Below are 230,686 nucleotides of genomic sequence, written 5' to 3' on the forward strand. Positions count from 1 at the left end.
GGATAACTTGTATTTTCACGGGCAAATCCAGAAAAAGGTTTCCGGCATTCTAGCAACTGCGAATGAATAACTGAAGATAGTGTAGAATGCCGGCGTGGCATTTTGCCGCAGTAACGCTAAGGTGTCACTGAGTTGCTCAAACGCGCCAGTTACTACATAAAAAGTTACGACCTGAAATTTAAGGATAGTGTTGTTGCCAGTTCTTGTTGTTCATCCCAATATTCTGGGAAAGTTTTTTGCTAAACCCTCAATCAGTCTCACGAACGAAAATTTAGTTTTCACACAAAAAAGTGGCAGGGAAAACACGCTGTCGCTAGCTTCTGTACGTACGCTTTTTCAGGTAAAGAAACGCATTCTCGGCTACGAATTGCAATTGCCGGGGGCAAAAACATCGGTGCGTTACCGGTTTCTGAAAGCAGACAACGTAGTGGCATTGCAGGAAACTGCCAACAAAATCATTCGAAGCCACATTAAGGCGTATCTACACACGGTTTTTACTGTTTTCAATAACAAGGTGAAGCTGCAATATCCGCGAGATTCATGGGAAGCCGAACTGCGCGAACTTATTGAAACGCTGCATCAGCATTACAGTAACTACAAAGCCGACTGGCAAGCACTGTTATCGGCTGACGCCCTACGCGAAGTAGAAGAGATAGCGAGCCTGTATCCGTTTGATATGGCCAGCTTACGAACTTACCATGAACACCTGCAGCTAAAAGCCCGCCGCACATTTCTCGATACGGTAGAGTCTAACCCGTTAACCGAGGAACAGCGCCTCGCGGTGCTTCGCGCCAACGATAGAAATTTGGTGCTGGCAGCTGCGGGTACAGGCAAAACGTCGGTAATGGTGGCGAAGGCGCTGGATATGATAGACCGTGGCTTGGCAAAGCCCTCGGAAGTATTGATTCTTGCTTACAACCGTACGGCATCGGAAGAGCTTAAATCACGTTTGCTGGAAACGGCCAAAAGTCGGAATATTGCTTTGGCCGACGCGCCACAAATCTTTACCTTTCATGGTCTTGGTCGTGAGCTTTTGCAGCATGCTGGCGTACCCTTCGCGCTGAGTGAGCTTGCGGAAAATAGTCAACGGTTAAAGCAATGGGTATTGGAATGGATTAAAGGTTATAGCGATGAAAATCCAACGGTGTTTCAGGAGCTCGCGGGTTTGCTTTCGCCACATTCAGCGAAGGGCAAAACAAATCTGGCAAACGAGCGAGCCGCTTTGTCGTCTTGTGTGGAAACCCTTGTCAGTGCCTTGCAAGCAATACGCATAGAGAAGTTGAAACCTGCCGATGTTAGCAAGCGACTGACGAGTGCAGGCATTAAACCGGCCAGAAAGATAACGAGTTTACTCAGTGCCTTGCATAAGGCTTATGTAAGTGAACTAAAGCGTCAGGACTGCATGGATTTTGATGATCTTATTACCCGCGCCATAGAGAGCATCAACTGCGGAGTAATAAAGCCAACCTGGAAGTATGTGCTGGTAGATGAATTTCAGGATATCTCCACCGCGCGTATGGCGTTGTTAGAAGCCATTCTGGCAAAAGGTCATGAGGTATCACTTACTGCGGTGGGCGACGACTGGCAGTCTATTTACCGTTTCTCCGGCGGTAAACTTGAACTCACCACGCGCTTTGGCGAACGGGTGGGCAGCTATACCGAAACTAAACTGCAGAAAACCTTTCGCTATAACAACAGTATTGCGGATACCGCTGGGCAGTTCATTATGGCGAACCCCGAGCAATTCAGAAAACACATACATACGCACACCAAAGTCGATTCACCTCAGGTGTTTTTGCTGGATAACAAGCCGGGCAATGACAATGGTGTTTTTGAGCGTGTTGCGGAAGTGGTCGCGAAAATCCGTGGCAATGAATCTTCAAGCTCTATTGCTGTTATCGCCCGCTACAATTTTCTGTTGGATGAAACGAAGGCCACACTAACTCGGCTTAATCTCGCCAACCATGTGCATTTCTGGAGTTTTCATAAATCCAAAGGGCTGGAAGCAGACCACTGTATTTTAATTGGCTTCAGCAAGGGTAAAAACGGGTTTCCCAGTGAGGGCAGGGAGAACGCGCTGATTGAAGCGCTATTGCCCGCGCTAGATGATTATCCTTACTCGGAAGAACGGCGGTTGATGTACGTCGGCATCACCCGGGCAAAACATAAGTGCTACATCATTGCTGACCCCTCGTCGCCATCCGAGTTTGTGAAGGAACTGCTGAGCCCGGAATACTCGATTAACATCGGGTCTGCTGCATTTCATCGCCAGGCCGGTAATTGCTAATGTTTCATCGTGTGTAAACACAGCCTTAGTGGTTGTGCAATTGTAACCCGTCTTTTAGTTTTTTCAGGTAACGGCGGCTCACCGGAATAGACTCGCCACACCGCATATGCAGGATGGCGAGGCCGTTATCGAGCAACTTGATTTCGGCAACCTGACTAAGGCGTACAAGGTATTGACGGTGACAACGCACTAGAGTGGTTTTCTGTTCCAGGGTTTTCAGCGTCAACTGGGTATCCGCCTGTTGCGATGCTGTTTTAACATGCACTCCTGCCACGTCACTGAATGCAAATTCAATGTCAGCTTCAGGCACCAGCAGAATACGCTGGTGACCGGCACAGGGAATAATTGACAGCGTCGGTGACGCTACCGTCTCAATCACTTTCAGCGGTTGCGTTCGCTTCTTCAGTTTCGCCAGGGTTTTGGCCAGGCGTTCGGGTTCAACAGGTTTGAGGAGATAATCGAACGCATTTTCTTCAAACGCCTGAATTGCATACTGTTCGAACGCTGTAACAAGCACCACATGGGGCAGGGTTTGCACATCGGGAAGCGCGTCCACATCCAGCATAGCGAGTAAATCCAGGCCGGTAAGCTGCGGCATTTCAATATCGAGAAAGATCACATCGGGCTGATGAAGCTGAATCATCTTCAGCCCCTCGATGGCGTTTGCTGCTTCACCCACAATGGTTATCTCGCCGCTTTCCTCAAGCAGTTCGCAGAGTGCATCGCGGGCCAGCGGCTCATCGTCAATTACCAGGGCGGTTAGCATTCAGTTATCTCCTCATTTTTCAGCTTCGCGGACTGACTGGTTAACAGCGGCACGCTGAAAGACATCCGAGTGAATTCTCCGGGCTGACATTCTGTTATCAGTCCTGATGTCGTGCCAAACTGGTAAATCAAACGCTTATCGACAATGTCCATGCCCAGCCCTTCGCTGTCAGCATGGCGAGGTTGGTAGAGCCCGGCATTATCCTCAACCACCACACACACCTGATTGTCACTGGTGAGTCTGGCGCTGATGGTGATGGTACCGCCATCAAGCTGCTGTGCGATTCCATGTTTAACCGCATTCTCGACCAGTGGCTGTAAAGTGAAACTGGGAATGAGCACCGGGAGCGTGGCATCGTCACAGGCGATATGAACGCTGAGGCGCTCAGCGAAACGGGCTTTCTCAATAGACAGGTAGGCATTTACATGCTCGATTTCCTGTTTCAGCGATACCAGCGCGGTGTTCTGCTTAAGGTTAATACGGAAAAAACGCGACAGGCTGAGGATAAGCTCTCTGGCTCTGTCGGGCTCCCGCCGCACAATGGCGCTGATGGTATTGAGCGCATTGAACAGAAAGTGAGGATTGACCTGAGCGTGAAGCAGTTTTATTTCTGATTGTGAAAGCAATTCCTGCTGTTGCTGATAAGCACCGTACACAATCTGGCTGGACAGCAGCTGAGCAATGCCTTCGGCCATTGACATAGTCACGGTAGACATAAATTTGCGTTTCGGCTCATACAGCTTGATGGTGCCAACCACTTCGGAGCCGGAATGCAGAGGGATAATGAGCACTGAACCCAGCGGGCAGTGCTTATCCAGCGAGCACTGATAATGACGTTCTGCGCCGTCTACGTGGACGATGACATTGTTGTTAATCGACTCCAGCGTGCTGGATGAGGAAATAGGGGTCTCGGGCAGGTGGTGATCGTCGCCGATGCCGATAAAGGCGAGAATTTTTTCCTTGTCGGTTATCGCCACTGCGCCCACGTTGGTCTCCTCATACACAATGCGAGCAACTTTTTCGGCGTTGATACGGTTAAAACCTGAGTAAAGCAAACCCACTGAGCGGTCTGCAATCGACAGGGCGCGGCGGGAAAACGTGGCGGAATAGCGTTCGAAAATAGTTTTCTTATCAGACAGGATACTGATGAAAAGCGCAGCGCCTACCGTATTGGCAATAATCATCGGGGCAGCGATGTCGCTGACCAGGGCGAAAGATTTGTCGAAAGGTTTGGCTACCGTCAGCAGGATGGCCATTTGTACGAGTTCTGCGAACAGCGTGATAAGGCCTATACGCCAGGGCGTGAACAGCGCCAGCCGATGATTTTTCCGCACGTAAAATACGTGCATCAGGCCGCCAATCAATCCTTCAGCAGTGGTTGAGAGGGCGCAGGCGAGATCGGTGAATCCTCCCAGCGTGTAGCGGTGCAGACCGCCGGTTAAGCCCACCGCGAATCCCACTACCGGACCACCCAGTACGCCGCCGATCACCGCGCCTATGGCCCGGGTATTGGCAATTGCATCGTTGATTTGCAGGCCGAAGTAAGTGCCGAGGATACAGAACGACGAAAATACAAAATACACCAGATAGCGGTGACGTTTATGTGACGAAATACTGAGAATGGGAAGGAACAACGGGGTCTTGCTCAGCAGGTACGCTAACACCAGATAGACGCACATTTGTTGAAGCAGTGAGAGGATCAGTTCCATAACGGTGTCAGAAAGAGCAGGCTAAAGCGGGTAGTGTAACCTATTTCCCGGTGGAAAAGGGACAGGCCATCCTGCAAAGCAGATGGCCTGTCAGACTGTTAAGCGTCTACCGGCTGGCGGGATTCTTCGCTTTTTACAGTCAGCGGCTGCAACGGCTCTTCGCCTTTGCCTTTGGAAATACGAATCACATACACCGTGGTCAGCAGCGACACAACAACACCGGTGATGGTAGAGACATTCATTGCCAGTCCAAAACCCAGAGTCGAGTTGTTCAGGATAAAGGTCACACACACAGCGGTCATAAAGATTGCCGGAATCGTGGTGATCCAGTGCAGCTTGTTGTGACGCAGCAGGTAAGCTGACGCGGTCCACAGCATCATTACCGCTGTTGCCTGGTTTGCAAAGCCGAAGTAGCGCCAGATCACACCGAAGTCGACCTGCGTCAGAATCGCACCCAGTACAAATAAGGGAGCAGCCATCAGAATACGGTTACGGATATTCTTCTGACCCACGTTGAAGTACTCGGCCAGGATCAGGCGGCTTGAGCGGAAAGCGGTGTCGCCGGATGTGATAGGCAGAATAACGACCCCAAGGAATGCCAGGATCCCGCCGAACACACCTAACAGACCAAATGACGCTGAGTAAACTACATTGCCCGGACCACCATCGAGCACAGCGCTGGCCAGACCGTTCAAGTCGTCGAAGTAGGACAAGGCAATTGCACACCAAATCAGGGCGATGACGCCTTCACCAATCATGGCACCAAAAAACACGAAGCGACCATTCTTCTCATTTTCCATACAGCGCGCCATCAGCGGAGACTGGGTGGCATGGAAGCCGGAGATTGCACCACAGGCAATGGTGATGAACAGCGCGGGCCAAAGTGGCATGTCATTCGGGTTCAGGTTCGTCAGCATGTCGCTGGCGGTAAACTGGCTCAGGATAGAATGTTCGTCAGAGAACCAGGCCGCGCCCAGTAAGCCTACCGACATGAAAATCAGCAGCGCACCGAAGAACGGATAGAAGCGGCCAATCACTTTATCTACCGGGATAATTGTAGCTAGAACGTAATAGGCGAAAATCACTGCCACCATCACACCCACTTCTACATGCATGGAGGTTTGTTCGTTAACCAGATTGGTGATCATGCCGGCCGGAGCGGACACAAAGACCACACCAACAAGCAGCAGTAACACAATGGCGAACAGGTTCATGAAATGCCTAGCACCGCGGCCCAGGTAGCGTCCGGACAGGCTGGGAACGGATTCACCGTTATTGCGAACCGACAGCATGCCGGAGAAATAGTCGTGCACGGCACCGGCAAAAATACAGCCCAGTACAATCCACAACATGGCCGCAGGGCCGTAAAGTGCCCCCATAATCGGGCCGAATATCGGACCGACACCAGCGATATTCAACAGCTGGACCAGATACACCTTGGGCGTGGACATTGGCACGTAATCCACGCCGTCGGTCTGCGTATGGGCCGGTGTAGGGCGGGCAGGCTTAGTGCCAAAGACCTTTTCGACAAAGGCGCCGTAAATAAAATAGCCTGCAATAAGAGCGGCTACACAAATAAGAAACAAACTCACGGGCATCATCCTTATAAATTGTAAATAGCTAACGCAGTAATGTTTGATTTAGGTTAATAAAGTGAATGAGATGATGCATGGGTTAAATGTTTAAGTGGTCGTATAGCGAATTAAGCGGCCAGGAATGGTTGGAATTTAGACAGATGTAACGCGCGAACTCTACCGAGAACCAGCGTTTTTCAAAACACTGAGAATAATTGCGTACTAACACTTCGCTTAAGGAGCGGGATGGTTATGTTCTTGCCGCAATTACCTGCCCACGCAGTAAAACTTGTTTTCTGCGTTTTACCTGCGGGTTTCGCAATTCAAACACCAAACCGTTGTCTGCATTATTCGCCAGTGTATGACTGCATAGTGTCAGTTCAGAAGGCAATGTGACCGGGTAGTGAAAGGTATTGGTGATCGAGAAGGATTCTTGTGGGTGAATGAACGACAAATCTAATGACGACACGCTGCGAGATAACACGTGAACGCCATGGGCGATGGCTTGTTTGAACCCAAACAGCTTTGCACTCCAGTGGTATAAATGGATAGGGTTGTAGTCGCCACTAATTCGCGCATAGCGTCTGCCTGCATTGCTCGCGAACGTTAACGCTGAGGTAGTTGCCTCTTGGCTTTGTGCCAGCGACGCTTTTTCTGTATCGGCTGCATCGCCCTTCGCCAGCGTATCGGATGCCGCCCGGTAAAGGTAAGTGCTGGTGATGGTTTGGCAAACGCTGCCGTGCTGTTTCACCAGCAAGACAATATCGACAACAATACCGCGAGGATGCATTCGAATATTGCTGAAATGACAATGTATGTGCATGTCATCATGGGTTAACGGGCGTGTTTGTTCAATGTTGTTTTCTATGTGCACCAAACCCATAAGCGGGAAAGGTGATGCCTTACTGGAAAGGGTTTCAACGTGTTGCGATAGCCCCAGGAAAAGGGAAAAGCAAGGGTGTATGTTGTCGTGCTGCCAGTGGTGATTACGATGAAAGATTTGAACCGCATCGCCAATTTGCGCCGCCGAGAACGTTTTTTCGCAACTTACATCAGGCAATTCAGTAACCTGTTGTTGTGATATCCACTGCTGTAGCAATGGCGTGTCAGCCCGCTTCATTGCCGCTTTCATGGTTTGTAAAAACTGCTGCACTGCAAACTCCTTTTACTACAGTGATAACTTCCTGAACCTGCATTGTTTTCAGGCATGTATTTATGTGGCAATACGCTTACCGACAGCCTACGTTAGCGTACTTTCAATGATTTAGCACACGTTACCTTTTAACAATCAGGCTAGTGCATCAGGTTCACTGGCGCTCAAACGATTAAACGTTTACACATTACCGACAGTTCTGGTTCATCATTTTCTGCCACCGCCAGGGCCATGCTGAAATCATCGCCAAAGCATTGCTGGCCAAAACGCCACCGCCGCCCGCTGGCCTGTGAGTTTGGGGTTATCGTCACCTTTGGTTGCGCAGAATCGATGTCTGAAAAATAAAAACTATCGCCGGCAATGGCCATGCCTTTTCCTTCTGCCTTAATGAACGCTTCCTTCAATGTCCAAAGCGCGTAAAAGTGCTTCAGTTGCGCAGTTTCATCGGGTGCATTTAATAGCAACGCATGTTCCAGTGGATGGAAATAAAACGCTGCGAGGTCACGTACGTTACGTGATACATCGAGTTTTTCTATGTCTATGCCGCACTCGCGGCCGCGAGCGATGGCAATCACAATCATGTTGCCAGAATGGGAAACATTAAAGTGAATGTTAAGAGGATTCGTGCGTAAAGCAGGTTTGCCAAAGTCATTGAAAATAAACGCTATATCAGCGGGCGGAAGGCCAGGATGTAATGCTGCAAGAAGCAAGCGAAGAGCCCCCCGGGCTATGAGAAATCGCTGTTGCGCTTCAGGCTTGCGGAACTGCAATATACGGCGAAGTTCGCTATCTGACAGCACTGAGCGAAACAGCGCTAATTGGTGATTTTCTTCATACTGACGAGTATCAAGTAGCCACAGGTGTACATCTTGATCACCGATGTTTTGCGCTGGTTTGGCGAAAATTAAATCTGAAAACATGCCGGGTTGCAGAAATAGTTTTTATTGTAACATTAGTTTAAACTAGCGCCCTTTCAGAGAGAAGCGTACATAGTAAGGACAGTATCAACTATGGCTACACATACAGAATCCGAATTAAAAATGGCTGAACTTTTGGTTGAAGCCCTCAATTTAGAAGACATGGAAGCGGAAGAAATTGATCCGGAAGATCAATTGTTCGGTGACGGTCTGGGACTCGATTCTATTGATGCGCTGGAAATTTCATTAGCGATATCAAAAGAATACGGCGTACAAATTAAAGCGGAAGACGAAGGCACACGCGAAGCGTTCGAGACCTTACGCAGCTTAACCGCATTTGTTGAAAAGAATAAATAAAATCGGGCGGTTACCCTCGGATCGGCGGTAAATAAAGCTATTTGAGGGTTATCTTTGACGACATGAAAATAGATATCATCGATTACGAATCCTGTTCGGCAGCTGGGGTTAACCTCGGCGCCTTACGGACTTCACTCAAACAGCATAAAAGCGGCCTGATTAAGAACAACCTGCCAGGTTCAGATTTAGACACCTGGATTGGCCTTGTTGAGCAAATCAATGGCGTGGATGACCTGGGGCAATGGCAAAGTCGAAACAATGCTCTTGCTGTATTAGGTTATGAACAGGGCACGATTCGCCACACGGTTTCAGCGTTAATCAGCAAATACGGCGCTGCCCGCATTGGTTTAGTTATGGGCTCAAGTACGTCCAGTATCGACCGTACTGAAGAAGCCTATACCAAACTCAACAGCGACAATGGGTTATCCGAAGCGTTCAAGCAGCCGTTTGTGCATAATCCTCATGCACCAGCCTTGTTTGCTACTCACCTTTCCGGCATTAAAGGCCCATCACTCACGATTAACACCGCGTGCTCTTCTTCCGCCAAAGTGTTTGCCACCGGCGCTCGCTGGCTGGAAACCGGTATTGTCGATGCAGTGCTGGTAGGCGGCGTGGATACGCTGTGTCTGAGTGTGCTGCACGGTTTTAATTCGCTGCAGCTACTGTCGCCGAACCCGTGTAAGCCCTTCGATCAGCATCGAGACGGAATAAACCTGGGTGAAGCATCCGGTTTTGCTGTTCTGCAGCGCGCGGGCGAAAATGACAATGGCCGGGGCATCACGCTGGCCGGTTATGGCGAAAGCTCAGATGCACACCATATGTCGCACCCACATCCTGATGGATTAGGTGCCAGATTGTCGATGACACAGGCGCTGAAACGAGCCGCATTGTCTCCTGAGTCGGTGGATTACATTAACCTTCACGGCACGTCCAGCCGGGCTAACGATTTAATTGAAGGAAAGCTGATTTCCGAATTGTTCCCTGCGTCTGTACGATGTTCATCGACCAAAGCCTGGATGGGGCATACCCTGGGCGCAGCCGGTATTACAGAAGCCATTATTGCCATGGATACCTTGCACACCAACGTGATCCCAGGTTCGAAGAACCTGGAAACGCTAGATGAAGCACTGGATTTCTCCATTAAAGCCTCAGACGAAGAGAAAGTGTGTCAACACGTGATGACCAATTCATTCGGCTTCGGTGGTAATAACTGTACACTTTTGTTTAGCAGGGCAGAGTAATATGCAGACAAAAGCACTGAAATGTAAAATTGCAGGCACTGGTGCCTGGGGCAGCTACTTTGAAAACTGGTCTGCACTTCAAGCGCTGCTTGGTGGCGCAGACTTACCAGAAGCAAAGCTGAAAAGCCCGAAACCCGGTATTATTCCCGCCAATGAAAGACGCCGGGCCCCGTTGCCGGTTAAGTTGGCGGTTGAGAGTTCATGGCAGGCTACGCAAGATGCCGGTGTTGAGCCCAATACGCTTACCTGCGTGTTTGTCTCTGGTCTGGGCGATACCGACCTTACCGACTATATGTGCAAAACATTGGCGTCTGAACATAAAGAACTGTCGCCGACCAAGTTCCATAATTCTGTACACAACGCGCCCGCCGGCTATTGGACTATCAGTACGGGCACCATGAGCGCGGCCAATTCTGTTGCTGGATATGAAGAGTCGGTGTCGTTAACCATTCTTGAAGCCATGATTCAGTGCGAAACTGAAAATGTGCCCATGCTGCTCACGTTTTATGATGCGCCGGTGGCAGATATTCTGACCCCCGTGTTGCCTAATCAGGAAACCTTTGCGTTTTCACTGGTGATTTATCCGCACGACGCCGACGTGGAAGGCCAGGTGCTAACGGCAATGGTAAATCAGCAGGAAGATGCAAGCTGGCCGGCACTCAATGCAGACAGTACGTATCTCACAGAGATGTACGCTCAGAACCCAGCGGCAAAGGTATTGTGTGTTGCTGAGCTGTTGAATCAACCTAACGGGCAAATCACCATTCCGCTAAGCAGTGGAACCAGTCTCACTTTAGCATGTGAAGGGTAAACGATGGATCAGATGAATACGGATATTATCATCGCCGGTGGCGGGTTGGCAGGCATGAGCCTGGCGCTGCAGCTGCTTAACCGCGACGACACTTACGCCATAACCATAATTGAGAAGAACACCTTTCCGGTAAACGACACCACGGCAAAAGTGGGAGAGTCTACGGTTGAAATTGGTGCGCACTACTTTACCGATGTACTTGGCCTGAAAGACCATTTCAAGGAAAAGCATTTGCGTAAGTACGGCCTCAGACTGTTCTTCGGTAAAGTGCAAAACGACTACAGCGATTATGATGAACTGGGCGTAAGCGAGCTTTTCGGTATTCCGGCTTATCAAATTGAACGTGGCACGCTGGAAAACTACCTCTACACCATGCTGAAAGAAAAAGGCGTGGTATTTATTGATGGCGCAGTACCCGAAGACATTGAACTGGGCGATAAAAATCACACTGTGGTTTGCCGTCGCGGTGACGACACAATTACGGTTCAGGGGCGTTGGTTAGTCGACGCAGCGGGCCGTCAGGCATTGCTACGAAATAAGCTGAACTTGCAGACTGAAACCGGCCATCAAGGCAATGCGGTTTTCTTCCGAATCAATAAGCGGGTCATTATCGATGAATGGTCTGATAATGAAGCCTGGCAAAATCGTGTCCTTGAACCGGGCAAACGTTGGTTAAGCACCAATCACCTAATGGGCCCCGGTTACTGGGTGTGGATTATTCCTCTTGCGTCCGGCGCCACCAGCTTTGGTATCGTCATGGACGATAAAGCGCTGGCCGACAGCAAAATCAGCACCTTTGAAGACACCATGGCGTGGCTACAACAAGAACATCCACTTTGCGCAGCGGCTATTGAAGGGGCGGAACTGCTCGACTTTAAAGTCATGCAAGGCTATTCCTACGGCTGCAAGCAAATGTTCTCAGACTCTGGCTGGGCCATGACGGGCGAAGCCGGTGCCTTTGCAGACCCTTTCTATTCACCGGGCAGCGATTTCATCGCGCTGAATAATACCTTTGTTACCCATCTTATCGAGCGTGACAAGAAAGGGCAGGACATTCGTTTTGAAGCGGCCTTGTTCCACAAGTTTTACGACTCGTTCTTTGAGAACACCCTGTCAATTTACAAAGATCAGTATGGCGGTTTTGGCGATCGTAAGATGATGTCAATTAAGCTGGTCTGGGATTACACCTACTACTGGGGTGTGTTTGCCTTGCTGTTTTTCACCGACGCTATCGGCGACTTAGACACCATGCGTAAAATTACCCCGAACCTGCTGAAAACCCAGAAGCTGAATAAGAAAATGCAGATATTGCTGGCTGAAAGAGCACAGAAGCGTTTGGTTTTACCCGCCAAAGGCAGCTTTATGGATCAATTCCTGGTGCCGTGTCTGGGCGAGCTCAACGACGTACTGAAAAACCCGGATATTGATGTGGAAATGGCACTGGAGAAGAACATTGCCATTATGCAGAAAATTGTCCCGTACTTTGAAGATATGCTGAGCGACGAAGCCACCACGAAGATTGATGATGAAGAACGTGCGGTGCTGGGAAATTACAGGCAAAGCGTGCTGGCGTGAGTGCATCACCGCGGCAGCGAGGCCCGAAGGATTTAATTCCGCTGCTCTTTGTTCTTGTGTCTGTGGCTTACCCGTTTGTGGTGTGGCTCAACATCGACAAGATAGACCCCCGCTGGTTCGGTGCGGCGTTGCTGTTAGTAGCTATATTCAGGCTGGTGGTTGCAGGAAGGCATCGTAAAACCAGTGACTGGTTGATGACTGCCGTGATTGCGTTATATTGCGTCGGGGTTATATTTCTAAACAGTGAAATACTGCTGAAATGTTACCCTGTGATCATGAGCGCCGGAATGGGAATGTTGTTCCTGATTTCGTTGCTTGATGAGCATACCCTGATTGAGCGCTTCGCCCGGGCTGGTGGACATAATCCGCCGGCACAGGCAAAAGGTTATCTCAGGGCGCTGAGCCTGGCGTGGGGGCTGTTGCTGTTATTCAATGCCGCAGTGGCCGCCTGGACAGTTTGGTTCAGCAGTTTAGCTGTATGGACACTCTACAACGGTTTACTGTCCTACCTGATTTTTGCCGTATTTGTGGTTGCTGAATTACTCTTTCGGCGCCACTACAAAAAGAAGCATAAGATTGTTGATGACTGATATACATGCGTTGAAAGCACTGTTTAACGCGCAGGAAGGGCCAGATATTACGGCCGTAAAAATAGATGAAGCGTCTGCTGAGATCACGCTTAAGGTAAGCGAAGATCTTGCCTGGTTCGACGGTCACTTTCCTGATCATAAAGTGCTGCCCGGTGTGGTGCAGATAGACTGGGCGGGAAAGCTGGCAAAAGCGTTGTTTATCAGCGATAGCCGTTTTCATCAACTCTCCAACATCAAATTCAAAACCATGGTCATGCCGGGTGCAAAGATGCAGCTCACGCTCAATCACAATGCAGCTAAAGGCAGTGTTTCGTTTCACTTCTCCAACGAAACGGACTCATTCTCCACGGGCAGTTTTAAGTTTTCCGCATCATGAAATATTGCATTATTGTTCCTCATTACAAACACGAAGTGCTGTTTGAAAAGTTTCTGCCGGCGCTGGCGTCACTGAATTTACCCTGCATTGTGGTAGATGATGGCAGTGGTGAAGAAAGCGTGGCGAGGGTAGAAGCACTACTCAAACCTTACCCAGATTTTCATCTTGTCAGACACCAGACGAACCGTGGTAAAGGTGCTTCGGTGATCACCGGCTGTTATCACGCCAGTGCGATGGGCTTTAGCCACGTATTGCAACTGGATGCAGACGGCCAGCACAACATCGATGACGCGCAAAAACTGCTGGATTACAGTCGCTCTCACCCGGATTCCTTTATCTCCGGTCAGCCTTATTTTGATGAAACCGCGCCGTTCGCCAGAAAGTACGGCCGCAAAATTACCGATTTTTGGGTAGCGCTGGAAACCCTATCTTTGCAAATTAAAGACGGCCTGTGCGGCTTTAGGGTGTATCCCATCAAACAAATCGAGCGAGTATTCGATAATTACTACCTTGGCCCACGCATGGATTTTGACCCGGAACTGCTGGTGAAAGCGGTATGGGCAGGCATCGATTTGCATTTCATTCCTACCAAGGTGATTTATCACGAAAACACCGTATCCCATTTTCATTATCTGAAAGATAACCTCATGCTGATCCGGCTGCATGTACGGTTGATGTTTGGCATGCTTGTTCGTTTGCCAAAATTGTTAGTCACTCGCGTTCGTGCCTTGTTAGGTAAGTAAGAGGGGCACGATGACGGCGTCAGATAAAACCGCAACCACAGAACAGCAGGCTCACTGGTCGCAAACCCGTGAAGCCGGCACCATGGCAGCCATGCGACTGGTGTTTTTTATTTACCGGGTATGCGGCCGTAAAGTGTTTTCGGTCATCATGTATCCGGTGGCGCTGTATTTTGTCCTGTGCCGCAAGGAGCAGCGTGAAGCATCGTTGCAATATTTGAATGCGCACTACCGCTTCAAACCTGAAGTTTTGCAGCGTAAGCCTGGCTATCGACATGTTCTGCTGCATTTCAAAACCTTTGCCGAAGTGATTCTGGATAAGATGCTGGGCTGGTTAGACGAAATTACCGAAAAAGACTTCGTACTCAGCTCGCCAGAGAATATTGATGCCCTGCACAATGACGACCGAGGTCAACTCATTATTGGCTCTCATTTTGGTAACCTGGAGTTTTGCCGGGGCTTTATGCACCGTTATCGCAGCAAGGTTATCAATATACTGGTGTACGATAAGCACGCCGGCAACTTCGTTAAAATGATGCAAGACGAAAATAACGAATCCCGCCTTAATGTCTTCCAGGTTGATGAATTTGATGTTACCACCATCATGATGCTGAAAGAAAAAATTGATGCTGGCGAGTGGGTGTTTATTGCCGGTGACCGTGTGCCCTTGAGCGGCCTGGAACGTACCGTTGAAGTTCAATTTTTAGGGCAACAAGCACCGCTACCCATCGGCCCTTACATGCTGGCAAAAGCGTTGGCCTGCCCGGTAAAGCTGATGTTTGCTTATCGCTATAAAGCGGCAGACAACAAGGTGTTGTTTGATGTGGCGCCGTTGTGTGACAAATTGCAGATCAACCGCAAAACTCGCCAGCAGGATTTACAGCATTATGCGCAACAGTTTGCGTCGAAACTGGAAGCACATTGCCTTAACGCACCGTATCAATGGTTTAATTTTTATGATTTCTGGCAGCCCGGCGATACCACGTCTTTAACAGCGGGCACCAAAGGGGAAGGGAAGTAATGTCGCAGGAAACCCGTTTCGACAGCCGGTTGTTTGAGTTAATTCCTCACCGTCCGCCCATGTTATTGATTAACGAAGTACTGGATATCACCGAAACCTCATCGGCATCGCGTACCTACGTTGATGAAGAAAGCCCGTTTTTTGAAGCTGATAAGGGCGTCCCTGCCTGGATTGGTTTGGAATACATGGGCCAGACTGCCGCGCTTATCGCCGGGCATCAGCTTGCTCTGGGGAAAGTGTCGCCGCATTTAGGGTTTCTGCTCGGTACGCGGTCATTTAAAACCCACTGCGATTACTTTGCGCCGGGTAAGTACACGGTGCGCTGTGAAGAAAAAGCGCTGGTGGGCGATGGGCTTGCAACGTTCGATTGCTTCATTGAAAATGAGCCGCAAGACGGTAGCAAAGTGCAGTGTTTGGCAACGGCGAGTTTGTCGGTTTTCCGCCGGCCGGTTTAAAGAAAAGGATGTAGTTTGAATAACAATAATGACAGACGGGTTGTGATTACCGGAGCCGGTGTAGTGTCTGCACTGGGTGATGAATGGTCGCAGGTAAAATCTGCGCTTCAGTCGATGAAATCAGCAGTATGCTACATGGAAGACTGGAAAAAGTATGACGGTCTTGGCACCTATCTGGCTGCTCCCATTCACGACTTTGCGTTGCCCGATCATTACACCAAAAAGAAAAAGCGCAGCATGGGCCGTGTTGCCCAAATGGGTGTGCTGGCCACAGAGCGTGCGCTGGCTGATGCTGGCCTAACAGATGATCCGGTGATCCGCTCTTCTGCGACGGGTGTAGCTTACGGTTCCGCCACAGGCAGCAGTGAAGCAGCACTGGAATTTGCCCCTATGCTTGAGAACTTTTCGACTTCTCGCATTAACAGCAGCACCTATCTGCGCATGATGAACCACACCGCTGCGGTGAACATTAGTGTGTATTTTGGTACCCAGGGTCGCATGTACACCACATCGAGTGCCTGTACGGCGGGTAGCCAGGCCATTGGCTATGCGTATGAAGCCATTAAGTTTGGTCAGCAGGATGTGATGATTGCCGGTGGCGCAGAGGAATTGTGTCCTTCCCAAGCAGCGGTATTTGATACCCTGTTCGCGGCCAGCACCAAAAATGATACCCCGGAAGCCACGCCTCGGCCTTACGATCGCGACCGTGACGGCCTGGTACTGGGTGAGGGTGCGTGTACGCTTATTCTTGAGTCCTACGAACATGCAAAAGCCCGTGGTGCGAACATCCTGGCTGAAGTCACGGGTTACGCCACCAATACCGACGGTGCTTATTTGGTTAAACCTAATCCAGAAACGGTGCAACGCGTGATGGCCTCAGCCATGAAAGATGCCGGTGTAACCGCCGATGACATTGGTTATGTATCGGCACACGGCACGGCAACGCAGCACGGTGATATTGTGGAAAGTAATGCGACCTATCAGGTTGTGGGCGCTAAGCCAATTAGTTCGCTGAAAAGCTATACCGGCCATACGTTGGGTGCTTGCGGCTCATTTGAAGTGTGGGCAACCATTAATATGATGAAAGAAAACTGGTTTGCACCCACATTGAATCTGGATAACGTTGATCCAGAATGTGCACCGCTGGATTACATCCGCCAGGAATGCCGCGAAATCAAAACCGATTGCTTTATGAGTAATAACCTTGCCTTTGGCGGTATCAATACCTCGTTGATCATAAAGCGGGTTTAAACGCAAAACATTGCCGTGAAAAACAAACAAAAAGGGCGTCATGAATTTCTCGGGACGCCCTTTTTATTTAACTGCCGGTAAACTGATCATCTTTTCTTTTTCAGTGACGCATGGAGCGCATCAATGTTTTTGCGCAGCAGCTTACCGTTAGGTTCGCGGGGCAGGGCATCTACCACGTACACAGGTCGCGGCACAAAAGCACTGTCTAAACGGGCTTGTAAGAAGCGCACCAATTCCGCTTTTTCTACACCTTGCTTCAGCGACACAATGGCGACAAGGCGGGTTACCGGGCCTGCTGATTCAGGATGAATCACAATGCCATCTTCCAGGCCCTTAAACGTCAGCAGCGTTTGATTAATGGTAAATAGTGAACCCCGTTTACCGGCAATCTTTATCAAGTCGCTTGCCCGGCCAGACAATACAAAGTGATTGTCATCTTTAAATTCAATGAAATCTTGCAGTACGGTATCTGAGGGCAAATGTTCAGCGCGCACCGTGGTGGTACCGTCGTCCTGCGCAAAATCAATGCCTTCAAACTTAAACCAGGCTTGCTCCTTGGCAGAACGTCGTACCGCCATTGAGCCCACTTCACTGCAACCGTACACTTCTCTTAATGGCGCGTTGAATTTCTGCTCCACTTCGGTGGCAAGTTCAGTGGTAAGCGGGGACGTGGCGCACAGCACGGAGTGGGCGTGAACGTCAGTGGTCATATCGGCACACAGCGCCCGCAAATGTACAGGGGTGGAAACCAGTTGCTTGGGTTCCGGCAAAGCCGCGAAGGAATCCAGAATATCCCGTGGGAACAGCGGCTTTGCATCACTCATGCAAACTTTACTGAATAACGGCAATAACGCGGAAGTTTCAAACCCCCACATGTGTTGTGCCGGCATGGTGGCCAATTGATACAAGGTCTCTTCACAATCCGGGATCATGAAGGTGTAGTTAATCAGGCTGCTGCGGTGCAAGGTGCGCCAGTACTTAAGATTCGGTTTCGACTTTCCGGTAGAGCCGGAAGTAAAGCTAATACAAGCTAGAAAGTCATCTTCAACAACAGGCACATCCACAGTGCGATTTTGAACCGGTGCGTTTGCAGACAGAATATCGAATGCCGGCAGGTTTGGGCTAATTTCTCCGCCGTCATGAATGATAAAACAATCAGTATAATCTTCGTTTAATTGATCCTGCGTGGCGACATTTTTGCTCGACGGTAATAAGGTGGTTGTACCGCGTAAAATTGCGGCGCAAAGTCCCACCAGAAAGAGGTAGCGGTTTTCACAAAGATTAATAGCATGACCACGATGGGTCAGCGCTTCAGCCACCTGATTGACATGATTGAGAAACTGATTCGTAGACACGGGCCCTACATCAAGGCCAACGGCGTTTATAGGCTGTGTAAGAAAGGCAATTGCATCTTCAGATGTGCGGGTAACTAGCGGAAACGTATTTGACATGAATAATTGATTTACTGGTGTTCACGAATGTTAACAGCCAAGGTAAAGGATGCGTCCATTCGCTTTATTTTCGATTTTCGCTAGTTTAAACTACCGCCCAGTCAAAAACTAATTCTGTATCATGGAATGATCGTCTGAAAATAAGCAAGCAGAGCGTCAGGGAGTTGGTTTAAATCAGTTTTTCTCTGCCTGTTTGCACCATCATTCGTGTTTGCAGTCACACCAAATTCAGTTGTCCCATGTTAAAACAGCAATTTTGTTCCTCGCCCGCTAACGAATTAATCTCCAGTGTAAACGCGCTGGCGGTAATGCCACTTACTAATCAATGTGAACCGTTTGGTAATGGTCTTATTGCTACCGGGTTAGAAGGCGCGGTTGAAAATGCCGGCAATGAACTGTGGTTAATAGAAGGTGAGGTTAGCCGAGGGCAAACGGGTAAATGCTTCTGGTCTAAAACCGACGACGTAATTTGTGTTGCCCATTGGCTCACCAAAGACGAATGTGAAGACATCGAACAACAAACCTATGCGGCCTATTCTTCCATTTTGAATATCTTAAAAGCCCAGGGTTTTGTACATCCATTTCGCTTTTGGAATTATTTGCCGTCGATAAACGTGGGTGAAGGCGACAATGAGTTGTACAAAAAGTTTTGTACCGGACGTTTGAATGCGTTTGAGGCTGCTGGTATGCCGCCGCAAAGCTTTCCGTCAGCCTCAGCACTCGGTCATCATACCGACGGTGCGGTTTTTTACGTGTTTGCCAGTAAGGTGGAGCCACGTCACTATAACAATCATCATCAAGTTAACGCTTACGAATATCCTCGTGAGTACGGTATTTCCAGCCCTTCGTTTGCTCGTGCTACCGCGCTAACCCTTGCTGATTCTCACTTCCTGTTCATTTCAGGTACCGCCAGCATTACCGGGCATCAAACCCGTGGCGAGGGCGACCTGAAAATGCAGCTTACGGTGACAATGTCTAATATTCGTCACCTGCTGGAAACGGCAAACCCGGAAGGTTGTCAGCTGTCTACCTTTAAAGTCTATATTCGTCACGCCAAAGATGCGGCTTTTGTACGCGACTGGCTTTCGACTCAATATCCAGACGTCGATGCGGTGTACACCCTTGCGGATATCTGCCGCAAAGACTTGCTGGTCGAAATAGAATGTTTCTGTGTCTAGCGCGCTCTCTTCTGAAGCCACGGCGCTCTCATCACGTAAGGGCGCAGGCATGGTAGTCACAAAGCTGCGCAAAGCCTGGCAAATCTTCAGTGCTGGCGTGAGCTATACCCTTTTTGGTGTAGGCGCGTTGCTGGTTGGGGTTTTCTTCCGCTTGATGAGTCCGGTTACTATTATTTCGCCGGCGAAAAAGCAGCGCATGATCCGTTGGTGTATTCATAAAGGGTGTCTCACGTTCATCCGTATCATGCGTTTCTTTGGGCTGATCCGCTATTCCTTCGACTTAGACTCAATGCATACCGCACGCCCCGGGCATATTCTCATTGCGAATCATCCGTCGTTAATCGATGTGGTATTGTTACTCGCCGTCAACGAGCAAATGTGCTGTTTTGTGAAAAGCGCGGTGTGGGATAACTTTTTTACCGGTGCAGTGGTGCGTCAGGCCGGGTTCATTCCTAATAATGCCGAGCAGATATTACCTATGGCCGCGGCCAAGCTGGCAGCCGGTGAGAATATTCTTATTTTTCCCGAAGGCACCCGCACCAAAGAAGATAACGTTTTACGCTTTAAGCGAGGCGCGGCCAATATGGCGGTGGCTGTTAATGCGTCTATTATGCCGGTGATGATAGAGTGTTATCCGCGGGCGCTGAAAAAAGGCGATAAGTGGTACGATATTCCACCAGGCGGCCCGGCTTTTACACTGCGTTCAGGTGAGTTGATGGCGTTAGACGAATGTATCGACACCACGCTACCACGACCTAAGCAGTACAGACATCTCACTCAATTTCTGGAAAACTATTACAACAAACAGCTGTCAACAGAGATAGCGGCAACGCCGGAACAGCTGGAAAATTCATAGAGGGAATGCGAAATGAATGCGGAAAAACAAAATATTCTTGATCAGGTCAGAGACACTCTGGTTGATCTTTTCGAGCTTGAGCCAGCGGAAATCGTGCCGGAAGCCCGTCTTTACGAAGACTTAGATATCGACAGTATCGATGCGGTCGATTTGCTGGTAGATCTGAAAAAGAGCATTAACGTTGAAATTTCACCGTCGCAGTTCAAGCAGGTAAGAACAATTCAAGACGTGGTCGACGTACTCGCCGAGTTACCTGCAAAAGCGTAATACCATGAAAAAAAATAGCCTGAATATCGATATTCCTTTTTTCGATGTGGATGCATACCGCGTGGTCTGGCACGGCAATTATCCAAAATACATCGAAATGGCCCGGTGTGCATTGTTGTCTGAAATAGGTTGCCCGTACAGCGTCATGGAAGAGCAGGGATTCTTTTTTCCCATTGTTGATATTCAGGTGAAGTACATTAAGCCTCTGCTGTTTGAACAAAAAGTAGTAGTGGAATCCTGGTTGACTGAATGGGAAAACCGGCTGAAGATCAGTTATGTGATAAAAGATCGCGACACCGGCGAAGTGTTCACCAAAGCCAAAACGACCCAGTTTGCGGTTGCGATGCCGGAACAAATCACCCAATATGAGTCTCCAGCCTTTCTCACTGACGCAATCAATGCATGGATAAGCCAATCATGAGTCGCTTTTCGCCAGCCCGTTTGGGTTTAGTCCTTTTCAGTGTTGTGAGTGTATCGGCCTTGGCAGAGCAGAGCTCCGCCAATGAAGAAACCTTACTGTCGTCGATGTTTCCTTCGGGTTGTCACTTTTCCGGACACTTCAGCCAGCAAAAAGCAATGGAAGGGCTACCGGTACCATTGAAATCGGCAGGAGACTTTTATTATTCCTGCGATTTGGGGTTGGTATGGCACTCCATCGAGCCATTCAGTGAAGCTATTTTATACGTAAATGGTACAAACAACTTCAGGGCAGAGGACGACGGTACACTCACGCCGTTGAGTGGAGTAGCCCGCTATATCATGTCGAATATTTTTATTCGGTTACTTAAGGGTGATACCGGCTACTTTACAGACGAATTTGCGATCACGCAGGAAGACAGTGGTGCTCTGTTACTGATACCGGAAAGCGACATGATGCGCAAAGGGCTGGATGCCATTCGCATTAGTCAGGAAAACACCGATAACGCTCAGCCAGCCGTTACCATAAAAGTGACCGATGCCACTGGCCAAAACACCCAAGTGCTCATCGACAAGATTCAAGCATACGAGTTTGACGGTAAGCGCAAGGCGTACGAACAATGCGAAGCGTTGTATGCTGACAAAACTGACTGGTGCCGCGTGTTGCGCTCTCCAGGCCGTTTTGAAACCTATTAAATATAACCCATGTCGCTCTTTATTCGGCTGTGCTTCGTTTTTACCCTTGTGGCAGGGATCGTATTCGCTTGCGTAAATCCTCAGTCTATTCAGATTGATACCAACCTCAATGATTTAAATCCGGAGAAAGTGAGCGACCCCGGGTTGCAGTACGCCCTGGATTCACTGACCAACGATATCAGCCAACGCTTCATTGTGGTGGTGAAAAGCGACAACAAAAAACACGCCGCAGACGGCGCCAAGGCGTTGCAGTCTGCCATCAACACGCTGCCAGGCTTACAAGCACTCACCAACGAAAATCAACAGGGTGGCTACCTCTCTGCGATTACGCCCTACCGGTTTAATTTCCTTTCCGACGCTCAACGAGACGCACTTGAATCCGACACCCCGGAACAAATGGCGAGGGCCGCCCAGCGCAAGCTCTATCAACTGGGGGAAGGGATCAGAATGGTGCCGTTCGAAAAAGATCCCCTCGGTTGGTTTTCCGATTACCTGTTGGGGCTGACCGAGCAAATTGAATCCACCGAGTCTATCGAAGCGGAAGGGGAATACGTAAACACCTTCACCGTGATTTTTAATGACTTTCCTGGCGGTATGGCTGAACAAAACCAAGTTTATCAGCAAATTACCGAAGCAGAGCAATCTGTACGCGATGAATTCAATGTGTCGGTACTGCACTCCGGCATGTTCTTTTTCGCTGTTGATTCTGCGCAGTCTGCAAAAGCTGACATTCAACTGATTGCAGTGGGTTCGATAGCTGGCGTGCTGGTGCTCATGCTGCTGGTATTTCGCTCGTTGTTACCGCTTACCCTGGCGCTCAGTTCCATTGCCGCCGGCGTTGGCTTTGGCATACTTACCAGCGTGTGGGTGTTTGGCTCTGTGCATGTACTTACTATTGTGTTCGGTGCGAGTCTTATTGGTATCGTGGTGGACTATTCACTGCATTATTTTTATCACTTTCTATCGAGCGCGTCGCAAGTAAACGCGCAGACTTCACGACACCACGGCGTACTTTATCGGGCTATGGTGCTTAGTGTGATTACCTCGCTAGTAGGTTATGGCGCCTTAAGTATTGCCGATTTAACCATTCTAAAGAAAATTGCGCTTTTCTCTTGCGCCGGTTTGGGCATGGCCTGGCTGTGTGTGATGCTGCTGGGCCCTTGGGTGGTGCGCCGTCCTATTGAAGCCCGCCAGACTATGTTGAAAGCGGTTATTGCGTCGTTGCAACGTGTTGTTGCCCGTCGCCCAAAAGCGCTCGCGGCCACCGGGTTATTGCTCGCTGCGGGTAGTCTGCTGTATGTGCTGAGTGGTGGTCTTAAAGTGAATGATGATCCTCGCCGTTTTTTCCATGTATCCCCTACGTTATTGCAGCAGGAACAAGCTGTATCTTCGCTCACCCAGGTTTACGAGCCCGGACGGTATTTGCTTGTACGCGGGCAAGAACCTCAAGACATATTTAATGCGCTGGAAGATTTTTATGCATTTCCCGGCGTGAACAAAGCCACCGTGAGCGGTATTGGCGACTGGCTGCCTTCGCCTGAAAGGCAGCGAGCAGATTATGCTTCCCAGGCCAAACTTTATGGGCAGGGCGGCGTTCTTGATGTATTTGCTGCTGCGTTGGGATTGCCGGCTGAATCAGTGTCACCGGTAAAAGCCGAATACACAAACGCTGCCGGAAAGGTCCTTGATTTTATCAAGCTATCAAGCCAGATCGCCACACTTCCTCCGCTCTGGAGTGAGAAAAACGGGCAGATATACAGCTTCGTACTTATTCGCAAAAACAGTGATTTAACAGCATTGAAGGCCGCTGCCGAGGCGATTCCTGCCATTGAGTATGTGAACACCTTGGGCAATGCATCGAAGGCACTTAAGTCTCAGCGCGAAACTGGGGCTATGCTGTTAGTCATTGCTTACGTACTGGTCGCGCTTTTGCTGGCGCTGTGGTACCGCAGTGCGTCTGTTATTCAACTTTTACTTATCCCCGCTTCTGCCAGTTTGATTGCCGTTGCTGCTGTGCTATTGGCCGGTCAGGCGCTGAATGTGTTTCACATCATGGCGTTATTCTTGGTACTTGGCCTGGGTATGGACTACATCATTTTTGCCCGGGAAATGGCAGACAAGCCTGATACCACCCAGCAGGCTATTTTACTCTCGGCGATCACCAGTTTGTTGTCATTCGGTTTGTTGGCATTCAGCGCCATGCCGGTTGTGCAAGCCTTTGGCAGCATTATTCTGATTGGAAATACGATTAATTTTATTGCGGCTATAAGCCTGTTTAACGGCAAGCCGGAAAATAAGGAAAAAGGATCTCATGTCTGAGCAAAAAAGAATCCTCGTCACAGGTGCCAGCAGTGGTATTGGTAAAGCAACAGCTTACAAGATGGCGGCGCAAGGCTTCGCCGTGGCGGTGCATTACCGCAGTGGTAAAGAGGCCGCGAAAAAAGTGGTCAACGACATTCTTGCTGATGGCGGAAATGCTGTAGCTTTGCAGTTTGATATTGCCGACAGAGAAGGAACCAAAACGGCTATTGAAGCGGATATTGAACAAAATGGCGCGTATTACGGTGTGGTGTGTAATGCCGGTGTAACCCGGGATACTGCGTTCCCAGCCATGACAGGTGATGAATGGGATGGCGTTGTTCACACCAATCTTGATGGATTTTACAATGTGTTGCATCCGGTGATCATGCCAATGATCAGGCTGCGCCAGGGTGGCCGCATCGTAACGCTGTCGTCGGTATCTGGCCTGATGGGCAACCGCGGACAAACCAATTACAGTGCATCTAAAGCGGGAATTATTGGTGCAACCAAAGCCCTGGCTATTGAACTCGGTAAGCGAAAAATCACCGTAAACTGTGTGGCGCCCGGTGTTATCGAAACCGGCATGATTGAAGGTGCGGTGGCCGATGAAGCGAAAAAAATGATTCCGCTGGGGACATTTGGTAACGTGGATGATGTTGCCAATACGATTGGATTTCTGGTTTCTGATGAAGCCCGATATATCTCCCGTCAAGTGATTAGCGTAAACGGCGGCATGTACTAACTTTTTGTGAGTGAATCTCAATTAATGGAGAAATGATGAGATATTTAACGACAGCCATGATGGCACTGATACTAACACTCAGCGTGTTGTCCTCAAAAGCCTTTGCAGAATTGACGCCGCAAGAGCAACGACTAGCGGATATGATGCTTTCCGGCGACATGACGCAACTTCGAGCGGCATCCAAACAAATTTACAGCGCGAAAATAGCAAACCCTGAATTGCTGGATATCGCTGCAGCCATTCTGTTGAAAAAGTACCCTCATGCGACCCGCAGTGAAGTGGACTCACTGGCTTGGGTAGCCCGTGCCATTGGCGCATCTGAAAATGGACGTTATTACAGCGTGTTGTCTGAAGTGGTGGAAAAAACCACCATCGACAAACTGGAACGTCATGCGGATAAAGCCTTAGATGACCTTCCTGGTGCTGAAGGTGAACAGTTCGCTTACGGCATGTACATGTTGCCTGAAAAGCTGTACAGCAAGGAGCTGGATAGCTCAGTAATTGGCCGCCTTAAGTCGCAAATGACAGCGGGTGATCTGTCTAACCTTAAGCAGGCTGCGAAAGAAATGACTTCAAGAGAATTGAAGAGCCAGGCGCTCTGTGACATCGCAGCTGAAATCCTGCTGAGAAATTATGCGTCAGCACAGAAAAATCAACTTGATACCTTTGCATGGTTAATGAATGCCATTGGACGCAGCGGCATGGCCCGCTACCACGATGTGTTACTGGAAGTTGAAGAAAACAGTGAAACGAGAAAGCTGCGCAGATATGCGGAATCTAACCGCGAAGCGCTCAATGAAGAGACGGCAGAACAATACAAGTTAGGCATGTTCGACGAGCCTCTGCCTGATTACGCATTCTGATAGTGAATCATCACAGAAAATTGGGCGCTGATGCTGTATGCTTAGCGCCTTAATTTTACTAGTTAGTTAAAGGTTACCCCGCAACATGAGTTCCGAGCAAGCAAGCAGTTCCGGTCAGGGAAAGCGCCTCAATAAATACATCAGCGACACCGGCCATTGTTCCCGTCGGGAGGCTGACAAGCTGATTGAACAAGAGCGGGTAACCATAAACAACCAATTGCCTGAACTTGGCACCAAGGTGCAGCCTGGCGATAAAGTGAAAGTCGACGGCAAGCTCATTGGGGCTGTTGCTGCAGACAAGTCTGACCGGATTTATATTGTTTATAACAAGCCGGTGGGGATCACCTGCACTACCGAGCGCCATGTGAAAGGCAACATCATTGATGCCATTGGTCACAAAGAGCGCATCTTCCCCATTGGGCGATTAGATAAGCCATCGGAAGGGCTAATCCTACTGACCAGCGATGGCGACATCGTGAATAAAATTCTGCGGGCGGAAAACGCCCATGACAAAGAATACGATGTGACCGTAAACCAGCCCATCAGCGGCCGTTTTCTGCAAAAAATGTCTCGCGGCGTACCTATTCTCGGCACCGTGACGAAGCCTTGTACGGTAGAGTCGAGAGGCCGTGACCGTTTCACCATTATTCTGACCCAAGGACTTAACCGACAAATCCGTCGTATGTGTGAGTTTTTAGGTTACGACGTACTGAAGCTAAAGCGTACGCGCATTATGCACATTACCTTAGGCAATTTACGTCCCGGACAGTGGCGTAATCTTACGCAGAAAGAACTGGATGTGCTGAATAAAGCCGTGGAAGGTTCATCGAAGACAGCGCCGGAAAAACGCTAGATTCCCATTTTATCAACGCATAAAAAAGCCGCCTGACTGCAGCAACAGTTCAGGCGGCGATAATACGCAATTCACATAAAATCGATTTAGCTTGCCATGCGCGGAGCGCAGTCAGCGAGTAACGATTCAGCACTCGGATATTTCTGATTTCCCACCTTACAGAATCCACCAAACGCATAAAGCGCTTTCAGTTTACGCTCCACCTGTGGCGTGATGTCTGCTGCCGACAGCTTATGCGTTTCAATTCCTTTGTTGTCATGTACCTGGATATTCATCATGGTAATCTCTCTGTGGTTGTACAAGTGCGATAACTGCAAAAGATAAAGCAAGGACGTTGCCAGAATGACACCGAAAGAAATGGCAATAACCTTTACCGCAGCCCCGCTCCTTGTGTTATGGCATTTCATAAATATCTGAAAAGTTGTCTGGCTGAAAAAATGCACAGGAAGACAATATCATCATAGCCCAACATTCACGTGAATGTGTTAAGCAGCGTGAATTTTATTCCAACTACCGGGAATTTTTATTCCACCGGCGGTGGCGCTTAGCTTACTTGCTCAGAGTAGGGCGGTGGTGTTGCAAAACGATTACAGCAATGACTACAAGAACAAAGGTGTTTCGTCGCCATAAAGGCATAAAAAAAGCCCCGGCTGGGCTAACTCAGTGTTACCGCGCCGGGGCTTTGTTTGAATCTAACAATTAGAATTTATATTTAATTTCACCGTACACGTATTGGCCGCGCAGCATATGGGTTTCAGCCACATAGCCGTATCCGCGGGCAGTGAAGGGAGGATCGGTGTCGAACAGGTTATTGACGCCCAGGGTAAAGGTGGTTTCATCGTTAAACTGGTAGTAAGCCTGTAAGTCTAATAGCGTTTGAGAGTCAACCATATCTGCTTCAGACGCTTCAATTTCAGATAAAGCCTGGAAGCTTTCAAATTCGCCAATGTAACGCACAATACCCGTCAGACCCAGATCACCGAAGGTCCAGTCTGCTGTCATACGAGCGCGGTTTTTCGGATAATTCAGCTCACCGGCGTATTCAATACCGTCTTTTTTGAACGAATCAATATAAGACCAGTCGAGACCAAACTTCAGTTGGCCCATATCGGCCAGATCAAGCAAATAACCGGCAGATAAATCTAAACCACTGGCTTCCTGCGAACTCAGGTTTACGTAAATGTTGTAGATACGGTCGATTTGCCCCAGCGTTTCGCCAGGAAGTGGATCAAAACGGATACACACCGTACTGTCTTGGTTGTTACATTCGGCAGCGTAGATGTTCTCAACCGGGTTCTGATCAATCTTGTTATCTTGTTCAATACTCCACAGGTCGGCAGTGAAGTCAAACTCGTCAGTGACTTGCCAAACAATACCGAAGTTCCAGGTGGTAGATTCTTCTGGTTGCAGCACCGCATCCGATGTGTAGATAACGCCGCGCTCACGTTCGCCTTCACAAATGCCGTCTGACTAACAGCGGTAATAGTCGTCTACCAATGGTGAGTCTTGTGATGGGCCTAAGCCAATTTGTGCCAGAGACGGCGCGCGGAAGCCCTGACCCCACGAGGCACGTACGGAGAAGTTATCAAGTGGACGCCATGACACGGCCACCATTGGATTGGTGGTTGAACCAAAATCGCTGTAATCATCGTAACGGCCAGCCAGTGTGACGTCGAAGGTGTCGGTGAACGGCACCAGGAACTCTACGTAGGCGGCAGAAATGTCACGAGACGCCGCAGCAGAAATGGCTTCGGTACCGAAAATCAGGCCACGTTGGAATTGCTCATCCGGGTTATCGGCAACATCTTCTTCACGGTATTCTAAGCCTGCAGCCACTTGCACAACTGCAATAAAACCTTTTCCTGGCATCACTGGTCAACCTGCTACATAATTGGGCCTGAAGTTTTTTCCCTTCCTGAATAACATGATTAGAAAAACAACGTTTGGCTTCATTGGCTTGGGTATTCTGGTGGCCTCCGCGATAACCATTAACGCCATTCACCACTTATACAGCATGAAGCGCATTTCCTTCGATCCTCAGCTTAGTGAAATCTCCGGTATTGAGTTTGATAAGCGTGGCCGCCTGTGGGCAATTAATGACAGCGGTGATGATCCGGTGTTGTATCAACTTAATGACGACGGTTCTATTGCTCGCCAAGTAGCGGTGACCAACGCAAAGAACATCGATTGGGAAGACATGACCCAGGATGCATTCGGGCATTTTTTCTTAGGTGATTTCGGCAATAACAACCAATCGCGAAAGTGGCTGACCATTTATAAAATCGAAAACCCAATCGATATAAAGTCAGACGAAACTGAAGCGGAGATTATCAAGTTCACCTATCCTGAAATGGATGGTTCGGAGATCGCCCCTGATCAACGAAATTTCGATTTAGAAGCCTTCGTGGAATTCAATCATAACCTGTACCTGTTTACCAAAAACCGGACGTCACCCTTCGACGGCATTACCAATCTTTATCGCATAGGTGATTCTGCCGCGAACTTTGACGCTGAGCTGATAGGGTCATTTAAAACCTGCACAACGCTAGAAAAACTGTGTTGGATAACCTCAGCGGCATTAAGTCCTGATCGCAAAATGCTGGTATTGCTGGACTCCACCAGTCTTTGGATTTTTGAGAATTTTGAAGGCGATAATTTTTTCTCGGGTGATGTGTCGCGGATTGACTTGGGGATTGTGACGCAAAAAGAAGCAGTGTCTTTCTACGACAGCAATACCATTGTTTTTACCGACGAAGAGTTCAACGGCATAGGGGGTAACGCCTATGTAGTGAAGCTAGATGAAACAAAGCGTAAGCGAATTCGCCGATATCAGTCGGATACCGTGGCTGATGAAGAGCCCGAAGCCTTGGCGCCCGAACCGCAATAAACCACATGAAAAAAGAGCGATAACGCCCTTTTTTCATATCTGTAAGCAAGTGCTTAAGCCGCTATTGGTATACCGCAATACTATTTAATAACAGTGTGGCATCGGTATTGTGGTTATCCAGCGTAATGGACATGGTGTGATTACCGGGGCCAGGTTAAAATCCCAGTTCAGAAAGAAGCGGCGGGTGAGATAGTTCACCGGCGCGGTTACCGTATTTGCTGGCTTGTCATCAATCTTGATGGTTGCCGTGATCACGTCGCCATCTTTGCCAAGCGCGTCGGCAATTACCGTAATTCCCCGGCCATCGAAGCGATATTGGAAGGTGTCAGGCATGGTAATACCGCCTTGATAATCGGCCAGGAAAAATGGGTCGTAACGCTCTTTTTCCGATGGATAGCAATTGCGGTGAAGAAAATAAAAATCCGCCCCGAAAGGGCGGATCTGACCGTGATTAATATTATACGATTTTACACGAGGTGTATTACGCGCCGGTCTACAGTTCCTGTATACCCATCGAATACAAGGTAAAGCCATAGATATCGGCATATTGTTCAATGGTTTTGTGTACTGGCGTGCCAGCACCGTGTCCGGCGTCAGCTTCGATGCGAATAAGCATGGGGTTGGGGCCGCTATTCTTGTCTTGCAGTTCCGCAGCAAATTTGAAGCTGTGTGCTGGTACTACGCGATCGTCGTGATCTGCTGTAGTGATAAGCGTAGCCGGGTAGCTTTCACCTTCTTTAACATTGTGAATGGGCGAATAACCAAGCAGGTATTTAAACATTTCTTCGCTTTGTTCAGAGGTACCATAATCATAAGCCCAGCCTGCGCCAGCAGTGAAGGTGTGATAGCGCAGCATGTCGAGTACACCAACAGCAGGCAACGCCACCTGGGCGAGATCAGGACGTTGAGTCATCACTGCGCCTACCAGCAAGCCCCCGTTTGAACCACCGCGCAGCGCCAGATATTGTTTGCTGGTGTAATTGTTTTCAATCAGGTATTCACCGGCTGCGATGAAGTCATCGAACACGTTTTGTTTTTGCAACTGCGTACCCGCTTTGTGCCAGGCTTTACCGTACTCGCCACCACCACGAATATTTGGCACAGCATAAATACCGCCCAGTTCTAACCAGGCCGCCACGGTTGCACTGTAGCGAGGTGGTAGACTGATATTAAAGCCACCGTAGCTGTAAAGCATAGTGGGATTTTTACCGTCCAGTTTTAGCCCTTTCTTGTGCGTGATGATCATGGGTACTTTCGTACCATCTTTAGAGGTATAGAATATTTGCTCAGAGGTATACGCATCGCTGTCGAAGCTGGTGGACGACGCGCGCACCAATTCGGTTTCACCACTTTCGATATCGAGCTTATAGATTGCCTGCGGCGTGCTGTAATTCTCGAACATAAAATATGTTTCGGTGGCATCTTTGCCGCCAGTGAATGAACCGATGTCACCCAGGCTGCGCCCCGAAGATTCAACAGAGCCAATACCGGGCAGGTCGATGTCGCGAACAAAGCTGCCGTCGAGGTTGTATTGTTTAACCTGTGAAATGGCATCGACCATGTATTCGGCAAAGAAATAGCCGCCAACGGTGGTAACCGATAACACATTGTCGGTTTCAGGAATTACATCTTCCCAGTTTTCCAGTGCCGGTGCGTTTACATCGAAACGAATCAATTTGCCGTTAGGTGCGTCCAGATCGGTTTTCACAAAAGCATAGCCGTCTTTGATCAGCAGCAAATCGGTATCGGCTTCCAGTGAGGGTTTCAGGGTAATGAAATCACTTTCAGGTTTGGTTAAATCTTTCATAAAAAGGCGATTGCCCGAGGTAGATTCGGCAGCGAAAATCAGTAGGTATTGGTTGTCTCCGGCTACCGTTGCGCCGATGTAGCGGTGTTTCTGTTCAAGGGTATGTCCAAATACCTTATCGTCGTTGCTTTGTGGCGTGCCTAGCTGATGATAGTAAATTTTATGCTGGTCGGTTTTCTCGCTTAGCTCTGAGCCTTTTGGCTTGTCGTAACTGGAATAATAAAAGCCGTCGTTCTTAAACCAGGAAATGCCGCTGAATTTCACGTCTACCAGTTTATCTTCAAGCAGCGTTTTACTGATTGTGTCCATCACATAGACGGTGCGCCAATCACTGCCACCGGTTGAGGTCATGTAAGCGGCCAGGGTGCCGTCTTCTGAGAATTCCACGGAAGCCAGAGAGACCGTGCCATCATCGCTGAATGTGTTCGGATCGATAAAGACTTCAGGCTCACCACCGTCTTTCTGACGATATAACACGCTTTGGTCTTGCAGACCGTCATTTCTATAGAAGTAGCTGTACTCACCTTCCTTGAAAGGCGCGGAGATGCGTTCGTAGTTTAAAAGGGTACTGACCGTTTCGGCAATTTTCTCCCGATAAGGAATATTACTCAGGTAAGCCTGGGTAATCGCATTTTCGGCTTTAACCCAAGCTTCGGTTTCAGTGCTGCGATCGTCTTCCAGCCAGCGGTAGGGATCGGCAATCTCAGTACCGAAGTAGGTATCTACCACAGTGCCTTTCTTTGTTTGCGGGTAGTTGAGCGGACTCTTCGTTGAAGCGGTTTCTGACATCGCGGTTTCCGGTTTTTCTGCAGACGGCTGACAAGCCGTAAGTGCGGGTATAAGTAAAAGTGGAGTGAGTTTCCTGGTTAGGTGGCGCATTCGCTGTCCCTGTTTGTTGTTATTGTCAAATACCAATATAAACGGGGAGGTGGAATTGAAGCAAGTGCAGACCTTGTTCACGTATAAACCGCCTGTTTAAACGGTGTAAAAGTTGCCCGACCGGCGCGTAATGGTAACGGTTAAAACAAAAGAGACTTGGCATATCTTATTTATCATTTGCACTAATATTCCTAAATCACGACAATTTTATTTTCATAACTAATTGATATAAATGAACTTGGTAGCCTATTCAGTGAACACTAGACAGGATTTAATCGTGTCAGCATCTTATCCGGAACAGAATTTGAAACTCTCTTTTGATTAGTCCTCTTTTAATTCCAGCGTAATCCTTCGAAGGAGCAAGTCATGTCTTTTATTTCTGCCGGTCATTTGCAACAGTTTGAAAATCTCATTCCAGTTCGTAAAACACTCGACGATACCGACATTCTTATTATACGAGATGGTAGTAAAGTTTTTGCCAGCAGCCCTGACTGTCCACATAAAGGCGCGCCCCTGGAAGACGGGGCGGTATGTCGTGGCAAGCTGGTTTGTCCGTGGCACAAAGCGGCTTTCGATATTACTTCTGCAGATGTATGCGAGCCACCGGCGCTTACCGGTCTGAAACGCTACGCCATAGAAATTAGAGAGGGTGAAATTTTTGTCGATACCAGCGTGGCAACAGACAGTACTGGGGATCGACAAAATCGATTAACAGCAGTCAGCGACCGTGCCCACGTAGTGATCATCGGAGCTGGCGCAGCTGGTAGTGCCGCATTACAAACTCTGGTAAATAATTGTTTCAACGGGCAGATTACCGTTATAGACCCAGATCAGCACGCGCCTTATGACAGAACCTTACTCACAAAAGCCGTGCCAGCGGGTGATATGGAACCTGAAGACGTTCCAACCTTAGATGCTGTTGATGCGATGCAGCGCACAGAAGTGACCCGCTTAATGTCGGCAGTGGCTGAAATCAATACCCGAGCGAAACGGGTTGAACTGAAAGACGGGCAAACCGTTAACTTTGATCGACTCATTGTTGCAACTGGTGGCGTACCGGTTCGACCAGATTTGCCTGGCGTAAATCTCTCAGGCGTACATACGCTAAGGAATGTGGAGCAGGTTACGCACGTTATTGACGACGTGGAGAACACTAATCAGATCAGTATAGTGGGGAACAGCTTTATTGGCTTGGAAGTTGCCGCCGCGTTGAAGCAACGCAATAGCCGGATCCGGGTGCGGGTGATAGCGCCCGATCCGGTGCCGTTTGAAAAGCAGTTTGGCAGAACAGTGGGACAATATTTCCGTAACTTACATGAAGGCAAAGGCGTGGAATTCGTTAATGACGAGGTGACTGCATTTACCGGTGCAGAAAAGGTGACTGGTATAGAACTGGCATCAGGCCAATTTATCGAATCCGATTTGGTGTTATTGGCTACCGGTGTCAAAACAGATAGACATCTTCTTAACAGTTTACCCCTGAACAATGATGGTCAGATTAACGTTGATGCATACCTTCGAGCGTCAGAGCATGTATATGCCGTGGGCGATATTATCAGCTACCCCTACAAGGGTATCCCGATGCATGTAGAGCACTGGCGTACCGCCCAACAGCAAGGTAAACACGCAGCACTAAATTTGCTGAGGAGTATTGGGCAGCAAGGAGAGCTTCAGGCATTTGATAAAACGCCTTACTTCTGGACAAAACAATACGATGACAAGTTTGAATATGTCGGACATGCAAAAAGCTGGGATGATATTGAAACGGTGGGAGTGCCAGGCGACGAGCATTTTCTGGCAGTTTTCCGACAGGAAGGCAAAGTGGTTGCCGCATTGGCAAAGGGTTATCCCAAACTGACAGCAAAAATGGTCATCGAAATGGATGACCATGTGCCATTATCGTCGATAATGGCTAAGCTGGAAGCTGCCTGACGGCATATGGCTGCTGATTTCGGTCAGCAGCCACGCCATATTCATTCCCACTGATAATCAAGCTTTAGCCCAATAGTACGCGGTCGCGAATAGGCTGACGTAGCACTGAATCCGAGAAAGCCGGGGCTTACATAAACATTGTTTTTTTGCGTGTCGTCTTCGATATTGGTAACGAAAGCCGTAAGGGTAAGTGCATCGCCGGGAAAGGCATAGGTGACGGTGGCATCTGTACGCGTGTAGGCTTCAACTTTATCAATTTCAGGATGATTAAATTCGCGCAAGTACAAGTCATCCTGCAACAAGAAATTCAGTGCAGCGGTAATGTAGCCACCGTTACTCACTTCGGTACCGAATTCTATGCCAGCCTGCACACTGCTTTGCGGCACAAAAGGGATTTTGTTTCCGGCTAAATCTGTGCGGCCTAGGCCAGCGGGATCTTGTTCATTAAATACGGGCGCCGGATCGCGGGTATCGGTACTGAACAATTCGTCAAACTCCGCATCGGTTAACGTGTAATTGAAAAACAACTTCCAGTTGGCATCAACGATATAACGACTATCTATTTCAAAGCCTTGAATGGTGCTTCTAGCGGCGTTTGAAGTAAATTGTCCGGGCGCATTGTTCACGGTGGTGAGCGTAGTCAATTGCATATCTTCATAGTCGTAGTAAAAGCTATCAAGATTGACGCGCAATCGTTTATCCAGCCATTCAGATTTAACACCAAATTCATAGGCCATCAGTTGCTCAGCATCGTAAGGTAAACCATTCGATGTGAGGTTAAAGCCTCCGGCTTTATAGCCAGTGGATGCCGAGGTATACACCAACATGTCTGAAGACGGTGACCATTCCGCCCCCAAACGCCAGGTGGTTTCTGAAAACGAAGCGTCGCCAGAATAAATATCATTCGGGATATCGGGTGGAAACGGGAGCCCGAAGTTGCCACGCGTCACTTTCACACCGCGTTTGTTGTCGCTGGTGTAGCGCAATCCGGCAGACAAATTCAGGGTATCTGTTAACGTGTATGTGGCCGAGGTAAACGCTGCCGTGGTTTCGCTTGTTCCGTCTTCATCGAGAAGAAAGTCAGGTAAGCTGATAGGGCCACCTGGTGTAAGGCCGTTTAGTCGAACCCGGCGAAAAATAAAGGTATCTTCAACAAAATAGTAGCCGCCAAGTAGCCAGCTTAATGCATCGTTGCTGCTTGAAGACAAACGGGCTTCAACACTTTTGGCAATGCTGTCCTGCTCTTTGTTGAATATACTGATATCAACCGGCGAGGCGTCGAAATCTTGTTGTAAACGAGACTTTTGATCCATATACGACGCTTGCAGAAAGCCTTCCAGTTCGCTAAATGCTTTGGTGAGTCGCACAAACGTACTGGCGGTTTCTGTATGGTTATAGGCCTCGGTATTATTGTCTGCAATTAATGGATCTTGCGGATCTTCAGGCATGGTAGGGAGTAGCGCTCGGACAGGGGGCGGTCCTCCAATGTTGCGCTCGAGGTAGGTCATGTTCACCCCGGTGCCTTTCAAATCGCTGTAGTTTGCAGAAATCAGTAGCTGCAAATCATCGTCGGCGTTGTATTGATATTGCCCTTTTATCGTCACATCGCCATCGGTGCCGAAGAAGTCATCGGTTCCCGGTTCATCGGAAAGGTTTCGAACATATCCGTCTTCTTCGGTATATATAGAGGAAAATCGCACCGCACTTTTTTCGTTAACCGGTAAGTTGACGAGCCCTCTGAGCTCTCTTAAATTGCGTTCCCCCACACTGACGCCTGCCTTGGCCTCGAAATAATCCTTGGGTGTGTTGGATATTACGTTTACCACGCCACCTGTTGCATTTCGGCCATACAAGGTGCCCTGTGGGCCGCGCAGCACTTCTACTCGCGCAATGTCGTAAAGAATGGCTGAACCGCCAGCAGGGCGCGCGATGTAATTGTCGTCGATATAGAAGGCAACACCGGAATCGGAGATAGAACTGGTGCCTTGCAGCCCAATGCCTCGGATAGATATTTTAAATCCATCCTGCTCCTGGCCCACATGCAATGCGGGTACATAAGATTGTAAATTGGACAAATCATCGATGTTTCGCTGTTGCAGCATATTGCCAGTGAAAGCCGAAATCGCAATAGGGGTCGATTGCAATGTGGTGACTTTTTTCTGCGCCGTGACTTCTATGACCTCCGTGCGTTCTTGCTCAGAATTGTCGTTCGTCGATTGTGCAAACGAAGGTAGCGATGCGGCAGTAAAAAGACATATAACGGAAGTAAACTGATTGGGCATTGCCTGGCCTGAACGAATGGTCTGAATTAACGTATTTCTAGTTATAGAACATTTCAGGAAATAGGGTTAATTCGGTTTGAACAGGCCAAATAGCGAAATAATGCGCGTTAGAATGTGAATAACATGAACATCCAGTAGGTTCCGTCGTCATTCATCATGGTAGTCGGGCTAGGTCCACCAGTAATACCAAACATCCCGCTTCGCATGTCATCGTACCTCCTGTACAAATTTTGACTTCAATTTTTACCATACTGGTCTTGTAGGTAGATGAAAAGCCATTATTTTTCTCAAATATCTTTGTTGTGAGTCGAATGTTAACAATCTTTAATCAACCAAAATATAAAAGCGTAGGTATCCATTGATGACACGTTCGAAGCCGTTTCACGTTCGTGCACATTTTTTAATTATCAGGAGAAACGAAATGAAAATGTTCAAAACCGCCAGCGCACTTCTTGTTACCGCTTCATTGAGCTTCAGTGCAATGGCTAACCATCATAAAGGTGAAAAAGACATCGTTGATACCGCGGCTTCGGATTCTCAGTTTTCTACATTAGTGGCTGCTGTGAAAGCGGCTGGTCTGGTAGACACGTTGAAGGGTGAAGGTCCTTACACTGTGTTCGCTCCAACCAACGACGCTTTTGAAGCATTACCTGAAGGAACGCTCGGCGAACTGCTGATGCCGGAAAATAAAGACAAGTTGGTGGAAATACTGACTTACCACGTCGTCGCCGATGAAGTGATGGCCTCAGAAGTCGTTGAAATGGACGAAGCAACGTCAGTTGAAGGTGCGCCAATTGATATTACGGCTACCAGTAGTGAAGTAATGGTGAATGATGCCAAAGTCATGGCAACAGACATTGAAGCGTCGAATGGCGTGATTCACGTGATTGATAAAGTGATTATGCCTGCCGAGATGTCAGCCGGTTTATAAGTGCGCGTAAAAGTTTAGTGAAATCCCCTGTGACAAGGTGAAAGTAAAAATCCGGACATGCGTTCGGATTTTTTGTTTATTCTTCGCTTGCTTCGCCTTTGGAGATGAAAAAAGCGGATTAGGTAATCCGCTTTCGGGTGAAGTTGTTGTGGTGTTAATTGCCGTAATTTTGTAGCAGTTGTTCATCCACTACGCCGTTATATTTAAATACAACGCCGTCTTTCATTACCATATCCACATCACGAATAATGTTCATGTATTTCAATACGTCGCCGCGAACGGCAATAATATCGGCCACTTTTCCAGGGGTAACAGAACCGTATTTGTCTTGAACTCCCATCATGACTGCAGGCCAATAGGTGGCCGAACGAATAGTTTCCATGGGGTCAAAACCCATATCGTGTACCCACACCGCCATTTCTTGCCAGGTGGACTGACAGTGAAATTTCATCGGAATACCCGAATCGGTACCTACTAGCATCATCACGCCAGTTTCTTTTAACTGTTTAATTTTATTCTTAATCGTTGGCGTGCGAAGTGGTGTGAGTTGCATGTAGCTCAGGTGACCTGGCTTGGCGATAGACTGTTGAATATCTGCAATGGTGTCGTCCTTCAATCCACGTTTCCAACAAGCGTCATCCAGTTCTTCCGGGTTAGCGACTAAATCAGGGTAGGTAAACAACCCTTCCATGGTGGGTGTCCAGAATAACAGACCGTCGAAGATCCCGGTGGAAGTGCGTTCTTTCAATGCATCCAGCACATCCTGAGGGTATCCCGGCGCAGTGGTGAGACCAGTGTGTTCAAAGCTGTCTACGCCAATTTCTACACCGAGACGAATTTCGTCAGGCTTGTGAGCGTGGCCGACTACTTTCATGCCGTATTTGTGTGCTTCATCTACAATTGCTTGGGCAACCGGGCGCGGCAAATCATCCTGATCAATAAGCTTCACGATCTCCATTCCCGCATCGTGCAGCCGTTTTACCTTGCTTGCTGCATCCTTGATATCTCTCACTTCCCAGCGATAGTGACTTTGCCATTCGTCCACGTGGTATTGCAAAAATGGGCCTGAGGTATAGAGGTTAGGTCCAGGTATTTCACCCTCTGCCAGCTTCTTTTTAATGGCCACTGAATCGTCAAGGGGCGCGCCAAGATCTCTCACACTCGTCACACCCGCTAACAATAATTGGATCAAAGATGCGGGCATGATTTCATCAACCTGACGATCGCGATACGCTTCCTGCCAATGTGTGTAGTTAGCATGGCCATTCAGCATGATATGAGCATGACTTTCCCAGAGGCCAGGTAAAACATCCTGACCTTCGGTAGAGACAACGCGATACCCTGGCGGTACATCAAGAGTATCAACGCTGCCGACTTGCTCGATAATGCCGTCTTTGATGAGGACAACGCTGTTACGTAAGGGGAGCTCTGCTGTTCCGTCAATCAAACGGCCACCTACCAAAGCCACATTTTCTGCCATTACCGGAAAGCTGAATATACCCATTGTGGCAAGCGCTACAATGCGATTACGTAAGCCCATATAACATCCTTTTTTTATTATAAATGAATGGTCAATTTATGTACTCTTAGCGTCACTTGCAACAAGTAAGATTGAACTACCGGAAACCAGCCGATTTCCCCGAAATAGAAAGCACGGGTAAACGCTACCCATAAGCAGGAAAACAAGGTTCAGTTAGACGCCATCTGACCCGACACTTTATCGACCCCATCGGGATATATTTTCATAGTCTGTGAATCTCTTTCTCTTTGGTCTTACTTTCTTTCATTCATTTTTCCACCCTAATCTTTAGGTGGAATTAATTAAGTTGTTGAAGTTTATGATCTTATAGTCATGTTTGCTTTCTGGTTTCCAGGCAGAAAAACCGGTACATAACTTGAATTGCCACTACCACGCGAAAGTAGAGCAAATGCTCGCTTTAAATCTCAATGAATATGAATAGGGAGAGGCATGGAGTTTCCGCAAATCGATAAAGCGTACGAGCTTATCAACGAAAAACTGCAAACCTGGCTGGAAGGTGGCATTAAGCATCTTCCCAATATTGTGGTTGCGTTGTTTATCGCCATTGCATTCGGACTCATTGCTAAAGTGGCTGGAAATATTCTTCGTAAAGGCTTACGAAGGGCGTTTGAATCCCGGCAAATTGCAGACCTTCTTACTTCCATAGCCAAAGCGTTTATCGTTTGTGCGGGTATTTTCATTGCGCTGGATTTCATCGGTTTACAGGGCACGGTAACGTCTCTGCTCGCCGGTGCCGGTATTGTGGGTCTGGCCATCGGTTTTGCCTTCCAGGACATTACAGAAAACTTCATTGCCGGTGTAGCCATGGGCATTCGCAAGCCATTTGAAATTGGCGATGTGATTCAGGCCAATGACGTATTCGGTAACGTGGAAGAGATTAATTTACGTAACACCTGCGTTCTGACGTTCTACGGGCAGCGGGTTATCATTCCGAATAAGATCTTGTTTCGAAATATCCTTACCAATTACACCGTTTTACGTCATCGCAGAATCGAAATTCCGGTGGGCATTTCCTATGCCGACGACCCACAAAAAGCCCGTCAGGTCATTGTGGATGCCATGAATGAAAAAGACTATGTCATCAACAAAGATGAGACCAATGTTTATGCCGAATCTTTTGGTGACAGTAGCGTAAACCTGCTGTTGTGGTTTTGGATACGCTATCCCGGTGAACCCAATTATATGGAAGTGAGGCACGACGCCATTGTGACCATTCAGCGAGCGCTGAACGAGGCAGACATCCTTATTCCATTCCCAATTCGAACGTTGGACTTTGATGCCAGAGGCGGCGAGAAGCTTAACGCGATGCTGAGCTCATCGAACTTTTCAGATAAAAGTCGTGAGCGCGAGTCTGGCGAAAGCCAGGTAAAAAAAGACAGTGCTGATCAAGCCGGTCCGGGTGATGCGGCACCGGAAAGTTAACAGGAGAGTTAAAATGAGTTCACTACAACAATCACGGGCGTTACGCGGTAAATATCTGGTAATTCTATCGGCATTCCTGGTTAGCCTGCTTAGCGGCTGTGCTACCGTGGAAGGCGTGGGCAAAGACGTGCAGTCTGCCGGTGAAGCACTAGAAGATGCTTCCGAAGACGCCCAGAACTAAAAGTGCCGGACGACCCTGATATCAGGGTTCGTCCGCAACAAACTGAACATGTTTGCTCACATTTTTAAGTACGATTTGTTCGGCTGACAAATTGAACGCAATAAGCTGGTAAAGCTTAAGTTCGATATTTTGTTCTTTCACCCTCGCAATATCCTCCTCGCTGGCGAAAACGCAAGTAACCATCAGACTTTCTGGAAACTTGTTATAGTCTGCGGTATGCGTTAGCCATTCAAACCCGCAATCCCAATCTTTCGCAATTTCACAGGCATTCGTTAACGCTTTAATGACCATGTTATCGAGTTTTTTAAACGTTTTTTTCATCTACATTCAGGCCTGCTGTTGAGATAGTCGAAGGCGCTTGTTCCAATGCGCATTAATCAATAATGACGCCACGATAATGCCTCCGCCTAAACAAAGGCGAACTAAATCTGCATCACGATTCCATACCAATACGTTAATGATAAGACCCGCAGGGATGAGTGCATTGTTCATGATGCCCAAGGTGCCCGCATCCACTTTTACTGCGCCGAGGTTCCAGAAATAAAAGCCCAGGCCAGAAGCCACTACACCCAGCCAAATCAGTACTGTCCAATGCGTGGTGGTGGACGGCAGTTTGTCGGCATCGCCAAACATTAACCACGACGGCAGTACAACAATTAACGCGCCAATGAAAAACAGTGCGAAGCTACGCCAGGGCGGCGTTTTAGGCTGATAATGGCGCATAAGTCGGGCGTAGCCAACTTGGCCGATGGCAAAGGTAAGATTGGCTAACTGTAAAATAAGAAATCCGGTGACGTAATTACTGCTTACGTCGTCGTAGCGAATAACCGCCGCACCTGCTACAGCGATTGCCGTACAAACCAGTCCGGGCACGGACAAGCGCCGGGCCAGAATGTCGTTGAACAAGGAAACATAAAGCGGTGTGAAAATAGTGAACAACAACACTTCAGGTACAGTGAGGTAAGTAAACGATTGGTACAAACAAACGTACGTGATACCAAATTGCGATGCGCCTACGCCTAACATGCCCAGAATAAATGGACGTGGCAGACCACCAAGCCGTAAAAACGGGAGAAAGAGTGCCCCCGCCAACACAATACGGGTAAGCACTGCAAAATAGCTGTCTACCTGACCAGAAAGGTATACACCAATAAGACTGAATGAAAGCGCCCACAATACTGTGACAGCGGAAAGATAAAACACAGAAACAACCTTTTAATTGAAACGTCAGCGCACGGTCGCTGGACCGCTGTAAATCAGGCTGCGTAGTTTACCTTACGCGCACGCAAAAGTAGTGAGGTTGTTTAGAGCGAGTATGTTTATTGGCAAAAAATATTCTTTGCAATTAAATAGACGATCGGTCTAATATGTATTCCATGAGTACTTACATATCTTCTAAAGAAAAGCTTTCTGGCACAAAGCCTTCTGACGCCAAGTCATCTGGCACTGAGCTTGTTAACAGAAAGCCGCGACGTGGGCGTCCGCCTAAAGCTGGACGAAAGAACACCGACACCCGGGCTGAATTGATCCGCAGCGGCCTTGAACACCTGACTGAATTTGGATTTTCAGCATCGGGTATTGATACGATCCTGAAAAAAGTCGGTGTACCCAAAGGCTCATTTTATTTTTATTTCGCCAGTAAAGAATCCTTCGGTCATGCAGTGTTAAACAGCTATGCCAGCTACTTTGCCGAAAAGCTACAGCGTACACTCAATGATGAGAGCGTTGCGCCCCTGGCTCGGGTCGCTTTGTTTGTAGATGATGCATCAGCAGGCATGAAGAAGCATGATTTCACCCGAGGTTGCTTAGTCGGCAATTTAGGGCAGGAAGTCGATTCACTACCAGAAAGTTTTCGTGGCCGCTTAATTGAGATATTTACTGAGTGGCAGGAACATCTTCGCGATTGTTTGCAAGCAGCTATTGATGCAGGAGAATTAGCGGCGCATGCCGATTGCGATTGGCTGGCAGAAGTGTTCTGGACTGGTTGGGAGGGCGCAGTAAGCCGGGCCAAACTGGAAAAGTCAGCACGCCCATTGGCAAGCTATTCGAAGTTCTATTTAGCCGGTTTACCAAAGTAGGGCGGCTTTTTATTTATCAGTTAATAGACGATCAGTCTATATTGGAGGAAATATGTTCAGAGGAATCGTTATCGACAAAGTGGACGATAATTATCAGGCCGAACTTACCAGCATTAGCGAAGACATGCTAATGGACGGGGATGTGAGTATTGATGTGATGTATAGCACTCTGAACTACAAAGATGGCCTCGCGATTACCGGAAAAAGTCCAGTAGTAAGGCGATTCCCGATGATCCCGGGGGTGGATTTAGTGGGAACCGTTACCCAGTCGGGCTCCTCACGTTTTCAGCCTGGCGATAGAGTATTGTTAAATGGCTTTGGTGTAGGAGAAACGCACTGCGGCGGTCTGGCGGAAAAGGCCCGGTTGAAGAATGAGTGGCTGATTAAGTTGCCCGAGGGAATGTCACCACGGCATGCAATGGCAATTGGGACTGCGGGCTATACGGCTATGTTGTGCGTGATGGCGCTGCAAAATCATGGCATTGAGCCGGGCAGCGGCGAAGTATTGGTTACCGGCGCTAACGGTGGGGTTGGCAGCTTTGCCGTGGCACTGCTGGCGAAGCTTGGCTATACCGTAGTGGCTTCTACCGGGCGCATGGAAGAAGCTGATTACCTGAAAAAGCTGGGGGCCACGGAGATCATCCACCGCAATACCTTGTCTGAGCCAGGCCGTCCATTGGCAAAAGAGCGGTGGGCTGCAGCCATCGATTCAGTAGGAAGTCATACCCTGGCAAATGTTTGCGCATCGACAGGTTACGGCGGTATCGTCGCCGCATGTGGTTTGGCACAGGGATATGATTTACCTGCCACTGTGATGCCATTTATTTTACGCGGCGTGACATTAGCCGGTATCGACAGTGTGATGCGTCCGCTGGAAGATCGGGAAGTTGCATGGTCGAAACTAGCAGAACTGGTTGATGATGATTTGCTGGCTGAGATTTCACATGAAATTGGGCTTGGTGAGGTTATTGAAACCGGTAAACAACTGCTGGAAGGAAAAGTGCGCGGACGTGTAGTGGTGAATTTGTCCCGCTAGTCCTGGTTGATAGTCGCGAACCAATGTGAAGAGGCGGATGAGGCTGTATATCGCCAGCCCCGCCAGCCCTGTTAGCTGTTTGTTTCTCGTTGGCTCACGGCTGTTTGTTTATTAATGGTCACCGCAGTTTGCTTAGCGTTCTTTCAACCACGCCACTAAGTCTGGAAAGTGGTCTTCTCTGGCGGCAGGATGAGTAAGCATATTGATATGATCGTAATCCAAAGCATTGCCATTGGCTTTACTCAGTAAAGTGAAAAAGCTGTCAGTATTTCCCGTCTCACGGATAAACCGGCGGATATCTTCAGGGTGTCCCAACGCATGATCGGCCACGGCTGCAATGTGCCAGGTTGGTGGCCAGGTGGTAGATTCCGCTGCTGCCGCATAGTCAAAACTGTCCTTAATATCTCGCCACGGGGTGTGTTTAACCCAATGCACACTTTGTCTTAACGACTCCCGGGTTTCGTCATCGGAGCCTATTTTGTATTGTTTGGCCGGTAGGTAGCCTTTGTGTCTGGCAATGAGGGGGGACAACCACTTCCAGATCAAGTCGACTTTTATCAGCTTTTCGAGATTTCTGGCGTACACACTGCGTTTACTGCCAAAACACACCTGGCTGCGCACTTTCTCAACCAGCTTTGGAAAGCGGGCGAGGGCAGAAGCCACCAGAATGCCGCCCCAGGAATGACAAATAATATGGACGGGTTGCCCCGTGCGCTGCCAGATAAACTCAATCATCAACGGTATATCGCGGGTGATTTGGTCGGTTTGGTCGTGTGCCTGATCGTCTCTGATAGGTGGTGTGCTTTTCCCTCGACCACGCATGTCTGCCACGAAAACATCAAAACCTTGTTCTGCGAGATAGCAGCCGAGACCTTTGCCAGACTCAGTGTAGAAAATCTTACCGTTTTCAATAGCGCCGTGAATCATCAGCACCGGCGCACAGTTGTCATTTTTATGAATGTGCCTCAAGTGAAGCTGATGGTGTTTGTCAGTAATGAAAAGCGACTCTTGCGACGGAAGTGAGCTGTCGGCCATAAGGTATAAAGTTAATGAATTGTTAGTTAAGCATGCCAGCTTGCTTTGGATAGGTCAACTGGACAAACCAGTTGACGTGAGTTTACTTCTGGATATTATGGTGTGTTAGCTATACAGGCTATAAAAAAGCGCGCAGTTTTTGCTGCACGCCTGTTCTTGCTATCTATATTCCCAACACATTAGAGTGTGCGGGTACACACCACGTGTCGAATAGAACTGCGCGGTGAATCAGCCATACTGTTTCCTTCAGACGTTACTGCCAACGTATTCATCGACAGATCCGCTGCAATAGACACCGACCAGAAATAGCGATCATAGGTGGTAGAGCCTAAATCCAGTGGTGGCGTGGCGCTTTCTACGAACGCCGCGTTGAGTTCTTCCTGCATCGGAACGCGCCAATCCGTGTTGCCGCCATCTTCCCGGCGTTCGCAGAAGGCGACCGCTTCAAACAGTGACATTCGCGGGTAGTCACTCAGTGCCATCCATTCCAGTGTGGCTGCACTGTCGTAGGTTTGATTTATCGCAATGGCCTCGACTTCTGCTTGCTGCACGGCGCCGCTATCTGAACTAAAGCGTACTGCCGCCAATGCTGGATTGTTCGACGTGCGGGCAACGACAACGGCGCAGCTTGCATCTGGTGCCAATGTTGCGCCAGCACAGGTAGACGACTGAATAGTGAAATAAGCCGCATTTAACCCGTCCAGAGTTTCGCTAAGTCCGCTAACCGCACTGTCAGATTCATTGGTGAGCATAACGGTAACGGTTTCATTCGCAGCCGCCCCGGGTAGGGTCGATAATGCCGGTTGGGGAATGAGTGCGGGTGGTGTTACCGACAAACTGACAGTCAGTGCTTCACCGGTGCCCTGGGTGCCGTTCACATTCACTGTAATACCGCGATAGGTATCAACGTAATCTTCTGAAATGCCTAATGTCGTTTCATCTTCTGTCATAAGATAAAGCGCATCTAACGGGCTATTGGTGCCGGTGGTATTTCGGGTTTGAGGGATGGAAACCAGTAGTTGATACGCAGCATCTGAGTCAATTTCTTCAAACAGTGAAGCATCAGGACCAATGGGGGTTTTCACTTCAAAGTTAATGTATACCGCATCACCATTGGCGTCTCGGGCATAGGGTACGCGCAAGAGTTGCACGCCACCTGCGGGTGACGATGATTGCGCTAAATCCACGTCGCTTGCAGCCGTGGCAATCATCACGTTATCGGTGGTAAGCCAACCGGCTAAATTACGCATAGGGGCAGTAAATGCAGCTTCATGATCGTCGATGTCACCCATAGGAAAGGGGCTTTCATCGCCATCTTCTGCGCAGTCCTCTGTACTGCGGTAAGCAAAGCTTGAGGCTGGCAAGGTTTCACAACGACTGGCATTCGCATGACGCATGCCAAAGGTATGACCTAAGTTGTGCAACAGCGTAGCTTTGCTAACACATTCACTTGCCGTATACGCCGCGTAATGGTCCCAGCTTTCCAGTACATTGCTGTGATTTAGCGAGGCATAACAAACATAAGGCGTATTCGGACTGTCGTTAATAACAGTAATGAGGCGGTCGAAACTGGTGTAGTCTTCCACGTTTTCAGCAATCCAGGCGTAGATCTCCTGCAACTGCGCATCGCCTAACATTACCTCGTTATCAATAAGGGAAAAGCCATATGTTTCGCCACTGCTGGTGGTGTCGGTTGCGGTAAGGGTGTAGTTCGACATCACGTGAGGCTCTAACCACGCAGCGCCTTCCGACGCATTCACCACATACTGATTAATTGCATCGTCATCTGTAATGAACAGGGCTGTCAGATCATCTGTGCCAAAGTCTTCAAGGCTATCGCGCCCTGCGAATGACACTGGCAATACCAGCGTTTTCTGACCGCCAGTGCTGCTACGGGTTGTAGTATCAGATTGGGGAGTAAAGGTTGCGCTAACCTCACAACTTTCGCTGGCGGTAAAGCTATACACGTTACCTTTCAATGACCCGTTACAGCCGCTTACCGCATCTATCATGTTGGTTACATCGGGTACCAGTGTCATCGATACACGCTCACCTTGCTGCGTCGTCACAGAACTGGGGTAAAGCACACCGCCGCTTAGCTCAGCGCTGGTAACATTTACTGTGGTGTCGATTTCTGAAAAGGTGGCGGACACAGTACAGGCAGCAGTAATTGCCCCTGTGGTGTAGGTGGTTCCGTTCAGTGTGCCGTCACAGCCTTCAGCACGGGTGAGTTCATAGCCCGAGTCTGGCGTAAGTGTGATTGACAGCGTGCTGTTCTCGTTTACCGCTTCACTGGTGACTGAAGATGAGCCGCCATCGCTGGTGGTAACGGTAACCGTATAGGTTGTCGGAGTGGGTGTAGGTGTTACCGGTGTTGTTGGGGTGCTGTCAGAACCACCACCGCCACCACAGGCAGTAATCGATAAACTAAGTGCAATAAGGGAGAAAGACCTTTTCATGCCTCATCCTTAAAAAAGCAGGCCAAGAGGGTTACATTCTCTACGCCCGCTTTTCATTAAGGTTCATGCACTTTTTAAACTAATTTTACGTTTTGCTAAAAAGATATAAAAACTTAACGTATTAGATAATTCTTTACAGCTAAGCAGCGTTCAACGTTCTCAAATGCGGACCTGGTAAACCTATTAAACGAACAACCCATTGCAGAAGGTGGCAAACTCGCTGGTCTTTGCTAATTTTAAACAAGAATCTTAGCCGCTAAGTACGATCTATTTTTTTGCTGTTGAGGGGCGTCTTTTTGATGCCGCCACTGACTTTTTGCAGGTTTGCCTTGATGAATGATGTAAACAATTGTGAGAACGGATTCGAAGCTGTTTTCAGAAATTCGAAAGATGGTCTGGCAATTTTTAAAGACGAAGTGTTTATCGACTGTAATGCGTCTATGTTAACGCTGGTCGGCGTTGACAATAGAGATGATTTTATTGGTAAAACCCCATTCGACTTTTCCCCAGCGCGACAACACGACGGCACCTTATCGGTAACTAAAGGGCTCGCCCTGGTGGCCCGTTGTCATCAGGAAGGCAGCGTGCGTTTTGAATGGATCATCAAACGTTTTAATGGCGATGCACTCTGGGTAGAAATTATTCTCACCCAAATGACTATGGACGGTGAGGAGGTCATTTATGCGAGCTGGCGTGATATCTCTGAAAGTAAAGCCTTTGAGCTGGCGCTGAAAGAGCAGAAAAATACCTTTGAGACCTTATTTAATGAATCTCAAGATGGGCTGAGCCTGCTCATTGATCACAAGTTCATCGATTGCAATAAAGTCCTGTTAGATATGTTCGGCTATTCCAGCAAAGAGGAAATCCTCGGCCTCACGCCAATGGATCTATCACCAGAGTATCAAGCGGACGGTCGTCGCTCTGAAGATATGGTAGCAGACAATGCAAAACAGGTAGCTGGCTATGGAAACAAGATGCTGGAGTGGCAGCATCAACGGGCTGATGGTTCGCTGTTCTGGACTGAAATTATTGTGATAGAGATAAAGCTAAATGGTGGCCCCGCCATCTATGCTATTACCCGTAATATTTCAGAAAAGAAAGCGCTGCAAGAAAAAATAATAAGCAGGAACGAAGCGCTAAAGGCGACTAACCGCAGCTTGTCTGAAACCATTGAAAGTCTGAAGCTGGCACAGAGTAAATTGGTCGAGTCAGAGAAAATGGCCAGCTTGGGATCGCTGGTGGCGGGTGTTGCTCATGAGATTAATACGCCGGTGGGCATAGGACTCACCGGTATTACCCAATTAATGGAAGAATGTCGCGATATCCAAACCCGATACGAACAGGGAAATCTAACGGAAAATGACTTCGAGGATTATCTTAATAGCGCCAGTGAACTGGCGGGCATGATTAAGAAAAATATTGATAGAACAGCGCAGTTAGTGCGTAGCTTTAAACAGGTGGCGGTGGATCAGACCAGTGAAGAAGACCGGGAGGTAAATCTTAATCAGTATCTCGATGAAATCTTCTACAGTTTAAGTTCTGTGTTACGCAAAGCGAAAGTGGTCGTAGCAACGGAGTGCCGCAATGATATTAATGTCGTGACCAACCCAGGCCTGCTTTCCCAAGTGGTCACTAACCTTATTATGAATTCCGTCAATCATGGTTTTAAAGACCGCGACTCTGGCAATATCTACATTGGGATTAGTGAACAAGAAGATAATATGTTCATGATGCAATATCGCGACGATGGCAGGGGAATTAGTAAAGAAAATTTAAGCCGCATTTTTGACCCGTTTTTTACCACTAACCGCAGTCATGGTGGCACCGGGCTTGGGCTGAATATTACTTATAATATTATTACCAATGCCCTTGGTGGCTCGATTACCTGTAACAGCGAGGAAAACAAAGGCGTTGAATTTATCATCAAATTCAAAGTGAAAGCGCGCCTCGATTAGTGCTGTTTCACGCCTGACTACAGCACCATCGAATATAAGGGGATCGTTTTTGTAATCAAAATTGCTCATCGTAACTGGCAATGCTGGCGTAAACCTCTGCGCTTCCATCCTTCTTTAGAAGCAGGATGTCATAGGGGCTAAAGCGGCCGCCCATTTCCATTCCAGGTGTACCCACAGGCATTGCCGGCACAGAAAGGCCAATGGCGTCTGCTGCCGGTGATTGCAGAAATTGCTGAACAAACTTGGCCGGTACATGGCCTTCAAATACGTAGCCATCGATAATGCCGGTGTGACAAGACTGGTATTGCTCGCGTACGCCCGCCTCCATCTTTAATGAGAACAGGTTGGCATGATCAACGGGAGAAACGGCAAAGCCCGCTTCCTGCATATGAGCAATCCAGTTTTTGCAGCAACCGCACGTCGGGCTTTTATGCACTTCCATGGTAGTGGCTTGTGCTGACGCGTTATCTTCTTCGGTTGCTGCAACCATAAAAGCGGGGAGTGCAACGAGCATGAATGATGAGAGTGTTAGAGCAATGGATTGTTTCATCGATTTTTCCTTAAAGCAGCGTCAGCCAGCAGTAACCATAAGCTGGAATAGTACCTTAACTATACCTCATCCCAGGCAGCCGAACAGGGAAAAAACTTGTCGGTTTTGTTGGTTAAGCGTAATGTTAAGGGGCGGGGTAGCCCGCTCAATGGAATGAATAAGCAGTAGAGAATAAAACTATGGATAAGCCTAGCGACTATTCCAGCTATACGCTGGCCGAAATAAAAGAATTACACCAACAACTTGTTTCGGAACAAGCCAACACGCCTTCGACAACCCAGCAACAGCAAATAGAACAACTTGAACACGTTATTTCAGCAAGGGAAAGTGCCCAGCCACTGGCCGCAGAAGAACCGCTTGCAGCATCAACGCCTGAAACCGACGTGGTTACAGCAGCCGGTGTAACTCGACCCGCCAAAACCGTGTTGCGAACGGTACCCGTTAAATTTCTTGGTATCACGTCTGAGTTTTTTTCAATCTGGATAGTTAACTTACTGCTGACCATTGTTACCCTGGGTATCTATTCTGCCTGGGCGAAGGTGCGGACTAACCGCTACTTTTACGGCAACACAGAACTAGACGGTCATCGTTTCTCTTACCTGGCAGAACCGCTGCAAATATTAAAAGGCAGAATTATTGCCGTAGTGCTGTTCGCCAGCTATTTTCTTGCCGGTTATATTAGCCCGGCCGCCGGTCTGATTGTGGCGGGCCTATTGGCTTTGCTTGCCCCGGTACTGATTGTACTTAGCTATCGTTTCCGGTTGCGTATGACAGCCTACCGCAATGTGCGCTTTAGTTTTCGAGGTCGAATCGGTCGGGCCTATATGGTCTTTTTAGTCTGGCCCATTATCAGTTTGTGCACGCTGTACCTGCTCCTTCCTATCAACTTGAAAAAGATGGACGAATATTTGCTGGAGGGTTCCTGGTATGGCGACCGCCAGTTTAAGCCGCGTCTCAACACCGGTGAATACTTCGGAACGGGTATCGCTGCTGCTGCAATAGGCATGGTTATCATGATGGTTGGCGGTATCGTGATTGGTGTTACCAGTGTGATGACAGCTTCAGATACAGAAAGTGTAACTAACGTGCTGGGTTTCGGTATCGTAGCGCTGTACTTTCTTACCTTTATCATTGCCGGCAGTTTTTATACACCGCGGATCCGTAATCATATATTCAGCGCCACTGAACTTGATGGCGTAGCAGGTTTTAAATCGTCGTTAGCAATGTGGGAACTGATCAAACTTAGAGTCACTAATACCCTGGCCATTATTTTCAGCCTTGGGTTTGCTATTCCCTGGGCCAAAATCCGCAAGGCGCAATTGTACGCTAGCGTATCAAATGTCGATGTGTTGGCCGAACCTGAAAAGGTAATGGCGGCGAGAGGGAACAGTGCTGAAGCGGTTGGAGAAGAAGCCGCAAACCTGTTCGATGTCGATATAGCGCTCGGGTAGACGACGTGATCACCGGTCAGCTTTATTCTGAACAAAGTGCGGAGTCTTCAACCGTCTCGGTTATGCTTGATGCCCAAAACATGGTGATTACCGATAATGTCGGTGAAGCACGGGTGTTTACCCTCGATTCTCTTGATACCGCGCCTAAACTGGGGCGGTTACCCAGGGAAATCCGCTTACCAACACGGGAGCAGCTTGTCTGTGACCAATCTGAGCTATTAAATCAATGGCTGGACGGCGAACAAGGTGGGGTTGCTAAATTAGAAACTAACCGGCGCTGGATTTTCGGCAGTGTGGTGCTGGTGCCAGCGTTACTTTACTTTGTGTTTGGCTGGTTAATGCCCTGGGCTGCGGTGCACTTCGCTAACCTGGTGCCAGACAAGGCCAAAGTCATTGCCTCGCAGCAATCGTTATCCGCTTTAGATGCGACTTTGCTAAACCCGTCAGAGCTGGATGTAACTGAGCAGGAAAAAATACGTACAGGGTTCTACGATGTGAAAGATAGCATCAGTACGAATCACAAGGTTTTTAGTGTTCAGTTTCGCCATGCGCCGCAAATTGGCCCTAATGCTTTTGCGTTACCTGATGGCACGATAATTTTTACTGATGAAATGATAGCGCTGGTCGATGGAGACCAAGCGTTATTAAATGCTATTTTTCTTCATGAAGTCGGTCATGTAGAAAACAACCATTCTATGCAACTGGTTGCAGAATCGTTGTTTGCCACACTGGCCGTGAGCTATTTCTTTGGTGATATTAGCGGATCGCTGGAGGCGTTTTTCGGCATTGGTTCCACGGTGGTAAATAACAAATTTACGCAAGCCCACGAAGCAGACGCCGATGAATTCGCATTACGTCAGTTACGTAATGCCGGTGAAGATCCTATGGCGTTTGCTGATGCGATGAAAAAGTTGAGTGAACTGCGCCCCTCCGCTAGCGAAACCATGGATAGCTGGTTTTCCAGTCATCCGGCCATTCAATCGCGGATCAGAAAAGCAGAAGCATTTACGGAACAGGAATAAAAACGCCCCTATCTATCAGTAGCGGCTTTTTTGCAAGTTCTGGCTATGGCAATAGTCATAAAACGACTGTGCGGATCGTCATGGTAATTCCCGAAGGGCCCACAGTCGCTGAATCCATGACGATGATATAGCCGGTGGGCAGCACTAAAGTAATCCTGGGTGCCAGTTTCCAGGCTTAATGACGAGTATTTTTGTTGTTTGCAAAACGCTAGCGCGGCGTTTAGCAATGCCGCACCCACACCGCGATTCCTTGCTGCATGACTTGTACGCATAGATTTAAGTTCGGCGTCCATAGCTGACAGTTGCTTTACCGCCACACATCCGAGCAACACGCCATTTTCCCGAGCGGTAAAAAAACAGACATCTTTTGCCTGTAACGCACTTACATCAAGTGCATGTACGCTTTGGGGTGGTGAAGTAGCGTGCATATCTGCGAGGTGCTCTTCGAGTAGGGCAATGATGTCGCGACTTACTACCTTTTCCTGGCTTATCTCCATGATTGCAATCCTTGTTGTTGAGCTATTTAATCAGACTATGACTACTGTTCTTTTTCCATAGCGCGAGCCTGCGGATCTTGTTCTTTGGCATGCAACGCAGAATTCGCTTCTTGTTCAGCTTCTTTTAGGGCTTGCTGAATTAACGCTTCCAGTTGAATAAACAGCTTGATGTAGTTGTTATCGATGCGCTCGCCGCTGGCATCGTCTAACCAGGCTTCATATAGCGTATCGCTTTGCTTGTCTTCAATGCGTTTATAGGCTGCAACCTGCTTTTCTGCCTGCACGGCGTGAATGCCTAACGAACGTAATGCTTCGGCACCCATGGCGAGGGCAGAGTGGTAAGTTTCAGATACAATGAAGTTTGCTCCAGACTGGCGTAAACGATATCCATGACCGCGGTCAAATGCCCGAGAAAGCACTTTCACCCGGGGAAATGCGTGTTTAACGTACTTCACCATTTCGATGGCAGCTTCTTTATCATTAATGGCAATAACCAGCATGGAAGCTTTGTCTATGCCTGCGGTGTGCAGCATGCTTGGCCGGGCAGCGTCGCCAAAATAAGCTTGAGTACCAATGCGGCGCATGTTGTCTATTTGCTCGGCACGTACATCTAGTACCACGGTTTTAATGTTGTTGGCCAGCAGCAACCGGTTAACAATTTGACCGAAGCGGCCAATCCCAGCAATGATGACCGTGCCGTAGTCATCAATGCTATCGGGCTGACGCCGATTACTTTTATTGGTATAGGCAGGAAGAATCACATAACTAAACAGAATGAACAACGCCGGAGTGAGAAACATGGAAAAAGCGACGACGAGGGACAAGATCTCAACGAGCTCAGGAGGCAACACGGAATTTTGCGACGAAAAGTTCAGTAGCACAAAACCAAACTCACCGGCTTGCGCGAGGCTGAGTGAGAAAAGCCAGCGGTTAGGCCCTTGAATACGAAATAACAAAGTAGCAATAAACAAAATGACAGCTTTGATCAGCATTACGCTCACCGTAAGTGCCAGAATGATCATTGGCTTTTCCGTGAGCAGTTGCATATCGATACCCGCGCCCACGGTGATAAAAAAGAGCCCCAACAGTAAACCTTTGAACGGTTCAATATTCGACTTTAATTCATGACGGAATTCACTGTTTGCCAGCATTACTCCAGCCAGAAAAGCGCCTAACGCCGGGGATAGCCCAACCAGGCTCATCAGTGCTGCAATACCCACCATTAGCATGAGGGATGTTGCCGTAAAAATTTCCCGCAATCCTGACGATGCCACATACTTAAATAACGGACGGCTGAGATAGTGACCGCCTACGGTTACCACGGCGACTGAGCCCATGATCACAATGGCATAGAGCCAGGCAGGCAAACCCTCAACCAAACTGTAATTGTGTGCAGAGGCATCGGCTGTATTTCCCGCAGCCATGAGCTCGGGGAGCGCCAATAGCGGAATTAACGCTAACATGGGAATAACGGCAATATCCTGGAACAACAACACTGAAAAAGCGTTTTTACCGCCTTCCGTTTGTTCCAACCCTTTTTCCTGAAAGCTTTGTAGTACGATGGCCGTTGATGAAAGTGAGAAAATGAGTCCGATAGTGAGCGATACCGAGAAAGGCTGTCCTAACTCAAGTGCGAGAAAGGTGATGGCAATGGTAGTGAGTAGAAGTTGAATACCGCCAAGACCAAACAACTTTGCTTTCATTGCCCATAATGACTTTGGCTCGAGTTCAAGCCCTACTAAAAACAGCATCATTACCACGCCAAATTCAGCAAAATGTTGAATAGCTTCTGTTTCATCGCCGACTAAATGTAGAACCGGACCAATGACCACGCCAGCAACCAGGTAGCCCAGCACAGAACCGAGACCCAGGCGACGCGCCATGGGTACAGTAATTACAGCAGCAACAAGGTAGATAAATGCCTGCAGGAAATAGCTGGTCATTAAAGCAGTCGTCCTTTAAGAAGTGGTTATATGAATCGTTGCGGTAGCAATTTGGCGCAGACAGAGCGCTGTGAGGAAGCGCCTGCTTTGAATCGCATTATGTCTGCAGGAGGTTGACCTGGCAATGGTTTCACGTTTGTCGATGCAAAAAAACAGGTGAAAATTCAAACATCAAAAAGTTGTGTGCGCAACTGTTCACAAAAGGCTTTTCTGTTCGCGGCGGCCGCATCATTGATTGCGTATATCACCACATTTTTTTCGTGCAGCCCAATGCCCTGCGCATAACAATCACCACTAATGCGAGGTGACCAAAATTTCTCTCTCATCAGCAGTGCTTCTAAGCGGGGGAGAATTTTGTCGGCCATTGGAAACGCGTAGTACCAGTCGTTGTGCGCATTTGTTACCTGAAGAAAAGGGTGAAATCTCTCCCAGTTATTTAGCACGTACTTGGGTAGCGCGGGTAACGTATTGAAGGGAAACTGTCCGCTGCTTTTGGCTTCACGCACAAACGAAGCCTGGTTGTTCGTCATGACTGATGGGAACAAGGCGGCTCTGGTGCTATTGAGATATTCAAATGGCACACTGATTTCTGTGTTTTCATAGTATGAACTCTCCGCAGAATCTGTTTGTATCCCTTCATTAATGAAACATTCAATAAGCGCAGCAATCCCTCTAGAGAGCATTTTGCTTTGTTCAGGGCGGGGTTGTTCTTTACGTGTGGTGTTGCTGCCATTGGTGTCTGTTGGGTGCTGCTTTTGCCTGGCGCTTTCACTCCCGGAGTTATTATCCCCGAAGTTACCATCCCCGGTGTCGTAATTAGTGTATGGCCGAATGCTTGCCTGTGCGGCGGCAATATCAAGTAGCGTGGTAATGTTATGAATATCACCGTTATTAACCAGAAGGGTGATGTTTTGCGGGGAGTAGCAGGTCGCTTTATATGTATTTATCGCCGACTCGGTGAGTTGTGCGAGTCCACCGCTAAAGCCCCCGGCCACGGCTTCCGTGTGTCTGCCTTGTGTCATTAAATCAGTAATATGTGCCTCATAGCCAGGCTGGCGCTCACGAAATGTTAATTCTTGAAAGATAACGCCGTCTTTCTCTCGCTTTATGTCATCGCTGCGATAGGTGCAGTGAATGAGCCCGGCGTAAACAAATTCCAATGCTTGGTAAAACAGAGGCTCATGTGCGGTTTCTATAAAATAGTAGGTAATGCCAGCCAGCGTGCTGGCGTTGATTTTTACCGGAAGCAGGGCTAATGCGGCAAACAGGTTATGTGCTTCGGGGTATCGGGTAGATGAACGAAACACCAGATGCTCGACCACGTGGGCAATGCCCGAGGCATCAGGAATAGGTGTGGCAACGGCAAATACCGCACTGAAACCCGGCAAGTCAGTGGGGCATAGCAATATCTTAGTGTTTGCTGACGTCCGGGCTTCTTGGGTCATTAATTATACCGTGACGATATCTATCTTATTTTTTGGGTCCCGCAGAATCACGTTTTTATCATGCTGTTTTGCTGCGCTTTCAATGGCCGCCTCTATGGTGTGGTGATGCGGTGATTTACTGCACACCGGATCGGCCTGATACATGTCGCCAGTTAACATGTAAGCCTGGCAGCGACAGCCGCCAAAGTCTTTCTCTTTTTCATCGCAATCGCGACAAGGCGATGGCATCCAGTCGTAACCGCGGAATTTATTGAATGAGAAATCCTGATACCAAATGTCCTGCAGCGATTTGTCTTTCACGTTCGGGAACGTCATAGGCAAAATTTTCGCGCTGTGACAGGGCAGGGCTGACCCATCCGGCGTCACGGTGAGAAACGTAGAGCCCCAGCCATTCATACAGGCTTTTGGACGATCTTCGTAATAATCCGGTGAAACAAAAATAAACTTAGGTCCCTTACCATTCTGCTTGTCACGGAACGCATTGACCTTAGCTTCCGCTTCTTCAAGGGTGACCTTCGATGGCAGCAATTGATCACGGTTTACATAGGCCCAGCCGTAATACTGCACGGTGGCCAGTTCTACAAAATCGGCGTCTAACTCGGTAGCAAGGGCTAGTACATCATCAATCTGGTCGATGTTTTGCGCCGTTAAACAGAAATTCAGTACCATCGGGTATTCGTATTGCTTAATCAGCTTGGCAACTTCCAGCTTCTGCGCGAAGGAATGACGACGATTACCGATCAAATCGTTGGCTTCTGCATTGGCAGCCTGAAAACTTAGCTGAATGTGATCAAGGCCGGCGTCTTTTAACCCCGCGATACGTTTTTCGGTCATGCCAATGCCGGAGGTGATCAGATTGGTATAGAAGCCCAACTCACTGGCATGTGCGACCATTTGTTCTAAATCTTTGCGCAGTAAAGGCTCACCGCCGGAGAACCCCAGTTGTACAGCTCCCATGTCTCGGGCCTCCGACAGCACGCGAAGCCAGTCTTCCGTACCGATCTCGTCTTTCTTGTCGATGAGATTCAGAGGGTTAGAACAATAGGCACAGTGCAGCGGGCAAGCGTAGGTGATTTCTGCTAAAAGCCAAAGTGGCGGACCCGCTTCGATAACCCGTGTTTCGCTTTGACCGTTGTTAATCTCAGACATAGTGAACCCAGTCTTTGCTTTCGGCATCGCTCAGGAACGCAGTAATATCATCGCCGATGTCATCTGGCGCTTCCGGGAACTTGGTTTTGAGTGACATGATGATGTCGTCAACTGACTTTTCGCCATCCACTTGTAACAAAATTTCTGCCGCGCTGGGATTCAGCTTCACCATGCCTTCTGGATAAAGCAGAACATAGCTGTCCTGTGCTTTTTCAAATTGTAGTTTGTAAAGTCGGTTGCGTTTAGGTACTTGGCTCATAACAGCCCCTTGTGACAGATTGACTGATCGGCAATGCCGGTGAAAGGCTTACGATCAAACTCGTAGGCCAGACTGATAGCATCAGCCATCGACCACAAGACATCCAGCTTAAATTGCAGAATGTTCAAGGCTTTTTCCTGTTGGGCGCGAGTCACAAAATGGTCCAGCGTAATTTGCAGACCGTGTTCCACATCGCGACGAGCCTGACTCAGTCGCATCTGGAAATAGCTAAAACCCGCTTCATCGATCCACGGGTAGTGCCCAGGCCACGTATCAAGTCGGCTTTGGTGAATTTCAGGTGCAAACATTTCTGTTAGCGATGAACAGGCGGCTTCTTCCCAAGATGCACGGCGGGCGAAATTCACATAAGCACCCACCGCAAATTTCACGCCGGGCAGCAGAAACTTTTCTTCCAGCATATCGTTGCGGTCAATGCCCACTGCTTCACCCAGTCGTAACCAGGCTTCGATACCGCCCATACGTGGATCACCTTCTTCTCCGTCGTGGTCAAGAATGCGTTGGATCCACTTGCGGCGGGTAGCCATGTCCGGACAATTTGCCAGTACCGCGGCGTCTTTCACGGGAATACAAACCTGATAATAAAAGCGGTTCGCGACCCACCCTTGAATTTGCTCCTTGCTACATTCACCTTTATTCATGGCAATGTGGAACGGGTGATAAATATGGTAATACTCGCCTTTTGCGCGAAGTTTTTGTTCGAATTCTTGTTTAGACCATGGCTTGTCTGACATAAAAAATCCTCGGATTTAAAGCGTAATATGCATGCCGTCGTAGGCGAGCTCTATTTCATTGTCTTCAAGATACTGATGGGCATCGGAGTCTTCATTTAACACCGGGTTGGTGTTGTTAATATGGATAAGCACCTTGCGGGAAATATCGAAGCGATTAAGCAAGGCTACCGCGCCATCATCGCCGTTCACCGGCATGTGTCCCATTTGTGTACCCAGGCGATTACTAAAACCATTCTTGATCATTTCATCGTCGAGCCACAAGGTACCGTCGAACAGCACGCAATCTGCCTGTTCAAGCATATTTTCAACCAGTGGATTGGCTTGCACGCAGCCTGGCGCATAAAACACTGACTTACCAGAGTGCTCATCTTTAATGTGCAGGCCAATATTGTTGCCCGGCACAATATTGTCGCGGTATGAAGAGTAGGGCGGTGCATTTGACGCCAGTACAACGGGGCGGAACGACAGTCCGTCTGCGCCTATCGGTGTGAATGCGGAATCATATTCGGTATCAATGCCGTGGCGCTGAAGGCCACCGTGCCAGTGTTTAAGCATAGGGAACAGCGGGAACGCTTCAGTGAGATCCTCGTACACCACATCAGTACAGTAAACCGGTAAGGGCAAGCCTTCACGTAGGGTAAGCAAACCGGTGGTATGGTCTATCTGGCTGTCGGTGAGTACGATGGAACGAATCGAAGTGCCCCGCTGCTGGTTGGGATCGGCAGGCCATAATTGTGGCGTTTGATTAATTTGCTGGCGTAAGTCTGGCGAAGCGTTAATGAGTATCCAGTCTTCACTATTGGCTGAAACGGCAATACTGGATTGGGTTCGGGCCTGGGCGTTAATGCTGCCTTCGCGCAGCCCTTTACAATTTTTGCAGTGACAGTTCCACTGAGGAAACCCTCCACCTGCGCCTGAACCTAAAACGAGAATTTGCATAGTTCACCTGTCAACGTCGTTGCCTGAAAGCATGAGCAGAAGAGCCGGAATAAAAAAGGCTGCCAAAGGCAACCTCTTTTCATAGCAATCAGGCAGTTTGACTACCCGATTGTAATGCCATAGAAGAAGCGTGCTGGCTTAACGACAGCCTGCCTCGTATGGGCTGTTAGCGGTTTTTGATGTACAGAGTAACTTCAAAACCTAAACGCATTTCAGTATATTGAGGCTTGGTCCACATGGTGCGACTCCTATGTTTATTAACGATGTTTTAACATTCGATCACATTATAAGAAAGCGGATTTCGGAAAAAAATCCTACTTTGGGAGGACTTCTGATGAACTTTCTACTTCTTTGGGAGGGAGGCACCGGATCGTCAAGTTAGCAACTCATGCTAGCCCGACGACAATGCTATACCCTTCTAAGAATATCTTCCTGGTTAAAGCTCACCACCCCGAGTCCGGCTTCCAGACAATCTTTTCAGACAAAAATAGCTACGTTAAATATAGTCGTACGGTTTAATTCTGCCAGTGCAATTCTCGCCGCCCTAAGCACGCGAAAAAGACATGCTGCTGTCAATGAAAACTATATAACTTCTGAACATGACAATGTGCGATAACGATATCGAACTATTTTGATTTAGATCTATTCTTAACCTTGTAATCTTTCCTGGAATAGAACAAAAATGTGGGTGTAGACTAAAGTAGCGTCTGCAACGGACTTATCAGTCTTTTTTTAGCAAGTGTAAGAGCGAGTTCTTAAAGGAATTGTTACTTTAAAAAAATGTGATCTTTCGCATGCAGTTAGACGAAAGAATGTGATTCTTACCCGGAGAGCAACCATGACTGTAATGCGTCTAACCCAGGCCGACAAAGCGTTAAGTGTAGAGCAATCCCATATTTGGCTACACTGTTTCCGAACGTGCTATAAATGTGAAGTGTTATCAGAAACCCTTACTTCTTATGAGTTTAATGATGGCAGTCGTCTAATTCTTGATTCAAGTTATCCCTTCCCTCAACCTGTAAAGTCGAAGGCAAAACTACGCCTCGCTTAATCCTCTCGTCACGCCTGGCTAACAAAGCGGGCAAGTTGTGTAGTTGTTGCAGAGGCCAGTGTTTGTGCTTGTCTGGCCTCGGTATCTACCGTCACTAACTTCTCCTGCATGCCTTCCGCCAACGCCGTTATTGTAGTGACTGAAATTAAGGTTTGTTGAGATTGCCGGTTTAATTGCGTAACCGACCGGGCAATATAGTCAAACTCATCACTGTTTTTCTGAAAGTCAGTCATCATATCGCTGAAAGTTTTCATCGTACTATCCAGACTGTTTTTCATTTTCGAAGACGCATCTAATAGTGAATCTGATTCGCGTTGGGTCTCATTAACTAATAAATCCATATCGTTAAGAAAGGCATCAATTTGCCGGGTGGCGTCTGTCACTTTTACTGACAATGCGCGCACTTCGTCAGCGACCACCGCGAATCCTCTTCCAGCCTCGCCGGCACGGGCGGCTTCAATGGCCGCGTTTAGCGCGAGCAGGTTGGTTTGGTCGGCGAAAGATTCCACCATGCGCAGAATGCTTTTCACATTGGCAGCATTTTCCTGCAAACCACCCACAGTGTGAGAAAACGAAGATAACAGCGTAGAGATATCGCCCAGCTGCGTTTGTGATTCAGATAGTGTGGTGTTGGCCAGCGATGCCGTATGCAGATTTGAATTGTTGCTCTGTGCCATGCCATTACTCGCCTGCATAATGTCGTTTATCCCTTGGGTTACTGTGGTGGTGCCGGCAACCACTTCCTGGGTCAGGTGATTTTGCTGGTTGGCTTGGTCGCGGGTGGTATGAATTTGTGACGACATGGCAGCATTGCTAGAAGCTGTAAGCTGTGCATCGCCGTGGATGCGATTCAACAATTTGTTCAAATTGTTAGCAAACAGATTGTAGGCCTTTGACAAGTCGCGGAATTCGTCTTGGGTAAACGCTGGCAATCGGGTTCTTAAGTCGCCCTCAGTGTGATTGATTTCATCCAAGGTGCGAACGAGTGCGCTCACGGGCCGCACGATTAAATAGCGTAAGTAAAAAAGGGTGAACAGAAAGCCCACCGCGTTTAAAACCAACATAGTGGCTAGCCATAGAAAAGCGGTGTCACGGCTTGCTTCATCTGCATGTGCATAAAGGTAGAAAAGATACTGGGTGGCTACCTGGCAGAGAAAAAGAAAGCCAATGTTGCCCGCAATCTTTTTCGTTAACGTATTGAAGAAGGTTTTCTCAATGGTGGAATAGAGCGTCCAGAACATACAATTACAGAATCTGCGAGTCAGAGTGCAACCATAGCCTAGCCGGTCATTTTAGGTAACAAAATGATCGCTGAAGATCGATGTAACTGGTAATTAATTGATTTACATCATGCAAAACGGCTCAGCCGTAGCTTTTCCACAATTCCATACTTTCAATAACCATATTCTTCATCATTTGCATTTCTTCTTTATTTCGAGGAGGCTCATTGACACCAGTTACACTTAATACAAACTCGAATACACACGGTCCGTCGAATCCTGAATCTTTCAATGCTTCTTTATAAGCGCTGAAATCGATATTGCCTTGGGCGATGCCTTCCCGATTTGATCCCGAAATATGAAAAATTGCGTTGCGACTGCCATACTGTCGAAGAGCGGTTAATGGACGCTTTTCACCAATATTCATATGAAAGCTGTCGAGTAATACACTGATATTGTCGCAGCCGCTGTCTTTAATCAGCCGCTGATAATCGTCTGCCGTATGTACGTATGCAACTTCATAAAAATTGCACGGTTCGTAAGTCAGAGGTACAGATTTTTCACTTGCATACTTGGACAGTTCTTGAACAGCGTCAATGATAAATTGCCAGGCTGTTTTATCGTCCTTACAGTCTTTAGTCCAGGCGCTTAATCCTTGCAATGTCTGTAAACATCCGAGGCTGTGCGCAAAATCTATTTCCTTCTTGTAAAACGCGATAGCATTTTCCAGTGTGGCGGCACCATGTTGTTCGCCGGGCGCGCAGTCAAAAGGATCATTAGCAATAATAGCCAGGTTATATTCTTTCGCACTCGCTACTACTTTTTCAGCCGGGTGCGCGTGGGCTCCTTCGCAGTATTGAATTGCATTTAGCCCCATACTGGCAATGGTAGACATTAGCGTGTCTAAGTCATCAATGCCCAGTGTCCAGCTACAGATACCAAATACAGGCTTAGTCATGTTTATAATCTCCTTTACTTGTGAACTTTTTCGTACCTTGGAGATTGATGAAGAGATCAGATGTTTACATTTAAAGTGTCTTACAATCGCTTAAAACAGCCTGAATTGCGTTCAGTGACGCTGTGCTGTGCAGCAGATTCAGACAGAATGGGATAACAACGAAGAAGAAGGAATAGGTATGAAGTTCTCCAACGTTTTTATTGCACTTATCACTGCCGGCTTGATGTCGGGCTGTAACGATGCCAGTCAAACCGCCAAACAGGAAACAAAGGTGACGCCCGCGCAGCAAGAAGCAGCGGACATTGCGCTTACTGAAACCGCCGATACGTACACCCGGGTTTTCTTTGAGCAATATCCGACGCTGTCAACCACGTTGGCAATGCCGATTCAGCAGGCTGGGGGTAGTTATAACGACAGATTCCCTGATTATTCTGTCGCCGGTATGGAACAATTCCAGAGCAGTATGGCGCAGGCCGCAACCGCGCTGAAAGAGGTTGATGGTACATTGCTTTCTGAAAAAGACCGCATGCATCAACAAATCCTCATTAACATATTCGACTTTTATACCGGTGACCGCACCTTTCCTGGGGGATATATTGATACCTGGAGTGCGCATCTGCCTTATATTATTAATCAGATCACGGGCCCATTGATTGATATACCCAAGGTAATGCAGGTACAGCAGGCCGTGGCGACAAAAAAAGATGCCGAGGACTATCTCACCCGGCTGGAAAAAATGGGCGCATTTGTAGATGGCGTGGTGGCGAAATTTAAGGCCGACGAGGCGAAAGGTATTGTACTGCCGAAAAAACTGCGCCCGAAAACCTTGGCTTACCTGAATGGCTTTTTGGCCGCCGAGCCCGACTCTCATGGATTGGTAACTGCTTTTGCGAGCAAGCTTGAAAAGGTCAGTGAACTGGATGCGACAACTAAAAGCGACATGGTGAAGCACGCTGGTGAATTGGTTTCAACGGTGGTCTATCCGTCGTTTAATCGTGCCAGAGATGCGGTACTTGAAAGCGAGCAAAAGGCGGGTAACAGCGACGGCATATGGGCGCAGCCAGGCGGTGAGGCATTTTATCTACATGAAATTAAATTCCTGGCGGATTCGACATTGTCACCGGAAGAAATTCATCAGTTAGGTTTATCTGAAGTTGAGCGGATTGCTGCACAGATGGATACTATTCTGCGGCAAAACGGTTATTCCGAAGGGACAGTTGGTGAGCGCATGCTTGCGCTTGCTGACGTTCCTGGACAGCTTTTTGATGCCACAGATGAGGGACGTCAGGCACTCCTTGATTACCTGAACGATGAAGTGAAAACGGTGATGGCTCGGGCGCCTGAATTCTATGGCACATTGCCCACACAGCCGGTAGAGGTTGACCGTATTCCGCCGGTGTCGGAAGCGGGTGAAGCGGGAGGTTATTATTCCCAGCCTTCCCTGGATGGCAGTCGACCCGGCGTCTACTGGATCAACCTGCGTGATATGAAGGCAGTACCTAAGTTCAGTTTAAAAACGCTCACTTACCATGAAGCCGTACCAGGGCATCATTTTCAAATCGCATTGAACATGGCGCAAACTGACATCGGTCTGATGCGACAGAATGCGCCTTACAATGCGTTTGTCGAGGGATGGGCATTGTATTCTGAATATGTGGCTGCGGAGTACATGGGCATGTATTACGACGATCCATTGGGTAATTTAGGTCGTCTTCAAGCCGAACTTTACCGGGCAGTTCGCTTAGTGGTCGACACGGGAATGCACTTTAAGCACTGGACCAGAGAGCAAGCAATAGCGTATTTCCACGATACTACGGGGACGCCGTTATCTGACGTTGTGCCAGAAGTTGAACGCTATATGGCCATGCCCGGGCAAGCACTGGGTTATAAACTGGGTATGCTCGAATTTGTTGCATTGGAAAAGCAAGCGAGACAAGCGCTGGGCAATAAGTTCGATATCAAACAATTTCATGACGTTATCTTGCTACCGGGCGCCCGTCCTATGGCCATGGTGAGACAAGACGTTGAAGCCTGGATAACGGCACAGTCGACTGACGAATAATAACGTCAAACTGATGTCGCAAATGTCACTAAAGGTCAAAGTGCGTTTTTGGCCTTTTTTTGTGCAATAAAACAGGCTTTCCTCTCAATGCGTTGTTTTATCTATACCTTAGCGTAGGTATCGGTACTTATCAGTATCGACATCTGATTATCAATTCGTATATCGAACACATTTCATACCTTAGCTACACTCCAAACTAATCAGGATACCGGTCGATTTCTGCCGGGCGTATTTGCGCTTATAGACCTGAATAGCCTAAGAAGGATTAGCTAATGTTGACATTGTCCCAATTTCGAAACAGTTACCCGTTGCAACTGGAATGTTCCCTTGCAACAGGAAGCAGCCCCAAAACGCTGCTGCGACTGTCTGCGAAATTTAACGGTCGAGATCCTTTCTGGCATTTTGTTGAACAAACCGCGAGCAGCAGTAGGCCGATTCATTTTCTTGGCCATGATCGCAGTTTAGATGCCAGTGTCAGAAACTTAAGTGAAATCAGTAAACAAATTGCTGATATTGAAGAATGGCTGGGGTTGTCCTACCAGGATATTCTGCAAAAAATCAGTGGGTCTTATAGCACAACATTGGTGAGCAAAATTTTTGACTTGCAGGCACCGGGTCAATGGGAAGGCGTCACCCGCGGCGAACTTCAAGCTTTGCTGAAAGAGCTGCATTACTGGGTGGTGTACATCAACGATCTGGACATCATGCGTAAAGATGCAGAGTCTGCGCTTGGTTTACATTATTTCTTGCGCCGTCATCCGGTTGCGGGATGTCAGAGTCTGGCCGATGTGGTTTTACTCAATAATGATAGCTGGGACCTGGACGAATCTGGTTATCAAACAATTTTGCAGGATCTTGTCGCCAAAGATGACGACTGTATTTTGCGCTGGATAGAGCAGCCAGAACCTGTTGCCCATTTTAATGTGCGCTCGAAAGTCCCTTATAACTCAATGTTAACGTGGGTTATTCTGTCACTGATTTCACGCACCTATGGTTACACCAGTAACCTGTGGGCAACCAAAATCCAGTGGAAAAAGCAGGGGTTCAAACTACGCAAGGATGCCCGTCCGGCCCCGGTTTTTCATTACTTCTCTATGCCTTCAGCAGAGCTGTCGTTAGGTGAAGGGGATGAAGGCGCGCCGCAAAAAGGACGAAGGGTTTCGCTGGTGTACAACGCCAGTGAATTGCTCGACTACAACGGCATGCCCTATGAAGAAGGTTTTGTTGAGCCGCTGTCTACCTTGCGTGCCCGACTGGAACGTTTGCAGGTAGATGTACGGGAAGGCAATGAGCCGAAATGGCACCCGAACGAAGATTACATTGAAATGCCACCGGATACTGGCTTGTATGCGAAGCATGTAACGGCGGCCTACTATCAGGCAATCTTACCTCTGTTAATCCGTTGGGCAGGGCATAAAAAGCGTTTGAATGTAGGCGCACATTTACGTGACCCCGTGCAGTTCGATGCCTACACCACGCTGGTAACGGAAGTGGCTGCGGCCAGTTTGTCGGTGCGCTTTGGACTAGACAGAAAACCTTGCCAAACGAGTGTACAGCGAATTGGTAACTGGATTGACGAATTGTCGCCCCAGGGGCGCTTTGACATCCTTGCCAGTGCGTCGGAATGTGCAAATCGACTTTGCTTGTTCTTGTTTCCCGAAGACAGAGAAACCGTTTAATTGACGGTTTTTCTTTGTTAATGCTTGGCCTAGCAGGTCGCGAATAACAATATTGTATGATTTTTCAACGCTCAAGGGGTAAATCCGGGCGTTTATGTTGCCGTAAGCCGGGAATTTGATAGAGTTGTGTCATCAGTTCCCGCCTTGTCATTTCTAGCTTGTAGCGGGATTATAATTATAATTCAGGATGCGCTACATGTCTCAACCGTGCTTTCGAATGAAAGGCACCACGCTTACCAGTATTGTACTGGAAGTTGTCTCCTTTGAACCGGATGAATTTGAATCGCAACTGGCGGAAAAAATTGCCAGTGCGCCGCTCTTTTTCACCCGCTCTTCACTGATCCTTCATCTTAATGCGCCGCTGTCTGCTACCGAGTTTGAACTGTTGGTGGCGTTATGTCGTCGCCATGATTTACAACCCATGGCGATAAAGGGTGTTACTGAAGGACTAAAATCTACCATCAATGATTTGGGCATGGCTGATATTAGTCAAAGCAAAATCAGCGAAAAGCCACTTGCTGAAAGCAAACCTGTTGAGGCTCCAGCTTCACAAAATCAGCCCGAACCCACAGAAGCGCCTGCACAAGCAGAAACCGTTACGCAAACAGTAGAAGTGCTGAAACCTGCTAAGATTGTTGCCAGACCCGTGCGTTCTGGTCAGCAAGTTTATGCAGAAGGCAGTGATCTGGTGATTCTGGGCGCCGTAAGTGAAGGGGCTGAAATTCTCGCTGATGGTAATATTCACGTTTACGGAACATTACGTGGACGGGCGCTGGCCGGCGTTAAGGGCAATGAGCAGGCACGAATTTTTTGTCAGAATATGGAAGCTGAATTGGTTTCTATTGCCGGACGCTTCGTGATGCAGGAAAACATACAAAATAAGTGTTGGAAAAAACCAGCACAGGCATATTTAGACGCAGATGCACTTCTTATTGAAGCATTATCCTAACGCGGTGCAAATGCTATTGGGGAATAGTAAATGGCTAAAATAATTGTAGTAACTTCAGGAAAGGGCGGCGTAGGCAAAACCACGTCAAGTGCTGCCATTGCTACAGGTCTGGCGCTGGCCGGACATAAAACCGTGGTGATTGATTTCGATGTGGGTCTGCGAAACCTGGATCTGATCATGGGCTGCGAACGTCGTGTGGTATACGACTTTGTAAACGTAATTAATAAAGAAGCCACGCTTAATCAGGCACTGATTAAAGACAAGCGCACGGATAACCTCTATATCCTGCCAGCTTCTCAAACCCGAGATAAAGACGCACTGACCATGGAAGGCGTTCAGAAAGTACTTGATGATCTGTCGAAAGACTACGACTTCATCATTTGCGATTCTCCTGCCGGTATAGAGCAGGGCGCACAGATGGCGCTGTACTTCGCTGATGAAGCGATCGTGGTTACAAACCCGGAAGTGTCTTCCGTGCGTGACTCAGACCGCATTCTAGGCATTTTGCAAAGCAAATCCATGCGCGCAGAGAAAGGTCAGTCTGTTAAAGAGCATTTGCTATTAACCCGCTACAATCCTGAGCGTGTTGCCACTGCAGAAATGCTGAGTGTTGCCGATGTAGAAGAAATTCTTGCTGTGCCGCTGCTGGGAGTCATCCCGGAATCAGAAGCCGTATTAAAAGCATCGAACCAAGGTGCGCCGGTTATTCTGGATACCGAGTCGAACGCAGGTAAAGCTTATTCCGACGCGGTGAAACGCCTGTTGGGTGAAGAAGTGCCTCATCGCTTCCTGGATGTTGAGAAAAAGGGTTTCTTCAAGCGACTGCTGGGAGGTAAGTAATGGGCATTTTCGATTATCTGCTGAAAAAAGGGAAACCAAATACTGCGGCTGTCGCCAAGGAGCGCCTGCAGATCATCGTTGCCCATGAGCGTCGTAAACGTTCGCAACCGGATTATCTGCCGATGATGCAACAAGAAATCCTCGAAGTGATCCGCAAATACGTGCATATTGCCGATGACGACGTGTCAGTGCAGCTAGAAAATAGTGAAGACTGCAGCGTACTGGAACTGAATATCACCTTACCGGAAAAATAAGTGCTCTGTGTCTTACAGGCACAGACGCATTACGCAGAAGGGGCCTCGAGCCCCTTTTCTTTTATGTGCGCTTCAAGCTCGCTGAAAAACGCAGGAAATTCCTTATTTATTTGCGTATACGCAGGCAGAATTTCTTCAATGCTGCCTTCAAACCGATGACGAAACCGAATGCGTGATGCGGTTCTGTCTAGTGCCATTGCCACGCCTTCCACATTCTCATAGACATCTAACCAGCGGTTCTCCAGCATGCTTCCCACTACCTGATGCATGCGTGGCGGCATGTCATTGTGGCGTTTTGCCAGTAGTGCATAGCGGTTATCGCAGAATGTCTGAAAAGGCTGGCGACTGAATTGTTGCCAGTGTTGAATGAGAAAGTGGTCGAAGAGCACATCTAACGTGATGCCGGCAAAGCGACGTCGCCGGGGGCTGAATGTCTGTCTGAGCGCTGTTACCCAAGGGTGAGAATCGGTGAACTTATCGACCAGCTTATGATTCTCCAAGCCGTTCTTTACCGCTTGAGGTAGCTGAGTGACATCAATGCCTTTTTGGAAATCGCCTAAGAGATTGCCGTAGCAGGAATCTGCGGTTGGCTGAGCCAGAAAGAGGTGGGCGAGATAATTCATGGTGTGAGTGTAACAAAAATGCCAGCATCACGTGCTGGCATTTTTAGAGCTTATGGGTTGGTTTTCGCTAGCCAAGCTTGCGCTAACCAGGCTTTTGCTCATTACTGCGGTAATCGGAAGCTCTGCTCAGTGCTATCGGTCGTATTTGGCCGCTTCGTCTTTTGCTGGCAGACTCTCGCTGATGAAGGTACGGATGTCCTCGTTTGCGGTTTTTAAGTCTTCATAGCGCAAATACATCATATGACCACTGCGATAACCTTTGAAGCGCAAGCGGTCTTTCATTTTGCCGCTGGGGTCGAGTTGGGTCATGGTGTACTTGGCATCAAAATAGTTGGTAGCACCATCGTAATAACCAGACTGCACCATCACATTCAGGTAAGGGTTGGTAGCCATTGCCTGACGCAAGTTGTCGCCGGTGTGATCGTTGTCGCGATCCCATGGATACACCATACCGAACATGTTGTACTTGGTGTCGGTTTCAAATTTCAGGTCGTTACGCAGATAATCATTGATTGCTGGCGTGAACGAATGCAGCCAGGATGTTAGCTCTGCATTGTAATCGGGGCGATCACCGGTTTCCTGCTTATCGATACCTAAATAACGGCTATCCAGACGACCAATGGTTTTGCCTTCATCACGCAGCAGCGCTTTCCAGAAAAACCAGGTGCTAACGTCTAGGTTACTCTGCTCAACTTCTTTAGCCGTCAAACCAGAGTAGGCAGCAAACTGATTAATCACAGACTGCTTTTCTTCATCACTGATCCAGGCACCTTTCGCCAAGGCTGGGAGTAATTCGTTGAGGGTGAATTTTTCGACCTGCGGCAGTAGTGCTTCTAAATCCATCTTCTGGTATTGAGGCGCTAATTTATTGTGATACCAGGCGGCGGCTGCGAAATAGGGCAGGCGGTTAGCTGCCTCTACCGGGCCTTCACGTTTAATGCCAAGCTCAGTGGGCGACACCAGAATAACGCCGTTGAGGTACATCCACTGACGTTCTTGTAACGCTAGTGCCAAGCCAGAAACCCGAGTAGTACCGTAGCTTTCACCAATCAGATATTTCGGGGAACGCCAGCGGTTAGTGATGGTCACGAAAGTGTTAATCCACTCGGCGAGGTACTGCACATCCACATTCACACCAAAGAACATCTTGGCGATTTTATCTTTCGACGGCATCTTACCGTCTTTATCTGGCAGGGCGCGGCTATAGCCGGTATTCACCGGATTCACATAAACAATATCAGCCACATCCAGAATGGAGTAAGGGTTAGTTTTGGTTCCATAGGGTTGCAGCGGATAGCCTTCCTCATCGATGTTCAGTACTTTTGGGCCGGTGTAGGCAATGTGCATCCAAACTGAAGCGGAGCCCGGGCCTCCGTTAAAACTGATCACCAGCGGACGGGAAGCTCGGTCCTTAACATCATCACGCTGATAGTAGGTGTATTGCAGCGTGGCTGTCGGATTACCTTCTTCATCCCACACGGGCTGCATGCCGGCGGTAGCGGTATAGCTGAATTTCTCACCTTTAACTGTGGTTTTATGTTTAGTGGTAACCGCGGTTTCCACCGGAATACTGCGTTTTACGCCTGGGGTGTCGGCGGCGAGAGCCGATGGTGCAGCGAGGCCTCCTGCGACGCTCAGTGCCAATGTCAGGGCAGTGAAAGTACGACGAAATGTCATGTTGTTTCCTCTGTAATAATTGTTGTCGTTTTTGTTATTAGCGTGCGCTACCTGGCCCGCATTATTTATTCATGTGCTACGCAATGTTTACCTGCGCAATACTAAATACTAAGTTAACGAAGAGTGATAATTGAAAGCAAAGGTTTAACGACGTACCGGCTAAAGGCGGCGGTAAAGTAATTCCAGTACACCCAGACAGTGGGAATCAAAATACCAGACGAAACGGTGGTCTTATAAGTTTTTTGCTATTTTATCTGTCACTGAACTGTGTAAACTTAGAAGGCGTATCAATAGCTGACTGTTTTCTCGTCTTTTACCTCTACAGGAATGCAATGGAACGCCTCACACTGTTAGAAAATACCAAACAGGAAACCCGGCTTATTGAGCAACACATCCGCAATGTTGCAGAACAAGCCAACGGTAAACTTATTATTCTGGAAGCGGGATGCGGACAGAAATGGCCGCTTAAGCTGGAAGGGATAGACCGGTTCATTACCGGTGTAGACATCGACGAAGCGGCGTTGGCGCTACGAAAAGCTAAACACAATGATTTGCATGAAATTTTGATAGGCGATTTGCGCGCTCTGGACTTACCTGCCCAACACTTCGATGTGATATACACGTCATATGTGCTTGAACATATTGAGAACATCAATAAAGTGCTGACGAATTTTACCTTATGGCTAAAACCCGGAGGCCTGATCGTCATCAAAGTACCTGATCGATACACCGTGTATGGTTTCCTGGCACGCATGACCCCGCATTGGTTACATGTAAGCTATTACCGGTTTATCAAAGGGAAAACCCAGGCCGGTAAACCGGGTCATGCTCCGTATCCCATTGTGTACGACCCCCAATTATCCCGCGGCGGTATTAAAGCCTTTTGTGATGCAAACGGCCTGCAACTAAGTATGGAAATGGGGAAAAATAATTATCTTCGTAAGCGCTCAAAGAAAGACAAAGTTGTTGGCTTCTTCGCCAGAATACTCAGCGCGTTATCGATGGGGAAATTGGCCTGGCGCTATAATGATGTTATTTTCATTATTCAAAAACCAGTCAGCTAAATAGCAGGCAACTAGGCAAGTTACAGAGGAATTCATCGTGGCTGTCCATGAAATTAAACATCCGCTTATTCAACACAAAATCGGTCTGATGCGGGAATCCAGCATTTCCAGCAAAGATTTCCGTGAACTGGCATCTGAAGTGGGTAATTTGCTTACCTACGAAGCTACCCGGGAACTGCCAACTGAGACTGCTGAGATTAAAGGCTGGAGTGGTGATACGCTGTCAGTGCAGCAAATAAAGGGCAAGAAAATTACCGTTGTACCCATTTTACGTGCCGGGCTAGGTATGCTGGATGGTGTATTGCAACTTATCCCTAACGCCAAAATTAGTGTAGTTGGGCTATATCGTGACGAAGAAACGTTAGAGCCGGTTCCCTATTTTGATAAAGTGGTAAAGGATATCGATATTCGTACTGCACTGATTGTAGACCCTATGCTGGCTACCGGCGGCACGCTCATCGCGACAATCGATTTGTTAAAACAAAAAGGTTGTGAGCAAATTATGGGGCTGTTTTTGGTGGCCGCGCCAGAAGGTATCGAGGCGGTACAACACGCGCACCCAGATGTAGACATTTTCACGGCATCCATTGACGAACGCTTGAACGAGCAGGGCTATATTTTGCCGGGGCTGGGCGATGCTGGCGACAGAATTTTCGGCACGCGCTAAGCTGTTCTCTCGCTGCACCTAAAATTTTTAGTAAGCCGGATATCTGACACAAAAAACGGCTTTTTGAAAATTTTAGCTTTCTCTTAAACACTACTTCAGCCCGTAAGAACTTGCTAACACTGTGTAAGTGGCAAAATAAGATCGTCATGCCCGCAATCTCTGTGCTAATATTTTAAAAAAATGTTAATCGTTTAAGTTTGCCCATGCGGATCGCTGCTGTTAGGAAGTACGTCCTGACGTAACTCTGTTTGGCTGCCTGTTGTGAGCGAAGTCGCGGTATGAAAAAAGTAAAACTCACTCTTAAAGACGTGGCCGAAAAACTCGGTGTTTCCACGGCAACCATTTCCAATGCGTTTAATCGGCCAGATCAGCTTTCTGCTACCCGGCGTGATGCGATTTTGAAAGCGTGTAAGGAAATCGGTTATAGCGGTCCAAACAAAGCGGCACAAATTCTTCGTAAAGGTCACTCTAATATTGTGGCAGTGGTGCTGGCAGATAACATCGGATACATGGTCAGTGACCCGGTGGCAAGCACCTTCATTCGAGGCGTGTCGTCGGTGTTACAGGAAGCGGGTAAGCACTTGTTGCTTTATGCTGGTAATGCTACCACGATTCTGGATGTCGCCGATTTTGTCGATGGATTCATTTGTTACGGTGCACCGCAGAATACGAAGTTAGGTGATGAACTTAAACAACAGAGTAAACCTGTTGTTACCGTAGACTTTAACTTAGAAGGTTGCCCTTCGGTAAATATCGATAATGAAGAAGCTGCCTATCAAATGGCGTTATCTGCAATCGAAGAAGGTGACAGCGTCGCAATTTTAGGCCTGAAACTTATCGATTCTCCTAGTACATGCCGTATTTACGACAGCCCATTACTTGATGCAGAAACTGCTATCTCCCATCGTCGACTCGACGGTTACATACGGGCAATTCAAGATCGCAATGCAAAAATCAGTAACGACTGGATATGGCATCTTCCTGAGAGTGGGGGGAATTTCGCTCGCCAGGCTGCAAAAGAAGCATTAAGTACCACAGATAGACCGCGCACCATTCTTTGTATGAGTGACATTATCGCTATCGAGCTTTTGCAATGTGCGTTGGGCATGGGCATTGATGTGCCAGGCGAACTAAAAATCACTGGTTTTGATGGTATTGATGAAGCGGCTCGTACCCGTCCGCAACTTTCGACCGTGTGCCAGTCGAGTATTGAAAAGGGTCAGGTTGCAGCGCGATTGTTGCTAGCCGGAGACGACGCCAAATCCGAAGTACTGAGCTTCGAGTTATTAAGCGGTGAGACGATTTAACTCACCTTACCGCTCACCGCGAATTGGATTTACTCGTGCTGGGCTGATAATAGGCCGAATTACTTGCCAGCTTGTTGAGACTGCGGATTAGGTTTACAAGCCACACAAACCTGATCACCATAATAGTTATTTTGATAATTGCAGGTTACTGCTACGCCATTATCGGATTGTTGCTTCTTTACCAATTTTTGAATCATTTTAGCCATTTGTCTGCTCCTCGTTAAGTTGAGTACAGATTATTAGATTGTATTGATGAATTAAAATCTTATTTATTAATCGTTATAATCGATTTTTAAAGATCTTAAAGCACAATCTCAAACTCACTCACGTAGCGACTTAGTAAAGTGCATATCACGCCACTCGTGATTGTTGCTTTCACGCTCGCTAAACGGGTGTAGCGTAAACCCCGTTACTTGGTGAGCGCCATTTACCTCGTAGCGTATAAACGCATCGCTGGCGGCATTCTGGTTGTCCCACCGAATCACCCAGGTATGCCCTTCAAACGGTTCAAGGGTACCTGCGAGGGTAGGCATCTTTTCAGACTGAATACGCAGACCGTGGCGACTTTCAGAAATAGTCAGGGCGCCAAACCACGCATCTTCGAACACACCACTATACGCATCTGCTTCAAGTAGCATGTCGCCATTGCCCCGGGGCACGGTGTGACGGGCCAGGTATTTCTGCTCCTGCTTGTCCTGATAGGTTTGATAGTTGGCAATCCAATCTTGTTTGTCGCCGGTATCTGGCATATAGGCTTTTAGAATTGTTTGCATGATACTGCCTCGGGCACCGTAGTTTGACCCGTTGTTCAACAGCACCACCCCTAACTTTAGTTCTGGCACAAAAGCCACGTAAGCCTGATAGCCAGACAAGGTGCCAGTGTGAGATATCACCTGGTGCCCATATACATCAATTAACCGCCAGCCTAAGCCATAAGCTTTGAAATGGGTGTTGTCCCACGCTTCATCGGTTTCGTCGATGGAAAGTAGGGTCTGCGCGGTAAGCATCGTGTTGTAAGCAGACTCAGACAGTAAAGCATCGCCGGAGGGCAGCTTCCCGCCATCTAGCCACATCTGTAACCATTTGAGCATGCTACTGGCATTGCAACTCACACCACCCGCTGCAGCAGACACAATGCCTTGACGGGCAATTTGATTGCGAGGAATTTGATAAATGCCACGTTCATCATTGTGGCCATAACTAATCGCGCGATTTTCCAGTACGTGCTCTGGTACGTCGCCCCCGAAACATTCCATGTCGAGGGGAGAAAAAATACTTTCCTGTAAGCGCGTTTCCCAGCTTGTCTTAGTTAGCTTGCTAACCATTTCTCCGGCCGTGATGTACATTACGTTGGAATAGGAATAGTGACGGCGAAAGCTGTAGCCCGGCGTGAGGTAACGTAGGTTGTGAATGATATCTGCGCGACTAAATCCACTAGGCTCAGGCCACAACATGCTGTCACCGGCTCCCGACACCAGGCCGCTGCGATGGGTAAGCAAATCTGTCACGTCCATTTCCCGGGTTACCCACGGATCTTGCATCTGAAATTCAGGCAGTACATCGGTTACTGGCGTATGCCAGTCCAGTTTTTCCTCATCAACTAACTGCGCCACAGTCGCAGCGGTAAATGCTTTGCTGGTGGAGGCAAGGCGAAACCAGGTGTCAGGTGTTACTGGCAACTGATTTTTTACATCTCGCAAACCATGTCCGGCAAGATACACGGTTTTACCATCGTGAATAATGCCAACACTCATTCCCGGGGTGTAAAACTGCTTGAGCGACTTATCGATGGTGGCTGGCAGGTCGCTTAGTTGCGGAGGAAGCTGATTCACTGGCCGGGTGTCTGCAAGCACTGGCAGTGCAAGCATCAGGGCCGCCAGTGAAAAACCGATTGGTAACAGTGTGCGCATGAAATCTTCCTTAATGTTGATTGAGGTGATGCAGAAGGTGATTAGTCTCGTGGCTTATCCCAAACCAGTTGCTTAAAATGTTTACGGCACATAGATTCATACCTGTCGTTACCGCCTATTTCAACCTGATTCCCGCCGGTTACGGGTTGCCCTTGTTCATCCATTCGCACCACAAAGGTCGCTTTACGCCCACAATGGCAAACCGTTTTCAGTTCGGTGAATTTATCTGACCAAGCCAGCAGGTAATGACTGCCTTCAAAGGTTTCCCCGAGAAAATCGGTACGCAGGCCGTAGGCAAGCACAGGAATATCCAGCTCATCAACAATTTCAACCAGTTGCTTAACCTGGGTTTTAGTCAGAAACTGAGCTTCATCAATAAACACACAATCCAGCGGTTGGGTGCGGTGGGCCTTAAACACGGCTTTGAATAAATTGTCTTCTGGTGCGTAGAGTGCCGCATCGGCTTGTAAGCCAATACGCGATGTGACTTGCCCCACGTCATAGCGATCATCGATTGCTGCGGTGAAGATCATCACGTGCATGCCGCGCTCACGGTAGTTATATGCAGATTGAAGCAGTGAAGTTGACTTCCCCGCGTTCATGGCGGAGTAGTAGAAATATAGCTGGGCCATAATTTATTATTTTTCTGTGTCGAACCAGCGACCAAGGGACTCTTCCCGCTCGGGCCTGGCGTAGTAATATCCTTGCAGACAGTCTACACCCATCGCTTTGAGCCTTGTAGCTTGATTTTCGGTTTCCACACCTTCAGCAATGGTTTTGCAGCCAAATTCACCGGCAATCAACAGGGTCGCACGTATGATGGGCTCACCAGTGGAATCCAGGTTGTTAATAAATGAACGGTCAATTTTTATATGATCAAAATGCAGTAACTGTAGCTGGCTGAGCGACGAGAAACCGGTACCGAAATCATCGATAGATACAGCAACCTGCCGGGATTTAATCGCGTTAACTTGTTCAGAGAGCTTCTGTTTATTGTCTGCAAAAACCGATTCGGTCACTTCCAGGTGCAGGCGTTCGGGGGCCAGCCCGCTGGTGGCCAGTACTTTATCTAGTTGCTCGACAAAGCTGTCTTCCATGAGTTGAATCACCGACACATTTACCGAAATCGCGACAGATTTATCTACCCAATTGGCTGCATTATTACAGGCGGTAGACAGTACCCACATGCCAATTTCATTAATACGCCCAGAACGTTCTGCAATTGGAATGAAATCCACCGGTGACACGTCTTCACCTTCAAAGTGCCATCGCAGCAAGGCTTCGAACGACCAGACCTTGCCGGTACCTGAGCAGATAAGCGGCTGATAGACTAAATAGAGCTGGTTTTTACTTATGGCATTGCGAAGCCCTTCACGTAAAGTGATTTCTCTGTGTACAGCGTCAAAGATGGTGTCGTTGAATATACCAACGTGGCTGAGTTTGCGGCGTTTCTCATGGTACATGGTGATATCGGCACGTTGAATAAGTTGCCTTTCTTCATCACCGTGGTCGGGGTATACGGCAATGCCGATGGTCGCATCCAGGTTTATCTGGTTTTTCTCAATCGCCATGCCTTGAGCAATGCTACTGCGAATATCCGCCGCGAGTTTCAGTAGCCGGTCTTGCTGGCTAAAAGTGGCCAATACGATAAACTCGTCGCCTCCCCAGCGGGATAACCTGTCTGAAGAGGCAAAGCGGCCGAGCCGGGCTGCAGCAGCCACCAAAACCTGATCACCCACCTGATGGCCCAAGCTGTCATTCACTTGTTTAAAGCCGTCGAGATCAATAAACAACACGGCGAGTTTTGACTGATTCTCTCTGGCTTCCCTGATTTCCTGTCGCAGATGGCGTAAAAAACCTGAACGGTTCGTCAGCGATGTCAGTGGATCTAAATTCGATAACCGCAGTATGTCGTCAGTACGTGATTGTACCTCTACTTCTAACGAGGCATTCAAGGCGTCTAGTTTTTGGTTACTGCTGGTTAGCGCTTTGTTTACGCGCACCACGTCATTGCGCTCTTCTGCCATTTGTTCCACCAGCGCCTGGTTTTGTTCTTTCAGATCGATGGTTTCGAGGAAAAACGCATTGGTTTGACGTGAGGTGCCAAGCATGGTGACATAGAAGGCGATGCCAAGCGCGCCAAGGATAAACAGCTCCTCTCGGGGATCAACCATTGCGGTCACTGAAATCGGTATGAGCAGCAGGGTGCAATAGGTCCATACAAACAGGCGGCTGGCGCCCAAAACTGTTGCCGCGCCTCCCGCGAGAGCTGAAAGCACCACCATGGTAGTGGCGAGCTCCAGAATGGACATTTGCCGAAATAAGCTTACGCTATAGGCCGCCCAGAATAATGCGGTGAAGGTAACGCCCGCTCCAAAACGCAGATAAGCAGGCCAGGGTGACTTGTCTTTCTTTTTAAGCACTTTCATCCAAAATACGGCATCGAAAAAACGCAGCAAAAGTAGACAAACCATCACGAACCAAAACATTTGTTTGGTGTCGGCAGTTTCTGGTGAATCAAAGCCGAAGGTGAGGGCGCTGATCGCCGCGATAGAGATAATCATGCCGTTGAAAGCATTGGAATGGAGCAAGTGGACAACGTCCCGCAGAGTATTATCGTCGCGGTAAGCGGTTTTAAAATATGTGCGCACTACAGCATCCTGAAAGGCTAAAAACTATCGCTTAGTCAGATGTTTGATTCACTCCTGTTGTGACATTGCTAAGTTCCCTGAAAAGCAAAATCGATCATCGCTTAAAGTAGGTATAGTTCAGATTGCCAATAACGCAATAAAAAAAGGTGGCCGAAGCCACCTTTTTACTAAATAAGTTGTACTTAAGACGGTTGTGAATTAAGCCGCATCGCGATCCGCAGTTTCGGTCTCGCCTGTTTCAGCTAATGGCTCAAGGTCGAAATCGAACTCATCTACACGTACTGCCAGTTTGCGCTTTTCGTTGTAGTCATGAAGTGCTTCCGCTTCCTGTGCGTTAATCACGCCACGTTCCTGCAATTTGTTCAGTGCATTTTCAAATGACAAGAATGGCACAACTGGCTCTTTGCGCAGCGCTTTTTGTACTTTACCTAACAGGTGGGCTACGGCGTGTTTAGCTTTAAAGGCTTGCTCATTAATGTCATTGCCGTCTCCGGGCACAACACGTACCAGGTGGGTTAGCTGTGCTTTAATGCTGTCATCTTGCATAGAAGCTAGCGCTAACTTGCTGGCAAGCTTATCGCTAATGCCGCTTACCGAGTTGGTGTACGTGCAAGACAGCAGACGCATCAGACTACGGGTAGCTGTGTTCGGGAAGTTGGCAATGAAATCGACCAACGCCTGTTCTGCTTGTTGCAGTGTCCATTCCATGGCGTATTCAAAATACGGTTGCGCCGCTTTGCGATCTTCAACCCGCTGCTCATAGAAACGAATCGCTGCCATAGCTCCATACAGGTAACTCATTACATCACCTAATCGGGCAGACAGTAACTCAGCCTTTTTCAAATCGCCACCCAGTACTGCCAGAGACAAATCAGCCATAGGAGCCAGTTTCGCTGACATCGCATTCAGACGCTTTTCATACTTTGCCACTTCTGGCAGTGCTGAATCACTGCTACGCAGGAAGGGCAGGTAACTCTTACCTAAACTGCGGAAGGCATTCTTCACGCTGAACGATACGGTTTTCTTCAGTACCCGGTTAAAGTCATGGTCTGCCGCACTGTCATCGCTGTGGATCAGATCGACCATTTCTTTTAAGTAAGGGTGACAGCGCATGGCACCCTGACCGAAGATCATCAGATTACGGGTCAGGATGTTCGCACCTTCAACCGTAATCGCAATCGGCAGCGCATTGTAGCCACCTGCCAGTGTATTCTGCGGACCACGTTGAATCGCTTTACCTGCAAGAATATCCATTGCAGAGTTCATTACGTCACGACCCAACTCAGTCATGTGATATTTTGCAATGGCCGTAACAACGGAAGGTTTCAGGCCCATACCTAAGCCTTCGGTGGTGAGCACGCGCATAGACTCTAGCAGGAACGTTTTTCCGGCAATATCGGCTAACTTGCCCTGGACACCTTCAAACCGACCAATTGGCAGACCAAACTGCTCACGAACGAAACTGTATTCAGCAGACGCTTTCAATGCTGCCTGACCGGTAGCAACACCCATAGCAGGCAGTGAAATACCACGACCAGCACCTAAACAACTCACCAACATCTGCCAGCCGCGACCAATGTTTTTCTGGCCACCGATGATGAAATCCATCGGAATGAAGACATCAGTACCACGGGTTGTACCATTGTAGAAACGTTGACCCATTGGATCATGGCGATTACCAAGCTGTACGCCTGGATGGGTTTTCGGCAACAATGCGCAGGTAATACCCAGCTCCAGCTTGTCACCTAAAAGTTGCTCAGGATCGAACACCTTAAATGCTAAACCAAGCACAGTCGCAATCGGAGCAAGGGTAATGTAACGCTTGTCCCAGCTAACTTTCAGGCCAATCACTTCCTTACCTTCCCACTGACCTTTCGTCACAATGGCTGCGTCAGGAATACCGCCTGCGTCAGAACCAGCCTCTGGGCTGGTTAATGCGAAACACGGAATATCTACACCCTCTGAAAGACGAGGCAAGTAGTAATCCTGTTGCTCTTTTGTACCGTAGTGCATCAGCAGTTCGCCTGGACCTAATGAGTTAGGCACCATCACGGTTACTGCAATTGCGCCACTCTTAGCTGCGATAGTGGCAACAATGGTAGAGTTGGCATAAGGGCTGAATTCCAGACCACCGAATTTCTTTGGGATGATCATGGAGAAGAAACGGTGTTTCTTAAGAAACGCCAGGATCTCATCAGGAATATGTTTGCTGTTTGCCAGTTCAAAATCGTCAATCAGACCCAGCAACTCCTGCACAGGACCGTTAATGAACGCTTCTTCATCGGCACTCAGTTTGGCCTGCGGAATAGCACGCAGGGCCTGCATGTCTGGTTTGCCTTGGTAAATGGAGGCCTCCAACCAAATATCGCCGGCATCCAGCGCTTCCTGTTCGGTTACAGAAATAGGTGGGAGAACTTTTTTAAGGCTTTTTCGAATACTCATCTTTTACTCATCCGCTCATCTGACCAGTTGTATTTTCTAAATATTACACAAACGCTTTCCAAGATCAAACGTAATGTAAGTATTGTGTTAACGTTAACCGCTTAAATGACCACTAGATTGGCTGAGTAATTGATTCGCTGGCGTTTTTTTGAACATTAAAATTTTGTTTGGAAAATATCTTAACTAGTGACTTCCGTATTAGTAGCTATACTTACACTTGGTATGCTTAGCAGATACACTGTGCAAGATTCATGTTTTAAGGACACAAAGCGTTATGCAAAACCTCCCTGCCTGGGCGCGTTGGTGCATGGAAAAACCGAAAACAGTGGTGGTGCTTTTTCTTCTCGCCTGCATTGTGACGGGTTTCGGTACAACTAACCTGTATTTCCGTGGCGATTACAAAGTTTTCTTTGAAGAGAACGATCCGCAGAAACTCGCCTATGAAGAAATGCAAAACGTTTTCAGCAAAAGCGAGAACGTGACGTTTCTTATTCTTCCTAAAAACGAAAATGTTTATCAGCCTGAAACCTTCGAATTACTTTATAAGCTAACCAAAGATGCCTGGCATATACCGCTGTCTATCAGGGTTGAATCGCTATCAAATTATCAGTACACCTATGCTGATGACGAAGGCCTGGTGGTTGAAGATTTAATTAAAAAGGGCCAGTACGATAGGGCCCATATTGATAACGTTAGAAAATCCATTGAGCCGCTGAAAAACGTGCGTGGCCGGCTGATATCCGATAACGATCAGATGGCTGTGATTAACGTTACCATTCAGTTACCCGATGGGGACCAGACGCCGAATATCATGAAAATCGGCGAATTCTCACGGCAACTAAAAGCAAAGTACGAAGCCGAATTCCCCGACCACGAAATACACCTTTCGGGCATCGTGAGTATGAACGATGCCTTTGCCCTCACTGCAATGGACGACGCAAGCACGTTAATCCCGCTTATGTTTGTCATTATTGCCGTGATGATCGCCTTACTCACTCGCTCAAAGGCTGCCTCTGCGGTGGTGTTCGCCATCGTTGGCGGTACCATCATTATGACCATGGGGATTGGCGGTTGGTACGGAGTGTTTTTAAGCCCGTCTACGGTAAATGTGCCGACCATGGTAACCACATTGGCTGTCGCTGATTGCCTACACATTATTGTGACCTACCGCCAAAAACTGCAAAAAGGCCTGGCAAAAGAGCAGGCCCTTGCAGAAAGCTTTGTGATTAATTTAAAAGCCATATTGCTCACCAGTATTACCACTGCGGTCGGCTTTTTAATGCTGAACTTTGCCGAAGTGCCTATTTTGTCGCACTTGGGCAACTTAACCGCTCTTGGTGTTGTGCTGGCCTGCATTCTTTCCCTTACGGTACTTCCAGCAATGCTTATGCTTCTGCCTGTGCCAAAGAGTATTGTGGTCGATGAGAATAACGAGAAGGTAGATAAATTGGGCCATTGGGTGATGAATCATCATCGCCGTATCCTGCCTTACTCAGCAATTATCCTCACCGTATCTGTGCTCTTTTGTTTCAATAACCGATTGAATGATGTGGCGGTAGAGTATTTCGATCTGTCTTCCCCGTTTAGACAATCTGTTGAAATACAAAAGAAATACATGGGCGGTATGTCAAATATCGACTTTGCGGTATACACCGACGAGGTGTACGGCATTAACGACCCTGCAGCAATGATTGAGGTTGACGCGCTGGTGAAATGGTTGCGCAGTCAGCCCGAGGTGAAGCACGTGCTGAGTTTTGCCGACATCATCAAGCGGCTAAATATGAACATGCATGGCGATGATCCTGATTATTACAAATTGCCGGAATCGAAAGAACTGGCTGCGCAGTATCTATTGATCTACGAAATGTCACTGCCATACGGCCTCGATTTGAACAATCAGATCGATCTGGATAAGTCTGCAGTGCGTGTCATTGCCGTGCTTGAAAACTTAGGAAGTGATGAATTCACCGAATTTGAGACCAGAACGAAAGACTGGTTTGATAAACTGGCACCACATTTGCGTCTTGAGGCGGCCAGTCCTGCACTCATGTTTGCGCACATCGGTGCACGCAACATGGAAAGTATGGTGTGGGGCTCGCTAGCAGCGCTGGTCGTGATCTCGCTGCTAATTACGCTTGCACTGCGTTCCTGGCGACTTGGCTTGGTCAGTTTGATCGCTAACTTAATGCCTGCCGGTGTGGGTTTTGGCATTTGGGGCATGATGTCAGGTGAAATTAACATGGCATTGTCAGTGGAGCTGAGTATGACCATGGGGATCATTGTGGATGATTCGGTGCATTTTCTACTGAAATACCAGGCTGCCCGGAAAGACAACATGAGCGTGAAAGACTCAGTGAACTATGCTTTCCATACTGTGGGTAGAGCAATGATTACCACCACAGTGGTACTGGCAGCCGGCTTCAGTGTTTTGATGTTGTCTGATTTTAGACTGAACTCAGACATGGGGCTTATGACAACAATCATTTTCATTGCAGCATTACTAATAGATTTACTGTTCCTACCGTCATTTTTAATGTGGTTGGACAAAGATAAAAAAAGCAAGGCGACGGAGGCAATATGACACAGTTACGCAAACTTTCTTTTGCGGCACTGGCAGTGACAGCAATGCTGTCAGTACCGGTAATAGCAGATGAAGCATCGGAAAAAGAAGGGCTTCGCATCGCACAAGCAAGGAAAGAGGTAAACCGTGGTTGGGATAATACTGTAGCGAGTATTACTATGACCTTACGTAACGCACAAGGACAAGAAGCCACCCGGGAGATGCGGGTGAAAACACTCGAAGTGCCCACCGATGGCGACAAGGCCTTAACCATTTTTGATTCGCCAAGAGATATCAGCGGCACGGCGTTTTTAAGCTTCAGTCACGTTAGTGAAGCCGATGAGCAATGGATTTACCTACCGGGTCCAAAAATGGTACGCCGTATTTCCACTAGCAATAAGTCTGGCCCGTTCTTAGGCAGCGAATATGCCTTCGAAGACATGACCTCTTTTGAAGTACCGAAATACACTTACGACTATATTGGTGATGAGAAATTCGAAGGCGATGACGTGTATGTCATTGAGCAAGTGCCTGTGGATGAATTTTCAGGGTATTCCAAGCAACGCTTGTGGATCGACAAAACCCATTATCGCCCCCGCAAAGTCTTGTTTTTCGACCGCAAAGGTGATGAGCTGAAAGAACTGGAATTCAGAGATTACCGTTTATTCAAAGATGAGTTCTGGCGTCCGATGGAGAGTTTTATGTACAATCTCCAAACAAACAAATCGACAAAGCTGGTTACACACGACCTGCAATTTGGAACGGAATTAGAGGAATCGGACTTTGACAGTAAGAGTTTACGCAGGGCGAGATAACATGAAGAAGCGATTGTCGCTTATCGCTCTGGCGATGGGTTTTTCAGGCAGTGCGCTGGCTGATTTTAAAGATATCAGTATCAGTGGCTCTGCAGGCGTGGAAAATCGCTACTACATTCAAGACGCGGCTTACACCGGGCAGCCGCGCTCTCAAGCGTCGGTATTTCTGGAACCAGAAATGTATACCGAATGGAATGACCGCGTTGATAGTATTCTGTTCAAACCGTTTGTTCGTTTAGATCAACAAGACTCAAACCGTACTCACGTAGATTTACGGGAGCTGATGTGGCTGCACGCGGCAGACAACTGGGAAACCCGCGTGGGTGTAAGTAAGGTGTTTTGGGGACAAACCGAATCGGTGCATTTGGTGGATATTATCAACCAGACCGATGCGGTAGAAAACATCGACGGTGAGGATAAGCTGGGTCAGCCTATGATTAACCTCAACGTATTTGGTGATTACGGCACCATCTCTGGTTTTATTCTGCCCTACTTTCGCGAACGTACTTTCCCGGGTGAAGAGGGGCGTTTAAGACCGCCTCTGCCTATTGAAGAAGATAACGCCCTGTATGAGTCTGACGATGAGCAAAATCATGTTGATTTTGCCTTACGTTGGCAGCGCTCGCTGGGAGATTGGGAGATCGGCCTTAGCTATTTCGACGGAACCACCCGAGAGCCGGAACTCCTTGCTGAAACCGCCGGTGAGGGCATTACCGCGATTCGCCCGTATTACGCGCAAATACAGCAATATGGAGTAGACCTGTTGAAAGTGCAGGGCAGCTGGTTGCTGAAATTTGAGAGTATTTATCGTACCGGTCAAAGTGAAGATTTTTTTGCCGCTGTGGGTGGCTTCGAGCGTACTTTTGTTGGCGTATTCGATACCAGTTATGATCTGGGCTTCCTAATGGAATATCAGTTCGACGAGCGAGAAGATAATTTCTTCGCCGTGGCGCAAAACGATATCATGGCGGGTTTACGCTGGGTATGGAATGACATCGACGGCACTGAGGTACTCACTGGCTACATCCAGGATCTGGATAATACCGACACCTACAGTGCTTTTGTTGAAGCATCGAGCCGGATGACAGACAACTGGCGCTGGAAGGTGGATGCGTACTTCTTCTCTTCTGATCAAACCGACGACACCTTCTATTATTTCCGTCGTGACGATCATGTACAGGTTGCCCTCGAATATTATTTTTAAACGTTGGAATAAAACAACATGAAAAAAGGACTTCTTGCCGTTTTACTCACTGGTGTAGTTAGCCTAAATGTGAATGCCACAGAGCGCATGTACGGCGTGGCATCAGCAGGTTATGCTGACGCCGATTTCGATGTAACAAGTAACGATGGTGTGGCTTATAGCCTGGCGTTGGGTCATCAATTCAGCAGCAAATGGTATGTGGAAGGCGGCTATCTTAATCTGGTCGATGAAGATAGCGGCACCGATGCGTTGAAAGCCCAGGGCCTATACCTTGCGGTACTGGGGAAAGCTGGCGGTCGATTAGGCGAGCTGTACTACAAACTTGGTGTGATGAATGCCGATGTACAGGGTTTCCAGACTGCCGAAGGTAATGACTGCGTTGCCACTGATTTAGCCACCGCGCCGGTGGGCATGTGCGCTTATGATGATGGTATTGTGGCGGGCATGGTCGGGCTGGGCTTCGACTATCACATTGGTTTAAACAGCATGCTGAGAATGGAAGCGTTGTACGTACGTGGTGAAGAGGACTTCGACGCAACCGTGCTGAGCATTGGTTACCGCTACAACTTCAACTAATTGCCCTATTAAAAAAGCTTCGTACTCATCAAAGTAATCCATCAGCTTGTGTCGCCGTATAAACAAGTATCATAAGTTGATGGATTACTACGATGAAAAACGAATTAGACAGCAAGTTTCTGCTTAAGGTTTTCGATAAGATTCGCCAGCACGGCAAAAAAGACGGCGAGAAATACCAGCTCAACGGTATTACCGCGTTTACCGACCTTGAGGGTTATAACGTGTTTGTGGAAGACGCCAAAACCAAACTGCAGTTTGGCTTTCACAACCAATACCACTTCGATTATCCCAACCAGGATGCCTTCGACCAATTTGAAAAGAAACTCAAGCAAATCGACAAGGAATATTAGCCGACGGGAAATGTCAGGCGTGCCTTTTCATTCGCAATCATTCACTGATCCGAGTTTTTCTACTTTCCTTCGCCCGCTGGTAGGCTAGCGGGCGACAAATGAGTACAATGTGCTCCGGTTTATTTTTCGGAAATATTGTTCTTGGCTGCTGCAATCAAACCCCCTGTTTTCAAAATCGCATATCTTGGCCCAAAATATTGGGGCGTATGGATTGGCGCGGGTTTACTTTATCTTTTGCTCTGGTTACCGCTGCCGGTTATTCGTGTTCTTGGTGCTGGAGCAGGGCGACTCATTGCCCGTATCGTGCCGAAACGCGTTGCAGTGGCCCGTCGTAATCTAGAATTAACGTATCCCCATATCAGCGAATCGGAGCGTGAAAGCCTGCTAAAAGACAATATTCGTTGCACTGGTATGGCGCTGTTCGAAACGGGGATGGGCTGGTGGTGGCCAGCATGGCGAGTGAAAAAGCATTTCCATGTAGAGGGCTATGAACATGTAGAGGCCGCGCTGGCTGCGGGCAAGGGCGTGTTTGGCATGGCGCTGCATAACATGAACCTTGAAATTGCCTGTCGCGGTTTGGGGTACACCCATCCTGCTATCGCATTTTACCGTAAGCACGATAATCCGCTGATGGATTACCTGCAATACCACGGTCGCGCCCGTTCAAATAAATACATGATTCACAAACGTAACGCCAAAGCCTTACTTGCGGCACTGGGTGAACAGGAATTGTGTCTGTATCTGCCCGATCAAGATTATGGTCGTGCACAAAGTATTTTTGTCCCGTTCGGTGGCGTCGCTGAAACAGCCACGACAACAGCAACGCTAATGTTTGTTCGCCGTACAGATGCGGTACCTATGATTATCACGTCTCAATACACAAAAACGGGTTACAAAGTAAAAATCTATCCGCCTCTCGAAGCACTACGTGAACTCGATGATGTTCCAGCGCTCACCCTGCTGAATGAGCACATCGAAACCATTGTCTCTGAACAGCCGGAAAGTTACCTGTGGATGCACAAAAGGTTTAAGACCCGTCCTACTGAAGACACTCCTTCGCTTTATAATTAAATATGCTGCCCGCTTTACATCGGTGTTGCAGAACCTAAAATTAAACTATGATAGTTTGAAATATCTCTTTCGCTTGCTCGCCGCTGCGGGCAAGCCAAAAAAAAGTAGTACGGATGAGCTATGGCGAAGCAACCTCAGTCTGATGCCGCTTTCTGGGCAAAACACCTTGGCGTAGCCATTGCTGTGCTGATTGTCGCAGGCATTGTGGTGTATTTTTATCGAAGTAGTGGGGCTGAATCTGCACCTGAAGCGGCCAGCCAGGAAAAATCGATTTCCAGTGGTCTTTCGGAGTTCTATCGAGAATATCGGATGACGAGCACCGATGTTATTGAAGACGAGAGCAGTGACTTTGTACTCGAACTCAATAACAGTGAGGAAAGCCTCGATGCTCAACTTGCTGGCATGTCCAGTGATTTGAAACCTGCCAATAAGCGTTGGGTGGGTGAGCATAAGTTTCGCAGCTTCAAGGCCGGAAATACGCTTAGGGAAGCCATCACCCGCTATGCCGAGCAGGAAGGCATGCAGGTGATTTGGGATTTAGATCAGGATTTTGTGATCAAGTATCAATTTCAGATGAACAATACCATTGTTGGTTCCTTGTCTGATATCGCTAAAGCCGTAAATGCAAACTTTGAAGACGGAGTGGGTACTTACGTTTGTCCTCAACAGCGTTCGCTGGTGGTGACCGAGGAAGAAACCGCGTTTCTGAAAAAGAACTGTTCGGCGGTGAATTAACCGCCGACATGTCAGGTATTTTCCGCGTCACCAAATATTTCTGACCACACTTTTTTCACCTCTGCGCGTAAATCACTCAAATCACTTTGATCAGCAAATCGATGGTCGGCTAAGGTAAGCTGATGATAACGATCCCGCAGTTGTAAGTAGGCGTCCTGCAATTGTTGTGACGTCGAATCTGACAGCAAATTTGCATCTCTTGCTGCATCTATAATACGAAGATTATCTGGATGGCGGGTAAGTGCAGCATTGTTACTGGCATGACCAAGCACTAAAAACTGAGCAATGAACTCAATGTCTGTGATACCACCATTACATTGCTTCAAATCGATTCCAGCGTCGGTATCTGACAGCAAATGCTCGCGCATTTTCTGACGCATCTGGCTAACCTCAGCGGCCAATTTGTTCACATCTCTGTGTTGACACAGTATGTCTTTGCGAGCGGCTTCAAAATCGCCCAGCAGGTTACTGTCACCCGTAATGCCGCGGGCTCGCACCAATGCTTGATGTTCCCAAGTCCAGGCATCTTCTTTCTGATATTTAATAAACCCTTGGAGGTGACAACTGAGCAACCCGGAATTGCCCGACGGGCGCAGGCGAAGATCGGTTTCATAAAGTTGACCAAACAGGGTTTTAGTACTGAGCAAGTGCATCATGCGTTGCGACAATTTGATGTAAAACTGATTGGCATCGAGTTGGCGTTTACCGTTGGTGTAACTGTCTCGCGGGGCGTTATGAATAAATACCATATCGAGATCAGAGCCGTAACCCAATTCGTAGCCGCCGAGTTTGCCGTAGCCAATTATCGCAAATCCGTATTCATCGTCCTGCAGATGTGCCGGTTTGCCATATTTATCCGTGGTATGTTGCCACGCGCTGGCAAGAACGTTTTCTAGCATGACCTCTGCCAATGCGGTCAGTTTGTCACTCACGCTGGCGATAGGCAACGAGCCACTGATATCACTGGCGGCAATACGGAGCTGCTGGCAAAGCTTAAATTGCCGCCAGGCATCCATGGTCATTTCCACATCTTCCGGCTCGATGCGCATTAGCGACTGTCGCAACTCGTCACGATAGATACTCAAGCTCTGATTGAAATCCGTTTTTTGCTGCTGAAGGTAGAGCGGCGTGAGTAGCTCGTCGAGCAATAGGGGGAAGCGCTGGATTTGGTCCGCTATCCATTGGCTACGGTCACAGAGTTTAAGGAGTTGTTTGAGAACATCCGGGTTCTCCAACAATAAGTCGAGATAGGTAGTTCGGCCGGTTATTGCGCTGATCACCGATAGCGCCCGATCTAATACGACTCGTGCTTTTTGAGGCGCTTGCTCGATAAGCACATAAAGCACTTCCGGCATGAGTTTATTGAGTGTGTCCCGCCCACGCTGCCCCAGTCTCGACTGGCTGAGTTTGTCGCGAAATGCCATAAATCGTGTGTAAATAACATCAGCATCGTCAGGGTGAATAGGCGGACACAGCAGAGCGGAGAATTCAGCAGGACTCAGCGACAGATTCCAGGCATCCTGGCACCGCTTGAATACGCTGTCGTCGGCATCATGGCTGTCTTCACTGTTATCAATAAGGCCACGAAACATGATGTGGACACTGTCACAGACATCAGCCAATTCCTTTAAGAAGGCCTCATAGCCTTCAAAGCCCATCACTTCAGTAACAATGGCCCGACGTATGTCGTCATCAGGCAGCAGCTGAGTTTGTTCGTCATTCATTTGTTGCAGGGTGTGTTCGGCTTTGCGAAGAAACAGATAGTGACGGTAAAGGGCGCTAATATCTTCTTCTGATGCCAGGTTTTTTCCTGCTATGGCTTGTAACGTCTGCTTCAAGCCTTTTACCTGTAATGCCGGTTCGCGTCCGCCGTGGATAAGTTGGAAGCTTTGCGCGAAGAATTCAATCTCCCTGATCCCGCCGGCGCCTAGCTTAATGTTACTGGTTAACTGACGCCGGCGCTGCTCTGAGGCTATCAAGCCTTTCATTTCTCGTAGTGCATCAATAGTGGTGAAATCCAGATACCGTCGGAAAGTAAATGGGCGCAGTATGTTTTCAACGTCCTGTCGATAAGGGGAGGGAGGATTCAGCACCCTGGCCTTGATCATGGCAAAGCGCTCCCAGTGACGGCCTTGCTCTTGATAGTAGTCTTCGAACGCTGCCATGTGCATCACAAGAGGCCCGCTATCGCCAAACGGACGCAAACGCATATCAACACGGTAAACCTGACCATCTGTGGTAATTTTATTGAGTGCGTTAATCAGTTTCTGCGCGAGTTTAATAAAAAACTGTTGGTTTTCGATGGGCTTCTTCGCCCCTTCCGTTTCGCCTTTTTCTGGATAAACAAAAATCAGGTCGATATCTGAGGAAAAATTCAGTTCTTTGCCGCCTAGTTTTCCCATGCCCAGAATCAACATAGGTTGCGCACCGTGTTCGCCCATGGGAACGCCGTAGCGTTGGCAGTGTTGTTGGTACAAGCTGTTGTAGGCGCCTAGAATTAGTGCGTCAGCCAGTGCTGAAACCTGGGTGAGTGAGGTTTCAATGGTTTGCTGATTCAGCATGTCGAGCCAGGTTATTCTGGCCATATGCTGATTGCGGAAAACCCGCAGTGCTTTTGTCAGGCCGGCTTCATCTTGTTCCGCTAGCAACGGCGAGAGCGCATCGCTAAACGCATCTACGGTATCGGCAACAGGTTCCTTTGACAGACATTCAGACAGCAAGGTCGGGTGAGCAAGGCATTGACGGAAAATAAAATCGCTACAGCCCAGAGCAGCTATAATTGTCTCTTCGTGTTCACTGAATTCACTGAGGTGCGGATGTCGTTCGCAAAGGGTTTGCCAGGCTTGTTCACCCTTTTTCTGGATAATCCTGTTTTTTAGTTTTGTCGTAGGCATAATACGCGGGATCATTTATATCGGTATGCGCCGAGTCTGGCATAAGATGCGGATGGTCTCCAGTTCAACAGTTACAACTTTCCTTTTATTTTCGGAGTGATAGTTCATGGATGCGTTGGTTAAGTTAAACCCGGTTCCCCACGATATATGGATATACATGCTGATTGATATTGCTATCGCGCTGGCGCTTTTGATGGTGATGAAGTGGCTGTCTGGTGCTTTTCGCAAACATTCCGTAGTAGAAGAGTTAGGGGTTCAGGATAACTTCGCATTCGGCATTAGCATGGCCGGTGGCATGTTATCACTCTGCATCGTGTTGGCATCTGTTGTAGGGCGTCATGTAGGACAAGGCTACACGGAAGCGGCAATTGGTATGATTACCTTTGGTCTTGTAGGTGTCGTTCTGGTGAAGTTCGGCCGCTTCGCCCATGACAAAATTGTGCTAAACCGACTCGATACCATGGGGCTTATTGAAGATCGCAGCGTCAGTGTGGCATTGGTGGATGCATCCAGTCTCATTGCCAGCGCCATTATTCTGCGTAGTATGATGCTGTGGGTCGATGGCAGTGATATGAACGCGCTGATAGCGATTATCACTGGCTTTACCGTGGTGTTGGCGCTATTAATGATGATGACCCGGCTCTACGAAATCCGCTATGCCAGAGATAATCAAAACGACTCGTTTCAGGGAGCATTGCGAAAAGGTCAGCTTGCACTAGCCGTGGAACATGCCGGTAATTTGCTGGGGATTGCTATGATTGTGTCGTCAGCCAGTCACCTGCTTACCTATAATCCTTCCGGTTACGTGAGCAACATCACCGGCTGGTTGATTACGGGGGCAATCTTGTCATTGGCGCTGTTGGTGTTAGTGACGCTCAGTAAAAAGTTACTCTTGATTGGCCTGGATTATCGCCAGGAAGTCGATCAACAACATAACGTGGGCGTAGCGTGTTTAGAGCTTACGCTGAGCATCGGTATCGCACTGGTGGTAAACGGTATTCTGGCTTTTCTGGACGTTAGCGCTTAACGGCAAGTTCATTGCAGAGGGGCGCTTAGTTATCTTGAAAAAGGTGGGTGCAAACCTCTGCTTCGAAAGGGAATGGCCGTACGCCTTTAATCAGCGCCAGTTTCTGAGACCGCTTTAACTGTTTCAAACTATACTCGCAGCGCATGGCGTCAGATTTACCAGACACTGACGCAATCCATCTGAACTTTATCGGACCTTTACCTTTCAAAGCTCTCGCTCCGCCTTTAATTTCCCCGCGATGTTGTCGAATACGACGTTGCGGGGACGTGGTCACGCCGGTGTAAAGCTGGCCCAGACGATTTTCAACGATGTAGATATACCACTGCGGCGCCGTTGTCTGCTCTTTTGTATCGATGACTGGTATACTCTGCTGCAACTTAAAAGCTAGTAAATAAAACGATGATTCTACCAGACTTTAGCGCAACGCGTATTCTGATTGTCGGCGACCTGATGCTTGACCGGTACTGGACCGGCGGCACCGGCAGAATTTCCCCTGAAGCACCGGTTCCTGTGGTCAATGTGAACAGTACCGAAGACCGTCCCGGTGGTGCTGCTAACGTGGCAATTAATGCGGCATCACTAGGTGCAAATGTCACTTTGCTGGGGCTTTGCGGTGACGATGAAAATGCCGCTATTCTTGCAGAAAGGCTTACATCTTTTGATATTCAACATGAGTTAGTCCGTTGTGCGGGGCACGATACGATTACCAAATTGCGTATTATGAGTCGAAATCAGCAACTGTTGCGCCTGGATTTCGAAAAGAGCTTTGCCGATGTGGATAAAAGCGCACTTGTCGCCGCTTACGAAAAAGCGCTGGCAGATCACGATTTAGTGGTGCTTTCCGACTATGCGAAAGGCTGTCTGTCGGATGCCCAGGTATTTATCAAAGCTGCGAAAGCGGCGGGAAAACCTGTCGTTATCGATCCTAAAGGGCAAGACTTCTCACGCTATGCGGGTGCCACGCTCATTACACCTAATCGAGCAGAACTTGAGTTAGTGAAAGGCCCTGCCGCTGATGAAAGCACTCTGGTTGCTCAAGCCGAGTCATTAAGAAATGAACTTGAACTGGACGCAATTTTACTCACCCGGTCTGAGCAGGGCATGACGCTGTTTTGCGCTGATGAAGCCCCGTTCCATTTACCGGCGAAAGCGAAAGAAGTTTACGATGTGACCGGTGCCGGTGATACCGTCGTGTCGGTGCTGGCATCTGCCATCGCTGCTGGCGTGAGCATGCCTGAGGCCTGCGTGTTAGCTAACATTGCTGCAAGTATTGTCGTTGGCAAACTAGGTACTTCTACAGTAACAACCACGGAACTCGCTGTTGCACTGGGTGAACAATCCAGCCATTTGGATGGCGGCGTGATGACCGAAGAGCAGCTCTTGTCTGCCATGGCCCAGGCCCGTCATCGTGGCGAACGTATTGTGATGACCAATGGTTGCTTTGACATTCTGCATGCGGGCCATGTGAGCTATCTGGAAGCTGCCGCTAAACTTGGTGACCGTTTGATCGTTGCCGTGAATGACGACGCATCGGTATCGCGTCTGAAAGGGCCGGGTCGACCCATCAATAATGTCAGTCGAAGAATGGCGGTGTTGGCCGGCTTAGCAGCCGTAGATTGGGTTGTTCCATTTAGCGAAGACACGCCGCAACGTTTGATCGCCGGGCTGCTCCCAGACATTCTGGTGAAAGGGGGAGACTACAAGGTAGAGGAAATCGCCGGCGGCCAGGAAGTCATGGATAATGGCGGTGAAGTGCGGGTATTGCACTTTGAAGAGGGTGTGTCGACAACGGGAATAATCAGCCAAATCGTTAGTAAACAGCAGTAGGCAGAAATCCCGCTTTATTCGTCAATAAAGCGGCTTCAGGCATAGCGATACTCACGGCTTTACGATACCCTTAAATCTTCACAAGACGTGGTTTAAGCATAGCGGTATATTCATGTACGAAAGTTTTTATGGACTCGATTCCAAGCCATTCCAGTTAACCCCGGATCCGGCGTTTTTCTTTGCCAGTAAGTGGCACAAACGGGCGATGTCATACTTACAGTATGGTCTGTCACAAGCAGAAGGATTTATCGTTATCACCGGTGATATCGGTACCGGTAAAACCACCATCGCTAACAGCCTGCTGGCTGAAATTGAAGATGATATCGTTGCTGCTCAAATCGTAACACCCAAACTCACGCCAGACGAACTGGTGAAAATGGTGGCATCGAAGTTCGAGATCAATACAGCGGGTCTGACTAAAGCCGATATTCTCAAAGAACTTGAGTCTTTCCTTTATGCCTTAAGCCAACAAGGCCGTCGCGCGCTTTTACTCGTGGATGAAGCGCAGAACCTGCCGCTGGAAACCATCGAAGAATTGCGAATGCTGTCTAACTTCCAGCAGAACGGTAAACCCTTGTTGCAGAGCTTTCTGTTAGGTCAGGAAGAGCTTCAGCCTATTTTACGTGCGCCGAACATGGAGCAGTTCCGTCAGCGTATTGTTGCATCATGTCATTTGGCTCCATTGGTTGCCGACGAAGTGGTTCGCTATATCGAGTATCGTATGGAGCATGCGGGTTGGAATCGTGGCGCGTTGTTCTCTCAGGAAGCGTATTCTCGTATTCACGAATTCACCCGGGGCGTACCAAGAAAAATTAATACGCTCATGGACCGCATCCTTCTGTACGGATTTCTTGAAGAGTTGGAAACCCTGGACGAAGAAGCGGTAAATGCAGTGATCAGCGAAGTCAAAGACGAGATGTTTGTACCTGACTCACCGTTAGCTGAGATGGATGAAGACGATGACGACGAAGAAATGGATTTGTCAGAGGTCATGGCGAGCCTGAAGCAAAAAGGCCCCCATTCAAAATTGATTACGCCAAAAGGTAAAGAAGTGCAGGACGCCGAATACTATAAGGCAATGCTTGCTGAGCTGGTGGATGCATTGGACGATGCGATTGCGCATAAGGTTAAACTCACGCAATACATCGACAAAATGCTTAAGAAGAAGTATCAGACGTACGTCCGCATGAAAGACGAGGAATGATGGCATTGGGATATTCTCAATAACCGTCAGCCAATAAAAAACGCCGCTTCAAGCGGCGTTTTTATTAAACGTTAAACACTATTCGTATTCGTAACGAACCGTCAATGTAATTCTTCGCTCATCGTAATTCGCACCATAAACCGAAGTTGCAAGCGTGCCGGTACGCTTCATGTAACCAGCCTCGATATCGCCACTGAGGCTCTTACCAAACTTACGTCGAAGACCCGTTGATAATAGCCACTGCTCGTTATCTGCAGTTGACGTTCCGTTGTCTTGCTCAGTAGTTCCATAGCGAAGGCTCCCAAGTAGCGTTGTGCGTCTTCCGAGTTCGTAAGTACCACTCACGGTTGCAGAGTAAATAGTTCGCTGTCGATTGAACTCAAGGAAGTTGTCGTCAGCATACTGCAAATTTAATAGTACAGTTGCCCGGCGCCCTTGAAGCCCCATTTCTGCAGCCGCTGATTTTCTCAATATAACAGCATTAGATAATTCAACGCCCGAATCGATAAACTGAAGATATTGTTCACCGTCACCCAGCGAGTAATCAAGCGAAGGTGGCTGGAAACAGTCTGCAGCAGTAAACTGACCAATAGGACAGACAAAAATGCCAAGTGATTGAGGGTTGGCTACAAGCTGGCTATATGACGTGACTTGTTCGTTATATCGTAAGGCTCCGCGTATTTTACGGGAGTTATAGGTCAGTGCTGCACTGCCCGATTTACCGTAGAAACGTCGTCCATAGGTAGCCTGGAAGCTGGTACGTGGGGTTATCGCCCAACGGGTGTCGATACCAACGAATATGTCGCCATCGTCTCTTTCTACATCTGAATTGACTTTGTTAGCTGTAATTGCCACATAGTGGCCAGCATCCTGGCGGTAAGTTAACCCCACACCATAACTTCTGAACTGCCGCTTGTTACTGAATTCATCGGTACGGTCGGTAAGTTCATTGGCGTCATAACTGGCGTTAAGACGAATGCCAATGGGGCCGTAAACCATTGAATCGAGTGAACCGGTCAGGTAGGTACCTGAGTAGTCCCCGTTACTGGTTTGTTCGTCGCGCTCAAGATCACGGTACATGCCTGTGGCAGTCCAAAAGTAATTTTGTGCGTCATTGCCGTTCATCAGATAAAAATCTGAGGTCATTGAGTCGTTGTTGAACGTTGTCGTTGGTCGAAATTCTGACTCGCTTGAGTCACCGGCTGAGTAGTTAACTGAACCGCCACCAGCGATGTAATCACCCTGGGGTAAAGTGAGCTTGGCGCTATAGCTTTGCGTTTCAACTTTCACCAACTCTTCAGCGTAGAGAAAGTAATCTGAAATTAGAAAGTTAGCACCTGTATTGTCGAGGAAGCGTTGGCTGCCTCGTGTTTCGAGTGTCAGCAGATTATCAATAGCTTCCCAACTTGCACCGTAGCCATATTCCGCGTAGGTATCTTTACGGACAACATCGTCGGAATCCCGTTCCATCTGCGTAACACTACCAGTTACATAGCCGCGAAATGTACGTGATGTATAACCAATACGACCTTCGGGCGTAACGGCAAGTGTCAACAGTTCCTCATTTCGCACATTGGAATGACGATTCTGCAAAAGTGATTTAGCTTCTACCGAAGCTGATACATTAAGGCCTTCAGCATGCGCGAAATGAGCCGTTAGCACTAAAGCTAACGGCGACAGCACAGGTAACCAATTTTTTTTATTACGCTGAGATGCTCGCATACTAAGGGTTTTGCCTTTCTGCGTAGTAGTATCCATAGTAGCCGGTTCCTTCCGGATCATTATTCACCGATTTGTTAACAACGAAGCCGATTGCCATGTCTGGGTTCAAACGTTCGACTGCATGACGAACATCATTTAGTTTTGACTTACCTTCTTCAACCACTACCACAGCTTGGCCGGCGAAGTTTGCCAGTACAGCCGTTTCTGTAATCCCGATCAGGGGCGGTGTGTCAAAGATAACGATACGATCTGGATAGCGGTTGGCAAACTCATTTACTGTTTCGGCCATCTTCTCACTGGCCAGAAGCTCAGTGGTCAAATGGTGAGAACGACCGGCAGGAATGATTTTCAACTTATCAAGGTTAGTGGGGTAGAGTACGTCAGATATATCGTCCACTTCACCTGTGAGATATTCCATCAAACCTTCACGACGTTGTAAGCCTAATGTATTTAAAACATTCGGCTTTAACACGTCAGCATCCACCAACAGTACGGTTTTGTCCTGCTCGGCTGCAATACTCATTGCCAGGTTACACGCCGTGAACGTTTTACCCTCTGACGGGCGTCCACTGGTAACCATAATGATGTTACTGTTTTTCAGTGTTGAAGACAGTTTACCGAAGGCGTTGTTGATGAGCTTCCGCTTGATTTCACGGTACTCTTCGTTAATTTGCTTACGTACACCATTAATAGAAATATGACCGTTCTCTTCTAAACGTTGAATATCAAGTTCAAACGGTTCGAGAGTCGATGACTTACCTAAAGGTGCAGGTTTAGGTTTCGCTGCAGGCTGAGTAGCAGAAATAACTTCCTCTTCAGACACTGCCGGCGATTCAGAAGAGGCAGAAGCTGCTTGTTGAGCTTCAAGTTCAGCTTTCTTCTTCTGGGCTTCACGCTGCCGTTGCAGCGCTTTTTCAATTGTACTGCTCATTACAAGATACCCTGCAGTAGATCGATATTAAGCAATTCTGCTCCAACTAATAGGCCATACGCCATCACTAATATTCCTGAAGATACAAGGAAAACAGCCATGCGCACCCGGTTTGTCTTCCTGATTTCATTAATGTTCAGGTGAGTTACCGTGCCCCAGACTGGATAGTCTGTAATTTGATTGAGCTGCGACGCTCTGACCAACAGTGGAGACAATTGGCTAAACAGGAACGCAAGACCAATACCAATACCGAAGCTTAAAAGCAGCACAACTGTGTAGTAGATGATGCGATAAGGGCCGGAAGGCTCGTTCGGCTGAAGAGGAGGCTCAATGATTCGGAACTGCAACTCTTCAGCTGAAACATCAGCGCGACGAGACAGGTCTGCTGACTCACGTCGAGCCAGTAAGTCTTCGTACTTGTCTTTAGTGATAAAGTAGTCACGGTTAAGCGCAGCTGACTCGGCCTCGATTTGCGGCACTAAATCTATCTTAGATTCGAGAGCAGCAATACGGCGTTGTAAATCCTGTTCTTTAACGGTGAGTGCCGCAACAGAGCTCTCATGGCGACTGATTTCCAGTTTGAGTTCCTGGTTTAAATCGCTCATGGGCACGCCATCAGAATCACTTTCGTCTGCATTTCGAAAATCATCGATTTCTTTCTGACGGGCTTCTTCCAGATTCGCAAGCAAGGCTTTCGCTTCAATAACGTCAGGGTGTTGATCAGTGAAACGCAATTGAAGATCGTCAAGACGCTCTTCCAAGGTTTTGATTCGTTCATCGTAGCGAGTACGAAGCACCGAATCAGACTGATTACTCACACCAAAGCTATCGCCAGTGCCTTTAGAACGTGATAGCTGATTGGTTAACGATTCAACCTGCTGCGTTGTTTGCTTTATCAACAAGCGTGTGGCTTCGAGCTCGTTATTCAGCGTTTGCAATGTTGAATAGAAAGTACCTTGAAGCGGGAGAATATTATTGTACTGACGTTTGAAGTTGGCAAGGCGTTGCTCTGCTTCAGAAAGTCGTGACTCGTACTCAGCAATCTGCTCATCAAGGAAACGGTTTGCGGTATCGGTGTCGCGACGGTTGTTGCCGAGGGCACCTTCTACGAATAAATTCAGCGTTTCCTGAACCACAGTTTGCGCCATAGCCGGGCTTCTGTTTTCGTAGGAAATGGTGAAAATGTTGTCGCGACCGGTAGCTCTTAATTGAATATCGGTAGACAAGCCATTTACCAGGTTATCAAATTCTTTGTCGCTGGTAGTGGTTAAATCTAAATCGCTTTCTCGAGCAATGGTTTCTACGTTTGACCGGCTAAGCAGTGTTTTTGCCATTGTCTGTATTTCTTGGTCAGGGTTTGTCTGTATGGCCAAACCCTTCAACAATGGCTGTAACACGGAGCGGGTATCAACGAAAACCACGGCCTGCGATCGGTAAACGTCTGGAAGCATCGCCACGTAGGCGAAACCTATCGGGCAGAGTATCCAGGTACACACCATGATAAGACGCTTTTTGACCCAAATTCCCTTTACATAGTCGTTAAAGTGACCGAGGGCGCGCTGTAAATCCTGCATTGAATGTCCTAACTACTTTTTACTTCTAGAACCAGGCTTCTGGAATAATTACGATATCGCCAGGCAGGATATCAATATTCTTAGAAATATCGCCGTCACGGATCAGATCATCAATATTCACATCGTAGGTCGCTTGCTCGCCGTTTACGACTCGAACCAGTTTGGCGTCATTACCGTTAGCGAACTCGGTCAATCCACCCACTGCAATCATGAGATCCAGTAATGTCATGTTTTCGGTGTAGCTAATAGCACGTGGGTTAGTGGCTTCACCAATAACACGAACCTGTTCGCTGAGAGGACCAGAAAAATTATTCAGGCTAACCGTAACGCGAGGGTTATTAATGAAAGTAGACAGCTTTTCTTCAAGCTCTCGGGCTAATGTAGAAGGGGTTTTTCCTGCAACATCAACGTCTTCTACTAATGAAGTCGTCACTTTACCGTCCGGACGAACGATAAACTGACCAGAAATTTCAGGGTTACGCCACACAAAGATAGTTAACGAATCACCAGGACCGATAAGGTATTGATAATCATTAACATTTGTTGTCTTTGATGGGTGTGCTGTTGCAGTTGGCAACGTAGAGTGGCTTGTGCATCCAGAAAGGGCTGTCATGGCGCCGACAACCGTCAAACTTAAAACTTGTTTAGACCAATACATGAGAGTTCATCCTACACTCGGTTTAATTAATTTTTTTGCCTTAATGTAATTTACCCTACGGCAAATACCACTATAATGCCATCATCTTATGTAGTCTATTACAATAATAACCTTTATCATGTACAAAGATGTTGCAGTATCAGGGGGCCAAGGGTGGCGATAAATAAGCACAATCAAAGCAAGCGTTCAAACATTCTTGTTCTAACCGAAGCTCTGCTCGTTGCGTACATGGGATACATTACGCAGTTCATTTTGGTTCAGATCGGTATTAGTGAACCGGTAAGTATTGAGAAATTAGTGGTAAATGTAGGCATGCTCACTGTTAGTATCCTGCTTTGCTCACTATCTGTGGGGCTTTACGAAGCTAAGCTCAGAGAAACATTCCGCGGTATTATTCGTCGAATTTTCGTGAGTGTGGGTCTGAGTTATTTTCTAGTGGAAGTGGTCAGTCGCGCGCTGTTCGACGAACTGACGATGCATTCTTATTTCCTGCCAGCGGCTGTATCTAGCATTATTATCACGCTGGTGATATTCCGCTACTTCACCAACCGCTTGGGCCTACTTGGCCTAGGTAAAGTGCGCATTGTCGTGCTGGGTGCCGGTGAGCGTGCATCTATTATAGAAAAGCGAATGCGCCGCGATGTGGACCGTATCGGATTTGATCTATTGGGATTTATTCCCATACCTGGTGACAACCGGGAAGACGGCATCAAAAATGAAAAAATCATTCACGTTAAAGTCGATGAGAATTTTCAGCAGTTTATTGCCGACAATGAAATCGAAGAAATTGTCATTGCCTGTGACCAGCGTCGAGGTACGTTACCCATAGATGTCCTATTCGAATGCAGACTACGCGGTATTGAAGTGACAGACTTACTCGACTTCATGGAACGTGAAACAGGACAAATCGTTGTCAACCTCATGTATCCAAGCTGGGTTATTTACTCTAATGGTTTCCATAGTCAGAACTATCTGCGTGATGCAATGGATTACTTTCTTAATGCATTTCTTGCCTCGTTTGTGTTTTTCTTCACCTGGCCATTCATGCTGATCACCGCCATCATTATTTGGTTGGATGACGGCCGACGGACTGGCGCCTCTGTATTTTATAAACAGGAGCGTGTAGGTCTGAACGGAAAGCTGTTTAAGATCATTAAGTTCAGAAGTATGCGGCCTGACGCTGAAAAAGACGGTGCAAAGTGGGCTAGTAAAAATGATGATCGTGTGACCCGTATTGGTCACTTCATCCGTAAGTACCGGGTTGATGAATTACCGCAGCTGTTTAATGTTTTCAAAGGTGAGATGGCTTTCATCGGTCCTCGTCCTGAACGGCCTGAATTCGTTGAGAAACTGGTACGTGAAGTGCCGTATTATAATCAGCGCCACAACGTTAAGCCGGGCCTTGCTGGCTGGGCTCAGCTAAATTATCCCTACGGTGCGAGCGTTGAAGATTCAATGGAAAAACTGAAGTTTGATCTCTATTACGTCAAACATCAGAGTCTACTGCTGGATATTCTCATTCTAATTCGCACGGTAGAAATCGTTTTATTTGGTAAAGGGCGCTAATTTTCCGCAATCGCTATTGCTTAAAAAGCCGTTGTATAACATCAGGGTAGAAGTATGAATAAGGAGATGGGTATGATGGCTTTTTTTGCTAAGCATCCAGCAAGAAATATATTGCTGACGCTTGTTGGGTTAGCGCTTTTTTGGGCATTGGTTAATGCGCCAGTTATGCTTACCTTATGGCGCCATGGTTTCGACGATGGTACCTACTCCCATTCCTATCTTATTCCTTTCATTTTTATTTATCTGCTAATTGTACTTGCACGCCGGGGGGAATTGCTGCCCCGACAATCCGTGTACTTGCCCGCAGTGTTTGCTTTTGTAATTTGTGCCGTAGGCTTTTACTTTGCACTTACTGCGCAGTTGTCGCTGCTATATTGGACGTTTTCTTTGTTACTGTTGGCTAGTGCGTGTTGGATCGTTGTCCACTATACGTTAGGGCTGGCTTACGCAATTGGCTTCTTATTGTTCATGTATCCAATGTGGGGTGCGTTACAATATGTGCTACAACATTTGTCTGTTTTTGCGGTGATGAACTTAATGAATCTGACCGGAATTCCCACCTATGTGGAAGGGACTTCCGTAATGATTCCGGAAGGCACCTTTATTATAGCCGGTGGGTGCAGTGGTCTGCGTTACTTCATTGTTTCTCTCGCCATTGGCTCAATGTTTGTTTTTCTTAACCTTAGAAACAGAGTTTCTGTGGTTAAGTTTATAGCGTTGGCGATTATCGGTGCACTCATAACAAACTGGATTCGAATCGTGGCGCTGGTGTTGATTGGCCACTTTACCGAAATGCAGAGCGACCTGATGCATGACCACAATAATTTTGGCTGGTACATCTACGCGCCTTTCATCATATTGCTCTTTTGGTACGGCGAGAAATTGATTAAACAAGAACCCGCTGATGTGTTGCAAAAGCAAGAAGAGGCTGCGGCACTGAAAACATACCGTCAACATATGCCCAATGTTATTATTGCGTGCTGCTTAATTGTCCTCTCTTCTTCAGTACTGCAACTGAATGTCCTAACGCCGCCAATTGACAAAGAAAACTGCAACCAATATCAATTGGAGAGTGAATACGCGCCGTATCTTCCTTATGGCCCAACAATATGCACAACACAACAACGTGCCGGTGGCATTGCATATCATACGCTTTCAGCCCTCTACAATGGTGAAGATCCTGACGGTAAGCCAACGCAATATCAAGTCCGCCTAGCGCCGGAGTCGTGGCAGGAGCTGCGTTGGTTAGAGAATGGCTCTTGGACTATCCGCATATTTCGAAATGGCCGCGAACAGCATTTTATCGCTTATAGCTACATAACCCCCACAGAGCAGGTTGCCAGTGAAACGGCAATGAAAAAAGCCAGGGTTTCAGCTGCGCTAAAAGGGGAACGGCGAGCGGGCTTACTATGGGCACACGCGCAATGTCCCAATAACTGTGATGCAGTAATTCAACAGTGGCCGGCAGTATCTCAAGCTTTCAGCTTCCAACAGTTCTGAGTGCACTATGCGTGTCCGCGTTATCGATTCGGCTGACGAATTAATAGGGTTGGCGCCCTTGTGGCGTCAGTTGTATAAGGCCGCTGGGAATCGCCAAATTTTTCTACATCCCGAATGGCATTTATGCTGGCTTCGTCAATATAAAAAGTACATTCGTCAGCTGAAAATATTTACAGTTTTCCGCGGTGACGAATTGGTTGCCGTGTTACCTCTTTATCAGCGAAAGCATGAATGGTTTCAACTTCGTTTTATTGGTACTGGAGAATCGGAAGAAAGTGAAGTGTGTACGGAATACCACGATATTCTAATGCACAATGCTAATCAGGAAGACGTTTTAAAGGCGCTGAAAGCGGCGCTGTTAGCTTCTGGCAAAGGCCTAGTGCTTGCCAACCTACGATCTGACTCGCTGTTATTACGGCTATGTAAGCAGCTTTATAGCGCTTCACTGATGCACTCTGTACAGGTTCAATCACGATTTTATATTCCATTGATAAATGATGGCTTGGCTAAATCAAAACTTAACAAGAAATCAAAACGCTACCTTAACCTAGTTCACCGTCTTGGCGGGCAATTACGTATTTGTGAAGACAAACAGGATTTGCCGCAGTATTTCGATGAGCTCGTCAGCTTGCATAAAAAGCGCTGGGGCAAAGCAAACACACCAACCATATTCGATAACCGCGACTTTTTACAATTTCATCAGGCCCTGGCGAAATCCCTTTTCGATAGTGATGAACTCATATTAGCAACGTTAGAAGTCAACGGTCAGCCCGTTGCGGCTTTTTACGGCATGACATCGGCAGATTCAGTGTATTTTTATCAAAGTGGCATTGATGATGGCTTTACGCCGAATGTTTCACCAGGAACGGTTATTCATTTTCTGGTGGCCCAGGAGGCAGCATGGCGAGGTTTTAAAGAGTATGATTTTTTGGGAGCGTCTATCAATGATAGCTATAAACAACGACTCACTGAAAATAGCGAGCCATTAGTTGCGATTAACGCTTATCATAATCAGGCACAGCAATGGATTGATAGGCTGCGCGTAACAGCCTGCAAAGTCATGAGACGACTTTCGTGACACTCAACTAGCCGTAACGTTAACTAGTCTCAATTGAAACTAAACTCAATTCAACGTCGCTACTCATCGCCAAACGCCTTTAAAAAGCCTCTCGCACAGTTTTCCCATGTATAGGTTGCCACAGAGTGTCTTAATGCGTCTGGGTCCCAGGCGTTATTCAATGCAGCTTCAACACTATTGGCAACGGATAGAGCCGTTAGCTCGTGGATTAATATTCCGTTAACACCATCAGTAATGATTTCCGGGATGCCACCCACGGCCGTTGCTATCGGTGGGATGCCGGCAGCTAGCGCTTCCATAATCACATTGGGCACGCCCTCGCGATAACTAGGCAATATGAGTGCCGTCGCATTCTTTAGTACGCCAGGAATATCTTTATGCATAACAGGGCCGCGAAGCGTTATTCGATCACCAAGGTTTAACTGGGCGATCCGTTCTGCCATGGCTTGTTCTTCAGGGCCTTTACCGACGATATCTAAGGTCACCTGAATGCCGTTCTCTTGCAGCAGCGCCATGGCGTCTATCAGTTCAAATACTCCTTTGGTTCGCAGCCAATTACCTATAAACAACAAACGCGGTGTGTGCTGTGCAACGGGGTCTGCTGAAAAAGCATCAAAGCTCACGCCGTTGTACACCGTCGAGAGCGGAAGGGGAGAGGTGGCTTTCTGAGAGATTTTATTAGCCAAGTCTTTGCTTACGGTGATGACTGCATCTGCGCTTTGAAAAGCATTGAGCATTTGCGACTGTCTACCGTTTTGTTGGAAATGGAGGTTGATATCAGTGCCAACGCAATGAATCACAACGCGGTTTCCAAAAATACGCTTAAACCAAGTGGCGACTACACCTTCTGGAAACGCCCAACTGGCAACAATTTTCTCTGAACGGGCAAGTTTGATGAAAGGAAAAATGCAACAAAGCATTGAAACCAGCAAGGTCAGTGAATAGGTACGACGCCCAAAACCAGGCAAAAAAAGAAACGGGAAAAAGCAGGCACGGCTTTGCTTTAGGTTGCCTTTTAAAAGTTGCTTAAAATAAATATGTGCTGGAACCGGTACCAGCACATCGACGTCTGCAAAATCGCGTAAAGCCTCTACTATTTGATAGTTGTATGCCGCTCTGGTTGGTTCCCAGGGTGAAGGATACAAGTTGGTAAAATAGGTAATTGCACTGCGCTTCATAATGCATTGACGGCTTTTAGATAAATGTCAGAGACCTGACTAATGTCAAAAGAAGATTTCACTAGCGCCAAACCACTGGCTGAGAGTTCTTGCCATTGAATTTCATTGGTCGCCATTTCATTCATCGCTGCAGTAAGCGATGTCTGGGTATCATCGACAAACAGACAAAAGTGCTGTTGTTGAGCGAGGTTGGGTATTTCACCCACTCGGGTAGATATGGCCGGTATTCCTCTGGCAAGGGCTTCAATGAGCGCCATTGGCAGACCTTCCGTGGTTGAATTTATAACCAAGCAGTCAAGGTGCTTGTAAATGTCGTCTTCATCCAACACATTACCGTGTGTAAATACCTGATCATGTAACTGGTGCTGCGCAATCGCCCGCTCAACATTTTCTCTTTCTGGTCCATCACCAAAAAGATGCAATTCACATGCATATTCACCATTTAGTTCAGCAAAGGCATGAACAACTTTATCAATCTGTTTAAGTGGTACCATTCTGGCAACACACCCAAAGCGGAAGGGGCGAGATGGCGGTTGTGGTAAGGCTGAATTAGCTATTACGCCATTTTGAATCACTACAGTATTTTCAGGGGACCAGTTATAGCGTACTTTCACACTGGTTTTCACTTTTTCTGATACTGCAAAGTCCTGATCGATATAAAGTGCGGCTATCCAGTGACTTAAACGCATGCCTCTTTGAGAAGGAGAATCTTCACCGTGATGGGTATAGATGACCTTTTTATCCAGCAAAAATGGGAAAATGGGCATGAGTGCTCGAATTACTGCAGGAGAATGGATATGAATGATGTCGAAGTCGCGGATGAGGCGCTTGGCTGTTGCCAGGCGTTTAAGCACACTTTGCGTATTGTTAATCACTCTGATCCCTCGCTTTTCTACAATAGCTTGAAAAGGATCATTTACATGCCCATAGCTCAGAGCTGCCACTTTATAACCTTGCTCATGTTGATAAGTCAGGAGGTTTACAGCACACTTTTCTGCACCTCCAACCTGGAAGCTGCTCACACAGTGCAGTATTTTTTGAGTCTTCATTCTATATCCGTTTGGCGTAGGTGAGCATTTTCTTAAGGGCTGTGTCATCCATCATGTATTCGATGGGGAACCGACAGAGGTCATATCGATTCTTCGTCAAATTCACATTTACGCCAGGATGAAAATTAAAGGCAATTTCGTAGCCATTATTTATCAGTGCTTCAATGACACTGTCATTGTAGGTGTTTTTACTTCCAACCGGATAACTAAAAGCGCGCACTTTCTTACCAAGCTTCTCTTCCAAAATCGACTTCGAATGACTGAGCTCGAAAAGCATCTGTTCATCATCCAGTTTGGCGAGAATGTCGTGGCTATGCGAATGTGCGCCAATATCCATACCATTCGCACTCAGTTCGCGAATGTGCTCCCAGGTCATAAACTCTGAATTTGGGTAAGCATTGGGCTTGCCTACAAAGTTCTCAATGTCAGTGATTTGTTGGCAAATTGGTGATTTAGACTGCTTAATTTGATTGAGTATCAAGCGTACAAAAATTTGTCGGTTACCGGTTAATTCTACAGTTTCTTTCCAGTAAGGGAGTTTTATCTTTTTAATATGAGAACGCTGAATTAAATAAGCGACCTTGTCCCACCAGGGAAGCTCTGCATTTTCAATAAGGCCCGTAGCAATAAAGAACACAGCTGGGATTTTCAATGACTTGAGGATCGGGTAGGCCAATTCAAAATTGTCCCGGTAACCATCGTCAAAAGTCACAACGAGATACTTTCCATTAGCCCGCGATTTGTTGCTGACTAACTCAATAAGCTCACTCAGACTAATAATATCAAAGTACTGTTTGAGGTAAGTGAGATGTTGTTGAAGTTTTTCTGCAGAGCAGGAATAAACATTCGGATCCAGTTTACTGCTGGCAACATCACCTATCCGGTGCAGGTTGAGTACATAAACACCATTGGGCAAGTGTTTCCAACGAAAATCGGAAACGCCCAATAATGACTCAACTTTTGACTGTATCCTTTTGGCTAGCACACTACATCCTTTTAAATGCTGGCTTTTTCAAAATAAAATCGCGGTAATCGTTCGGATCGCCTTGTTCACCAGCTTCGGCTGCTTTGGCGATGTTGTACATTTCCCTTGCACTTACGTAATGTAATTTATATTGCTCACCATCATTGTACTTTTCATTTAAATGACGGTGCATGGCTTCGATAGGCTCGCCGAGTAGTGCAGGCATATCGACATCTTGAGCGCCGTGGGTATGAATTTTAATGAAAATCCAGTTTGGCTGCCCCTCAACGTGAATGTGTTTATCTACCCAGTTATCAATACGTGCCGGTGAAGGACGCATGTTATCGCGAATATCCGCGCGTTCTATCTTCGGCAGGATACCAAATTTGAAGGCTTCACGGTTGAAGCCCATAGGGCCTTGCATGATGAGCATGTCACCGCTTGCACTGCCGTTTTTATGCATAAGCTTGCCCGTATTATAGGACTTAGGCTTATTTGGATCGTCTTTGGCGTAATAAAAACAGTTAGTCAGTGACGGCTGTGTTGAATCTGGTGAGGGGAATGTCATATCGACATAACAGCCAGTTTCTTTCAACACAATGAGCTCGTCATTCACGCCACACCAATGGCCTTTAGGATGAGAATTGTCAAGGGCCCAGTTACCATGAATAAATGCATAAACAGGCTTTCCTGTTACGGGGTCTGTCGCCAGGGCACCGTGTTTTTCATGCAGTGTCTGTGCAAAATTGCTCAAGACCATACGCAGATTATCACTGGTGTCGTTTTCGTGGTGAAGGTGTATCTCTATTTCACCAAATCCTCTGGCACACAAATCTGACAGCTTGTTCAAGTGTTCTTCGCGGTATTCTTCTTCAGGGAAGAAAAACGAATGTTTAGGGTGACAGCCGTCGGCATCAGTGAATTTTTCCGCCATTTTGGGGTAGTCATTAAACCAACGATCAACACGCTCTCTCTCAAGCTCAATATTGTCTTTATTTAACCACTGAGGTTCGTAGTGATCGACAAAGCAAAACATGACATGCGTAGTGCCGGATGTTTGAGGTTTACTGGAAAAAAAAGCTTTTCTCCAATACCCGAGGATCCAAGGATGCATATCTTTTTTATAAATAAGCACGACTGCAAAGGACACAGCCAGCAGTAAAAGAAACACGAAGGTAAGAAGAATATAAAAAGTCATTAGCGGGCCGTTCTTTTCCAGGTTGCAGACTGCTTTGATGTTAAAAAGCGAATGAATCCCTGTCCGAGGGAAACGTTCATAGAGACAAAAAATGTGACAAGTTTAATGATGGCAGCGAGTTTTCCCTTTTTGTTTTCAGACATATTTAAACCATAAAAATACGCCAGATAGAAGAGGGCATGACCGCACATCAAAACACTGTAAATCGGGTTGCCAAAAGCAAGCATAATATTGGTTACTAATGCTAAAAGCATGAAATGAGGCACAAACCAGCGCACAATTTTGTGGCTAATGTAGGCAAAGCAACGGGCACCTGCCGTTGGGCTAAGTACCCAGCCAAGACGACTCATCGCTTGGTAATTGCCGGCACCAATTCTCACTCTGCGGCTTGCTTCTTCGCTAAGGTTAGGGGCAATTTCTTCAATGGCCCTGGCTTCCGGGTTATACGTTAACCGGTAACCTTGCCTCGCTACGCCCATAAATACACAGAAATCATCAATGATGGTGTTCTCTGGCAAGGGTTCATAAAGTTCAGTACGAATAGCATAAATGGCACCGTTTGCCCCGAGCATTGCGTTGATGCGAGATTCATGGAATTTAAGCACCTGCTCATACTGCCAATAAAGGCTGTCTTTGTTGTTACCGGAAAATGCGTCTACAAGCTCGAGTTCGCCGCATACGCCACCTATTTCGGGCTCACGGAAATCAGCGACCAACTTGGTAATTGCATCAGGCTGAAAAAACGTATTAGCATCGGAAAAAACGGTGATGGGTGTTTTTACCTGGTTCAGCAAATCGTTAAGTACGTTAATCTTGCCGCGATTTTGTTCAAATAAAACGGCTTCAAAACGCGAGTCAGTAAATTCGCTTAATAGCGCATTGGTATTATCTGTGCTCCCGTCAGACCCAATAAGAATACTCAACTTTTCAGCGGGGTAATTCAGCGCGAGTAAATTTTCAACCCGCGCTTTTATACACTTTTCTTCGTTATAGGCAGCAATAACCACCGTGACTTCAGGCAGCTCGCTTTCGCGTTTACGACGCCCCTGTTTACTTAGCACGAACTTCGTGTCTTTGATTGCCTGTTTTAAGCTACTTAATAGAATGAGCAGAACCGGATAAACAGCATAGGTGTAAAGGATTGCACCAACACTTAGCCAGAAGACGGTTGTAAGAAAAGTCGTCATTGTTTAGGCTTCGCTGGTATGCCTAATGCGGTGCAGTTAGAAGGTATATCTTTTACTACCACTGCATTGGCGCCAATTTTCACGTTATCGCCGATGGTCACCCCACCGATTATTTTAGCCCCAGCGCCAATAAATACATCGTTACCAATAGTGGGTGATAGTCCTTTTTCATCACCAATAACCACGCCGCTTTCAATAACCACACGCTCACCGGTTACGACCTTGCTGTTAATCACCACACCCACAGGATGCATGATCACCAAACCTTTACCGAACTGAGCTTTCACACCAATAACGCAACCGTTGAACCATTTATTCAAAATTTGAAAAAAGAGTCCGAGAGGGCTGAGTAATCCTCGACTGCACAGGTGAGATAAACGGAACAAAAATGTTGCACTTGTTCCGTCAGTCAATAAAAGTCTGAGTAGTGAGAGGTGAGCACCATCATCGGCAAAGATAGCTTGTTTATATTTGAGGTCGCTCTTGAAAATGTTTAACACTAACTTGTACTTCCATATTTTCGCTTACTGCGAGCACAAGGTTGTGCCCGCGGCTGTTTACGTTAAATCTAACTTTTCAGTTCGTCTTCAATCAGACTTTTTGTATTTGACAATGTTTGATTGCCAGGACGGATATTCAGCGCTTGAGAAATCCACTTGTAAGCTTTATCTGGCTGTTTGTCTTGCAACAATAGCAGCGCGATATTATTCATTGCTTTCCAGTTTCTCGTTTGTTCGCCAAGCAGACCTTCATAAAACGCGATAGCCTTCTTAGGATGGAAATGGGAAAGCTCACTCACGTAAAGTAAATCTGCGTCATCGTAGCCACGGGTTTCATTGGCAAGTTCTTCTAACACGGCCAAACCCTTTTCCGGTTCGCCGGTTTCAACCAGTGCTTTATATAACAGTTGGGCTGATTTGGTTGTACGCATATTCTTAAACGCTGCCGTGAGCGCAGGAATAGCCTCGTCGTAATTCTGTTCAGCTGAGCTGATTCGCCCGGCTATCTCTTGTGCTGTTGGCGAATTGGCTACAGAAGCAGGTAAAGATGCCAGTACTTGCCTTGCCTCTCCGTAAGCTTTTTGGTTTACCAAAATATGGCTGCGCAATAGCAGAATTTGAGGGTCGGTTTTTATTTTCTCAGGCGCATTGTTCATGGCGCGAATCGCCGCGCGGTCGCCATCTGCCATCATGGTTGCTTCGAAAAACGCTTCGTAAACCGGAATAGTGACAAAATTAGACTTTATGGCATTTCGTAAGGTATCTAATGCTGCTAGCGGCTGCTTAAGCGCCATAAGCGATTTCGCTAATAAATAATCAACTTGAGGCTGTGTCTGATAGTTAAATACAGACGAGCGGGCCTGATTAACCACTTCTTTATAATCTTGCTGCAGGTAAGCCGCGTACAGTTTTGTAAATGCGGTGGTTGATGCATTTCCATCAAGCAACGAATCCAGACTTCTGTAGCCACTTTTCGTGCCAGATACAGCACCCGATGCTGTGTATGCACCATAGAGTGCTGCATGGTCGTTAGGCGAATCCGTTAACACCTTTTTATAACCGTCTAGCGCTTCTTCTACATTACCCTCGGCCATCGCACGGTCTGCAAAAAACTTTGTTGCCTCGAGGTTTGACGGAGAGATTGCTTGGATTTTGCTATAAATAGATGCCAATGCTGCGCGGTTACCAATTAATTTTTCAAATTTGACTAAAATAAGTAAATTTTCAATATTGTCTGGCTCGGCTTCTATCCAGTCCTGGATGATCGCACGGGTATTATCGATGTCACCTTCCGATGCTTTCATTGCTACAAGCATCAACTTAGATTGAAAACTATTGCCGCTAGCTGCACCCGCAACAATTTCTTCAGAGGCTGATTTAAGCAGCTCTGAACCGTCGGTGTCACCCACACCCAGTTTCATGATACCAAGTTGCTGACGTTGTTCAGGGGTTTCAAAATCGTCAGCTTTGATATTCTTTAGAATTTTAGCGGCTTGTGCATTTTCACCGGTTAACAAAAGCGCGGAAGCGGCTTTTGCTGCCAAACGGGTATTACTGGCAATCAGCGACGGTTGTCTTTCATATAAGGTGTAAGCATCCATGTAATCGCCAGCAGAGAGTTTGGCGGCGATGTACATCTGCAGGCCAGGGTGATTCGGTGGAAATTTATCAACCAGTTTCTCTAAATAAGAAAGCGCCTGTTCGTAGTTCCCAATCTGGAAATGGGAAATACCCGCCACATAGATTGTCGTGGTTGAAATGAAATTTTGCGCTATGACGGTGTCGATATATCTTGCCGCACTCTTAAAATCTTGTCGGGATAATGCTGCAATGGATTTAAGTTGATTGGCCAACGGGTGTGTCGGCACAATTTGGAGCACATTATCAATGTACTTCTCGGCCTCAGGGAACGCTTTCGCTTTTAACAGTGCTTCACCAATCTTAAGGTTGAGTTGCGCGAAATAGGGTTTCAGTTTTAACAGCGCTATGTAGTTATCAGCGGCAGCATTAAAATCTCCCGCTGCCTGAAGGATCTCTGCTATTAAAGAACGAATTAACCAATCCTCCGGGTACTTCTGTACCAAGGCATCTGTGGCCTGAATGTTGTCTACGTTCTCGTTAATTAAAAACTGATTGATGATAAATTCCACGTCGTTGATGCGTTCACTTTGTGACGGCGCATTGATTTTAGCGACGGCAGCTTTCGCGGCTTGTAGATGTTCATTGGTGGAATCAATGGATTTTGAACGGCCTGAAATAACGGCAGCAATGGTCTCAACCTTGACGGTGTTCTCATCGTTCAGGCTGCTTTTGAATTCTTCAAAGGTGACTTCGAAAACGTCGAGGTCTGCCATAGAGTACAATGCGAGAAAGTATTCTTCAGCAAAGTCGTTGATATCACCGCGCTGGGTTAACACTTTGTCAAACGTGGTGATAGAACTGACCATATCGCCTACATCAAAATAGATTCGGGCAAGTTCAATTCTTGGTCTAATGTCTTGTGGAGATTGCTGGACGGCTGCTTTTAAATGAATGATTGCTTGCTTGTAATCATCTTCGCTGAGCGCTGTCTGCGCTTCATTTAAAAGTTCATCTGTGGTCATCTGAGAGCAAGCGGCAACCCACATCGTTGAAGCAACAAAAGTGAGCGCTTTCGTTATTCTTTTTATACCCATATATACAGCGTGTCCTTTTTAAAATGAGTGGTTACTTTAATCGTTCTCCTATCAAAAGGAAAGTATGAAACCTTGAGGGAAAGTATGAAGGGAATGGCTCATTGAAGGCGAGAGAGTAGATGTAAAAAAAGGCGACACAAGGTCGCCTTTTTTCCTTAAGCGTAAAAACGCTTATTTGTTCTTACGACGTGCACTCATACCCAAACCAACCAGGCCCAGAGCAAGTACTGCAACAGTTGATGGCTCTGGAACGCTTACAGGAGCTGCAACGAAACCAGCAGACAAGTCACCAGTTACTGAAGGCAGGTTAGCCAGCGTATCGAAGTCACCGTTAACGTTCAGCAGTGAGTAGAACGGAATTGGGTCTACGAAGTAGTCTTCACCATCAGCAGTCAGTACGAAGTCAGTGAAGTCAAAGTTAAAGTTACCAGTACCGTTATCATACTGACCGTAAGCATTAGTTACTGCAGACGCAGAACCCAACAGGATGTCGTCGCTGTTGTTGGTAGTAGTACCGTCGATCAGGCTGTCTACACCAGTATCCAGGTTAACGTCGATGTACAGGCTGAACTGTGCTTGCGTCGCAGTAAAGTCAGTTGCATTGGTAGAAGTAGTACCAGATGCAGTCAGAACTGCGTACAGGCTGTAAGAATCAGCAAGTTCAGTACCGAAAACTGGCATTGTACCGTTGTTTTGGAACAGTGCAGTCAGGTAAGCCATTGCGCCGGTAGTGAAACCGCCTTGACCGTCAAAAATCAGTTCTTCAACGTAACCACCGTTGAATTTATCACCAGTTTTAACTGTACCGTTGTAGTCTGTCTCATCGATAGAGAAGTCCAGGTACTCAGGGTTCATTTGAGCGTTAGCAGAAAAACCAGCTACCAGACCAGCTGTAAGAGCTAAAGATTTTACAATTTTATTAAATTTCATGACCATCTCCATATTAAATTCGTTCGGCTATCAGCCTCGCTAAGATGGTAGCAGTTATGATGCCAACTTTTTTAGTTGTTGTTTTTAAAGGGTTTTGTGTTTTTGAGTGAAGTGCGGAAAAGCGCGTTGTAAAAATCCCTGACAGTATTTTTCGCTATTTCTCGGTGACGACGCGCTCTGCAATCTTAAACTTTAGTCGCTGGATAATGCCGCGGTTACCAAACGGGCACCAAGTTCTACTTAGTTTATTCTTATAGGCATCAAAATGTAAGCCATGGGGAGCAGAAAGTACCTTTCCGCGGTCTAACAATATCTTCAGTGCTGTTGTTTCTGCGATACCCGCACACAGGCTAACGGCCATGGCGGTGGACGGGCCTTTACGCGCATGAAAATCAACTGCGGTTGCGTCTACCAGGTAGTCTCGTTGAAGCATGGCAGGGGACAAACCAATAAGAAACTGGATTAATTGGCCTTCTTCGGTTTTTTTATCTTCAAACCGGAAGTACTCTTCGTAAGTCATTTGACCGGGCATAAAACAGAGCAGGGCGGCGCCCATGCCTAGTGGCGCAGCAGTAACTACAGGGATGTTCTTTTCATAGCAACGTCGGAAAACCAGTTTTCTGGCTGCCAGTGCAAAAAAGTCGAGACTGTCTATATAAAGGTCTACACCGTCAAGGAAGTCGTCGACATTGGATTCATCAATGCCTTGGGGGTACTCGTTAATGCCAAGCTCAGGATTGATATCCTTCAGCATGGTGGTCATCACACTGATTTTATCCTGATCTTTTGTCGATACAAAGGCGCCTGATTGGCGGTTAATATTGTGGATATCGAACTGGTCAAAATCGGATATGTTAAGATTTCCGACACCCAGTCTAGCAAGGGTAATGCTGTGTAGTCCGCCCACACCGCCGCAACCGGCTATTGCAACCCGCTTATTGCGCAACGAGGCTTGTTCTTCATGCGTTACCCAACCAATGTTACGGGAAAACGCTACATCATAGTTAAAATCCATACGTTACTCAGTTATTCTGAATGCTTCAGTTTAGCTTAACCTTTATAGGGTAAGTTAATATCATGACATATAAAATGTTACCAAGTTAAAATTCGCTGGAATGACGAAATAGGGATGCCGAGGTGAAGTACTTTCGAATTTTATTATTGCTGATTGTTGGAATAAACAGCGTTACCGCCGAACCACTTAAAGATGTGGTAAAAAAAATTAAGCCGTCCGTGGTTGGAGTTGGCTTCTATGCGCCCATGGCCACAATAAGTCACCAACTGAAAGGGACGGGATTTGTGGTAGGAGATGGCCGCTATGTAGTGACCAATTCTCATGTCATTTTAGCGGTGCCTCAGGAAGAAAATATAAAGTTCAATGAAGTGGTATTTGTGCCCAAAGGCAGGCAAACAGGTATTGCGAAGGTTAAACAGGTGTTCACAGATGAGGAACACGATTTATCTATTCTAGAACTGACGAAGCCATTGCCAGCAGTGCGTCTGCTATCAGAGACAGAAACCTTGGATGATGGAGAAGACGTGGCGATGACCGGATTTCCCATTGGTGCTGTTCTTGGCTTGTACCCTGCTACGCACCGAGGTATCGTCGCGGCTTACTCACCCAATGTCATTTCTGCCGCAAATAGCACCCAGTTATCTGAGGCTTATCTGGCCAGTTTGCGCAATCCGTTTATGGTGTATCAGCTTGATATTACAGCTTATCCTGGCAATAGCGGCAGCCCAGTTTATAATGCGGAAACCGGGGAAGTATTTGCCGTTATCAACAAAGTGTTTATCAAAGAATCCAAAGAATCAGCAATCACTGCACCCAGCGGTATCACTTACGCTATTCCTGTAGAGCATGTTTATGCGCTAGCGAGAAAGCATGGCATTTCGTTGTAAAAAATCAGGTTTAAAATCGGCGTTGATTTTGCTTTCGATCTTACAGCCTGGTTTTCCAGTATTATTTAAAAATTGATTGAGTATCTTGCTCAACACGTAGCATTTATCTAGGGAGCACGATATGAAAGTGTTAGTGACAGGGGCGGCCGGCTTCATCGGTTCGTATGTTTCAGCTTTTCTGATTGAACGTGGGGATGAGGTTGTCGGCATTGATAATCTAAATGATTATTACGATGTGTCGTTGAAAGAGGCACGCCTGCAACGTATTACTTCTTTGCCTGGTGCAGAAAAATTTACTTTCATAAAGATGGGCGTCGAAGATCGTCCGGCCATGGAAGCGCTATTTGCAGAGCAAAAGTTTGACAAAGTGGTGCATCTTGCGGCGCAAGCCGGGGTGCGTTATTCATTGGAAAATCCTCACGCTTATATCGACGCGAACATTGTGGGTTTCATGAACATTCTTGAGGGATGCCGTCACAACGAAGTGAAACACTTAGTGTATGCGTCATCCAGTTCGGTGTATGGCGCTAACGAAAGTATGCCCTTCGCAGTAGAAGACAATGTCGACCACCCAGTATCACTTTATGCGGCGAGTAAAAAAGCGAATGAGCTAATGGCGCATACTTACAGCCATTTATATGGTTTGCCAACGACCGGACTGCGATTCTTCACCGTATATGGCCCATGGGGGCGCCCTGATATGGCGTTGTTCTTGTTTACTAAAGCCATTTTAGAAGACAAGCCGATCAAAGTGTTCAATTACGGTAACCACCGTCGTGATTTTACTTACATTGATGACATTGTCGCGGGCGTGATTGCCACTCTGGACAATAATGCTAAAAGCGATGATAACTGGTCAGGCGAGGAGCCTAATCCTGGGTCAAGTAAAGCACCTTGGAAGGTCTATAATATCGGGGCGCAAACGCCGGTGCATTTGCTAACTTACATTGAAACCCTGGAAAACGCGCTGGGCAAGAAAGCAGAAAAAGAAATGTTACCGATGCAGAAAGGTGATGTGCCAGATACCTTTGCAGACGTTGAAGCCTTAGTAAAAGATACTGGATACCGTCCAAAAACGGATATCGCTACGGGGATTGGCCAGTTTGTTGACTGGTATCGCGATTTCTATAAGGTTTAACGAAGATAATTTTTTTGCGGCACTCAGTCTTTGATGAACTGCCGCAAATAGTCTTCTTTTTCCTCCGGCATATTGGGAATTTGATGCCGCAGGTTAAGTCTGATCTCTTCGAGCATCGCGGCAAAGCCAGGTTTCAAACTTCCCTCAAGCAACGGTCGGTTAATGTAGTATGGCGCTCGCTTTCCATGGTAATTCACTACCGGCCCAATTTGCTGAAACTTTATTCCCACATAACCCATACTTCTCGCTAGACGGGGTTCCATCATGACATACGCATGCTTTACGCCAAACTCCAGTGCTGAAGCGGCAGCGGCAAAATAAAGACCAACAGCAATGAAGGGGAAGCACCGTAATTCGGTCTCTGAGTAGGTGACCGGGTTGATAGCACCCACTGCAGAACCGTCAAAGTCGTCTGAACGACGTCGGCGGAAATACTTGGGGACAGCCAATCGCGATATCTCGCAAATTTCGTGGCGTTTAAATCGTACCGGACTCAGATCTTCCCGGGTAATGGATGACAGGCAGTATTTTTCAATCGGCAATTGCTGATGCGCTTCCAACGGGCGTACTGCTCTTACCGTACCAGCCATTTCATTTGAACCAATATGTCTAATTAAACAATGGCGGGAATAAGCATCAAATTCGTCCGTTTCGAGACCTGATTCTTTAACGGGTTCGAAAGCTAATTCATCGCAATACACGTTATGCCGTATTTTGTATACGGACTCACGTAGCGCGTCGTCAACGGCAAGCACGGGTTCGAGGTAAGTACTGAAGTGTGACGATATGTAATTCGCCTCACGCAATTGTTGATAGCCAGACACGAGTTTTCCGAAACGCGTCCGGCGGAACTTTTTGTTGATTGTGTCAAATATCGATTGATTAGCCATAAAGGATTTTTACTTCCTACTTCTAGTACCGCAACCTTACACTAAGGCTGCAAACTGGCACAGCGTGAATACATATCCCTCTTGATACTATAGGACAGATTCGGATATTTATGGCAAAAATTAGAATTTCTTTATACGCCTTTGAATTAGATGGATTTACCGCTTTTCGACCGGTTATTTGTCACGCAGATTGCGTGTGATGGGCTATACCTGAGCCTTACGGTTTGCGACAGTGATAGCGTTTTTAAGCCAATAAAAAAGCCACAAAATGTGGCTTTTTTGTACATCGATGCGTTAATCAAGAAATCATAAAACTATGAATTCAGGGATGCTTTCATATCTTTCCGTCGTTGGTGCAAAAGGGGCTCGGTGTACCCGTTTGGTTGTGAAACACCATCAAAGATCAGCTCTCGGGCGGCTTTAAAGCCAATAGAAGAGGTGAGGTCTGGGGTCATAGGAATGTACTCACTGTCGCCCTGATTTTGCTCGTCAACCAGTGTCGCCATGCGCGTTAAGGACGCATCTACCTGTTCGGCGGTGATAATGCCATGGACTAACCAATTAGCGAGGTGCTGAGAGGATATCCGTAGTGTCGCGCGGTCTTCCATTAAACCGACATTATTAATGTCTGGCACTTTAGAACAACCGATTCCCTGATGAACCCAACGAACAACATAACCAAGAATACCCTGCACATTGTTGTCAACTTCTCGTTGGATTTCCTCACGGGTTAAAGAAGCGCCTTCTGGCATCAGCGGAATAGTGAGGATGTCGGCAATGCCGTCGTAATCCTGTTCACCCATCTTTGACTGCAGGCCAAAAACATCAACCTCATGGTAGTGCAGGCTGTGCAAGGTTGCTGCGGTTGGTGAAGGTACCCACGCCGTATTGGCGCCCGCTTTGGGGTGTCCTACTTTAGCTTCCATCATGTTGGCCATCTGATCTGGAATAGGCCACATACCTTTACCAATTTGCGCACGTCCGGAGAGTTGACATTTTAAACCCGTTTGCACGTTTGCTTTTTCGTAGGCGGTGATCCACTGCATGGTTTTCAGTGTGCCTTTGGCCGCAAATGGACCTGCCTGCATTGAAGTATGAATTTCGTCGCCAGTGCGGTCGAGGAAACCGGTGTTGATAAACGCGACTCGCGATGACGCGGCACCAATACACGCTTTCAAATTGATGCTGGTGCGACGTTCTTCATCCATGATACCCATTTTCAAAGTGTCGCGTTTCAAACCGAGCATGTCTTCCACACGGCCGAATAATATATTGGCGAATGCCACTTCTTCGGGACCGTGCATTTTCGGTTTAACAATATAAATACTGCCGGTGCGGCTGTTGTTGAATTTACCGTTACCGAGCAAATCATGTTTGGCGATGAGCGAGGTGATTACGCCGTCCATAATGCCTTCAAATACCGGTTCACCATCTAGCAAAATAGCATCGTTACGCATTAGATGGCCTACATTGCGAACAAACATCAGGCTACGTCCTGAGAGCGTCACTGTGTCAGAGCCATTGGCGGCAGTGTATTCCCGGTCTGACTGCATAGCGCGCACAATTTTTCTGCCGCCTTTGTCCATAGTCAGCGACAGATCGCCTTTCATCAGGCCCAGCCAGTTGCTATATACAAGGGTTTTATCTTCAGCATCAACGGCGGCAACAGAATCTTCGCAGTCCATGATAGTGGTCAGAGCGGCTTCTACCAGCACATCTTTTACGCCGGCAGGATCGGCTTTGCCGATAGAGCTGTCAGCATCAATCTGAATTTCAAAGTGCAAACCATTGTGTTTAAACAGCAGAGCGGTGGGTGCACTGGCTTCACCCTGGAAGCCGATAAATTGTTCCGCTGATTGTAACGTGGTTTCACTGTCCTTTAAGATTACTGCCAGTTTTCCACCGTTGATGGTGTACGCAGTGACACCTGTGTGAGAGGCATTCTCAAGCGGTAGCATTGTATCGAGCAGCGATTTTGCTTTAGCGATAACCTTGTCACCACGAACAGGGTTATAGGTTGAACCGGCCTCTGCGCCACCGTCATCGCTGATCACGTCGGTACCGTACAGTGCATCGTACAGACTACCCCAGCGAGCATTTGCCGCATTCAGTGCATAGCGGGCGTTATTAATCGGCACAACAAGTTGAGGCCCAGCCATGGTGGCAATTTCAGAGTCTACATTAGTGGTGGTCGCCGCAGCGTTAGCGGGTTCGGGTTGCAAATATTCGATATTGCGAAGAAACTGCAGGTAGTCGTCACCGAAAGCTGGCTTGCCTGCCTTGTGATATTCGTCGATTAACACTTGCAGATGGTCGCGCTTATCAAGAAGCGCTTGATTGACTGGAACGAGGTCGACAAGCAGAGATTCGAAATCAGTCCAGAATGCCGCGCTATCTACGCCGGTGCCTGGCATTGCCTGTTCATTGATGAATGTGTTGAGCACTTCAGCAACCTGAAGCCTTCCGTGTTGAATGTAACCTTTCATAATGACCTCTACTCTTTAATGAATGGTTAGTGTAGAGGGTATTGAAGCGTATTTTTAATTTATGGTTTGTATGATTGCCATAACCCTTATGAATTATGGCAGTCATTGATTACATATTGCTCATTTCAGCGGCGAGATCACCGATGAGTCGGCGTAGCCAAATGTGACCTGCATCGTGATGGAGTAGGGCGCTCCAGGCCATCTTCAATGCAATAGGGGGAATGTCGAAGGGCGGCTCTTTCACAATCACAGTGGGGTCGTCTTTAAACAAACGAGCTGCTTTGCTGGGTAGGGTTGCCACCAAGTTTTGTGTTTTCGCTATTTGCAGTGCAGCATGGTAATGGCGAGTAAATACTCGGATAGCCCGTTGTTTACCGAGCTTCGTGAGCTCTGCGTCTACCCAGCCCAGTTTTTGTACTTCATTGGGGTCGATACCCACGCCTACACCAAAACCGGTTTTGCTTACCCAAATATGCTGGGCGCTGAGATAGCTTTCCAAATCCCATTTCTGTTCAGCAAGAGGGTGTGACGCCGCCAGTACGCAGCTGAAACTGTCATACCAAATCACTTTTTGGTGGAACGACAGGGGAAGTTCATCGAAACGGTTGATGGCCATGTCAACCTTGCCCTGTTCCACATCATGGAAAGTGACGTCACTGGGGGTAATTAAATCGAGGGTGATATTCGGTGCCAGTTTGCCGAGACGACCAACGAGTTCAAGTAGCAAGGTACTTTCAGCATAGTCACTGGTCATAATGCGAAAAGTGCGTGCGCTGGTAGCCGGGTCAAAATCCGTTTCTGGCTGAATAGAACTTTCCAGTTTACTTAACACATCGCGGATAACCGGTTGTAACTCAAGCGCTCGTTTGGTCGGCGTCATCCCTTCACTGGTTCGCACCAGTAGCGGGTCTTTAAACAAATCCCGCAGACGCTTCAAACCATTGCTCATGGCTGGCTGAGTAATGCTCAGCTGATTTGCTGCCCGGGTCACACTGCCTTCTCTAAGCAATACGTCGAGATAAACCAGAAGATTCAGATCCACTTTGGCTATATTCATGCTTCTAATGCCCCATATCAGGATTATTCTGTTTAACTATTATAATCGAATCGGTTTCACTGAACAGATGACTAATGGTCGCAGATTTTCTGCCCAATGTTCGCCTTAAGCACTGATACTTTGGTACGAAGTTAACAATCAGCCAGGCTCTGGATTTAAAATTGCCGTAATTATAGTCCAGAAAATAATAAAATCGGTGAATATAAAAAAGGCTCCCGAAGGAGCCAGAGGTTAGGAACCTGTATGCTTACACATCAAATTGGTTCATGGTGTTGTCGTCGCCTGAAGCTTTCAGTGCGCCTTCACCAGAGAAATACTCTTTGTGGGTGTCACCCAGGTCAGAACCAGCCATGGCTTGGTGCTTAACGCACGCCAGACCCTGACGAATTTCTTTACGCTGAACACCTTTAACGTATGCCAGCATACCTTCGTCACCGAAGTAACCTTGCGCCAGGTTGTCAGTAGACAGTGCCGCAGTGTGGTAAGTAGGCAACGTGATCAGGTGGTGGAAGATACCTGCTTCACGTGATGCATCACGCTGGAAGGTCTGGATCTTCGCATCTGCTGCTGCAGCCAGTTCACTGTCGTCATATTCTGCAGACATCAATTTCGCCCGGTCGTAAGCAGATACGTCTTTGCCTTCTTCCTGCCATGCGTCGAATACTTGCTGGCGGAAGTTCAGTGTCCAGTTGAAAGACGGTGAGTTGTTGTAAACCAGTTTCGCGTTCGGGATAACTTCACGAATCGCGTCAACCATGTCACCAATTTGACGTACATGAGGTTTTTCAGTTTCAATCCACAGCAGGTCAGCACCGTGTTGCAGAGAAGTGATACAGTCAAGAACAACGCGGTCGAAACCAGTATTTGCTTTGAACTTGAACAGACCATTAGGCAGACGAACAGGCTTAACCAGTTTGCCGTCTTGTTTGATAACCAGGTCGCCATCAGACAGGTCATCTGCACCAGAAACTTCAGTAGTGTCCAGGAATGCATTGTACTGAGAAGCCAGGTCGCCAGGTGCGGTAGATACAGGGATTTTCTGTGTCAGACCGGCGCCTAATGAGTCAGTACGGGCAACAATAACACCGTCGTCTACGCCCAGCTCTAAGAATGCGTAACGAACCGCGTTGATTTTCGCCAGGAAGTCTTCATGAGGAACGGTAACTTTACCGTCCTGGTGACCACACTGCTTAGCATCGGATACCTGGTTTTCAATCTGGATACAGCAAGCACCCGCTTCAATCATTTTCTTCGCTAACAGATAAGTGGCTTCTTCGTTACCGAAACCGGCGTCGATGTCAGCAATGATAGGTACTACGTGCGTTTCGAAATTGTCGATTTGTGCTTGGATAGCCGCTACATCGCCACCGTTTGCCTGTGCTGCATCTAATTGTTTGAACAGATCACCCAGTTCACGTGCATCAGCTTGACGCAGGAAAGTGTAAAGCTCTTCAATCAGCATAGGAACGGTGGTTTTTTCGTGCATTGATTGGTCAGGCAGTGGGCCGAACTCAGAACGCAGGGCTGCAACCATCCAGCCAGAGAGGTACAGATAACTTTTGTTGGTAGTACCGTGATGTTTCTTTACAGCCAACATTTTTTGTTGACCTACGAAACCGTGCCAGCAACCTAAAGACTGCGTGTAGCTTGCACTGTCGGCATCATACTCTTCCATATCTTTGCGCATGATAGCGGCAGTGTACTTGGCAATGTCCAGACCAGTTTTGAAACGGTTCTGTGCTTTCATGCGTGCGGCGTACTCTGGGTTAATACCTTCCCAGCTTCCTTTCTGCGCGGCTTTTAGCGTAGCAATAGTATCGATATCTTGCTGATATTGCGACATAGAGGTCTCTCCCGAATTAACTCAAATATGTTGTTTAGGCGATTACGCTGCACTGCGCTCTCGTTAGCTCACAATCATCCTAGTGCCGTTGTAAGAATAACGTAAATATATAATCTTCATTCTCATCATATGTTTCATGAATGTTAAATGCAGGTGCCTGTGAAAGTTGACGTTATTGGTTTCAGCGGCGGTGATTTTTAAAGGGAGAAATATTGTGCGATAGGCCCTATTATTAGATAAGCAATGCATGAAGAGAGATAACATGAGCAGTATTCTTAATAGTGTCGACCAGCGAACCAACCTGGTAGGAGAAAACCGCCTTGAACTTCTTATGTTCAGGCTTGGCTCCCGTCAGGCGTTTGCTATGAATGTGTTTAAAGTAAAGGAAGTGATTAACGTTCCTAAGATGAACGTCATGCCCGGATCCCATGGAAATTTGACCGGGGTAACCAATTATCGTGGTTCCTCTATTCCTGTCATCGATTTGCGTAGTGCCATTCGTATGAAAAATGGTGGCGATTCAACTCACGCTAAAAATGTGATTATTACTGAATATAATCGCTCGGTTCAGGGGTTTCTGATTGGTGACGTACTCAGCATTGTGAACACTTCCTGGCAAAACATTCAGCCGCCTCCTAAAACAATTGGTAAATCAAACTACCTTACCGCCATCAGTCAGATTGAAATTGAGGGTAAAACGGAACTGGTCGAAATTATTGATGTGGAAAAAGTGCTAGCCGAAATCATTGATTACGACATTTCAATTTCGCAAGGGGTGCTTGACCAGCAAGTGGTAGAAGCCATGAAAGGGCGTCAGGTGTTGGTCGTGGACGATTCCGCCACAGCCAGAAAGCAGATCAAAGATACTCTGGCACAAATTGGTCTATCTTGCTTAGAGTGTTTTAACGGTGTAGAAGCGCTCGCACTATTGAAATCCTGGGCCGATGAAGGCAAACGTCCCTCAGAGTTAATTATGCTAATGTTTACCGACGCGGAGATGCCTGAGATGGACGGCTATCGCCTAACCGCTGAGGTACGTGGTGATCCCAGAATGAGTGACTTGTTCGTAGCACTGAATACCTCTTTAAGTGGCAGTTTTAACGAGGCCATGGTTGAAAAAGTGGGGTGCGACCGTTTTATTTCGAAATTCCAGCCAGATATGCTAGTGGACGTGGCGCAACAAAGGATGCGCGAAATTCTGAGCAACGCGTAAATACCAGACTTCCAACTTCATTTTATCGTCTTTCGTGAATTTTTGATGACTCACGGAATTCACATTGGTTGCGCTGTAGATGTGTTTTACACTTTACGCAGTTTCAAATCATGGATAATAAGATGTTCAACAAATTAAGCCTGTGCCCGATCATCGGGCTGGCTCTCGTGCAAGGTTGTACGAGCACCGATATCGCCACAACAAGCGACACAACACTCACTAACGACAAACGCATTCCTCACAACATTATTATGGTGGTTGCGGACGGTATGGGACCTGCCTATACCACAGCCTACCGTATTTATGCTGACGATCCGTCTACACCCGCAATCGAAACCGGTATTCTGGACGAAATCCTGGTTGGTAATGCCTCTACCTATCCTGCTGCTGTATCTGGCTATGTCACTGATTCAGCCGCTGCCGCGACAGCTTTAGCGACCGGTGTGAAATCTTACAACGGTGCAATTGGGGTGGATGCCAATAAGCAGCCTGTTGAGTCTGTGCTGCAACGTGCGAAGAAGCTGGGTATGCGAACCGGTGTTGCGGTGACATCGCAAATTAATCATGCTACACCTGCCTCTTATCTTGCCCATAATGAAAGTCGTAAAAACTACGATGCCATCGCCGATAGTTTTTATGACGATAAGGTAAACGGCCACTTCGTTGCCAATGTCATGCTGGGCGGAGGAACGCAGTACTTCGTGCGGGAAGATCGTAACTTAGTGACTGCATTTACTGATAACGGTTATCAGTTTGTAGAGGGCTATGATGAACTGGCCTCTGTCCCTGCCGGTTCTGATGTTATTGGGTTGTTTGCGCCAGTGGGGCTACCGGCTGCCCTTGATGACGAGAATCATCACCGTTTGTCTTATATGACTGAGCATGCCATTAAGCATCTGGAGAATCCGGAAGGATTTTTCCTGTTGGTAGAAGCGAGTCAGGTCGATTGGGCTGGCCATGCTAATGATATTGGCTCTGCCATGGCTGAAATGGACGATATGTCAGTGACCATGTCTTACCTGCACGATTATGTCGTCGCTCACCCTGATACCCTGGTTGTGCTAACCGCAGATCATAGTACGGGCGGACTGACCATTGGTGCGAACGGTGTGTACGAATGGCACCCAGAATATTTGCGCAACATGCAGTCATCGGTATCGTCCATCGCGGTAAATATGGTAAGTGAAGACTCACCCGCAGGGTATGCGGAAGCACAGCTTGGATTTACTTTTGAAGGTGATGACACGGCAAGAGTCACAGACATTGCCGCATTACCGGATTTTGAAGCCCGGGAAACGGCTCTGAAGGCTTTTCTCGACGAGAAAACCAATACAGGCTGGACTACAGGCGGGCACACTGGGGGTGATGTGGAAGTGTTCGCTTTTGGCGCAGGTGCGCACGCGTTTGCGGGTCAGTTAGACAACACGGACATTGCGAGAACGTTTTTCCAATATTTGGAAGCCAAATAAAAGTAATTACACATATCGCAAAAAGCCGCTTCAAATGATTTTGAAGCGGCTTTTTTAACGGGATTAAAAAATAACGGGCTTGTTGCTCCGCCTCTTATTGATTAAGGAAATTGTCCAGTTCTTCGCCCGTCAATTTGCCTATCTGCGAGAATAAATACCACAAGGCCGTTACTAGCAGAATCATACTGGGAATAACGATTACCGGGTAACTTAGCATGGTCATACGACCTAATTCTTCGGTGTAAGCCGTGGTTCCTGGCTCACTCACAAGAATGATTTTCGCTAACGCGTAGTTCAGCACAGAGGATAAGAAGAATGAGCTGGCGACAATATACGAGCTTATGGCAATTTTCTTCCTGAACTCACCTTGCTTGCCTTTTTCGTCCAGCGCTTTGTTAAGGTTATCCCAGTTGATGATCTGATCGTTGAGGATCAACATCTTCACCAGCGGCTTTTTGCTGAACTGTGTTACCAGCACTGCAATACCAATCAGAGCAGGAATGGTGGCTTCTTTAATGGCGATGTATTCTGCGGGCAGTTTTAGCAGACTAATACCACCGGTGAGAATTACGCTAACAATGCCCAGAATGGAAAATCCATTAATTTTACCTGACTGTTTTAAATCCCAGATGCCATAAACAATAGGGAATGCCAGTGCCGCTACGATACTCCAGGCTGGACCAAGGTACTCATCACCACTGCCGTAAGACATGATAACGACGGGAATGACGATGTTGAATGCCAGGTTGCCAAAAAAGCCCTGGTTTTGCTGTTTTTGAGGTTCTGTGGTGCTACTCATAATATCTAATCTGTACGACGTTGAGTTCAGTATACGGGAATCAGCTACTTCACCCAATACCATGCTGCGATGAGGCCACCAATAAATCCGAATAAGTGATACTCAAAGGAGACAAAGGCTTTAGTGGGGAAGATGCCGAATAACATGCCGCCGTAAAGTAAGGCAACCAATACGGATATCACCAGATAGTGCACCTGTTTACTTCGAAAGCCTGCTAACAACAAGAAGCCAAAATAGCCATAGACGATGCCACTGGCACCGATATGAATAGCAGAGCGTCCGAACAACCATACGCCAAGCCCACCAATCAAAAAAACCGTGAGTGTAGTAAGCCAGAACGTTTTATTGCCCCACTGCATGATGAGCCACATAAACAGCAAAAGGGGCACAAGGTTAGTGATGAGGTGACTCGGCGAGCCGTGAAGAAAGGGGGCGGTAAAAATAAAGGGCAGGCTATGCAGCTCTCGGGGTATAACACCGAAGATGTTTAAACTGTTAGCGGTAAGCACGTTTATCGCTTCCAAGATAATAAGGACCAGGGCGACAATGGCAATAAAACGAAACTGTCTTTTAAGTACTGACATAACTCTCCGTCAGGCATCGCAGTGTATGCCAGGTATTTCTCATACTAACCGGCGGAGCCGGTGTGCTGATTCAGACGATAATGTGGGGCAGGTATCGGGACAAATCCTGCGTGATCATAGAACTGTCTTCCCGTACCGAAATGCCTGCAGGCATGTCATCAATTAGCCAACTGCCAATCAGTGTGTAGTTTTCAGCAAACTGCGGCAACGCTTGGTAGGCTTGAACAATAAATCCCTCTTCTCCATACGGACCGTCAGATAAATCGGTTTGCTTACCATTGTCGATGATGCTGATATTGGCACCTTCCCGGGAAAACAGTGGTTTTTTGATCCACTTGCCCGTGGACAAAGCCGGTGTGTCTTCAGCAAACCAAGACGGTAATAGGTTGGGGTGGTCTGGGAACATCTGCCAAAGCAAAGGAAGCAGCGCTTTATTAGACAATAGTGCCTTCCAAGGCGGTTCAATCCAGTGCGTACCCGCTTCTGAAAGGGCGTCGCCAAACGCTTCTCGCAGCATAAATTCCCAAGGGTAAAGCTTGAAGCAATCGGTGATAGGGTTGTCTTTTAGATCGGTGAACACACCTGTGTCACCCAGGCCAATATCTTCGATAAAGATAAAGTCGCTAATGATGCCTGCGGCCTCGGCGCAATCCTGCAGGTACTGCACAGTGCCACGGTCTTCATCGGTATCCTGACAGCACGCAAAGTGCATTTGATTTATTTGGTAGTAAGCGGCAATTTCGCTGAATCGGTTAACCAGCTTTTCCTGCACAGAATTGAACTGGTCGGCGTGCCTTGGCAAGTTGCCCCGATCAACCTGCTGTTCCAGCCATAACCATTGCCAAAAGCCTGATTCGTAAAGTGAAGTGGGCGTGTCAGCATTGTTCTCCAGCAGCTTTGCCGTGCTTTTTCCGTCGTAAACCAAATCAAGGCGGGAATATAAGGAAGGCTCTTCGTCGCGCCAGCTATGATAAATCAAATCCCAGTGCTGCTCGGGAATGCGAAATTTTTGCAACCACTGTTCATCAGCATGGATTTTTTCTACCGCTTGCAAACACATTTGATGAAGCTCGGCGGTAGGGTCCTCAATATCATTTTCAATTTGCTGAAGTGAAAACTGATAATAAGCCGATTCATCCCAGTAAGGTTCACCGTACATGGTGTGGAAATGAAAACCGTACTCAGCGGCTTGCTGTTGCCAGTCTAGCCGCTGCTTGATAGGAATACGAAGCACCTATCTAGCCGCCCCAGCCACCGGAACGACTGCTGCTTCCCCAGCTAGATTTAGCGCGAACAGAACTGCCGAATCCACCGCGATTCACCGTCCGGGTGACCGTCGGCTTCGGTTTGTAAACAGAGGGGCTGACTTTGTAATTCCGCTTACGGATATCACCATCAAACACATAGCCGTCGGCAGTGATCCATCGAGAGCGGAACGGTGAGTAAGGCGAATAAGACGTATAAATAGGCTGCGAATAATAGGGGCGCGGCGACAACAACTGACTCACCATGTAACCGGCCATGAACGGCATAAAGAAGCTGCCACTGCCAGAGTTCATTTCGCGGCACTGATTGGCGCCAAACTCGTATTCACAATCAGATTCAGTGCTAAAACGAGGACTGGTGCGGGCGGCTTCATCCAGCGCGGTCTGATAGGCGGCTTCACATTTTTCCACCGCATCAGGATAATCACGTTTGCAATCATCCACGGAGGTGTATATTTGCGCGTCTTGGCGGTCATCGGCGCAACCCGAAGACATGATGCCTGCGATACCCACTGCCAACGGCTTGAGCATAAAGCCTTTACGCATTTTAAACAGGTCGATATGACGGCTTCTTTTCTGGGTCATAATGCGCTCCCCACTAATAAGTCATACAGGCAGAATTCAACAAACCTACCGCAATAGACATGGCTGCCAGCATGATGCCCGCAGACACTTCGTTGTTGTTAATGCGTTCTGCAATTTTGGGCATAAACGTAAAGCGAAGCAGACCAAACGCACAAGACTGCGCCACGATGGCAATCACCGCCCACAGCGCGAAATCAATAATGGATACTGCGTTTGACGCCGCGCCAGACAAGGCGATGGCAAAACCAATCAGTGCACCGCCAAAACCGACAGCCGCCGCTACATTTTTGTCTTCCTTTACCAGTTTCCATTCGTCATGCGGGGTGACAAAGGCGTAAACGACCTTAAAAATGAAGAGAAACGCAATAGAGATGACAAAGTAGAGGGCGAAGTTATCCAGCCCAGAGAGTGATTCAAGAATGGCTTCCATGTAGTAGTCCTTAATTAACCGTTTATTGTTATATCTGCAGGTTCAATGTCGAATCCGGTGCTAATCACCAGGCAGCGGTCTGCATTATTACCGACAATTTTCTCTTCACCTACCACCAGTAATGATTCAGTTCTGCCGTTGTCGATGGGGCGTTCGTAAAGCATCATAAACTGATCGGTCGTGCTCACATCATCATCTTCCTCGTAGGTGGTTTCTGTAACCGCCACTGGAGGAGATATCTCACCAACCGCATCCCATACGCGATGAAAAACGTTTCCGTTTAACGTATAGGTGGGTTGGGATATGACAGACGCCAGCGCTTCTTTCCATTGTGCTTCACTGCCAATGGTTTTGGTTTCGTAAAAGTACCAAAGTTTGACATCGGTAATGTGATTTTCAGTCAGGCCACCGTCAGTCACAACCTGTAGAAAACCGTCATCATCGGTATAGAAACGCAGTAGGGTACCGCCACTATCGAGAGGCGCCTCACCCGCGGCTTGAATTAACTGAGAGCGTGCGGCACCCTCAATGGTGAGTTGCGGTTCGAGCAGCTTTAATTTCAAATCATCTAGCTCAAAAGAGCCACCCAAATACAGGCCCATGATTTCCGGAGCCTTAGGCTTTTTTTCCTGTTTATCTTTATTGCCGAATAATTTTGAGAACATGAATTAGTCTCCGAGTCGCTGCCAATCGATATTATTTAAGCGGCCGCCAGCGATATAAAACAATTTGTCTCCACCGGATATGGTGTGCGAGAGGTCAGGGTTCAAGACCACATTTTTATAAACACCACCAGGAGCATACCCAATAAGAATCGCGTTGTAATAACGCTTTAGATTACTGAAGACGTGTTCCACCGAAAGTTGACGGACATCGTCGGGAACCTGAACTGAGAATTGTGCCTGGCCATCATCGACACTGATGAGATCGTGATGCAGGGTACTAGAGCCGGGATCGAAGGCGGCTTTTGCTAACATCTCAACCGCCACCGACGGGGTGCATTCCACCTTCGGACAGTGAATTTGTAGCAACGGCACTAAGGTATCGTCGGTGAAATAAGCCACTTTATGGGCATCTGGGTTTCGGTTAGTGCAATAAAGCGCGGTGGTCATGGTTACGTCATCATGCGGGTTATCCATCAGAATGGTTCTCGCAGTGGCAACACACGCTTTATCCATATCTTCATCGCGGTTAAAAGAGTCTACTTTTACAAACTCAATTTTATCCGGCATGGGGTTATGGATGTCGGCTTTTACGCAAAGCACGATTTCGGGTTTATCAGGAAGGGCATCACGCTCTTTAAGTAACAAATCGAGTAACAGCAGTGTTTTTTTCTCGTTCCAGCCAATGACCAGAATGTGATTTTCCAGATGTAATGGTTTCATGCCTAACAATCCTCTTTGCCAATGATGGCTTACCCAAGCTGCAATCCGGCCGACTACCATGGCAAAAATACTGAGTCCGACAGGGATGACATAAAGCGCGACGATTAATTTCCCCGCATATGTCACAGGTGATAAATCACCATAACCTACGGTGGATGCGGTAACCGCCATCCAATAGAAAAAGTCTTCATTGTTTGTGAGCGTGGTTTCACCGGCAGCACTAAGCAACAGCCAGGCTATAACGCCATACAGCAGAGTAATGATGGCAATGGTGTACCAGCGCGATTCAGAGAAATAGCGCAACATTAATTTGCGTAAATGAACCCACGACGACATGGTGAAAGGTAACGTCCCTTGTTAATGCGATAGTGTTAATGCGACAAGTTTGCGGCTCTAGTATGACGCAAAACAGAATTCTGGTGCAAGATAACTAAAAAGGGCGCTAAACAGCGCCCTATAAATTTAGTACTTACTTACCGAGAATGCGGCTCAGTTCATCGTCGGCAGAGGTTTTTCCGCCTTTGATGCCAGCGTCTGCCAAACGTTTTTCCAAATCGCTGGTGGATTCTTCCGCTGCCAGCTCTTCAGCCGCCTGCAGCTCAGCAGAGCGCATCTTCTGCTTGTCCTGAATGCGGGACAAAGATTCCGTCGCCGTTTTCATTTTGCTGTTCGCGCCCATGTGACGTGAAGAGACGGCAACCTGTGCTTTTTGCACGCTTTCAGTGGCTTTCACCATATCGACCTGTTGTTCCAGGCGACGCAGGTTAGCTTTGGCTTGCTGAATATTGCCTGCTAATTGCTTTTCCGATTGTTTGAACTGGTCCAGGTACTGTTGTTCCTGCTCCTGTTCCGCTTTTAAATCCGCGACTTTTTGTGCGCAATCCAGTGCCAGTTGTCGGTCAGTATCAACGGCTTTACGTGCATGCGCTTCGTATTCAGCAATTGATGCACTGAAGCTATCTACTTTTTGTTGAGACAATTTGCATTTCGCCAGAATTTGGGTTCTTGCATGGTCAGACTTGCGCAGTTCTTCTTTTGCTTCACGGATTTCCTGTTCCAGGATCCGTATAGCCTGACTGTCAGCCACGGCCTGAGCGGCTTCAGTGGCACCACCTTTTACTGCTGTGATTAATTTTTTCCAAACAGACATTCGCTTCTCCTGCCAGGTTTACTGTAAATGTGTTTCATAGGCATCAAGGAATGACGCCACATTCTGAAACAGAGTTTCTACTTCAATAACAATGCTTTCCGGTTTCGACTGCGCACTCAGTGCGCCAAAAGCGGTGTAATATTCTTCGTCGTTAATGGTGGAAATACCCACCGTTGTCAGCGGGAATACCATGTGTGTGGACAAGATGTCATGGTTTAGCGCTGCGCGGTCTGTCACTTCCGATGCCGGAAACAGCAAGCTCTCTACCAGAATTTGCTCACCACTGATGGCCAGCCAGGCGTCAATGCCATCCTGATTGGCAATGAGCAAACAACCTGCTTCACGGGTAATGACGAAGTCGTCATGTTCTTGCAAGAGGGATTCAATTTTTTCCAGATCCCACGTCATAATGTTTCTCCTTTACGATTGAAGCGAAAATGTCGACAACACTGTAAACGACTTTTTGTGTGCCCGACAACATTCACGAGGCTCAGTCTAGACAAGTATGGGCAAAGTAGTCAATAATCAATACCTCATTTATGTGTAAAAAAGTGTGTTTTTGTAAAAAATAACTCACAAATGGTGGTTTTTCTTATGGCAAAAAACAACTGGCGGCAAGCTGTTGCTCGTTTGGTGAAGTCGGAAATGTCTATGAGAGGTTTTAAATATCAGACACTTAGCGACAGATTGGCGGAAATCGGCGTGGAGCAGAGCGCAGATAACCTGCGAAACAAGGTAAATAAAGGTATTATGGGTGCCGACTTATTTTTACAGATAATGATGGTTCTGAACGCCCGTCCCATTGCTATGCAAGCGTTGGATGACATACTGCAAGATCTCAACAGTGATGCAGATTAGTTTTCTAGTAGGTTCTGTCGATCTTTTTCTATGACGTGAGCGTCTCTTGCGCAGACGCTTTGTTATGCATTTGCTTAATTTTGAGCAAAAAAAACCCGACTAAATAGTCGGGTCAGAATAGGATTTGTTTGGGAGAACATCATCACTATCTGTCCAAAGCTTAACCGTTTAAGTCGTCGTTGTATAATATTTATGCGTATTGCGAAATATAAAGAGTTATAAAAAAATATACTGATATGTATTTATGATTTTTAATGTGCTGATTTTGAAGTGAAAAATGAAATTATCTGATTTTAGTTTCGAATTGCCGGAACGTCTGATTGCGAAATATCCTACCGAAAAACGTCGTGCCAGCCGCCTTTTGTGCCTTAACGGCACCAGTGGCGAGGTGGTACATCGCCAGTTTGCAGAGATGCTCGAACTGGTAAATCCCGGCGATCTCTTGGTGTTCAATAATACCCGGGTCATTCCGGCTCGCCTGCGTGGTAGAAAGGCCACTGGCGGTCAAATCGAAGTACTGGTAGAACGTATTTTAGACGACCATCAGGTTCTTGCCCATGTCCGCGCCAGTAAATCTCCCAAGCCAGGCGCCGAACTTTTGCTTGAAGACAACGTGAAAGTGACCGTTACCGGCAGAGAAGGGGCATTATTCCTGCTGCAATTTGAAAAGCATGCTTCGGTGCTGTCGCAATTAGAGCAATACGGTCATATGCCATTGCCACCCTACATCGACCGTGCTGATGAGAGCAGTGACAAAGAACGTTATCAGACCGTGTACAATCAGAAACCTGGTGCGGTTGCCGCGCCGACTGCTGGCCTGCATTTCGATGATGAAATGCTCACTGCACTGCGTGCCAAGGGCGTGAATCTGGCTTTTGTCACTCTTCACGTGGGAGCGGGCACCTTTCAGCCTGTGCGAGTTGAGAATATCAATGACCACATCATGCATTCTGAATATGCTGAAGTGCCTAAAGAGGTGGTGGATGTGGTGTTGAAAACCAAAGCTGCTGGCAACCGCGTAATCGCAGTGGGTACCACATCTGTTCGCTCCCTGGAATCTGCTGCTAAAGCCGCGGGTGATGAACTGATTGCGCCGTTCTTTGACGATACCGATATTTTTATCTATCCAGGTTTCAATTTCAAAATCATCGATGCCATGTTTACCAATTTCCATTTGCCGGAATCCACGTTGATGATGTTAATTAGCGCATTTGCTGGCCGCGAGCATGTCATGGCAGCGTATCAAGACGCGATTGAGAAGGAGTACCGCTTCTTCAGCTATGGCGACAGCATGTTTATTGAAAAAGCTGAATAGGCGTTCACTGTACTACTGACAGTGACTTGCGGTTAATTTTACGTCCGGCGCGCTCTAGAGCATGATCTGTGCGCTGAAACTGTTATAATCGCCGCCAAATTTTTATTTATCCACGCGTCCGAACCGGGCGCAGTCGAGTTCAGGATATCGTTTTTAATGCAATTTGAACTACTTAAGACCAACGGCAAAGCAAGACGCGGCCGTCTGGTTTTCGACAGAGGCGTGGTAGAAACGCCGGCCTTTATGCCTGTAGGCACTTATGGCACCGTGAAAGGCATGACGCCGGAAGAGCTTAAAGACAGTGGCGCGCATATTTGTCTGGGGAATACGTTCCACCTGATGCTGCGTCCTGGTACTGGCATCATCAAACAGCATGGCGACCTGCATGATTTCATGCACTGGGACAAGCCTATTCTTACCGATTCTGGCGGTTTCCAGGTATTCAGCCTTGGCGATCTGCGCAAAATCACGGAGGAAGGCGTAACCTTCCGTTCTCCGATTAACGGTGAAAAAATTCTGCTCACGCCGGAAAAATCCATGGAAGTCCAGCGTGATCTGGGCTCCGATATCGTGATGATTTTCGACGAGTGTACGCCGTATCCCGCTACCGAGCAGGAAGCACGTATCTCTATGGAGTTGTCACTTCGCTGGGCGAAACGCAGTAAAGAAGCCCACGGTGAAAACCCTTCTGCACTGTTCGGTATCGTGCAAGGTGGCATGTACGAAGGCCTTCGTGATATTTCTCTGGCCGGTCTGGAAGAGATTGGTTTTGACGGTTATGCCATAGGCGGTCTGTCTGTGGGTGAGCCGAAAGAAGACATGATCCGCATCATTGAGCATACGGCGCCTAAGATTCCGGAAAATAAACCCCGTTACCTGATGGGCGTGGGTAAGCCGGAAGATCTGGTTGAGTCGGTACGTCGCGGTATCGACATGTTCGACTGCGTAATGCCAACCCGTAACGCCCGTAACGGTCATTTGTTTGTCACTGAAGGTGTGATAAAAATCCGCAACGCGAAACATCGTAATGATACTTCGCCACTGGATGAGAATTGTGATTGTTACACTTGTAAAAATTATTCCCGCTCATATCTCCATCATCTCGATAAGTGTAATGAGATTCTGGGCGCTCGCCTGAACACTATTCACAATCTTCGTTATTACCAGCGTGTAATGCAGGGGCTGCGCGATGCCATCGATGCAGATGACCTGGAAGGTTTTGTGAAAGAGTTTTACGCACAAAAAGACATGCCGGTACCGGCACTATAACAACAAACGTTAAAAGAGGAATTTATGAGCTTGTTTATTTCTGATGCTTACGCGCAATCCGCTGGTGGTGCTCAACAGGGCGGCGGCTTTGAAATGCTCATTATGCTGGGTGTATTTGGTCTGATTTTCTACTTCCTGCTGTATCGCCCACAGGCAAAACGAGTAAAGGAGCACAAGAATCTGGTTTCATCACTGGGTAAAGGTGACGAAATTCTTACCCAGGGTGGTTTAGTGGGTCGCATCACCAAGGTTTCAGAAGAAAAAGACTTCATCGAAATCGCACTGAACGACGAGACTAACATTGTTGTCCAGAAGACCGCTGTATCAGCTGTACTTCCTAAAGGCACCATGAAATCGATCTAAGTAATACTGCCAAAGCCGGGATTTTTCCCGGCTTTTCGGTAAAAGGAAGTTCCTGTGTTAAATAAAAACTCAATCTGGAAAGTGCTGCTGACGATTGTCATCATCGGCTTATGTGCCTTGTATGCACTTCCCAATATTTACGGTGAAGATAACGCCGTTCAGATCTCTGCGGGTCGTGACGGCAAAGTGACTGAACAGATGGTGAGCCGCGTTAAGAAGACGCTGGCCGATAATAATATCACCGCTAAGGAAATCGAATTTGAGGGTGAGCAAATCCTGGTCCGCCTGACCAGCTCAGATGCTCAGCTTCGTGCCCGTGAACTGCTTGAAAAAGAACTGGGCACTGACTATTACGTGGCCATGAACCTGGCACCGGACACCCCTGAGTGGCTGGAAAATCTGGGCGGTACGCCGATGAAGCTGGGTCTGGACCTTCGTGGTGGTGTGCACTTCCTGATGGAAGTCGATATGAGCGAAGCCATCAAAAAGTCGCTCGAAGATGCCGAGAGTGGTTTCAGAACATCATTACGTGAAGAAGGGCTGCGCTACCGCACCGTTACCCAGCGTGATAATTATCTGGATATTCAGTTCCGTGATCAGGATACCCTGGAAAGCGCGGAATTTTTCCTGCGTAACCAGAACCGCGACCTGACATTCGAAGAAGTGGAGGGCATGACCCTGCGCGCCTCTTTTTCTGAAGCTAAGCTGAGCGAAATCCGTGATAATGCGGTGAAACAAAACATCACCATTATCCGTAACCGGGTTAACCAACTCGGTGTTGCCGAGCCGCTGGTTCAGAAGCAGGGTGCTGACCGCATCGTGGTGCAGCTGCCCGGTATCCAGGATACTGCCCGCGCGAAAGAAATCCTGAACGCCACGGCAACTCTGGAATTCAGAATGGTTGACCTCGATCACGATGTCGCTGATGCCGTAAACGGTCGTGTGCCTGCCGGCTCACAGCTGATTGATGATCAAAACGGTCGTCCGCAGTTACTGGAAAAACGCATCATGCTGACCGGTAACCACATCACTGACGCTAACAGTGGTGTCGACGAATACGGTATTCCGCAAGTTAACATCTCGCTGGATTCTGAGGGCGGCAACAAGATGTCGCGCTCTACCCGCAGCAATATTGGTAAGCCTATGGCTACCGTGTTCATCGAGTACAAGTCCACCGGCGAGCGTAATGCCGACGGTAAACTGGTATTTGAAAAACACGAAGAAGTGATCAGTGTGGCGACAATCCGTGCACAGCTCGGTAGCAGCTTCCGGATTACCGGTCTGGATTCGCCGAAAGAAGCCCGCGACCTGTCACTGCTGCTGCGCGCTGGTGCACTGATTGCGCCTATCCAGATTGTTGAGGAACGTACAGTAGGCCCAAGCCTGGGTGCCGAAAACATCGAAATGGGTATGCAGGCCATTGTATGGGGTCTGGCTGCGGTTCTTGTTTTCATGATCATCTACTACAAGGCGTTTGGTCTGATTGCCAACGTGGCGCTGATAAGCAACCTGGTCATCATTATTGGCGTTATGTCGATGATTCCGGGCGCGACGCTAACGTTGCCAGGTATGGCGGGTATCGTACTGACAGTAGGTATGGCGGTTGACGCCAATGTACTGATTTTCGAGCGTATACGTGAAGAGCTTCGGGACGGGCGTAGCCCGCAGCAAGCGATTCATATGGGTTACGACAGTGCCTTCTCGACCATTCTGGATGCTAACGTAACCACGTTTATCGCCGGGATGATCCTGTTCGCAGTGGGTACGGGACCGATTAAGGGCTTCTCAATTACCCTGATGATTGGTATTGCGACTTCAATGTTTACAGCCATTCTGGTTACCCGTGTCATCGCCAATGCAATCTGGGGCGGACGTCGGGTCACGTCGCTGCCGATTTAAGGAACCGTAATCATGCAATTATTATCTTTAAACCATACGGTTAATTTCATGCGACTGCGCGTCGCGACAATGGTCCTGTCGACACTTCTTATCTTAGGGTCGCTCGTATCGCTGGGCATGAATAGCCTCAACTGGGGCCTGGACTTCACCGGCGGTACGCTGATTGAAGTGGGCTATGAAGAGTCTGCAAATCTGGAAAAAATCCGTGCTGAGCTTGCCGGTGCCGATTTTGAAGACGCAGTCGTACAGAACTTTGGTAGCAGTCAGGACGTGCTTATCCGCATCGCCCCCCGGGAAGGTGTAAAAGCTTCTGCCATTGGCGATCAGGTACTCGCTGCACTGCGCGCTGACGGTGAAGCCGTTGAGATGCGACGTATCGAGTTCGTTGGGCCGCAGGTGGGTGACGAACTGACAGAGCAGGGTGGTCTCGCCATGTTAGTGGCTCTGCTGTGTATTCTGGTGTACGTAGCCATGCGTTTTGAATGGCGCTTCGCACTGGGTTCAGTTGCTGCGCTGGTTCACGACGTGATTCTGACATTAGGCCTGTTCTCTGTACTGCAAATCGAATTCGACCTTACTGTACTGGCTGCGGTGTTGGCGGTTATCGGTTACTCGTTGAACGATACCATCGTTGTGTGTGACCGTATTCGTGAGAACTTCCGCAAAATCCGTAAAGGCGAGCCTACTGAGATTGTAAATATCTCGCTGTCGCAAACGCTTAACCGGACCATCATTACCTCACTGACCACGGTGCTGGTACTGGTTGCGCTGTTTTATAAAGGCGGGGCGCTAATCCACGGTTTTGCTACTGCACTGCTGTTTGGTGTCGCTGTGGGGACTTACTCATCTATTTATATTGCCAGCTCTGTCGCACTTGCGCTGGGTATCAGTAAAGAAGATCTGATGCCACCGCAGGTGGAGAAAGAAGGTGCCGATATGGACCCATTGCCATAACAGGCGATGCTCACTATTTATCTAAAAGGTCGCTTCACGCGGCCTTTTTTTTGGCCCGACGATGAGAAAGCGTGGAAAACGGAAAGAAACGGAAAGGACGTGTGATAATGCATGTTAAGCTGGGATAGATGACTCACCTGTGGAGCAAGCACAACGCCTGGCGCTACAAACGAAAAAGCCAGCGACTGTCCGCTGGCTTTTATTCTGTTTTGCCGCTCAATCTATTTACAGATAAACCTAGGCAGCAATTTGTATAAACGGTTTACTCTCTCAGGTATTTAGCCCTTCAAATGCTTTACCAGGCCCTGAACCACTTTAGGGCTACCGGCGACGATTTCACCTTTGTACAGCGGGTCGTTGTTGCCTTTAAAATCTGTTACCAGACCGCCGGCTTCACGCACCAGCAGTTCACCTGCTGCGATGTCCCACGCTTTAATACCACGCTCCCAGTAACCATCCATACGGCCAGCGGCAACGTAAGCCAGATCAAGCGCCGCACTACCACCGCGACGAATATCGCCACACTCGTGGAAGATTTTATTCAGGCCTAAGGCGTATTCACCAAACTGGGTTTTATTTTTGAATGGCAGGGCAGTAGCCAGTACTGTTTCAGTCAGATCGCGAGGCTTGGTTACACGGATGCGGTAACCATTCAGCTGGGCACCCTGACCACGGCTTGCAGTAAAAATTTCGCTGCGAATAGGATCGAAAACCACCGCCTGATCAAGACGGCCTTTGTGCAGCAGAGCGATAGAGACACAGAAATGAGGAATACCTTTTACAAAGTTGGTGGTTCCATCCAGTGGATCGATAACCCACTGAAAATCTGAATCCTTGCCGTGCGTTTCGCCGGACTCTTCACCCAGGAAACTGTGATCCGGGAATGATTGCTGAATTTTGTTGATAATCGCCTTTTCGGCTTCTCTGTCGATCTGCGTTACATAGTCATTGGCGCCTTTTTCTTCTTTAGTCAGGTCAGCACGATTCTCAAAACCGCGCACAATGATTGTTCCGGCAACACGCGCAGCGCGCACCGCAATATTCAGCATAGGATGCATAAGTAAACCACCAATTGTAAAAGATCAGGATAAACGCTGTATGGATTTTGACCATACACGTCAAAAGCGCGCGAAGTGTACCAGAGCAGATAAAATATGCAATGGCAAGCGGTTAAAAATACGCCCTCATGCCGTGAAGCGAAATAGCCATCCAGATTGCTATTGTGCTATTATCCGCCACCCGCAAAACAGGTGAAAGGTTTTACTCATGCTCGAGAATATCAGAATTGTATTGGTTAACACGTCCCATACCGGCAACATCGGCTCCACAGCCCGGGCGATGAAAACCATGGGCCTGAGTAACCTTTATCTTGTCGACCCAGTAAGCGCACCCGACGGACATGCCAGCGCGCTGGCAGCCGGTGCCGGCGATGTGCTGGCTAACGCGAAAACCGTGTCCACCCTACAGGAAGCCGTGGCTGATTGTGGTCTGGTGGTCGGTACATCTGCGCGCTCGCGGACTCACTCCTGGCCCATGCTGGAACCACGCAGCTGCGGTCGCAAACTCATCGAAGAAGTGCCTGATTATCCGGTGGCGCTGGTGTTTGGACGTGAGAATAACGGCCTCACCAATGAAGAGCTGCAGCAGTGTCATTTCCACGTATGTATTCCTGCAAACCCTGAATACAGCTCATTGAACCTGGCCGCAGCCGTTCAGACATTATGCTACGAAGTACGCATGGCGTGGCTGGAAAAAGAATCATTCCCGCCGACCGAGAACGATTATCCACTGAATGATGATCTTGAACGCTTCTATACGCATCTTGAAAGCACCTTGTCCGGCACCGGTTTTATTGTAAAGAATCACCCCGGCTTGGTGATGACCAAGTTGCGTCGCCTGTTTAACCGCGCCCGCCCGGAAAGTGCAGAGCTTAATATTCTGCGCGGCATCCTGTCATCCATCGATAAATCTGTGAAGTAAGGTATGGCTCATGTTTTCAGGAATCAAAGAAGACGTTAAAGGGGTCTTTCACCGTGACCCGGCGGCCCGCAACACGTTTGAAGTACTGACCAACTATCCCGGTCTGCACGCTATCTGGCTGCACCGTGTGAGTCATAAACTGTGGACCCACGATTTCAAATGGCTGGCACGCAGTTTATCGACATTCAGTCGTTGGCTTACGGGTGTAGAAATTCACCCGGGGGCGACCTTGGGGCGCCGTTTCTTTATCGACCATGGTATGGGCGTGGTGATTGGTGAGACCGCAATAATCGGTGACGACGTGACGATTTATCATGGCGTTACGTTGGGCGGAACCAGCTGGAAAGCAGGAAAACGTCACCCCACATTGGAAAACAACGTGGTTGTCGGTGCCGGGGCTAAGGTACTCGGTCCAATCGTGATTTCAGAAGGTGCCAAGATTGGATCAAATTCGGTGGTAGTGAAAGACACGCCTGCCGGAGCCACTGTGGTTGGTATTCCTGGCCGTATTATTAAAACGCAGAAGTCTGCACCGGATGATGCACGGGTGGCTAAACGCCATAAAATTGCTGAAAAATACGGATTCGATGCTTACGCAGTCGCTACCGACAATCCTGACCCGGTGGCCAATGCCATGGGCGTAATGCTCGAGCACATCCATCAGATGGACAGCAAAGTGGAAGAATTGTGCGGTGTGATACGTTCCCTTGGCGGTGACGTATGTACAGATAACCTACAAGCCATTAAAGCCGAGGATTTTGCCGATACCGGTATCGATCCGGTCATTCCACAGCAGGGTGAAGTACTCGACGATTTTGACCCAAAAATCTGATTAACCTGATAGATAATACTTGACTAAATTACTAGGTTAAATACTTGACCATTTTAGTCGGGAATGTAACAATTCCGGCCCTGATTACGCTGGGAGAAAGTCATGAAATTAACCTCAAAAGGACGTTATGCGGTCACGGCAATGCTTGACGTGGCGCTACATTCTACCCGTGGACCCGTGCCACTGGCGGACATCTCCGAACGTCAGGAAATTTCGCTTTCCTATCTTGAACAATTATTCTCTCGGTTGCGCAAAGAAAAGCTGGTAGACAGCGTGCGCGGACCCGGCGGCGGTTACTTGTTAGGCCGTGACGCCATGCGTATTGCGGTTGGTGAAGTTATCCGCGCCGTCGACGAATCTGTCGATGCCACTCGTTGTCAGGGGCAGGCAGATTGCCAGGGCGGCGAACGCTGTCTTACCCACAGCCTGTGGCAGGACTTGAGCGACCGCATTAGCGTGTTCCTCGACTCAATTACCCTTGGCGAATTGATGTCGCAGCGCCAGGTTCAGGAAGTTGCAGGCCGTCAGGACAAAAACACCTCTGTTCTCAAACCACTTGATGATATTAAGGTAAGCATCCAGTTGTCATGAGCAATCACGTTTCACACCCTATTTATTTGGATTATGCCGCCACCACACCGGTAGACCCGCTTGTGGCAGAAAAAATGATGGCGTGTTTAACCATCGACGGTAATTTCGGGAATCCGGCGTCACGGACCTACCGTTACGGTTGGGTCGCAGAAGAAGCGGTAGATGTTGCCCGTAATCAGGTTGCAGACGCTATTAATTGTGATCCACGTGAAATTATTTTCACTTCCGGCGCTACAGAATCAGATAACCTAGCGATTGCGGGTGCCATTGAAGCAAACGCAGAAAAAGGTCGCCATATCATTACCGTGAACACCGAGCACAAAGCGGTGTTAGATACCTGTGATGCACTGGCGAAAAAAGGCTGCGAAGTCACTATTCTTGAAGTCGACAAACAGGGCATGATTACACCACAGCAGGTGAAAGATGCCATTCGTGACGACACGGTATTAGTGAGCGTAATGCACGCCAATAACGAAATTGGCGTGATACAAGACATTGCCGCGATTGGCAAAATTTGCCGTGAAAAAGGGGTTTTATTTCATGTCGATGCTGCCCAGTCTGTGGGTAAGCTTGCCGTCGATATGAGCGCGTTGGATGTGGATTTATTATCTATTTCAGCGCATAAAATTTATGGTCCCAAAGGCATTGGCGCGCTGTATGTGCGTCGTCGTCCAAAGGCACGCATTACTGCGCAAATTCACGGCGGTGGTCACGAGCGGGGTATGCGTTCGGGTACATTGCCGACGCATCAAATTGTAGGCATGGGTGAGGCCATTGCCATTGCTTGTGCAAACATGAGCGAAGAAATGCCACAAATCGCTGCGCTTCGCGACAAGCTATGGGCGGGTATCCGTCAACTCGATAACGTGTATCTGAACGGCCACCCGGAAAAACGTCTGCCGGGTAACCTCAACGTAAGCTTTGGTGGTGTGGACGGTGAAAGCCTGATGATGGCGATGAATGATATTGCCGTATCGTCTGGTTCGGCCTGCACCTCTGCCAGTCTCGAACCCTCTTATGTACTAGCTGCATTGGGCATGGGTGCTGAACTGGCGCACAGTGGCATTCGTTTTAGTGTTGGGCGGTTTACCACCGAACAAGACATTGATTATGTGATTGATAAAGTCACAACCGTGGTTAGCGGGCTTCGCGGAGCCTAATCATGCTAGCAAATGGCAGCGTTTAAGCGGTGCTGAACCGCGTAAACATTGAACTGCTGTGTAGTTTCGGGCATCATGCGCACGCTTTTTTAAGCGGTCTTGCATGAAAGCTGTCCGCCAGTGTTCTGCTACCGGGCTAATTCTTGAGTGAAATAGTCAGGTATTATACAATTTAGACCGATTTATCGTGCAGGTTTCGACTGTATTTGAATGACGTACAGTGACGCCGGAGCAAGACCGACATGGCCCCGGCACAAAGTAAACCTGCATTTTCAGGCAAACAGGTGAGATCCAATAATGAGTGAACAGATCGATCAGGCGCTTTCGCGAAAGTACGATGCCGGTTTCTATTCAGAAATCGAGTCTGAAACCTTCGAAAACGGGCTTGACGAATCCGTTATCCGCCGCATTTCAGAAATGAAGGGCGAGCCGGAGTGGATGCTTGAATGGCGTTTAAAAGCATACAACGCATGGCTGCAAATGGAAGAGCCGGAGTGGGCCCATGTGGAATATCCTAAAGTGGATTTCCAGGCTATCTCTTATTACTCCGCGCCGAAGAGCATGAAAGATAAACCGAAGTCGCTGGACGAGGTAGATCCTGAACTGCTGCGCACCTATGAAAAGCTGGGTATTCCTCTGCACGAGCAGGAAATGCTGGCGGGTGTGGCCGTTGATGCGGTTTTCGACTCTGTGTCTGTTGTTACAACCTTCCGCGAAAAGCTGGAAGAAGCCGGGGTTATTTTCTGCCCGATTTCTGAAGCCGTTCATAAGTATCCTGAACTGATTAAGAAGTACCTGGGCTCGGTAGTGCCGCGCACAGATAATTTCTATGCGGCGCTGAACGGTGCAGTATTTACCGATGGCTCGTTTGTATTCATTCCCAAGGGCGTTCGTTGCCCGATGGAACTGTCCACCTATTTCCGTATTAACGAAATGAACACCGGTCAGTTCGAACGTACCCTGATTGTTGCCGAAGAAGGCAGCTATGTGTCATATCTGGAAGGCTGTACTGCGCCACAGCGCGACGAGAACCAGCTGCACGCTGCAGTGGTAGAACTGGTTGCCATGGACGATGCGCAAATCAAATATTCTACGGTACAAAATTGGTATCCGGGGGATGAAGACGGCAAGGGCGGTATTTATAACTTCGTGACCAAACGCGGTATCTGTCACACCAATGCCAAAATTTCCTGGACGCAGGTTGAAACAGGTTCAGCCGTAACCTGGAAATATCCTTCCTGTGTGCTGAAAGGTGACAACAGTGTGGGTGAGTTTTACTCAGTAGCACTGACCCGCGGTCGACAGCAGGCCGACACCGGTACCAAAATGATTCATCTGGGTAAAAATACCCGTTCCACCATCATCTCGAAAGGGATCTCCGCCGGTAAGAGTAACAACGCTTACCGCGGTCTGGTGCAGATGGGCCCCCGTGCAGACGGCGCCCGTAACTTTACCGAATGTGATTCGCTGTTAATCGGCGACCAGTGTGGTGCACACACATTCCCGTATATCGAAAGCAGAAACCCAACCGCCATTGTAGAACATGAAGCGACTACGTCGAAAGTGAGCGATGAGCAGTTATTCTTATGCCAGCAACGTGGTCTGGACCCGGAAAAAGCCGTGTCGATGATCGTTAACGGTTTCTGTAAAGAAGTATTCAAAGAGCTACCAATGGAATTTGCCGTTGAAGCTGGCAAGCTGCTCGAAATTAGTCTTGAAGGTTCAGTGGGGTAATAATGCTAAAAATTTCTAATCTACATGCCAGCGTCGAAGAAAAGACCATCATTAAAGGTCTTGATCTGGAAATAGGTCCAGGTGAAGTACACGCTATCATGGGCCCTAACGGTGCGGGTAAATCCACACTGGGCTATGTACTGTCTGGCCGTGATGGCTACGAAGTGTCTGACGGTGCGGTAGAACTGAATGGTAAAGACTTACTGGATTTAGACGTAGAAGAGCGTGCCCGTGAAGGTCTATTCCTGGCATTCCAGTATCCGGTAGAAATTCCGGGTGTTTCAAACATGGAATTCATGAAGGAATCGGTTAATGCGATGCGCGAACAACGTGGTGAAGAGCCACTGACTGCCGCAGAATTCCTCAAAAAAGCCAAAGAAGCCTGCAAGCAGGTTCAACTGCCGCTGGATTTCCTTAAGCGTGGTGTGAACGAAGGCTTTTCTGGTGGTGAGAAAAAGCGTAACGAAATCATGCAAATGATTTTGCTTGAGCCATCACTGTGTATTCTTGATGAATCAGATTCCGGTCTGGACGTGGACGCCCTGCAGGTAGTGGCTGACGGCGTGAACAGTCAGCGCAACGATAAGCGTAGCTTCATCGTGGTTACCCACTATCAACGTCTTCTTGACTACATCAAACCGGATTTCGTTCACATTCTGGCCGACGGTAAAATCGTCAAGAGCGGCGATGCGTCTCTGGCGCTGGAAGTGGAGAAGAACGGTTACGCTTTCTTAGGTAAAAAATACGAGGAGAGTGAAGCATGAGCCAATGGCTGGAACAAGTCATTGACAACGCTCAGGATGTTTCTGACTTCCTTTCTTCACAACGTAAAAAGTCACTGGCAGCGCTGCAGGAGCAGGGTTGGCCAGGTAAACGGGCTGAGCAATGGCGCTTTACCCCGCTGACTAGCGTTGAAAAACGTAAAGCAATTAAAGCGAAGGTTTCTGACGAACCTGCAGTGCCACAAATCGACAAGCTAGACACCATCGATTTGGTATTTGCTGACGGTAAACTGGTCACAGATATCAGTGAACTGTCATTGCCTAAAGGCCTGAAAATCAAATCACTGAAAAAGGCCGGTGATGATGAACAGGCAGCTATCAAAAGCATTTTTGCCAAGATAAAACCTGCTCGCCACACTTTTGGTTTGGTGAACGATGCTGTTGCTAAACAAGGTGTATTCATTGATGTAGCCGCGGGTGCGAAAATTAAACCCGTTGTTCGTGTGCTTAACCTCAGCACACAAACGGGCGATGCACACACTCGCGTACTGGTTCGCTTAGGCGAAGCAGCAAAGCTGACGGTCATGGAACACGGCGAGGGCAGTGCAGATAGTCTGACTACCGCGTTTGCTGAATACAGCATTGCTGACCACGCGCACCTTGAGCACTACCGTTTTGCACTGTTTACTGGCAAAGCGAAACAGATTGGTGGTAGCCATTTCAAGCTAGGTGAAGAAGCCAGCCTGAACAGCACGCTGGTTGGCTACGGTAGCGAATTGAGCCGATTAGATATCGACGTTTGGCATGCCGGTGAGCACGCAAATGCAAAAATGAATGCGATTTATCTGCTGGCCGAAGGCGAGCTGTTCGACCTGCACACGAATCTGGAGCACGCTGTTCCGAATGGTACGTCGGAAGAAAACGCCCGTGGTATCGTGGGTGATGGTGCCCGCGCCGTGTTTAACGGTCGTATTCATATTCATCGTGATGCGCAGAAAACCCTGGCTGAATTGAACAACCGTAATCTGCTGTTATCTCGTCGCTCACTGATTAATACTAAGCCAGAGCTTGAGATTTACGCCGACGACGTGAAATGTGCCCACGGTGCCACCGTTGCCGAAATCGACGATACCGCATTGTATTACATGCTCAGCCGTGGTATTCCGCGTAGTAAGGCACTGGTTATGCTGAACTTTGGTTTTATTCAGGAATTGGTTACCCAAATTCCAAAAGAAGCTATCGCAGACTGGTTACTGCCAAAACTCAGTGAACGTTTTTCCCAGATGGAAGTGAAATGACTCTGGACGTAAAGGCCCTGCGGGCGCAATTTCCGATTTTACAGCGCGAGATAGACGGCAAGCCGCTTGTCTATCTTGATAACGCTGCGACTACGCAGAAGCCACAGGTGGTGCTGGACGCGATTATCGACTTTTACACCACCACCAATGCCAATGTGCATCGCGGTGCACATTCCTTGTCTGACGAAGCGACCCGTCGCTACGAAAAGGCCCGGGACGACGTAGCGGCATTTATTAATGCCAACGGTCGTGAAGAAGTTATCTGGACTGCAGGTACTACTGAAGCCATCAACCTGGTGGCTCGTGGCCTAGGCCAGTTGCTGAAAGCCGGTGAAGAAGTGGTCGTTACTGAAATGGAACACCACGCCAACCTGGTTACCTGGCAGCAAGCCTGTAAGGTTTCTGGGGCCACACTGAAAGTCGCGCCAATTTTCGAAAACGGCGAGCTCGACGTAGACGCTTTCAGTGCACTGCTGAACGATAAAACGCGCTTAGTCGCGTTCCCCCACGTGTCAAATGCCTTAGGCACGGTTAATCCGATCAAGGAACTAACCGCAAAAGCCAAAGCGGTGGATGCGCTGGTGCTGGTTGACGGCGCTCAGGGTATCGCTCATGGCGGTGTTGATGTGCAGGCAATTGGTTGTGATTTCTATGCATTTTCTGGTCATAAACTGTTTGCGCCAACCGGTGTTGGTGCACTGTGGGGCCGTAAGTCAGTACTGGAAAACTGGCCTGTATGGCTTACCGGCGGCGAAATGATTGCCGATGTCACCTACCAGGATGCTACCTGGGGACAACTGCCTAACCGCCTTGAAGCTGGTACTCCCAATATTGCTGGTGTTATCGGCCTTGGCGCAGCGGTAAACTGGTTCTCAGAACTGGATTTAGCCGCAGTACAGGCTCATGAGCAAGCGTTATTGGCTTCGGCACATGAGCAGGCGTCGTCTATCGACGGTATGCGTATCATTGGCACGGCGCCGAAAAAGGCCGGGGTGATGAGTTTTATGCTCGGCAACGCCCATCCCGCTGATGTGGGGTTCATTCTCGATCGTCAGGGCGTAGCCATTCGTACCGGTGACAACTGTGCGCAGCCATTAATGAAAAAGTTCGGTATTCCAGGCACCGCACGGGCGTCATTCTCTATTTACAATACCCTTGAAGAAGTCGACAAACTGTATGACGCACTTCGCAAGGCGAATATGATGCTTGCTTAAGCAGGAGGCAACATGTCTGTAGAAACGTTTGTTCCATCCACCACGGTTATCTCATTAACCAACAGTGCAGTGAAGCATTTTGAAAAGAAAGTGTCTTCAAAGCCTGGCAGTGTTATTCGTCTGTCTACTAAAGTCAGCGGTTGTACAGGCTATGCCTATGTACTCGACTTAGTTGATGCGCCTGAAAGTGATGATGAACTGGTTGCAGCCAGCGACGCATTGACTGTGGCGGTTGCTCAGGATGCGATAAAATTTGTACGCAACACTGAAATTGATTACGTGCAGGAAGGTATCAACGGCGTAATCAAGTACAATAATCCCAATGTCGTGGACGAATGCGGCTGCGGCGAAAGCTTCAATATCGGTTAATTTATTTTGGCAAAAGCGCAAAAAATGGTGGTCACGGAACGTGACTGCAAAGCCCGTCTTGTCCCCGCCGGTCAAATCGCAACGATCCCCGGCGGCGAATTCGTTACCATCACACAGGAGTTGGGTGGCAACTACACCATCACCTGGCGTGGCAATATGTATCGTATCGACGGTACCGATGCCGATGCCATCGGCCGTGAACCTATGGTGCTTAATTTCACAACACCGGAAGACGGCAACATCAGCGAGCAGCAGGTATGGGACGCGCTGGAAACCATCTACGATCCTGAGATCCCAATCAACCTTGTTTCGTTAGGCCTTATTTATAATGTTGCTATCGATCAAGCAGCAAAGACCGTCGCGGTAGATATGACGCTCACCGCGCCCGGTTGCGGTATGGGGCCTGTTCTTGTGGGCGATGTGGAGTACCGCATAGGTATGGTGCCCAACGTGAGTGAGGTAAAGGTAGAGCTGGTGTTCGATCCACCTTGGTCACGGGATAAAATGAGCGAGGAAGCTCAGCTCGAAGCCGGTTTATTTTTCTAAGACAGAAGGGTCTCCAATGACAATGTCTCTCCCCAGCACCCAGGATATCGTTGACGATTTGGCGTTTTTTGATGACTGGGAACAACGTTATCAGTACATTATCGATTTAGGTAAATCTATTCATGGTCTGCCTGAAGATGCTAAAACGCCGGACAAACTGGTGAAAGGCTGTCAGAGCAGTGTATGGCTGGAATCACGTGTTGAAAACGGACTGGTTAAGTTCTCGGTAGACAGTGACGCGGTGATCGTTCAGGGCCTGCTGGCACTGGTAATGGCGGCATATAACAATAAAACACCGAAACAAATTCTCGATTTCGACATCGACGAGTATTTTACTGAACTGGATTTAGAGCGGCATATTACGCCGACACGGGGAAACGGCCTGCGTGCCATAGTCGCCAAAATCCAGGAATTGGCTAAGCGTTCTATCAACTAAGCCAACTAATTCAGGGGCTTGTCACACTTCGTTCACGAACCCATGGCTACAATAATCAGTCATGTTATCGTGTAGGGAAGGGATTGACGATTCCCTCTGGTCAACAGCCCGGGAATTGCCTATAATTCGCGGCCAAAATTTTAATGATTCATTGGAGACAGAAGAATGGCTCTCGAGCGTACATTTTCTATTATCAAGCCTGATGCGGTAGCTAAAAACGTTATCGGTGCAATTTACAACCGTTTTGAAACTGCTGGTCTGCGCATCGTTGCATCTAAAATGCTGCACCTGAGCAAAGAACAAGCTGAAGGTTTCTACGCAGAACACAAAGAGCGTCCTTTCTTCGGCGCCCTGGTAGACTTCATGACTTCTGGTCCAGTAATGGTTCAGGTTCTGGAAGGCGAAAATGCGGTAGTTAAAAACCGTGAAATCATGGGCGCAACCAACCCAGCTGATGCAGCTGCTGGTACTCTGCGTTCAGATTACGCAGCGTCTATCGACGAAAATGCAGTACACGGTTCTGATGCACCAGAATCTGCTGCTCGCGAAATCGCGTACTTCTTCTCTGACGAAGAAATCTGCCCACGCACTCGTTAATTTTTAACGACGCGGAAGCGAAGAAATATAAGAAAGGCCTGTCAGTGTGAGCTGACAGGCCTTTCGTTTATTTACAGTGTGGTTCAGGGGAGATTTCTCTACGGATAATCTTGCCCAATGAAATGTTCAATGCATCAAAGCTTCACCATTAACTTACCGGTATTCTTACCTTCAAAGAGTAAATTCAATCCATCCATGGCGCTGGTGAGTCCTTCAAGCATATGGGAGCGATACTTTATTTGACCTTTCTGCACGTAGGGCGCTAACTGCTGTACTAATTCGCCGGCCTTGTGCAGGTGGTCCGGCATGGCAAAACCCTGAATACTCGCTCGTTTCTTTATAAGTGGGATCCAGTTTGGCCCCGGAGCCGGCTCATCGGCCTGATAATCGGCAATCATACCGCATACTACAATGCGAGCATGTTCATTCAGGCGGTTGAAAATATGATGTTGAATGGGGCCGCCGGTGTTTTCGAAAAACATATCAATGCGGTCGGGAGTAAGCGACTTCAATGTACTTTTCAAATCATCAGTCTTGTAATTAATCGCGCCATCAAAGCCGAGTTCATTCACTATCCAATCTGCTTTTTCATCGCTACCCACTACACCAATAACGCGAAGGCCTTCTGCTTTGGCTATTTGCCCAACAATGCTGCCCACCGAGCCCGCAGCACCGGTAACAATCAGGGTTTCTCCGGCTTTAGGTTTGCCAATATTCAATAGGCCCTGGGTTGCAGTGAGTCCCGGCAAGCCAAACACACACAGGGCGGTTTGTTCGTCAATGCCTGGCTGTAATTTGTTAAGTCCTTTACCATCGCTGACAAGGTATTCTCGCCAACCCATCATACCCATCACCAAGTCGCCCTCAGCGAAGTCTGGGTGCTTCGATTCAATCACTTTACCCACGCCACTAGCACGCATTACCTCGCCAAGCTCCACCGGAGGTATGTAGCTTTCACGGTCTTCAGCCATCCAGCCCAACATGGCCGGATCTAAAGACATATAAGTTTGTTTTACCAGGATCTGGTTATCGCCGGCAGACGGGGTGTCCCGTTCTACCACCTCAAACAAATGTTCACCAATTTGCTTGTCTTCACCGGGGCGTTTGACGAGTAAAATCTCTTTATGATTTGTCATGCATGTCTCCACATATTTTGGGGTACTGTGGAGAGTGAATGTAGGCGATAGAGGACATATTCAAGTTCCTCATCGATGAATCGGTGGCGCTAACGCGATTAAGTTTGTCGTAACAAAAAGACGAGGCATCATGCCTCGTCTTGTAGGGTTATGCATTTAGCCTAACTTTTGGGCTAAATGCTTAGTCTTTAACGGCCTTAGTCTTTCAGACCGCGACGCTTCAGTAGCGCGTCGACGGTAGGTTCCTGGCCGCGGAAATCCACGTAGTTCTGCATCAGATCTTCGCTATTGCCTTTTGACAGCACTTCCTTACGGAACAAGTCGCCGTTCTCACGGGTCAGGCCGCCATTTTCTGCCATGTGTGCAAATGCATCGGCTGCCAATACTTCTGTCCACAGGTAGGCATAGTACCCGGCCGAGTAGCCGCCCGCGAATGTATGACTGAAGTAAGCTGATTTATAACGTGGTGGTACCGGCGCATAGTCAATACCGTGTTTTTCCAGTGCGGCTTTCTCAAAAGCGGCAACGTCGGTAATTTCTTCGTCTGCGCCGATCATATGCCATTCCATGTCTAGCAGGGCAGCTGCCAGATATTCAACGGTGTTGAAGCCCTGATTAAAGCTCACAGCTTTCATCATCTTATCCAGCAGTGCCTGAGGAATAGGTTCACCGGTTTTATAGTGCTTGGCATAGTTCGCCAATACGGCCGGATCGATAGCCCAGTCTTCGTTAAACTGCGACGGAAACTCTACGAAGTCACGGGCCGTTGATGTTCCAGCCAGACTAGCGTACTTCACTTGTGAAAACAGGCCATGGTCAGCGTGTCCGAATTCGTGGAACAGGGTAGAGGTTTCGTCGAAGGAAAGCAGGGTTGGCTCACCATCAGCCGGTTTCACGATGTTGAGTTCGTTAATGACCACTGGCTTGGTACCGTTCAAGAACGATTGAGTGACAAATTCGCTCATCCACGCGCCGCCGTTTTTACCTTCACGGGCATAAGGGTCGAAGTAGAACAGGCCGATGTTAGAGCCGTCTTCATTGAACACTTCAAATAGGCGGGCATCTTCCACGTACATGGGCAGATCAAAACGTTCTTTGAATGTAATGCCGTAGAGTTTTTCCATGGCAAAGAACAAACCGTTTTCTAACACTGAGTTCAGTTCAAAGTAAGGCTTAACCTGACTGTCGTCGAGATCGTATTTCGCTTTACGCACTTTCTCGGCGTAGTATGCCCAGTCCCAAGGTTGAACATCACCCTTCACGCCATCAGCATGCATGACTTCTTCAATGTCAGCAGCTTCTGTTTTGGCTTTCTCGACGGCTTGTGGCGCCAGATCATCAAGGATCTTAAACACGTTTTCCGGGGTCTTCGCCATCTGATTTTCAATGGTGTAAGACGCCCAATTCTCGTAGCCTAACAACGCGGCTTTCTCAGCGCGCAGATGCGTCAACTTGAGGATGATTGGGCCGTTTACATCAATGGCGCGATTGGCTGATTTTTCCCAGATTTGTTTACGCAGTTCGCGGTTTTCTAAGCTAGTTAAAACAGGCTGACGGGTTGTATTGACGAGGGTAATCAAATATCCCTCTTTGCCCGCACCTTCTGCAGCAGATTTTAGTGCGGCTTTGTCGCCGTCTGATAAGCCGGCGAGCTTAGATTCGTCAGTCACTAAAATGGTGTCGTTTTTAAACGAAGCCAGGATGTTCTGAGAAAACTCAGTTTGTAGCTTAGTAATTTCGCCGTTGATTTCACGGACTTTCGCTTTTTGATCGTCAGTCAGGTTGGCACCCGCGCGAACAAATTGCTCGTAGGTTTTTTCAGTTAAGCGTTTATCGATAGCGCTCAGTGATTCGCGGTTTTCATAAACGGTTTTCACTTTTGCAAACAGGGCAGGGTTTAAAAAGATACTGTCGCTGTGTGCGGTAAGCTTAGGTCCCATTTCTGCTTCGATGCGCTGAATTTCACTGTCGGAAATAATACCCGACAAGTTAAAGAATACCGTTGCAACGCGGTTAAGCAATTCGCCACTGGTCTCCATGGCCAGAATCGTATTCTCAAAAGTGGGGGCTTCTTCGCTGGCAGCAATAGCATCTATTTCTGCAGCATGCTCTTTCATGCCTTGTTCAAAGGCAGGCTCGTAGTTCTCGGTCGTGATTTTGTCGAAATCAGGGGTTTGATAATCCAGCGTGCTGGGTTTCAACAGAACGTTCTCAGTTTTCACAGATTCAGTACTCGCTGTAGGGGATGAAGCCTGTTTGGTTTCTTCTTTCGCAGGGCTACAGGCCGTTAAGGCGAGTGCTGCAGCAACGGCTGTCGCCATCAGTGACTTTCGCATTAGGTTCTCCAAATATGCCCCGGATTCTGTTCCGGGTTGTTGTTGTGATGCGGGAGTGTTCCCGTTATCTGGTTTATTCCAGCATTACTCTAGCAATGGGCCCGCTTACCTACAATGACTGCAGTCTCGGGTAACCGTAGGTTTATCGCGATTAGCCCGTTTTCATCGCTTTCTTCGCCACGGTCGCTATGGTAGAATGCGCGGCTAAAATTTGTGCAAGTCAGTCCTGTTGGCGAGGCGTTCGTTCTCTTCTCACGCAGCCGACATCGCCGGGTGGTAACCCGGTGCATTCCATGGAAGACAAATCGACCGGAACGGAAAACTCATCACGCTTTTAAAAGTGGTAGATGCGGTGTCTTGCACTCACTGAATTTGAATACGACAGAACCTTGGGGTCATCGACAATTTATGGCAAAGACAAACCTTTTAAATCTTAACCGTGCAGGCTTACGGGAATTTTTCGCCGAAATGGGGGAGAAGCCTTTCCGCGCTGATCAGGTGATGAAGTGGATTTATCAGCAGGGTGTCAGCGATTTTAATGAGATGAGTAACCTCAACAAAAACCTGCGTGCCAAACTCCTTGAACATGCCGAAGTGGTCGCGCCTGAAATTGCGTATTACCAGGAAGCGTCAGACGGCACAATTAAGTTTGCGCTTACCCTTGATGGGGGACAGGAAGTCGAGTCGGTTTGGATCCCGGAAACTGAGCGCGCCACGCTTTGTGTTTCTTCTCAGGTAGGTTGTGCCCTTGAATGTACCTTCTGCTCAACGGCTCAGCAAGGGTTTAACCGCAACCTGTCGGTAAGTGAAATTATCGGTCAGGTATGGCGTGTGGCGACTTTTCTGGGCTTATCAAAAGACTCATCCAAGCGTCCTATCACCAACGTGGTAATGATGGGCATGGGCGAACCTTTGTTAAACCTGAAGAACGTGGTACCAGCAATGGACCTGATGCTCGACGACTTCGGCTTTGGGTTGTCTAAGCGCCGTGTGACATTAAGTACCTCAGGCGTTGTACCTGCTTTGGATATGCTGGGCGACCAGATTGACGTGGCGTTGGCTATCTCGCTTCACGCGCCAACTGACGAGTTGCGCAATGAAATTGTACCTATCAACAAAAAGTACAACATTGAAACATTCCTGGCTGGTGTGCGTCGTTACCTGAGCAAGTCGAAGGCAAATCAGGGCAAGGTTACCGTTGAATACGTGATGTTGTCGAACATCAATGACAGTACCGACCAAGCTCACGAGTTAGCCAAGGTTCTGAAAGATACGCCGTGTAAAATTAACCTTATTCCGTTTAATCCGTATCCCGGATCACCGTACCTCTGTTCGAGCAATTCTCGCATCGACCGCTTTGCAAAAGTGCTAATGAGTTACAACATTACTGTGGTGGTGCGTAAGACCCGAGGTGATGATATTGATGCCGCTTGTGGTCAATTAGTAGGCGATGTGAAAGACAGAACGAAACGAATGTTGAAGAAACAGATGAAAGGTGAAGCGATTTCGGTAAAAATGGCGCAATAGCGAATTGACTTCAGAGGTAGGAGCTTCATGCGATTAAGCGTACTCGCTCTCGTTATTGCATTAACAGGATGTGTTAGTCAGAATCAGCCGGGCGCAATGAACGGCGATGATTTCGATATGGAACAGGCGGCGAAAACACGCATTTCGCTGGGTCTGACGTATTTGAAGAATGGGAACTATCAGCAGGCAAAAGTAAACCTCGACAAAGCGTTGGAGTTTGCCCCTCGCTATGCTGATGCCCATTATTCTCTTGCCTATTATTATCAAACTGTAGAAGAGTGGGAACGTGCCGAAGATTCCTACGACGACGCAATGACCCTTGCACCGCGCAATGCAGAAATTGCCAACAGTTACGGTGCGTTTCTTTGTCAGCGTAAGCAATACGACAAAGCAGAAACCTTCTTTCAAAAAGCCCTCGATAATCTTCAATACGCGGGCTCTGCAGAAACCTATGAAAATATGGCTATCTGTGCCTTGCAAGAAGGCAGAACCGATGCTGCCATCAATTATCTCAATAGTGCCCTGAATCATCAGCCTGGACGCACACAAAGCCTTTTCATGCTCACAGACTTGTACGTGAAAACAGCGCAGTGGGTGAAAGCGGAAGCCACCATGCGTCGTTACGAGCGTGTGTCCCGCGTGAGTCCTGAGTCTATACAATTAGCCATAGCAATAGCTGAAGGACTTGGCGATAAAGACACTGCTGAAGGTTACGGCGAGATGCTGGTAACCATGTATCCCCAGAGCGAAGCTGCATTCGCTTATCGTAGTGAAGTCATTAAGCGGGCCAATGAGGAAGCGCAGGTAGTGCGCCGGGTGAAACCCAAACCGACGCCAACTGCAAAGACCGCCAAGGCCCTGGTACCAGCGAATCAGCCAGCAGTAGCGCCTGCACAAGCAAAGGTGTCGGCAGAACAGCCCGCGGTTGCTTCTTCGCAGCAGAGTCCGCAGAATAGCGGTTCAGAAAACGGTGTGCGCTACCACGTCGTGCAACGAGGTGAAAACCTCTATCGTATATCGTTGAAATATAATCTTAAAATGGCTCGGATCCAGGAATGGAATGATCTCGCTGATCCGGGAGACATCGAAGTAGGCATGCGTTTACGTTTGTCTCCACGCCAGTAACACTGACAGGGTTTCTAATGAGTTCAAAAGAAAGTCAGGTTGACGAAAAGAATACTGAAAGCCGCCCCACGCCGGGAGAAATGCTGCGCAATGCCCGTGAAAAAGCGGGGCTTTCTCAGCAGCAAATGGCTGACAAGATATTTCTGAAACTGAAAAATATTCAGGATATTGAAAACGATCATCTCGACGACACGATGTCAGCAACCTTCGCAAAAGGCTACGTTCGCATGTACGCCAAGCAATTGGGGCTGGATGAAAACGTCGTGCTGGCAGAGTTTAATCGTATTCATACCACCACTAAACCGCCAGCGAAGCTACAAAGTTTCTCAAAACGGGTGGCAAAACAGGCCCATGATGATCGGTGGATGATGGTGACCTGGGTCATTCTCTTTTTACTGTTAGCTGCGTTTGTGGCCTGGTGGTATCAGCAATCGGATATCAGCTCTGTACTCGATAATGACACTATAGAAGAGACGCAGAATACGGTGGTTCTGCCGTCGCAGCAGCGTAATACGCCTGAAGTTGCTTCAAAAGTGCCCACTGAACCTGAATCGTCTTCTACTGAGTCCGCGATTGCTACCGAGTCGGCATCTTCAGACACGGTGAATCAACCTGCCGCAGCACAAGCAAATAATGCAGAAATGGACGCCCCTGAACAAGACGCCGCCGACAGCAACGATACAAACGAAACCGCTGTCAGTGACGCTGTGACCCAGAGCCAGGAAGTCGCCGTTGAAACACTGAACGCAACATACGGCGACGTGGTCGACCTGGTGTTTACCTTCGACGAAGATTGCTGGATTAATATTGAAGACGCAACAGGCGAAGCCATTGCCTATGGGGTAAAAGCTGCAGGCCGGGTGATGCCGGTGAGTGGCCAGGCACCGTTTAAAGTGACCTTGGGTGCACCTGAAGGTGTAAGTATTACCTTTGATGGAGAAGCCGTAGATATTTCCGCATTCCAGAATGGCAGGATTGCGCGCTTCTCGTTACCAATGCAGGATTAATCATGTTTACTGAAAGTCCCATCAAACGCAGAAAGTCCATTCGGATAAATGTGGGGAATGTGCCCATTGGCGATGGTGCGCCAATTGCCGTGCAGTCAATGACCAATACACAAACCACGGATGTGGCAGCAACCGTGGCGCAAATTAATCGTATTGTTGCGGTAGGTGGCGAAATTGTTCGCGTGTCTGTACCGACCATGGATGCCGCAGAAGCCTTTAAAGAAATCCGTAAGCAAGTGACGGTTCCCCTGGTTGCTGATATCCACTTTGATTATCGAATCGCCCTGAAAGTGGCGGAGTACGGTGTAGATTGTCTGCGTATTAACCCGGGTAATATTGGTAATCTGGAGCGGGTGAAGTCGGTTGTCGATTGTGCCCGAGACAAGAATATTCCCATTCGTATTGGTGTAAACGGTGGTTCACTGGAGCGTGATCTGCAGGAAAAATACGGTGAGCCAACACCAGAAGCGTTGGTGGAGTCCGCCATGCGCCACGTGGACATTCTCGATAAGCTGAATTTTGACCAGTTTAAAGTAAGTGTTAAAGCGTCTGATGTGTTCCTTGCCGTGGGAGCTTATCGCTTACTGGCGAAGCAAATTGAACAGCCATTACACCTGGGCATTACGGAAGCCGGTGGTCAGCGTGCGGGTGCAGTAAAAAGTGCGGTTGGGCTTGGTATGCTGCTGGCTGAGGGGATTGGTGATACATTACGGGTGTCGTTGGCGGCTGATCCCGTGGAAGAAATCAAAGTGGGTTTCGATATCCTCAAATCCCTGCGTATTCGGTCTCGTGGTATCAACTTTATTGCCTGTCCGAGCTGCTCCCGTCAGGAATTTGATGTGATCAGCACGGTGAATGCGTTAGAACAGCGTGTTGAAGATATTCTCACGCCAATGGATGTGTCTATTATCGGCTGCGTTGTGAACGGTCCGGGTGAGGCTGAAGTGTCTGACCTTGGCTTAACCGGCGCCCGTAACATGAGCGGTTTTTACGAAGACGGACAGCGTCAGCGCGAACGTCTGGCAAACGATGATTTGGTTGACCAACTCGAGCGTCGTATTCGCGCCAAAGCGGCGCGATTGGATGAGGCCAACCGTATCGATGTGTCAGTAAAAGAATCGTAAAAGAAGTATCGTCGGCACTGGTTCCGGCGAAGATTGTTGTTTCAGGTTAAAGCCCCTATAATGCGGGGCTTTTAACTATCAGTTTGATGAGAATTTCAGGTGGCTAAAACTATTCAGGCAATCCGTGGAATGAATGACTGCCTGCCAGAAGTGTCTGGTACATGGCAGCGAGTGGAATCCACCCTGCGCCAGGTTGTGGCGAACTACGGTTATCAGGAAATTCGTACCCCCATTGTGGAAAGTACGGATTTATTTAAGCGCTCTATCGGTGAAGTCACTGATATCGTTGAGAAAGAGATGTATACCTTCGAGGACAGAAACGGCGATAGCCTGACTCTGCGTCCAGAAGGCACCGCCAGCACCGTGCGTGCCGGTAATGAGCATGGCCTGCTGTACAACCAGCAGCAACGTTTATGGTACATGGGCCCCATGTTCCGCCATGAACGCCCGCAAAAAGGTCGCTATCGTCAATTTCACCAGTTCGGTGTTGAAACTTATGGTATCGACGGGCCAGACATCGACGTGGAAGTCATTTTACTCAGCGCGCGTATCTGGAAAGCATTTGGTATCAGCGATCAGGTTACGTTGCAAATTAACTCCCTGGGTTCAAATGAAGCACGCCAGAATTACCGCGATGCGCTGGTAGAATACCTGAAAGCCCGCGCTGACAAGCTCGACGAAGACTCCTTGCGTCGTATGGAAACCAATCCACTGCGTGTACTCGACAGCAAAAATCCTGATGTTCAAGCCGCCATTGCCGATGCGCCTTCGCTGCTGGATTACCTTGACGAAGAATCAAAAACACATTTTTCAAATTTATGTGAACGATTAACGCAAGCAGGTATCCAATACCAGGTTAATTCACGACTGGTACGTGGTTTAGACTACTACAACCGCACGGTTTTCGAGTGGGTCACAGAGAGTCTGGGCGCGCAGGGCACCGTATGTGCCGGTGGTCGTTATGATGGTCTGGTTGAACAATTGGGCGGCAAAGCGACGCCAGCGGTAGGCTTCGCCATGGGGATGGAGCGATTAGTATTGCTACTGACCACACTGCAAGCCACCGACGAAGATAATCGTGCCGCTGATGTGTATGTCACGTCTATGGGCGTTGAAGCTTATGCATTAACGGTAGCTGAACAGTTACGAGATAGCTGTCCTGAATTGCGCATAATGATGCATTGCGGCGGCGGTAACTTTAAGAAGCAGCTAAAACGTGCGGATAAAACCGGCGCAACCGTTGCCGTTCTGCTTGGCAGTGACGAAGCGGACAAACAATTGGCTACGGTAAAACCACTGCGTGGTGACGGCGAGCAAGAAACCGTTGCACTGTCAGCACTGGCCGAGAAGCTAGCCGGATTAGTGAATTAATCGCTGCATCAGACTGGCAGCAAAGAAGAATATTCAGAGGTTTAAACATGGAACAATTCGCCACAGAAGAACAACAAGTAGAAGCGATTAAAAAGTTTTGGAAAGATAACGGTGCAGCCATCGTTATCGGTGCTGTTATTGGTCTCGGCGGCCTGTGGGGCTGGCGTTATTACTCTGACACCCAGCGCGAATCGAAAGAGTTGGCATCTGCAGAATATCAGGCAGCTGTTGAAGCGATTCAAGCTGATGGTAATGACGATAAGCTGGTGAGCTTCATCGATAAAACGGACAGCACCGGCTATGCTGCCATTGCAGGTTTGGTTGCCGCTCAGCAGTCAGTGAGTGCTAACGAGCTTACCGCAGCGGCTGACACACTGACAAAAGTGAAGAATACCACCAGTGATAAACATCTCGCCGCTGTGGCGTCTTTACGTCTGGCTCGCATTCAACTCGAGCAGGACAATGCAGATGCCGCGCTGAGTACATTGAAAGATATTACGGACCCAGCGTTTGAAGGTGCAGTCAAAGAAGTCAAAGGTGACATTCTGGTTGCTCAGGAAAAATTTGATGATGCGCGTATGGCTTACTCAGAAGCGCTGGAAGCCAACAGTGGTAACATGCTGCTTGAAATGAAACTGGATAATCTGCCAGTTGCTGCCGCAAAATAAAAAACAGAGGTATCGGATTTGTTAACTAACACGTGTGGCCGTACTGGCCGAATTACACGGGCTACAGGCCTTGCGCTGTTGTTGTCAGTGTCGCTGTCGGGTTGTACGACTATTTCAGACTGGTTTGCCGACGAAGAAGAGTTGGAAATCCGTCGATTAGCGCCTCTTGATGCTGAATTTAAGCCTACGGTCAATTGGGAAACCGAAGTCGGGGATGGCGTTGATGGCTACTTTTCTCACTTACGACCGGTTTATGCCAACGATAAACTCTACATTGCAGACCGTCATGGTGTTGTTGCAGCGTTAGACCCTCAAAGCGGCGACAAAATCTGGGAAAAAGATTTTGCCGTGTTTAAAGACGAAGGATGGAAATCTTCCATCACTAATCTGTGGTCTTCAGGCGCTTCGGCAAAAATTGCAGGCTTGTCTGTGAGTGGTGAAAGCGTTTTTGTCGGTACCGAAGACGGCATCCTGATGTCACTGAATGCCGAAAGCGGAGAGTTGAACTGGTCGAAAAGTGTAGAAGGTGAGATCCTTGCTGCACCGGCATCGGGTGAAGGGCTTGTGGTGGTTAACACCGGTGCGGGTACCTTGTTTGCCTTTGATGCTGAGACCGGTGAATCGGCTTGGCAAAATGAATCCGATGTACCGCCGCTGACGTTGCGTGGTATTTCAACACCCGCAATCAGTAATGGCGGTGTTATTGTTGGGACACCTACCGGTAAAATACAGGTCAACATTATTGACTCAGGTATCGTAGCGTGGGAAACGCCGATCACAGCGCCAAGTGGTGCAACTGAACTTGAGCGAATTGTTGATGTTGATGCAGCTCCGTTACTTTACGGCGGTATTATTTACGCTATCTCGTATAACGGTACGCTTGCAGCAATTGAATTACGCTCTGGCCGGGTGATCTGGAAACGTGAATACGGCTCCTATCGCAATGTTTCGTTGGAAGAGAATGCCTTGTACGTGGTTGACAACAACTCTCACGTTTACGCATTAGACCGCCGAAACGGCGTTGAGATGTGGTCGCAAAGCGGTTTAAAACAGCGTGTGTTAACTGCCGCTGAGCCGATTGGCAACTACATCGTTGTAGGCGATAAGTGGGGTTATGTACACTGGATTAACAAGGAATCTGGTAAGATTGCTGCCCGCTATGACTTAGGCGGCGACGATGACGACGAGTCTGTATTTGCCGCGCCATTGCGTGTAGGTAATGCGATTATCGCCGTGACCCGCGAAGGTGATGTAGCGTCGTTAACAACGCCAGAATAACACCTGTTGTTTGTCGTTCGCCTTTAGCTGACGACAGCCTGTCTTTTAGGGTATAATCGCCCGATTCATTTCGCTGGCCGCATGATATGCGGCCAGTTTCGTTATTAAATTCGTTTATTTTAGGACTTCAAGCATGTTGCCTGTTGTTGCACTCGTGGGCCGCCCTAACGTGGGTAAATCCACTCTGTTTAACCGTTTAACCAATACGCGCGACGCCTTGGTTGCCGACTTTCCGGGATTGACCCGGGATCGCAAATACGGGCAGGCAACGTATGAACAAAAGCAATTCATCGTGGTGGATACCGGCGGTATTACCGGCGATGAAGAAGGTATTGATGCTGAAATGGCGCAGCAATCTTTGCGCGCCATCGACGAAGCTGACGTTGTGCTGTTTCTGGTGGATGCCAGAGCAGGGCTACTGCCTGCGGATATCGGTATTGCTGAACATTTACGTAAAGTAAATAAGAAGCTGTTTCTGGTGGCGAACAAAGTTGATGGTATCGACGGTGACAGTGAAAGTGCAGACTTTTACACACTGGGGCTCGGTAACGTTCACCAGATTGCTGCCGCGCATGGTCGTGGTGTTACCCAATTGCTGGAAGAGGCCTTGTTACCACTGGCTGAAGACTTTCCTGATATGCAGGTAAAGCCGAAGGTTGAGCAGGAAGAGCTAGACGCAGAAGAACAGCTTGAGCGCTTAAAGAACCTGCCCATCAAGCTGGCGATTGTAGGTAAACCTAATGTGGGTAAATCTACGTTAACTAACCGCATTCTCGGTGAAGAGCGGGTCGTGGTGTATGACTTGCCGGGCACCACCCGTGATAGCGTATTCATTCCGCTGGAACGTGATGACCGCGAATATATCCTTATCGATACTGCGGGTGTGCGCCGACGCAAACGTGTGGCAGACGCGGTTGAAAAATTCTCCATCGTGAAAACCCTGCAAGCCATTGAAGAAGCCAACGTGGTGTTGATGGTGATTGATGCTCGTGAAGGTTTGGCCGATCAGGATTTAAGTTTGTTGGGCTATGTGCTGAACTCAGGCCGTTCTCTGGTGGTAGCGGTAAACAAATGGGATGGTCTTACAACTGACATTAAAGACGAGATCAAGCGCGAGCTAGATCGCCGTCTCGGGTTCATTGATTTTGCCCGTCTGCATTTTATTTCAGCCCTGCACGGTTCTGGGGTGGGGAATTTGTTTGAATCCGTGGTTGAGGCATACGACAGTGCAACACAGCGCGTAGGCACGGCCATGCTGACGCAAATCATGGAAATGGCGCAGGCTGAACACCAGCCGCCTATGGTTCGTGGACGCCGGGTGAAAATGAAATATGCCCATGCTGGTGGTTACAACCCGCCTGTCATCGTTATTCACGGGAACCAATTGAACGATCTGCCTGGTTCGTACAAACGCTATTTGATGAACTACTACCGCAAATCGTTAAAAATAATGGGTACACCAATCAAAATTGAATTCCGTGAAGGGGCCAACCCGTTTGAAGGGAAGAAGAACCAACTTACGCTGGCACAGCAGCGTAAGCGTAAACGTTTAATGGCGTTTCACAAGAAGAAGTAAGTTACTCTGAGGCCATCCGTCGGATGGCCTTCATCAATTCAGATTCTCCTGGTACCTCGATGGAGGGTAATGCCACGGCGATTAATTCATCGGCAACCCGTGGCGGAAAGGTCGTTGCCAGCGTAACGAGTTTATCCTTCATTTCAAAAACGTACGTGGTTGCGAAAATGGGCTCAGATTGCTCACTTTCAGCATGTACAGCCATTCGATACCCTTTAAATTGAGTGTCGCCTGTATCAACGGTAAAGGCTTCAGGCAGCGAGTCAGTCACCAGTTGTAAGCCCTGAACTGTAGCAATTTGCCTGGCTTCTTGTAGATTGAGTTCCAGTGCGGTCGTTAGGCGTGTTTCAACTGGCACGGAAAGATCCACCATTACCGGGCTTACGGTGATATCAATCAGCGCATCTTCATATTCTGGGTGACTGTAACGGGTAATCACACCTTTAAAAGGATCGGGATAATATTGACTGTCTTCCAGTACAAATGCACCAATTTGTTCGGGCAAAGTAAGCGCACTGCGATAATCACTGGCGCCTAATGCGGCAAACAGGTATTCGGCTGAGAATACACGTTTTTTAATGGCAGCAAGCCACCAGGTTTCGAGTACCTCTTGCGTTAATGTTGCATCTGACTCATCTGACAAAGCCAGAGTACGAAACTGCTGACTGTCTATCTCCACACCGCGCCACTGCACCGTAATCTCGCTAAAGTAGTAAGGAACCACATCTGCAGGCCAAAGGCCGCCAAACGCACTGTGCAGCGTTAACGCGTTCTGTTTCGGTGCCGGCCCCTCCGCAGATAACGAGGCTATGAGTAACTCATAATCAGCGTTATCTGAATCGGTCAGTACTTCATCGAACCAGTTTTTTTCAGTGAGGATCTGCGCAAATTGACTGCCGCTGAGGGCATCTTCTTTGCAATTTTTCTGTGTATCCAGCGCTTCGCATTCAGCGACTAATTTCGATGAAGCATAAGTGGAAAACAGGGATATGGGGGCAGCCACATGGTATTGCGGTAGAAAGGTGGCTGGTTTTTCCGGAGTAACCGGTACCTGCTGACATCCTGCCAGTACACCAAGAACGAGCAGACCAGATAACCTTTTCAATGAACGACCTGTGAGAATGATAGGAAAAGTGGGGCATTAGTTTGTCCTAAGCCCCTGAAATCCTCAAGACTCTTTTGCAGTATCTGTACTAATTGACAATACTTTACTGGTGACTTCACCGCGCGCGAGCCGCGTCGTTATTACGTCGTTATCATGTAGACTTGCCGCATCCAGCACAGGTTTGTCTTCTTTGAAAGTAATACTGTAGCCCCGTGTTAGTGTTTGCAGAGGGCTTACAGAATGCAGCAGTTGCCCCGAAGCCTGTAGTGAGCGCGCTTTATTTTCTAACAGGCGATGCATCGATTTGCCTAACGATGCGGTGAGTTGTTGATGTTTATCTGCAAGGCGCGCCACCCGTGATGCGGGATTAACTCTGTCTAACCGGCGCAACAACTGATTGAGCCGATTCGCGCGTTGCGCCATTTGTGTGTTCATTGCATGATTCAAGGCTATCTGCGAGCGGTCTAGCATTTGATACTGATTCTGCAAACGTCGCTCAGGATGCACTGCTTTCAGGCGCTGCTGAAGCACGGCCAATTGATGCTGTTGATATCTGAACTGCTGTTGCCAGGCACGGTCAAGAGCAGATGCTTTTTGTTGTACAAACGCCAGACGCTCGCTTTGATCCCGGCTTAACAGCTCGGCGCCTGCAGACGGGGTAGGGGCGCGCACGTCTGCCACGAAGTCGGCAATGGTCACATCGACTTCGTGCCCCACCGCACTGACTACCGGCACCGGCGATGCAGAAATACAATGGGCCAGGGCTTCATCATTAAAGCACCAGAGATCTTCCAGCGAACCGCCACCACGGGTGAGCAGAATGACATCGACCTCATCGCGATGGTATGCGGTTTCCAGCGCATGGATAATTTGCGCGGGGGCCTGCTCGCCTTGCACCAGCGTGGGATAAACGATAACTTCTGTAGCCGGGCTACGGCGCTTTAATACCGTGAGCACATCGTGCAAGGCAGCACCGGCTGAAGAAGTGACCACACCAATTTTATTAATTACCTGGGGAACAGGGCGTTTGGCATCGGCGTCGAACAGGCCGTCGCGCTGTAATTTCAATTTCAGGGCTTCAAAGGCTTGTTTTAGCGCGCCGTCACCGTCAGCTTCAAGATGTTCAATAACCAGTTGATAGTCGCCACGTGGCTCATACAAACCTACAGAAGCGCGAACCAACACTTTGTCACCTTCCTTCGGACGCTGTTTTACATAGCGGTTCGAGCCCTTGAACATGGCTGCTCGCACTTGCGCTTTATTATCTTTGAGGGTGAAATACCAATGCCCAGACGATGCCGCAACAAAATTGGAGATTTCCGCAGACAGCCAAATAAGGCCAATTTCGCCTTCCAGCACCGTTCTGGCAAGCCTGTTCAGCTTGGTGACAGTGAGAATTTGACGTGATGTAGAAGGGGAATTAAACAGCATAAATAAAAAATCATCAGGTTTAGGACAAATAGAGTTTACCTGATTTAGAAAAAACACTACAATTGCGCCGCAATTAACTCTCCACTTATTCAGGTGTTATTGCATGCTCAGAATCATTCAAGAAGCTCTTACTTTTGATGATGTATTGCTGGTACCAGGACATTCTTCTGTCCTCCCTCACACAGCAAATCTCCATACCAAACTGACTCGCGGTGTGTCGCTGAATATCCCTATGGTGTCTGCGTCAATGGATACTGTAACGGAAGCGCGTCTGGCGATAGCCCTTGCCCAGGAAGGCGGCATTGGCTTTATTCACAAAAACATGGAGCCAGCCGAGCAGGCAAATCACGTTCGTGAAGTAAAGAAATACGAAAGCGGTGTGGTGTCTGACCCGGTAACTGTTGCGCAGACTACGGCTATCGGTGAAGTGCTGGCGATGAGCAAAGAGCTGGGCTACTCCGGTTTCCCTGTCACTGATAAAGACAACAATCTGATTGGTATTGTTACTGGCCGTGATATGCGTTTCCAGAACCGTCTTGATCTTCCTGTCAGCCAGGTGATGACACCAAAAGATAAGCTGGTCACGGTAAAAGAAGGTGCAGACTCTAAAGAAGTACTGGATCTGATGCATGCGAACCGCATCGAAAAAATCCTCGTGGTCGACGACGCGTTCAAACTGACCGGCCTTATTACCGTAAAAGATTTCCAGAAAGCGGAAAGCAAACCAAATGCCTGTAAAGACTCACTGGGTCGTTTGCGTGTTGGTGCTGCTGTTGGCGTAGGCGCGGGTACTGACGAACGTATCGCTGCGCTGGTTGAGGCGGGCGTTGACGTGCTGCTTATCGACACTTCTCATGGCCACTCTCAGGGCGTAATTGATCAGGTTGCCCGTATTCGTGGTGCGTATCCTGACTTACAGATTATTGCTGGTAACGTAGCGACTGCGGCAGGTGCAAAAGCACTGGCGGACGCTGGCGTTGACGGCGTCAAAGTGGGTATTGGTCCGGGTTCAATCTGTACAACCCGCATTGTTACCGGCTGTGGTGTTCCTCAGATTACGGCTATTTCAGATGCGGTTGACGCACTTGAAGGCACTGGTATTCCGGTTATCGCTGACGGCGGTATCCGTTTCTCCGGCGACATTGCTAAAGCCCTGGCGGCAGGTGCAAGCTGCGTCATGGTAGGCAGCATGCTGGCCGGTACCGAAGAAGCGCCGGGTGAAGTTGAACTGTACCAGGGGCGTTACTACAAATCTTACCGTGGTATGGGCTCATTAGGTGCGATGAATCAGCGTCATGGCTCATCTGACCGTTACTTCCAGGCTTCAGACAATGCTGAGAAGCTGGTACCGGAAGGTATCGAAGGCCGTGTTGCTTACAAGGGCCCGATTGCAACTATCATCCATCAGCAAATGGGCGGCCTGCGCTCAGCGATGGGTCTGACCGGCTGTGAAGACATCCCTACACTGAACACCAAAGCACAGTTTGTGCGGGTAACGTCAGCCGGTATGGGCGAGTCTCACGTACACGATGTGAGCATCACCAAAGAAGCGCCAAACTACCGTTTGGGCTAATCGCCGCTAAACTAGTATTTTGTCAGGCTGGTATTTCTACCAGCCTTTCTGTTTTATTTAACGGGTAAAAACATGACCACCAATATTCATAGCCAGCGCATACTTATTCTGGACTTCGGTTCCCAGTACACGCAACTGATTGCACGTCGCGTACGTGAAATCGGTGTTTACTGTGAGCTGTGGGCCTGGGACGTGACCGAAGAGCAAATTCGCGGATTCAACCCTGACGGTATTATTCTGTCCGGCGGTCCGGAGTCGGTCACTGAACTTAATTCTCCCCGCGCTCCTGAATACGTATTTGAAGCCGGTGTACCGGTGCTTGGCGTATGTTACGGCATGCAGACCATGGCGGAACAGTTGGGCGGCAGCGTTCAGGGTTCTAATAAACGTGAATTCGGCTATGCGCAGGTTGAGGTATTAAAAGCGACTGATCTGCTGGCACAGATTGAAGACCACATCGGTGAAAACGGCAATGCGCTGCTGGACGTATGGATGAGCCACGGTGACAAAGTGGCGACGATTCCGGAAGGGTTCGAAACCATTGCACAGACACCTTCATGTCCTCATGCTGCTATGTATAACGAAGAAAAGCGTTTCTACGGTGTACAATTTCACCCGGAAGTCACCCATACCCGCCAGGGCCTGCGTCTGTTGAAACAGTTCGTAATGGATATCTGTGGCTGTGAGAAGCTGTGGACGCCTGGCGCTATTATCGAAGACGCCATCGAGCGCATTAAAGAGAAAGTGGGTGACGACGAAGTGATCCTCGGCCTGTCAGGCGGTGTGGATTCTTCTGTGGTTGCCATGCTTATCCATCGCGCAATCGGTGACAAACTGACCTGTGTATTCGTAGACAATGGTCTGCTGCGCCTGAACGAAGGTCAGCAGGTTATGGATATGTTCGGCGACCACTTCGGTCTGAACATCATTAAAGTGGATGCTGAAGATCGCTTCCTGGCGAGACTGGCGGACGAAGCCGATCCTGAGAAGAAGCGTAAAATCATCGGTAACGAGTTTGTTGCCGTGTTCGATGAAGAAGCGTCTAAGCTTACCAACGCGAAATGGCTGGCGCAGGGCACCATTTACCCTGACGTCATTGAGTCTGCGGGTTCTGCTACCGGTAAAGCTCACGTTATCAAATCCCACCACAACGTGGGCGGCCTACCAGAAGACATGAAGATGGGTCTGGTAGAGCCATTACGCGAGCTGTTTAAAGACGAAGTACGCAAGATTGGTCTTGAACTGGGTCTGCCTTACGACATGCTGTATCGTCACCCGTTCCCTGGCCCTGGTCTGGGCGTGCGTGTGCTGGGCGAAATCAAGAAAGAATACTGTGACCTGCTGCGTCGCGCCGATGCGATCTTCATTGAAGAACTGCATAACGCCGACCTTTACCACAAAGTCAGTCAGGCATTCACCGTATTCCTGCCGGTACGTTCTGTTGGCGTAATGGGTGATGCTCGTAAATACGACTGGGTTGTATCGCTGCGTGCGGTTGAAACCATCGACTTCATGACTGCACACTGGGCGCATCTGCCATATGATTTCTTAGGTAAGGTGTCTAACCGTATCATCAACGAAATCGACGGCATTTCCCGCGTGGTTTACGATATCTCCGGTAAGCCGCCTGCTACGATTGAGTGGGAATAATTTACCCTCGAATAAGTACTACACTAATAGGGTTTACACATTTAAAGTCCGCGTAACTGCGGACTTTTTGTTTTTGCCATAGAGTTGTTTGTCATGATTGTTAAACCGCTAACAACGAGCCTAAATGACACTCATCACAATAGGGCTAGGCTAAGCCCAAGTTATCAAGTAAGGCTGCTAGCGCTATTCTTTCCTCTGCAGCTAATGCGTCCAGAGGTCTTGGTAAACAGGGAGAATCAGCCAAGCTTTGGATTTCAGCTGCTGTAGCCACCACTCGAAGGCTGCCTCCATGGCGAGCGAAGAGATCCCACATTGGCGTTAAGTGCTGCGATAGGCGTAAAGCTTCTTGGGGAGCCTTATTCAAAGCCGCCGTTGTAATGGATTGGGCAATTTCTGGGTACAGGCCGCCAATGACGGAATACCAAACTTCACAGCCCGCATTTAATCCGTGGGCAGCACAAGCATCACCACTTACACCAATAGACACATGGTCAGGAATCAGCGCGCGGAGGCGGTCGACCCGTTCCACTGCAGCTTGAGGATCTTTAGGCACGCCAGGAATTTTTATCGACCTTACGTGAGGTAACTGCGCGATACGTCCGTGAAGCTCATCACTGAAAGTAAAGTGGGTTGTACCCGGATTGTCATACACGCAAAGCGGCACAGAGAGTGTAGCAGTGACCGCCTCGTATAATTTAAAGACTTCATTTTCTGTCAATGGTTGGTAAGACATGGGCGCTAAAAGTACTGCGCTTGCACCTACCGCCTGAGCATCTTGGGCATTAACAAGCACATCTCTTAAATTTAAGGCGCTAATACCCACCATAACCGGGGTCGTATTGGCGTGTTGAACTGCAATTTCAGCGACTCTTTTTCGCTCTTCTCTCGACAGGTAAGCGTAATTGCCCGTTGAACCGAGTACGCCGATAGCATTTACCTTGGCTTCAACTAACCGCTTGAGAAGACCAATAAAGGCACGCTCATCGACTTCATCATTCTTCAAAGGGGTTAATGGAAACGCAGCCAGCCCAGAGAACATAAATTTTACCTTTTTAAATAACAGTCCATCGTTGGATATATATCATAGGCGTTATTAGGATGTACAAACAAGCCGGTTGATGGGTGCCTTTGCAACTCTCAAGATAGAGATGAACTATTACTGGCAATAGTTGAATGTATTCGCCCTTGGTTTGTAGTGGTATATTCAAAACTGTCGGCCAGTATAATACAGTGTCGTTGAAGAAATTTTTACGAGTCAATTAACTCAAGCAGTAAGGAAATAAGTTTGAAGTACCGCCCTGAAGTGGACGGCCTCAGAGCGCTGGCTGTTATACCTGTGATACTTTTTCACGCCGGATTCAGTCTGTTCTCGGGAGGTTTCGTAGGCGTTGATATATTTTTCGTTATCAGCGGCTATCTGATCACTACGATTCTGATAGAAGAACTCGATAACGACAAATTCAGCATCGTGAATTTTTACGAGCGCAGGGCGCGAAGGATATTGCCTGCACTTTCATTGATTATGTTGTTGTGTATCCCCGTGGCATGGATGACGATGTCTCCGGAAAATCACAAAGAATTTCTCAACAGTTTAGTGGCTGTTAGCCTTTTTTGTTCTAACATCTTGTTTTGGATGGAGAGTGGTTATTTCGAGGCGGCTTCAGAAGAGAAACCGCTGCTACACACATGGAGTCTTGCTGTAGAAGAGCAGTATTATTTGTTATTTCCTGTTTTTCTCTTTATTTTCTGGCGTCTCGGTAAAAATAGGGTACTTATCTTAATCGCGCTGATGACAGCATGTAGTTTGCTTCTGACCGAGTGGGGATGGCGTAATAACAGCACGATGAATTTCTTTCTTGCGCCTTTTCGGGCATGGGAGTTATTTGCTGGCTCAATGGTGGCATTTTTCATCGTCAGTAAAGGCGTGCAAAAAAATAACCTCCTGGGCATTATTGGGTTGCTCATGGTGCTGTACGCCAATTTTAGTTTTGACAAGTTCACGCCTTTCCCGAGTTTCTACGCGTTGTTTCCAGTGGTTGGAACATCATTAATTATTTTATATTCCGGACCTGGGACGCTGGTAAATCGTCTGCTAAGTCTTAACATTTTCGTATGGATTGGCCTGATCAGCTATTCAGCTTATCTATGGCATCAACCGATATTTGCTTTTGCGCGGATCCTGTCTCCTGAAAGCTTTAGCACCGTTCAAATGCTGGTTTTAATTACTGTGTCTTTAGTGCTTGCCTGGTTTAGCTGGCGATATGTAGAAGGGCCATTTAGGCGCAGAGAAAATATTGGTCGCAAGGGAATCTTTGTTTTTTCCGGTTGTGTAATGGCGTTTTTCATCTGCTACGGAAGTATAGCTTCCCACTTCGCGCCTGCACTGCAAACCGGGAAATACAATAGCCTTGAAAATTTCTCATTGAGCGCTGACAGTAAGGACAACCGCGAGTTACGCGAAATTTCGTGGGAATACATAAAGAGTCGGGATGAAGGAGAGTTATGGTTTGACGATAGCGCTGGTCAGAAAGTGTTAATTATCGGTAATTCTCATTCCAAAGATGTCTTTAATGCACTCTCTGCTTCGGCTTACGCTGAGTCAGAATATCAGTTTGCCCGAAAGGCTATCCGCAAGTTTGAAGTTGATGATGTGATTGAGGAGTTATTGCTAACACCGAATTTTAAAGAGGCAGATATTGTGATGATCGCGTCTCGTTATCACGCAGAAGATGTCGAGCCATTACAAGCGCTCTTATCATTCATTCTCGAAGCTGGAAAGCAGCCGGTAGTACTTACCAATATCCACGAGTTTCCTGAATACTGGACGAGGAAATGGACACTGGCAGAATTCATTGGCTACACATTACGACGAGAGTCGCCAAACGTATCTAATGAGGAGCTAGCCGCAACAATTAATCGGGCCTATTTTAACGCTGTCTCTGAGCATCATTTGGCTGAGCGAATTGATTTCAGTGGCAATGTTAATGAAATTAATCGTACTTTGGCACAATTGCCCATTGAGGTGCCCGGTGTTATCGTATTAAACAGAATGGATTACATCTGCGACACTGAAAGCCAGTACTGTGATGCGGTGGGGCCCGACCTTGAAAAGTACTTTTATGATTACGGCCATAACACGCTGGCTGGAGCCAAAAAGTTTGCTGAAAATATTGATAGGGTGCAGTGGCTATCACCACTGAGAGAGCAACAGTAAAGCTGCATTTGCTTTATTCGCATCCGCAAGTTAAAAAATAGCCAGTCAGTAAAAGTACTGACTGGCTATTTTATTTTATGCTTTATTTAGATACTTGGCGCGATTTAATCGCGTAGTTAATTATACGCTCAGACTAGCCATATCAATAACATAACGGTGCGCAACGTCGCCCTTTGCCAGGCTGGCAAACGCGTCATTTACTTCATCAGCTTTAATCATCTTACATTCAGGATGAATGTCGTGCTCAGCACAGAAATCCAGTACTTCCTGAGTTTCCTTGATACCGCCAATCAGTGAGCCTGCTACGCGGCGTCGCCCCATCACTAACGGCACAGTCATAAAATCTTCCATAGGGCCAACCTGGCCGACAATCGCCAATGTGCCGTCGATATCGAGAAGTGGCATGTAAACATCTACGTCATGTTTAACCGGAACAGTGTCGATAATTAAATCAAAGGAAGATCCTGCTTGCTTCATCGCATTTTCATCGGTAGAAGCTAATATTCCCTTTGCCCCTAACGCTTTAGCTGTCTCTTCTTTTGAGTTGGAACGGCTAAGTACAGTGACTTCTGCACCCATGGCAACGGCTAATTTAACGGCCATGTGACCTAAACCACCCAGACCGATGACGCCTACGCGGCTGCCTGCTTTTACGCCCCAGGTGCGCAGAGGAGAAAACGTAGTGATACCCGCACAAAGGATGGGGGCCGTGCGCGCTAAATCCAATGATTCAGGCACCCGTAAAACGAATTCTTCACGAACTACAATGTGTTTTGAGTAACCGCCTTGGGTAATTTCACCATTGATGCGGTCTGGTGCGCCGTAAGTGGGAGTCATACCGTTACGGCAATATTGCTCTTCGCCATGATCACATTGATCACATGACTGACAGCTGTCTACCATACAGCCAACCGCCACGTGCTGGCCTACTTCATAATTTTTTACGTCAGCGCCTACTTCTATAACTTTACCGACGATTTCGTGTCCGGGTACCAGAGGATAAGGCTGATCGCCCCAGTCGCCGTTCACAGTGTGAAGATCTGAGTGGCAAACGCCGCTATAAATAATTTCGATGGCCACGTCATTGTTGCGCAGGTTCCGTCTTTCAAAGTGATAAGGAACCATATGGGCGTCTGAAGAGTGAGCCGCATAACCAATTGTTTTCATAACTATAGCCTCATTTGTCGTTACATGCTCAGGCATATCCTGATGCTAAAATTTTAAAGAAAACCACTGCAATTGTGCATGCCTGATGCTCTTTAATGATTGCCTGATTGTGTAGTTTGTTGGAGATACTACGCAATGTGTTGCTGACAAGTTCAGTCAGCATCGAAGGGAAATGAAAATGCCCCCTAAACAGGGGGCATGGTTTTACGAGGTATAAGAGGGGAGGAATTAGCCGCGTTTTAAGTCAAAACGATCGTTGCGCATAACCTTTACCCAGGCATCAACGAAGTCATTTACGAACTTTTTCTTCACATCGGCTGAACCGTAAACTTCGGCAATTGCACGCAGTTCAGTATTAGAACCAAAAATCAGGTCAACCGGTGTGGCTGTCCATTTTTGTTTACCGGTTTCACGGTCAACACCTTTGTAAAGTGCAACGTTATCCGTTTTTTCCCACTTAGTGGACATGTCCAGCAGGTTAACGAAGAAATCGTTGCTTAACTGACCAGGCTTCGTTGTTAACACACCGTGCGTTGAACCATCAGCGTTAGCACCGATAGTACGCATACCACCTAACAGAACCGTCATTTCCGGTACAGTCAGACCCAACATGTCAGCCTTATCCACCATCATCACCGTGGGTGCAGCTGTGTTGCCTTCGGCGTAGTAGTTACGGAACGCATCAGCCTTAGGCTCCAGCACAGAGAAAGACTCAACATCAGTCATTTCCTGGGTAGTATCCATACGGCCCGGTGCGAATGGTACAGTGACTTTAACACCTGCATCTGCTGCAGCTTTTTCGATACCAGCAGCACCCGCCAGAACAATCATATCGGCCAGAGATACTTTGGTTTTACCCGATTTTTTATTGAACTTAGTCTGGATAGATTCCAGTTTGCCCAATACTTTCTGCACTTCTGCAGGGTTATTGACAGCCCAGTCCTTCTGAGGAGCAAGCGCAATACGTGCTCCGTTTACACCTCCACGCATATCAGTATCACGGTAGCTTGCTGCAGCTGCCCAGGCTACGCGAACCAGTTCCTGAACTGATAAGCCAGTATCAAGAATGGACTTCTTCAGCTGGTTAGCCTGCTTCTCTGAGATCAGTTTGTGGTTCACTTCTGGAATAGGATCCTGCCAGATCAAGTCTTCCTTAGGTACTTCATCACCCAGATAGCGAGCACGTGGTCCCATGTCTCTGTGGTTCAGTTTGAACCACGCTTTACCGAATGCCAGTTCAAATTCTTCAGGGTTCTGCTGGAAGCGCTTAGCTATCTTTCTGAACTCAGGATCTTCTTTCAATGCGATATCGGTAGTAAACATCATCGGAGGATTACGCTTACCTTCAATGTGTGCATCCGGAACCAGCTTGTCAGCCGAAGGTGAAGTTGGTTTCCATTGAATTGCACCGGCAGGGCTCTTTGTTTGTTCCCACTCAAAGCCAAACAGGTTATTCAGATAGTTCATCGTCCACTGGGTTGGTGTGACGGTCCACGCACCTTCAAGACCACTTGTCATGGTATCTTCAGCGTTACCTTTACCACAGCTGTTTTTCCAGCCCAGACCTTGTTGTTCAATCGCTGCTGCTGCAGGCTCCTCACCCAGACACTCTGGTTTTTTCGCGCCGTGGGCTTTACCGAAGGTGTGACCACCAGCAATAAGTGCAACGATTTCTTCGTCGTTCATCGCCATGCGACCAAATGCAAGACGGATATCGTGGGCAGCGGCGATAGGATCAGGCTTACCATGAGGGCCTACTGGGTTTACGTAAATTAGACCCATTTCAGTGGCCGCAAGTGAACCTTTCAGGCTACCTTTCTCGTCACGACGCTGGTCGGTCAGCATTTCTTCTTCCGGACCCCAATAAACATTATCAGGTTCCCAGTCGTCAGTGCGTCCACCAGCAAAGCCGTAGGTTTTGAAGCCCATGTCTTCCAGAGCAACGTTGCCAGCAAGCGCCATCAGATCGCCCCAGGAAATACTGCGGCCATACTTTTGTTTTACTGGCCAGACTAGACGGCGTGCTTTATCCAGGCTGGCATTGTCGGGCCAGCTGTTCAATGGATCGAAGCGTTGTTGACCACCAACAGAACCACCACGGCCATCAATTGTGCGGTAAGTACCTGCGGCGTGCCACGCCATACGAATAAAGAACGGTCCGTAGTGCCCCCAGTCAGCTGGCCACCAGGGTTGAGAATCAGTTAAAACAACGCGTAAATCTTCTTTTACTGCGTCCAGATCCAGGTTTTCAAACGCTTCTGCGTAATTGAAATCATCACCATATGGATTTGATTCCACGCTGTGCGCACGCAATTGTGAAAGATTAAGTTGGTCAGGCCACCAGAATTTATTGCCTTTGGGGGCTTCGCCCACCACTTTTGCATTTTGCTCCATAGTGGCAGAGTGCGCAGTAGGCGATAACGCCATAGCGATTGCTGCAACAACAGGTAAAAGTTTCATTTTCATGTGTATGTCCTTTAAACAGTTATTAATAGTGCTTAACCAGTACAACTATGATTGAGTTTTCTGATGGCGGAAAATTAGATTTAGCGATTAACGTAATCTGTTTTTACAACTTGCTAGTTAACATTTCATTAACTTAGTTTAGTCGGTTATCGTGGGTATCGTTAACTGCAGCGTTTTTGATCTGGCAAAGGCACGAGACGTAACGGTAAGGTAACCAATATCTGCAACCTGAATTTAAACGCTAAGGAACGAATCATGCGCGCATATGGCTATAAACAAGCTACAGAAACATTGACAGAGAATGCGTTTCAGGCGGTCAATATCGCTAAACCTGTTCCGGCAGGACGGGATTTGTTGGTAAAAATTGAGGCCGTGTCGGTAAATCCGGTAGATACAAAAATTCGTCGCACGGTATCCGCGTCTGCCGAAGAGATAAAAGTGCTTGGGTGGGATGCGGTGGGTACCGTTGTAGAAACAGGCAAAGACACGCAGTTATTTAAGGCAGGCGACCGCGTGTTTTATGCAGGTGATATTTCTCGCCCTGGCACCAATGCGGAGTATCAACTTGTCGACGAGCGCATTGTCGGTAAAGCCCCGGTAAATTTGAATGATTGTGAAGCTGCAGCCATGCCGCTGACATCCATCACGGCTTACGAACTGCTATTCGATCGTTTACAGGTTGCCAAGGGAACCGACAGTAAAGGGCAAGTGTTATTAATCACAGGGGCTGCAGGCGGTGTGGGCTCGATTCTTATTCAGTTGGCCAGAAAGCTTACGTCTCTTACCATTGTTGCCACAGCATCTCGTGACGAAACGCAGGCGTGGGTGAAAAAGATGGGCGCCCATCACGTTATCGACCATAGCAAAGATCTTTCGCCACAATACCAGGCGCTGGGGCTAGATGGCGTAGATTTTGTCGCCAGTCTTACTCACACGCAGGTACACATTGCAGCGCTGGTGGATTTGATGAAGCCACAAAGCCGCTTTGGACTGATTGATGATCCGGGGGCTCTTGAAGTGGGCTTGTTAAAACGTAAGAGCATTTCGTTACACTGGGAATTTATGTACACGCGGCCGTTGTTCAATACTCAAGATGTGTTGCGTCAGCATGAGATCCTTAATGAAGTCAGTTCCCTGCTCGACAAGGGTGAGTTAACTACGACGTTTAATACCCATCTTGGACCCGTGAATGCGCAAAATTTGGTTGAGGCACATCGTATTTTGGAGAGTGGTTCTGCCATTGGTAAAATTGTTCTGGCGCCTTTCGAAGCTGAGTAGTTACCATGTTCCGTGCCGGCGCAACACGACTGCGCCGGTCATTTATACTTGATGCCCTCGTCTCATACTTAATACGCTAACGGTTTCCGTACTCTGTCACATCTCTGTCATATTTCTGTCTTCTAATACTAAAGTCTATACCACACTCTAAATCTTGTATTATTAGGTTCCCATGTTGAAATACGCCAGTATCAGCCGACTGGTCATGACGCCCGTTATGGCCGCACTCATTATTCTCGTCTTGTTAAACGTCGCTTCGTTATATAAGTCCTTCGCGGTGCTTAATCAGTTCGACGAAATGGAAAACAGTCTGGTGCAATCTGAGCGCGATGTGACTGCCATTCTCAACACCTTCAAAACGCAGGTGCAAGAATGGAAAAACACGCTGCTTCGTGGCTATGATGACGAGAGCCGGAAAAAATACTGGAAGCGTTTTCAGCAGCGTGAACAGGAAGTGCAGAGCGGGTTTAAGTTACTCCTCAACAATACGTCTATTAATCCGTCGACAAAAACCAATATTCGCGCGTTTCTGGTTGCACATGACAAAATGGCGGCCAAATATCGCGAAGGGTATCAGGCATTTGTCGATGCCGGCTTTAATGCAAAGGTGGGGGATGCCTATGTAAAAGGTATCGACCGGGAGCCAGCTCAATTACTGGAAACGGTGGCCAAGGACATTGCGAATCAATCTTTTGATGCCTTTGCGTCTATGCGCACGGATACCCGTCGCACGTTGTGGATTATCCTTTTCGCTGCACTCGCATTGTCGGCGTTAACAGCCGTGTATGTGATTAATCGCCTGCGTAATCAGCTTATTAAACCGATTAAAAATATTGCAGGGTTCATCTCTGGCCTGGCGCACAGTCGTTATGATAATGCACTTAATTATGAGAGCGATCATGAACTCGGTGTACTGGCCAATTCAGCCCGTGCGCTTCAGGAGAAATTAAAAACGTCGGTGCATGAACTTCGCCAGGCGGAGTCTCAAGTGGGCATTGCTGTAGCAACATTACGGGATGTCAGTGCCGCCATTCTTAACGGCGCAGAAGATCAACACCACAATAGTCAGTCACTGAATACCAGTACCGAAAAGCTCGGAGAAATTGTACAGAGTCTAGTGGCCATTACCGACCAGGTGGCGGTGGCGACGAAGCAGTCGGAAGACAACGTGGGAGAGTGTTTCACAACATTCAGTAAGGCAAACGAAGGCTTTAGCCAATTAGCCAGAACCGTTAACGAGTCCAGTGATATTGTTGATGCCCTGCAATCGAGAAGTAACAATATTCTTAAAGTCGTGAATGTGATTAATGAAATTGCTGATCAGACAAACCTGCTGGCATTGAATGCGGCCATTGAAGCTGCCCGTGCAGGTGAGCATGGTAGAGGCTTCGCGGTTGTTGCCGACGAGGTGCGCGCACTAGCTGCAAAAACGCAGCAATCTACCCGTGAAATTAATGACATTTTATCAAGTTTTGAGTCGGAAGCCCGCGGTGCGGTGACCGCAATGCAAGCTGGAAAATCACTGGCAGATATCAACGCGAAAGAAGCCTCAGTTGCATTAGAAACGCTGCATCTGGTTGTGCAAAGCATAAAAGAAACTGCCAGTGTGGTTGATGCGCTAAATGCGGCAGCCGATGAACAAGAAGTTGTGCTTGGTAGAGTGGAAGAGGTCATTAATTCATCCATTTCCTCGTCGGAGCGCTACCATGAGTTGTCCCGTCGCAACGATATTTCCGACGCTGTACGAGAAATGGAGACCAATGTGCAGCGAGTCGTTTCATCGCTCACCAGCTAAGTATTATACTTTTCCCGGTTATCTCGTGATAAGGTAACCGGGTATGCACAATCAATCGTTACCACCACTCGTTTTTCATCCCATATATAGCCAGCTTGATTTGCCTGTGCGGCATCGCTTTCCCATAGAGAAGTATCAGGGTATTTTCGATGCGCTGACAGCAAAGGGCGTCCCTGCAGAGTACTTTACTCAGCCAAAACCCATATTGCGAGAGAGCCTTAAAGCGCATTATTTGCCAGATTATATTGATGCGCTATGCGATGGTAATCTGGACCCAAAAGCGATGCGGCGCATTGGCTTTCCCTGGTCACAGCAGCTTATCCAGCGCTCACTCACAGCGGTGGGCGGCACCTGTCGCACTGCGGAACTGGCAATAGAGCAGGGTATTGCACTGAATCTTACCGGAGGCTATCACCACGCCTTCGACGATTTTGGTTCGGGCTTTTGTCTTTTTAATGACTTGTATCTTGCGGCCCGGCAAACGCTTCAACGAAGGGATATCGATTCTGTCATGATTTTTGATTGTGATGTGCATCAGGGCGACGGTACGGCGAAACTGGCGGAAAACGACCGCGATATTTTTACTGTGTCTATTCACGGTGAGAAAAACTTTCCCCATCGAAAGCAAGTCTCAGATATTGATATGGGACTAGAAAAAGGTGCTGGCGACGACACGTATTTAAACGTACTGGATGAAACCTTACACCTGGCTTTTCGTCAGTGTTCGCCGGATTTCGTGATTTATGATGCCGGCGTAGATATCCACATTGATGACGATTTAGGTTTGTTGCATGTGACAACCGAAGGTGTTTATGCCCGTGACTGTATGGTGCTGGACACTTGTCGGCGACAGAACATTCCGGTGGCGTGCGTAATTGGCGGTGGTTACCAGCGTGACATTGCAGCATTGGTGGAGGTACACCTGCAACTTTACCGGGCTGCAGGTGTGATTGCCTGAATCAGGCTTGCTTATAAAAAGGTAAGCTGAAAGCCAAGGCCAATGCGCTCCTGGCTGCGGTTATAGTCGATAAGCGAGTCACCATAGCCGTTGAAATACTGCAGTAGAATTTCATAGCGGTCTGAAAGCGGGTAAGTTAAATCAACCTGAATACTGCCGCGGTTATGGCCAAAATTAAGGTTATTTCTTAGCAGTGCGAGCAATTTCAAATTACCAAAACGGGTTCCGTAACCAAATTCTGCTCGGCCGTAATAATCACTGATGTCCGGGTTATCGTCGCCTGCGGGATCAAATTCATCTTCCTTGGTGTCTTCAGGAATGCGATACCAGGCTTTCAGGTAATACAGATCATCGTAGTCACTGAACAACACCGACGCGTACAAACGGTTCCAGCTTCTAGAACGCTCACCACTTTGGCCGTTAGACATGTGATTAAAGCCAAACTGCAGCGCATTAAAGTCGTAGCCAAGAATATTGATAGTGGCTTCACGTTGATAAAAAATTTCAGGCTGATAATTGGTTTCGCGAAAAGGCTTGGAAACTTCGCTGTTATACACCTGCCAGAAAGAAGTCACGGTAAAACCAAGATACATGCCGTCCGCCGTATCCTCCTGCAGATACAAAGGCAGCTTTACACTAAGCTGAAATTTAGCTTCTTTGCTATCGACGTTTTCTGGTGTCAAATCCTGATTCCCTGCAGAATTCGGATTGGTGACGTAGGTGATAGGGAGAATATAATTCTGGCGGTGTTGGGTAATCGCGAAGTAATTATCCAAGGCTCTGTGGTCAGCTTCAAACCGCGAGCTTAAAATGCCCGGCGCTTTTTTCTGTGCATCAGAATTGGATTGTTCGGTTTCGCTTTCCTGCGCAAAAACGGTAGTGGCAGACAAATATGCAATACAAAGCGCGGCAGTAAAAACGCGTGCTTTCATCAGCAATTTCCTTTTTTAAAGTTTCAGCGTTTGTCCTTCAAAAGCGGCAAACAATTCCAGTTCCGATTCTGCAATGGCAATATAATCTTTGCAGTGCTCTACAACTTTATCGATGTCATCATCGGTACGGTCAGGATCGTGGCTATACAGCGCAATCCGTTTCGCATTCGACCCCATGGCGAGCTTAACCGCTTCTTCTGCGACTGAGTGTCCCCAACCGGATTTTGCCGGCATGTCTGAGAGCATGTATTGGGCATCGTGCACAATCACCTCAGCATCGCGGGTGAATTCTACAAACGTTAAAAAGTCGGTTTCTTTCTTATATGGGGGATACAATTCGTTGTCGGTCATGTAAACGAATTTCTTACCATTTTCGGTAATTGCGTAGGCGCTGCCTCTTCCCGGGTGATTCATCGGCAGTCGTGAGATGTGCGCACTACCAATACGCCAGCTGGTGGTGCTGTCTGGTAGCGGGGTAACGGTTATTTTCGACTTCAGTGCGCTGGCCGGAACCGGGAAAACCGACCCCTGCATTTGCTGCAGGATCTGGTCGTATTCTGGAAGGCTGGTAAGGCCGGGCGTAATATTGATTTCCCGATCTTCTTGGTAAATGGGCGTGAAGAATGGAAAGCCTTGAATATGGTCCCAATGATTATGGGAAAGCAGAAGATGAATGGGCGTGTTCTTTTGAATTAATTGGTTGCCTAAGCGACGGATACCGGTACCGGCGTCAAGAATGATATCGGTACCATCGTCTAGCTCGACATGCACGCAAGCTGTGTTTCCGCCGTAGCGCACGTATTCAGGACCTGGCGTAGGAATTGACCCTCTAACACCATAAAAGGTTATCTGCATGCGTTCTCCTGGTGCATTCGAAAGCCGGGCAGACCTTGCCCGGCGGCGTGACTGACCGTTTACAGAGCAGCGATAAATTCCGCAACCTGACTCAGGTCAAGTAATTCGGTTTCACCGGTTCTGCGATTTTTATATTCAACCTGCTGGTTATCGAGATTACGCTCACCAACCACGATACTGTGCGGCACACCAATGAGTTCCATGTCATTAAACATAACACCCGGACGCTCTTTGCGGTCGTCAAACAATACATTAATACCCTGAGCGGTAAGTGTAGAGTATAACGCCTCGGCTGCGTCTTTGATGCGTTGAGATTTATGCATATTCATCGGGATCAGTGCCAGAGTGAACGGTGCAATAGGCTCTGGCCAGATGATGCCGTTTTTGTCGTGGTTTTGCTCAATGGCGGCGGCCACGATACGAGATACACCAATACCATAACAGCCCATGCTCAGGATTTGGTGTTTGCCGGTTTCACTCAGTACGCCACAGTTCATGGCTTTAGAGTACTTGTCGCCTAGTTGGAAAATATGGCCAACTTCAATACCACGTTTGATTTCCAGCGTGCCTTGGCCGCAAGGTGATGGATCGCCCGCAACCACGTCACGAATATCCGCCACTTCAATGTCACCGTTCCAGTTTGCATTAACAATGAACTTCGCATTTTCACCCGCACCACAAACAAAATCTGCGGCGGCAGCAGCGCTGCGATCAACCACAACGTCGAGGTTAAGGTTGGTCGGGTTGGCAAAAAGAGGGAAGCAGCCGAACACTTCTTTGGCTGTTTCGTCACTGGCCACCACTAAAGGTGATTCTACCTGAGGAAGCTTTTCAGCTTTTACATCGTTCAGGGTGTGCTCTTGACGCAGTACTAATGCAACCCATTTATCCGCCGCATCTTCTTCGCTTTTCGCTTTTACTAATACCACTTTCAGTGCGGTATCCTGCTTAGCCAGGAAGTTTTCTACGCTGATACCAGAAGGTTTATCAATTACTTCTGCTGGGGCGCCAGACGCTGTCGCTTTTGCTGGCGCAACGGCTTCTGCCATTTCAACGTTCGCGGCGTAGTTAGACTCGGTAGAGAAGGCAATATCGTCTTCACCGGAATCAGCCAGTACGTGGAACTCGTGAGAAACTGCACCACCGATAGAGCCCGAGTCTGCGATAACAGCACGGAAATCTAGGCCCAAGCGAGTGAAGATGTTGCTGTATGCCTGATACATTTTATCGTAGGTTTCTTGCAATGACGCTTCATCCATGTGGAAGCTGTAAGCGTCTTTCATGGTGAACTCGCGGCCACGCATAATACCGAAGCGCGGGCGAACTTCGTCACGGAATTTTGTCTGAATTTGATACAGATTGAGCGGCAACTGTTTGTAGCTGCTAATTTCATTGCGTACCAGGGCTGTGATCACTTCTTCATGTGTCGGGCCTAAAACGAAATCACGCTGATTACGATCTTTAATCCGTAACAGCTCCGGGCCATATTCTTCCCAACGTCCGGATTCTTCCCATAAATCGGCAGGCTGAACCACAGGCATCAGTACCTCAACGGCACCGGCCTTGTTCATTTCGTCACGTACCACATCAGCAATTTTGTTCAGTACACGCAGACCGCTAGGCAACCAGGTGTAGAGACCAGCAGCTAGTTTGCGGATCATGCCTGCTCTGATCATCAGCTGGTGGCTGATAACCTCAGCGTCTGCAGGCGTCTCTTTTTGCGTAGACAGCAAATATTGGCTCGTGCGCATTACGGTGGTTCATCCTATACAGAAATAAAAAAACGGCGCCATTCTAGCAGTATAAAAATGTCCGAAAAAGTCGTTTTTCCGGTTTAGTGTTTAACGCAGGTTATGCCGTGCGATCAATAGCTTCAACGACCACGCCATCGTTTGTTACACGCCAGCTAATATCAAAATTATAGAGCATGACTTTGTAGGTTTTTGGGTCGCTTTGTAACTTTTGTTTGTACGCGGGGCGGGGATCTTGTGCCAGTACCTCGCAAATTAGTGATTCCAGGTCAGGAAAGTCGTTGCGTACCTGCTGGCAGCGCTGTTGTGCCTGAGAAGATAAGGTCACCTCGAGCGCGGGAATAGGGGCAACGGCGGTGATGCTGTCGGTGGCTGAAGAAATAGCATCCGCGTAAGCAATGTAGGGCTTAATATCCAAAATTGGCGTGCCACTTACTAAATCAACACCGGAAACACACAGTATTGCTTTGCCATCTTTTATTGTTACGCCGTTATTCTTCACCACTGACATACCAATGCTGTTAGGCCGGTGTGTACTGCGAGATGCAAAAACACCCGTAGTGGCATTCCCGCCCAGGCGAGGGGCTTTCACTGCGGACTTCCACCCTCGCTCTGCGGTTTCATGGAAATAAAATAGCAGCCACAGGTGGCTGTAGTTTTCTATGTCATCGAAGGCGCGGGGATCGGCGAATTCATCGCCAAACGTAATCGTGCCTCGGGCGTCGGCAAGATTTGGCTGTCTGGGAATTGCAAATTTCTGTTTGAACGGGGTTTCAATGGTACCGATTGGCAGAATATCTGTCGGTAGCGCCATGGCCGGAGCATCTCATTAGTGAAAATTATCAGTTGTCATAATTATCTCACAATTTGCCGGTAACGTGTGCCTGGTTATTTCCCCGAGGGCCTTTCTGGGTTGGTTCTCGGTCTCCCTGGAACCCAGAAACTCTGCCTTACCGGTTTTCCGGTAAGGCTTTTTTTATTTCTGAATTCCTATTCCGGTCGTGTCAGACGCGCACAGATATGGCAAACTGATGGCCCGATTGTGCGCAGAGCATAAAAGTTGCAGCTCAAACGACATCAAACATCATCTGTTTCCTACAGATGTCAGAACAAATATGCAGTAGCAGACGGAAAGCTATGATAGTTGTAGACAATCTATCCCGACATTTTCATCGCCTGAAAGCGGTTGATGAATTGTCTTTCACCATAAAGCCCGGTGAAATTGTAGGATTTCTAGGACCCAACGGTGCCGGCAAATCCACAACCATGAAAATGCTGACAGGTTTCCTCGAACCCACTTCTGGCTCCATCGAAATAAACGGGCAGAATATGCCGGGTGATGCGAAAGCATTGCAGGAAGTGATCGGGTATTTGCCTGAAGGCGCGCCGTTATACGGTGATATGACGGTGTTTCAGTTCCTGTGTTTTATCGCTGGCGTTCGGGGCCTTAAAGGCAAACGTCGCAAAGCGCGATTACAGAATGTGATTGAGCAGGTTGAGTTACGCGATGTATTGAATCGCCAGATAGACAAATTATCTAAAGGCTTTCGTCATCGCATTGGTCTTGCTCAGGCCATTATTCATGATCCCGATATTCTCATCCTTGATGAACCCACTGATGGCCTCGACCCCAATCAAAAGCATGAAGTGCGTGAGTTAATTAAGAAACTATCAAAAGAAAAAATTGTAATTATCTCAACACATATTCTCGAAGAAGTGAGTGCGGTATGTAACCGGGCAATGATCATTCACGAGGGTAAAAAATTGTTCGACGGTACGCCCTACGAGCTGCAGTGTCGCTCAAGGTATCATCAGGCAATCACGCTCCATTTCAGTTATGCCGCAGATATCTCAGGGTTGGCCGAAATCGATGGGGTGGAAGAAATGGAAATCGACCGCGAAACCGGTGATATCACCTTGTTCCCCGAGCCAGGTAAACTCATCATGGCGCCGGTGACCGAACACGTTAGCCATTTCCGCCTGCCGGTTGATAAGTTCACTATTGAAACCGGTCGCCTGGACGACGTATTCCGCGAAATCACCATTGGCAAGGGGGCTTTGTAATGCGCAGTCTAACTATTGCCCGCAGGGAATTCGGTAGCTTTTTTGCCACTCCTATTGCCTATGTGTATATCGCTATTTTTCTTGTGTTAAGCGGTGTTTGTACATTCTTTATGGGCGATTTTTATGCCCGTGGACAGGCAGACTTACTGCCATTTTTTGATTTCCACCCCTGGCTATATTTGTTTCTGGTGCCTGCTATCGCCATGCGTAGTTGGGCAGAAGAAAAGAAATCCGGCACCATTGAATTGCTTATGACATTACCGGTTTCTACTACACAAACGGTTATCGGTAAATTTTTAGCTTGCTGGACGATTCTTGGTCTGGCCTTACTCATGACGACCCCACTGTGGTTAACCGTGAATTACCTTGGCTCACCGGACAACGGTATTATTGTTGCGGCTTACATTGGCAGTTGGTTGATGTCTGGCGCTTTTTTGGCAATCAGTCAGTGCCTGTCTGCAGTAAGTCGTAGTCAGGTGGTGGCGTTTGTACTGTCTGTCGTAGTGTGTTTTATCTTTGTGGTGAGTGGATCAGACATCGTCATCGATGCGTTTAAAAACTGGGCAAGCAATCTTGTCGTGGATACGGTGGCTTCGTTCAGTTTTCTTACTCACTTTGATGCGATGGCGAAGGGCGTCCTCGCTGCTTCTGATGTGGCTTACTTCGTTCTTGTGACGGCCTCGTGGCTGTTTGCCAGTGTTATTATCATTGACGAGAATAAGGCGGACTAACCATGACGATGAAAAAGATTTCTGCCTTAATCAGCCTATTTCTGTTGGCCGTGCTGTTTGTCATGTTGGTTTATTTGAACAACCAGCTGCTAAGTCGACATCGTGTTGATTTAACCGAGGATTCGGTGTTTTCCCTGTCTCAGGGAACACGAAATGTACTTGAGGGGCTAAACGAGCCGGTCACACTGTACTTTTTCTTTTCAGACACGACCACTACCGGGAAAACTCGCCTTCGTAACTATGCAAACCGGGTGCAGAGCTTGTTACGGGAATATGCTCAAGCGTCGAATGGTAAAGTGAAATTGCAGGTTGTTGACCCTATTCCGTTTTCTGAGAACGAAGATCGCGCTAACCAGTTCGGGCTTACCAGCGCTGCCGTAGGGAATGCCGGTGAATCCGTTTATTTCGGGCTGGCCGGTACCAATTTACTTGATGATCAGTTCGCGATTCCCTTTTTTGATGAAAAAAATGCGCAGTTCCTCGAATACGAAATTAGTAAACTCATTTATCAACTTAGCCAGCCTGACGAGATTCGTTTAGCGTTGGTAACTGACCTGCCCGTCGCGGGCGGGCAGGACCCTCTGAGCGGGCGATTTGCCGCGCCAACAGTGTTTTATCAGCAACTCTCTCAGCTTTACGATGTGCAGTTGGTCAGTAGCAAAAACAGGCAATTGCCGGAAGACACTGACGTTGTCATGCTTATGCACCCACAGGCACTATCGGATGAGTTGCTGTATGCCATCGATCAGTTTGCCATGCACAACGGGCGGGTTGTAGCTTTCGTTGACCCTCATTATGAAACCGGCGCGCTAGCTGCATTGCGGGAAGTGGGGGCAAATCGCTCTTCATTGCCCTTACTGCGGGGGTGGGGCGTGAAAGTCGACCTCACAAATGTTGTGCTCGACGCGCAACTCGCGTTCGATTTGCAGGAAGAAAATGGTGCAATGGTAAAGCACTTTGGGATCCTTGGATTAACGGCTAATCAGCTTGATCGACAAGATGTGGTAACCGCAAACCTTGATTCCCTAAACGGTGCATCGTTTGGTGCTTTAGAGGCTGTTCGTGGCGGCGGACTGAAGATGCAACCTTTAATGCGCTCGACGTTGAATGCAGGCCTCACTAATGCCGATAATTATGCGCAAACTGCCAACCCTTCGGCATTACACCGGGGTTTTGGCGGTAATACGAAAACCTACACGTTAGCAGCACGATACCAAGGCAAAGCAAAGTCGTTTTATCAGCGCCCGCAAAACCCACAACGCGCGGCAAACTATGTTGCAGAGACCGAGAATCTGAACCTCATTGTTGTTGCAGATGCCGATATGTTGGCAGACCGTTTCTGGGTGCAGCAATCGGCGTTTTACGGTGATACCGTGTTTACGCCGTTTGCGAATAACGGGGATTTTGTGGTTAACGCTATCGAAAATCTGGCAGGCAGTGATGCATTAATCAGTATTCGTTCCCGTGGAACCTTTGCACGCCCGTTCAGCCGGGTGGATAGTTTGGAAACCGCGGCGCAGGCTTCTTATCGCGAAGAAGAAGAAAGGCTACAGGCAGAGCTGGCCAAAACAGAACAGCGGCTGCGTGAGATGCAAGGGCAACAAGGTATGAGCGGAGCTATTGTTTATACCGAACAGCAGCAGGCTACCATCGACGAGCACTTAGCTAAGCGACTTGAGATCCGTCAGGCGCTAAGGGAAGTGCGTTTTCAGTTAGACCGCGAAATCGACAAACTCGGCGACAAATTGAAGTTGTTCAACATTGTCGTGGCTCCCGCCATATTGATAATCCTGATCTGGTTGTTGGCATTTTTATTTAAACGCCGTGCTGGTAAGGCCTACATGAAAGGAGCAAGCACATGAATCTACGTATTATCATTTTATTGCTTCTAGTAATAGTCAGCACCGGTGCTTCAGTGTGGCTTTATTTGCAAAGTGGCAATAACGAAGTGATGGCGTTTGAAGGTCACAAGCTGGAGTTGGAGCTGGAAAATGCAGCGAAAGATTTTCAAAGGATAAAAATTGAGAATCACCAAGGCGTGCTTTTTTCCGCGGTGAAAGACACTGATCGCTGGATAGCGACCCACTTAGATACCGTGATGACTTTTCCCGTCGACACCAAAAAACTGGCAAGGCTGGTTATCGACTTGTCACAAACTGGTGTGGTGGAATTAAAAACCTCTCAACCTGATTTCTATCATCGCCTAGGGGTCGAAAGTGTGCGTGACGAAGACGCGCAATCTGTGTTGATTGAAACCGGTGGTGCCAATGATGCCACATCACTGTTAGTGGGACGTCAGGCAGCAGGAGGACGAGGTACCTATGTTCGCCAACCGGAGAGCCAGACCAGTGTGCTGGTGGATAAAAACTATCGGTTGCCTGAAAATCGCAGCAGTTGGTTAACTAGAGACATACTGCCATTCACCAGTACGGCAATTCGTGACATCGTTATCGCGCTGAATGGTGCGCCGTTGCTTAATCTTGATCGCCATGGTGAAAGTGTGGATGGTTGGCAAATATCTGATCTAGCACCAACTGAAACGCTACGTTACCCCACTGTGATTGGTCAGGCCGTTGATAAAATGCTGGCTTTTAACTTTGAGGCCGTTTCGCCATATGTCCCTGCGCAATGGGATCAACAGGCCCAGCTAAGCCAACTTGTATTTACTCTTGAGGATGGCACTGAGGTAATGGCTTACATCGCGTCAGGTAAACAAGCCGGTTACGAACTTCGTTTTGAGGTGCCAGGTGCGAAGCCTTGGTTTACGGAGTGGAAATTCGTTTTAACAGAAAGTCAGGCGCGGCCGTTTTTACTTAGCCGCGACATGATGGTTCAAGGTTAATTCGATACATCGATAGAAAGCGTTGTCGTACGGTATATCAGTATTAACGCTTTCTTAGGTCATCAAGAATGCCGGCGAAATGTGCACAGCCGAGGGATTCGGCTTTACGCATGTTGCGTTCGTATATCGCCGATGAATCTTCTTTACCCCGCATAGCCTGTTCAATATCGTGTTCACGAATGATGTGCAGGGTGGGGTAAGGGCTCCGGTTGGTGAAATTCCCCGGTGACGATTCATCCTCACCATCAAACTGATAGTCAGGATGAAAACTGGCCAATTGAAACTCACCACTAAAACCGCTTTGCTCCATAAGTTGTTCTGCCATGGCCAGCACATCGAGATAGTCGTCAAAGTTCTGGGCGCAGTTGTCGAATATGACCAGCGTGGTAGCGATGTTGTCATTCTCACGCAATTCGAGACAGCTTTGGTAGAGGGTTTCCAATACATCCCCAACGTTATCGCTATGATCTACGGCGTATTTTATTCGGTCAGGTTCAAAAACGGGGCGGGCGAAAGGACAAAAATTATATCCAATAACGACGCTGGCTACCCATTCGCGGGTGGCAATGGCCACCCGGTCTTCAAGCTTCATGAATGGTACTTAACGTAAGCTTCTAAAGTATTTTCGATCAGGCTTGCAACCGTCATCGGGCCTACGCCGCCTGGAACAGGGGTAATATAACCTGCGCGATTTCTGGCGTTTTCGAAGTCGACGTCTCCAACCAAAGAGCCATCAGCAACACGATTGATGCCCACATCAATCACAATGGCACCTGGTTTAATCCAGTCGCCAGGAATAAAGTTAGGCTTGCCCACTGCAACCACCAATAGATCTGCACGACTCACATGGGATTTCAGATCCTGAGTAAACTTATGGCACGTTGTCACCGTACAGCCTGCAAGCAGTAATTCAAGGGCCATCGGACGACCAACAATATTACTGGCACCCACAATAACCGCGTCTAATCCCTTCACAGGACGTTTTGTGGCTTCAATCATGGTCATGATGCCTTTGGGCGTACAAGGGCGCAGGGCGGGGATACGCTGCGCCAAACGACCAATATTGTAGGGATGGAAGCCGTCTACGTCTTTGTGCGGTTCAATACGTTCCAGCACACGCTCAGCATTCAAACCGGCAGGTAATGGAAGCTGTACTAAGATACCGTCGATTTCAGGATCGTTATTCAGCTTGTCGACGACAGATAACAATTCTTCTTCTGAAGTATCTGCAGGTAAATCGAATGAGCGGGAAACAAAACCGACTTCTTCACAAGCTTTACGTTTATTCGATACATAAACTTGAGAAGCTGCATCGCTTCCTACTAATACAACCGCCAGACCCGGACATCGCTTTCCGGCTTCTTTCAGTGATTCAACATAAGTCGCTACGTCCTGGCGAACTTGTTTGGCAATGACCTTGCCATCAATAAGGTGGGCACTCATGAATGTATTCTTCTCATATCATTACGTTACTCTCTATATTGTTTCACATGTTGCGACACCTTGCCAAAGTGAATATGTGCATAAAAGAGCAGCAGATTGGTCAAAAAAAAAGAGGATTGCGCGGTTTGTGAGCGGTCAGTAATTTTATTGAAAAAAGTGTTTGACGAGTTGGGATGTTGGCTATAGTATTCGCACCCCGTAACGGCAGGGAACATTACTGCCTTACACAGTCGGTGAGTGGCGCAGTTTGGTAGCGCACTTGGTTTGGGTCCAAGGGGTCGCAGGTTCAAATCCTGTCTCACCGACCACTTTTACAAACGTCGATTCGTCGGGCGTCCGTAGCTCAGCTGGATAGAGCAACGGCCTTCTAAGCCGTGGGTCGCAGGTTCGAATCCTGCCGGACGCGCCATAGCGAGCTGGCAGGAAAAAATGACTGACAAACAGTTATTTATGTCGTAGAATAGCGATGTTTGTAAATGCACTATCCTGTGGTGGGCGTAGCTCAGTTGGTAGAGCCCCGGATTGTGATTCCGGTTGTCGTGGGTTCAAGTCCCATCGTCCACCCCACTCTTCCTTTAATAGGGAAGAATAGTGCAAATCACCTTTAGCCAATATCGGTTGGCTTTCTTTGACGCATTCCTTACGTCTTCGAAAAAATTCTGCTCGGTGAGTGGCGCAGTTTGGTAGCGCACTTGGTTTGGGTCCAAGGGGTCGCAGGTTCAAATCCTGTCTCACCGACCATTTATTTCCCAATTTTCCCTGTATTTTCTACATCTTCGCATAAATCTTGCGTCAACAGACTAATTTCCTGTGATTTGTTGCCAAACCCTCTCGACTCTGCAAAAAGCTGCTTGTATACTACCGCGTCTTTTTTTAACCAATGTGATTAAACAACGGTTTAACACTGTTGAATAACAGTCCCTCTAACCCCGGTGTTACGCGCCGAATCAGGCAAGGACGGGAAGGGGATTCAAACAAAGCGTCACTTTAAGACGCACAGTTGAGGTAACAAAATGCAAGTTTCAGTCGAGACGACCCAGGGTTTAGAACGCCGTCTTACTATTACCGTTCCAGCAGATTCTGTTGATTCTGCGGTTAAAGCGCGTCTTCAACAACTATCAAAAACGCAACGCATCAACGGTTTCCGTCCTGGTAAAGTACCAGTAAGCGTGATCCAGAAGCGTTTCGGCGCAGCTGTTCGTCAGGAAGTTGCTGGCGATGTAATGCAACAAAACTTCTACCAGGCAATTGTTCAGGAAAAAATTAATCCTGCAGGCATGCCTTCTTTTGAACTGGTTAAAGATGAAAATGGCCAGGATTTAGAGTTCGTTGCAGCATTTGAAGTGTATCCTGAAGTTGAAGTTCAGGGCGTAGCAGACATCGAAATTGAGAAGCCAGTGGTTGAAATTTCCGACGCTGACCTCGATAACATGATGGAGACACTGCAAAAGCAACACGCAACCTGGAAAGAAGTTAAGCGTAAAGCGAAAAAAGATGACCGTGTAGTTATCGACTTCGTAGGTAAGGTTGACGGTGAAGAATTTGAAGGTGGCAAAGCAGAAGACTTTACACTGGAACTGGGCCAGAACCGCATGATCCCAGGCTTTGAAGAGCCACTGGTAGGCGCGAAGAAAGGCGAAGAAGTGAAAGTTGAAGTGACTTTCCCTGAAGACTACCACGCGGAAAACCTGAAAGGTAAAGAAGCGGTATTCGACGTAACAGTTCAAAAAGTTGAAGGTAAGCAATTACCTGACGTTGATGAAGAATTCGCTAAACTCTTCGGTGTAGAAGAAGGTGGTGTTGAGGCATTAAAAGCGGAAGTGCGTAAAAACATGGAACGCGAACTGACTCAAACACTGAAAACTACCGTAAAAGAAGATGTTATTACTAAACTTCTTGAAAAGAACGAATTTGACGTGCCTAAAGCACTGATCGATCAAGAAGTAAACGCACTGCGTGAACAGGCTAAACAACGTTTCAGCCAACAGGGCGGCGGCGCCAACATGCCAGAACTGCCAGCTGAACTGTTCACTGACAATGCAACACGTCGTGTTCGCATCGGTCTGCTGTTAGGTGAAGTGATCAAGCAGAACGAACTGAAAGCAGATGACGAAAAAGTAATGGCTTTAATTGAGTCTGCAGCGTCAGCTTATGAAGATCCTCAGGAAGTTGTGGACTATTATAAAGCTAACGAAGAACTGATGAACCAGATGCGCAACGTCGCACTGGAAGAGCAGGCGATTGATTGGGTGCTGGAAAATGCCAAAACTCAGGATGTCACCAAAGCTTTTGACGAGGTTATGAACAAACAGGCGTAATTTATTACCCTCTGATTGACTTAACCTGTCAGCAACTGCTTAAATGCTCGGAACCTTCCGGGCATTTTTGTTTTTAACGCTAAGAAATCAAGGTAGATATGATAAACCCATTTGAACCACAAGATGCATTGGTGCCGATGGTCGTCGAGCAGACGTCTAAAGGTGAACGTTCCTACGATATTTATTCCCGTCTACTGAAAGAAAATGTGATTTTCTTAGTGGGCCAGGTCGAAGACCACATGGCGAATTTGATTGTCGCCCAAATGTTATTCCTTGAAGCCGAGAATCCAGAGAAAGATATCTTCCTGTATATCAACTCTCCAGGCGGTTCAGTCACTGCCGGTATGGCAATCTACGACACCATGAATTTTATTAAACCAGACGTAAGTACAGTATGTATTGGTCAGGCTGCGAGTATGGGCGCGTTCCTGTTGTCAGGTGGTGCGAAGGGCAAGCGTTTTTGTCTGCCTAATTCTCGCGTGATGATTCACCAGCCGCTAGGTGGTTTCCAGGGACAGGCGTCGGATTTTGAAATCCACGCGAAAGAAATTCTGTCTATTAAAGAAAAAATGAACCGTCTGATGGCGGAACATACTGGTCAGGATTATGAAAAAGTTGCACGCGATACGGATCGGGATAACTTCCTTAGTGCAGCAGAAGCCAAGGAATATGGCCTGATCGATCAGATTTTAACAAATCGATCTGACGCAGCCGCCACTAAGTAGTATAGTTATAGATAGCCTGAACTCGTGTACCCGCACGAAATCTATTTGTTCAGGAAAGGCAGAGGCAAAGTGTAATGAGTGACAAGCAGAACGGCGACGGCGATAACAAGCTTTTGTACTGCTCTTTTTGTGGCAAAAGCCAGCATGAAGTACGTAAGCTGATAGCAGGACCGTCCGTTTTTATTTGTGACGAGTGTGTCGAGTTATGTAACGACATCATTCGTGAGGAAATTAAGGAAATTGCACCTAAGCAAAAACAGGATGCGCTTCCTAAACCTCAGGAAATTCATACTCATCTCGATGATTATGTTATTGGTCAGGAACATGCCAAAAAGGTATTGTCTGTAGCGGTATATAACCACTACAAACGCCTGCGTAATGGTGATGTTCATGAAGGCGTGGAGTTAGGTAAAAGTAACATCCTGCTGATTGGTCCTACAGGTAGTGGTAAAACCCTACTCGCAGAAACCTTAGCAAGATTGCTGGATGTGCCTTTCACTATGGCCGATGCGACAACGCTGACCGAAGCGGGTTATGTAGGTGAAGACGTAGAGAATATTATTCAGAAGCTGCTTCAGAAGTGCGATTACGACGTAGAAAAAGCCCAGCGCGGCATTGTCTATATCGATGAAATCGACAAGATTTCCCGCAAGTCTGACAACCCATCGATCACCCGTGATGTGTCTGGTGAAGGTGTTCAGCAGGCGCTACTGAAACTGATTGAAGGTACTGTCGCTTCGGTGCCTCCTCAGGGCGGTCGTAAACACCCGCAGCAGGAGTTCCTGCAGGTCGATACGTCGAAGATTCTGTTCATCTGTGGTGGCGCATTCGCGGGTCTCGATAAAGTGATTGAGCAACGTGCCAACAAAGATACCGGTATTGGTTTCGGTGCGTCAGTGAAGTCTAAAGAAAGCCAACGTGAACTGAGCGATTTGTTCAAACGTGTTGAGCCGGAAGATTTGGTGAAATACGGTCTTATTCCAGAATTTATTGGTCGTTTGCCAGTGGTAACCAGTCTGGAAGAGCTGAACGAAGAAGCGTTAATTCAAATTCTCCGTGAGCCGAAAAATGCGATTACTAAACAGTATGCAGCATTGTTTGCCATGGAAGAAACAGAGCTTGAATTCCGTGACGATGCGCTTAATGCTATTGCGCGAAAAGCGATGCAGCGGAAAACCGGTGCTCGTGGTTTGCGTTCAATCGTAGAAGCTGTACTTCTTGATACCATGTACGAACTGCCTTCTATGGAAAATGTTTGTAAGGTAGTCATCGACGAGTCTGTTATTAAAGGCGAGTCGAAGCCTATTTTGATGTACAAGAGTGAAGAGAAAAAAGCGGCGTCTGAATAACGGCGTTTAGTATTTGAATGAAAAAGGCCCGAAAGGGCCTTTTTTGTTTGTGCGGATTAGCCTTAAACTCTTTAGAGTAAGGCGTTGCAGTCCACGATGGTGTTACAGTGCAGCATCAACAGCGACTTCGCCCGTCACTGAGCTGTAAAAGATAGAAAATGCCGGCTGGTTCACCAGAATAAATGTACAGGTGCCATCAACGTAGGTTGCCTGATAGTCCGCAGAAGTATCTTCTGCTACTGTGGGGCTGCCCTCTATTAAAAGCGTATTCCAAACAGAAGTACAGTCCCAGCTGTTATCCAGCACAGGACTTTCTTCAGACACCCAGTAACTTTGTACTGGCCACCCGTAAACGTTAAAGTCTACCAGTCTCTCGCCATTACCAAAAACATCAAGATCATCGACCGCTCCGGCGTAACCACTAGCCTGCCATTTCAGACGCGCGAGTCTGACACTGGCACCAAACGCTGTACCAACACCCTGCACGCTGGCTGCCTGTGCATCATCCTGAATGTCAACAAAACGCGGAGCCGCTGTTACTGCCAACACACCGAGTATGATAATAACAAGAATCAGTTCAATCAGAGAGAAGCCAGCTTGAGATGAGGATGATGACAATTTCATAACAAGTTTCAGTACAAATATAAAGTCTGGGATATGACTAAATATTAACGCATTTTTGTATTTTACATGTAATAAACAGGTTCTATTTATTTAATAATAGTTGTCTTTATTAATAACTAAGCAGTACAAAGTTGGATAAATGAACAGTTAGCTGACTTCATTTCTGTCGACCACACAAAAAGGTTGCACCATCATTAAAAATCGATAATGGTTAAAGTAACAAGGTTTAACACAGGATTGATTGAACTTTGCCTGTGCATCCCCATATCAATTCACATTATGAACAATACAGAGAACACGTATGACAGTAGAGCGTGAAGATCGCATTGAGATCCCCGTACTTGCCTTACGGGACGTAGTCGTTTATCCCCATATGGTCATACCGCTATTTGTTGGTAGGGAAAAATCCATTCGTTGCCTTGAAGCGGCAATGGAAAATGATAAACAAATTTTTCTAGTCGCTCAGAAAGACGCCAGTGTTGATGAGCCTGAGGCGGATGATATTTTTGAAGTAGGTACGTTGGCGACGATTTTACAATTGCTCAAGTTACCCGACGGTACCGTTAAAGTGCTGGTTGAAGGTAACGTGCGTGGAGAAATTCACAGCTATGAGCAAGCTGAGCCATTCTTTGTTGCTCAGGTAAACCGTGTTGAAGACGAACTGCTTCCTGAGAACGAGCAGGAAGTGCTTATTCGCTCGGCAGTGTCGCAGTTTGAGGGTTACGTCAAACTGAATAAGAAAATCCCGCCTGAAGTGCTCACTTCTTTAAATGGTATCGAAGATGCGGCTCGCCTGGCAGACACCATGGCGGCGCATATGCCATTGAAGCTCGCTGAAAAACAAAAGGTGTTAGAGATGAAAGGCGTGAACGAACGTCTCGAATATTTGATGGCACTGATGGAAGGTGAAATTGATTTGCTACAGGTCGAAAAGAAAATTCGTACCCGTGTGAAAAAGCAAATGGAGAAAAGCCAGCGTGAGTACTACCTGAATGAGCAGATGAAAGCCATTCAGAAAGAACTGGGTGAGCTTGACGACGCCCCTGACGAATTTGAAGCACTGAGTAAAAAGATCGAAGAAGCGAAGATGCCTCAGGAAGCCGAAGACAAGGCGCGAGCTGAGTTGCAGAAGCTGAAGATGATGTCTCCTATGTCGGCGGAAGCCACAGTGGTACGTAGCTATATTGAATGGCTAACGAATGTTCCTTGGCATAAACGCAGTGCAGTGAAGAAAGATTTGTCACTGGCTGAAAAAGTATTGAATGCAGACCACTACGGTTTGGAGAAAGTCAAAGAGCGCATCGTTGAGTATCTGGCTGTTCAAAAACGTGTCCGAAAACTTAAAGGTCCTATTCTTTGTTTAGTGGGTCCTCCTGGTGTGGGTAAAACTTCACTGGGCCAGTCCATTGCTAAAGCAACAGGACGTAAGTATGTGCGTATGGCACTGGGTGGTGTGCGTGACGAAGCGGAAATTCGTGGACATCGTCGTACTTATATCGGTTCTTTACCCGGTAAGCTGATTCAAAAAATGGCGAAAGTAGGGGTGAAAAACCCGCTGTTCCTATTAGATGAAATCGACAAGATGTCTTCTGACATGCGTGGTGACCCATCGTCTGCGTTATTAGAAGTGCTCGACCCAGAGCAAAACAGCAGCTTTAGCGACCATTACCTGGAAGTCGATTACGACCTGTCTGATGTCATGTTCGTGGCAACTTCAAATAGCATGAATATTCCAGGTCCGTTGTTAGACCGTATGGAAGTGATTCGTTTATCGGGTTATACCGAAGATGAAAAGCTCAATATTGCTACCCGTCATCTGATTTCAAAACAGATGGAAAGAAACGGTCTTAAAGCGAAAGAGTTAGATATCACTGAGTCTGCCATCATTGGTATGATTCGTTACTATACCCGTGAAGCGGGTGTGCGAAGTCTTGAGCGTGAGATCTCGAAAGTTTGCCGCAAAGCCGTGAAAGACATTTTGCTTAGCAAGAGTAAAGACAAAGTGGTGGTGACGCAGGAAAACCTGAAAGACTACCTCGGTGTTCAGCGCTTCGATTACGGTAAAGCAGACAAAGACAACCAGATTGGTCAGGTAACTGGTCTTGCATGGACTCAGGTTGGTGGTGATTTGTTGACTATCGAAACCACTGCAGTTCCAGGGAAGGGCAAAATGACATCTACCGGTTCACTGGGCGATGTGATGCAGGAATCTATTCAAGCTGCGATGACGGTGGTAAGAAGTCGTGCAGAAAAACTGCGTATTAATGCAGATTTCTACGAAAAACGTGACATTCACGTACACGTTCCTGAAGGTGCGACACCAAAAGACGGGCCAAGCGCGGGTATTGCTATGTGTACGGCGCTCGTATCAACGCTTACGGGTAATCCGGTGAAGTGTGAAGTGGCCATGACGGGTGAAATTACGCTACGCGGGGAAGTATTGGCCATCGGTGGTTTGAAAGAGAAGTTACTGGCGGCTCACCGAGGCGGTATTAAAACGGTGGTTATTCCTAAAGACAATGAGCGTGATTTGGAAGAGATTCCAGACAACGTGAAAGCGGATTTGTCGATACATCCGGTTCAATGGATTGATGAGGTGCTCGATATTGCGCTTCAGGAGCCTGTTGAGTCGTTTAAGGTTGTCACTGAAAAGTGACAGCTAGAGAAAGCTGGATCGCAGTAAACACGCGGGATCCAGCGTCATTTTTTTGTTTTTGCTTAAAAAATAAACGTTGAAACCCTAAATTCGATGATTTTTTCAAATTTAGGGCTTTCAACTCTCAGAAGTTGTGTTACCTTTACAACGTACTCGCTTGAAGCCTTGTCTCTAAAGGGATTGCAGCGAATCATTAAACGTTAAATAATTGTAACACTGTACTTGAATCTATTAATCAAGCTTGTTATAACGTTCGAAAAGACAATCACTGTTTTCGGACAAACAGTATAATAACAATCGAAGGGGATCATAATTGTGAACAAGTCTCAACTAATCGACCAAATCGCTGCTGGTGCAGATATCTCTAAAGCTGCTGCAGGCCGTGCATTAGATGCATTCACTGATGCAGTTACCGCAGCGCTTAAAGAAGGTGATCAGGTCGCACTGGTAGGTTTCGGTACGTTCGCGGTTCGTGAGCGCTCTGCGCGCACTGGCCGTAACCCGCAGACTGGTGACACAATCCAAATCGCTGCTGCTAAAGTACCTTCTTTCAAAGCTGGTAAAGCTCTGAAAGACGCTTGTAACTAAGCAAACAAGATTTGACAAAAGGCGATGGTCAGAACCATCGCCTTTTTTATTTGTCCTACCCCTAAGCTCCCGCAGTCCATCCCGGCAAATTGACTGGATTAATCGATGATTCTTGCAAATAGACTGATGGTAATGTCGCGTTTGGCGGGGGGAATCGATATAATCTGGCATATTTTGTCCACACCGCATCGTACGGACCGTGGGCTTTGAGAAGTAAGCAACGGAGTTGAATGTAAGTCATGTTAGAAAGAATCCGAGAAGGTTCGCAGGGCCCCTGGGCGATGATCATCATTGGTTTGGTCGTGCTGAGCTTTGTGTTCGCGGGCGTTGGCAGCTACCTGAATAGCTCAGGCGAGACAGTTGCCGCAACCGTAAATGGCGAAGAAATCAGTCTGAATGAATTAGAGCGAGCTTATCAGTCTCAGCGTAGTCGCATGGAATCGCAGTACGGTGAGAGCGTATCAGCACTGTTTGCTGACGAAGGTTATCTTCAGCAATTTCGTGGCGGCGTATTAGACAGCCTGATAGACGAGAAATTGGTTTTACAAAAAGCGGAAGAGCTGGGTTTGAGAGTGGGTGACGAGCAAATTCGTAACACCATTCGTAATATGCCTGAGTTTCAAAGCGGCGGCGAATTTAACAACGATCGTTATCTGATGCTGCTGCGTCAGAACGGCTATCAGCCGAGTGATTTCAGAGATTTGCTGCGCACACAGTTAACCCGTGAGCAACTGACCCGCGCGTTGGGTGTATCTGATTTTGCCCTACCGGGCGAAGCCAAGCGTGTATATGCGCTTCAGGCACAAACACGTGATGCCCGATATCTTGTCATCGATTCAGCCCCGTTTGCTGATGAAGTAGATATTACTGATGCCGATATTCAAAGCTACTACGATACTAATATCACTGCGTTTGATACCGAAGAGAAAGTCGCTGTTTCTTATGTGAAGCTGTCTGTTGATGATCTTAAAGGCGATGTATCGGTTTCTGACGAAGACATTGCTGCCTGGTATGAAGAGAATAAAGATCAGTATCGTACCGAAGAGCGTCGTCGTGTTTCGCACATTTTAATTGCGTCAGAAGAAGACAGCGAAGAAGCCCAGCAAAAAGCGGAATCTCTGCTTGCTGAGCTGAAAGACGGCGCTGATTTTGCAACGTTAGCAGAAGAAAATTCTGATGACTTTGGCTCTGCAGAAGAAGGCGGTGATTTAGACTTTATCATGCCGGGCCAAATGGATGATGCATTTGATGACGCAGCATTCGCTCTCGAATCCGTTGGTGATATTACTGACGTGGTGCGCACAGAGTATGGTTACCACATTATCAAGTTGACTGAGCTTCAGCCGGAAACCGTTAAAACGCTAGCGGAAGTGAAAGATAGCATTAAAGAAAGCCTGACCATCGAACGTGCCACAGATAAGTTCTACGAACTACAGTCTCGTATGGCCGAGGTTGCTTTTGAAGTGCCAGACACACTTGACGAAGTGGCTGCCGTGGCGAATACATCAATCGAAACCACAGAGCAATTCAGTCGTAATCAAGTACCCGCCGCTATTGATAACCCTCAGGTTGTCAGTGACGTATTTTCTCCTGAGTTAATTGAAGAGCAGGTTAACAGCGATTTGATTGAAATGGATGCGAATACCGTTGTGGTTGTGCGTGTGAGCGAGCATGAGCCGCAGCGAACCAAAGCGCTTGACGAAGTGCGCGATGCCATCACAGCCTCACTGCGTGCTGAAAAGTCTCAGCAGGCTGCTGAGAGTTGGGCCGAATCGCAGCTTGCTGAACTGGATGCAGGTAATACGATTGATGACGCATTAGCAAACCGTTCGCTGAGTTGGGAAACTGCAGAAAACGTGAATCGCGCTAATCAGCAGCTTCCTGCCAATGTGGTAAGCACGCTGTTTACGCTTGCGCCAGCAGAAGGCAAATCTCGTCGCGTCGCACGTCTTGGCAGTGGCGATGTTGCCTTGATTGAACTGCTCGACGTGAAAGCGCCAGAAGCCGCAGACGATGCAACAGTAGCAGCTATCCAACAACGCCTTGCCGGTGCGAATAGTCAAACGGCTTATGCTGCGTTTGTAAAATCTTTGCGTGAAGGTGCTGATATTGAGACGGCGGCCACTCGTTAAACACTATCGATACGAGGCGCTTTGCTAAGAAACATAGCATTGCCGCGAATAAATGAATAAGGGTGCGATATTCGCACCCTTTTTTTCGCCTGTAGAAAACGCAATTGCCCTTTACTGGCATCGCTAGTGGGTGAGAACCATCATCACTGTGTAGAACGCAGCAATCACCGCCGAGAGGACGAGAATATACAGGAATCCCTGTTTGCCCTGAGAGAGTGACCACTTATTTGCTCTTAAATAAGCAAACCACAGCAAACTCAGTAGTAGAGGAACAAGTACAATAATTTTTATCACGGTAAAATTTTCCCTGAGGTGTTGCAAATATGATGCAAAAATACGGTAAAAAACACCATAGTGCTAACCTGATTTTTACCAGCCATTGATCTTAAAGGTTTTTTCCGATTGGAATAGTTCTTGCTGAAACCTGTATCAAGCAAAGTGTGTTATACGAAAGTTGTAGAGGCGCTTAAACGGTATATATAGGAGAACGACCAGATGAAGAAAGCGTACACAGGAATCGTTGCTGCAAGCCTGGCATTTCTCCCACTGCTGACCCATGCCGCTGACCGACCACAAAATATTGGCATCGACGACTACAGTATGCCACTGACGCAGATTGCTCAGGACGCGCCTAATAATATCGACTTAGCCATGCTGTTAAAGCCTGGCAGTATTCTTGGTTACGATACCTACCGCAAAAGTACAGTAATCGAGCGGGACCCAACGACGGGAAACGTGCAGTTGGATGTGTCGGGCCACCGCGTAGAAATCCGGCCTGATACCCGGGAAATCGTGGATTATGCTGAGTAGTGAAAATTCGATACGCATAAAAGGGGCAAGTAGCCCCTTTATCAATGTTTCTTATGGTTAGTCCTGCTTAGGCATTACCCGGACAATCTCAGGCTCTTGCTTAAGTCTAAACTCCAGTTTTACCAGTAAATCTTTTTGAACCATGGCTTTTCCTCCTTGAACACGGGGTTTGTACTGCCACTGCGCCAAGGCTGTTTTCGCACTCTCATCGAATAGGCCTGCGGGCGAAGCACTGACAATCGTAATATTGTCTGTTTTACCTGTGGCGCTAATATCAAATTTCAGTACGACTTCTCCCTCAATATGCTCACTGAGGGCTTGCTGAGGATACACAGGGTCGATTCGAATAACCGGCGTGGCCATGTTAATTTTATCGTCATGTTTTGACGGAGATGGCATGTTCGCTAATGCAGTATTACCCAGAAGCAATAGTGCGGTGAGCATGGTCGCTACCGTTACGCGTTTATTTGTCTTTATCGGTGTAGATATCATTTCTAGTCGTTTCATCATGGTCTTTTTATCTCCGAGAGTAGGGTACAGCGAGCTGCTGTAAGCATTGTTGCCCGCGCACTGAACGAGTGCTTTGGCATAATCGACTTTTACTTCTTTGGTCGAATTTTTTAGAACGGTTTCGTCACACGCTAATTCCTGGCTCATTCGGAATGCTCTCACGGCCAGCCAAATGAGGGGATTAAACCAGAACAGGCAAAGGGTGAGTAAAGCCAATGCATTCCATAAGCTGTCCCCCCGGCGCAGGTGAACCGTTTCGTGTTTAATGATCAACTCCTGCTGCGAGGTACTGAACTGCTCTGCAAAATCGGCAGGTAGAATTATCGTTGGATACACGATGCCGAACAGCAGGGGAGAGGTGACTTTTTCAGACGTTTTTATGTTGGTTCCGAATACCGTCATGTCGCGTTTATTGATTGAACGGGATAATCGCCAATACTGAATAATCACCGAGGTAAATATTAATGACGCAACTAAAGCCCATAGAGTCAGAAAGGGAAATGCCGTTGGCATTGTAGTCGTGGGCTTCATGCCAACCACATAGTTTGTTATACCGCTTGTACTGTGAGGTATGAAATCAAGCGGCAGGTTGTTTGCCAGAAGCATGGCGGGGAACAAGCACCACAGTTGATAACTGCGCAGCGCGCCGATTTTCCCGGGTAGCCATTTCTCTATCGCTATCAAGAGTAATGCCGCTACTGAAATAATGTACTGCTGGGCAATCAACCATTCAGTCATTGTCTTTTTCCCATTTTGCTATGAGTGCTTTGAGTTCATCCACATCCTGTTTAGACAGATTTTTTTGGTTCGCAAAACCTGCGACCAATGGGGCGACTTTGCCTTTGAAAAGGCGGCTTACAAAGGTTTCGGTTTCGCTTTCCCGGTATGCTTGTCGTGCTATTAACGGGGTGTAGAGGTATTGTCGCTGTTGCTTCTCGAAACTGAGAACGCCTTTTTTAACCAGTCGTCCAAGCAAGGTTTTTACGGTTTTATCATGCCAGGCTTTGCGTTCATTTAAACGACCTATGATCTCGCTGGCTGAGGCGGGGTAACCTTCCCAAAGCACGTCAAGTACGTCATATTCTGCATTGGAAATATCTGGCTTATTGTGTTTTTCACTCATGTTTGTTTACCGATTACGTCTGTAGTCTTAATTAAGATTACATGTGTAATAGTAAACTGCAAGTTTATTTTTTGTTCACTGAAATGACGTGGGTTAAAACGTCGAACGCAGATATATCTTGAGTAAAACTATTAAGCGTTATCTTGAGAGGTTTACAGCGGTAAAAGCACTGCGCCCAGCATAGCTGGGCGCGTGATCTGAGCAGCAGTCAAGCTAGGCGGTTTTTGAAAGCCCGGTGTATTGTAAATAGCGCTTGCGCTTCTTATCGGTGAGCATATCCATATCCACTACCACAAGCCCGTCAATACAATCGTTGAAATCCGGATCTACGTTGAAGTCGAGAAAGGCGACACCGCCATCGTGAGCCACTTCAGAGTATTGTTTGTAGAGGGTTGGCACGTTCACGCCCATGTTGGCGAGTAAGTGTTTCAGCAGGGTGAACTCTTTTTTATAGTCTTCACCGCTGAACGTTTCAATCACGTCTGCAGATACCTGGTAGGGCAGCCGGGATGTCGCTTCGCCGAATTTGGCCGGAAAATGCTGACGATAAAACTGTACCAGTAAATCTTTAGCGGGTTGGGGGTAGGCGTTGCTGATAGACACAGCACCAAACAGATATCGGTATTGTGAGTAGCGGGCCAGAAATGCGCCTATTCCCATCCACAGGTAGTCAAGGCTACGCTTTCCCCAGTAACGGGGCTGCACAAAGCTGCGTCCCAGTTCTAAGCCCTGAGTAAAAAGCTTTTCGTTATCGCCGCTGTAGTTAAACAGGGTCGCGGAATAAAGCCCGGTAGGATGGCCTTCAGCACTCAATAATTTCGCGTCGCCAAATCGATAAGCCCCGACAATTTCTAAATCACTTTCGTCCCACAAGACCAGGTGATAATAATGGGAATCATATTGGTCTATGTCGCGGCGACGGTTAGTGCCTTCTCCTACAGCTCGAAAGGCGATTTCTCTTAAACGACCAATCTCGCGCATGATGGGCGAGTAACCCTGATGCTGATACAGATAAATGTGTTTTCCGTCTGCCGTATGGCCAAGGTGTTCACATTGCTTAATGGCTCTGGAAAGCTCTTTGCGATCTTCCGGCATAGCAATGGGCGCTTGTGTCGCCAAAACACCTTTACGGTTAGATCCAATGCGATAAAGGTGTCGCTTAAACAGTTGCACTTGTTCTTTCAGCGGCAGTGTAAGCTGGCTGTAAGCTTCGTAAGGGATCACTTCACCAATGCGCATAGGCAGGTGCTTCTTACGCTGCTTGAACATTTCCTTCACCAGTAGCGCTGTAGCCAGGGGCTTGTACACCATAGAGACGCTGTAAAAAAGCGGCGAATTTTTCGCATCGATATACACCGGTAACACTGGTGATTTGGTTTGTTTTGCTATTCGCAGAAACCCAGTGTGCCAGCGTGTATCACGCACACCTTGAGGACGTAATCGCGACACTTCCCCGGCAGGAAATATCAGAACAGCACCTTCACCGGCAAGGTGATTATGAATGGCTTCGAGATGCTGTTTGGGCGTGCCACCCTGCATGTTGTTTACCGGTAGCAACATGTTATGCAGAGGCTCTATCGCCATCAACATTTGATTGGCAACGACTTTCAAATCGTGGCGTACTTCACTTACCAGCTTAATTAAGGCCAGGCCGTCGAGGGAGCCAATAGGGTGGTTCGCGATAATAACTACACGACCGTCGCTGGGGATCCGTTCTTTTTCAACGTCACGGGTTGAATAGCTTACATTAAAGTATTCAAGCACCTGTTCAACAAAATCGATGTCTTCGTAGTGAGGGTAGGTTTCGCCGAATTCAGTGATCTCCCGCTCGTGCAAAAGATGGCGTAAAACAAATGAGAGCGACTTGAATAACCAGGGCTTATCCACCACCTGCGGATAATGCTGGGTGAGTACATCATCGACAGTAAACATAATTCTATTCCTATATTTTTAACCGTACGTTAGCAATCGACTGTGACGTTTTTTGAGCACTTTCGTGTCACTTCAGTGACAAGCGCATCATTTTGTCGAAGCCGCGTGCCTGATCTGGCTAGGCTGCTTTAGTCGATTTCGTCTGTGGTTTGAATTCGGTTACTGTACTTTGTGCTTGCATCTGCTCTATCCAACTGATGAGTTTAAGATTGCCGCTCATGTCTTCACCCAAGGCAGAGCAGTTTTCAATCCAGTCTCCATCGTTAATATAGTGAATACCGTCTTCCATGGTACTTTCGGGATGGTGAATATGGCCGCAAATCACGCCATCAAGCTGTAATTTTCGAGCTCGGTTGCAACACGCTTCACGGTAACGAGCAATGGCAGTATTTGCCCCTTTAATATGCTTTTTAATGTAGCCTGCCAACGACCAGTAGTCGTTATTACGCCACTGGCGAAACCGGTTGTACCAGCGGTTTAGAAACAGCAACAAGTCATAGCCCTTATCCCCGATCCAGGCGTGAAACTTTCCAATGGTGACATCGGCGTCAAATTGATCGCCATGAAGAATAAGGTACTGCTTTCCTTGCGCTGTGGTGTGTACATACTCGCGACGAATTTCAATTTCGCCAAAGTCCATGCCTGAGTATGACTGCAAGGGCTCATCATGATTACCCGGCAGGTATACCACTTTGGTGCCTTCACGACTCATTTTCATAAAAGTATGTAGCACCTGATTATGCGCTTCTGGCCAGCGGAACTGACGACGCATTTCCCACATATCAACAATATCGCCAACCAGATAGAGCGTATCGACGGTGACGTTATTGAGGAAGTTGAGAAGATACTCGGCTTTGCAATCTTTATTGCCAAGATGGATGTCAGACAACCAGAGTGTGCGGTAGTGGGTAGGTTTCATCATCATTTCCAAAGCAGTAACTTTGGAAGGATATCTTAGGTTGGTTAATTTACAGTCAGGTGACTGTTCGTTGACAACAAGGTGAAGGTTGAATGACGGATTAATGACAACAGCAAATGGCGTTATTATTTCTGATTTTTCAAATGATTCCTATTTGATTTTTTGTGGTGATTCATTTTTATTTTAGGTTTTAATTGTTGTTCTAAATTTAGTCTTTTAATTTTTTATGTATATTTATTTTAAATTTTGTTTAAGCTTGTTTTTTATATTTTTTCGTTTTTCATTAAAGTCTATAACCTTTACTTAAAATTTTCACTTTATTGATTTTAAATGATTTTTTCTTTTGTGGTAGTTTTATTTTAATCGGTTAAAAAATGCGCTTTATTTTTATTTATAGTTATTTTATAAATTATTAATAGTGAATTAGTTTTTTATTTCAAGCTGTTTTCTTGTTGTTTTGTCGATTATGTTAATTCAAAAATTGAACTTATTTGGATTGCTGTGTTAATTATTCGCCCCGTTTTAGTTGAGTTTAAAATTTAGCTTAATTAATAAACCAGGGGTACGCAGTTACTGTGTAAGAAATAACAACGAACAAACAATAAAGTTTCACAGGGAAACAATAATGAAAAAAAGCTTTTCCAATTCATTTAAGGGGTCATTTAAGGGTTCATTGACCGCCGTAGCCGTGGCGATGACCTTAAGTGCTTCTATGCCTGCCATGGCAGATAACGTTGACGGTGCTATCAAAGGTAGCGTTGTCTCAGCATCCGGCGGCTCGCTGGCAGGCGCAACCATTACCATTGCGGATCCATCAAAGGGTTATTCAAGAATCCTGGAAGCTGATGAAAACGGCGAGTTCAACCTCAATACCGTTCCCGTTGGTAAATATACTATTACCGTGTCAAAGCCAGGCTTCCAGCAAGCGCAAATCAATGACGTGATTATCGGTGTTGGTAAAACCGCTCAGCTATCTGTTCCTATGACAGAAGGTGATGTTGAGCACATTGGTGTGGTGGGTACGGCAATTCGTGCCGTTGATGTATCGTCTACAGAGTCATCGTTAAACATCAGTTCCGAAGAGCTTGATCTTCTTCCTATCGCTCGCTCAGTGACTTCTGTGGCCTTGCTTGCACCGGGTGCGACTGAAGGCGATAGCCGTTTTGGCGATCAAGCATCGTTTGGTGGTGCCTCTGTTGCTGAAAACGCGTATTACGTGAATGGTCTTAATTTGACCAACTTCCGAAATGGTCTGGGTGGTGCTACGATTCCGTTTACTGCTTATGATGGTTTCCAGGTTAAGACCGGTGGTTATTCGTCTGAGTTTGGTCGTTCAACAGGTGGCCTTATCTCTGCGGTAACTAAATCAGGTACTAACGACTTCCACTTCGGCGTTCAAACCATTTATTCTCCAGCGTCACTCACTGAGCAGGCACCAAACTCGGTTTACCGTCAGAACGATCGTTGTGGTGATGCTGATGGCCAGTGTATTGGCGATCTGTACGTAAACAACGGTGGTGATTATTCTCGTTCACTGGAAACGAATATTTATGCTTCCGGTGCACTGATTGAAGACAAACTCTTCTTCTATGGTATCTACACCGCCCGTGATAACGATACTCGTAACGATGATTCAGTGAGCACGCTGAGCGTAGAGAAAGATGATGACCCGTATTATCTGGCGAGAATCGATTGGAATATCAACGATGACCACCAGTTGATGTTATGGGGTTTCAGTGATAAACGTACGTATTCAGAAACCATTTACAACGATAGCAACGACGACGGCAACTTTGATGAACAAGGCGGTGTTGCTTACCATACCCGTGGTGGTGAAAGTTATGCGTTGCGCTATACCGGTAACCTGACTGATGATTTCAGTATGTCTGCTATGTACGGTGTGGTGAAGTTCTCAGAAACGGATTACTCAGATTTTGATGATTGTCCGGTTGGCTACGACGCAGATACTGCTTCTCGTACAACGTGTTATGTAACCACTACCGTTGGCGCAAATGAAGACAAACGTGAACAAATGCGTTTAGATTTCAATTGGTACGTGGGTGACAATCATACGTTGAAGTTTGGTTACGACTCTGAAACCAACACAGCAAATGCCGCAACGCTTAACTCGGGTGGCATCTACTACTACTACCGTACGTATGAAGCTGGTTCACAACTGCCTAACGGCTATGTGTTACCTGAAACCATGAAGACAACCCGCGTTCGTAACTATGAGAATATCGGCGAGTTTGAAGTAGAAAACTGGGCTATCTACATTGAAGATGAGTGGGCTGTTACTGATACCGTCACGCTGAACCTGGGTCTGCGTAACGACAGCTTCACCAACTATAATGCGGAAGGCGACGAGTTCGTATCTATCGATAACCAGATTGCACCACGTCTTGGCGCGTCCTGGGATATTAATGGCGACGGCGAAAGCAAATTATACATGACGGCAGGTCGTTACTATTTGCCTGTTGCTGCCAATACCAACATTCGTTTGGCAGGTGCAGAAACCTATATTCAAACTTGGTACGAGTATGAAGGTTTGAATGCAGACGGTACGCCAGTAGGATTAAGCAATCAGTTGGGTGATCCTGCTATCTCCAACGGCGGTGACGGTACTGCAAAAGCTTCTAACACCCTGGCGGATAAGAACCTAGACCCAATGTACAATGATGAAGTGATTGTTGGCTACCAGGCTCAAATTAATGATGACTGGTCATGGGGCATCAAGGCGACTTATCGCGATCTGGGCAACCAAATTGACGATGGTTCTTATATCTTTACTGATGAAGACGGAAACTACCTGGGTGAAAACTGGTTCCTGTTTAACCCGGGCAGTGGTGCCACTTTCAACTTCGACCTCGATGGCGATGGTGTTACTGAAGAGTATAGCTTTACGGCTGAAGAACTAGGTTACCCAGATGCTAAACGTCGTTACACTGCAGTTGATTTAACCATCGAAAAAACATGGGACAAAGTGTGGTCACTGAAAGCCTTGTATACCTGGTCGCACAACTACGGTAATACCGAAGGTTTTGTTAAATCTGATAATGGTCAGGACGATGCAGGCTTAACGCAGGATTGGGACTACCCATACCTGATGGATGGTGCGTACGGTAATCTGCCTGCGGATCGTCGTCACAACATCAAAGTTTACGGTGCTTTCGCTGTAACGGAAGACTTCCTGATTGGTGCTAACCTGAACATTGCTTCTGGTCGTCCATGGACTGCGCTGGGCGCCGGTTACACGCCAGATTCAGATCTTTACCAATACGGTGATACTTACTGGGTGGGTGACAAATACTTCCCACGTGGCAGCATGGGTACAACGCCATGGACTGCACGTTTAGACTTAAACTTCACTTACAATCTGCATATCCAGGACCAGAAAATCCGCTTTGCTGTAGACGTATTTAACGTCTTCAACGCATCCACAGCAACACGTTACAACGAAGTGGCTGAGATTGCGGCTAACGATGATAGTGCATCATTTGGCTTGGCGCAGACGTACCAAACACCGCGTCGCGTGCAGTTCACTGCATCTTACGATTTCTAATCTGACTTCGTAATTCGCTATAGCGATAAATAGAAAGCCTCTGCATTTTGCAGAGGCTTTTTTTTACATGTAGAAAACCATGAGGATATTTAACTAGCGATGACACGCGCTGGCATCCATTGGCAATCACTGCATTCAATGAACAGGGTCGAAGAGGGGAAGGGCTTTCTGATGCTGAATTTCAGACATAAAAAAAGCGCCTGCGGCGCTTTTTTTCTTCTCGTCAGATGTCTTACAGCGCTTTAATTTGCGCAGCCAGACGGCTCTTATGACGAGCAGCTTTGTTCTTGTGAATCAAACCTTTGGTTGCCATTCTGTCAAGAATCGGAGTAGCAGCTGCCAGTGCAGATTGTGCACCTTCTTTATCGCCAGCAGCGATAGCAGCAACAACTTTCTTGATGCTTGTACGAGTCATGGAGCGACGGCTGGCATTATGCTGACGACGCTTTTCGGCTTGAATTGCACGTTTCTTAGCAGACTTAATGTTAGCCAAGGTGTAACTCCCAAAATAAATACATGTCTAAAAAATAGGGTGCGGATTATGCTCATCCGGCGACCAAATGTCAAACTATTTTGCCCGACACCGCAGGAAAAATAGTTATTGAGATTGCGCAATAAAGGCATCCCCCGTGAGATGCGCGGATTATAGCAGGGCAAATGGGGGAATTCATCTGTCTGTCATGTTTTTTTCATGTTTAATTTAACACGCTGTTTCGACGTAGATTATTTAATCGTGGAGATTTCGCCTGACCCTTGCTTCCGTTATAGTGGCGGTCTGAATTTTTGCAGGTAAAAGCAGGGCGAGTGTGTCAGGAAAATTATTAAAATCAGGAATTATTGTGAGTGTCATGACGTTCCTGTCACGTATTCTGGGATTGGTCCGAGACGTGGTGGTGGCCAGGCTCATGGGAGATGGTGCGGCGGCCGACGTGTTTTTCTTCGCCAATAAAATACCTAACTTCTTGCGTCGCCTCTTTGCCGAAGGGGCCTTCGCCCAAGCCTTTATTCCTGTATTAACCGAAGTTCACCACGACGAAGACAAAGCGCAAATGCGTGCTTTTATTGCCCGGGTCAGCGGAACGCTGGGCGCGATAGTCTTTGTGGTAGCTATTGTCGGTGTTATCGCCTCACCAGTGTTAACGGCATTATTTGGTACCGGCTGGTTTATTGCCTGGCTGGAAGGCGAGGAGGCTGGGGATAAATTTGAGTTAGCATCAGTGATGCTGAAAATTACGTTTCCTTATCTGGCCTTTATTACCCTTACCGGATTGTCTGGCGCGATTCTCAACACAATGAATCGCTTTGCGGTGGCGGCTTTTACGCCAGTGCTGCTGAACATATGTATTATTGCCTGCGCCTGGTTTCTTGCGCCGGTATTTTCCCAGCCTGCGTTTGCCCTCGCCTGGGGCGTTTTCTTCGGCGGCATTGTACAACTGGCGTTTCAGATCCCCTTTTTGTACCGCGCAGGATTACTGGTTAAGCCGAAGTGGGGCTGGCATGACCCTCAGGTCGTCAAAGTACGCACATTAATGATACCTGCCTTATTCGGTGTGTCGGTGGGGCAGATCAACCTGCTGTTCGACACCTTAATAGCCAGTTTCCTGGTAACCGGCTCTATCAGCTGGCTGTATTACTCAGACCGTTTGTTGGAATTCCCACTGGGCTTATTTGGCATTGCTATCGCCACTGTCATTTTGCCCACGTTGTCCCGCAATCATGTGGCAAAAGATCCCGCGGCTTTTAGTGGCAATATGGACTGGGGTGTTCGTATGGTGTCGCTACTGGGCATTCCTGCTGCTGTGGGATTGGCTTTTATGGCAGAACCCTTGATGACGGTGATATTCCAGCGCGGCGAATTCAGCGTGGAAACCGCGAAAATGGCATCTTACTCATTGATTGCTTATGCCTGCGGCCTGATCAGCTTCATGTGGGTGAAAGTATTAGCGCCCGGGTTTTATTCCCGACAAGATACCAAAACGCCGGTGAAATTCGGCATCTGGTGCATGATTGCCAATATGGTGTTTAACCTGATTTTCGCCATTCCGTATGGTTATATCGGTCTGGCCATTGCCACCTCACTTTCCGCTACGCTAAACGCCGGCTTGTTATACGTTACCTTACATAAAATGGGGGTGTATCAGGCGTCGAAGGAAACCGTATTCTTCCTGGTAAAAGTGATACTGGCGAGTGTGGCGCTGGCGGCGGTGATTTTGTACTTCGATGTGGGCGATGCCTTTTATGACTTTGCGCTCACCGAGCAGATTTTTCACGTGGCACTGACAATTGGCTGTGCCGCTGCTGTATTTTTCACCATTTTGCTGATTCTGGGCGTTCGAATTCGCCACTTTAAGGCAATTGGCGGATAAACAGTGCGCAACGATTGGTATTACGTGGCGGGTCGTTTATAATCGCGAGCTTTGTAAATTAGCCTTCGGTGAACAGGAAACCTGCAGCAAGTGGAATTAATTCGCGGTCTTCATAATCTGCGCCCCGAACATAGTGGGTGTGTTCTCACCATTGGTAAATTTGATGGCGTACACCGTGGGCACCAGGCTGTGCTGGCGAATGTACATGAAAAGGCCCGACGTTTGGGGCTGCCATCCGCTGTAATGGTTTTTGAGCCACAACCAGAAGAACTGTTCAGCCCGGACACGGCACCGGCGAGACTGAGCACCTTACGGGAAAAATACCAGTTACTCAAAGAACAGTCGGTAGACCGTTTGCTGTGCGTTCGGTTCGATGAATATTTTGCCAGCCAAACAGCGGATACCTTCATTGAAGAATTGTTGGTTGAGCGTCTTGGCGTAAAATTTCTCGTTGTGGGAGATGATTTTCGCTTCGGCCGTGGTCGTCGCGGCGATTTCTCCATGCTAGAACGTGCCGGTGAAGCCATGGGCTTTGATGTGGTCAGTACGCAGAGCTTTATGGTGGATGATTGCCGCATAAGCTCTACCGCAGTGCGTGAAGTGCTCGCCAAAGGTGAATTTGAAAAAGCCGGTAACATGTTGGGACGACCTTTTGTTATCGATGGCCGGGTTGTGCACGGTGACAAGAAAGGTCGCACTATTGGCTTTCCTACTGCAAACGTATTATTGAAACGGTCCCGCCCGGCCATTAACGGCGTATTTGCGGTAACCGTGGATGTCCAGGACGAGCGTTTTTATGGCGTTGCTAACGTGGGCGCCAGGCCAACGGTGCAGGGCAAGCGCACCCAGTTAGAAGTGCATATTTTCAACTATACAGGCACCCTGTATGGTGAACAGATCAAGGTTTATCCGGTGAAAAAACTCCGTGATGAACAAAAGTTCGACTCTTTCGACGAACTGAAACAACAGATACAGCGCGATGCGGAAGCGGCAAAAGCCCTTTTCGGTATCGCCTGAGTTTTAAATCAAATTGTTGCGGGCAACTCGCAACGGCAGGTGGACGGAAATAACGAGTTTATGAGCGATTACAAACCGACATTGAATTTACCGGAAACGCCATTCCCTATGCGCGGTAACTTGGCGCAAAGAGAACCGGCGATGCTTAAAAGCTGGCAGGAAAAAGGCCTGTATAAGCAAATTCGCGAAGCAAAGGCAGGTAAGAAACCTTTTATTCTGCACGATGGCCCTCCTTATGCGAACGGTGATATTCACATTGGTCACGCGGTAAACAAGATCCTCAAGGACATTATCGTTAAAGCCAAAGGTATGTCTGATTTCGATGCGCCTTATGTGCCGGGGTGGGACTGTCACGGTCTGCCTATTGAACTGATGGTAGAAAAGAAAGTCGGTAAGCCTGGCGTAAAAGTGTCTGCCGCTGAGTTCCGTCAGAAGTGCCGTGAGTATGCGCAAAAGCAAATCGATGGTCAGATGGCAGATTTTATCCGTTTAGGCGTGTTTGGCGACTGGGATAAGCCTTATAAAACCATGGATTTCCAGTCTGAAGCCGACATCATTCGCGCGCTGGGCAAAATCGTAGACTCGGGCCACCTGGAGAAAGGCTTCAAGCCAGTTCACTGGTGTACAGACTGTGGTTCTGCATTGGCAGAGGCGGAAGTTGAATATAAAGATAAAGTTTCACCAGCTATCGACGTGAAATTCCCGGTAGCAGATACAGACGCCATTGCAGCTGCGTTTGGTATGTCTGCGAATGACTTAACTGCGCACAATGCATCAGCGGTTATCTGGACCACCACGCCGTGGACTCTGCCTGCTAACCGTGCCATCAGCCTGCACCCTGAACTGACGTACTCGCTGGTTGAACTTACCGGCGGAGACTGGATCATTCTGGCGGAAGATCTGGTTGAAAGCTGTATGTCCCGCTACAGCGTGGAAGACTACAAAACTGTTGCGACTTGTGTTGGTCAGGCGCTGGAAAAACTCACTGTTCATCATCCGTTCCTGGATATCACCGTGCCGTTTATTCTCGGCGAACACGTCACTACGGATTCTGGTACCGGTCTGGTGCATACAGCGCCTGCTCACGGTGTGGACGACTTCAATGTTTGCAAACAGTACGGCATTGAAGTGTACAATCCTGTGGGTAATAACGGTGTGTACAACGAGGAGACGCCGCTGTTCGCCGGCATGTTCGTGTTTAAAGCCAATAAGCCTATTATTGAGAAGCTGGAAGAAAACGGCAATCTGTTACTGAACGTGAATTACGAGCACAGTTACCCGCACTGCTGGCGCCACAAAACGCCAATCATCTTCCGTGCGACGCCGCAGTGGTTTATCAGCATGGATAAGAAAGGTCTGCGCAAAGCCTCACTGGAACAAATTGAAAAAACCGAGTGGATCCCAGAATGGGGTCAGAACCGCATTGAAAAAATGGTAGAGGGTCGTCCTGACTGGTGTATTTCCCGCCAGCGCACCTGGGGCGTGCCTATTCCTTTATATGTACATGGCGTTTCCGGCGAATTGCACCCACAAACTGATTCCATCATCGAAACTGTAGCAAAAGCGGTGGAAGAGAAGGGCATTCAGGCCTGGTGGGATCTGGACGATGCAGAACTGCTCGGTGCCGATGCAGACCAGTATGAGAAAGTACTGGATACCCTGGACGTATGGTTCGATTCAGGTGTAACCCATTATTTTGTGGTAGAGCGTCGCGGTGACCTTCCTGCCAGTGCCGACCTGTATCTGGAAGGTTCAGACCAACACCGTGGTTGGTTTATGTCTTCACTGATGACTTCAACTGCCATGTACGGCCACGCACCTTATAAAGAAGTGCTGACCCACGGTTTCACCGTGGATGCGCAGGGCCGCAAGATGTCCAAGTCTATCGGTAACGTGATTGCACCACAGCAGGTAACGAATAAACTGGGCGCTGACATTCTGCGTCTCTGGGTGGCATCAACAGATTATCGCGGTGAGATTGCGGTATCTGACGAAATTCTTAAGCGTGCTGCTGATGCCTATCGTCGTCTGCGCAATACTGCCCGATTCCTGTTGTCGAACCTCAATGGTTTCGATCCGAAAGCCGATGCGGTTGCCGCAGAAGATATGGTGGCACTGGATCGTTGGATTGTTGCCCGCACCGAAAAACTGCAACAGGAACTCATCGAAGCCTACAGTAATTACGACATGCTGGTGGTATCCCAGAAGCTGATGCACTTCTGTTCAATTGAGCTGGGCAGTTTCTATCTGGATATCATTAAAGACCGTCAGTACACCGCTAAGGGTGACAGCAATGCCCGCCGTTCCTGTCAGACCGCGCTGTACCACATCATTGAAGCACTGGTTCGCTGGATGGCACCAATCACCAGCTTTACTGCACAGGAAATCTGGGAAGCACTGCCCGGTGAGCGCAGCGAATTTGTGTTCACCGAAACCTGGTATGAAGGCCTGAGCGGTTTTGCCACCGAAGGTGCTTTCGACGACGCTTATTGGCACAAAGTTATGACGGTAAAAGATGCCGCTAACCAGGCCATGGAACAGGCCCGTAAAGACGGTAAGCTGGGTGGTTCACTGGAAGCCAACATCAAACTGTATGCTGATGAAGCGTTGCTTGATGTCCTTGGTAAGCTGGAAGACGAACTGCGCTTCGTACTTATCACTTCTGGCGTAGCGCTGGCACCGCTTGCTGATAAGCCTGAGTCTGCAGTAGCCACTGACGTGGATGGTCTGTTCATTGAAGTGGAAAAGAGCGCTGGCGAGAAGTGCGTGCGCTGCTGGCACCACCGCGAAGACGTGGGCAGCCACGAGGCACACCCTGAACTGTGTGGTCGCTGTGTGACCAACGTAGACGGCGAAGGGGAAACGCGTCAGTATGCCTAAATTACTCACCGATACCGGGCTGCGCTTTTTATGGATTAGCGCAGTGGTTATCGCGCTGGATTTGTGGAGCAAGTACGAAATTATCGGCAACATGGCATTGTCTGAATCTGTTGAGATCATGCCATTTTTTAACTTCACCTATGTGCGTAACTACGGTGCGGCGTTCAGCTTTCTTCATGACGCCTCAGGTTGGCAACGCTGGTTTTTCACCGGCATTGCTGTTGTGGTTAGCACAATTATCCTGTGGTGGCTGAAGCAGTCAGACAAACAGCAGCGTTTGCTGCCCGTGGCATTCTGCTTCATTTTGGGCGGTGCTATTGGTAACGTCTACGACCGGCTGGTACATGGTTTTGTAATTGATTTTCTTGATTTTTACGTGGGCTCCTGGAGCTGGCCTGCGTTTAATCTGGCTGACAGTGCGATTTTTATCGGTGCGGCCTTGCTGGTTTGGGACATGCTGACAAATAAAGACAGCAATAAATCGTCCGAACAAACCCGCGCAAAATAAGTGGTAGGAGCTTGTAATGACAGATAACGTGATCAATGAAAAATCTGAAGTGATTATGCACTTCGATCTTAAGCTAAAAGATGGTTCTGCCGCTGACAGCACGCGTCTGGCCAATAAGCCTGCAAAACTGGTTATGGGCGACGGTAGCTTAACGCCAAATTTCGAAGCTTGTTTGCTTGGTTTGATCAAGGGCGACAAAAAAGCATTCACACTGGCCCCTGAAGATGCGTTTGGTCATTCTAATCCGGACAGTATTCATCATATGGAACGCAGCCGTTTTAGCAGCGAACTCAAGCTGGAAGAAGGCATGATTGTGGCGTTTGCGCAACCAAATGGTGCGGAAGTCCCTGGCATTGTTCGCAGCATTGCGGGCGATTCTGTTACCGTAGACTTCAATCACCCGCTTGCAGGGCAAACAGTAATTTTTGATGTTGAAATTGTTGATGTGATCAACAGCGCTGAACAGGCGTAACGGAGTCAGTAATGCAAATTCATCTTGCTAATCCCCGTGGTTTTTGTGCTGGTGTCGACCGGGCTATTACCATTGTAGAGCGTGCGCTGGAAATGTTTAGCCCGCCTATCTATGTACGCCACGAAGTTGTTCACAATAAATTCGTGGTGGATGGCTTAAAAGACCGCGGCGCACTGTTTGTCGATGAGCTCAATGAAGTGCCTGATGACAGTATCGTGATTTTTTCTGCTCACGGGGTATCTCAAGCAGTGCGTCAGGAAGCAGAATCTCGTGGCCTGAAAGTGTTCGATGCCACGTGCCCATTGGTGACTAAAGTGCATATGGAAGTGACTCGCGCCAGTAAAACTGGCACCGAATGTATTCTTATCGGTCACGCCGGTCATCCCGAAGTGGAAGGCACCATGGGGCAATACGATAATCCGGAAGGCGGCATTTATCTGGTGGAGTCTTCTGACGATGTGGCAAAACTGGAAGTCAAAGACCCAGAGCATCTTTATTTTTGCAGTCAAACTACGCTATCGGTAGACGACACCGCAGACGTGATTGATGCGCTGCGCGAAAAATTTCCGGCCATTTCTGGCCCCCGTAAAGATGATATTTGTTATGCCACTCAGAATCGTCAGGATGCTGTTCGTGAACTGGCCAGTGATTGTGAAGTCTTGTTGGTTGTAGGAGCCACAAACAGCTCCAACTCTAATCGTCTTCGCGAGTTGGCGGAAAAGATTGGTGCGAAGGCCTACCTGATTGCGGATGAAACCTGTATTCAACAAGCATGGTTAGAAGGTGTGCAGCATATTGGTGTAACGGCCGGTGCGTCGGCGCCTGAAGTATTGGTTCAGCGTGTGGTTTCGCAACTCAAAGCATGGGGCGCAGAAACTGCATCTGAGCGTCCTGGACGCGAAGAAAACGTAGAATTTGCAGTACCTAAAGAGCTACGCGTAAAACAAGTTAGCTAAATAATTTTTCTGTTTTTCCCCTTCAACGGGGCGAATTTCGCCCCGTGAATTATACTATTCGATACCCATTACCCCCTGCTGATACTTATCAAACACCGCCCTTATTGTAGGATTATTGCGGGAAAGGTTTATTTTTCGGCAACTTCGACATAGGTATTCAGGTTATGCGTCAGCATACGTTGCAACAGCGTCAGTCTGGTGTGGGCTTCATTGAAGTCCTCATTACCCTGTTCGTGCTCGCTATTGGCCTGCTCGGCGTTGCTTCATTGCAGTTTGTTGGCTCATTTGCTAATCGCGATGCAATTAGTCGAACACAGTCTGAACTGGTTGCAGAGCAGGTAGCTGAACGCCTTCGGGCAGCCACACGTCCTGCGGTGGCTGGTGATGGCCTGGTGGTTAACAACGAATATTTTGTTGCCAACAATTATAACTTTGCAGAGCTTTCCTGCGGCTCTGATGATCCCTACGCTTGCCATTGTTTAGCGCGCCCTTCTGCCATACCAGACTGCGAAGGCGGAACGTGTAGTGAAGCGCAAATGGCGCAGTACGACGCGTGGTCATTGTCTTGCTCTGCAGTGCAGACCAACAAAACGATTACGCTTAATGTGAATTGTACCGACAGCAACGGCGGCGATACGGATACCTGCTCAGCCGGATCGCGCATTCACATCATACTCACCTGGCCAGTAACAAATTCTGCCAATCAGAAATACTCTCTGAATAATCGATGCAACGATACAAATACCAGTAATGCCTGCGTGGTTAAGGATGTCACCCTATGAACCAGCGCGGCTTTTCACTTGTTGAGTTAATGATTGCCTTGGTTTTAGGGCTAGTGATAAGTGGTGCGGTAATTCAAACCATGATCAGCTCCAGAGTCACCAACTCTCTTAATCAATCGGTGGGACAGGTGCAAGAGTCTGGACGTTTTATCATGGCGCGTTTCGGCCGCGAGCTGATGGAAGTAGGGCGATATGATTCTATTGTAACGACGGTTGATGGCACTGTGGATTCTGCGATTGAAGCCGCATTTGTACAAAATCGCCCCATCGGCCTGTCGGGAGACTATCTGTCTGATATCAACTTAGGGGCTAAACAAGGTGCATCAGGCGTCAGTGACGAACTGGTAGTAAATCAACTGGGCAGTGAAGACTGCACAGGCAATCGCTTTGGTTATCCTGATGGTACGCAATTTCATGTCGTTAACCGCTATTACGTTAATGACAACAAACTTTATTGCACCGGTTATGACGGCCGAGTGTTGAGGGGCCTTCGTGCTTCCGCTATTGCAAGTCGTTCGGTGATCCTGATGGATAACGTGGAAAGTTTTCAGGTGCAGTATGGGGTGACCGATTCGGTGACCACTTCACAAGGGCAAGCGGTGCGCTATGTGACTGCAAGCCAGTTACCCGCATTGCGAACAGCCGGGCGTCAGGCAGTGGCGATCAGGCTTGGAATTTTATTGATGAGCGACCGCTCTGAAGTCAGTCAGATTGCACCTCGTGACATCGCTGTATTGAATGAAGCCGCCATTGAAACCGATAACGATCGGTACTATCAGGTGTTTACCCAAACCCTGGCACTGCGCAACATGAAGAATTTTGTGAGGAGTCTGTGATGCACGTTAATGGTCGCCAGCAGGGAATGGTGCTTATTCTGGCATTGCTGGTGCTGATTTCTCTTACCATCTTAGGGGTCAGCGCAGTGTCATCCAGTCTTGGCCAAAATAAAATGGCCGTGACGATGCAGCGTTCAGGTATGGCCTTTGACGCCGCCGAAGCGGCGTTGGCCGGTGTGTTTTTCGAAGCTGAAGATGAAATTTTGCTGGTTGACCCGGCCAGAACCGATCCGCTTTCTGAGGCTCGACAAGCTGCAGTTTTCGACCCTGAAAACGATACCCTCATGTGCAATGACGCGCGCTGGACAACCCGCCGGGTAACCGCAGCAGGTTTGTCTGTTGGCGCAGAGCATACCAATACCGGCAACTATCAAAATGACATGCGCACTGACAGTTGGTCGCGCACTGCGTTTGTCCGTGAACAAGCTTGTCGCGGTTCGAGCAATGTCATTGGTGGCAGCAATGTAAACTGTCACGTTTTCGTGATTAAAGGATGTGGCGCAGTTGCCGAGCGAAACAGTGTCGTAGCCAATACGGTCACGGCTGCCGTTGTAGCCCCCGCATCGCAGTAGGAGTGATGACCATGAAAAACATTTATCGCTTTTTAGTTTCGTTTCTGATGTGGTCATGCATTGGCTTTGCTGCGTGGGGAGACGACTTAGACATTTATCTGGGCACAGCGAATTCGGCGAAAACGTATCAGCCTAACGTGATGTTTATCATGGATACGTCGGGCAGTATGCAAGCGTATGACAATACCAGTCAGACCCGCATGCTCAGAGTACAAAATGCGCTTAAAGACGCACTGCGCGAATCTACGAATATCAACGCGGGTTTAATGCGTTTTTCTGATTATGGTGGCCCCGTGCTGTACCCACTTCAGGCCATCGATTCTTCTGTTAATCCTGAACTGATAACATCGACAGCTGATAGTGGCGATGATGCTTCAGAGCGCTCAGGCTCTGTAGATACCACTGCCAACTCCCTAAGGCTAACCTACGGCACCTCGACCGTGACATCGGGCTTGCGGTTTACTGATCTGAATATTCCTCAGGGAGCGACCATCACCAGCGCCTTTTTGCGTTTGACCTCCAGCCAACTGAATTCCGCAGCATCAGTGATCACCATTCGGGGTGAAAAAGTTGCCAATAGCCAGCCGTTTACAGCGTCAAGTGGCAACATTACGGCTCGCCCTACAACAGCAGCAGAAGTGATCTGGGATCAAGACAATGCCTTTCCGGTAACGGATGAAATGGTGATTACGCCAGATTTTTCTCCGGTCATTCAGGAAATTGTCGGGCAGGCCGCATGGTGCGGTGGGCAAGCGTTAAGCTTAATTATTGAAGGCACGAGCTCAGATCCTTCCAGTGAGCGTCGTGCCCGGGCAGCTGATTATGGCACCACCGATGCGCCTCAGTTAGTGGTGACTTATGATGAATCTACCGCCACCGGGTGTATTTCGGGGGAGGGGCTCTATCAGGTTTCATCAACTAAGGATAACGCCGAAGAGAAAAATAATGGCCGCCAGTCTACGGGCACAGAGTTGACGATGAATGCCAACTACAACAGCTACATCGGTATGCGTTTCACCAATATCAATGTGCCTAAAGATGCCGTGATCAGCCGCGCCTACATGCTGTTCACGGGTTACAGCTATCATGGCGGTAACGCGTCCTTGAAGATTTCCGGCGCAGCAATAGATGATGCCGATGACTTCAGCCCTTACAGCCGATACATGCTGCGTAATATGCCTAAAACGGGCAGCGTGAACTGGACGGTGCCTCGATTCTATGAGAATTGGACATACCAGACCCCGGATATTACCTCGATTGTTCAGTCAATTGTAAACCGTGGCGGCTGGAGCGCGGGTAACGATATGATGATGATACTCAGCGATTTCTATGGCGACCGCGGTGCCTATTCAGTTAACGGCAGTGCGTCCAGAGCGCCGCAGTTGTATATTGAGTTCAATGGTAATGCGACACCGGGCGTTTCTGCCACCGTTCGTGAGCACTTGATTGGTAAAGTCGACGAGTTATCTGCCAGTGGTTACACACCCATCGTTGATACCTTGTACGAAGCCACCCGTTACTACGGTGGACTTTCTGTAGACTATGGTCTGACCCGGGGTAATTACTCAGTGAGTGGTACCGTGCGACGCAATACCCGCGTTAGCCACCGCTCTTCCTATACCGGTGCTGATCCCGTGCGACCTAACGGCTGTGATGAAGAGAACCTAAGCGATTCAGACTGTATCAATGAATACATTCCAGCGGGTGCCACCTATATTTCACCGGTGGTGGATTTACAATGTCAAACCAACAACCACATCGTTTTGCTTTCAGATGGCGAGGCCAATAGCAATCACAGTGTTAGCAAGATTCAGTCAATGCTGGGCAAAAGCTGCACTGGCAGTGGTGGAGAAAAATGCGGTCTTGATTTAGTCAACAATATCAGCAAATCAGAAACCTCGGTAATTGACCGCCGGGTTATCACTCACACCATTGGTTTTGCGGCCAATACACAGGCGAATAACTTCTTAAATCAGTTAGCGTTGCAAAGTGGCGGTGGTTTTTATCAGGTGGACAACAGTGCCGACCTGCTCACCGCATTTCAAACCATTCTACGTTCGGTGAAAGACATTAATGCCACGTTCGTATCGCCAGGTGTTGCTGTTAACCAACTCAATCGTCTTACCCACAAAGATGAGCTTTACTTTGCCTTGTTCAAACCCTCTGAAGGCACTATCTGGCCGGGCAATCTGAAGAAATACAAAATCAGTGGTGAAACTGTTCTGGATAAGAATAATGCCAATGCCGTTGATTCTGTAACCGGGTTCTTCTCGGATGCTTCTCACAGTTACTGGTCAACGTTGAAAGATGGAAACGATGTGCGCCAGGGCGGTGCAGCCAGTCAGATGAATATTAGTCGAAATCTGTATGTATTCGATACACCGGGAACTATCGCTTCTACACTGAATGAATTGAGTGAAAACAATCCGTTAATCACCACCAGTGATCTGGCCATTGATGCGCAGCCAGACCCCTTGTCTCTGCGGCACGAACTGCTGAAATGGTCGCGTGGGGTGGACGTAAAGGACTCCGATGGCGACGGCGATTCAACCGATGTGCGTTTACAGATGGGCGATCCTATTCACTCGCAACCGGTAATTGTGAACTACTCGGCCACAGATTCAGCTATTTTTGTTGCCACAAACCAAGGTTTTCTTCACTCTTTTGATACAGAAACCGGCGAAGAAAATTTTGCAATCATCCCGCGGGATCTGCTTTCTAACCTGCACGATTTCTATGTTAATTCCTCCAGTTTTAATCATATCTATGGTTTAGATGGTGACATGGTTCTGCGCACCGTAGGCAACAGTACCTATTTGTATGTCGGCATGCGTCGAGGCGGGAATAATTACTACGCATTTGATGTAACCAGTAAGTACTCGCCTAAACTGTTGTTCAAGATTGAAGGGGGCTCCCCCGGTCTTGAGAAACTTGGCCAAACCTGGTCGCGCCCCACGATTACAAAGGTTCGATACGGTAGTACCGAAAAGAACGTGATGATTATCGGTGGTGGTTATGAAGAAGGTCATGACACAAAAGATGAGCGTGATGGCGATGCACTAGGTAACGCGGTGTACATTTTTGACGCTGATACGGGCGCATTGCTGTGGGAAGTGAGCAATGAAGATGCGAATCTTAATATTGCGGAAATGCAATACAGCATTCCCAGCCGTATTTCAGTGATTGACCGCGACAACGACGGGTTTGCGGATCATATGTATGTCTCTGATATGGGCGGGCAACTGTTCCGTATGGATATCTACAATGGTGAAACGGGTTCTGACTTTATGAAAGGTGCCCGGATTGCTGATTTTGGCGGCACACTCAAGCCTGAAAATCGTCGCTTCTATTATGGCGCCGATGTGTCTGAAGTCGCCTTGGGTGATGAGTTATTTTACGGTGTTGCGATTGGTTCAGGCTGGCGAGCTGCGCCGCTGGACACCGATGTGAATGACAGATTCTATTTCCTCAAAGACAAAGGTGTTTTTAAGCATGATGCCGACGGGCGTTATGTGTTCGATACGCTGGCAACAGAAAGTACCTTGTACGATGGCACTGAGTCACTGCTTAGCAGCAGTGATACCAATACGCAGGCGGCAGCCATCGCTGAATTGGCCAGTAAAGATGGATGGTTTATCCGCTTAACTACGGCGGGTGAAAAAGTACTTTCATCACCGTTGATCATTGATTACAAGATTTTCTTCACAACCTATGTGCCCGCGGTCAGTTCGGAAAGTGCCTGCGCGCCGCCAACCGGGAATAGTCGAGCGTATCTTGTGGATATGCTAACCGGAAGTGCAGTGGATGATCTCAATAACAATGGTGACATTGATAAAAGCGATCGCTATGCCGAACTTAAGCAAACGGGCATTGCGCCGGAAACTAAAATACTGATTGAAGAAATTGTTCAGCCGGTGGTGTGCTTGGGTACGGAATGTGTTTCGGCGGTCATCGACGTCGATAGCGACGGTAATGAACAACCATGTACTTCAGCGTTTGCCTGTTTGGCGCAGAACATTTTTGGCCGATTCGAACGGGTTCAACAAAATAGCTGGACGACAGAGAAAGAAAGGCAGTAGAAATGGCAGTAAAAGGCAGTAAAAATAAGGGGTTCACGCTAATCGAACTGATGATTGCCGTTGCGATAGCGGGTATCTTAGTGGGAGTAGGGTATCCGGCATACCAAAACGTCATTAAGGAGAGTTATAGAAAGTCGGCGCAGGCAGACTTGATGGCCTTTGCTGCGGCAATGGAACGGCATCACACCGGAAACTTCACTTATGCCGGAGCTGCTACCAGTGGTTCTGACACGGGAAGTCCTGAAGTGTTTTCATCCTGGTCTCCGGCTTCAGAGGATGCAGCTAACAAGCGCTATAATCTCACCATTGAAGCAGCCAATGGCGTAGCTTACGAACTCAGAGCGACACCCGTATCCGGTTCAAGTCAGGCGACTGACGGCATCCTGGTTTATTTCAGCGATGGCCGAAAAGGGTGGGACGAAAATAATAGCGGTAGCGTTGAAAGCAGCGAATTCTGTTGGTCTTGCTAACGATTCAACCACTTTGATGCATCATGGCCTAATAGTATTAAGCCGCGAGATCTTATCAACCAGCGCGTTGGTTAATGGATGCCGTCGGTTGAAAGGCGTGGTAATTGCCTTTGATGTTCCATCATGATCTTTCCATGCAACGGTAATGTTTCCTGACTTCAGTAAGGGGAATGGTGGTGCATTGGTCTGCCTGGCGGTGTCTAGGGAAATGCCGTCGGAGAAAATATCTGTGGTTGTCCAGCCAAGTGAATAGTATATCTTACCTGATGCAGAGCCAGGATCGATACTCTGTGTGTTCGCGCTCAATCTTCCATCCTGATTTGTTGTGAAAACGCTGAACTCAGCCACATCTCGCATACCATTGCCCGTTGATGATTGCAGTATTACCCGCGCGTTTTCAGCACGTGATGTCATCTCACCGGTCTCAGGCAGAGCCTGTGATGTAAGTTGTAGCTGGTAAAGCAATGTCACTGTGCTGCACACTGCACTGCTCGATATGATAATGGTGAGGATCAGTTCAAACATCGAAAAACCGGTCTGATAGCCCAATAGTGGCGAAGTTCGAATGTGCATAAATACGTTTTCACTCTTGGTTCATGGTAAATGAGCTGTGTTTATTTCACTGTGTTTAATTCATTGTGCCGGGCTTCTCTGTGCCAGGTATAACTGCAAGTTGCTGTAGTGCGGGACTGTGCTGCAGTTGCCTGAGCAATGCATGGTCATAAACCACATTAAAGTGGCTGTCAGATGAGGTCGGATGATTCACCAGTAGACTTCCGGATATCTTTGTATTTTCTGCCATTTTCACTTTCCAACTAAATTGGTTGTTCACCCGCAGGCTCACTACCATACCGAAAATCGACGCGTGGTCTTCCAACTCCAGGTGTCCATTTTCAACCACCAGTAACGCTGGCGCGGCGCGACTCCCTATCATTTGTTTTGCCCTGATTCGACAATGCCCAGTAATCCAGATAAAGCTTGCTGGCGATGGGAGCGGGTCACAACTGGTGGCTGTTACCCATGCGAGTTTCTGATAATCAGCAACGCGACTGCCATCGAGATCAGAAGCAAAAAGGTAATGTGCTATAGGAATGTTCAGTTGAGTGTCATTTTCGACAATATCTGATGCGCGATGAATATCTGAACTGAGTGCCGAGGCTTTGCAATGTAAAAGGTTAATCATTTCAGTTTCACAGGTAAGCCGGTTAGACGCACTTAACACCGGAGTCGAAGACCACAATGAATAACGATAAGCCGGATTTTGCTTCGATGGCGGAAGGTAAAGGGTAAAGCCACTTTGGTGATGAAGGTGAGAAAACATGACAAGTGGGGCGGGGGGCACATTCATGAGCAGCGGAAAGCGAACAATGTCCATCTCGCGGCGTTGCGTGAACGGGCCTGCCGAGCGTTGAACCGACAGATGCGCAGAGAGTATGTCCGCATCATTAAAGCGGGTTTCCTGAACATGGCTGACATGTTTCGATATGGCTGGCGGTAGGTTTGCAGGCCACTTTTCAGGCAGATACATTTGCGTGATAACGTTGTTGATCGCTACGTCTTTTTTAGCTTGAACTGCCAAAAATTGTTGTCGCCAGAGGAGCTGGTCTGTCGTACCGGTTAAGGTCATGGTTAATGTCATACCGGTGGCGGCCACGAGTAGCAGTAGTAATAAAGTCGCGCTTAGCCAAATGCCCCCGCGTTGATAATGTCTTAAGGCAGAACGCATTCCGTTAGTTTCCATGTTGCAGCGCTACCGTAAATTGCGTTTCCCTGAATATCGTCGAAGCGCCTTTCAATGCGAGTCTCAGTTCAATGTGTAGCAAATGCTGTTGTTGTGATGGGGTTAGATTTATTGAAAAGTGTTCAACGGTGACAAAGCGAGGGTCGGTGATATCGTGCCATCCGGTTTGGCCGCAACGTCTGCCCGCTGTGCGCGACTCCAGCGCACTGTCTTTTAGCCGGAATCCTTTGTGTTCATTTACTGATGCATTATCGGCAATGCCATTGCTATTGAGGTCGACGGCAAAAAGTACACAACTTTTCGCTATTTCGCCTGGATAGGCACCAAGTTCCACTGTTTGCTGGAATGCAACGATGTTGGTTCCTGTTGCCAGAACATGTTGGCGATTCGTGCCCGTATAACCACTCTGACGCAGTTCTGTCGTGAGCGTGGCCACAATGCGCATCATTTCGTGCTGCAGCAACAATTCGTTTAAAAGTTGTTGCTGACTATTTCTCATAGTGGCAATGAGACTGGTCAGGCTTACGATAAACGAGAGGCCGCACGCCAATGTAATAAGCATGGTGAGTAAGGTATAGCCCCGTTGCGTCAGCATTTAGCATAGCCACCAAAACGGCGTTGCAACAAGCACACCCTAATCCGCCCCTGGTTACTCACGATGACTTTTCCACTTAAGTTATCAATGCTAAAAGTGAGGCTTCCAGCTCGGCCCGACACGCCACCGGTAGAGGCGGAGAAAGTCGGATGCGTTGTGGCTTTATAAGTTGTTTTTTCAAGCGTGACATCAGCGTGGGTGCGAATGTTAGCCGGCGGGATGCCAACTACGGCCTTGCAATCGCCAGCCACTTTGCAATCACACGCTTTAAGCGCAATAACCAAACACCAGTTGTTGCCGCCAGCATGTGAAACAGTGACATTCGTTGATGATGCAATCGCCAGGTTTTGAGCCCTTCGTAATTGCAGTGCGGCATTGTCGAGAACCCGGGTAAGTTTGAGTAACGACAATTGCTCGCTGAATGCCGGTACGGCGAGTGTAGCCAGAATCGCTGTGATTGAAAGACTGACGAGTAATTCAGTAAAAGTAAGTCCGTGTTGTCGCACCAGAACTGTCCTTGTGTTCTGCAGAGAGCTGCGTAGTTAACCTGATAAAGTGAATTGCAGTTTAGTGACTACAAGGAAGAAAGTATGCTGTACCAAAGGAAGGATTCCAGGGCTCAACAGGGCGTTAGCCTGGTTTCGTTATTAATTTCAATGACAATTGTTGCGGTGCTAAGTGCGCTGTCGGTGCCGTCTTACATGGATTATTTACAGCGAAAGGACATGCAACAAGTTCGGCACAAGCTGATGACATGGCAGGCGGAGCAAATTCGATACCGGCTGGGAAACGACAAATATGCCAGCACGGCAGAGTTGTCTTCGGTGTCGGTGGCAGATTATGTGTTTAGTGTTGTCGCTGTTACAGCAACTGACTATACGTTGCAAGCTAAGCGAACACGGGCGTTAAACGATGGATGCGACACACTTACTGTTACCGGGTCGGGGAGCTATTTGCCGGCAAAGTGTTGGCGTTAACTGCAAGTAAGATCAGCGCCAGCTAAATCTTCTTTAATGCCGTTGCCGCTATTATCCACGGCCACCGCCACCCGGCCGTACAAACTGATTAACACCGCTGAGGCTGATTTTGCATCACCAGAAGCAGGGCAGAGCTTGATGGTTACCGCATTACTAACGCTGCCATCAGGAGAAAATACCAAAGCACCAGTGTGCCCCGAAATATTAACGCCGGAAGAAACGGGGTCGGATGAACTGATTAAGGGCTCTGCATCATCACGGCTACCGTTACCGTTACTGTCTACGAAGACGATTTTTGCCTGACGCCAGTCGCCTGAGCAGGTTTTATAATCGGCCGATGGGCATACCAGTGTGGTTTCTTCAGTATCGATTGCTGTGAAACGCGCTGTGCGGGCTGCATTACTGATATCGTTAACGGTGGCGATAACCTTGTTTTGTTCCAGCACGGTTTGAATGGCCGGTGCACCGACGGTAAGCAAAATCGCCACAATGGCGACGCCTATCATTAATTCAATTAGTGTTAAACCGGTTTGCCTGCTCATGGAATATTGGTCAGAATGCTTTGTACTCTTTACTAAGAGTAACCGAATTAGGCGGTTGTTGCGTATATAAATTACAGCATACAGCTATACGCCTATACCCGAACCAATATAAACCACTGATGATGGGTTTTCGATTTTAAACACCTTTTTCGTTTTAGGCGTATATAATTAAGAAATAGGATTTAAGTCGAAATAGGGACGATGGTACGGCCCTTTACACCTTTCGTCTGTGTGTGAAAGCAAGTTTTTGTTATACAATGATTTTGCGACGCAGATGGATGTCGTATCAGTTCACTTAACAATGAGTAGCAAGTTATGAAAAAAATTGAAGCGATAATCAAACCGTTCAAGATGGATGATGTTCGTGAGGCGCTGGCCGAGGTAGGTATCGCGGGTATGACCGTCACTGAAGTTAAAGGTTTTGGCCGTCAAAAAGGGCATACAGAGCTTTACCGTGGTGCTGAATACCAGGTCGACTTTCTGCCAAAAATCAAAGTTGAACTGGTACTGGCCGACGATCAAGTACAGCAGGCAATCGAAGCTATTGAGGCGTCAGCAAAAACAGGCAAGATTGGTGATGGGAAGATCTTTGTGACTTCTGTAGAAACCGCCATCCGTATTCGTACCGGCGAACAGAACGAAGAAGCGATTTAAAACGAAAAAGCCGGAGAAGGCAGGGCCTTATCCGGCTTTTTTTGTACATAATCGAGTTTAGTGGTGGTGACCACCTTCGCCGTGAACGTGACCATGATCAAGTTCTTCCTGCGTGGCTTCTCTTACCTCTACCACTTCAACGTCGAATTGTAAGGTAACGCCTGCCAGCGGGTGATTGCCATCTACAACCACATGATCATCGTTTACTTCAATAACGATTACAGACTGCTCACCGCCTTCCGACGACGCGCGGAATGACATGCCGGGTTCTACTTCCATCCCTTCAAACATATTTTTAGGCACGCTTTGCACCAGCTCATCCATACGCTGACCGTATGCTTTTTCGGGTTCTACTGTGGTGCTGAATTTGTCGCCAGCCGTTTTACCAACCAACTCGTCTTCTAAGCCTTCAATCAGAAAACGTCTGCCCATCAATACTACCAGCGGGTTCTTACCCACAGATGAATCGAGTTCGGTACCGTCTGTCGAGACAGTGTAGTGTAGCGTTACCACACTATCTGTTGTAATAGTCATAGTTATTCCTGTGATGGATTGTGTCTCACGACACGTGAATGTGTGTTATTGAGCAATCAGTGTGGTGATAGTCAGATAACGACGATTATTCTAAATTATAAGGCAATGCTGTAAAACATGCCTGTAGTTCAGGGCTACTTGCCAATCTGTGCTGCGTGCTACTTTCGGTATCATTCGGTAACACAGCCATAAACCAAGTCTGTTCTTTAAGTTGCGCTTTGCGGATAACAGTGCCGCCGCGGCGCCAGCCATTTTCCAATTCTTTTTCTACGGTATCACCTACGTTAACATCAACAGCCTGTGGGATACAAAAAACGTAACCTGCGCGTTTGTTTTTACCCAGATAGCGAGTGCGAGCCACCACTTCCTGCCCCATGTAACAGCCTTTGTTGAAATCAATACCGTTCAAGGCTTGCACGTTCATCATTTGCGGCACGAATTCGTTCACTACAACGCCTGAAACATCGGCGATGCCATGCTTTATCGCTAATGCTTCAAACACATCCGAGGCATATTCCGTGACAGAGTTATCTGTCATCCATTGCTGAAATTGGGTCGCAGCGTCGGTATGGAGTGCCAGTAGCAACTGATCAGAGGGAAAATCTTGTCTTACTACCACACCCGCGTCATTTTGCAGTGTAGTGAGTCCAACATCGGGAAGGGCACCAAAAACGTCAACTACCCATTGTGCTGTTTTATCGCCAGAAACCGCAAACAGCGTGACATCATCTGCTCTGTCGTTAATTTCTACTTTGGAAAAAACGCCATATTTTTTCAGTTGCTCCAGCGAGGATTCGGCACAGCCTTTTGGCATTGTTAACCAAATTTCATCTTGCCATCTGTAAACGGTACTGAGTGACCATGTTTTACCTTTAAAGTCGCAATGGGCCGCGTGTCTGGCGGTTTGCTCATCTAACTTCTTAACATTTACAGTCAGTTGGCCTTGCAAGTAATCGTCACGTTGCTCACCGGCAATCGACAGCACCGTGTAGTGAGTCAGTGGAATGGCATAATCAGCAGCAAGGCTATCAAGTGTTTCAGGCGTAACCATTGGAAATCCGTAGTAAACTGGTTTATCTCCTATCAATGGGGGAGGATTTTCTATTCTCAACCACCGAAACGGGTAAAAAGGACGGTGAGAGTAGGTCGGGCTTCTGGTATAGTGCGGCGGATAAGTAATGAGGTAGATAGATAAATGTTCACAGAGAAAAGATACAACCGCTTAAAATGGGCCTGTCGACGCGGCATGCTCGAATTAGATGTACTGTTTCTGCCTTTTGTTGAAGAAGCATTTAGTGATTTAGACGCAGAGAAACAAGAAACGTTTGAACGACTATTAACGTGTGATGATCCTGATCTTTTTGCCTGGTTTATGGGCCACCAGAAATGTGACGATCCTGAACTTGCCGAAATGGTGAAAATCATCCTGGATCGTGTCAAAGTATAATTTCACTCTGAAATGCTGGGCGTTCCGTCGATTGGCATTCTTAATGCCACTGTCGGCGGCGTCTATCGT

Annotated in this window: 203 protein-coding genes, 4 tRNA genes and 1 pseudogene (1 of these 208 only partly in view); 117 read left to right on the forward strand and 91 right to left on the reverse strand. The window is 47.9% G+C overall.

Features of this window, described 5'->3' with window-relative positions; translation table 11 throughout:
- Nucleotides 1-19, reverse strand: the start of a protein-coding gene (locus ACXAGX_RS06325) for an MBL fold metallo-hydrolase (RefSeq protein WP_474837278.1). Its footprint begins 626 nt before the window's first position; the window shows 19 of its 645 coding nt (coding positions 1-19); the start codon lies at nucleotides 17-19; the stop codon falls past the left edge of the window.
- A gap of 174 nt (nucleotides 20-193) precedes the next feature.
- On the opposite strand from ACXAGX_RS06325, the gene ACXAGX_RS06330 reads away from it, so the two are divergent.
- Nucleotides 194-2,287: a UvrD-helicase domain-containing protein gene (locus tag ACXAGX_RS06330; protein WP_474837279.1), complete on the forward strand. Its 2,094-nt coding sequence runs from the start codon at nucleotides 194-196 to the stop codon at nucleotides 2,285-2,287.
- 25 nt (nucleotides 2,288-2,312) lie between these two features.
- Here the strand turns inward: ACXAGX_RS06330 and btsR are convergent, their stop codons facing one another.
- From btsR to ACXAGX_RS06355, 5 genes are all read right to left on the reverse strand, one after another.
- Nucleotides 2,313-3,053: a two-component system response regulator BtsR gene (btsR, locus tag ACXAGX_RS06335; RefSeq protein ID WP_474824200.1), complete on the reverse strand. Its 741-nt coding sequence runs from the start codon at nucleotides 3,051-3,053 to the stop codon at nucleotides 2,313-2,315.
- Complete coding sequence (locus ACXAGX_RS06340; RefSeq protein WP_474837281.1) at nucleotides 3,047-4,762, reverse strand: LytS/YhcK type 5TM receptor domain-containing protein; 1,716 nt, start codon at nucleotides 4,760-4,762, stop codon at nucleotides 3,047-3,049. Before ACXAGX_RS06340 ends, btsR begins: the two co-directional genes overlap by 7 nt.
- Before the next feature lie 98 nt (nucleotides 4,763-4,860).
- Nucleotides 4,861-6,354, reverse strand: a complete 1,494-nt coding sequence (locus tag ACXAGX_RS06345; protein WP_474824204.1) for a carbon starvation CstA family protein — start codon at nucleotides 6,352-6,354, stop codon at nucleotides 4,861-4,863.
- A 232-nt stretch (nucleotides 6,355-6,586) separates the two neighbouring features.
- Nucleotides 6,587-7,489, reverse strand: coding sequence for a MaoC family dehydratase (locus ACXAGX_RS06350; protein WP_474824206.1), 903 nt, complete (start codon nucleotides 7,487-7,489; stop codon nucleotides 6,587-6,589).
- Between the two features lie 164 nt (nucleotides 7,490-7,653).
- The gene (locus ACXAGX_RS06355) at nucleotides 7,654-8,409 is read right to left on the reverse strand and encodes a 4'-phosphopantetheinyl transferase family protein (protein WP_474837283.1); all 756 of its coding nucleotides are present in this window, start codon (nucleotides 8,407-8,409) and stop codon (nucleotides 7,654-7,656) included.
- A gap of 90 nt (nucleotides 8,410-8,499) precedes the next feature.
- On the opposite strand from ACXAGX_RS06355, the gene ACXAGX_RS06360 reads away from it, so the two are divergent.
- The 10 genes from ACXAGX_RS06360 to ACXAGX_RS06405 all read left to right on the forward strand — a co-directional run bounded on the left by ACXAGX_RS06360 (nucleotide 8,500) and on the right by ACXAGX_RS06405 (nucleotide 16,823).
- Nucleotides 8,500-8,763: a phosphopantetheine-binding protein gene (locus tag ACXAGX_RS06360; RefSeq protein ID WP_474824210.1), complete on the forward strand. Its 264-nt coding sequence runs from the start codon at nucleotides 8,500-8,502 to the stop codon at nucleotides 8,761-8,763.
- Nucleotides 8,764-8,825: 62 nt separating this feature from the next.
- A complete protein-coding gene (locus tag ACXAGX_RS06365) occupies nucleotides 8,826-10,004 on the forward strand; it encodes a beta-ketoacyl-ACP synthase (protein WP_474837285.1) in 1,179 nt (392 codons plus the stop codon).
- 1 nt (nucleotide 10,005) lies between these two features.
- Nucleotides 10,006-10,815, forward strand: coding sequence for a beta-ketoacyl synthase chain length factor (locus ACXAGX_RS06370; RefSeq protein ID WP_474837287.1), 810 nt, complete (start codon nucleotides 10,006-10,008; stop codon nucleotides 10,813-10,815).
- Between the two features lie 3 nt (nucleotides 10,816-10,818).
- Entirely contained in the window at nucleotides 10,819-12,390 is a 1,572-nt protein-coding gene (locus ACXAGX_RS06375; RefSeq protein WP_474837289.1) for an NAD(P)/FAD-dependent oxidoreductase, read from the forward strand.
- Nucleotides 12,387-12,980: a COG4648 family protein gene (locus tag ACXAGX_RS06380; protein ID WP_474824218.1), complete on the forward strand. Its 594-nt coding sequence runs from the start codon at nucleotides 12,387-12,389 to the stop codon at nucleotides 12,978-12,980. The genes ACXAGX_RS06375 and ACXAGX_RS06380 overlap by 4 nt, the downstream gene beginning before the upstream one ends.
- Nucleotides 12,973-13,356: an ApeI family dehydratase gene (locus ACXAGX_RS06385; RefSeq protein ID WP_474837291.1), complete on the forward strand. Its 384-nt coding sequence runs from the start codon at nucleotides 12,973-12,975 to the stop codon at nucleotides 13,354-13,356. The genes ACXAGX_RS06380 and ACXAGX_RS06385 overlap by 8 nt, the downstream gene beginning before the upstream one ends.
- On the forward strand, nucleotides 13,353-14,099 hold the full coding sequence (locus ACXAGX_RS06390) for a glycosyltransferase family 2 protein (protein ID WP_474824222.1): 747 nt from the start codon (nucleotides 13,353-13,355) through the stop codon (nucleotides 14,097-14,099). Before ACXAGX_RS06385 ends, ACXAGX_RS06390 begins: the two co-directional genes overlap by 4 nt.
- 10 nt (nucleotides 14,100-14,109) lie before the next feature.
- On the forward strand, nucleotides 14,110-15,117 hold the full coding sequence (locus ACXAGX_RS06395) for an LpxL/LpxP family acyltransferase (RefSeq protein WP_474837293.1): 1,008 nt from the start codon (nucleotides 14,110-14,112) through the stop codon (nucleotides 15,115-15,117).
- Entirely contained in the window at nucleotides 15,117-15,572 is a 456-nt protein-coding gene (locus ACXAGX_RS06400) for a hotdog family protein (RefSeq protein WP_474837295.1), read from the forward strand. The genes ACXAGX_RS06395 and ACXAGX_RS06400 overlap by 1 nt, the downstream gene beginning before the upstream one ends.
- A gap of 15 nt (nucleotides 15,573-15,587) precedes the next feature.
- Entirely contained in the window at nucleotides 15,588-16,823 is a 1,236-nt protein-coding gene (locus ACXAGX_RS06405) for a beta-ketoacyl-ACP synthase (RefSeq protein ID WP_474837297.1), read from the forward strand.
- An 86-nt stretch (nucleotides 16,824-16,909) separates the two neighbouring features.
- Here ACXAGX_RS06405 and ACXAGX_RS06410 read toward each other — a convergent pair whose 3' ends face one another.
- Nucleotides 16,910-18,274: an AMP-binding protein gene (locus tag ACXAGX_RS06410; protein ID WP_474837299.1), complete on the reverse strand. Its 1,365-nt coding sequence runs from the start codon at nucleotides 18,272-18,274 to the stop codon at nucleotides 16,910-16,912.
- A gap of 239 nt (nucleotides 18,275-18,513) precedes the next feature.
- Between ACXAGX_RS06410 and ACXAGX_RS06415 the strand changes: the two genes are divergently transcribed.
- From ACXAGX_RS06415 to rluF, 9 genes are all read left to right on the forward strand, one after another.
- The gene (locus ACXAGX_RS06415; protein ID WP_474837301.1) at nucleotides 18,514-19,452 is read left to right on the forward strand and encodes a chorismate transformation FkbO/Hyg5 family protein; all 939 of its coding nucleotides are present in this window, start codon (nucleotides 18,514-18,516) and stop codon (nucleotides 19,450-19,452) included.
- Nucleotides 19,445-20,308: a lysophospholipid acyltransferase family protein gene (locus tag ACXAGX_RS06420; RefSeq protein WP_474837302.1), complete on the forward strand. Its 864-nt coding sequence runs from the start codon at nucleotides 19,445-19,447 to the stop codon at nucleotides 20,306-20,308. Before ACXAGX_RS06415 ends, ACXAGX_RS06420 begins: the two co-directional genes overlap by 8 nt.
- A gap of 12 nt (nucleotides 20,309-20,320) precedes the next feature.
- Nucleotides 20,321-20,575: an acyl carrier protein gene (locus ACXAGX_RS06425; protein WP_070125610.1), complete on the forward strand. Its 255-nt coding sequence runs from the start codon at nucleotides 20,321-20,323 to the stop codon at nucleotides 20,573-20,575.
- 4 nt (nucleotides 20,576-20,579) lie between these two features.
- On the forward strand, nucleotides 20,580-20,996 hold the full coding sequence (locus ACXAGX_RS06430) for an acyl-CoA thioesterase (RefSeq protein ID WP_070125611.1): 417 nt from the start codon (nucleotides 20,580-20,582) through the stop codon (nucleotides 20,994-20,996).
- Complete coding sequence (locus tag ACXAGX_RS06435) at nucleotides 20,978-21,688, forward strand: outer membrane lipoprotein carrier protein LolA (RefSeq protein WP_474837304.1); 711 nt, start codon at nucleotides 20,978-20,980, stop codon at nucleotides 21,686-21,688. Before ACXAGX_RS06430 ends, ACXAGX_RS06435 begins: the two co-directional genes overlap by 19 nt.
- Before the next feature lie 9 nt (nucleotides 21,689-21,697).
- Nucleotides 21,698-24,007, forward strand: a complete 2,310-nt coding sequence (locus ACXAGX_RS06440) for an MMPL family transporter (RefSeq protein ID WP_474837306.1) — start codon at nucleotides 21,698-21,700, stop codon at nucleotides 24,005-24,007.
- Entirely contained in the window at nucleotides 24,000-24,731 is a 732-nt protein-coding gene (gene fabG, locus ACXAGX_RS06445; RefSeq protein WP_474824242.1) for a 3-oxoacyl-ACP reductase FabG, read from the forward strand. Before ACXAGX_RS06440 ends, fabG begins: the two co-directional genes overlap by 8 nt.
- A gap of 35 nt (nucleotides 24,732-24,766) precedes the next feature.
- A complete protein-coding gene (locus tag ACXAGX_RS06450; RefSeq protein WP_474837308.1) occupies nucleotides 24,767-25,594 on the forward strand; it encodes a hypothetical protein in 828 nt (275 codons plus the stop codon).
- A gap of 85 nt (nucleotides 25,595-25,679) precedes the next feature.
- Complete coding sequence (rluF, locus tag ACXAGX_RS06455) at nucleotides 25,680-26,447, forward strand: 23S rRNA pseudouridine(2604) synthase RluF (RefSeq protein ID WP_474824246.1); 768 nt, start codon at nucleotides 25,680-25,682, stop codon at nucleotides 26,445-26,447.
- Nucleotides 26,448-26,533: 86 nt separating this feature from the next.
- On the opposite strand, the gene ACXAGX_RS06460 is transcribed toward rluF, so the two are convergent.
- Entirely contained in the window at nucleotides 26,534-26,725 is a 192-nt protein-coding gene (locus ACXAGX_RS06460; RefSeq protein WP_474824248.1) for a hypothetical protein, read from the reverse strand.
- Between the two features lie 421 nt (nucleotides 26,726-27,146).
- Nucleotides 27,147-28,316 (reverse strand): annotated as a pseudogene (locus ACXAGX_RS06465) (TonB-dependent receptor domain-containing protein).
- A gap of 55 nt (nucleotides 28,317-28,371) precedes the next feature.
- Between ACXAGX_RS06465 and ACXAGX_RS06470 the strand changes: the two are divergent.
- Nucleotides 28,372-29,334, forward strand: a complete 963-nt coding sequence (locus ACXAGX_RS06470; protein ID WP_474824250.1) for a hypothetical protein — start codon at nucleotides 28,372-28,374, stop codon at nucleotides 29,332-29,334.
- A gap of 84 nt (nucleotides 29,335-29,418) precedes the next feature.
- Here the strand turns inward: ACXAGX_RS06470 and ACXAGX_RS06475 are convergent, their stop codons facing one another.
- Nucleotides 29,419-29,667, reverse strand: a complete 249-nt coding sequence (locus tag ACXAGX_RS06475) for a hypothetical protein (RefSeq protein ID WP_474837310.1) — start codon at nucleotides 29,665-29,667, stop codon at nucleotides 29,419-29,421.
- A gap of 160 nt (nucleotides 29,668-29,827) precedes the next feature.
- Nucleotides 29,828-32,020 (reverse strand): prolyl oligopeptidase family serine peptidase, encoded by a 2,193-nt coding sequence (locus ACXAGX_RS06480; RefSeq protein WP_474837312.1) that lies wholly within the window; start codon nucleotides 32,018-32,020, stop codon nucleotides 29,828-29,830.
- Nucleotides 32,021-32,386: 366 nt separating this feature from the next.
- Between ACXAGX_RS06480 and ACXAGX_RS06485 the strand changes: the two genes are divergently transcribed.
- Nucleotides 32,387-33,952: an FAD-dependent oxidoreductase gene (locus ACXAGX_RS06485; protein ID WP_474837314.1), complete on the forward strand. Its 1,566-nt coding sequence runs from the start codon at nucleotides 32,387-32,389 to the stop codon at nucleotides 33,950-33,952.
- A 41-nt stretch (nucleotides 33,953-33,993) separates the two neighbouring features.
- On the opposite strand, the gene ACXAGX_RS06490 is transcribed toward ACXAGX_RS06485, so the two are convergent.
- A complete protein-coding gene (locus ACXAGX_RS06490; RefSeq protein WP_474837316.1) occupies nucleotides 33,994-36,234 on the reverse strand; it encodes a TonB-dependent receptor in 2,241 nt (746 codons plus the stop codon).
- 427 nt (nucleotides 36,235-36,661) lie between these two features.
- Between ACXAGX_RS06490 and ACXAGX_RS06495 the strand changes: the two genes are divergently transcribed.
- Nucleotides 36,662-37,165 carry a fasciclin domain-containing protein gene (locus ACXAGX_RS06495; RefSeq protein ID WP_474824570.1) on the forward strand — a complete coding sequence of 168 codons (504 nt, stop codon included), beginning with the start codon at nucleotides 36,662-36,664 and terminating at the stop codon, nucleotides 37,163-37,165.
- Between the two features lie 154 nt (nucleotides 37,166-37,319).
- Here the strand turns inward: ACXAGX_RS06495 and ACXAGX_RS06500 are convergent, their stop codons facing one another.
- On the reverse strand, nucleotides 37,320-38,705 hold the full coding sequence (locus ACXAGX_RS06500; RefSeq protein WP_474837318.1) for an amidohydrolase family protein: 1,386 nt from the start codon (nucleotides 38,703-38,705) through the stop codon (nucleotides 37,320-37,322).
- Between the two features lie 429 nt (nucleotides 38,706-39,134).
- Between ACXAGX_RS06500 and ACXAGX_RS06505 the strand changes: the two genes are divergently transcribed.
- Nucleotides 39,135-40,127: a mechanosensitive ion channel family protein gene (locus ACXAGX_RS06505; RefSeq protein ID WP_474824262.1), complete on the forward strand. Its 993-nt coding sequence runs from the start codon at nucleotides 39,135-39,137 to the stop codon at nucleotides 40,125-40,127.
- 13 nt (nucleotides 40,128-40,140) lie between these two features.
- Nucleotides 40,141-40,308 carry an entericidin A/B family lipoprotein gene (locus ACXAGX_RS06510; protein ID WP_474824264.1) on the forward strand — a complete coding sequence of 56 codons (168 nt, stop codon included), beginning with the start codon at nucleotides 40,141-40,143 and terminating at the stop codon, nucleotides 40,306-40,308.
- Nucleotides 40,309-40,329: 21 nt separating this feature from the next.
- Here ACXAGX_RS06510 and ACXAGX_RS06515 read toward each other — a convergent pair whose 3' ends face one another.
- Nucleotides 40,330-40,629, reverse strand: coding sequence for a Fis family transcriptional regulator (locus ACXAGX_RS06515; RefSeq protein ID WP_474824266.1), 300 nt, complete (start codon nucleotides 40,627-40,629; stop codon nucleotides 40,330-40,332).
- A 6-nt stretch (nucleotides 40,630-40,635) separates the two neighbouring features.
- A complete protein-coding gene (locus ACXAGX_RS06520) occupies nucleotides 40,636-41,511 on the reverse strand; it encodes an EamA family transporter (RefSeq protein WP_474824268.1) in 876 nt (291 codons plus the stop codon).
- 173 nt (nucleotides 41,512-41,684) lie between these two features.
- Between ACXAGX_RS06520 and acuR the strand changes: the two genes are divergently transcribed.
- Both acuR and acuI read left to right on the forward strand, forming a co-directional pair.
- A complete protein-coding gene (gene acuR, locus ACXAGX_RS06525) occupies nucleotides 41,685-42,386 on the forward strand; it encodes an acrylate utilization transcriptional regulator AcuR (RefSeq protein ID WP_474824270.1) in 702 nt (233 codons plus the stop codon).
- A gap of 52 nt (nucleotides 42,387-42,438) precedes the next feature.
- Nucleotides 42,439-43,422 carry an acrylyl-CoA reductase (NADPH) gene (acuI, locus tag ACXAGX_RS06530; protein WP_474837320.1) on the forward strand — a complete coding sequence of 328 codons (984 nt, stop codon included), beginning with the start codon at nucleotides 42,439-42,441 and terminating at the stop codon, nucleotides 43,420-43,422.
- Nucleotides 43,423-43,554: 132 nt separating this feature from the next.
- Here acuI and ACXAGX_RS06535 read toward each other — a convergent pair whose 3' ends face one another.
- A complete protein-coding gene (locus tag ACXAGX_RS06535; RefSeq protein ID WP_474837322.1) occupies nucleotides 43,555-44,457 on the reverse strand; it encodes an alpha/beta fold hydrolase in 903 nt (300 codons plus the stop codon).
- A gap of 179 nt (nucleotides 44,458-44,636) precedes the next feature.
- Nucleotides 44,637-46,916, reverse strand: coding sequence for an InlB B-repeat-containing protein (locus ACXAGX_RS06540; protein WP_474837324.1), 2,280 nt, complete (start codon nucleotides 46,914-46,916; stop codon nucleotides 44,637-44,639).
- 332 nt (nucleotides 46,917-47,248) lie between these two features.
- Between ACXAGX_RS06540 and ACXAGX_RS06545 the strand changes: the two genes are divergently transcribed.
- A complete protein-coding gene (locus ACXAGX_RS06545; RefSeq protein ID WP_474837326.1) occupies nucleotides 47,249-48,871 on the forward strand; it encodes a PAS domain-containing sensor histidine kinase in 1,623 nt (540 codons plus the stop codon).
- Between the two features lie 55 nt (nucleotides 48,872-48,926).
- On the opposite strand, the gene ACXAGX_RS06550 is transcribed toward ACXAGX_RS06545, so the two are convergent.
- Nucleotides 48,927-49,421, reverse strand: coding sequence for a DUF411 domain-containing protein (locus tag ACXAGX_RS06550; RefSeq protein ID WP_474837328.1), 495 nt, complete (start codon nucleotides 49,419-49,421; stop codon nucleotides 48,927-48,929).
- Nucleotides 49,422-49,600: 179 nt separating this feature from the next.
- Between ACXAGX_RS06550 and ACXAGX_RS06555 the strand changes: the two genes are divergently transcribed.
- Together ACXAGX_RS06555 and ACXAGX_RS06560 are read left to right on the forward strand one after the other, a co-directional pair.
- Nucleotides 49,601-50,872: a YjgN family protein gene (locus ACXAGX_RS06555; protein ID WP_474837330.1), complete on the forward strand. Its 1,272-nt coding sequence runs from the start codon at nucleotides 49,601-49,603 to the stop codon at nucleotides 50,870-50,872.
- 5 nt (nucleotides 50,873-50,877) lie between these two features.
- Nucleotides 50,878-51,894, forward strand: a complete 1,017-nt coding sequence (locus tag ACXAGX_RS06560; protein WP_474837332.1) for a M48 family metallopeptidase — start codon at nucleotides 50,878-50,880, stop codon at nucleotides 51,892-51,894.
- A gap of 8 nt (nucleotides 51,895-51,902) precedes the next feature.
- On the opposite strand, the gene ACXAGX_RS06565 is transcribed toward ACXAGX_RS06560, so the two are convergent.
- The 10 genes from ACXAGX_RS06565 to ACXAGX_RS06610 form a co-directional block, all read right to left on the reverse strand.
- On the reverse strand, nucleotides 51,903-52,391 hold the full coding sequence (locus tag ACXAGX_RS06565) for a GNAT family N-acetyltransferase (RefSeq protein ID WP_474837334.1): 489 nt from the start codon (nucleotides 52,389-52,391) through the stop codon (nucleotides 51,903-51,905).
- A 41-nt stretch (nucleotides 52,392-52,432) separates the two neighbouring features.
- Nucleotides 52,433-54,334 carry a monovalent cation:proton antiporter-2 (CPA2) family protein gene (locus tag ACXAGX_RS06570; protein WP_474837336.1) on the reverse strand — a complete coding sequence of 634 codons (1,902 nt, stop codon included), beginning with the start codon at nucleotides 54,332-54,334 and terminating at the stop codon, nucleotides 52,433-52,435.
- A 164-nt stretch (nucleotides 54,335-54,498) separates the two neighbouring features.
- Nucleotides 54,499-55,779, reverse strand: coding sequence for an insulinase family protein (locus ACXAGX_RS06575; protein ID WP_474837338.1), 1,281 nt, complete (start codon nucleotides 55,777-55,779; stop codon nucleotides 54,499-54,501).
- Between the two features lie 3 nt (nucleotides 55,780-55,782).
- The gene (gene pqqE, locus ACXAGX_RS06580) at nucleotides 55,783-56,928 is read right to left on the reverse strand and encodes a pyrroloquinoline quinone biosynthesis protein PqqE (RefSeq protein ID WP_474837340.1); all 1,146 of its coding nucleotides are present in this window, start codon (nucleotides 56,926-56,928) and stop codon (nucleotides 55,783-55,785) included.
- A complete protein-coding gene (gene pqqD, locus ACXAGX_RS06585) occupies nucleotides 56,921-57,187 on the reverse strand; it encodes a pyrroloquinoline quinone biosynthesis peptide chaperone PqqD (RefSeq protein ID WP_474837341.1) in 267 nt (88 codons plus the stop codon). The genes pqqE and pqqD overlap by 8 nt, the downstream gene beginning before the upstream one ends.
- Nucleotides 57,184-57,939 (reverse strand): pyrroloquinoline-quinone synthase PqqC, encoded by a 756-nt coding sequence (pqqC, locus tag ACXAGX_RS06590; protein ID WP_474837343.1) that lies wholly within the window; start codon nucleotides 57,937-57,939, stop codon nucleotides 57,184-57,186. Before pqqC ends, pqqD begins: the two co-directional genes overlap by 4 nt.
- A 15-nt stretch (nucleotides 57,940-57,954) precedes the next feature.
- Nucleotides 57,955-58,878, reverse strand: a complete 924-nt coding sequence (gene pqqB / locus ACXAGX_RS06595; protein WP_474837345.1) for a pyrroloquinoline quinone biosynthesis protein PqqB — start codon at nucleotides 58,876-58,878, stop codon at nucleotides 57,955-57,957.
- Nucleotides 58,879-59,044: 166 nt separating this feature from the next.
- Nucleotides 59,045-59,116, reverse strand: coding sequence for a pyrroloquinoline quinone precursor peptide PqqA (gene pqqA / locus ACXAGX_RS06600; protein ID WP_083273040.1), 72 nt, complete (start codon nucleotides 59,114-59,116; stop codon nucleotides 59,045-59,047).
- An 821-nt stretch (nucleotides 59,117-59,937) separates the two neighbouring features.
- Nucleotides 59,938-61,170 (reverse strand): methyl-accepting chemotaxis protein, encoded by a 1,233-nt coding sequence (locus ACXAGX_RS06605; protein WP_474837347.1) that lies wholly within the window; start codon nucleotides 61,168-61,170, stop codon nucleotides 59,938-59,940.
- Between the two features lie 121 nt (nucleotides 61,171-61,291).
- A complete protein-coding gene (locus ACXAGX_RS06610) occupies nucleotides 61,292-62,107 on the reverse strand; it encodes a sugar phosphate isomerase/epimerase family protein (RefSeq protein ID WP_474837348.1) in 816 nt (271 codons plus the stop codon).
- A 178-nt stretch (nucleotides 62,108-62,285) separates the two neighbouring features.
- Between ACXAGX_RS06610 and ACXAGX_RS06615 the strand changes: the two genes are divergently transcribed.
- The 5 genes from ACXAGX_RS06615 to minE all read left to right on the forward strand — a co-directional run bounded on the left by ACXAGX_RS06615 (nucleotide 62,286) and on the right by minE (nucleotide 67,891).
- Complete coding sequence (locus tag ACXAGX_RS06615; protein ID WP_474837350.1) at nucleotides 62,286-64,169, forward strand: DUF885 domain-containing protein; 1,884 nt, start codon at nucleotides 62,286-62,288, stop codon at nucleotides 64,167-64,169.
- 272 nt (nucleotides 64,170-64,441) lie between these two features.
- Nucleotides 64,442-65,848, forward strand: coding sequence for a zincin-like metallopeptidase domain-containing protein (locus ACXAGX_RS06620; protein WP_474837352.1), 1,407 nt, complete (start codon nucleotides 64,442-64,444; stop codon nucleotides 65,846-65,848).
- Between the two features lie 196 nt (nucleotides 65,849-66,044).
- Entirely contained in the window at nucleotides 66,045-66,797 is a 753-nt protein-coding gene (gene minC / locus ACXAGX_RS06625; RefSeq protein WP_474837354.1) for a septum site-determining protein MinC, read from the forward strand.
- Nucleotides 66,798-66,827: 30 nt separating this feature from the next.
- Nucleotides 66,828-67,637 (forward strand): septum site-determining protein MinD, encoded by an 810-nt coding sequence (minD, locus tag ACXAGX_RS06630; protein ID WP_474837356.1) that lies wholly within the window; start codon nucleotides 66,828-66,830, stop codon nucleotides 67,635-67,637.
- Nucleotides 67,637-67,891 (forward strand): cell division topological specificity factor MinE, encoded by a 255-nt coding sequence (gene minE, locus ACXAGX_RS06635; protein WP_070125643.1) that lies wholly within the window; start codon nucleotides 67,637-67,639, stop codon nucleotides 67,889-67,891. The genes minD and minE overlap by 1 nt, the downstream gene beginning before the upstream one ends.
- Nucleotides 67,892-67,920: 29 nt before the next feature.
- On the opposite strand, the gene ACXAGX_RS06640 is transcribed toward minE, so the two are convergent.
- Both ACXAGX_RS06640 and ACXAGX_RS06645 read right to left on the reverse strand, forming a co-directional pair.
- Nucleotides 67,921-68,514 carry an acyl carrier protein phosphodiesterase gene (locus ACXAGX_RS06640; protein ID WP_474824312.1) on the reverse strand — a complete coding sequence of 198 codons (594 nt, stop codon included), beginning with the start codon at nucleotides 68,512-68,514 and terminating at the stop codon, nucleotides 67,921-67,923.
- Nucleotides 68,515-68,646: 132 nt separating this feature from the next.
- Nucleotides 68,647-70,191 (reverse strand): S10 family peptidase, encoded by a 1,545-nt coding sequence (locus ACXAGX_RS06645; RefSeq protein ID WP_474837358.1) that lies wholly within the window; start codon nucleotides 70,189-70,191, stop codon nucleotides 68,647-68,649.
- Nucleotides 70,192-70,523: 332 nt separating this feature from the next.
- Between ACXAGX_RS06645 and ACXAGX_RS06650 the strand changes: the two genes are divergently transcribed.
- From ACXAGX_RS06650 to ACXAGX_RS06660, 3 genes are all read left to right on the forward strand, one after another.
- Complete coding sequence (locus ACXAGX_RS06650; protein ID WP_474837360.1) at nucleotides 70,524-71,255, forward strand: class I SAM-dependent methyltransferase; 732 nt, start codon at nucleotides 70,524-70,526, stop codon at nucleotides 71,253-71,255.
- 37 nt (nucleotides 71,256-71,292) lie between these two features.
- Nucleotides 71,293-71,922: a uracil phosphoribosyltransferase gene (gene upp / locus ACXAGX_RS06655; RefSeq protein ID WP_474824318.1), complete on the forward strand. Its 630-nt coding sequence runs from the start codon at nucleotides 71,293-71,295 to the stop codon at nucleotides 71,920-71,922.
- A 278-nt stretch (nucleotides 71,923-72,200) separates the two neighbouring features.
- A complete protein-coding gene (locus tag ACXAGX_RS06660; RefSeq protein ID WP_474837362.1) occupies nucleotides 72,201-73,229 on the forward strand; it encodes a LacI family DNA-binding transcriptional regulator in 1,029 nt (342 codons plus the stop codon).
- A gap of 59 nt (nucleotides 73,230-73,288) precedes the next feature.
- On the opposite strand, the gene ACXAGX_RS06665 is transcribed toward ACXAGX_RS06660, so the two are convergent.
- From ACXAGX_RS06665 to ACXAGX_RS06685, 5 genes are all read right to left on the reverse strand, one after another.
- Nucleotides 73,289-73,435 carry a hypothetical protein gene (locus ACXAGX_RS06665; protein ID WP_474837364.1) on the reverse strand — a complete coding sequence of 49 codons (147 nt, stop codon included), beginning with the start codon at nucleotides 73,433-73,435 and terminating at the stop codon, nucleotides 73,289-73,291.
- 114 nt (nucleotides 73,436-73,549) lie between these two features.
- Entirely contained in the window at nucleotides 73,550-75,139 is a 1,590-nt protein-coding gene (locus ACXAGX_RS06670; RefSeq protein ID WP_474837366.1) for a serine hydrolase, read from the reverse strand.
- A 41-nt stretch (nucleotides 75,140-75,180) separates the two neighbouring features.
- Complete coding sequence (locus ACXAGX_RS06675; RefSeq protein WP_474837368.1) at nucleotides 75,181-75,771, reverse strand: thymidine kinase; 591 nt, start codon at nucleotides 75,769-75,771, stop codon at nucleotides 75,181-75,183.
- Between the two features lie 6 nt (nucleotides 75,772-75,777).
- Entirely contained in the window at nucleotides 75,778-77,790 is a 2,013-nt protein-coding gene (locus ACXAGX_RS06680; protein WP_474824329.1) for a putative bifunctional diguanylate cyclase/phosphodiesterase, read from the reverse strand.
- Nucleotides 77,791-77,988: 198 nt separating this feature from the next.
- On the reverse strand, nucleotides 77,989-80,232 hold the full coding sequence (locus ACXAGX_RS06685) for an acyl-CoA dehydrogenase (protein WP_474837370.1): 2,244 nt from the start codon (nucleotides 80,230-80,232) through the stop codon (nucleotides 77,989-77,991).
- A 274-nt stretch (nucleotides 80,233-80,506) separates the two neighbouring features.
- Between ACXAGX_RS06685 and ACXAGX_RS06690 the strand changes: the two genes are divergently transcribed.
- The 7 genes from ACXAGX_RS06690 to ACXAGX_RS06720 all read left to right on the forward strand — a co-directional run bounded on the left by ACXAGX_RS06690 (nucleotide 80,507) and on the right by ACXAGX_RS06720 (nucleotide 87,543).
- Nucleotides 80,507-82,813, forward strand: coding sequence for an efflux RND transporter permease subunit (locus ACXAGX_RS06690; RefSeq protein ID WP_474837372.1), 2,307 nt, complete (start codon nucleotides 80,507-80,509; stop codon nucleotides 82,811-82,813).
- Nucleotides 82,810-83,607, forward strand: coding sequence for an outer membrane lipoprotein-sorting protein (locus ACXAGX_RS06695; RefSeq protein WP_474824335.1), 798 nt, complete (start codon nucleotides 82,810-82,812; stop codon nucleotides 83,605-83,607). The genes ACXAGX_RS06690 and ACXAGX_RS06695 overlap by 4 nt, the downstream gene beginning before the upstream one ends.
- Nucleotides 83,576-84,811 (forward strand): hypothetical protein, encoded by a 1,236-nt coding sequence (locus ACXAGX_RS06700; protein WP_474837374.1) that lies wholly within the window; start codon nucleotides 83,576-83,578, stop codon nucleotides 84,809-84,811. The genes ACXAGX_RS06695 and ACXAGX_RS06700 overlap by 32 nt, the downstream gene beginning before the upstream one ends.
- Before the next feature lie 18 nt (nucleotides 84,812-84,829).
- Entirely contained in the window at nucleotides 84,830-85,387 is a 558-nt protein-coding gene (locus tag ACXAGX_RS06705) for an outer membrane beta-barrel protein (protein WP_474837376.1), read from the forward strand.
- 92 nt (nucleotides 85,388-85,479) lie between these two features.
- Nucleotides 85,480-85,737, forward strand: a complete 258-nt coding sequence (locus ACXAGX_RS06710) for a DUF3081 family protein (RefSeq protein WP_070125657.1) — start codon at nucleotides 85,480-85,482, stop codon at nucleotides 85,735-85,737.
- A gap of 141 nt (nucleotides 85,738-85,878) precedes the next feature.
- Nucleotides 85,879-86,808 carry an LpxL/LpxP family Kdo(2)-lipid IV(A) lauroyl/palmitoleoyl acyltransferase gene (gene lpxL, locus ACXAGX_RS06715; RefSeq protein WP_474824341.1) on the forward strand — a complete coding sequence of 310 codons (930 nt, stop codon included), beginning with the start codon at nucleotides 85,879-85,881 and terminating at the stop codon, nucleotides 86,806-86,808.
- A gap of 120 nt (nucleotides 86,809-86,928) precedes the next feature.
- A complete protein-coding gene (locus ACXAGX_RS06720) occupies nucleotides 86,929-87,543 on the forward strand; it encodes a TcpQ domain-containing protein (protein ID WP_474824343.1) in 615 nt (204 codons plus the stop codon).
- Between the two features lie 11 nt (nucleotides 87,544-87,554).
- Here ACXAGX_RS06720 and glnE read toward each other — a convergent pair whose 3' ends face one another.
- On the reverse strand, nucleotides 87,555-90,437 hold the full coding sequence (glnE, locus tag ACXAGX_RS06725) for a bifunctional [glutamate--ammonia ligase]-adenylyl-L-tyrosine phosphorylase/[glutamate--ammonia-ligase] adenylyltransferase (protein WP_474837378.1): 2,883 nt from the start codon (nucleotides 90,435-90,437) through the stop codon (nucleotides 87,555-87,557).
- Nucleotides 90,438-90,543: 106 nt separating this feature from the next.
- Here glnE and ACXAGX_RS06730 point away from each other — a divergent pair, with 106 nt between their 5' ends.
- Nucleotides 90,544-91,464 (forward strand): DUF350 domain-containing protein, encoded by a 921-nt coding sequence (locus tag ACXAGX_RS06730; protein ID WP_474837380.1) that lies wholly within the window; start codon nucleotides 90,544-90,546, stop codon nucleotides 91,462-91,464.
- Nucleotides 91,465-91,489: 25 nt separating this feature from the next.
- Here the strand turns inward: ACXAGX_RS06730 and ACXAGX_RS06735 are convergent, their stop codons facing one another.
- On the reverse strand, nucleotides 91,490-91,840 hold the full coding sequence (locus tag ACXAGX_RS06735) for a GIY-YIG nuclease family protein (RefSeq protein WP_474837382.1): 351 nt from the start codon (nucleotides 91,838-91,840) through the stop codon (nucleotides 91,490-91,492).
- 23 nt (nucleotides 91,841-91,863) lie between these two features.
- Between ACXAGX_RS06735 and hldE the strand changes: the two genes are divergently transcribed.
- Together hldE and ACXAGX_RS06745 are read left to right on the forward strand one after the other, a co-directional pair.
- Entirely contained in the window at nucleotides 91,864-93,291 is a 1,428-nt protein-coding gene (gene hldE / locus ACXAGX_RS06740) for a bifunctional D-glycero-beta-D-manno-heptose-7-phosphate kinase/D-glycero-beta-D-manno-heptose 1-phosphate adenylyltransferase HldE (RefSeq protein ID WP_474837384.1), read from the forward strand.
- 112 nt (nucleotides 93,292-93,403) lie between these two features.
- Nucleotides 93,404-94,495, forward strand: a complete 1,092-nt coding sequence (locus ACXAGX_RS06745) for an XrtA/PEP-CTERM system-associated ATPase (protein ID WP_474824353.1) — start codon at nucleotides 93,404-93,406, stop codon at nucleotides 94,493-94,495.
- A gap of 78 nt (nucleotides 94,496-94,573) precedes the next feature.
- Here the strand turns inward: ACXAGX_RS06745 and ACXAGX_RS06750 are convergent, their stop codons facing one another.
- From ACXAGX_RS06750 to ACXAGX_RS06765, 4 genes are read right to left on the reverse strand one after another with little or no spacing between them, the layout of a single operon-like run.
- Complete coding sequence (locus ACXAGX_RS06750) at nucleotides 94,574-96,253, reverse strand: porin family protein (RefSeq protein WP_474824355.1); 1,680 nt, start codon at nucleotides 96,251-96,253, stop codon at nucleotides 94,574-94,576.
- Complete coding sequence (locus ACXAGX_RS06755; RefSeq protein ID WP_474824357.1) at nucleotides 96,219-97,148, reverse strand: XrtA-associated tyrosine autokinase; 930 nt, start codon at nucleotides 97,146-97,148, stop codon at nucleotides 96,219-96,221. Before ACXAGX_RS06755 ends, ACXAGX_RS06750 begins: the two co-directional genes overlap by 35 nt.
- Nucleotides 97,148-98,722 (reverse strand): XrtA system polysaccharide chain length determinant, encoded by a 1,575-nt coding sequence (locus ACXAGX_RS06760; RefSeq protein ID WP_474824359.1) that lies wholly within the window; start codon nucleotides 98,720-98,722, stop codon nucleotides 97,148-97,150. The genes ACXAGX_RS06755 and ACXAGX_RS06760 overlap by 1 nt, the downstream gene beginning before the upstream one ends.
- Before the next feature lie 25 nt (nucleotides 98,723-98,747).
- Nucleotides 98,748-99,335 carry an XrtA/PEP-CTERM system exopolysaccharide export protein gene (locus tag ACXAGX_RS06765; protein WP_425388382.1) on the reverse strand — a complete coding sequence of 196 codons (588 nt, stop codon included), beginning with the start codon at nucleotides 99,333-99,335 and terminating at the stop codon, nucleotides 98,748-98,750.
- A gap of 198 nt (nucleotides 99,336-99,533) precedes the next feature.
- Here ACXAGX_RS06765 and ACXAGX_RS06770 point away from each other — a divergent pair, with 198 nt between their 5' ends.
- The 3 genes from ACXAGX_RS06770 to ACXAGX_RS06780 all read left to right on the forward strand — a co-directional run bounded on the left by ACXAGX_RS06770 (nucleotide 99,534) and on the right by ACXAGX_RS06780 (nucleotide 103,524).
- Nucleotides 99,534-100,946, forward strand: a complete 1,413-nt coding sequence (locus tag ACXAGX_RS06770; protein WP_474824361.1) for a TIGR03013 family XrtA/PEP-CTERM system glycosyltransferase — start codon at nucleotides 99,534-99,536, stop codon at nucleotides 100,944-100,946.
- Between the two features lie 72 nt (nucleotides 100,947-101,018).
- Nucleotides 101,019-102,446 (forward strand): exosortase, encoded by a 1,428-nt coding sequence (gene xrt / locus ACXAGX_RS06775; protein WP_474837386.1) that lies wholly within the window; start codon nucleotides 101,019-101,021, stop codon nucleotides 102,444-102,446.
- Between the two features lie 7 nt (nucleotides 102,447-102,453).
- On the forward strand, nucleotides 102,454-103,524 hold the full coding sequence (locus tag ACXAGX_RS06780) for a GNAT family N-acetyltransferase (protein ID WP_474824365.1): 1,071 nt from the start codon (nucleotides 102,454-102,456) through the stop codon (nucleotides 103,522-103,524).
- A gap of 59 nt (nucleotides 103,525-103,583) precedes the next feature.
- Here ACXAGX_RS06780 and ACXAGX_RS06785 read toward each other — a convergent pair whose 3' ends face one another.
- The 9 genes from ACXAGX_RS06785 to ACXAGX_RS06825 form a co-directional block, all read right to left on the reverse strand.
- The gene (locus ACXAGX_RS06785) at nucleotides 103,584-104,702 is read right to left on the reverse strand and encodes a glycosyltransferase (RefSeq protein ID WP_474837388.1); all 1,119 of its coding nucleotides are present in this window, start codon (nucleotides 104,700-104,702) and stop codon (nucleotides 103,584-103,586) included.
- Complete coding sequence (locus ACXAGX_RS06790; RefSeq protein WP_474837390.1) at nucleotides 104,699-105,751, reverse strand: glycosyltransferase family 4 protein; 1,053 nt, start codon at nucleotides 105,749-105,751, stop codon at nucleotides 104,699-104,701. The genes ACXAGX_RS06785 and ACXAGX_RS06790 overlap by 4 nt, the downstream gene beginning before the upstream one ends.
- Before the next feature lies 1 nt (nucleotide 105,752).
- On the reverse strand, nucleotides 105,753-106,736 hold the full coding sequence (locus ACXAGX_RS06795; RefSeq protein ID WP_474837392.1) for a polysaccharide deacetylase family protein: 984 nt from the start codon (nucleotides 106,734-106,736) through the stop codon (nucleotides 105,753-105,755).
- A 1-nt stretch (nucleotide 106,737) separates the two neighbouring features.
- Entirely contained in the window at nucleotides 106,738-107,913 is a 1,176-nt protein-coding gene (locus tag ACXAGX_RS06800) for a hypothetical protein (protein ID WP_474824373.1), read from the reverse strand.
- Nucleotides 107,913-109,100, reverse strand: coding sequence for a glycosyltransferase family 2 protein (locus ACXAGX_RS06805; RefSeq protein WP_474837394.1), 1,188 nt, complete (start codon nucleotides 109,098-109,100; stop codon nucleotides 107,913-107,915). Before ACXAGX_RS06805 ends, ACXAGX_RS06800 begins: the two co-directional genes overlap by 1 nt.
- Nucleotides 109,097-109,420, reverse strand: coding sequence for a serine O-acetyltransferase (locus ACXAGX_RS06810; protein ID WP_474824377.1), 324 nt, complete (start codon nucleotides 109,418-109,420; stop codon nucleotides 109,097-109,099). The genes ACXAGX_RS06805 and ACXAGX_RS06810 overlap by 4 nt, the downstream gene beginning before the upstream one ends.
- A gap of 248 nt (nucleotides 109,421-109,668) precedes the next feature.
- Nucleotides 109,669-112,275, reverse strand: a complete 2,607-nt coding sequence (locus tag ACXAGX_RS06815) for a tetratricopeptide repeat protein (protein ID WP_474824379.1) — start codon at nucleotides 112,273-112,275, stop codon at nucleotides 109,669-109,671.
- A 171-nt stretch (nucleotides 112,276-112,446) separates the two neighbouring features.
- Nucleotides 112,447-113,205 carry a flocculation-associated PEP-CTERM protein PepA gene (pepA, locus tag ACXAGX_RS06820; protein WP_474837396.1) on the reverse strand — a complete coding sequence of 253 codons (759 nt, stop codon included), beginning with the start codon at nucleotides 113,203-113,205 and terminating at the stop codon, nucleotides 112,447-112,449.
- 154 nt (nucleotides 113,206-113,359) lie between these two features.
- Complete coding sequence (locus ACXAGX_RS06825) at nucleotides 113,360-114,220, reverse strand: ThiF family adenylyltransferase (protein ID WP_474824383.1); 861 nt, start codon at nucleotides 114,218-114,220, stop codon at nucleotides 113,360-113,362.
- 122 nt (nucleotides 114,221-114,342) lie between these two features.
- Between ACXAGX_RS06825 and ACXAGX_RS06830 the strand changes: the two genes are divergently transcribed.
- Together ACXAGX_RS06830 and ACXAGX_RS06835 are read left to right on the forward strand one after the other, a co-directional pair.
- Entirely contained in the window at nucleotides 114,343-115,107 is a 765-nt protein-coding gene (locus ACXAGX_RS06830) for a S1 family peptidase (protein WP_474837398.1), read from the forward strand.
- A 121-nt stretch (nucleotides 115,108-115,228) separates the two neighbouring features.
- The gene (locus ACXAGX_RS06835; RefSeq protein ID WP_474824387.1) at nucleotides 115,229-116,245 is read left to right on the forward strand and encodes an NAD-dependent epimerase; all 1,017 of its coding nucleotides are present in this window, start codon (nucleotides 115,229-115,231) and stop codon (nucleotides 116,243-116,245) included.
- A gap of 23 nt (nucleotides 116,246-116,268) precedes the next feature.
- Here the strand turns inward: ACXAGX_RS06835 and ACXAGX_RS06840 are convergent, their stop codons facing one another.
- The 4 genes from ACXAGX_RS06840 to ACXAGX_RS06855 form a co-directional block, all read right to left on the reverse strand.
- A complete protein-coding gene (locus ACXAGX_RS06840; protein ID WP_474824389.1) occupies nucleotides 116,269-117,135 on the reverse strand; it encodes a PEP-CTERM/exosortase system-associated acyltransferase in 867 nt (288 codons plus the stop codon).
- A 314-nt stretch (nucleotides 117,136-117,449) separates the two neighbouring features.
- Nucleotides 117,450-119,621, reverse strand: a complete 2,172-nt coding sequence (locus ACXAGX_RS06845; protein ID WP_474837400.1) for a malate synthase G — start codon at nucleotides 119,619-119,621, stop codon at nucleotides 117,450-117,452.
- Between the two features lie 109 nt (nucleotides 119,622-119,730).
- The gene (locus ACXAGX_RS06850) at nucleotides 119,731-120,678 is read right to left on the reverse strand and encodes a LysR family transcriptional regulator (protein WP_474824393.1); all 948 of its coding nucleotides are present in this window, start codon (nucleotides 120,676-120,678) and stop codon (nucleotides 119,731-119,733) included.
- Nucleotides 120,679-120,925: 247 nt separating this feature from the next.
- On the reverse strand, nucleotides 120,926-122,521 hold the full coding sequence (locus ACXAGX_RS06855) for an isocitrate lyase (protein WP_474824395.1): 1,596 nt from the start codon (nucleotides 122,519-122,521) through the stop codon (nucleotides 120,926-120,928).
- A gap of 262 nt (nucleotides 122,522-122,783) precedes the next feature.
- On the opposite strand from ACXAGX_RS06855, the gene ACXAGX_RS06860 reads away from it, so the two are divergent.
- Entirely contained in the window at nucleotides 122,784-123,734 is a 951-nt protein-coding gene (locus tag ACXAGX_RS06860; RefSeq protein WP_474837402.1) for a chemotaxis protein CheV, read from the forward strand.
- A 122-nt stretch (nucleotides 123,735-123,856) separates the two neighbouring features.
- Nucleotides 123,857-125,203: an alkaline phosphatase gene (locus ACXAGX_RS06865; RefSeq protein WP_474837404.1), complete on the forward strand. Its 1,347-nt coding sequence runs from the start codon at nucleotides 123,857-123,859 to the stop codon at nucleotides 125,201-125,203.
- A gap of 94 nt (nucleotides 125,204-125,297) precedes the next feature.
- Here the strand turns inward: ACXAGX_RS06865 and ACXAGX_RS06870 are convergent, their stop codons facing one another.
- The 9 genes from ACXAGX_RS06870 to ACXAGX_RS06910 all read right to left on the reverse strand — a co-directional run bounded on the left by ACXAGX_RS06870 (nucleotide 125,298) and on the right by ACXAGX_RS06910 (nucleotide 131,809).
- Nucleotides 125,298-126,002, reverse strand: a complete 705-nt coding sequence (locus tag ACXAGX_RS06870; RefSeq protein ID WP_070125735.1) for a VC0807 family protein — start codon at nucleotides 126,000-126,002, stop codon at nucleotides 125,298-125,300.
- Between the two features lie 44 nt (nucleotides 126,003-126,046).
- A complete protein-coding gene (locus ACXAGX_RS06875; protein WP_070125685.1) occupies nucleotides 126,047-126,586 on the reverse strand; it encodes a rhomboid family intramembrane serine protease in 540 nt (179 codons plus the stop codon).
- Between the two features lie 70 nt (nucleotides 126,587-126,656).
- On the reverse strand, nucleotides 126,657-127,820 hold the full coding sequence (locus ACXAGX_RS06880; RefSeq protein ID WP_474824403.1) for a glutathionylspermidine synthase family protein: 1,164 nt from the start codon (nucleotides 127,818-127,820) through the stop codon (nucleotides 126,657-126,659).
- A gap of 4 nt (nucleotides 127,821-127,824) precedes the next feature.
- Nucleotides 127,825-128,436, reverse strand: coding sequence for a DUF1190 family protein (locus ACXAGX_RS06885; RefSeq protein ID WP_474824405.1), 612 nt, complete (start codon nucleotides 128,434-128,436; stop codon nucleotides 127,825-127,827).
- A gap of 13 nt (nucleotides 128,437-128,449) precedes the next feature.
- Entirely contained in the window at nucleotides 128,450-128,866 is a 417-nt protein-coding gene (locus tag ACXAGX_RS06890; RefSeq protein WP_474824407.1) for a DUF350 domain-containing protein, read from the reverse strand.
- A 14-nt stretch (nucleotides 128,867-128,880) separates the two neighbouring features.
- The gene (locus ACXAGX_RS06895; protein WP_474837407.1) at nucleotides 128,881-129,531 is read right to left on the reverse strand and encodes a YjfK family protein; all 651 of its coding nucleotides are present in this window, start codon (nucleotides 129,529-129,531) and stop codon (nucleotides 128,881-128,883) included.
- A 3-nt stretch (nucleotides 129,532-129,534) separates the two neighbouring features.
- On the reverse strand, nucleotides 129,535-130,587 hold the full coding sequence (locus ACXAGX_RS06900) for a potassium channel family protein (protein ID WP_474837409.1): 1,053 nt from the start codon (nucleotides 130,585-130,587) through the stop codon (nucleotides 129,535-129,537).
- Nucleotides 130,588-130,720: 133 nt separating this feature from the next.
- Entirely contained in the window at nucleotides 130,721-131,401 is a 681-nt protein-coding gene (locus tag ACXAGX_RS06905) for a PspA/IM30 family protein (protein ID WP_474824413.1), read from the reverse strand.
- An 18-nt stretch (nucleotides 131,402-131,419) separates the two neighbouring features.
- Entirely contained in the window at nucleotides 131,420-131,809 is a 390-nt protein-coding gene (locus ACXAGX_RS06910; RefSeq protein ID WP_070125692.1) for a DUF2170 family protein, read from the reverse strand.
- A gap of 186 nt (nucleotides 131,810-131,995) precedes the next feature.
- Here ACXAGX_RS06910 and ACXAGX_RS06915 point away from each other — a divergent pair, with 186 nt between their 5' ends.
- From ACXAGX_RS06915 to secF, 6 genes are all read left to right on the forward strand, one after another.
- On the forward strand, nucleotides 131,996-132,259 hold the full coding sequence (locus ACXAGX_RS06915) for a DUF6471 domain-containing protein (protein ID WP_474837412.1): 264 nt from the start codon (nucleotides 131,996-131,998) through the stop codon (nucleotides 132,257-132,259).
- Nucleotides 132,260-132,536: 277 nt separating this feature from the next.
- Complete coding sequence (gene queA / locus ACXAGX_RS06920; protein WP_474824419.1) at nucleotides 132,537-133,574, forward strand: tRNA preQ1(34) S-adenosylmethionine ribosyltransferase-isomerase QueA; 1,038 nt, start codon at nucleotides 132,537-132,539, stop codon at nucleotides 133,572-133,574.
- A gap of 156 nt (nucleotides 133,575-133,730) precedes the next feature.
- The gene (tgt, locus tag ACXAGX_RS06925) at nucleotides 133,731-134,843 is read left to right on the forward strand and encodes a tRNA guanosine(34) transglycosylase Tgt (protein ID WP_474824421.1); all 1,113 of its coding nucleotides are present in this window, start codon (nucleotides 133,731-133,733) and stop codon (nucleotides 134,841-134,843) included.
- 24 nt (nucleotides 134,844-134,867) lie between these two features.
- The gene (gene yajC / locus ACXAGX_RS06930; protein WP_474824423.1) at nucleotides 134,868-135,206 is read left to right on the forward strand and encodes a preprotein translocase subunit YajC; all 339 of its coding nucleotides are present in this window, start codon (nucleotides 134,868-134,870) and stop codon (nucleotides 135,204-135,206) included.
- A 54-nt stretch (nucleotides 135,207-135,260) separates the two neighbouring features.
- Entirely contained in the window at nucleotides 135,261-137,105 is a 1,845-nt protein-coding gene (secD, locus tag ACXAGX_RS06935; RefSeq protein WP_474837413.1) for a protein translocase subunit SecD, read from the forward strand.
- 12 nt (nucleotides 137,106-137,117) lie between these two features.
- Entirely contained in the window at nucleotides 137,118-138,059 is a 942-nt protein-coding gene (gene secF / locus ACXAGX_RS06940) for a protein translocase subunit SecF (protein ID WP_474824427.1), read from the forward strand.
- A 278-nt stretch (nucleotides 138,060-138,337) separates the two neighbouring features.
- Here the strand turns inward: secF and suhB are convergent, their stop codons facing one another.
- A complete protein-coding gene (suhB, locus tag ACXAGX_RS06945) occupies nucleotides 138,338-139,117 on the reverse strand; it encodes an inositol-1-monophosphatase (RefSeq protein WP_474824429.1) in 780 nt (259 codons plus the stop codon).
- A gap of 208 nt (nucleotides 139,118-139,325) precedes the next feature.
- Here suhB and trmJ point away from each other — a divergent pair, with 208 nt between their 5' ends.
- The 12 genes from trmJ to ndk all read left to right on the forward strand — a co-directional run bounded on the left by trmJ (nucleotide 139,326) and on the right by ndk (nucleotide 149,538).
- The gene (trmJ, locus tag ACXAGX_RS06950; protein WP_474824431.1) at nucleotides 139,326-140,039 is read left to right on the forward strand and encodes a tRNA (cytosine(32)/uridine(32)-2'-O)-methyltransferase TrmJ; all 714 of its coding nucleotides are present in this window, start codon (nucleotides 139,326-139,328) and stop codon (nucleotides 140,037-140,039) included.
- Between the two features lie 10 nt (nucleotides 140,040-140,049).
- Nucleotides 140,050-140,871, forward strand: coding sequence for a serine O-acetyltransferase (cysE, locus tag ACXAGX_RS06955; RefSeq protein ID WP_474837415.1), 822 nt, complete (start codon nucleotides 140,050-140,052; stop codon nucleotides 140,869-140,871).
- A gap of 102 nt (nucleotides 140,872-140,973) precedes the next feature.
- On the forward strand, nucleotides 140,974-141,462 hold the full coding sequence (iscR, locus tag ACXAGX_RS06960; RefSeq protein WP_070125702.1) for a Fe-S cluster assembly transcriptional regulator IscR: 489 nt from the start codon (nucleotides 140,974-140,976) through the stop codon (nucleotides 141,460-141,462).
- Nucleotides 141,459-142,622, forward strand: coding sequence for an IscS subfamily cysteine desulfurase (locus ACXAGX_RS06965; protein ID WP_474824435.1), 1,164 nt, complete (start codon nucleotides 141,459-141,461; stop codon nucleotides 142,620-142,622). Before iscR ends, ACXAGX_RS06965 begins: the two co-directional genes overlap by 4 nt.
- Before the next feature lie 297 nt (nucleotides 142,623-142,919).
- Complete coding sequence (gene sufB, locus ACXAGX_RS06970; RefSeq protein ID WP_474824436.1) at nucleotides 142,920-144,356, forward strand: Fe-S cluster assembly protein SufB; 1,437 nt, start codon at nucleotides 142,920-142,922, stop codon at nucleotides 144,354-144,356.
- Between the two features lie 2 nt (nucleotides 144,357-144,358).
- Entirely contained in the window at nucleotides 144,359-145,120 is a 762-nt protein-coding gene (gene sufC, locus ACXAGX_RS06975) for a Fe-S cluster assembly ATPase SufC (protein ID WP_474824437.1), read from the forward strand.
- Entirely contained in the window at nucleotides 145,117-146,376 is a 1,260-nt protein-coding gene (sufD, locus tag ACXAGX_RS06980; protein WP_474824438.1) for a Fe-S cluster assembly protein SufD, read from the forward strand. Before sufC ends, sufD begins: the two co-directional genes overlap by 4 nt.
- Complete coding sequence (locus ACXAGX_RS06985) at nucleotides 146,373-147,590, forward strand: aminotransferase class V-fold PLP-dependent enzyme (protein ID WP_474824439.1); 1,218 nt, start codon at nucleotides 146,373-146,375, stop codon at nucleotides 147,588-147,590. Before sufD ends, ACXAGX_RS06985 begins: the two co-directional genes overlap by 4 nt.
- A 12-nt stretch (nucleotides 147,591-147,602) precedes the next feature.
- Nucleotides 147,603-147,959, forward strand: a complete 357-nt coding sequence (locus ACXAGX_RS06990) for an iron-sulfur cluster assembly accessory protein (protein ID WP_474824440.1) — start codon at nucleotides 147,603-147,605, stop codon at nucleotides 147,957-147,959.
- 24 nt (nucleotides 147,960-147,983) lie between these two features.
- Nucleotides 147,984-148,505: a putative Fe-S cluster assembly protein SufT gene (sufT, locus tag ACXAGX_RS06995; RefSeq protein ID WP_474824441.1), complete on the forward strand. Its 522-nt coding sequence runs from the start codon at nucleotides 147,984-147,986 to the stop codon at nucleotides 148,503-148,505.
- A gap of 22 nt (nucleotides 148,506-148,527) precedes the next feature.
- Nucleotides 148,528-148,941, forward strand: a complete 414-nt coding sequence (locus ACXAGX_RS07000; RefSeq protein WP_474824571.1) for a SufE family protein — start codon at nucleotides 148,528-148,530, stop codon at nucleotides 148,939-148,941.
- A 165-nt stretch (nucleotides 148,942-149,106) separates the two neighbouring features.
- Nucleotides 149,107-149,538 carry a nucleoside-diphosphate kinase gene (ndk, locus tag ACXAGX_RS07005; protein WP_070125710.1) on the forward strand — a complete coding sequence of 144 codons (432 nt, stop codon included), beginning with the start codon at nucleotides 149,107-149,109 and terminating at the stop codon, nucleotides 149,536-149,538.
- Between the two features lie 134 nt (nucleotides 149,539-149,672).
- Here ndk and ACXAGX_RS07010 read toward each other — a convergent pair whose 3' ends face one another.
- Both ACXAGX_RS07010 and ACXAGX_RS07015 read right to left on the reverse strand, forming a co-directional pair.
- Nucleotides 149,673-150,674, reverse strand: a complete 1,002-nt coding sequence (locus ACXAGX_RS07010; protein ID WP_474824442.1) for an NADP-dependent oxidoreductase — start codon at nucleotides 150,672-150,674, stop codon at nucleotides 149,673-149,675.
- A 197-nt stretch (nucleotides 150,675-150,871) separates the two neighbouring features.
- Nucleotides 150,872-153,010, reverse strand: coding sequence for a M3 family metallopeptidase (locus tag ACXAGX_RS07015; RefSeq protein ID WP_474824443.1), 2,139 nt, complete (start codon nucleotides 153,008-153,010; stop codon nucleotides 150,872-150,874).
- A 408-nt stretch (nucleotides 153,011-153,418) separates the two neighbouring features.
- Between ACXAGX_RS07015 and rlmN the strand changes: the two genes are divergently transcribed.
- From rlmN to der, 8 genes are all read left to right on the forward strand, one after another.
- On the forward strand, nucleotides 153,419-154,537 hold the full coding sequence (gene rlmN, locus ACXAGX_RS07020) for a dual-specificity RNA methyltransferase RlmN (protein WP_474837416.1): 1,119 nt from the start codon (nucleotides 153,419-153,421) through the stop codon (nucleotides 154,535-154,537).
- 27 nt (nucleotides 154,538-154,564) lie between these two features.
- Nucleotides 154,565-155,662, forward strand: coding sequence for a type IV pilus biogenesis/stability protein PilW (gene pilW / locus ACXAGX_RS07025; protein WP_474837418.1), 1,098 nt, complete (start codon nucleotides 154,565-154,567; stop codon nucleotides 155,660-155,662).
- Nucleotides 155,663-155,679: 17 nt separating this feature from the next.
- Nucleotides 155,680-156,669, forward strand: coding sequence for a cytoskeleton protein RodZ (gene rodZ / locus ACXAGX_RS07030; protein WP_474837420.1), 990 nt, complete (start codon nucleotides 155,680-155,682; stop codon nucleotides 156,667-156,669).
- 2 nt (nucleotides 156,670-156,671) lie between these two features.
- Nucleotides 156,672-157,793: a flavodoxin-dependent (E)-4-hydroxy-3-methylbut-2-enyl-diphosphate synthase gene (gene ispG / locus ACXAGX_RS07035; RefSeq protein ID WP_474824447.1), complete on the forward strand. Its 1,122-nt coding sequence runs from the start codon at nucleotides 156,672-156,674 to the stop codon at nucleotides 157,791-157,793.
- Between the two features lie 99 nt (nucleotides 157,794-157,892).
- Entirely contained in the window at nucleotides 157,893-159,164 is a 1,272-nt protein-coding gene (gene hisS / locus ACXAGX_RS07040; RefSeq protein WP_474824448.1) for a histidine--tRNA ligase, read from the forward strand.
- 47 nt (nucleotides 159,165-159,211) lie between these two features.
- On the forward strand, nucleotides 159,212-159,832 hold the full coding sequence (locus tag ACXAGX_RS07045; protein WP_474824449.1) for a YfgM family protein: 621 nt from the start codon (nucleotides 159,212-159,214) through the stop codon (nucleotides 159,830-159,832).
- An 18-nt stretch (nucleotides 159,833-159,850) separates the two neighbouring features.
- Nucleotides 159,851-161,110, forward strand: a complete 1,260-nt coding sequence (gene bamB, locus ACXAGX_RS07050) for an outer membrane protein assembly factor BamB (protein ID WP_474837422.1) — start codon at nucleotides 159,851-159,853, stop codon at nucleotides 161,108-161,110.
- 133 nt (nucleotides 161,111-161,243) lie between these two features.
- Complete coding sequence (der, locus tag ACXAGX_RS07055; RefSeq protein ID WP_070125719.1) at nucleotides 161,244-162,686, forward strand: ribosome biogenesis GTPase Der; 1,443 nt, start codon at nucleotides 161,244-161,246, stop codon at nucleotides 162,684-162,686.
- A 1-nt stretch (nucleotide 162,687) separates the two neighbouring features.
- Here the strand turns inward: der and ACXAGX_RS07060 are convergent, their stop codons facing one another.
- Both ACXAGX_RS07060 and xseA read right to left on the reverse strand, forming a co-directional pair.
- Nucleotides 162,688-163,791, reverse strand: coding sequence for a hypothetical protein (locus ACXAGX_RS07060; RefSeq protein ID WP_474837424.1), 1,104 nt, complete (start codon nucleotides 163,789-163,791; stop codon nucleotides 162,688-162,690).
- Nucleotides 163,792-163,854: 63 nt separating this feature from the next.
- Nucleotides 163,855-165,222: an exodeoxyribonuclease VII large subunit gene (gene xseA / locus ACXAGX_RS07065; protein ID WP_474837425.1), complete on the reverse strand. Its 1,368-nt coding sequence runs from the start codon at nucleotides 165,220-165,222 to the stop codon at nucleotides 163,855-163,857.
- Between the two features lie 103 nt (nucleotides 165,223-165,325).
- Between xseA and guaB the strand changes: the two genes are divergently transcribed.
- Both guaB and guaA read left to right on the forward strand, forming a co-directional pair.
- Nucleotides 165,326-166,795 (forward strand): IMP dehydrogenase, encoded by a 1,470-nt coding sequence (guaB, locus tag ACXAGX_RS07070; protein WP_474837427.1) that lies wholly within the window; start codon nucleotides 165,326-165,328, stop codon nucleotides 166,793-166,795.
- Nucleotides 166,796-166,867: 72 nt separating this feature from the next.
- Nucleotides 166,868-168,445 carry a glutamine-hydrolyzing GMP synthase gene (guaA, locus tag ACXAGX_RS07075; RefSeq protein WP_474824454.1) on the forward strand — a complete coding sequence of 526 codons (1,578 nt, stop codon included), beginning with the start codon at nucleotides 166,868-166,870 and terminating at the stop codon, nucleotides 168,443-168,445.
- Nucleotides 168,446-168,590: 145 nt separating this feature from the next.
- On the opposite strand, the gene ACXAGX_RS07080 is transcribed toward guaA, so the two are convergent.
- Nucleotides 168,591-169,484 (reverse strand): dihydrodipicolinate synthase family protein, encoded by an 894-nt coding sequence (locus ACXAGX_RS07080; protein WP_474837429.1) that lies wholly within the window; start codon nucleotides 169,482-169,484, stop codon nucleotides 168,591-168,593.
- 264 nt (nucleotides 169,485-169,748) lie between these two features.
- Between ACXAGX_RS07080 and ACXAGX_RS07085 the strand changes: the two genes are divergently transcribed.
- Complete coding sequence (locus tag ACXAGX_RS07085; protein ID WP_474837558.1) at nucleotides 169,749-171,659, forward strand: acyltransferase family protein; 1,911 nt, start codon at nucleotides 169,749-169,751, stop codon at nucleotides 171,657-171,659.
- Nucleotides 171,660-171,779: 120 nt separating this feature from the next.
- Here the strand turns inward: ACXAGX_RS07085 and ACXAGX_RS07090 are convergent, their stop codons facing one another.
- Together ACXAGX_RS07090 and katG are read right to left on the reverse strand one after the other, a co-directional pair.
- Nucleotides 171,780-172,826: an NAD(P)-dependent alcohol dehydrogenase gene (locus ACXAGX_RS07090; protein WP_474824460.1), complete on the reverse strand. Its 1,047-nt coding sequence runs from the start codon at nucleotides 172,824-172,826 to the stop codon at nucleotides 171,780-171,782.
- A 228-nt stretch (nucleotides 172,827-173,054) separates the two neighbouring features.
- Entirely contained in the window at nucleotides 173,055-175,292 is a 2,238-nt protein-coding gene (gene katG / locus ACXAGX_RS07095; protein ID WP_474824462.1) for a catalase/peroxidase HPI, read from the reverse strand.
- 255 nt (nucleotides 175,293-175,547) lie between these two features.
- Here katG and ACXAGX_RS07100 point away from each other — a divergent pair, with 255 nt between their 5' ends.
- The 3 genes from ACXAGX_RS07100 to ACXAGX_RS07110 all read left to right on the forward strand — a co-directional run bounded on the left by ACXAGX_RS07100 (nucleotide 175,548) and on the right by ACXAGX_RS07110 (nucleotide 179,323).
- Nucleotides 175,548-176,570: a zinc-binding alcohol dehydrogenase family protein gene (locus tag ACXAGX_RS07100; RefSeq protein WP_474824464.1), complete on the forward strand. Its 1,023-nt coding sequence runs from the start codon at nucleotides 175,548-175,550 to the stop codon at nucleotides 176,568-176,570.
- 172 nt (nucleotides 176,571-176,742) lie between these two features.
- Nucleotides 176,743-178,365 (forward strand): methyl-accepting chemotaxis protein, encoded by a 1,623-nt coding sequence (locus tag ACXAGX_RS07105; RefSeq protein ID WP_474824466.1) that lies wholly within the window; start codon nucleotides 176,743-176,745, stop codon nucleotides 178,363-178,365.
- A gap of 43 nt (nucleotides 178,366-178,408) precedes the next feature.
- Nucleotides 178,409-179,323, forward strand: coding sequence for a histone deacetylase family protein (locus tag ACXAGX_RS07110; protein WP_474837431.1), 915 nt, complete (start codon nucleotides 178,409-178,411; stop codon nucleotides 179,321-179,323).
- 11 nt (nucleotides 179,324-179,334) lie between these two features.
- Here the strand turns inward: ACXAGX_RS07110 and ACXAGX_RS07115 are convergent, their stop codons facing one another.
- The 4 genes from ACXAGX_RS07115 to tsaA all read right to left on the reverse strand — a co-directional run bounded on the left by ACXAGX_RS07115 (nucleotide 179,335) and on the right by tsaA (nucleotide 183,675).
- Nucleotides 179,335-180,255: a phospholipase A gene (locus ACXAGX_RS07115; protein ID WP_474824471.1), complete on the reverse strand. Its 921-nt coding sequence runs from the start codon at nucleotides 180,253-180,255 to the stop codon at nucleotides 179,335-179,337.
- Between the two features lie 15 nt (nucleotides 180,256-180,270).
- On the reverse strand, nucleotides 180,271-181,110 hold the full coding sequence (locus tag ACXAGX_RS07120) for an MBL fold metallo-hydrolase (RefSeq protein ID WP_474824473.1): 840 nt from the start codon (nucleotides 181,108-181,110) through the stop codon (nucleotides 180,271-180,273).
- A gap of 59 nt (nucleotides 181,111-181,169) precedes the next feature.
- A complete protein-coding gene (locus tag ACXAGX_RS07125; RefSeq protein WP_474837433.1) occupies nucleotides 181,170-182,861 on the reverse strand; it encodes a proline--tRNA ligase in 1,692 nt (563 codons plus the stop codon).
- A gap of 100 nt (nucleotides 182,862-182,961) precedes the next feature.
- On the reverse strand, nucleotides 182,962-183,675 hold the full coding sequence (gene tsaA, locus ACXAGX_RS07130; RefSeq protein ID WP_474837435.1) for a tRNA (N6-threonylcarbamoyladenosine(37)-N6)-methyltransferase TrmO: 714 nt from the start codon (nucleotides 183,673-183,675) through the stop codon (nucleotides 182,962-182,964).
- 323 nt (nucleotides 183,676-183,998) lie between these two features.
- Between tsaA and ACXAGX_RS07135 the strand changes: the two genes are divergently transcribed.
- From ACXAGX_RS07135 to ACXAGX_RS07150, 4 genes are read left to right on the forward strand one after another with little or no spacing between them, the layout of a single operon-like run.
- Nucleotides 183,999-184,925, forward strand: a complete 927-nt coding sequence (locus ACXAGX_RS07135) for an ABC transporter ATP-binding protein (RefSeq protein ID WP_474824479.1) — start codon at nucleotides 183,999-184,001, stop codon at nucleotides 184,923-184,925.
- Nucleotides 184,925-185,656: an ABC transporter permease subunit gene (locus ACXAGX_RS07140; RefSeq protein WP_474824481.1), complete on the forward strand. Its 732-nt coding sequence runs from the start codon at nucleotides 184,925-184,927 to the stop codon at nucleotides 185,654-185,656. Before ACXAGX_RS07135 ends, ACXAGX_RS07140 begins: the two co-directional genes overlap by 1 nt.
- Nucleotides 185,657-185,658: 2 nt before the next feature.
- A complete protein-coding gene (locus ACXAGX_RS07145; RefSeq protein ID WP_474824483.1) occupies nucleotides 185,659-187,518 on the forward strand; it encodes a GldG family protein in 1,860 nt (619 codons plus the stop codon).
- Nucleotides 187,515-188,498 carry a DUF4340 domain-containing protein gene (locus tag ACXAGX_RS07150; RefSeq protein WP_474824485.1) on the forward strand — a complete coding sequence of 328 codons (984 nt, stop codon included), beginning with the start codon at nucleotides 187,515-187,517 and terminating at the stop codon, nucleotides 188,496-188,498. The genes ACXAGX_RS07145 and ACXAGX_RS07150 overlap by 4 nt, the downstream gene beginning before the upstream one ends.
- A 43-nt stretch (nucleotides 188,499-188,541) precedes the next feature.
- On the opposite strand, the gene ACXAGX_RS07155 is transcribed toward ACXAGX_RS07150, so the two are convergent.
- Nucleotides 188,542-189,090, reverse strand: a complete 549-nt coding sequence (locus ACXAGX_RS07155; RefSeq protein ID WP_474824487.1) for a DUF1415 domain-containing protein — start codon at nucleotides 189,088-189,090, stop codon at nucleotides 188,542-188,544.
- Nucleotides 189,087-189,941: a bifunctional methylenetetrahydrofolate dehydrogenase/methenyltetrahydrofolate cyclohydrolase FolD gene (folD, locus tag ACXAGX_RS07160; protein ID WP_474837437.1), complete on the reverse strand. Its 855-nt coding sequence runs from the start codon at nucleotides 189,939-189,941 to the stop codon at nucleotides 189,087-189,089. Before folD ends, ACXAGX_RS07155 begins: the two co-directional genes overlap by 4 nt.
- Before the next feature lie 231 nt (nucleotides 189,942-190,172).
- Here folD and ACXAGX_RS07165 point away from each other — a divergent pair.
- The 7 genes from ACXAGX_RS07165 (at nucleotide 190,173) to clpX (ending at nucleotide 194,333) form a co-directional block, all read left to right on the forward strand.
- Nucleotides 190,173-190,249, forward strand: a tRNA-Pro gene (locus tag ACXAGX_RS07165).
- Between the two features lie 24 nt (nucleotides 190,250-190,273).
- Nucleotides 190,274-190,350 (forward strand) — tRNA-Arg (locus tag ACXAGX_RS07170).
- Between the two features lie 82 nt (nucleotides 190,351-190,432).
- A tRNA-His gene (locus ACXAGX_RS07175) sits at nucleotides 190,433-190,508 on the forward strand.
- A gap of 97 nt (nucleotides 190,509-190,605) precedes the next feature.
- Nucleotides 190,606-190,682: transfer RNA gene (locus ACXAGX_RS07180), tRNA-Pro, on the forward strand.
- A gap of 272 nt (nucleotides 190,683-190,954) precedes the next feature.
- Nucleotides 190,955-192,259, forward strand: coding sequence for a trigger factor (gene tig / locus ACXAGX_RS07185; protein WP_474824489.1), 1,305 nt, complete (start codon nucleotides 190,955-190,957; stop codon nucleotides 192,257-192,259).
- 98 nt (nucleotides 192,260-192,357) lie between these two features.
- Nucleotides 192,358-192,984, forward strand: coding sequence for an ATP-dependent Clp endopeptidase proteolytic subunit ClpP (clpP, locus tag ACXAGX_RS07190; RefSeq protein ID WP_070126643.1), 627 nt, complete (start codon nucleotides 192,358-192,360; stop codon nucleotides 192,982-192,984).
- A 74-nt stretch (nucleotides 192,985-193,058) separates the two neighbouring features.
- Nucleotides 193,059-194,333, forward strand: coding sequence for an ATP-dependent protease ATP-binding subunit ClpX (clpX, locus tag ACXAGX_RS07195; protein WP_070126644.1), 1,275 nt, complete (start codon nucleotides 193,059-193,061; stop codon nucleotides 194,331-194,333).
- A gap of 102 nt (nucleotides 194,334-194,435) precedes the next feature.
- On the opposite strand, the gene ACXAGX_RS07200 is transcribed toward clpX, so the two are convergent.
- Complete coding sequence (locus ACXAGX_RS07200; protein WP_474837439.1) at nucleotides 194,436-194,957, reverse strand: prepilin-type N-terminal cleavage/methylation domain-containing protein; 522 nt, start codon at nucleotides 194,955-194,957, stop codon at nucleotides 194,436-194,438.
- 301 nt (nucleotides 194,958-195,258) lie between these two features.
- Here ACXAGX_RS07200 and lon point away from each other — a divergent pair, with 301 nt between their 5' ends.
- The 3 genes from lon to ppiD all read left to right on the forward strand — a co-directional run bounded on the left by lon (nucleotide 195,259) and on the right by ppiD (nucleotide 200,333).
- Nucleotides 195,259-197,613 carry an endopeptidase La gene (lon, locus tag ACXAGX_RS07205; RefSeq protein WP_474837441.1) on the forward strand — a complete coding sequence of 785 codons (2,355 nt, stop codon included), beginning with the start codon at nucleotides 195,259-195,261 and terminating at the stop codon, nucleotides 197,611-197,613.
- Between the two features lie 315 nt (nucleotides 197,614-197,928).
- The gene (gene hupB / locus ACXAGX_RS07210; protein ID WP_070126647.1) at nucleotides 197,929-198,201 is read left to right on the forward strand and encodes a nucleoid-associated protein HU-beta; all 273 of its coding nucleotides are present in this window, start codon (nucleotides 197,929-197,931) and stop codon (nucleotides 198,199-198,201) included.
- A 239-nt stretch (nucleotides 198,202-198,440) separates the two neighbouring features.
- Nucleotides 198,441-200,333 carry a peptidylprolyl isomerase gene (gene ppiD / locus ACXAGX_RS07215; RefSeq protein ID WP_474837443.1) on the forward strand — a complete coding sequence of 631 codons (1,893 nt, stop codon included), beginning with the start codon at nucleotides 198,441-198,443 and terminating at the stop codon, nucleotides 200,331-200,333.
- A gap of 123 nt (nucleotides 200,334-200,456) precedes the next feature.
- Here ppiD and ACXAGX_RS07220 read toward each other — a convergent pair whose 3' ends face one another.
- Entirely contained in the window at nucleotides 200,457-200,627 is a 171-nt protein-coding gene (locus ACXAGX_RS07220) for a hypothetical protein (RefSeq protein WP_474824497.1), read from the reverse strand.
- Nucleotides 200,628-200,828: 201 nt separating this feature from the next.
- Between ACXAGX_RS07220 and ACXAGX_RS07225 the strand changes: the two genes are divergently transcribed.
- Nucleotides 200,829-201,143: a hypothetical protein gene (locus ACXAGX_RS07225; RefSeq protein ID WP_474824498.1), complete on the forward strand. Its 315-nt coding sequence runs from the start codon at nucleotides 200,829-200,831 to the stop codon at nucleotides 201,141-201,143.
- Between the two features lie 57 nt (nucleotides 201,144-201,200).
- On the opposite strand, the gene ACXAGX_RS07230 is transcribed toward ACXAGX_RS07225, so the two are convergent.
- The 4 genes from ACXAGX_RS07230 to ACXAGX_RS07245 all read right to left on the reverse strand — a co-directional run bounded on the left by ACXAGX_RS07230 (nucleotide 201,201) and on the right by ACXAGX_RS07245 (nucleotide 205,627).
- Nucleotides 201,201-202,391 (reverse strand): M56 family metallopeptidase, encoded by a 1,191-nt coding sequence (locus tag ACXAGX_RS07230; protein WP_474837445.1) that lies wholly within the window; start codon nucleotides 202,389-202,391, stop codon nucleotides 201,201-201,203.
- Nucleotides 202,384-202,776 (reverse strand): BlaI/MecI/CopY family transcriptional regulator, encoded by a 393-nt coding sequence (locus ACXAGX_RS07235; RefSeq protein ID WP_474837447.1) that lies wholly within the window; start codon nucleotides 202,774-202,776, stop codon nucleotides 202,384-202,386. The genes ACXAGX_RS07230 and ACXAGX_RS07235 overlap by 8 nt, the downstream gene beginning before the upstream one ends.
- A 213-nt stretch (nucleotides 202,777-202,989) precedes the next feature.
- Nucleotides 202,990-204,708 carry a bifunctional ornithine lipid synthase OlsF gene (gene olsF, locus ACXAGX_RS07240; protein WP_474837449.1) on the reverse strand — a complete coding sequence of 573 codons (1,719 nt, stop codon included), beginning with the start codon at nucleotides 204,706-204,708 and terminating at the stop codon, nucleotides 202,990-202,992.
- 118 nt (nucleotides 204,709-204,826) lie between these two features.
- Entirely contained in the window at nucleotides 204,827-205,627 is an 801-nt protein-coding gene (locus ACXAGX_RS07245; protein ID WP_474824502.1) for a UDP-2,3-diacylglucosamine diphosphatase, read from the reverse strand.
- Between the two features lie 625 nt (nucleotides 205,628-206,252).
- On the opposite strand from ACXAGX_RS07245, the gene ACXAGX_RS07250 reads away from it, so the two are divergent.
- Nucleotides 206,253-209,189, forward strand: coding sequence for a TonB-dependent receptor (locus tag ACXAGX_RS07250; protein WP_474837451.1), 2,937 nt, complete (start codon nucleotides 206,253-206,255; stop codon nucleotides 209,187-209,189).
- 232 nt (nucleotides 209,190-209,421) lie between these two features.
- On the opposite strand, the gene rpsT is transcribed toward ACXAGX_RS07250, so the two are convergent.
- Nucleotides 209,422-209,682: a 30S ribosomal protein S20 gene (gene rpsT / locus ACXAGX_RS07255; protein ID WP_474824504.1), complete on the reverse strand. Its 261-nt coding sequence runs from the start codon at nucleotides 209,680-209,682 to the stop codon at nucleotides 209,422-209,424.
- A 313-nt stretch (nucleotides 209,683-209,995) separates the two neighbouring features.
- Between rpsT and murJ the strand changes: the two genes are divergently transcribed.
- The 11 genes from murJ to ACXAGX_RS07310 all read left to right on the forward strand — a co-directional run bounded on the left by murJ (nucleotide 209,996) and on the right by ACXAGX_RS07310 (nucleotide 224,127).
- Nucleotides 209,996-211,555, forward strand: a complete 1,560-nt coding sequence (gene murJ / locus ACXAGX_RS07260; protein WP_474837453.1) for a murein biosynthesis integral membrane protein MurJ — start codon at nucleotides 209,996-209,998, stop codon at nucleotides 211,553-211,555.
- Nucleotides 211,556-211,645: 90 nt separating this feature from the next.
- Nucleotides 211,646-212,572 carry a bifunctional riboflavin kinase/FAD synthetase gene (gene ribF / locus ACXAGX_RS07265; protein WP_474824506.1) on the forward strand — a complete coding sequence of 309 codons (927 nt, stop codon included), beginning with the start codon at nucleotides 211,646-211,648 and terminating at the stop codon, nucleotides 212,570-212,572.
- 60 nt (nucleotides 212,573-212,632) lie between these two features.
- Complete coding sequence (gene ileS / locus ACXAGX_RS07270) at nucleotides 212,633-215,452, forward strand: isoleucine--tRNA ligase (protein ID WP_474837455.1); 2,820 nt, start codon at nucleotides 212,633-212,635, stop codon at nucleotides 215,450-215,452.
- Nucleotides 215,445-215,960, forward strand: a complete 516-nt coding sequence (gene lspA, locus ACXAGX_RS07275; RefSeq protein ID WP_070126659.1) for a signal peptidase II — start codon at nucleotides 215,445-215,447, stop codon at nucleotides 215,958-215,960. The genes ileS and lspA overlap by 8 nt, the downstream gene beginning before the upstream one ends.
- Nucleotides 215,961-215,976: 16 nt before the next feature.
- On the forward strand, nucleotides 215,977-216,432 hold the full coding sequence (gene fkpB / locus ACXAGX_RS07280; protein WP_474837458.1) for an FKBP-type peptidyl-prolyl cis-trans isomerase: 456 nt from the start codon (nucleotides 215,977-215,979) through the stop codon (nucleotides 216,430-216,432).
- An 11-nt stretch (nucleotides 216,433-216,443) separates the two neighbouring features.
- The gene (ispH, locus tag ACXAGX_RS07285) at nucleotides 216,444-217,388 is read left to right on the forward strand and encodes a 4-hydroxy-3-methylbut-2-enyl diphosphate reductase (protein WP_474837460.1); all 945 of its coding nucleotides are present in this window, start codon (nucleotides 216,444-216,446) and stop codon (nucleotides 217,386-217,388) included.
- 164 nt (nucleotides 217,389-217,552) lie between these two features.
- Nucleotides 217,553-218,170 carry a prepilin-type N-terminal cleavage/methylation domain-containing protein gene (locus tag ACXAGX_RS07290; RefSeq protein ID WP_070126662.1) on the forward strand — a complete coding sequence of 206 codons (618 nt, stop codon included), beginning with the start codon at nucleotides 217,553-217,555 and terminating at the stop codon, nucleotides 218,168-218,170.
- Entirely contained in the window at nucleotides 218,167-219,006 is an 840-nt protein-coding gene (locus tag ACXAGX_RS07295) for a PilW family protein (protein ID WP_474837462.1), read from the forward strand. Before ACXAGX_RS07290 ends, ACXAGX_RS07295 begins: the two co-directional genes overlap by 4 nt.
- Nucleotides 219,006-219,578, forward strand: a complete 573-nt coding sequence (locus tag ACXAGX_RS07300; RefSeq protein ID WP_474824512.1) for a PilX N-terminal domain-containing pilus assembly protein — start codon at nucleotides 219,006-219,008, stop codon at nucleotides 219,576-219,578. Before ACXAGX_RS07295 ends, ACXAGX_RS07300 begins: the two co-directional genes overlap by 1 nt.
- Nucleotides 219,579-219,589: 11 nt before the next feature.
- Nucleotides 219,590-223,657, forward strand: coding sequence for a PilC/PilY family type IV pilus protein (locus ACXAGX_RS07305; RefSeq protein WP_474837464.1), 4,068 nt, complete (start codon nucleotides 219,590-219,592; stop codon nucleotides 223,655-223,657).
- Nucleotides 223,658-223,659: 2 nt separating this feature from the next.
- Complete coding sequence (locus ACXAGX_RS07310) at nucleotides 223,660-224,127, forward strand: type IV pilin protein (protein ID WP_474837466.1); 468 nt, start codon at nucleotides 223,660-223,662, stop codon at nucleotides 224,125-224,127.
- 21 nt (nucleotides 224,128-224,148) lie between these two features.
- Here ACXAGX_RS07310 and ACXAGX_RS07315 read toward each other — a convergent pair whose 3' ends face one another.
- The 4 genes from ACXAGX_RS07315 to ACXAGX_RS07330 form a co-directional block, all read right to left on the reverse strand.
- Entirely contained in the window at nucleotides 224,149-224,652 is a 504-nt protein-coding gene (locus ACXAGX_RS07315) for a hypothetical protein (RefSeq protein ID WP_474837468.1), read from the reverse strand.
- Between the two features lie 103 nt (nucleotides 224,653-224,755).
- On the reverse strand, nucleotides 224,756-225,868 hold the full coding sequence (locus ACXAGX_RS07320; RefSeq protein WP_474837469.1) for a hypothetical protein: 1,113 nt from the start codon (nucleotides 225,866-225,868) through the stop codon (nucleotides 224,756-224,758).
- Entirely contained in the window at nucleotides 225,858-226,463 is a 606-nt protein-coding gene (locus ACXAGX_RS07325; protein WP_474837471.1) for a hypothetical protein, read from the reverse strand. The genes ACXAGX_RS07320 and ACXAGX_RS07325 overlap by 11 nt, the downstream gene beginning before the upstream one ends.
- The gene (locus ACXAGX_RS07330; protein WP_474837473.1) at nucleotides 226,457-226,969 is read right to left on the reverse strand and encodes a GspH/FimT family pseudopilin; all 513 of its coding nucleotides are present in this window, start codon (nucleotides 226,967-226,969) and stop codon (nucleotides 226,457-226,459) included. Before ACXAGX_RS07330 ends, ACXAGX_RS07325 begins: the two co-directional genes overlap by 7 nt.
- 84 nt (nucleotides 226,970-227,053) lie before the next feature.
- On the opposite strand from ACXAGX_RS07330, the gene ACXAGX_RS07335 reads away from it, so the two are divergent.
- Entirely contained in the window at nucleotides 227,054-227,440 is a 387-nt protein-coding gene (locus tag ACXAGX_RS07335; protein WP_474837475.1) for a type IV pilin protein, read from the forward strand.
- On the opposite strand, the gene ACXAGX_RS07340 is transcribed toward ACXAGX_RS07335, so the two are convergent.
- Entirely contained in the window at nucleotides 227,437-227,982 is a 546-nt protein-coding gene (locus ACXAGX_RS07340; protein ID WP_474824520.1) for a GspH/FimT family pseudopilin, read from the reverse strand. The two genes, ACXAGX_RS07335 and ACXAGX_RS07340, sit on opposite strands and share 4 nt — an antisense overlap.
- Nucleotides 227,983-228,297: 315 nt before the next feature.
- Here ACXAGX_RS07340 and ACXAGX_RS07345 point away from each other — a divergent pair, with 315 nt between their 5' ends.
- A complete protein-coding gene (locus ACXAGX_RS07345) occupies nucleotides 228,298-228,636 on the forward strand; it encodes a P-II family nitrogen regulator (protein ID WP_070126672.1) in 339 nt (112 codons plus the stop codon).
- A gap of 57 nt (nucleotides 228,637-228,693) precedes the next feature.
- On the opposite strand, the gene ACXAGX_RS07350 is transcribed toward ACXAGX_RS07345, so the two are convergent.
- Together ACXAGX_RS07350 and ygfZ are read right to left on the reverse strand one after the other, a co-directional pair.
- On the reverse strand, nucleotides 228,694-229,170 hold the full coding sequence (locus ACXAGX_RS07350; protein WP_474837477.1) for an FKBP-type peptidyl-prolyl cis-trans isomerase: 477 nt from the start codon (nucleotides 229,168-229,170) through the stop codon (nucleotides 228,694-228,696).
- 85 nt (nucleotides 229,171-229,255) lie between these two features.
- Nucleotides 229,256-230,221 (reverse strand): CAF17-like 4Fe-4S cluster assembly/insertion protein YgfZ, encoded by a 966-nt coding sequence (gene ygfZ, locus ACXAGX_RS07355; RefSeq protein ID WP_474837479.1) that lies wholly within the window; start codon nucleotides 230,219-230,221, stop codon nucleotides 229,256-229,258.
- A gap of 144 nt (nucleotides 230,222-230,365) precedes the next feature.
- Between ygfZ and ACXAGX_RS07360 the strand changes: the two genes are divergently transcribed.
- Nucleotides 230,366-230,617 (forward strand): FAD assembly factor SdhE, encoded by a 252-nt coding sequence (locus ACXAGX_RS07360; protein WP_070126675.1) that lies wholly within the window; start codon nucleotides 230,366-230,368, stop codon nucleotides 230,615-230,617.
- Nucleotides 230,618-230,686 lie beyond the last annotated feature (69 nt).

The sequence above is a fragment of the Alteromonas sp. ABV4_515 genome, from assembly GCF_056160345.1.

Coding starts and splice junctions, on each gene's coding strand:
- ACXAGX_RS06545 (WP_474837326.1), top strand. CDS start 47,249: ATGAATGATGTAAACAATTGTGAGAACGGATTCGAAGCTGTTTTCAGA.
- ispG (WP_474824447.1), top strand. CDS start 156,672: ATGTTTACTGAAAGTCCCATCAAACGCAGAAAGTCCATTCGGATAAAT.
- ACXAGX_RS06860 (WP_474837402.1), top strand. CDS start 122,784: ATGAGCAGTATTCTTAATAGTGTCGACCAGCGAACCAACCTGGTAGGA.
- ACXAGX_RS07320 (WP_474837469.1), bottom strand. CDS start 225,868: ATGGAAACTAACGGAATGCGTTCTGCCTTAAGACATTATCAACGCGGG.
- ACXAGX_RS06565 (WP_474837334.1), bottom strand. CDS start 52,391: ATGGAGATAAGCCAGGAAAAGGTAGTAAGTCGCGACATCATTGCCCTA.
- ACXAGX_RS07015 (WP_474824443.1), bottom strand. CDS start 153,010: ATGCGAAAGTCACTGATGGCGACAGCCGTTGCTGCAGCACTCGCCTTA.
- ACXAGX_RS07110 (WP_474837431.1), top strand. CDS start 178,409: ATGCACAATCAATCGTTACCACCACTCGTTTTTCATCCCATATATAGC.
- ACXAGX_RS07235 (WP_474837447.1), bottom strand. CDS start 202,776: ATGAGTGAAAAACACAATAAGCCAGATATTTCCAATGCAGAATATGAC.
- sufT (WP_474824441.1), top strand. CDS start 147,984: ATGGTGGTCACGGAACGTGACTGCAAAGCCCGTCTTGTCCCCGCCGGT.
- ACXAGX_RS06905 (WP_474824413.1), bottom strand. CDS start 131,401: ATGTCTGTTTGGAAAAAATTAATCACAGCAGTAAAAGGTGGTGCCACT.
- ACXAGX_RS06825 (WP_474824383.1), bottom strand. CDS start 114,220: ATGGATTTTAACTATGATGTAGCGTTTTCCCGTAACATTGGTTGGGTA.
- sufB (WP_474824436.1), top strand. CDS start 142,920: ATGAGTGAACAGATCGATCAGGCGCTTTCGCGAAAGTACGATGCCGGT.
- folD (WP_474837437.1), bottom strand. CDS start 189,941: ATGAGTGCCCACCTTATTGATGGCAAGGTCATTGCCAAACAAGTTCGC.
- ACXAGX_RS06450 (WP_474837308.1), top strand. CDS start 24,767: ATGAGATATTTAACGACAGCCATGATGGCACTGATACTAACACTCAGC.
- minE (WP_070125643.1), top strand. CDS start 67,637: ATGGGCATTTTCGATTATCTGCTGAAAAAAGGGAAACCAAATACTGCG.
- queA (WP_474824419.1), top strand. CDS start 132,537: ATGAAATTATCTGATTTTAGTTTCGAATTGCCGGAACGTCTGATTGCG.
- ACXAGX_RS07245 (WP_474824502.1), bottom strand. CDS start 205,627: ATGAAACCTACCCACTACCGCACACTCTGGTTGTCTGACATCCATCTT.
- trmJ (WP_474824431.1), top strand. CDS start 139,326: ATGCTCGAGAATATCAGAATTGTATTGGTTAACACGTCCCATACCGGC.
- ACXAGX_RS06710 (WP_070125657.1), top strand. CDS start 85,480: ATGAAAAACGAATTAGACAGCAAGTTTCTGCTTAAGGTTTTCGATAAG.
- ACXAGX_RS06910 (WP_070125692.1), bottom strand. CDS start 131,809: ATGACGTGGGATCTGGAAAAAATTGAATCCCTCTTGCAAGAACATGAC.
- ACXAGX_RS06760 (WP_474824359.1), bottom strand. CDS start 98,722: ATGCAGGATTTACAGCGCGCCCTCGGTCACTTTAACGACTATGTAAAG.
- ACXAGX_RS06765 (WP_425388382.1), bottom strand. CDS start 99,335: ATGACAGCCCTTTCTGGATGCACAAGCCACTCTACGTTGCCAACTGCA.
- ACXAGX_RS07115 (WP_474824471.1), bottom strand. CDS start 180,255: ATGAAAGCACGCGTTTTTACTGCCGCGCTTTGTATTGCATATTTGTCT.
- ACXAGX_RS06665 (WP_474837364.1), bottom strand. CDS start 73,435: ATGGCTAAAATGATTCAAAAATTGGTAAAGAAGCAACAATCCGATAAT.
- ACXAGX_RS06485 (WP_474837314.1), top strand. CDS start 32,387: ATGTCTTTTATTTCTGCCGGTCATTTGCAACAGTTTGAAAATCTCATT.
- secF (WP_474824427.1), top strand. CDS start 137,118: ATGCAATTATTATCTTTAAACCATACGGTTAATTTCATGCGACTGCGC.
- hldE (WP_474837384.1), top strand. CDS start 91,864: ATGATTCTACCAGACTTTAGCGCAACGCGTATTCTGATTGTCGGCGAC.
- ACXAGX_RS06435 (WP_474837304.1), top strand. CDS start 20,978: ATGGATAAGCCAATCATGAGTCGCTTTTCGCCAGCCCGTTTGGGTTTA.
- ACXAGX_RS06885 (WP_474824405.1), bottom strand. CDS start 128,436: ATGACCCAGAAAAGAAGCCGTCATATCGACCTGTTTAAAATGCGTAAA.
- ACXAGX_RS07315 (WP_474837468.1), bottom strand. CDS start 224,652: ATGTTTGAACTGATCCTCACCATTATCATATCGAGCAGTGCAGTGTGC.
- ppiD (WP_474837443.1), top strand. CDS start 198,441: ATGTTAGAAAGAATCCGAGAAGGTTCGCAGGGCCCCTGGGCGATGATC.
- ACXAGX_RS07080 (WP_474837429.1), bottom strand. CDS start 169,484: ATGTTCTCTGGGCTGGCTGCGTTTCCATTAACCCCTTTGAAGAATGAT.
- ACXAGX_RS07335 (WP_474837475.1), top strand. CDS start 227,054: ATGCTGTACCAAAGGAAGGATTCCAGGGCTCAACAGGGCGTTAGCCTG.
- ACXAGX_RS06990 (WP_474824440.1), top strand. CDS start 147,603: ATGTCTGTAGAAACGTTTGTTCCATCCACCACGGTTATCTCATTAACC.
- ACXAGX_RS07125 (WP_474837433.1), bottom strand. CDS start 182,861: ATGCGCACGAGCCAATATTTGCTGTCTACGCAAAAAGAGACGCCTGCA.
- ACXAGX_RS06730 (WP_474837380.1), top strand. CDS start 90,544: ATGGATGCGTTGGTTAAGTTAAACCCGGTTCCCCACGATATATGGATA.
- ACXAGX_RS06890 (WP_474824407.1), bottom strand. CDS start 128,866: ATGGAAGCCATTCTTGAATCACTCTCTGGGCTGGATAACTTCGCCCTC.
- ACXAGX_RS06460 (WP_474824248.1), bottom strand. CDS start 26,725: ATGATGAATATCCAGGTACATGACAACAAAGGAATTGAAACGCATAAG.
- ACXAGX_RS06900 (WP_474837409.1), bottom strand. CDS start 130,587: ATGTCGTCGTGGGTTCATTTACGCAAATTAATGTTGCGCTATTTCTCT.
- ygfZ (WP_474837479.1), bottom strand. CDS start 230,221: ATGGTTACGCCTGAAACACTTGATAGCCTTGCTGCTGATTATGCCATT.
- btsR (WP_474824200.1), bottom strand. CDS start 3,053: ATGCTAACCGCCCTGGTAATTGACGATGAGCCGCTGGCCCGCGATGCA.
- ACXAGX_RS06660 (WP_474837362.1), top strand. CDS start 72,201: ATGAAAAAAGTAAAACTCACTCTTAAAGACGTGGCCGAAAAACTCGGT.
- ACXAGX_RS06430 (WP_070125611.1), top strand. CDS start 20,580: ATGAAAAAAAATAGCCTGAATATCGATATTCCTTTTTTCGATGTGGAT.
- ACXAGX_RS07140 (WP_474824481.1), top strand. CDS start 184,925: ATGCGCAGTCTAACTATTGCCCGCAGGGAATTCGGTAGCTTTTTTGCC.
- ACXAGX_RS06375 (WP_474837289.1), top strand. CDS start 10,819: ATGGATCAGATGAATACGGATATTATCATCGCCGGTGGCGGGTTGGCA.
- ACXAGX_RS06750 (WP_474824355.1), bottom strand. CDS start 96,253: ATGGATACTACTACGCAGAAAGGCAAAACCCTTAGTATGCGAGCATCT.
- ACXAGX_RS06490 (WP_474837316.1), bottom strand. CDS start 36,234: ATGCCCAATCAGTTTACTTCCGTTATATGTCTTTTTACTGCCGCATCG.
- pqqE (WP_474837340.1), bottom strand. CDS start 56,928: ATGTCTGAGATTAACAACGGTCAAAGCGAAACACGGGTTATCGAAGCG.
- ACXAGX_RS06695 (WP_474824335.1), top strand. CDS start 82,810: ATGACACAGTTACGCAAACTTTCTTTTGCGGCACTGGCAGTGACAGCA.
- ACXAGX_RS07105 (WP_474824466.1), top strand. CDS start 176,743: ATGTTGAAATACGCCAGTATCAGCCGACTGGTCATGACGCCCGTTATG.
- ACXAGX_RS06690 (WP_474837372.1), top strand. CDS start 80,507: ATGCAAAACCTCCCTGCCTGGGCGCGTTGGTGCATGGAAAAACCGAAA.
- ACXAGX_RS07305 (WP_474837464.1), top strand. CDS start 219,590: ATGAAAAACATTTATCGCTTTTTAGTTTCGTTTCTGATGTGGTCATGC.
- ACXAGX_RS06480 (WP_474837312.1), bottom strand. CDS start 32,020: ATGCGCCACCTAACCAGGAAACTCACTCCACTTTTACTTATACCCGCA.
- ACXAGX_RS06390 (WP_474824222.1), top strand. CDS start 13,353: ATGAAATATTGCATTATTGTTCCTCATTACAAACACGAAGTGCTGTTT.
- ACXAGX_RS06550 (WP_474837328.1), bottom strand. CDS start 49,421: ATGAAACAATCCATTGCTCTAACACTCTCATCATTCATGCTCGTTGCA.
- ACXAGX_RS06570 (WP_474837336.1), bottom strand. CDS start 54,334: ATGACCAGCTATTTCCTGCAGGCATTTATCTACCTTGTTGCTGCTGTA.
- ACXAGX_RS07010 (WP_474824442.1), bottom strand. CDS start 150,674: ATGACAAATCATAAAGAGATTTTACTCGTCAAACGCCCCGGTGAAGAC.
- ACXAGX_RS07200 (WP_474837439.1), bottom strand. CDS start 194,957: ATGAAATTGTCATCATCCTCATCTCAAGCTGGCTTCTCTCTGATTGAA.
- ACXAGX_RS06440 (WP_474837306.1), top strand. CDS start 21,698: ATGTCGCTCTTTATTCGGCTGTGCTTCGTTTTTACCCTTGTGGCAGGG.
- ACXAGX_RS06365 (WP_474837285.1), top strand. CDS start 8,826: ATGAAAATAGATATCATCGATTACGAATCCTGTTCGGCAGCTGGGGTT.
- ACXAGX_RS07325 (WP_474837471.1), bottom strand. CDS start 226,463: ATGCTGACGCAACGGGGCTATACCTTACTCACCATGCTTATTACATTG.
- ACXAGX_RS07290 (WP_070126662.1), top strand. CDS start 217,553: ATGCGTCAGCATACGTTGCAACAGCGTCAGTCTGGTGTGGGCTTCATT.
- ACXAGX_RS06745 (WP_474824353.1), top strand. CDS start 93,404: ATGTACGAAAGTTTTTATGGACTCGATTCCAAGCCATTCCAGTTAACC.
- ACXAGX_RS06355 (WP_474837283.1), bottom strand. CDS start 8,409: ATGTTTTCAGATTTAATTTTCGCCAAACCAGCGCAAAACATCGGTGAT.
- ACXAGX_RS06780 (WP_474824365.1), top strand. CDS start 102,454: ATGCGTGTCCGCGTTATCGATTCGGCTGACGAATTAATAGGGTTGGCG.
- ACXAGX_RS07045 (WP_474824449.1), top strand. CDS start 159,212: ATGGAACAATTCGCCACAGAAGAACAACAAGTAGAAGCGATTAAAAAG.
- ACXAGX_RS06425 (WP_070125610.1), top strand. CDS start 20,321: ATGAATGCGGAAAAACAAAATATTCTTGATCAGGTCAGAGACACTCTG.
- ACXAGX_RS06790 (WP_474837390.1), bottom strand. CDS start 105,751: ATGAAGACTCAAAAAATACTGCACTGTGTGAGCAGCTTCCAGGTTGGA.
- rodZ (WP_474837420.1), top strand. CDS start 155,680: ATGAGTTCAAAAGAAAGTCAGGTTGACGAAAAGAATACTGAAAGCCGC.
- sufD (WP_474824438.1), top strand. CDS start 145,117: ATGAGCCAATGGCTGGAACAAGTCATTGACAACGCTCAGGATGTTTCT.
- ACXAGX_RS06475 (WP_474837310.1), bottom strand. CDS start 29,667: ATGCCTGACACCTTCCAATATCGCTTCGATGGCCGGGGAATTACGGTA.
- ACXAGX_RS07225 (WP_474824498.1), top strand. CDS start 200,829: ATGAAGAAAGCGTACACAGGAATCGTTGCTGCAAGCCTGGCATTTCTC.
- tgt (WP_474824421.1), top strand. CDS start 133,731: ATGCAATTTGAACTACTTAAGACCAACGGCAAAGCAAGACGCGGCCGT.
- tig (WP_474824489.1), top strand. CDS start 190,955: ATGCAAGTTTCAGTCGAGACGACCCAGGGTTTAGAACGCCGTCTTACT.
- ACXAGX_RS06615 (WP_474837350.1), top strand. CDS start 62,286: ATGAAGTTCTCCAACGTTTTTATTGCACTTATCACTGCCGGCTTGATG.
- ACXAGX_RS07230 (WP_474837445.1), bottom strand. CDS start 202,391: ATGACTGAATGGTTGATTGCCCAGCAGTACATTATTTCAGTAGCGGCA.
- ACXAGX_RS06965 (WP_474824435.1), top strand. CDS start 141,459: ATGAGCAATCACGTTTCACACCCTATTTATTTGGATTATGCCGCCACC.
- ACXAGX_RS06870 (WP_070125735.1), bottom strand. CDS start 126,002: ATGAGTAGCACCACAGAACCTCAAAAACAGCAAAACCAGGGCTTTTTT.
- lspA (WP_070126659.1), top strand. CDS start 215,445: ATGCCTAAATTACTCACCGATACCGGGCTGCGCTTTTTATGGATTAGC.
- ACXAGX_RS07350 (WP_474837477.1), bottom strand. CDS start 229,170: ATGACTATTACAACAGATAGTGTGGTAACGCTACACTACACTGTCTCG.
- pqqC (WP_474837343.1), bottom strand. CDS start 57,939: ATGTCAGACAAGCCATGGTCTAAACAAGAATTCGAACAAAAACTTCGC.
- ACXAGX_RS07300 (WP_474824512.1), top strand. CDS start 219,006: ATGCACGTTAATGGTCGCCAGCAGGGAATGGTGCTTATTCTGGCATTG.
- ACXAGX_RS06845 (WP_474837400.1), bottom strand. CDS start 119,621: ATGAAAGGTTACATTCAACACGGAAGGCTTCAGGTTGCTGAAGTGCTC.
- ACXAGX_RS06840 (WP_474824389.1), bottom strand. CDS start 117,135: ATGGCTAATCAATCGATATTTGACACAATCAACAAAAAGTTCCGCCGG.
- ACXAGX_RS07000 (WP_474824571.1), top strand. CDS start 148,528: ATGTCTCTCCCCAGCACCCAGGATATCGTTGACGATTTGGCGTTTTTT.
- ispH (WP_474837460.1), top strand. CDS start 216,444: ATGCAAATTCATCTTGCTAATCCCCGTGGTTTTTGTGCTGGTGTCGAC.
- ACXAGX_RS06410 (WP_474837299.1), bottom strand. CDS start 18,274: ATGTCAAATACGTTTCCGCTAGTTACCCGCACATCTGAAGATGCAATT.
- guaB (WP_474837427.1), top strand. CDS start 165,326: ATGCTCAGAATCATTCAAGAAGCTCTTACTTTTGATGATGTATTGCTG.
- ileS (WP_474837455.1), top strand. CDS start 212,633: ATGAGCGATTACAAACCGACATTGAATTTACCGGAAACGCCATTCCCT.
- ACXAGX_RS06395 (WP_474837293.1), top strand. CDS start 14,110: ATGACGGCGTCAGATAAAACCGCAACCACAGAACAGCAGGCTCACTGG.
- ACXAGX_RS06985 (WP_474824439.1), top strand. CDS start 146,373: ATGACTCTGGACGTAAAGGCCCTGCGGGCGCAATTTCCGATTTTACAG.
- ACXAGX_RS06540 (WP_474837324.1), bottom strand. CDS start 46,916: ATGAAAAGGTCTTTCTCCCTTATTGCACTTAGTTTATCGATTACTGCC.
- ACXAGX_RS07150 (WP_474824485.1), top strand. CDS start 187,515: ATGAATCTACGTATTATCATTTTATTGCTTCTAGTAATAGTCAGCACC.
- iscR (WP_070125702.1), top strand. CDS start 140,974: ATGAAATTAACCTCAAAAGGACGTTATGCGGTCACGGCAATGCTTGAC.
- minD (WP_474837356.1), top strand. CDS start 66,828: ATGGCTAAAATAATTGTAGTAACTTCAGGAAAGGGCGGCGTAGGCAAA.
- ACXAGX_RS06855 (WP_474824395.1), bottom strand. CDS start 122,521: ATGTCGCAATATCAGCAAGATATCGATACTATTGCTACGCTAAAAGCC.
- ACXAGX_RS06495 (WP_474824570.1), top strand. CDS start 36,662: ATGTTCAAAACCGCCAGCGCACTTCTTGTTACCGCTTCATTGAGCTTC.
- ACXAGX_RS06805 (WP_474837394.1), bottom strand. CDS start 109,100: ATGACGACTTTTCTTACAACCGTCTTCTGGCTAAGTGTTGGTGCAATC.
- ACXAGX_RS06875 (WP_070125685.1), bottom strand. CDS start 126,586: ATGTCAGTACTTAAAAGACAGTTTCGTTTTATTGCCATTGTCGCCCTG.
- pepA (WP_474837396.1), bottom strand. CDS start 113,205: ATGAAATTTAATAAAATTGTAAAATCTTTAGCTCTTACAGCTGGTCTG.
- ACXAGX_RS06640 (WP_474824312.1), bottom strand. CDS start 68,514: ATGAATTATCTCGCCCACCTCTTTCTGGCTCAGCCAACCGCAGATTCC.
- ACXAGX_RS06605 (WP_474837347.1), bottom strand. CDS start 61,170: ATGTTCTGGACGCTCTATTCCACCATTGAGAAAACCTTCTTCAATACG.
- minC (WP_474837354.1), top strand. CDS start 66,045: ATGTCTCAACCGTGCTTTCGAATGAAAGGCACCACGCTTACCAGTATT.
- ACXAGX_RS06670 (WP_474837366.1), bottom strand. CDS start 75,139: ATGCGCACACTGTTACCAATCGGTTTTTCACTGGCGGCCCTGATGCTT.
- ACXAGX_RS07310 (WP_474837466.1), top strand. CDS start 223,660: ATGGCAGTAAAAGGCAGTAAAAATAAGGGGTTCACGCTAATCGAACTG.
- ACXAGX_RS06650 (WP_474837360.1), top strand. CDS start 70,524: ATGGAACGCCTCACACTGTTAGAAAATACCAAACAGGAAACCCGGCTT.
- ACXAGX_RS07360 (WP_070126675.1), top strand. CDS start 230,366: ATGTTCACAGAGAAAAGATACAACCGCTTAAAATGGGCCTGTCGACGC.
- ACXAGX_RS06360 (WP_474824210.1), top strand. CDS start 8,500: ATGGCTACACATACAGAATCCGAATTAAAAATGGCTGAACTTTTGGTT.
- ACXAGX_RS07250 (WP_474837451.1), top strand. CDS start 206,253: ATGAAAAAAAGCTTTTCCAATTCATTTAAGGGGTCATTTAAGGGTTCA.
- sufC (WP_474824437.1), top strand. CDS start 144,359: ATGCTAAAAATTTCTAATCTACATGCCAGCGTCGAAGAAAAGACCATC.
- ACXAGX_RS06575 (WP_474837338.1), bottom strand. CDS start 55,779: ATGACCCAAGAAGCCCGGACGTCAGCAAACACTAAGATATTGCTATGC.
- ACXAGX_RS07295 (WP_474837462.1), top strand. CDS start 218,167: ATGAACCAGCGCGGCTTTTCACTTGTTGAGTTAATGATTGCCTTGGTT.
- ACXAGX_RS06535 (WP_474837322.1), bottom strand. CDS start 44,457: ATGGCCGACAGCTCACTTCCGTCGCAAGAGTCGCTTTTCATTACTGAC.
- ACXAGX_RS07120 (WP_474824473.1), bottom strand. CDS start 181,110: ATGCAGATAACCTTTTATGGTGTTAGAGGGTCAATTCCTACGCCAGGT.
- ACXAGX_RS06385 (WP_474837291.1), top strand. CDS start 12,973: ATGACTGATATACATGCGTTGAAAGCACTGTTTAACGCGCAGGAAGGG.
- ACXAGX_RS06865 (WP_474837404.1), top strand. CDS start 123,857: ATGTTCAACAAATTAAGCCTGTGCCCGATCATCGGGCTGGCTCTCGTG.
- ACXAGX_RS07345 (WP_070126672.1), top strand. CDS start 228,298: ATGAAAAAAATTGAAGCGATAATCAAACCGTTCAAGATGGATGATGTT.
- ACXAGX_RS06370 (WP_474837287.1), top strand. CDS start 10,006: ATGCAGACAAAAGCACTGAAATGTAAAATTGCAGGCACTGGTGCCTGG.
- olsF (WP_474837449.1), bottom strand. CDS start 204,708: ATGTTTACTGTCGATGATGTACTCACCCAGCATTATCCGCAGGTGGTG.
- ACXAGX_RS06755 (WP_474824357.1), bottom strand. CDS start 97,148: ATGAGCAGTACAATTGAAAAAGCGCTGCAACGGCAGCGTGAAGCCCAG.
- clpX (WP_070126644.1), top strand. CDS start 193,059: ATGAGTGACAAGCAGAACGGCGACGGCGATAACAAGCTTTTGTACTGC.
- ACXAGX_RS07340 (WP_474824520.1), bottom strand. CDS start 227,982: ATGAGCAGGCAAACCGGTTTAACACTAATTGAATTAATGATAGGCGTC.
- ACXAGX_RS06555 (WP_474837330.1), top strand. CDS start 49,601: ATGGATAAGCCTAGCGACTATTCCAGCTATACGCTGGCCGAAATAAAA.
- ACXAGX_RS06505 (WP_474824262.1), top strand. CDS start 39,135: ATGGAGTTTCCGCAAATCGATAAAGCGTACGAGCTTATCAACGAAAAA.
- ACXAGX_RS06675 (WP_474837368.1), bottom strand. CDS start 75,771: ATGGCCCAGCTATATTTCTACTACTCCGCCATGAACGCGGGGAAGTCA.
- ACXAGX_RS07135 (WP_474824479.1), top strand. CDS start 183,999: ATGATAGTTGTAGACAATCTATCCCGACATTTTCATCGCCTGAAAGCG.
- ACXAGX_RS06815 (WP_474824379.1), bottom strand. CDS start 112,275: ATGGGTATAAAAAGAATAACGAAAGCGCTCACTTTTGTTGCTTCAACG.
- rluF (WP_474824246.1), top strand. CDS start 25,680: ATGAGTTCCGAGCAAGCAAGCAGTTCCGGTCAGGGAAAGCGCCTCAAT.
- ACXAGX_RS06620 (WP_474837352.1), top strand. CDS start 64,442: ATGTTGACATTGTCCCAATTTCGAAACAGTTACCCGTTGCAACTGGAA.
- ACXAGX_RS06340 (WP_474837281.1), bottom strand. CDS start 4,762: ATGGAACTGATCCTCTCACTGCTTCAACAAATGTGCGTCTATCTGGTG.
- ACXAGX_RS06895 (WP_474837407.1), bottom strand. CDS start 129,531: ATGTTCTCAAAATTATTCGGCAATAAAGATAAACAGGAAAAAAAGCCT.
- ACXAGX_RS07100 (WP_474824464.1), top strand. CDS start 175,548: ATGCGCGCATATGGCTATAAACAAGCTACAGAAACATTGACAGAGAAT.
- pqqD (WP_474837341.1), bottom strand. CDS start 57,187: ATGAGCCAAGTACCTAAACGCAACCGACTTTACAAACTACAATTTGAA.
- ACXAGX_RS06705 (WP_474837376.1), top strand. CDS start 84,830: ATGAAAAAAGGACTTCTTGCCGTTTTACTCACTGGTGTAGTTAGCCTA.
- ACXAGX_RS06800 (WP_474824373.1), bottom strand. CDS start 107,913: ATGACTTTTTATATTCTTCTTACCTTCGTGTTTCTTTTACTGCTGGCT.
- ACXAGX_RS06500 (WP_474837318.1), bottom strand. CDS start 38,705: ATGGGCTTACGTAATCGCATTGTAGCGCTTGCCACAATGGGTATATTC.
- pqqB (WP_474837345.1), bottom strand. CDS start 58,878: ATGCAAATTCTCGTTTTAGGTTCAGGCGCAGGTGGAGGGTTTCCTCAG.
- yajC (WP_474824423.1), top strand. CDS start 134,868: ATGAGCTTGTTTATTTCTGATGCTTACGCGCAATCCGCTGGTGGTGCT.
- ACXAGX_RS06835 (WP_474824387.1), top strand. CDS start 115,229: ATGAAAGTGTTAGTGACAGGGGCGGCCGGCTTCATCGGTTCGTATGTT.
- ACXAGX_RS07155 (WP_474824487.1), bottom strand. CDS start 189,090: ATGAAGCTTGAAGACCGGGTGGCCATTGCCACCCGCGAATGGGTAGCC.
- ACXAGX_RS06470 (WP_474824250.1), top strand. CDS start 28,372: ATGATTAGAAAAACAACGTTTGGCTTCATTGGCTTGGGTATTCTGGTG.
- glnE (WP_474837378.1), bottom strand. CDS start 90,437: ATGCCTACGACAAAACTAAAAAACAGGATTATCCAGAAAAAGGGTGAA.
- xrt (WP_474837386.1), top strand. CDS start 101,019: ATGATGGCTTTTTTTGCTAAGCATCCAGCAAGAAATATATTGCTGACG.
- ACXAGX_RS06645 (WP_474837358.1), bottom strand. CDS start 70,191: ATGACATTTCGTCGTACTTTCACTGCCCTGACATTGGCACTGAGCGTC.
- ACXAGX_RS06515 (WP_474824266.1), bottom strand. CDS start 40,629: ATGAAAAAAACGTTTAAAAAACTCGATAACATGGTCATTAAAGCGTTA.
- ndk (WP_070125710.1), top strand. CDS start 149,107: ATGGCTCTCGAGCGTACATTTTCTATTATCAAGCCTGATGCGGTAGCT.
- ACXAGX_RS06610 (WP_474837348.1), bottom strand. CDS start 62,107: ATGACTAAGCCTGTATTTGGTATCTGTAGCTGGACACTGGGCATTGAT.
- pilW (WP_474837418.1), top strand. CDS start 154,565: ATGCGATTAAGCGTACTCGCTCTCGTTATTGCATTAACAGGATGTGTT.
- acuI (WP_474837320.1), top strand. CDS start 42,439: ATGTTCAGAGGAATCGTTATCGACAAAGTGGACGATAATTATCAGGCC.
- suhB (WP_474824429.1), bottom strand. CDS start 139,117: ATGCATCCTATGCTGAATATTGCGGTGCGCGCTGCGCGTGTTGCCGGA.
- ACXAGX_RS06850 (WP_474824393.1), bottom strand. CDS start 120,678: ATGAATATAGCCAAAGTGGATCTGAATCTTCTGGTTTATCTCGACGTA.
- tsaA (WP_474837435.1), bottom strand. CDS start 183,675: ATGGCGCTACCGACAGATATTCTGCCAATCGGTACCATTGAAACCCCG.
- acuR (WP_474824270.1), top strand. CDS start 41,685: ATGAGTACTTACATATCTTCTAAAGAAAAGCTTTCTGGCACAAAGCCT.
- clpP (WP_070126643.1), top strand. CDS start 192,358: ATGATAAACCCATTTGAACCACAAGATGCATTGGTGCCGATGGTCGTC.
- ACXAGX_RS07090 (WP_474824460.1), bottom strand. CDS start 172,826: ATGAAAACAATTGGTTATGCGGCTCACTCTTCAGACGCCCATATGGTT.
- ACXAGX_RS07145 (WP_474824483.1), top strand. CDS start 185,659: ATGACGATGAAAAAGATTTCTGCCTTAATCAGCCTATTTCTGTTGGCC.
- cysE (WP_474837415.1), top strand. CDS start 140,050: ATGTTTTCAGGAATCAAAGAAGACGTTAAAGGGGTCTTTCACCGTGAC.
- xseA (WP_474837425.1), bottom strand. CDS start 165,222: ATGCTGTTTAATTCCCCTTCTACATCACGTCAAATTCTCACTGTCACC.
- katG (WP_474824462.1), bottom strand. CDS start 175,292: ATGAAAATGAAACTTTTACCTGTTGTTGCAGCAATCGCTATGGCGTTA.
- ACXAGX_RS06915 (WP_474837412.1), top strand. CDS start 131,996: ATGGCAAAAAACAACTGGCGGCAAGCTGTTGCTCGTTTGGTGAAGTCG.
- fkpB (WP_474837458.1), top strand. CDS start 215,977: ATGACAGATAACGTGATCAATGAAAAATCTGAAGTGATTATGCACTTC.
- ACXAGX_RS06510 (WP_474824264.1), top strand. CDS start 40,141: ATGAGTTCACTACAACAATCACGGGCGTTACGCGGTAAATATCTGGTA.
- ACXAGX_RS06415 (WP_474837301.1), top strand. CDS start 18,514: ATGTTAAAACAGCAATTTTGTTCCTCGCCCGCTAACGAATTAATCTCC.
- ACXAGX_RS06785 (WP_474837388.1), bottom strand. CDS start 104,702: ATGAAGCGCAGTGCAATTACCTATTTTACCAACTTGTATCCTTCACCC.
- ACXAGX_RS06720 (WP_474824343.1), top strand. CDS start 86,929: ATGGCGAAGCAACCTCAGTCTGATGCCGCTTTCTGGGCAAAACACCTT.
- guaA (WP_474824454.1), top strand. CDS start 166,868: ATGACCACCAATATTCATAGCCAGCGCATACTTATTCTGGACTTCGGT.
- ACXAGX_RS06685 (WP_474837370.1), bottom strand. CDS start 80,232: ATGAGTATTCGAAAAAGCCTTAAAAAAGTTCTCCCACCTATTTCTGTA.
- fabG (WP_474824242.1), top strand. CDS start 24,000: ATGTCTGAGCAAAAAAGAATCCTCGTCACAGGTGCCAGCAGTGGTATT.
- ACXAGX_RS06400 (WP_474837295.1), top strand. CDS start 15,117: ATGTCGCAGGAAACCCGTTTCGACAGCCGGTTGTTTGAGTTAATTCCT.
- lon (WP_474837441.1), top strand. CDS start 195,259: ATGACAGTAGAGCGTGAAGATCGCATTGAGATCCCCGTACTTGCCTTA.
- der (WP_070125719.1), top strand. CDS start 161,244: ATGTTGCCTGTTGTTGCACTCGTGGGCCGCCCTAACGTGGGTAAATCC.
- rlmN (WP_474837416.1), top strand. CDS start 153,419: ATGGCAAAGACAAACCTTTTAAATCTTAACCGTGCAGGCTTACGGGAA.